At 61.1% G+C, this 162,412-nt stretch carries 146 protein-coding genes and 2 pseudogenes; 109 read left to right on the top strand and 39 right to left on the bottom strand.

The features are described 5' to 3' along the window. From H3O04_RS00005 to def, 3 genes are all read left to right on the top strand, one after another. The coding region (locus H3O04_RS00005) for a cell division protein ZipA C-terminal FtsZ-binding domain-containing protein (protein ID WP_202586771.1) at positions 1 to 1,056 on the top strand (1,056 nt) is incomplete at its 5' end. Positions 1,057 to 1,220: 164 nt separating this feature from the next. Next, positions 1,221 to 3,296, top strand: coding sequence for an NAD-dependent DNA ligase LigA (gene ligA / locus H3O04_RS00010; protein WP_006478484.1), 2,076 nt, complete (start codon positions 1,221 to 1,223; stop codon positions 3,294 to 3,296). Next, positions 3,293 to 3,826, top strand: a complete 534-nt coding sequence (gene def / locus H3O04_RS00015; RefSeq protein ID WP_006478485.1) for a peptide deformylase — start codon at positions 3,293 to 3,295, stop codon at positions 3,824 to 3,826. Before ligA ends, def begins: the two co-directional genes overlap by 4 nt. Before the next feature lie 79 nt (positions 3,827 to 3,905). On the opposite strand, the gene H3O04_RS00020 is transcribed toward def, so the two are convergent. From H3O04_RS00020 to map, 3 genes are read right to left on the bottom strand one after another with little or no spacing between them, the layout of a single operon-like run. Beyond that, positions 3,906 to 5,783, bottom strand: a complete 1,878-nt coding sequence (locus H3O04_RS00020) for a pseudouridine synthase (RefSeq protein WP_202586772.1) — start codon at positions 5,781 to 5,783, stop codon at positions 3,906 to 3,908. Positions 5,784 to 5,799: 16 nt separating this feature from the next. After that, on the bottom strand, positions 5,800 to 8,376 hold the full coding sequence (locus tag H3O04_RS00025) for a [protein-PII] uridylyltransferase (protein WP_006478486.1): 2,577 nt from the start codon (positions 8,374 to 8,376) through the stop codon (positions 5,800 to 5,802). A 46-nt stretch (positions 8,377 to 8,422) separates the two neighbouring features. After that, positions 8,423 to 9,238 (bottom strand): type I methionyl aminopeptidase, encoded by an 816-nt coding sequence (gene map / locus H3O04_RS00030; protein ID WP_012328760.1) that lies wholly within the window; start codon positions 9,236 to 9,238, stop codon positions 8,423 to 8,425. Positions 9,239 to 9,617: 379 nt separating this feature from the next. Here map and rpsB point away from each other — a divergent pair, with 379 nt between their 5' ends. The 16 genes from rpsB to H3O04_RS00110 all read left to right on the top strand — a co-directional run bounded on the left by rpsB (position 9,618) and on the right by H3O04_RS00110 (position 25,258). After that, complete coding sequence (gene rpsB, locus H3O04_RS00035; protein ID WP_011352461.1) at positions 9,618 to 10,358, top strand: 30S ribosomal protein S2; 741 nt, start codon at positions 9,618 to 9,620, stop codon at positions 10,356 to 10,358. Positions 10,359 to 10,520: 162 nt separating this feature from the next. Continuing rightward, the gene (gene tsf, locus H3O04_RS00040) at positions 10,521 to 11,402 is read left to right on the top strand and encodes a translation elongation factor Ts (RefSeq protein ID WP_011549541.1); all 882 of its coding nucleotides are present in this window, start codon (positions 10,521 to 10,523) and stop codon (positions 11,400 to 11,402) included. Between the two features lie 156 nt (positions 11,403 to 11,558). Then, entirely contained in the window at positions 11,559 to 12,272 is a 714-nt protein-coding gene (pyrH, locus tag H3O04_RS00045; protein WP_006402648.1) for a UMP kinase, read from the top strand. Positions 12,273 to 12,363: 91 nt separating this feature from the next. Continuing rightward, positions 12,364 to 12,924 carry a ribosome recycling factor gene (gene frr / locus H3O04_RS00050; RefSeq protein WP_006478492.1) on the top strand — a complete coding sequence of 187 codons (561 nt, stop codon included), beginning with the start codon at positions 12,364 to 12,366 and terminating at the stop codon, positions 12,922 to 12,924. A gap of 49 nt (positions 12,925 to 12,973) precedes the next feature. Next, the gene (gene uppS, locus H3O04_RS00055) at positions 12,974 to 13,756 is read left to right on the top strand and encodes a polyprenyl diphosphate synthase (protein ID WP_006478494.1); all 783 of its coding nucleotides are present in this window, start codon (positions 12,974 to 12,976) and stop codon (positions 13,754 to 13,756) included. Continuing rightward, a complete protein-coding gene (locus H3O04_RS00060) occupies positions 13,750 to 14,571 on the top strand; it encodes a phosphatidate cytidylyltransferase (protein WP_006478495.1) in 822 nt (273 codons plus the stop codon). The genes uppS and H3O04_RS00060 overlap by 7 nt, the downstream gene beginning before the upstream one ends. Before the next feature lie 15 nt (positions 14,572 to 14,586). Continuing rightward, complete coding sequence (locus H3O04_RS00065; RefSeq protein WP_006478497.1) at positions 14,587 to 15,783, top strand: 1-deoxy-D-xylulose-5-phosphate reductoisomerase; 1,197 nt, start codon at positions 14,587 to 14,589, stop codon at positions 15,781 to 15,783. Positions 15,784 to 15,794: 11 nt separating this feature from the next. Beyond that, positions 15,795 to 17,168 (top strand): RIP metalloprotease RseP, encoded by a 1,374-nt coding sequence (gene rseP / locus H3O04_RS00070; protein ID WP_011549542.1) that lies wholly within the window; start codon positions 15,795 to 15,797, stop codon positions 17,166 to 17,168. A 61-nt stretch (positions 17,169 to 17,229) separates the two neighbouring features. Continuing rightward, a complete protein-coding gene (gene bamA, locus H3O04_RS00075) occupies positions 17,230 to 19,539 on the top strand; it encodes an outer membrane protein assembly factor BamA (protein WP_034196349.1) in 2,310 nt (769 codons plus the stop codon). 64 nt (positions 19,540 to 19,603) lie between these two features. After that, complete coding sequence (locus H3O04_RS00080; protein WP_011549544.1) at positions 19,604 to 20,101, top strand: OmpH family outer membrane protein; 498 nt, start codon at positions 19,604 to 19,606, stop codon at positions 20,099 to 20,101. 16 nt (positions 20,102 to 20,117) lie between these two features. Beyond that, complete coding sequence (lpxD, locus tag H3O04_RS00085; RefSeq protein WP_011549545.1) at positions 20,118 to 21,212, top strand: UDP-3-O-(3-hydroxymyristoyl)glucosamine N-acyltransferase; 1,095 nt, start codon at positions 20,118 to 20,120, stop codon at positions 21,210 to 21,212. A gap of 129 nt (positions 21,213 to 21,341) precedes the next feature. Further along, positions 21,342 to 21,809, top strand: coding sequence for a 3-hydroxyacyl-ACP dehydratase FabZ (fabZ, locus tag H3O04_RS00090; RefSeq protein ID WP_006495559.1), 468 nt, complete (start codon positions 21,342 to 21,344; stop codon positions 21,807 to 21,809). 67 nt (positions 21,810 to 21,876) lie between these two features. Beyond that, a complete protein-coding gene (gene lpxA, locus H3O04_RS00095; protein ID WP_006478502.1) occupies positions 21,877 to 22,665 on the top strand; it encodes an acyl-ACP--UDP-N-acetylglucosamine O-acyltransferase in 789 nt (262 codons plus the stop codon). 3 nt (positions 22,666 to 22,668) lie between these two features. After that, the gene (lpxB, locus tag H3O04_RS00100; protein WP_043888491.1) at positions 22,669 to 23,838 is read left to right on the top strand and encodes a lipid-A-disaccharide synthase; all 1,170 of its coding nucleotides are present in this window, start codon (positions 22,669 to 22,671) and stop codon (positions 23,836 to 23,838) included. After that, positions 23,835 to 24,479 (top strand): ribonuclease HII, encoded by a 645-nt coding sequence (gene rnhB / locus H3O04_RS00105; RefSeq protein ID WP_006478505.1) that lies wholly within the window; start codon positions 23,835 to 23,837, stop codon positions 24,477 to 24,479. Before lpxB ends, rnhB begins: the two co-directional genes overlap by 4 nt. After that, positions 24,476 to 25,258, top strand: coding sequence for a TrmH family RNA methyltransferase (locus tag H3O04_RS00110; RefSeq protein ID WP_006478506.1), 783 nt, complete (start codon positions 24,476 to 24,478; stop codon positions 25,256 to 25,258). The genes rnhB and H3O04_RS00110 overlap by 4 nt, the downstream gene beginning before the upstream one ends. Before the next feature lie 100 nt (positions 25,259 to 25,358). Here H3O04_RS00110 and ppsR read toward each other — a convergent pair whose 3' ends face one another. Beyond that, positions 25,359 to 26,174, bottom strand: coding sequence for a posphoenolpyruvate synthetase regulatory kinase/phosphorylase PpsR (ppsR, locus tag H3O04_RS00115; RefSeq protein WP_011549549.1), 816 nt, complete (start codon positions 26,172 to 26,174; stop codon positions 25,359 to 25,361). Between the two features lie 376 nt (positions 26,175 to 26,550). Here ppsR and ppsA point away from each other — a divergent pair, with 376 nt between their 5' ends. The 3 genes from ppsA to H3O04_RS00130 all read left to right on the top strand — a co-directional run bounded on the left by ppsA (position 26,551) and on the right by H3O04_RS00130 (position 30,653). Beyond that, positions 26,551 to 28,953, top strand: a complete 2,403-nt coding sequence (gene ppsA, locus H3O04_RS00120) for a phosphoenolpyruvate synthase (RefSeq protein ID WP_006478508.1) — start codon at positions 26,551 to 26,553, stop codon at positions 28,951 to 28,953. A 293-nt stretch (positions 28,954 to 29,246) separates the two neighbouring features. Beyond that, positions 29,247 to 29,681, top strand: a complete 435-nt coding sequence (locus H3O04_RS00125) for an NfeD family protein (RefSeq protein WP_011549550.1) — start codon at positions 29,247 to 29,249, stop codon at positions 29,679 to 29,681. 36 nt (positions 29,682 to 29,717) lie between these two features. Next, positions 29,718 to 30,653 (top strand): SPFH domain-containing protein, encoded by a 936-nt coding sequence (locus tag H3O04_RS00130; protein WP_006478510.1) that lies wholly within the window; start codon positions 29,718 to 29,720, stop codon positions 30,651 to 30,653. 151 nt (positions 30,654 to 30,804) lie between these two features. On the opposite strand, the gene smpB is transcribed toward H3O04_RS00130, so the two are convergent. Beyond that, entirely contained in the window at positions 30,805 to 31,251 is a 447-nt protein-coding gene (gene smpB / locus H3O04_RS00135) for an SsrA-binding protein SmpB (protein WP_006478511.1), read from the bottom strand. A 99-nt stretch (positions 31,252 to 31,350) separates the two neighbouring features. Between smpB and H3O04_RS00140 the strand changes: the two genes are divergently transcribed. Both H3O04_RS00140 and H3O04_RS00145 read left to right on the top strand, forming a co-directional pair. After that, positions 31,351 to 31,788, top strand: coding sequence for a type II toxin-antitoxin system RatA family toxin (locus H3O04_RS00140; RefSeq protein ID WP_006478512.1), 438 nt, complete (start codon positions 31,351 to 31,353; stop codon positions 31,786 to 31,788). A 4-nt stretch (positions 31,789 to 31,792) separates the two neighbouring features. Continuing rightward, positions 31,793 to 32,116, top strand: coding sequence for an RnfH family protein (locus H3O04_RS00145; protein ID WP_077178242.1), 324 nt, complete (start codon positions 31,793 to 31,795; stop codon positions 32,114 to 32,116). 42 nt (positions 32,117 to 32,158) lie between these two features. Here H3O04_RS00145 and H3O04_RS00150 read toward each other — a convergent pair whose 3' ends face one another. From H3O04_RS00150 to H3O04_RS00160, 3 genes are all read right to left on the bottom strand, one after another. Then, positions 32,159 to 33,124: a DMT family transporter gene (locus H3O04_RS00150; RefSeq protein WP_006478514.1), complete on the bottom strand. Its 966-nt coding sequence runs from the start codon at positions 33,122 to 33,124 to the stop codon at positions 32,159 to 32,161. A 121-nt stretch (positions 33,125 to 33,245) separates the two neighbouring features. After that, positions 33,246 to 33,932 carry a Vgb family protein gene (locus tag H3O04_RS00155; protein WP_043888494.1) on the bottom strand — a complete coding sequence of 229 codons (687 nt, stop codon included), beginning with the start codon at positions 33,930 to 33,932 and terminating at the stop codon, positions 33,246 to 33,248. Between the two features lie 31 nt (positions 33,933 to 33,963). After that, complete coding sequence (locus H3O04_RS00160) at positions 33,964 to 35,184, bottom strand: helix-turn-helix domain-containing protein (RefSeq protein ID WP_105797727.1); 1,221 nt, start codon at positions 35,182 to 35,184, stop codon at positions 33,964 to 33,966. A 114-nt stretch (positions 35,185 to 35,298) separates the two neighbouring features. On the opposite strand from H3O04_RS00160, the gene H3O04_RS00165 reads away from it, so the two are divergent. From H3O04_RS00165 to H3O04_RS00200, 8 genes are all read left to right on the top strand, one after another. Continuing rightward, complete coding sequence (locus H3O04_RS00165; protein WP_202586773.1) at positions 35,299 to 36,063, top strand: DUF899 domain-containing protein; 765 nt, start codon at positions 35,299 to 35,301, stop codon at positions 36,061 to 36,063. A 28-nt stretch (positions 36,064 to 36,091) separates the two neighbouring features. Continuing rightward, a complete protein-coding gene (locus H3O04_RS00170; protein WP_202586774.1) occupies positions 36,092 to 36,925 on the top strand; it encodes a DUF2182 domain-containing protein in 834 nt (277 codons plus the stop codon). Between the two features lie 265 nt (positions 36,926 to 37,190). Further along, positions 37,191 to 38,651 (top strand): IMP dehydrogenase, encoded by a 1,461-nt coding sequence (guaB, locus tag H3O04_RS00175; protein ID WP_027784746.1) that lies wholly within the window; start codon positions 37,191 to 37,193, stop codon positions 38,649 to 38,651. Between the two features lie 6 nt (positions 38,652 to 38,657). After that, positions 38,658 to 39,266, top strand: a complete 609-nt coding sequence (locus H3O04_RS00180) for a hypothetical protein (RefSeq protein ID WP_202586775.1) — start codon at positions 38,658 to 38,660, stop codon at positions 39,264 to 39,266. A gap of 107 nt (positions 39,267 to 39,373) precedes the next feature. Next, entirely contained in the window at positions 39,374 to 40,993 is a 1,620-nt protein-coding gene (gene guaA, locus H3O04_RS00185; protein ID WP_011549558.1) for a glutamine-hydrolyzing GMP synthase, read from the top strand. A 223-nt stretch (positions 40,994 to 41,216) separates the two neighbouring features. Beyond that, positions 41,217 to 42,521: a tyrosine-type recombinase/integrase gene (locus H3O04_RS00190; RefSeq protein WP_202586776.1), complete on the top strand. Its 1,305-nt coding sequence runs from the start codon at positions 41,217 to 41,219 to the stop codon at positions 42,519 to 42,521. Positions 42,522 to 43,133: 612 nt separating this feature from the next. Then, on the top strand, positions 43,134 to 44,450 hold the full coding sequence (locus tag H3O04_RS00195; protein WP_202586777.1) for a Rieske 2Fe-2S domain-containing protein: 1,317 nt from the start codon (positions 43,134 to 43,136) through the stop codon (positions 44,448 to 44,450). Continuing rightward, positions 44,451 to 45,635 carry a Gfo/Idh/MocA family oxidoreductase gene (locus H3O04_RS00200; protein ID WP_202586778.1) on the top strand — a complete coding sequence of 395 codons (1,185 nt, stop codon included), beginning with the start codon at positions 44,451 to 44,453 and terminating at the stop codon, positions 45,633 to 45,635. Between the two features lie 91 nt (positions 45,636 to 45,726). On the opposite strand, the gene nadC is transcribed toward H3O04_RS00200, so the two are convergent. The 4 genes from nadC to H3O04_RS00220 form a co-directional block, all read right to left on the bottom strand. Next, the gene (gene nadC / locus H3O04_RS00205; RefSeq protein ID WP_202586779.1) at positions 45,727 to 46,560 is read right to left on the bottom strand and encodes a carboxylating nicotinate-nucleotide diphosphorylase; all 834 of its coding nucleotides are present in this window, start codon (positions 46,558 to 46,560) and stop codon (positions 45,727 to 45,729) included. Positions 46,561 to 46,700: 140 nt separating this feature from the next. Continuing rightward, positions 46,701 to 47,285 (bottom strand): MarR family winged helix-turn-helix transcriptional regulator, encoded by a 585-nt coding sequence (locus H3O04_RS00210; protein WP_237666095.1) that lies wholly within the window; start codon positions 47,283 to 47,285, stop codon positions 46,701 to 46,703. A 463-nt stretch (positions 47,286 to 47,748) separates the two neighbouring features. Beyond that, positions 47,749 to 48,741, bottom strand: coding sequence for an ABC transporter substrate-binding protein (locus H3O04_RS00215; protein ID WP_202586781.1), 993 nt, complete (start codon positions 48,739 to 48,741; stop codon positions 47,749 to 47,751). A gap of 46 nt (positions 48,742 to 48,787) precedes the next feature. Next, positions 48,788 to 50,122: an MFS transporter gene (locus tag H3O04_RS00220; protein ID WP_202586782.1), complete on the bottom strand. Its 1,335-nt coding sequence runs from the start codon at positions 50,120 to 50,122 to the stop codon at positions 48,788 to 48,790. A gap of 237 nt (positions 50,123 to 50,359) precedes the next feature. Between H3O04_RS00220 and H3O04_RS00225 the strand changes: the two genes are divergently transcribed. Then, positions 50,360 to 51,325, top strand: coding sequence for a PDR/VanB family oxidoreductase (locus H3O04_RS00225; RefSeq protein WP_202586783.1), 966 nt, complete (start codon positions 50,360 to 50,362; stop codon positions 51,323 to 51,325). Between the two features lie 205 nt (positions 51,326 to 51,530). On the opposite strand, the gene H3O04_RS00230 is transcribed toward H3O04_RS00225, so the two are convergent. The 6 genes from H3O04_RS00230 to H3O04_RS00255 all read right to left on the bottom strand — a co-directional run bounded on the left by H3O04_RS00230 (position 51,531) and on the right by H3O04_RS00255 (position 55,566). Further along, on the bottom strand, positions 51,531 to 52,235 hold the full coding sequence (locus H3O04_RS00230) for a helix-turn-helix transcriptional regulator (protein WP_202586784.1): 705 nt from the start codon (positions 52,233 to 52,235) through the stop codon (positions 51,531 to 51,533). 2 nt (positions 52,236 to 52,237) lie between these two features. Beyond that, positions 52,238 to 53,170 (bottom strand): NAD(P)-dependent alcohol dehydrogenase, encoded by a 933-nt coding sequence (locus tag H3O04_RS00235; RefSeq protein ID WP_202586785.1) that lies wholly within the window; start codon positions 53,168 to 53,170, stop codon positions 52,238 to 52,240. Positions 53,171 to 53,189: 19 nt separating this feature from the next. Beyond that, complete coding sequence (locus tag H3O04_RS00240) at positions 53,190 to 53,558, bottom strand: antibiotic biosynthesis monooxygenase family protein (RefSeq protein ID WP_202586786.1); 369 nt, start codon at positions 53,556 to 53,558, stop codon at positions 53,190 to 53,192. A 169-nt stretch (positions 53,559 to 53,727) separates the two neighbouring features. Next, positions 53,728 to 54,138 carry a DUF1330 domain-containing protein gene (locus tag H3O04_RS00245; RefSeq protein WP_202586787.1) on the bottom strand — a complete coding sequence of 137 codons (411 nt, stop codon included), beginning with the start codon at positions 54,136 to 54,138 and terminating at the stop codon, positions 53,728 to 53,730. 38 nt (positions 54,139 to 54,176) lie between these two features. Further along, positions 54,177 to 54,590, bottom strand: coding sequence for a putative quinol monooxygenase (locus H3O04_RS00250; RefSeq protein WP_202586788.1), 414 nt, complete (start codon positions 54,588 to 54,590; stop codon positions 54,177 to 54,179). A gap of 70 nt (positions 54,591 to 54,660) precedes the next feature. Then, the gene (locus H3O04_RS00255; RefSeq protein ID WP_337249595.1) at positions 54,661 to 55,566 is read right to left on the bottom strand and encodes a LysR family transcriptional regulator; all 906 of its coding nucleotides are present in this window, start codon (positions 55,564 to 55,566) and stop codon (positions 54,661 to 54,663) included. 179 nt (positions 55,567 to 55,745) lie between these two features. On the opposite strand from H3O04_RS00255, the gene H3O04_RS00260 reads away from it, so the two are divergent. From H3O04_RS00260 to H3O04_RS00275, 4 genes are all read left to right on the top strand, one after another. Further along, positions 55,746 to 56,312: an NAD(P)H-dependent oxidoreductase gene (locus tag H3O04_RS00260; RefSeq protein WP_202586789.1), complete on the top strand. Its 567-nt coding sequence runs from the start codon at positions 55,746 to 55,748 to the stop codon at positions 56,310 to 56,312. A gap of 31 nt (positions 56,313 to 56,343) precedes the next feature. After that, positions 56,344 to 56,643, top strand: coding sequence for a superoxide dismutase (locus H3O04_RS00265; protein ID WP_202586790.1), 300 nt, complete (start codon positions 56,344 to 56,346; stop codon positions 56,641 to 56,643). Between the two features lie 96 nt (positions 56,644 to 56,739). After that, positions 56,740 to 57,804, top strand: a complete 1,065-nt coding sequence (locus H3O04_RS00270) for an NAD(P)-dependent alcohol dehydrogenase (RefSeq protein WP_202586791.1) — start codon at positions 56,740 to 56,742, stop codon at positions 57,802 to 57,804. Beyond that, the gene (locus H3O04_RS00275) at positions 57,801 to 58,499 is read left to right on the top strand and encodes a type 1 glutamine amidotransferase domain-containing protein (protein WP_202586792.1); all 699 of its coding nucleotides are present in this window, start codon (positions 57,801 to 57,803) and stop codon (positions 58,497 to 58,499) included. The genes H3O04_RS00270 and H3O04_RS00275 overlap by 4 nt, the downstream gene beginning before the upstream one ends. Positions 58,500 to 58,610: 111 nt before the next feature. Here H3O04_RS00275 and H3O04_RS00280 read toward each other — a convergent pair whose 3' ends face one another. Then, a complete protein-coding gene (locus tag H3O04_RS00280; protein ID WP_202586793.1) occupies positions 58,611 to 58,769 on the bottom strand; it encodes a hypothetical protein in 159 nt (52 codons plus the stop codon). Between the two features lie 288 nt (positions 58,770 to 59,057). On the opposite strand from H3O04_RS00280, the gene H3O04_RS00285 reads away from it, so the two are divergent. From H3O04_RS00285 to H3O04_RS00300, 4 genes are all read left to right on the top strand, one after another. Beyond that, positions 59,058 to 59,447 carry a DUF2255 family protein gene (locus tag H3O04_RS00285; RefSeq protein ID WP_202586794.1) on the top strand — a complete coding sequence of 130 codons (390 nt, stop codon included), beginning with the start codon at positions 59,058 to 59,060 and terminating at the stop codon, positions 59,445 to 59,447. Then, positions 59,444 to 60,427 (top strand): aldo/keto reductase, encoded by a 984-nt coding sequence (locus H3O04_RS00290; RefSeq protein WP_202586795.1) that lies wholly within the window; start codon positions 59,444 to 59,446, stop codon positions 60,425 to 60,427. Before H3O04_RS00285 ends, H3O04_RS00290 begins: the two co-directional genes overlap by 4 nt. A 146-nt stretch (positions 60,428 to 60,573) precedes the next feature. Next, positions 60,574 to 61,566: an amidohydrolase family protein gene (locus tag H3O04_RS00295; protein ID WP_202586871.1), complete on the top strand. Its 993-nt coding sequence runs from the start codon at positions 60,574 to 60,576 to the stop codon at positions 61,564 to 61,566. A 456-nt stretch (positions 61,567 to 62,022) separates the two neighbouring features. Beyond that, positions 62,023 to 62,430: a GFA family protein gene (locus H3O04_RS00300; RefSeq protein WP_202586796.1), complete on the top strand. Its 408-nt coding sequence runs from the start codon at positions 62,023 to 62,025 to the stop codon at positions 62,428 to 62,430. Between the two features lie 95 nt (positions 62,431 to 62,525). Here H3O04_RS00300 and H3O04_RS00305 read toward each other — a convergent pair whose 3' ends face one another. Both H3O04_RS00305 and H3O04_RS00310 read right to left on the bottom strand, forming a co-directional pair. Continuing rightward, complete coding sequence (locus H3O04_RS00305; RefSeq protein ID WP_202586797.1) at positions 62,526 to 63,833, bottom strand: NAD(P)-dependent oxidoreductase; 1,308 nt, start codon at positions 63,831 to 63,833, stop codon at positions 62,526 to 62,528. A 143-nt stretch (positions 63,834 to 63,976) separates the two neighbouring features. After that, positions 63,977 to 64,942 (bottom strand): Bug family tripartite tricarboxylate transporter substrate binding protein, encoded by a 966-nt coding sequence (locus tag H3O04_RS00310; protein WP_337249596.1) that lies wholly within the window; start codon positions 64,940 to 64,942, stop codon positions 63,977 to 63,979. 292 nt (positions 64,943 to 65,234) lie between these two features. On the opposite strand from H3O04_RS00310, the gene H3O04_RS00315 reads away from it, so the two are divergent. The 3 genes from H3O04_RS00315 (at position 65,235) to H3O04_RS00325 (ending at position 69,379) form a co-directional block, all read left to right on the top strand. Continuing rightward, positions 65,235 to 66,158, top strand: coding sequence for a LysR substrate-binding domain-containing protein (locus tag H3O04_RS00315; RefSeq protein ID WP_202586872.1), 924 nt, complete (start codon positions 65,235 to 65,237; stop codon positions 66,156 to 66,158). A 98-nt stretch (positions 66,159 to 66,256) separates the two neighbouring features. After that, positions 66,257 to 67,069, top strand: a complete 813-nt coding sequence (locus H3O04_RS00320) for an IclR family transcriptional regulator (protein WP_337249597.1) — start codon at positions 66,257 to 66,259, stop codon at positions 67,067 to 67,069. A gap of 198 nt (positions 67,070 to 67,267) precedes the next feature. Beyond that, positions 67,268 to 69,379, top strand: a complete 2,112-nt coding sequence (locus H3O04_RS00325) for a 3-hydroxyacyl-CoA dehydrogenase NAD-binding domain-containing protein (RefSeq protein WP_202586799.1) — start codon at positions 67,268 to 67,270, stop codon at positions 69,377 to 69,379. A 308-nt stretch (positions 69,380 to 69,687) separates the two neighbouring features. Here the strand turns inward: H3O04_RS00325 and H3O04_RS00330 are convergent, their stop codons facing one another. Continuing rightward, on the bottom strand, positions 69,688 to 70,446 hold the full coding sequence (locus tag H3O04_RS00330) for a hypothetical protein (RefSeq protein WP_237666097.1): 759 nt from the start codon (positions 70,444 to 70,446) through the stop codon (positions 69,688 to 69,690). Positions 70,447 to 70,788: 342 nt separating this feature from the next. Between H3O04_RS00330 and H3O04_RS00335 the strand changes: the two genes are divergently transcribed. From H3O04_RS00335 to H3O04_RS00375, 9 genes are all read left to right on the top strand, one after another. Continuing rightward, on the top strand, positions 70,789 to 72,909 hold the full coding sequence (locus tag H3O04_RS00335; protein ID WP_202586800.1) for an acetate--CoA ligase family protein: 2,121 nt from the start codon (positions 70,789 to 70,791) through the stop codon (positions 72,907 to 72,909). Between the two features lie 37 nt (positions 72,910 to 72,946). Next, entirely contained in the window at positions 72,947 to 73,987 is a 1,041-nt protein-coding gene (locus H3O04_RS00340) for a CDP-6-deoxy-delta-3,4-glucoseen reductase (RefSeq protein WP_202586801.1), read from the top strand. Between the two features lie 27 nt (positions 73,988 to 74,014). Beyond that, positions 74,015 to 74,743, top strand: coding sequence for an enoyl-CoA hydratase/isomerase family protein (locus H3O04_RS00345; RefSeq protein WP_202586802.1), 729 nt, complete (start codon positions 74,015 to 74,017; stop codon positions 74,741 to 74,743). Positions 74,744 to 74,790: 47 nt separating this feature from the next. Continuing rightward, positions 74,791 to 75,579, top strand: coding sequence for an enoyl-CoA hydratase/isomerase family protein (locus H3O04_RS00350; protein WP_337249598.1), 789 nt, complete (start codon positions 74,791 to 74,793; stop codon positions 75,577 to 75,579). Between the two features lie 485 nt (positions 75,580 to 76,064). Further along, a complete protein-coding gene (gene tcuA, locus H3O04_RS00355) occupies positions 76,065 to 77,474 on the top strand; it encodes an FAD-dependent tricarballylate dehydrogenase TcuA (RefSeq protein ID WP_202586803.1) in 1,410 nt (469 codons plus the stop codon). Further along, on the top strand, positions 77,461 to 78,621 hold the full coding sequence (gene tcuB / locus H3O04_RS00360) for a tricarballylate utilization 4Fe-4S protein TcuB (RefSeq protein WP_202586804.1): 1,161 nt from the start codon (positions 77,461 to 77,463) through the stop codon (positions 78,619 to 78,621). The genes tcuA and tcuB overlap by 14 nt, the downstream gene beginning before the upstream one ends. Before the next feature lie 200 nt (positions 78,622 to 78,821). Next, positions 78,822 to 79,307, top strand: coding sequence for a tripartite tricarboxylate transporter TctB family protein (locus H3O04_RS00365; protein ID WP_202586805.1), 486 nt, complete (start codon positions 78,822 to 78,824; stop codon positions 79,305 to 79,307). Further along, positions 79,304 to 80,866, top strand: a complete 1,563-nt coding sequence (locus tag H3O04_RS00370; RefSeq protein ID WP_202586806.1) for a tripartite tricarboxylate transporter permease — start codon at positions 79,304 to 79,306, stop codon at positions 80,864 to 80,866. The genes H3O04_RS00365 and H3O04_RS00370 overlap by 4 nt, the downstream gene beginning before the upstream one ends. A 216-nt stretch (positions 80,867 to 81,082) precedes the next feature. Then, entirely contained in the window at positions 81,083 to 81,820 is a 738-nt protein-coding gene (locus H3O04_RS00375) for an IclR family transcriptional regulator (protein ID WP_237666098.1), read from the top strand. Between the two features lie 25 nt (positions 81,821 to 81,845). Here the strand turns inward: H3O04_RS00375 and H3O04_RS00380 are convergent, their stop codons facing one another. Both H3O04_RS00380 and H3O04_RS00385 read right to left on the bottom strand, forming a co-directional pair. After that, on the bottom strand, positions 81,846 to 82,622 hold the full coding sequence (locus H3O04_RS00380; protein WP_202586808.1) for an SDR family oxidoreductase: 777 nt from the start codon (positions 82,620 to 82,622) through the stop codon (positions 81,846 to 81,848). 50 nt (positions 82,623 to 82,672) lie between these two features. After that, positions 82,673 to 83,794 (bottom strand): CapA family protein, encoded by a 1,122-nt coding sequence (locus tag H3O04_RS00385; protein ID WP_202586809.1) that lies wholly within the window; start codon positions 83,792 to 83,794, stop codon positions 82,673 to 82,675. Between the two features lie 255 nt (positions 83,795 to 84,049). Here H3O04_RS00385 and H3O04_RS00390 point away from each other — a divergent pair, with 255 nt between their 5' ends. After that, entirely contained in the window at positions 84,050 to 84,877 is an 828-nt protein-coding gene (locus H3O04_RS00390; protein WP_202586810.1) for a glucose 1-dehydrogenase, read from the top strand. Between the two features lie 48 nt (positions 84,878 to 84,925). Here the strand turns inward: H3O04_RS00390 and H3O04_RS00395 are convergent, their stop codons facing one another. The 3 genes from H3O04_RS00395 to H3O04_RS00405 form a co-directional block, all read right to left on the bottom strand. Then, entirely contained in the window at positions 84,926 to 86,092 is a 1,167-nt protein-coding gene (locus H3O04_RS00395) for a lactonase family protein (RefSeq protein ID WP_202586811.1), read from the bottom strand. An 88-nt stretch (positions 86,093 to 86,180) separates the two neighbouring features. Further along, positions 86,181 to 86,582, bottom strand: a complete 402-nt coding sequence (locus H3O04_RS00400) for a Zn-ribbon domain-containing OB-fold protein (RefSeq protein ID WP_202586812.1) — start codon at positions 86,580 to 86,582, stop codon at positions 86,181 to 86,183. Positions 86,583 to 86,587: 5 nt separating this feature from the next. Beyond that, positions 86,588 to 87,757, bottom strand: coding sequence for a thiolase domain-containing protein (locus tag H3O04_RS00405; RefSeq protein ID WP_202586813.1), 1,170 nt, complete (start codon positions 87,755 to 87,757; stop codon positions 86,588 to 86,590). A 75-nt stretch (positions 87,758 to 87,832) separates the two neighbouring features. Here H3O04_RS00405 and H3O04_RS00410 point away from each other — a divergent pair, with 75 nt between their 5' ends. The 9 genes from H3O04_RS00410 (at position 87,833) to H3O04_RS00450 (ending at position 98,958) form a co-directional block, all read left to right on the top strand. After that, on the top strand, positions 87,833 to 88,030 hold the full coding sequence (locus tag H3O04_RS00410; RefSeq protein ID WP_202586814.1) for a hypothetical protein: 198 nt from the start codon (positions 87,833 to 87,835) through the stop codon (positions 88,028 to 88,030). An 80-nt stretch (positions 88,031 to 88,110) separates the two neighbouring features. Continuing rightward, positions 88,111 to 88,335: a rubredoxin gene (locus H3O04_RS00415; RefSeq protein WP_237666099.1), complete on the top strand. Its 225-nt coding sequence runs from the start codon at positions 88,111 to 88,113 to the stop codon at positions 88,333 to 88,335. Positions 88,336 to 88,530: 195 nt separating this feature from the next. Beyond that, positions 88,531 to 89,898: an MFS transporter gene (locus H3O04_RS00420; RefSeq protein ID WP_237666100.1), complete on the top strand. Its 1,368-nt coding sequence runs from the start codon at positions 88,531 to 88,533 to the stop codon at positions 89,896 to 89,898. A 46-nt stretch (positions 89,899 to 89,944) separates the two neighbouring features. Further along, positions 89,945 to 91,783, top strand: coding sequence for an NAD-binding protein (locus H3O04_RS00425; RefSeq protein WP_202586816.1), 1,839 nt, complete (start codon positions 89,945 to 89,947; stop codon positions 91,781 to 91,783). A gap of 78 nt (positions 91,784 to 91,861) precedes the next feature. After that, a complete protein-coding gene (locus tag H3O04_RS00430; RefSeq protein ID WP_202586817.1) occupies positions 91,862 to 92,944 on the top strand; it encodes an amidohydrolase family protein in 1,083 nt (360 codons plus the stop codon). Positions 92,945 to 93,305: 361 nt separating this feature from the next. Next, positions 93,306 to 94,682 (top strand): MmgE/PrpD family protein, encoded by a 1,377-nt coding sequence (locus H3O04_RS00435; protein WP_202586818.1) that lies wholly within the window; start codon positions 93,306 to 93,308, stop codon positions 94,680 to 94,682. A 98-nt stretch (positions 94,683 to 94,780) separates the two neighbouring features. Beyond that, positions 94,781 to 95,755 (top strand): Bug family tripartite tricarboxylate transporter substrate binding protein, encoded by a 975-nt coding sequence (locus H3O04_RS00440; RefSeq protein WP_237666101.1) that lies wholly within the window; start codon positions 94,781 to 94,783, stop codon positions 95,753 to 95,755. A gap of 231 nt (positions 95,756 to 95,986) precedes the next feature. Beyond that, a complete protein-coding gene (locus H3O04_RS00445) occupies positions 95,987 to 97,531 on the top strand; it encodes an NAD(P)-binding domain-containing protein (protein WP_202586819.1) in 1,545 nt (514 codons plus the stop codon). Then, positions 97,528 to 98,958, top strand: coding sequence for an aldehyde dehydrogenase family protein (locus H3O04_RS00450; RefSeq protein ID WP_202586820.1), 1,431 nt, complete (start codon positions 97,528 to 97,530; stop codon positions 98,956 to 98,958). The genes H3O04_RS00445 and H3O04_RS00450 overlap by 4 nt, the downstream gene beginning before the upstream one ends. Before the next feature lie 267 nt (positions 98,959 to 99,225). Here H3O04_RS00450 and H3O04_RS00455 read toward each other — a convergent pair whose 3' ends face one another. Both H3O04_RS00455 and H3O04_RS00460 read right to left on the bottom strand, forming a co-directional pair. Next, the gene (locus H3O04_RS00455; protein ID WP_202586821.1) at positions 99,226 to 100,293 is read right to left on the bottom strand and encodes an amidohydrolase family protein; all 1,068 of its coding nucleotides are present in this window, start codon (positions 100,291 to 100,293) and stop codon (positions 99,226 to 99,228) included. 114 nt (positions 100,294 to 100,407) lie between these two features. After that, positions 100,408 to 101,745, bottom strand: a complete 1,338-nt coding sequence (locus H3O04_RS00460) for an MFS transporter (protein ID WP_202586822.1) — start codon at positions 101,743 to 101,745, stop codon at positions 100,408 to 100,410. Between the two features lie 193 nt (positions 101,746 to 101,938). Here H3O04_RS00460 and H3O04_RS00465 point away from each other — a divergent pair, with 193 nt between their 5' ends. Further along, complete coding sequence (locus tag H3O04_RS00465; RefSeq protein ID WP_202586823.1) at positions 101,939 to 102,952, top strand: NAD-dependent epimerase/dehydratase family protein; 1,014 nt, start codon at positions 101,939 to 101,941, stop codon at positions 102,950 to 102,952. A 111-nt stretch (positions 102,953 to 103,063) separates the two neighbouring features. Here the strand turns inward: H3O04_RS00465 and H3O04_RS00470 are convergent, their stop codons facing one another. Continuing rightward, entirely contained in the window at positions 103,064 to 104,245 is a 1,182-nt protein-coding gene (locus H3O04_RS00470) for a porin (RefSeq protein ID WP_202586878.1), read from the bottom strand. A gap of 252 nt (positions 104,246 to 104,497) precedes the next feature. Then, a complete protein-coding gene (locus H3O04_RS00475; RefSeq protein ID WP_202586824.1) occupies positions 104,498 to 104,848 on the bottom strand; it encodes a carboxymuconolactone decarboxylase family protein in 351 nt (116 codons plus the stop codon). 440 nt (positions 104,849 to 105,288) lie between these two features. Between H3O04_RS00475 and H3O04_RS00480 the strand changes: the two genes are divergently transcribed. Continuing rightward, positions 105,289 to 106,197 carry a LysR family transcriptional regulator gene (locus H3O04_RS00480; protein WP_202586825.1) on the top strand — a complete coding sequence of 303 codons (909 nt, stop codon included), beginning with the start codon at positions 105,289 to 105,291 and terminating at the stop codon, positions 106,195 to 106,197. Between the two features lie 29 nt (positions 106,198 to 106,226). Here the strand turns inward: H3O04_RS00480 and H3O04_RS00485 are convergent, their stop codons facing one another. The 3 genes from H3O04_RS00485 to H3O04_RS00495 form a co-directional block, all read right to left on the bottom strand. Beyond that, the gene (locus H3O04_RS00485) at positions 106,227 to 106,994 is read right to left on the bottom strand and encodes a glucose 1-dehydrogenase (RefSeq protein ID WP_202586826.1); all 768 of its coding nucleotides are present in this window, start codon (positions 106,992 to 106,994) and stop codon (positions 106,227 to 106,229) included. Between the two features lie 46 nt (positions 106,995 to 107,040). After that, positions 107,041 to 108,066, bottom strand: coding sequence for an aldo/keto reductase (locus H3O04_RS00490; protein WP_202586827.1), 1,026 nt, complete (start codon positions 108,064 to 108,066; stop codon positions 107,041 to 107,043). A gap of 122 nt (positions 108,067 to 108,188) precedes the next feature. Next, the gene (locus H3O04_RS00495; protein ID WP_237666117.1) at positions 108,189 to 109,394 is read right to left on the bottom strand and encodes an arabinose transporter; all 1,206 of its coding nucleotides are present in this window, start codon (positions 109,392 to 109,394) and stop codon (positions 108,189 to 108,191) included. A gap of 353 nt (positions 109,395 to 109,747) precedes the next feature. On the opposite strand from H3O04_RS00495, the gene H3O04_RS00500 reads away from it, so the two are divergent. From H3O04_RS00500 to dmpG, 7 genes and pseudogenes are all read left to right on the top strand, one after another. Next, complete coding sequence (locus H3O04_RS00500) at positions 109,748 to 110,734, top strand: aldo/keto reductase (protein WP_202586829.1); 987 nt, start codon at positions 109,748 to 109,750, stop codon at positions 110,732 to 110,734. A 70-nt stretch (positions 110,735 to 110,804) separates the two neighbouring features. Further along, positions 110,805 to 111,467: an aldehyde dehydrogenase iron-sulfur subunit PaoA gene (gene paoA, locus H3O04_RS00505; RefSeq protein ID WP_202586830.1), complete on the top strand. Its 663-nt coding sequence runs from the start codon at positions 110,805 to 110,807 to the stop codon at positions 111,465 to 111,467. Next, positions 111,464 to 112,414 (top strand): FAD binding domain-containing protein, encoded by a 951-nt coding sequence (locus H3O04_RS00510; RefSeq protein ID WP_202586831.1) that lies wholly within the window; start codon positions 111,464 to 111,466, stop codon positions 112,412 to 112,414. Before paoA ends, H3O04_RS00510 begins: the two co-directional genes overlap by 4 nt. Before the next feature lie 3 nt (positions 112,415 to 112,417). Next, entirely contained in the window at positions 112,418 to 114,628 is a 2,211-nt protein-coding gene (gene paoC / locus H3O04_RS00515) for an aldehyde oxidoreductase molybdenum-binding subunit PaoC (RefSeq protein WP_202586832.1), read from the top strand. Positions 114,629 to 114,814: 186 nt separating this feature from the next. Beyond that, positions 114,815 to 115,492, top strand: a complete 678-nt coding sequence (locus H3O04_RS00520; protein ID WP_202586833.1) for a carboxymuconolactone decarboxylase family protein — start codon at positions 114,815 to 114,817, stop codon at positions 115,490 to 115,492. Between the two features lie 490 nt (positions 115,493 to 115,982). Continuing rightward, positions 115,983 to 116,714: pseudogene (locus tag H3O04_RS00525) on the top strand (acetaldehyde dehydrogenase (acetylating)); the annotation flags it as partial. A 10-nt stretch (positions 116,715 to 116,724) separates the two neighbouring features. Then, positions 116,725 to 117,738 (top strand): 4-hydroxy-2-oxovalerate aldolase, encoded by a 1,014-nt coding sequence (dmpG, locus tag H3O04_RS00530; RefSeq protein WP_202586834.1) that lies wholly within the window; start codon positions 116,725 to 116,727, stop codon positions 117,736 to 117,738. Positions 117,739 to 117,855: 117 nt separating this feature from the next. Here the strand turns inward: dmpG and H3O04_RS00535 are convergent, their stop codons facing one another. Beyond that, the gene (locus H3O04_RS00535) at positions 117,856 to 118,593 is read right to left on the bottom strand and encodes a TetR/AcrR family transcriptional regulator (RefSeq protein ID WP_202586835.1); all 738 of its coding nucleotides are present in this window, start codon (positions 118,591 to 118,593) and stop codon (positions 117,856 to 117,858) included. 336 nt (positions 118,594 to 118,929) lie between these two features. Between H3O04_RS00535 and H3O04_RS00540 the strand changes: the two genes are divergently transcribed. The 11 genes from H3O04_RS00540 to H3O04_RS00590 all read left to right on the top strand — a co-directional run bounded on the left by H3O04_RS00540 (position 118,930) and on the right by H3O04_RS00590 (position 130,324). Then, complete coding sequence (locus H3O04_RS00540; protein WP_202586836.1) at positions 118,930 to 119,910, top strand: TAXI family TRAP transporter solute-binding subunit; 981 nt, start codon at positions 118,930 to 118,932, stop codon at positions 119,908 to 119,910. Between the two features lie 232 nt (positions 119,911 to 120,142). After that, positions 120,143 to 121,495, top strand: coding sequence for a spinster family MFS transporter (locus H3O04_RS00545; protein ID WP_202586837.1), 1,353 nt, complete (start codon positions 120,143 to 120,145; stop codon positions 121,493 to 121,495). A 367-nt stretch (positions 121,496 to 121,862) separates the two neighbouring features. After that, positions 121,863 to 123,026 (top strand): porin, encoded by a 1,164-nt coding sequence (locus H3O04_RS00550; protein ID WP_237666103.1) that lies wholly within the window; start codon positions 121,863 to 121,865, stop codon positions 123,024 to 123,026. Between the two features lie 307 nt (positions 123,027 to 123,333). Further along, complete coding sequence (locus H3O04_RS00555; protein WP_202586838.1) at positions 123,334 to 123,987, top strand: hypothetical protein; 654 nt, start codon at positions 123,334 to 123,336, stop codon at positions 123,985 to 123,987. A 206-nt stretch (positions 123,988 to 124,193) separates the two neighbouring features. Then, a complete protein-coding gene (locus H3O04_RS00560) occupies positions 124,194 to 124,577 on the top strand; it encodes a hypothetical protein (RefSeq protein ID WP_202586839.1) in 384 nt (127 codons plus the stop codon). Between the two features lie 2 nt (positions 124,578 to 124,579). Further along, positions 124,580 to 124,930: a Rieske (2Fe-2S) protein gene (locus H3O04_RS00565; protein ID WP_202586840.1), complete on the top strand. Its 351-nt coding sequence runs from the start codon at positions 124,580 to 124,582 to the stop codon at positions 124,928 to 124,930. Between the two features lie 173 nt (positions 124,931 to 125,103). Further along, positions 125,104 to 125,406, top strand: a complete 303-nt coding sequence (locus H3O04_RS00570) for a 2Fe-2S iron-sulfur cluster-binding protein (RefSeq protein WP_272929875.1) — start codon at positions 125,104 to 125,106, stop codon at positions 125,404 to 125,406. Between the two features lie 99 nt (positions 125,407 to 125,505). Beyond that, positions 125,506 to 126,729, top strand: a complete 1,224-nt coding sequence (locus tag H3O04_RS00575) for an NAD(P)/FAD-dependent oxidoreductase (RefSeq protein WP_202586842.1) — start codon at positions 125,506 to 125,508, stop codon at positions 126,727 to 126,729. 309 nt (positions 126,730 to 127,038) lie between these two features. Continuing rightward, positions 127,039 to 128,190, top strand: coding sequence for a porin (locus tag H3O04_RS00580; protein WP_202586843.1), 1,152 nt, complete (start codon positions 127,039 to 127,041; stop codon positions 128,188 to 128,190). A gap of 16 nt (positions 128,191 to 128,206) precedes the next feature. Further along, positions 128,207 to 129,577 (top strand): MFS transporter, encoded by a 1,371-nt coding sequence (locus H3O04_RS00585; protein WP_237666104.1) that lies wholly within the window; start codon positions 128,207 to 128,209, stop codon positions 129,575 to 129,577. A gap of 93 nt (positions 129,578 to 129,670) precedes the next feature. Continuing rightward, the gene (locus H3O04_RS00590) at positions 129,671 to 130,324 is read left to right on the top strand and encodes a glutathione S-transferase family protein (RefSeq protein ID WP_202586844.1); all 654 of its coding nucleotides are present in this window, start codon (positions 129,671 to 129,673) and stop codon (positions 130,322 to 130,324) included. A gap of 67 nt (positions 130,325 to 130,391) precedes the next feature. Here H3O04_RS00590 and H3O04_RS00595 read toward each other — a convergent pair whose 3' ends face one another. Beyond that, positions 130,392 to 130,832: a MarR family winged helix-turn-helix transcriptional regulator gene (locus H3O04_RS00595; protein ID WP_202586845.1), complete on the bottom strand. Its 441-nt coding sequence runs from the start codon at positions 130,830 to 130,832 to the stop codon at positions 130,392 to 130,394. 20 nt (positions 130,833 to 130,852) lie between these two features. Next, positions 130,853 to 132,745 (bottom strand): FAD-dependent monooxygenase, encoded by a 1,893-nt coding sequence (locus tag H3O04_RS00600; RefSeq protein WP_202586846.1) that lies wholly within the window; start codon positions 132,743 to 132,745, stop codon positions 130,853 to 130,855. Positions 132,746 to 133,443: 698 nt separating this feature from the next. On the opposite strand from H3O04_RS00600, the gene H3O04_RS00605 reads away from it, so the two are divergent. Further along, positions 133,444 to 134,376 (top strand): HTH-type transcriptional regulator ArgP, encoded by a 933-nt coding sequence (locus H3O04_RS00605; protein ID WP_202586847.1) that lies wholly within the window; start codon positions 133,444 to 133,446, stop codon positions 134,374 to 134,376. A gap of 1,281 nt (positions 134,377 to 135,657) precedes the next feature. On the opposite strand, the gene H3O04_RS00610 is transcribed toward H3O04_RS00605, so the two are convergent. Further along, on the bottom strand, positions 135,658 to 136,605 hold the full coding sequence (locus H3O04_RS00610; RefSeq protein ID WP_237666106.1) for a fatty acid desaturase family protein: 948 nt from the start codon (positions 136,603 to 136,605) through the stop codon (positions 135,658 to 135,660). Between the two features lie 210 nt (positions 136,606 to 136,815). On the opposite strand from H3O04_RS00610, the gene H3O04_RS00615 reads away from it, so the two are divergent. From H3O04_RS00615 to H3O04_RS00710, 20 genes are all read left to right on the top strand, one after another. Beyond that, a complete protein-coding gene (locus H3O04_RS00615; RefSeq protein ID WP_237666107.1) occupies positions 136,816 to 137,217 on the top strand; it encodes an ACT domain-containing protein in 402 nt (133 codons plus the stop codon). A 250-nt stretch (positions 137,218 to 137,467) separates the two neighbouring features. Beyond that, positions 137,468 to 138,031 (top strand): hypothetical protein, encoded by a 564-nt coding sequence (locus H3O04_RS00620; protein WP_202586848.1) that lies wholly within the window; start codon positions 137,468 to 137,470, stop codon positions 138,029 to 138,031. Between the two features lie 117 nt (positions 138,032 to 138,148). Then, the gene (locus H3O04_RS00625) at positions 138,149 to 138,382 is read left to right on the top strand and encodes a helix-turn-helix transcriptional regulator (protein WP_202586849.1); all 234 of its coding nucleotides are present in this window, start codon (positions 138,149 to 138,151) and stop codon (positions 138,380 to 138,382) included. Between the two features lie 545 nt (positions 138,383 to 138,927). After that, on the top strand, positions 138,928 to 139,455 hold the full coding sequence (locus tag H3O04_RS00630) for a hypothetical protein (protein ID WP_237666108.1): 528 nt from the start codon (positions 138,928 to 138,930) through the stop codon (positions 139,453 to 139,455). Then, positions 139,455 to 140,099 carry a transglycosylase SLT domain-containing protein gene (locus tag H3O04_RS00635; protein ID WP_202586883.1) on the top strand — a complete coding sequence of 215 codons (645 nt, stop codon included), beginning with the start codon at positions 139,455 to 139,457 and terminating at the stop codon, positions 140,097 to 140,099. The genes H3O04_RS00630 and H3O04_RS00635 overlap by 1 nt, the downstream gene beginning before the upstream one ends. A 56-nt stretch (positions 140,100 to 140,155) precedes the next feature. Then, positions 140,156 to 140,500, top strand: a complete 345-nt coding sequence (locus H3O04_RS00640; protein ID WP_202586851.1) for a TrbC/VirB2 family protein — start codon at positions 140,156 to 140,158, stop codon at positions 140,498 to 140,500. Positions 140,501 to 140,517: 17 nt separating this feature from the next. Continuing rightward, positions 140,518 to 140,838, top strand: coding sequence for a type IV secretion system protein VirB3 (locus tag H3O04_RS00645; protein ID WP_202586852.1), 321 nt, complete (start codon positions 140,518 to 140,520; stop codon positions 140,836 to 140,838). Position 140,839: 1 nt separating this feature from the next. After that, complete coding sequence (locus H3O04_RS00650; RefSeq protein WP_202586853.1) at positions 140,840 to 143,278, top strand: VirB4 family type IV secretion/conjugal transfer ATPase; 2,439 nt, start codon at positions 140,840 to 140,842, stop codon at positions 143,276 to 143,278. Further along, positions 143,275 to 144,441 carry a type IV secretion system protein gene (locus H3O04_RS00655; RefSeq protein WP_202586854.1) on the top strand — a complete coding sequence of 389 codons (1,167 nt, stop codon included), beginning with the start codon at positions 143,275 to 143,277 and terminating at the stop codon, positions 144,439 to 144,441. Before H3O04_RS00650 ends, H3O04_RS00655 begins: the two co-directional genes overlap by 4 nt. 16 nt (positions 144,442 to 144,457) lie before the next feature. Next, on the top strand, positions 144,458 to 145,153 hold the full coding sequence (gene virB5 / locus H3O04_RS00660) for a P-type DNA transfer protein VirB5 (protein WP_202586855.1): 696 nt from the start codon (positions 144,458 to 144,460) through the stop codon (positions 145,151 to 145,153). A 198-nt stretch (positions 145,154 to 145,351) separates the two neighbouring features. After that, positions 145,352 to 146,062 (top strand): virB8 family protein, encoded by a 711-nt coding sequence (locus tag H3O04_RS00665; RefSeq protein WP_202586856.1) that lies wholly within the window; start codon positions 145,352 to 145,354, stop codon positions 146,060 to 146,062. Further along, a complete protein-coding gene (locus tag H3O04_RS00670) occupies positions 146,059 to 146,901 on the top strand; it encodes a TrbG/VirB9 family P-type conjugative transfer protein (protein ID WP_202586857.1) in 843 nt (280 codons plus the stop codon). Before H3O04_RS00665 ends, H3O04_RS00670 begins: the two co-directional genes overlap by 4 nt. 4 nt (positions 146,902 to 146,905) lie before the next feature. After that, complete coding sequence (virB10, locus tag H3O04_RS00675; RefSeq protein ID WP_442862821.1) at positions 146,906 to 148,147, top strand: type IV secretion system protein VirB10; 1,242 nt, start codon at positions 146,906 to 146,908, stop codon at positions 148,145 to 148,147. Continuing rightward, positions 148,144 to 149,262 carry a P-type DNA transfer ATPase VirB11 gene (gene virB11 / locus H3O04_RS00680; protein ID WP_202586858.1) on the top strand — a complete coding sequence of 373 codons (1,119 nt, stop codon included), beginning with the start codon at positions 148,144 to 148,146 and terminating at the stop codon, positions 149,260 to 149,262. Before virB10 ends, virB11 begins: the two co-directional genes overlap by 4 nt. Positions 149,263 to 149,269: 7 nt before the next feature. Further along, positions 149,270 to 149,671, top strand: a complete 402-nt coding sequence (locus H3O04_RS00685) for a hypothetical protein (protein ID WP_202586859.1) — start codon at positions 149,270 to 149,272, stop codon at positions 149,669 to 149,671. After that, positions 149,668 to 151,404 (top strand): type IV secretory system conjugative DNA transfer family protein, encoded by a 1,737-nt coding sequence (locus H3O04_RS00690; RefSeq protein WP_202586860.1) that lies wholly within the window; start codon positions 149,668 to 149,670, stop codon positions 151,402 to 151,404. The genes H3O04_RS00685 and H3O04_RS00690 overlap by 4 nt, the downstream gene beginning before the upstream one ends. Beyond that, positions 151,401 to 153,245 (top strand): PriCT-2 domain-containing protein, encoded by a 1,845-nt coding sequence (locus H3O04_RS00695; protein WP_202586861.1) that lies wholly within the window; start codon positions 151,401 to 151,403, stop codon positions 153,243 to 153,245. Before H3O04_RS00690 ends, H3O04_RS00695 begins: the two co-directional genes overlap by 4 nt. 47 nt (positions 153,246 to 153,292) lie before the next feature. After that, positions 153,293 to 154,801: an LPD7 domain-containing protein gene (locus H3O04_RS00700; protein WP_202586862.1), complete on the top strand. Its 1,509-nt coding sequence runs from the start codon at positions 153,293 to 153,295 to the stop codon at positions 154,799 to 154,801. Positions 154,802 to 154,854: 53 nt separating this feature from the next. After that, positions 154,855 to 155,352 carry a plasmid stabilization protein gene (locus tag H3O04_RS00705; protein ID WP_237666111.1) on the top strand — a complete coding sequence of 166 codons (498 nt, stop codon included), beginning with the start codon at positions 154,855 to 154,857 and terminating at the stop codon, positions 155,350 to 155,352. Between the two features lies 1 nt (position 155,353). Continuing rightward, on the top strand, positions 155,354 to 156,367 hold the full coding sequence (locus H3O04_RS00710) for a relaxase/mobilization nuclease domain-containing protein (protein WP_202586864.1): 1,014 nt from the start codon (positions 155,354 to 155,356) through the stop codon (positions 156,365 to 156,367). Positions 156,368 to 156,680: 313 nt separating this feature from the next. On the opposite strand, the gene H3O04_RS00715 is transcribed toward H3O04_RS00710, so the two are convergent. Further along, entirely contained in the window at positions 156,681 to 157,109 is a 429-nt protein-coding gene (locus H3O04_RS00715) for a hypothetical protein (RefSeq protein ID WP_202586865.1), read from the bottom strand. 797 nt (positions 157,110 to 157,906) lie between these two features. Between H3O04_RS00715 and H3O04_RS00720 the strand changes: the two genes are divergently transcribed. From H3O04_RS00720 to H3O04_RS00740, 5 genes and pseudogenes are all read left to right on the top strand, one after another. Next, positions 157,907 to 158,158, top strand: coding sequence for a helix-turn-helix domain-containing protein (locus H3O04_RS00720; RefSeq protein WP_202586866.1), 252 nt, complete (start codon positions 157,907 to 157,909; stop codon positions 158,156 to 158,158). Positions 158,159 to 158,566: 408 nt separating this feature from the next. Next, positions 158,567 to 159,247 (top strand): annotated as a pseudogene (locus H3O04_RS00725) (IS91 family transposase); the annotation flags it as partial. A gap of 1,419 nt (positions 159,248 to 160,666) precedes the next feature. Further along, positions 160,667 to 161,122: a hypothetical protein gene (locus tag H3O04_RS00730; protein ID WP_202586867.1), complete on the top strand. Its 456-nt coding sequence runs from the start codon at positions 160,667 to 160,669 to the stop codon at positions 161,120 to 161,122. A gap of 9 nt (positions 161,123 to 161,131) precedes the next feature. Further along, positions 161,132 to 161,824 carry a nucleotide-binding protein gene (locus H3O04_RS00735; protein ID WP_202586868.1) on the top strand — a complete coding sequence of 231 codons (693 nt, stop codon included), beginning with the start codon at positions 161,132 to 161,134 and terminating at the stop codon, positions 161,822 to 161,824. Then, the coding region (locus H3O04_RS00740; RefSeq protein ID WP_202586869.1) for a hypothetical protein at positions 161,817 to 162,412 on the top strand (596 nt) is incomplete at its 3' end. The genes H3O04_RS00735 and H3O04_RS00740, both read left to right, overlap by 8 nt.

Below are 162,412 nucleotides of genomic sequence, written 5' to 3' on the forward strand. Positions count from 1 at the left end.
GCTGCGGCCGAAGCCGCGCGCGTCGAGCCGACGTTCGGCGGGGCCGGGAGCGGCGCGGCGCCGGCCGATACGCCGGCCGACCTGCAGGCCGAGGCGACGGGCGTCGACACGTCGGCCGAATCGACCGAACCGGTTGCCGGCGAAGAGGCCGTGCCCGCCGCCACGCATGAAGCGGCGGCCGAACCGGCCGAGCCGACCGAACCGGTGATGCCGGCCGCGACGACGGTCTCGTCGGCGCCGCCTGCGATCGTCGACCGCCGGATCGACTGCATCGTGCCGATCCGCCTCAACGGCCCGCTGCCGGGCGACAAGATCCTGCCGGTCGCGCAGCGACTGCGCCGCGCGGGCAGCAAGCCCGTGCACATCGAAGGCAAGCCGGAAGGCGGCCAGTGGGAACTGCTGCAGAACGGCGTGCGCTACGAAGAGCTGCGCGCGGCTGCCCAGCTTGCGAACCGCAGCGGCGCGCTGAACGAGCTCGAATTCTCCGAATTCGTGACGGGCGTCCAGCAGTTCGCGGACGCGATCGACGGCGCGCCGGAATTCCCGGACATGATGGAAACGGTCGCGATGGCGCGCGAGCTCGACGCGTTTGCCGCGCAGTGCGACGCGCAACTGTCGATCAACGTGATGTCGGACGGTGCGCCGTGGTCGGCGAACTACGTGCAGGCGGTCGCGTCGCAGGACGGGCTGCTGCTGTCGCGCGACGGCACGCGCTTCGTGAAGCTCGACGCGAAGCAGAACCCGGTATTCATGCTGCAGTTCGGCGACACCAACTTCCTGCGCGACGACCTGACGTACAAGGGCGGCAACATGATCACGCTGGTGCTCGACGTGCCGGTGGCGGAAGAGGACATCCTGCCGTTCCGGCTGATGTGCGATTACGCGAAGTCGCTGTCCGAGCGGATCGGCGCACGCGTCGTCGACGATTCGCGCCGGCCGCTGCCGGAGTCGACGCTGGTCGCGATCGACCAGCAACTGATGAAGCTGTACGCGAAGCTCGAGGAAGCCGGCATCCCGGCCGGTTCGCCGATCACGCGCCGCCTCTTTAGCCAGTAATGCGATGGCGCGGGCGACGGTCGTTGGCGCCGTCGTCCGTCGCTGCGGCGCGCACTGTTTCGTGTGCGCTGCAGCACGTCATCCGGCCCGCATTGCGTACCCCGCCGCGGCGTCAAACTGAGATAATCGGGCATCCGATTTTTCAGAACGACTCTGCCGCCAGCATGGCCCGAACCCAAGCCGAACCGCCAGCCAGCCAGCCCGACGCGCGCGCCGCGTGGCTGCGCGACCAACTCGAGCGGGCGAACTACGCCTATTACGTGCTCGACCAGCCGGATCTGCCCGACGCCGAATACGACCGGCTGTTCCGCGAGTTGCAGCAGCTCGAAACCGACCATCCCGAACTCGTGACGCCCGATTCGCCGACGCAGCGCGTCGGCGGCGAAGCGGCCGGCGGCTTCACGCCGGTCGTCCACGATGCGCCGATGCTGTCGCTGAACAACGGCTTCGCCGACGAGGACATCGTCGCGTTCGACAAGCGCGTCGCCGACGCGCTCGCCAAGACGACCGATCTCGCCGGCTCGGTGACCGACCCCGTCGAATACGCGTGCGAACTGAAGTTCGACGGCCTGGCGATCTCGCTGCGCTACGAGCAAGGCGTGTTCGTGCAGGCCGCGACGCGCGGCGACGGGACGACGGGCGAGGACGTGACCGAGAACGTGCGCACGATCCGCTCGATTCCGCTGAAGCTGAAGGGCAAGCACGTGCCGGCGGTGCTCGACGTACGCGGCGAGGTGCTGATGTTCAAGCGCGATTTCGCACGCCTGAACGAACGCCAGCGCGCGGCCGAGCAGCGCGAATTCGCGAATCCGCGCAACGCGGCGGCCGGCAGCCTGCGCCAGCTCGACTCGAAAATCACCGCGCAGCGGCCGCTGTCGTTCTTCGCGTACGGGATCGGCGTGCTCGACGGGATGCCGATGCCCGACACGCACAGCGCGCTGCTCGACTGGTACGAGTCGCTCGGCCTGCCGGTGAACCGGGAGCGCGCGGTCGTGCACGGCGCCGAAGGCTTGCTCGACTTCTTCCGCAAGGTCGGCGAGAAGCGCGAGTCGCTGCCGTACGACATCGACGGCGTCGTCTACAAGGTCAACCGGCGCGACGAGCAGGAGCGGCTCGGCTTCGTGTCGCGTGCGCCGCGCTTCGCGCTCGCGCACAAGTTCCCCGCGCAGGAAGCGCTGACGAAGCTCGTCGCGATCGACGTGCAGGTCGGCCGCACCGGTGCGATCACGCCGGTCGCGCGTCTCGAGCCGGTGTTCGTCGGCGGCGCGACCGTGACCAATGCGACGCTGCACAACGAGGACGAAGTGCGCCGCAAGGACATCCGGATCGGCGACACCGTGATCGTGCGGCGCGCGGGCGACGTGATTCCGGAAGTCGTCGGCGCGCTGCTCGACCGGCGCCCGGCGGATGCGGCCGAATTCGTGATGCCGACCGAATGCCCGGTGTGCGGCTCGAAGATCGAGCGCCTGCCGGACGAGGCGATCGCGCGCTGCACGGGCGGGCTGTTCTGCCCGGCGCAGCGCAAGCAGGCGCTGTGGCATTTCGCGCAACGCCGCGCGCTCGATATCGATGGCCTCGGCGAGAAGATCATCGACCAGCTCGTCGAGCTGAATCTCGTGCGCACGCCGGCCGACCTGTTCAATCTGGGCTTCGCGACGCTGGCCGAACTCGACCGGTTCGCCGAGAAGTCCGCGCAGAACCTGCTCGATTCGCTCGAGAAGGCCAAGCATACGACGCTCGCGCGCTTCATCTACGGGCTCGGCATCCGCCATGTCGGCGAATCGACCGCGAAGGATCTCGCGAAGCATTTCGGCTCGCTGACGCCGATCATGGACGCGTCGATCGAGGAACTGCTCGAAGTGAACGACGTCGGGCCGATCGTGGCCGAGTCGATTCACCAGTTCTTCGCGGAAGAGCACAACCGCACGGTCATCGAGCAGTTGCGCGCGCCGGGCAAGGTCACGTGGCCGGAAGGGCCGCCCGCGCCGAAGGCGCCGCAGGGCGTGCTGGCCGGCAAGACGGTCGTGCTGACGGGCACGCTGCCGAATCTCACGCGCGATGCGGCGAAGGAGATGCTCGAAGCGGCCGGCGCCAAGGTGGCTGGTTCGGTATCGAAGAAGACGGATTACGTGGTCGCGGGCGCCGAAGCCGGCAGCAAGCTCGCGAAGGCCGAGGAACTCGGCATCCCCGTGCTGGACGAAGACGGTCTGCACCAACTCCTGGAGGGCAATACGCCATGATTCGCGAGATCCTGAAGATGGGCGATCCGCGCCTGCTCGAAATCGCCCAGCCGGTCGAGCGGTTCGATACACCCGAGCTGCACGAGATCGTCGCGGATATGTTCGAGACGATGCACCACGCGAACGGCGCGGGGCTCGCCGCGCCGCAGATCGGCATCGGGCTTCAGATCATCATCTTCGGCTTCGGCAACAACAACCGCTACCCGGATGCGCCGCCGGTGCCGGAGACCGTGCTGATCAACCCGAAGGTCGAGTACCTGCCGCCGGAGATGGAAGAGGGCTGGGAAGGCTGCCTGTCGGTGCCGGGCATGCGCGGCGTCGTCAGCCGCTACGCGAAGGTGCGCTACAGCGGCTTCGACCAGTTCGGCCAGAAGATCGATCGCGTCGCCGAGGGGTTCCATGCGCGCGTGGTTCAGCATGAGTACGATCATCTGATCGGCAAGCTGTATCCGATGCGGATCACCGATTTCACGCGCTTCGGTTTCACCGAGGTGCTGTTCCCCGGGCTCGATCCGGCCGACGACGACTGATCGTCCGCGCTTCCGCGAAAATGAAAAAGCCCGCTTGAGCGGGCTTTTTCATTGGATCGCGCACCGGGTGCGCCTACGGTCAGAACGTCTCGTCGGCGGACAGATAGCGCCATTGGCCTTGCGGCAGCGCGCCGAGCATCACGCGACCCATGCGCACGCGTTTCAGGCCGATCACGTCGAGGCCGACCAGTTCGCACATGCGGCGGATCTGGCGCTTCTTGCCTTCGCGCAACACGAAGCGCAACTGCTCGCCGTTCTGCCAGCTCACCAGCGCGGGCTTCAGCGCGACGCCGTCGAGCTCAAGGCCGTGGCGCAGCTTCGCGAGCGATTCCGCCGGGAAGTGCTGGTCGATGTCGATCAGTCGCTCGCCGAAGCGCACGCGCACCAGGTATTCCTTGTCGATGTCCGACTGTTCGCCGATCAACTGCTTCGCGATCACGCCGTTTTGCGTCAGCACGAGCAGGCCGGTGGAGTCGATGTCGAGACGGCCGGCCGGTGCGAGTGCATGCAGGTGTTGCGGCGAGAAGCGCACCGGCGAATGGTCGCCGCTCCAGCGGTTCGCGCGCGTGATCAGCACGGCCGCCGGCTCGTAGCCGTCTTCCGCCTGGCCCGATACGTAGCCGACCGGCTTGTGCAGCAGGATCGTCACTTGCGCGGCCTGCGCGGCGCTCGCACGCTCGTCGATCTCGATCTTCTGGTCGGCGCGCACCTTGGTGCCGAGCGTGTCGATGCGTTCGCCGTCGACGAGCACCCAGCCCTTTTCGATCCATTCGTCGGCTTCGCGGCGCGAGCACATGCCGAGTTCGGACATCCGCTTCGACAGGCGCAGCAGGCCCGTTTCGTCGCCGTAGTCGACGTCGGCCGCCGCGCGCTTGACGGGTTGCGCGGTCTTCACCGCGCCGAACGAACGGCGCTCGCCATCGCGCGCGGGGCGGGCCGGACGGTCGCCGAAGCTGCGCTTCGCGCCATCGCCGGCGGGCTTGTCGCGGTAGGACGGGCGCTTGCCTTCGTCGGCACCGGCACGACGCGGCCGCGCATCGTCATCATTGCGGCGCGGGGGGCGATCAGACGACGTGCGGCGGTCGCCGAAGCTGCGCTTCGCCCCTTCGCCAGCGGGCTTGTCGCGGTAGGACGGGCGCTTGCTGTCGTCGCCACCTGCTGCACGGCGCGGACGCGTGTCGTCATCACGGCGGGGCGGGCGATCGGACGACGGACGGCGGTCGCCATAGCTGCGTTTCGCGCCTTCGCCAGCCGCGTTGTCGCGATAGGACGGGCGCTTGCCTTCGTCGGCGCCTGCGCGGCGCGGACGTGCATCGTCATCACGGCGCGGCGGACGATCGGACGACGTGCGGCGGTCCCCGAAGCTGCGCTTCGCGCCTTCGCCGGATGCGTTGTCGCGATAGGGCGCGCGCGTGCTGCCTTCGCCACCCGCGCGACGCGGACGTGCATCGTCATCGCGGCGAGCCGGACGATCGGACGATGTGCGTCGATCGCCAAAACTGCGCTTCGCGCCTTCACCGGTCGCGTTGTCGCGGTAGGAAGGGCGCTTGCCATCGTCGGCACCGGCACGACGCGGTCGCGCATCGTCATCGCCACGGCGAGGCGGCCGATCCGACGACGTGCGGCGATCGCCGAAACTGCGCTTCGCACCTTCACCGGCCGCATTGTCACGATACGGCGCGCGCGCGCCACGCTCGGCGCCGCCGTCACGCGGGGCGCGCTTGGCCGGTGCGCGATCCGCGCCCGGACGCTCGGCGCCGGCCGCACCACGCGGCTTGAACGAGCGCTCGCCGGTGGCGGCGGCCGCAGCGGGCGCCTTCTTCGGGCGGGCCGGCTTATCCCCCGCGGGCGGCGCGGCGGGGCGCACCGGCTTGCGGGCGACGAGGCTGCCGGAGCGGACAGGGGCGCGAGTCGGCGACGCCGGCTTCGGATTCTTGACGGTTAATTTGGTGCGCATAAACGCTGGGATTCATTCAGACTGCGATCGCACGCAGCAATTCGGTTTCGAGCTGGATCTGCAGGCGGTTGTCGGACAGGCCGGCGCCCGCGAGCAGGAAGATGTCTTCGACGCGCTCGCCGAGCGTATTGATCCGCGCCGCATGGACGCCGATCCGATGTTCGGCGAGTACGCGCGCGATCGAATAGAGAAGGCCCGGCCGGTCGTTGGCGGACACGGACAGGATGTAGTACTGACCACGCTCGTCGGCCCGCAGGTCGACGCGCGGCGTGATCGGAAACGTCCGGGACAGCCTCGACAGGCGGCCCTTTGACGGTTCCGGCAGCGATGCGGTTTCGGCGAGCCGCGTCGCGAGCTGCTGCTCGACGAGATTCGCGATGTCGCGGTAACGCACGTCGCGTTCGGTCTGCGTGACGATGAAGTTGTCGAGCGCGTAGCCGTGCCGCGTCGTGCTGACGCGCGCATCGAGCACCGACAGCCCGTTGCGGTCGAAATACGCGCAGATGCCCGCGAACAGGTCGGGGCGATCCTTCACGTACACGAGCACCTGCAGCGCGTCGCCGATCGGCGACGGCCGCGCGCGGACGATCGCGGTTTCGGCGTTCACGTGCCGGTACAGCACGCGCGTCTGCCACGCGATGTCGGCCGCGTCGTGACGCAGGAAGAAGCCGACGTCGAGCTGATCCCACAGCGCGCGGTGCGCGTCGTCGGGCACGGTTTCCAGGCGCAGCAGCGCGAGCGCCTGCTCCTGCCGCGACTTCAGCTCCGAATGCGCGTCGGGGTTCGCGCCGCCGAGCACCGCGAGCGTGATGCGGTACAGATCCTCGAGCAGCTTGCCCTTCCAGGTGTTCCACACCTTCGGGCTCGTGCCGCGGATATCGGCGACGGTCAGCAGGTAGAGCGCGGTGAGGTAGCGTTCGTTACCGACCACCTCGGCGAAGCGCTTGATGACTTCGGGGTCGCTCGTGTCCTGTTTCTGCGCGACCTGGCTCATCGTCAGGTGATGCTGGACGAGCCACACGATCAGCGCCGCGTCGTCGCCGGCGATGCCGTGCTCGCGGCAGAAGCGTCGCGCGTCGGCCATCCCGAGCGTCGAGTGATCGCCGCCGCGGCCCTTCGCGATGTCGTGGAACAGCGCCGCGACGTACAGCACCCACGGGCGCTCGAAGTTGCCGATCAGCTGGCTGCAGAACGGGTATTCGTGCGCATGCTCGGCCACCGCGAAGCGGCGGATGTTGCGCAGCACCATCAGGATGTGCTGATCGACCGTGTACACGTGGTACAGGTCGTGCTGCATCTGGCCGACGATACGGCGGAAATTCAGCAGATAGCGGCCGAGCACGCTCGTCTGGTTCATCAGCCGGAACGCGTGCGTGATGCCTTCGGGCTGCTGCAGGATCCGCATGAACGTGGCGCGGTTCTGCGGATCGCGGCGCCACGCGTTGTTCATGATCTCGCGCGAGTTGTACAGCGCGCGCAGCGTGCGGGCGGACAGGCCTTTCACGCCGCGGGTCGTTTCGTACAGCAGGAACGCTTCGAGGATCGCGTCGGGATGGCGCTCGAACACGCCGTCGTCGACGATCTCGAGCATCCCCTGTTTCTCGACGAAGCGATCGGCCGACAGCACGCGCGTGATGCCGCTCGTCGCGGGGAACAGCTGCGCCTCGATGTTCTGGATCAGGATCGTCGCGAGCTGCGTGACGGCTTTCGCGGCCCAGTAGTAGCGGCGCATCAACTGCTCGCTCGCGCGCTTGGCCTGCGTCGGCTGATAGCCGAAGCTTTCGGCGGCCTGCGTCTGCAGGTCGAACACGAGCATGTCCTGGCGGCGCCCGGCGATCACGTGCAGCCGCGCGCGTAGCGTCTTCAGGAAGCCTTCGTTGCGGCGCAGCTCGCGCGCTTCGCGGTCGGTGATGAGGCCGCGTGTGTCGAGTTCGCGCCAGCTGCTGCCGAAGCCGGCCGCGCGTGCGATCCACAGGATCGTCTGCAGGTCGCGCAGCCCGCCGGGGCTTTCCTTCACGTTCGGTTCGAGGCTGTACGGCGTGTCCTGGAACTTCGCGTGGCGCTGGCGCATCTCGAGCACCTTCGCGGTGAAGAACGCGCGGGCGTCGAGCGCTTCGTGGTAGCGCACGGTGAAGCGCTCGAACAGCGCGGTGCTGCCGACGATGCGGCGCGCTTCCAGCAGCGAGGTCTGCACCGTGACGTCCTGCGACGCCTCCTCGATGCACTGCGCGACCGTGCGCACGCTGCTGCCGATCTCGAGGCCGAGATCCCACGCCATCCCGATGAACCGCTCGATGCGCGCGTCGAGCGCTGCGTCGTGCGCATCCGGCAGCAGCACGAGGATGTCGACGTCGGAATAGGGCGCGAGCTCGCCGCGCCCGTAGCCGCCGACGGCGACGAGCGCGAGCGTCGCGGGCAGCCCGCATTCGTCCCACACGCGCTTCAATGCATCGTCGGTGAGTTTCGACAGCGCGTGCATCAGCGACGCGACGTTCGCCGCGTGACGAAAGCGCTCCAGCATCTCCGTCTTGGCGGCCTTGAATTCGGCGCGCCGCGACAGCGCTTCGGGCGAGGGGGCAGCGTGAGCGCTCATGGGCGGCCGTTCAGGTGCGGGGTGGGGCGGGCTGGCGCGACGGCGCTCAGACGGCGGCGGCCGGTTGCGCGAACACGGGGCGCGCCGGCGTGCCGGCCGACACGGTCAGCACTTCGTAACCGGTTTCGGTGACGAGCACCGTGTGCTCCCACTGCGCGGACAGGCTGCGGTCGCGCGTCTTGACCGTCCACTGGTCGGGCATCGTGCGGATGTCGCGTTTGCCGGCGTTGATCATCGGCTCGATCGTGAAGATCATCCCGGCCTTCAGTTCGATGCCGGTGCCCGGGCGACCGTAGTGGACGACCTGCGGGTCCTCGTGGAACACCGTGCCGATGCCGTGGCCGCAGTATTCGCGCACGACGCTGTAGCCCTGTGCCTCCGCGTGCTTCTGGATCGCGTAGCCGATGTCGCCGAGGTGCGCGCCGGGCTTGACCTGGTCGATGCCGAGCCACATGCATTCGTAGGTGGTCTGCACGAGGCGCTTCGCGAGGATCGAACCCTCGCCGACGATGAACATCCGGCTGGTGTCGCCGAAGTAGCCGTTCTTGATCACGGTGATGTCGATGTTGAGCGCGTCGCCGTTCTTGATCACCTTCTCGCCGGGAATGCCGTGGCAGATCACGTCGTTGACCGAAATGCAGGTGGCCTTCGGGTACGGCGGATAGCCGGGCGGCTGGTAGTTCAGCGGCGCGGGGATCGTGCCTTGCTCGTTGAGCATGAACTCGTGGCAGAGGCGGTCGAGTTCGGCGGTCGTGACGCCCGCGACGACGTGCGGCGTGATGAAGTCGAGCACTTCGCTCGCGAGACGGCAGGCGACGCGCATCTCCGCGATATCGTGTTCGTTTTTGAGCGTAATAGCCATCGAGGTATGCCTGGAATGCGGTGAATTGACGGATTATCGCACCTTATGGCGGGCCTCGCAGCCCCTGCCGGCCGCGCGGATGCGGGTTTTCGCGGATTGTCCGGCCAGCTGCCGCGCGGCAAGCGGAAGTGCCGCGCGACTTGAGAGCGGACAAATCCGCGTGCTATACTCTTTGGCTAAGTCGATATCCAAATTTGCCGTTGTGCCCCATCTTGGGGCGGCATCGCGGTGAAAGGCTTACGGCACGGGCGTTTCGCACGTGCCGAATCGCAAGCCGGCGCAACCAGGGTGCCGTCCGTGCGGAATCCACGTCCTTCGAGGCGGGGTCGCGCGGCGGTACGGCAGCCGGCTTAAGACCCAACCCTCGTGGAGAATTTACATGGCAGTTACGATGCGCCAAATGCTGGAAGCGGGTGTCCACTTCGGTCACCAGACGCGCTTCTGGAACCCGAAGATGGCTCCGTTCATTTTCGGTCACCGCAACAAGATTCACATCATCAACCTCGAAAAGACGCTGCCGATGTTCACGGACGCACAGAAGTACGTGCGCCAGCTGGCAGCGAACCGCGGCACGATCCTGTTCGTCGGCACGAAGCGCCAGTCGCGTGACACGATCGCCCAGGAAGCGCAACGTGCGGGCATGCCGTACGTCAACGCACGCTGGCTCGGCGGCATGATGACCAACTTCAAGACGCTGAAGGTATCGATCAAGCGCCTGAAGGACATGGAAGCGGCCGTCGAATCGGGCGAAACCGAGAAGATGAGCAAGAAGGAAGCGCTGCTGTTCGAACGCGAAATCGCCAAGCTGCAGAAGTCGATCGGCGGCGTGAAGGACATGGGCGGCATTCCGGACGCAATTTTCGTCGTCGACGTCGGCTACCACAAGATCGCCGTCACGGAAGCGAACAAGCTGGGCGTGCCGGTCATCGCCGTGGTCGATACGAACCACTCGCCGGAAGGTGTGGATTACGTGATCCCGGGTAACGACGACTCGAGCAAGGCAGTCGCGCTGTACGCCGAAGGCGTGGCCGACGCGATCCTCGAAGGCCGCGCGAACGCGGTCAACGAAGTGGTCCAGGCCGCACGCGGCGACGACGAGTACGTCGAGGAAAACGCGTAACTGGCCCCGAGCCGGCGCAAAAAGGGGGCTCTCAACAGGCCCCCTTTTTTTAAGCTTGTGCGCCGGACCTGATCGCGCCGAATCGGTGCGGGTCCGGAAACGAATCTCGGCCGTTCGCGTCCAAGCGGGCGGCGTTGTGAATACAGACTCAAGGAGCGAATGATGGCGGCAATTACCGCAAGCATGGTGGCAGAACTGCGCGCGAAGACCGACGCACCGATGATGGAGTGCAAGAAGGCGCTGACGGAAGCCGACGGCGATCTGGCCAAGGCTGAAGAACTGCTGCGCGTCAAGCTCGGCAACAAGGCGAGCAAGGCCGCATCGCGCGTGACGGCAGAAGGCGTCGTCGCATCGTTCGTCGGCGGCAACGCAGGCGCGCTGGTCGAACTGAACTGCGAAACCGACTTCGTCGCGAAGAACGACGACTTCCTCGCGTTCTCGAAGACGGTCGCGGAACTCGTCGCGACGCAGAACCCGGCCGACGTGGCCGCGCTGTCGGCGCTGCCGCTCGAAGGCTCGACCGTCGACGCAGTGCGTCTGGCGCTGATCGGCAAGATCGGCGAGAACGTGTCGATCCGCCGTTTCGTCCGTTTCGAAACCGCGAACAAGATCGCCACGTACCTGCACGGCGCGCGTATCGGCGTGATCGTCGAGTACACGGGTGCGGAAGAGCAGGTCGGCAAGGACGTCGCGATGCACATCGCCGCGATGAAGCCGGTCGCGCTGTCGTCGGCCGACGTGCCGGCTGAACTGATCGACACGGAACGCCGCGTCGCCGAGCAGAAGGCCGCGGAATCGGGCAAGCCGGCCGAAATCGTCGCCAAGATGGTCGACGGCAGCGTCCAGAAGTACCTGAAGGAAGTGTCGCTGCTGAACCAGACGTTCGTGAAGAACGACAAGCAGACGATCGAGCAGATGCTGAAGGCAGCGAATGCGACGGTGCAGAAGTTCGCGCTGTTCGTCGTCGGCGAAGGCATCGAGAAGCGCCAGGACGACTTCGCCGCCGAAGTGGCCGCGCAAGTCGCAGCAGCAAAGCAGCAGTAAGCAGTCAGGCAGCATCCGCGGCGGGCGTCCGCTCCGCCGCGGCCGGCGGCGCCGCCGGCCGGCCGGGAACCCCGGTCCGGTCGTCGGCGCTTGCCCGAATCAGTATTTCGCCCCTACAGTTCGTGGTTGTCATCCTCTCGTCGCTCGGAAGCCCCTATGTCCAATGCCTATAAACGCGTCCTCCTCAAACTCTCCGGCGAAGCGCTGATGGGCGACGATGCCTTCGGCATCAATCGCGCGACGATCGAACGGATGGTGGCCGATATCGCCGAAGTCGTGCGTCTCGGGACGCAGCTCGCGGTCGTGATCGGTGGCGGTAATATTTTCCGTGGTGTCGCGGGCGGCGCGGCCGGCATGGACCGCGCGACGGCCGACTACATGGGGATGCTGGCGACGATGATGAACGCGCTGGCGCTGCAGGACGCGATGCGCCACGCCGGCATCGAGGCGCGCGTGCAGTCCGCGCTGCGCATGGACCAGGTCGTCGAGCCGTACATCCGGCCCCGCGCGATCCGCCAGCTCGAGGAAGGCCGCGTCGTGATCTTCGCGGCCGGCACCGGCAACCCGTTCTTCACGACGGATACCGCCGCCGCGCTGCGCGGTTCGGAAGTGGGCGCCGAAGTCGTGCTGAAGGCGACCAAGGTCGATGGCGTATATTCTGCCGATCCGAAGAAGGATCCGTCGGCCACGCGTTACACGACGATCAGCTTCGACGAGGCGATCAGCCGCAACCTGCAGGTGATGGACGCGACGGCGTTTGCGCTGTGCCGCGACCAGAAGCTGCCGATTCGCGTGTTTTCGATCAACAAGCCGGGCGCGCTCAAGCGCATCGTGCTGGGCGAGGACGAAGGTACGCTCGTCCACGTGTAAACTCCCGCGGATGCGGGCGACAGGCCGCGGCGCGCGACATGCGCCGGGCGGGGCCCGCGTTCTTTGAAGGTTTGAAGGTTCGGAGGTTGAAATGAGTGTCGCTGATGTCAAGAAGGGCGTCGAGCAAAAGATGCAGCGCTCGATCGAAGCGTTCAAGAACGATCTGGCCAAGATCCGTACGGGCCGTGCACACACCGGTCTGCTCGATCACGTGCAGGTCGACTACTACGGCTCGATGGTGCCGATCTCGCAGGTCGCGAACCTGACGCTCGTCGACGCGCGCACGATCGGCGTGCAGCCGTGGGAAAAGAACATGGTCGCGAAGGTCGAGAAGGCCATCCGCGAAGCCGATCTGGGCCTGAATCCGGCAACGACCGGCGACCTGATCCGCGTGCCGATGCCCGCGCTGACGGAAGAGCGCCGCCGCGAGCTGACCAAGGTCGTGAAGAGCGAAGGCGAAACGGCCAAGGTCGCAATCCGCAACCTGCGCCGCGACGCGAACGAAGCGCTGAAGAAGCTCGTGAAGGACAAGGAAATCTCGGAAGACGACGAGCGCCGCGCGAGCGACGACGTGCAGAAGCTGACCGACAAGCACGTTGCCGAAATCGACAAGCTCGTGCAGACCAAGGAAGCCGAGATCATGACGGTCTGACGACCGTCCTCGCGCGCCGCCTTCTTCCCGCATTACTGTCTCAACGGCCATGACCTATACCAGCTCTACCGTTCGCGTGCCTGACGTCGGTGTCGTGCCGCGTCACATCGCGATCATCATGGACGGCAATGGCCGTTGGGCGACCGAACGCCGCTTGCCGCGCGTCGCGGGGCACACCCGCGGCGTCGATGCCGTGCGGGCGGTGGTCGAGGGCTGCGCGCGCGCCGGCGTCGAATACCTGACGCTGTTCGCGTTCAGTTCGGAAAACTGGCGCCGGCCGAACGACGAAGTGTCGTTCCTGATGCGGCTGTTCATCACCGCGCTCGAGCGCGAAGTGGGCAAGCTGCATGCGAACGGGATCCGCCTGCGCGTCGTCGGCGATCTCGACCGTTTCGAGCCGCGCATCCGCGAGCTGATTCGCCGTGCCGAAACCAAGACGGCGCGCAATACCCGTCTGACGCTCACCATCGCGGCCAACTACGGTGGCCGTTGGGACATCCTGCAGGCGACGAAGAAGCTCGTCGAGCAGGCCGTGCGCGAAGGCCGCGAGGTCGAGGTGACCGAGGACGCATTCGCGCCGCACCTGGCGATGGCCTACGCGCCGGAGCCCGATCTCTTCATCCGCACCGGCGGCGAGCAACGCGTCAGCAACTTCCTGCTGTGGCAGCTCGCGTACGCCGAATTCTATTTCACCGACAAGTACTGGCCGGATTTCGACGGCGCGGCACTGGCCGACGCGATGGCGTCGTATACCGAGCGCGAGCGCCGTTTCGGGCGCACGAGTGCGCAGCTCGAACCGCAATCGCAGAACGCCGACTCCCTTTCATGCTGAAAACCCGTGTGATCACGGCGATCGTGATGCTGGCAGTGCTGCTGCCGGTGACGCTGTTCGCGCCGCTCGCCGGGTTCGGCGCGCTGATCGGCGTCGTGCTGGTGTTCGCCGCGTGGGAATGGGCGCGCCTGCTGAAGCTCGGCGGCGCCGGTCCGGTCGTCTATGCGCTCGTCGCGGCGCTCGCGCTCGCAGCCACCGCGCCGCTCGGCGTCGATGCGGCTGCGTCCCGTCCCCTTTTCATGGCGGCCGGCGTGTTCTGGCTGCTGGTCGGCCCGTTCGCGCTGCGGCGCAAGCCCGCACTCGCGGGCGGCGTCTGGCGGCCGTTCCTGCTGGCTGCGGGCCTCGTCGTGTTTGCCGCCTGCTGGCACGCGCTCGTGGCAGCCCGCGCGCTGGGCGTGCCGTTCGTGCTGTCGCTGCTTCTCGTCGTCTGGCTGGCCGATATCGGCGCATACTTCGCGGGCAAGGCCTTCGGAAAGCGTAAACTGGCCATCACGATCAGCCCCGGCAAGAGCTGGGAAGGCGCGATCGGCGGCTGGTTCGCGGTGATGGTCGTCGCCGGTGTCGCGATGGCCGTGCACGCATTCGAACCGACCCTGTTTTCTGCATTTGCCGCGCGCTACGGGATGCCCGGTGCGTGGGCCGCGCTGACGCTGCTGGTTGCCTACAGCGTGATCGGCGACCTGTTCGAGTCGCTGCTGAAGCGGCAGGCGGGCGTGAAGGATTCGAGCGGACTGCTGCCGGGCCACGGCGGCGTGCTCGATCGTGTCGACGCGCTGCTGCCGGTGCTGCCGCTCGCGATGCTGCTGCTTGGTTAAACCATTATTCCTGTTATGCAAAAACGTCTGACATTGCTCGGTTCCACGGGCTCGATCGGAGACAGCACGCTCGACGTGGTCGCGCGCCATCCCGAGCGCTTCTCGGTCTACGCGCTGACCGCGCACCGCAACGGCGACAAGCTCGTCGAGCAGTGTCTGCGCTTCGCGCCTGAGGTGGCGGTGGTCGGCGATGCCGCAACCGCCGCGCACGTCGACGCGAAACTGCGCGCGGCGGGCAGCAAGACGGTCGTGCTGCACGGGCCGCAGGCGCTCGTCGACGTGTCGAAGAGCGACGGCTGCGACACGGTGGTCGCGGCGATCGTCGGCGCGGCCGGCCTCGCGCCGAGCCTGGCGGCCGCACGCGCCGGCAAGCGGATCCTGCTCGCGAACAAGGAAGCGCTCGTGATGTCGGGCGCGATCTTCATGGACGCCGTGCGCGACCATGGCGCGATCCTGCTGCCGGTCGACAGCGAACACAACGCGATCTTCCAGTGCATGCCGCGCGACGCGGCCGAGCACGGCGGGATCTCGAAGATCATCCTGACCGCGTCGGGCGGGCCGTTCCGCACGCGTGAACCGGCCACGCTCGTCGACGTGACGCCGGACGAGGCATGCAAGCACCCGAACTGGGTGATGGGCCGCAAGATCTCGGTCGATTCCGCGACGATGATGAACAAGGGCCTCGAGGTGATCGAGGCCCACTGGATCTTCGGGTTGCCGGGTGACCGGATCGACGTGCTGATCCATCCGCAGAGCGTGATCCATTCGCTCGTGTCGTACCGCGACGGCTCGGTGCTTGCGCAGCTCGGCAACCCCGACATGCGCACGCCGATCGCCCACGCGCTCGCATTCCCCGAGCGCGTCGACGCGGGCGTAGACCAGCTCGACCTCGCGCAGATCGCCCAGCTGTCGTTCGAGAGGCCCGATTACGCGCGCTTCCCGTGCCTCGCGCTCGCGCTGAAGGCACTGGAGGAAGGCGGTATCGCGAGCGCCGCATTGAACGCGGCGAACGAAGTGGCGGTCGAAGCATTTCTCGAGCGCCGGATCGGCTTCATGGCGATCGCGGCGACGGTCGACGCCGTGCTCAACACGCTGCCGAATCGCGCGCCCGACGGGCTCGACGACGTCCTCGCGGCGGATGCCGAGGCTCGCCGCCTCGCCGCCGCGATCATTGCGAAAGCGCCTGCGCCACGCGTGGAGCGTACTGTCTGAATGGGGTGCTCATGAACGTGCTGGTCGAACTGGTCGCGTTTGCGGTGGCGATCGGGGTACTGGTCGTCGTGCATGAGTACGGACATTATCGCGTCGCGCGCTGGTGCGGCGTGAAGGTGCTGCGTTTCTCGATCGGCTTCGGCCAGCCCATCGCGCGCTGGGTCAGCCGCAGGACGGGCACCGAGTGGACGCTGTCCGTGCTGCCGCTCGGCGGCTACGTGAAGATGCTCGACGAGCGCGATCCGGGCCCGGGCGGCATCCCGGCCGAAGAGCTCGGCCAGGCATTCAACCGCCAGTCGGTCTACAAGCGCATCGCGATCGTCGCGGCCGGGCCGATTGCAAACTTCCTGCTGGCAATCGCACTGTTTTCCCTCGTATTCGCCACCGGCGTGACCGAGCCGACCGCGATCGTCGCGCCGCCGGCCGCCGGCACCGCAGCGGCTCGCGCGGGCTTCGACGGCAGCGAGACGGTCGTGTCGATCCGCAACGCGCAGGGCGGCGAGTCCGAGCCGGTGCGATCGTGGTCGGACCTGCGCTGGAAGCTGCTGTCGGCCGCGTTCGACCATCGCGAGGTCGTGCTCGGCGCGCGCGACGGCAATGCGACGTTCGACTTCCGCGTCGACCTCCGCAACGTGCCCGACAGCCAGCTCGACGACGACTTCATGGCCCATCTGGGCTTCGAGGCCGGCGGCGGCACGTTGTCGGTCGCGTCGGTGCAGCCGGGCAGCGCGGCGGAGCAGGCCGGCCTGAAGGTCGGCGACAAGCTGGTCGCGCTCGACGGCAAGCCGATCGGCGGCGCGGCGCGTTTCATCGATACGGTGAAGCACCATGCGGGCCAGCCGCTCGAGCTGCGGATCGAGCGCAATGGCGCCGCACAGACGGTGTCGATCGTGCCGCAGATGCAGCGTGACGACGAATCGGGGCAGCAGATCGGCCGCATCGGCGCGGCGCTGTCGATGCACGCGCCGTCGGTGGACGTGCGCTACGGGCCGATCGAGAGCCTGCGGCTCGGCGCGCACCGCACGTGGGACATTTCCGTGTATTCGCTGAAGATGTTCGGGCGGATGATCACGGGCAACGCGTCGCTGAAGAACCTGTCCGGCCCGGTGACGATCGCCGACTACGCAGGCAAGAGCGCGCGGCTCGGTCCGTCGGCGTTCCTGTCGTTCCTCGCCCTTGTCAGCATTAGCCTTGGCGTCCTGAACTTGTTGCCGATTCCCGTTTTGGACGGGGGGCATCTGTTATATTATGCGGTTGAAGCCGCGACCGGGAAAGCCGTCTCGGAGCGCTGGCAGCTGATTCTGCAAAGAGCCGGGTTGATCTGCATCGTCGCGTTGTCGGCGATCGCGCTGTTCAACGATCTGGCTCGGTTAATCCATTTCTGAAGCGTCAGGCGGCGGCCGCTGGCCAGCCGCCCGATTTGATGCAGCTAAATATTGGGGATGCATGTTGTTCAAACCTCATCGCTTTGTACCTAAGACAGTTGCAGCGGCCGCGCTCGCCGCGCACGGCCTCGCGGCGCATGCAGCGGCACCGTTCGTGGTGCAAGACATCAAGATCGAGGGGCTGCAGCGCGTCGAAGCGGGTTCGGTGTTCGCCTATCTGCCGATCAAGCAGGGCGATACCTTCACGGACGACAAGGCATCCGAAGCAATCCGCGCGTTGTACGCGACGGGCTTTTTCAACGACGTGCGCGTCGCCACGCAGGGCAACGTCGTGATCGTGCAGGTGCAGGAGCGTCCGGCCATCGCGTCGATCGACTTCACCGGCACGAAGGAATTCGACAAGGACAACCTGACGAAGGCGCTGCGCGCGGTCGGCCTCGCCGATGGCCGCTACTACGACAAGGCGCTCGTCGACAAGGCGGAGCAGGAGCTCAAGCGCCAGTACCTGACGCGCGGCTTCTATGCGGCCGAGGTCAAGACGACGATCACGCCGGTCGACGCGAACCGCGTGTCGATCCTGTTCGCGGTGGCCGAAGGCCCGAGCGCGAAGATCCGCCAGATCAACTTCATCGGCAACAAGGCGTTCAGCACCAGCACGCTGCGCGACGAGATGCAGCTGTCGACGCCGAACTGGTTCTCCTGGTACACGAAGAACGACCTGTACTCGAAGGAAAAGCTCACGGGCGACCTCGAGGCCGTGCGCTCGTACTACCTGAACCGCGGCTACCTCGAGTTCAACATCGAGTCGACCCAGGTGTCGATCTCGCCGGACAAGAAGGACATGTACCTGACGGTCACGCTGCACGAAGGCGAGCCGTACACGGTGTCGGGCATCAAGCTGTCGGGCAACCTGCTCGATCGCGAGGCCGAGCTCAACAAGCTGATCAAGATCAAGCCGGGCGACCGCTTCTCGGCCGAAAAGCTGCAGCAGACCACCAAGTCGATCGTCGACAAGCTCGGTGAATACGGCTACGCATTCGCGACCGTCAACGCGCAGCCGGACATCGACCAGGCGAACCACAAGGTGAACCTGAACCTCGTCGTCGATCCGAGCCGCCGCGTGTACGTGCGCCGCATCAACGTGGTCGGCAACACGCGCACGCGCGACGAAGTGGTGCGCCGCGAGATGCGCCAGCTCGAAAGCTCGTGGTTCGACTCGAACCGCCTCGCGCTGTCGAAGGACCGCGTGAACCGCCTCGGCTACTTCACCAACGTCGACGTGACGACGGTGCCGGTCGAAGGCACGAACGACCAGGTCGACGTGAACGTGAAGGTCGACGAAAAACCGACCGGCGCGATCACGCTGGGTGCCGGCTTCTCGTCGACGGACAAGGTCGTGCTGTCGGCCGGCGTGTCGCAGGACAACGTGTTCGGTTCGGGCACGAGCCTGTCGGTGAACGTCAACACCGCGAAGAGCTACCGCACGCTGACCGTCACGCAGGTCGACCCGTACTTCACGGTCGATGGCATCAAGCGGATCACCGACGTCTTCTACCGCACGTACCAGCCGCTCTACTATTCGACGAGCTCGAGCTTCCGGATCATCAGCGCGGGCGGCAACCTGAAGTTCGGCATTCCGTTCTCGGAAGTCGACACCGTCTACTTCGGCGCGGGCTTCGAGCAGAACCGCCTGGACGTCGATTCGAACACGCCGCAGAGCTACCAGGATTACGTGAACGAGTTCGGCCGCGTGTCGAACACGGTGCCGCTGACGGTCGCATGGTCGCGCGACGCGCGTGACAGCGCGCTGATCCCGAGCCGCGGCTACTTCACGCAGGCGAACATGGAGTACGGCGTGCCGGTCGGCAAGATCCAGTACTACAAGGCCGACCTGCAGGCGCAGTACTACTATTCGTTCTCGCGCGGCTTCATCCTGGGCCTGAACCTGCAAGGCGGCTACGGTAACGGTATCGGCAACCCGTACCCGATCTTCAAGAACTACTACGCGGGCGGTATCGGCTCCGTGCGTGGCTACGAGCCGAGCTCGCTGGGCCCGCGCGACACGAAGACGAACGATCCGATCGGCGGTTCGAAAATGCTGGTCGGCAACATCGAGCTGACGTTCCCGCTGCCGGGCACGGGTTACGACCGCACGCTGCGCGTGTTCACGTTCCTCGACGGCGGTAACGTGTGGGGCAATGCGCCGGGCGGCACGAGTACGGGCGCCAACGGCCTGCGTTACGGCTACGGTGTGGGTCTCGCGTGGATCTCGCCGATCGGCCCGCTGAAGCTGAGCCTCGGCTTCCCGCTGCAGAAGCACGAAGGCGACCAGTACCAGAAATTCCAGTTCCAGATCGGGACGGCGTTCTGACCGAACGCATGACAACAGCAACGAGAGGGTAATTTTGCTAACCGGTAAGTTTTCGAAACGAGTGATGTGCGCGCTGACCGTTGCGCTGGCCCTGGGCGCGGCAACGGTGCACGCACAGGACGTCGCCCGCATCGCGGCGGTCAATTCGGATCGGATCCTGCGCGAGTCGGCGCCCGCCAAGGCGGCGCAGACGAAGCTCGAAGCCGAGTTCGCGAAGCGTGACAAGGATCTGCAGGACCTGGCGGCGCGTCTGAAGTCGATGTCCGATTCGCTGGACAAGAACGGCGCGTCGCTGTCGGCGGCTGATCGCGCGCAGAAGCAGCGCGATCTGGCGCAGCTCGACACCGACTTCCAGCGCAAGCAGCGCGAGTTCCGCGAAGACCTGAACCAGCGTCGCAACGAAGAGCTGGCGGCCGTGCTGGAAAAGGCGAACAAGGTCATCAAGCAGATCGCGGAGCAGCAGAATTACGACCTGATCGTGCAGGAAGCCGTGTACGTCAGCCCGCGCATCGACATCACCGACAAGGTGCTCAAGGCGCTCGCGTCCGGCTCGACGAACTGAACGGAGCAGACGACGAATGGCATTGACGCTTGAGGAACTCGTAAAACGGTTCGGCGGCGAGATCGCCGGCGACGCACAGTGCAAGGTGGGCGGGCTCGCACCGCTCGACCAGGCGGGCCCTCAGCAGCTCGCGTTCCTCGCGAACCCGAAGTACCTGTCGCAGGTCGAGTCGACCCGCGCCGGTGCGGTCCTGATCGCACCGAAGGATCTGGAAAAGCTGGGTGCGGCCGCTCAAGGCCGGACGGCCGGCCCCCGCAACTTCATCGTGACGCCGAATCCGTACGCGTACTTCGCGCGCGTCGCGCAGATGTTCATCGACCTCGCCACGCCGCCGCGCGCGGCCGGCGTGCATCCGAGCGCGACGATCGATCCGGCCGCGAAGGTCGCCGCGACCGCGGTGATCGGCCCGCACGTGACGATCGAGGCCGGCGCGGTGATCGAAGACGGCGTGCAGCTCGACGCGAACGTGTTCGTCGGCCGCGGCACGACGATCGGCGCCGGCTCGCACTTTTATCCGAACGCATCGGTGTACCACGGCTGCAAGGTCGGCCCGCGCGCGATCGTCCATGCGGGCGCCGTGATCGGCTCCGACGGCTTCGGCTTCGCACCGGATTTCGTCGGCGACGGCGACGCGCGTACCGGCAGCTGGGTCAAGATCCCGCAGGTCGGCGGCGTGACGATCGGCCCGGACGTCGAAATCGGCGCGAACACGACGATCGATCGCGGTGCGATGGCGGATACCGTCATCGAGGAATGCGTGAAGATCGACAACCAGGTCCAGATCGGCCACAACTGCCGGATCGGCGCGTACACGGTGATCGCCGGCAGCGCCGGCATCGCGGGCAGCACGACGATCGGCCGCCACTGCATGATCGGTGGCGCGGCCGGGATCGCCGGCCACGTGACGCTCGGCGACTATGTGATCATCACCGCGAAGTCGGGCGTATCGAAGTCGCTGCCGAAGGCCGGCATCTATACCAGCGCGTTTCCGGCCGTCGACCACGGCGAATGGAACAAGAGCGCCGCGCTCGTGCGCAACCTCGACAAGCTGCGCGAGCGCATCAAGGCGCTCGAAGCCGCGCTCGCCGCCCAGGGCGGCACCGACGCCTGAGCGCATCATGCGAGACCACGAACCGGGCACGGCCAGCGCAACCGGCCCGGTTTGCCAGACGGGGCCGCGCGGCGGCCCGCTTCAGCCTTTGCATCACCACCGCGCAGCCTCTGCGTGAGACGAACCATCATGAGCACTGAAAAAATCAATCTCGACATCCACAAGATCCTCACGCTGCTGCCGCATCGCTACCCGATTCTGCTCGTCGATCGCGTGCTCGAACTCGAGCCGCACAAAGGGATCAAAGCGCTGAAGAACGTGTCGATCAACGAGCCGTTCTTCCAGGGGCATTTCCCGAAGCGGCCGGTGATGCCGGGTGTGCTGATCCTCGAGGCGCTCGCCCAGGCCGCGGCGCTGCTGACGTTCGCGGAAGAGCAGCCGAAGGACCCGGAGAACACGCTGTATTACTTCGTCGGGATCGACGGCGCGCGCTTCAAGCGCGTGGTCGAACCGGGCGACCAGCTGATCCTGAACGTGACGTTCGAGCGCTACATCCGCGGCATCTGGAAGTTCAAGGCGGTGGCGGAAGTGGACGGCAAGGTGGCGGCGGAAGCCGAACTGATGTGCACGGTCAAGACGGCCGACGCGGCGCCCTGAGCGACGCGGCACGCATGGGTAACATCACGCGAACAACGCGACACATCATATCGAGAGGCAACGGCGCATGACCAGGATTCATCCTACCGCGATCGTCGAACCGGGCGCGCAGATCGACGAATCGGTCGAGATCGGCCCGTACGCGATCGTCGGCCCGCACGTCACGATCGGCGCGCGCACGACGATCGGCTCGCACAGCGTGATCGAAGGCCATACGACGCTCGGCGAGGACAACCGCATCGGCCATTACGCGTCGGTCGGCGGTCGTCCGCAGGACATGAAGTACAAGGACGAGCCGACGAAGCTCGTGATCGGCAACCGCAACACGATCCGCGAATTCACGACGATCCACACGGGCACCGTGCAGGACGTCGGCGTGACGACGCTCGGCGACGACAACTGGATCATGGCCTACGTGCACATCGGCCATGACTGCCGCGTCGGCAACAACGTGATCCTGTCGAGCAACGCGCAGATGGCCGGTCACGTCGAGATCGGCGACTTCGCGATCATCGGCGGGATGTCGGGCGTGCACCAGTTCGTGCGCATCGGCGCGCACTCGATGCTGGGCGGCGCGTCGGCGCTCGTGCAGGACATCCCCCCGTTCGTGATCGCAGCCGGCAACAAGGCCGAGCCGCACGGGATCAACGTCGAAGGGCTGCGCCGGCGCGGCTTCTCGGCCGATGCGATCTCGGCGCTGCGCAGCGCGTACCGCGTGCTGTACAAGAACGGCCTGTCGCTGGAAGAAGCGAAGGTGCAACTGCGCGAACTCGCGGAAGCGGGCGGCGACGGCGATGCACCGGTGACGGCGCTCGTCGAGTTCATCGACGCGTCGCAACGCGGCATCATCCGCTAAGCGATGCCGCTCCCGACCAATCAGCTGCGACTCGCGATGGTGGCCGGCGAGCCGTCGGGCGACCTGCTCGCGGCGTCGCTGCTCGGCGGGCTGCGCGAGCGGCTGCCCGAATCGGCCCAGTATTACGGGATCGGCGGGCAGCGCATGATCGCGCAGGGCTTCGACTCGCACTGGCAGATGGACAAGCTGACCGTGCGCGGCTATGTCGAGGCGCTGGGCCAGATTCCCGAGATCCTGCGGATTCGCGGCGAACTGAAGCGCCAGCTGCTCGCCGAGCGGCCGGACGCGTTCATCGGCGTCGACGCACCCGATTTCAACTTCAACGTCGAGCAGGCCGCGCGCGACGCGGGCATTCCGTCGATCCACTTCGTGTGCCCGTCGATCTGGGCGTGGCGCGGCGGCCGCATCAAGAAGATCGCGAAGTCCGTCGACCACATGCTGTGCCTGTTCCCGTTCGAGCCGGCGATCCTCGACAAGGCCGGCGTCGCATCGACCTACGTCGGTCATCCGCTCGCCGACGAAATCCCGCTCGAACCCGACACGCACGGTGCGCGCATCGCGCTGGGTCTGCCGGCCGACGGCCCCGTGATCGCGGTGCTGCCGGGCAGCCGGCGCTCGGAGATCGCGCTGATCGGCCCGACGTTCTTCGCGGCGATGGCGTTGATGCAGCAGCGCGAACCCGGCGTGCGATTCGTGATGCCGGCCGCGACGCCCGCACTGCGCGAACTGCTGCAGCCGCTCGTCGACGCGCACCCGCAGCTCGCATTGACGATCACCGATGGCCGCTCGCAGGTCGCGATGACGGCCGCCGACGCGATCCTCGTGAAGAGCGGCACCGTCACGCTGGAAGCCGCGCTGCTGAAAAAGCCGATGGTGATCTCCTACAAGGTGCCCTGGCTGACCGGGCAGATCATGCGCCGACAGGGCTACCTGCCGTATGTCGGCTTGCCGAACATCCTGGCGGGTCGCTTCGTCGTGCCCGAGCTGCTGCAGCATTTCGCGACGCCCGAGGCGCTCGCCGATGCGACGCTCACGCAGCTGCGCGACGACGCGAACCGCCGCACGCTGACCGAAGTGTTTACCGAAATGCATCTGTCGCTGCGGCAGAACACGGCCGCGAAGGCGGCCGAAGCCGTCGTGCGTGTGCTCGAACAACGCAAGGGGCGCGCATGACCGCAGTCCGTGCACCACGCCGCCGCGCGTCGAGCGACGTGCAGGGCGGTTTCGACTTCAGCCGTCCGGACGAGATCGTCTGCGGCGTCGACGAAGCCGGCCGCGGCCCGCTCGCGGGGCCGGTAGTCGCCGCCGCGGTGATCCTCGATCCGGCGCAGCCGATCGACGGGCTCGACGATTCGAAAGTGCTGTCCGCGAAGAAGCGCGACGCGCTGTACGACCTGATCGTCACGCGTTCGCACGCGTATTGCGTCGCGTCGGCGAGTGTCGACGAGATCGATACGCTGAATATCCTGCACGCGACGATGCTCGCGATGAAGCGCGCCGTCGAAGGCTTGTCGGTACTGCCGACGCTCGCGCAGATCGACGGCAACCGCTGCCCGACGCTGAGCGTGCGTGCCGAGGCGATCGTCAGTGGCGACGCGCTCGTGCCGAGCATCTCGGCCGCGTCGATCCTCGCGAAGGTCACGCGCGACCGGATGCTGGTCGACCTGCACGAACGCTTCCCGGTGTACGGCTTCAACGTGCATGCGGGCTACGGCACCGCGAAACACCTTGCCGCACTCCGCGAGCACGGCCCGTGCGAAGCGCATCGGCGCTCGTTCGCGCCGGTTCGTGCGGCGCTTGACCTGATTCGATGAAAAGCATCACATCCCGCGACAATCCGCTGTACAAGCGCCTGAAGGCGCTCGCGGGTTCGACGCCCCATCAGCGCCGCAGCGGCCAGGCGCTGCTCGAAGGTTTCCACCTGGCAAGCGCGTACCTCGATACGGGCGCGACGCCCGAACTGTGCGTCACGACCGAAGGTGCGCTCGGCCTCGCCGAGGCGCAGGCGATCGTCGCACGCATCGACGCGCAGCGGATCGTCACGCTGCCCAACGCGCTGTTCGGGCAGTTGTCGAACGTCGTCAACGGCGTCGGCTTCCTGCTGCTGGTCGACCGGCCGGCGCACCCGCTGCCCGAACGCGTGACGCACACGTCGGTCGTGCTCGACGGCGTGCAGGATGCCGGCAACGTCGGCTCGATCCTGCGCAGCGCGGCGGCAGCCGGCGTGCGTCACGTGTTCTGCGCGCCGGGGACGGCCTATGCGTGGTCGTCGAAGGTGCTGCGTTCGGGCATGGGCGCGCATTTCCTGTTGTCGATCCATGAGGACGTCGAAGCTGAGGCGCTTGCCGAACGCCTCGACGTGCCGGTCGCGCTGACCGACTCGCACGGCGCGCAGGCGGTCTACGACTGCGACCTGTCGGGGCCCGTCGCCTGGGTGTTCGGCAACGAAGGTGCCGGCGTGTCGGCATTCTGGCGCGACGCGGCCACGCATCGCGTGACGATTCCGCAGCCGGGCGGGATGGAGTCGCTGAACGTCGCGGCGGCGGCGGCAGTGTGCCTGTTCGAGCAGGTGCGGCAGCAGCGACCGGCGTGACGCCGCGCGCGGTGCATGTGCCGTGAAACGAAACAAGGCCGCGTTTGACGCGGCCTTGCTGCTTTCGGCGACGGCCTGACGGCCGCCAGCGCCTCCGCGCTCAATACGACTGCCGGTCGAGCCGGATTTCCTGCAGGATCGTCGTCGCGATTTCCTCGATCGACTTGTGCGTCGACGACAGCCATTTGATCCCTTCGCGGCGCATCATCGCTTCGGCCTCGTTGATCTCGTAACGGCAGTTCTCGGGTGCCGCGTACTTGCTGCCCGGCCGGCGCTCGTTGCGGATCTCCGACAGGCGCTGCGGGTCGATCGACAGCCCGAACAGCTTCTCGCTGTACGGCGCCAGCGCCGACGGCAGCTTGCCGCGTTCGAAGTCTTCCGGAATCAGCGGATAGTTGGCCGCCTTCACGCCGTACTGCATCGCGAGATACAGGCTCGTCGGCGTCTTGCCGCTGCGCGACACGCCGACGAGGATCACGTCGGCCTCCGACAGGTTGCGATTCGACTGGCCGTCGTCGTGCGCGAGCGAGAAGTTGATCGCCTCGATCCGCGTCTTGTATTCCTCGGTGTCCGCGTTCTGATGGCCGCGGCCCATCGCGTGGCTCGACTTGAGCTCGAGTTCCTGCTCGAGCGGTTCGACGAAGCGCTGGAACATGTCGAGCACGAGCGCGTTCGAGCGTTTGACGATGTCGTTCGACTCGCTGTCGACGAGCGTCGTGAACACGATCGCGCGACGGCCGTCGTGCACGGCGGCCTCGTTGATCTTCTCGACGGTCGCATAGGCCTTGTCGAGCGAGTCGACGAACGGCACGCGCACGAGGCGGAATTTCTGGTCGAACTGGGAGAGGATCGAGTGCGCGAAGGTTTCGGCAGTGATCCCGGTGCCGTCGGAGACGATGAATACGGTAGGCAGCATGAATCTGGACGTCGAGCGTGAAGGGCAGTTGCGCGGGCGGCTGGAGGCGAGCCTCCAGACCCAGTGACAAGGTCGCGCCACATCCGGCAGCCGGCACGGTAGAATAGCGGCAACCTGTTGGATAAGCAATTGCGGGGGCAGGGCGCGAACGGCGCCCCGTGGCTGGGCCGCGCGATTCCAGAACTCCCGGCAAGTCTGGCGATTTGTCTGAAAATATCGCCCTTCTGCCGGGATTTTTGCAAATCGGGTCGGAAGATTTCCGCCGCTGCGAGTGTTTATCTAACAGGTTGCGCAAGACGCGCCGCGCCTTTTTGCAGGCGCCCGCGTTCGAGCCCACTTGCGCGATCGAGTATTTTTTTCACACTTAGGGGCTTGTATGACTAACGCAGCAAACGTCGCAAAGGACCAGGCGTATGTAATTCCGTTCGAGCAGTTGCGGATGACCGATGTGGAAATCGTGGGCGGCAAGAATGCGTCGCTCGGCGAGATGATCAGCCAGCTTTCCGAAGCAGGCGTTCGCGTACCCACCGGTTTCGCCACGACCGCGCTCGCATTCCGCGATTTCCTCAAGCACAACGACCTCACCGATCGCATCGCCAAGCGTCTCGAGTCGCTCGACATCGACGACGTGAAGGCGCTTGCCGAAGCTGGTGCCGAAATCCGTAAATGGATCGTCGACGCACCGCTGCAGCCGCGCCTGGAGCAGGAAATCCGCGCGCAGTTCGAAGTGCTGAAGAACGGCTCGCCGAGCGAGCTGTCGTTCGCGGTGCGCTCGTCCGCGACCGCGGAGGATCTGCCCGACGCCTCGTTCGCCGGCCAGCAGGAGTCGTATCTGAACGTCGTCGGCATCGACGACGTGCTCGACCGCATGAAGCACGTGTTCGCGTCGCTGTACAACGACCGCGCGATCTCGTACCGCGTGCACAAGGGCTTCACGCACGCCGAAGTCGCGCTGTCGGCCGGTGTGCAGCGCATGGTCCGCTCGGACGTCGGCGCTGCCGGCGTGATGTTCACGATCGATACCGAATCGGGTTTCAAGGACGCCGTGTTCATCACGTCGAGCTACGGCCTGGGCGAAACCGTCGTGCAGGGCGCGGTGAACCCGGACGAGTTCTACGTGTTCAAGACGACGCTCGCGCAGGACAAGTACCCGATCATCCGCCGCTCGATCGGCTCGAAGCTGATCAAGATGGAATTCACGCAGCCGGGCGAGCCGGGCCGCGTGAAGACGGTCGACGTGCCGCACGAGCAGCGCAACCGCTACTCGATCACGGATGAAGACGTGATCGAGCTGGCGAAGTACGCGGTCATCATCGAGAAGCACTATCAGCGTCCGATGGACATCGAGTGGGGCAAGGACGGCCGCGACGGCAAGATCTTCATCCTGCAGGCACGTCCGGAAACGGTGAAGAGCCAGGCATCCGGCAAGGCCGAGCAGCGCTTCAAGCTGAAGGGGCAGTCGCAGGTGCTCGCGACGGGTCGTGCGATCGGTCAGAAGATCGGCGCGGGCCCCGTGCGCGTGATCCAGGATCCGTCGGAAATGGAACGCGTGCAGCCGGGCGACGTGCTGGTGGCCGACATGACCGACCCGAACTGGGAGCCGGTGATGAAGCGCGCGGCGGCGATCGTCACGAACCGTGGCGGCCGTACCTGCCACGCGGCGATCATCGCGCGTGAGCTCGGCGTGCCGGCAGTCGTCGGCTGCGGCGATGCGACCGACATCCTGAAGGACGGCGCGCTCGTCACCGTGTCGTGCGCGGAAGGCGACGAAGGCAAGATCTACGACGGGCTGCTCGAGACGGAAGTCACGGAAGTGCAGCGCGGCGAGCTGCCGGAAATCCCGGTCAAGATCATGATGAACGTCGGCAACCCGCAGCTCGCGTTCGACTTCTCGCAACTGCCGAACGGCGGCGTGGGTCTCGCGCGTCTCGAGTTCATCATCAACAACAACATCGGCGTTCACCCGAAGGCGATTCTCGAGTACCCGAACATCGACCAGGACCTGAAGAAGGCGGTCGAGAGCGTTGCGCGCGGCCACGCGTCGCCGCGTCAGTTCTACGTCGACAAGCTGACGGAAGGCGTCGCGACGATCGCGGCGGCGTTCTATCCGAAGCCGGTGATCGTGCGTCTGTCCGACTTCAAGTCGAACGAGTACAAGAAGCTGATCGGCGGTTCGCGTTACGAGCCGGACGAGGAAAACCCGATGCTGGGCTTCCGCGGCGCGTCGCGCTACATCGCTGAGGACTTCGCGCAGGCGTTCGAGATGGAATGCCGTGCACTGAAGCGCGTGCGTGACGAGATGGGCCTGACCAACGTCGAGATCATGGTGCCGTTCGTGCGGACCGTGAAGCAGGCGGAGCGCGTGGTCGGCCTGCTCGAGAAGTTCGGCCTGAAGCGTGGCGAAAACGGCCTGCGCCTTGTGATGATGTGCGAAGTCCCGACCAACGCGATCCTTGCCGAAGAGTTCCTGGAACACTTCGACGGTTTCTCGATCGGCTCGAACGACCTCACGCAGCTCACGCTCGGCCTCGACCGCGATTCGGGCATGGAACTGCTGGCAGTCGACTTCGACGAGCGCGACCCGGCCGTCAAGTTCCTGTTGAAGCGTGCGATCGATACCTGCCGCAAGATGGGCAAGTACGTCGGTATCTGCGGCCAGGGCCCGTCCGATCACCCGGACTTCGCGCAATGGCTGACGGACGAAGGCATCGTGTCGATCTCGCTGAACCCCGACACGATCATCGATACGTGGCAGGCGCTCGCCGCCAACCGCAAGTAACGAGTCGTGATGCAACTTCGGCGAAAGGGCGGTCCGTCGCGCTTTCGTTGAAGGCAAAATGCAAGGTTCGTGCTATAAACACCCCGGTAAGCACCGGGGTGTTTTTTTTCGTCGGTACTCGCCGGGCCGCCCCAAGAGTGCCGACCGCCCCCGCGGGGGGCAGCGAACGCAGTGAGCGTGGGGGTCGTTTTCCTTCGGTACTCGCCGGGCCGCCCCAAGAGTACCGACCGCTTCGCACAGCCGCGAGCGCAGCGAATATAGTGAGCATCGGGGACGTTTTTCTGGAGACCACAATGATGTCGGGGCATCTGTTCTGGTGGGTCGGAGTCGGCGTGCTGGTCGTGGCCGAATTGCTGACCGGCACGTTCTATCTGTTGATGATCGCGCTCGGCTTTCTCGCCGGCGGGTTGTTGCAACTGGCCGGTTTCGCGCCGCACGTGCAGTTCGGCGCGGCGGCCGCGGTCGCGATCGTCGCGATGATCGTGCTGCGCCGTTCTGGGCTCGGCCGCAAGCAGAAGCGCGACACGTCGACGAATCCCGACGTCAATCTCGATATCGGCTCGACCGTCACGGTCGACGCGTGGCGTGACGGCCGCGCGCGCGTGCAGTATCGCGGTGCCGACTGGGACGTCGAACTCGCGCACGGCGAGCGCGACGATGCGCGCGTGTACCAGGTGAGCGCCGTGCGCGGCAATTGCCTCGTGGTCGTGGCGAAACCCGCGGGCTGATCGTCCGCTGATACAACAACAAGGAGGAAATGCTTCATGGATTCGCTGATCATCTGGGTTGTCCTGCTCGTCATCGCGATCGTGATCGTGTCGAAGACGGTGAAGATCGTGCCGCAGCAGCATGCATGGGTGCTCGAGCGCTTCGGGCGCTACCACGCGACGCTGTCGCCCGGTCTCAATATCGTGCTGCCGTTCGTCGATCGCATCGCGTACCGGCACGTGCTGAAGGAAATTCCGCTCGACGTGCCGAGCCAGGTCTGTATCACGCGCGACAACACGCAGTTGCAGGTCGACGGCGTGCTGTATTTCCAGGTGATGGACCCGATGAAGGCGTCGTACGGGTCGAGCAACTTCGTGCTCGCGATCACGCAGCTGTCGCAGACGATGCTGCGCTCGGTGATCGGCAAGCTCGAGCTCGACAAGACCTTCGAGGAGCGCGATTTCATCAACCACAGCATCGTGTCGGCGCTCGACGACGCCGCGGCGAACTGGGGCGTGAAAGTGCTGCGCTACGAGATCAAGGACCTGACGCCGCCGAAGGAGATCCTGCATGCGATGCAGGCGCAGATCACCGCGGAGCGCGAAAAGCGTGCGCTGATCGCCGCATCCGAAGGCCGCAAGCAGGAGCAGATCAACCTCGCGTCGGGAGCGCGCGAAGCCGCGATCCAGAAGTCCGAAGGCGAGCGGCAGGCCGCGATCAACCAGGCGCAGGGCGAAGCCGCCGCGATTCTGGCGGTGGCCGAGGCGAACGCGCAGGCGATCCAGAAAATCGCGAGCGCGATCCAGTCGCAAGGCGGGATGGACGCGGTGAACCTGAAGGTCGCCGAACAGTATGTCGGTGCGTTCGCGAATCTCGCGAAGCAGGGCAACACGCTGATCGTGCCGTCGAACCTGTCGGATCTCGGCACCGCGATCTCGTCGGCTCTGACAATCGTCAAGAGCGCGGGCGTGGGGGCCGGCGCGAAGGGCTGAGCCCGACGTCGATGCGCACGCAGCTGCCGCGTGCGTATCGTCCTGCGGCGAATCGTCGCGCAGCCGCGACCGGCCGGCGCGATTCAGGCAGTCCAAAGCAACACGGCCCGCTTCGAGCGGGCCGTGTCGTTTGCGATGAACGCCGTGTGCGTCAGGTGCCGGCGCGCATGATCCGCGCCTTCTCGCGTTCCCAGTCGCGCTTCTTCTCGGTTTCGCGCTTGTCGTGCAGCTTCTTGCCCTTCGCGAGCGCGATGTCGCATTTCACGCGGCCGCCCTTGTAGTGGAAGTTCAGCGGCACGAGCGTGTAGCCGCGCTGCTCGACCTTGCCGATCAGCTTCTTGATTTCCTCGCGGTGCAGCAGCAGCTTGCGCGTGCGAACCGGGTCGGGCTTGATGTGCGTCGAGGCTTCGGGCAGCGGGCTGATATGGGTCCCGATCAGGAAGATCTCGGCGTTCTTCACCACGACGTAGCCTTCCTTGATCTGGCCGCGTCCGGCGCGCAGCGCCTTGACTTCCCAGCCCTCCAGCACGAGCCCCGCCTCGTAGCGTTCCTCGATGTGATAATCGAAGTGCGCTTTCCTGTTGTCGATGATGCTCATGAAAGGATCGGGCCAACTCGTTTAAAATCACGATTTTAGCAAAGCGGGGCGCGTATCGCCCGGCTTGGCGTTCCCACTTTAAGCGATGCCGCGCGATTTATGGCAGATGTCCAGAAAACCGTATTGATCCGCCATTCGGCGGAACAGATGTTCGACCTCGTCACCGACGTGGCCGACTACCCCAATTTCCTGCCCTGGTGCGGCGGTGTCGAGGTTCGCCGTCAGGACGAGAGCGGGATGGAAGCGCGCATCGACATCAACTTCAAGGGTATCAAGCAGCATTTCGCGACCCGCAACACGCAGCAGCGTCCGACCCGGATCGACATGGAGTTCGCGGACGGGCCGTTCAAGAAGTTCACGGGTTCGTGGCGTTTCATCCCGCTGCGCGCCGATGCGTGCAAGATCGAATTCGCGCTGCACTACGAGTTTTCGAGCATTCTGCTCGAGAAGATCATCGGGCCGGTGTTCAGCCACATCGCGAACACGTTCGTCGATTCGTTCGTGAAGCGCGCCGATCAACGCTACGGGAAGGGGTGACGCGATGCTGTCGATCGAAGTCTGCTACGCGCTGCCGGACCGCCAGACGCTGATTTCGCTGTCGCTACCCGAAGGGGCGACCGTGCGCTCGGCCATCGACGCGAGCGGCGTGCTCGCGCTGCATCCGGAGATCGATCTCGCACATGCGAAGACGGGCGTATACGGCAAGCTTGCACCGCTCGACGCGCCGCTCGTCGATCACGACCGCGTCGAGATCTACCGTCCGCTGATCGTCGATCCGAAGCTCGCGCGACAGCGGCGCGTCGACAAGTCCCGCCGTGCAGGCTCGATCGAGGGCCGCAAGTGGATGCACAAGGACGCGCGCTGACGCGCTTTTCGTTCCGATTGATCTGATCAAACGCCGCGGCGCTCAATGGGCCGCGGCGTTTGCGTTTGTCGATGCGCTACCCGGCGTGTCGCCGTGCCGCCGCACCGAGCCGTATACGCCGGCGAGCAGCAGCACGAGCGCGGCGATCTCGAGCGCGTGCGGCATCCGCTGGTCATACACGAACGCATACAGCATCGCGAACACGGTTTCGAACACGATCAGCTGGCCCGACAGCGTGAGCGGCAGCCGCTTCGACGCGGCATTCCACAGCCCGTTGCCGAGCCACGACGCGCCGATCGCGAGCACGAGGTTCAGCAGCCAGAACAACTGCCACCGCGATGCGGGGACGGCCGCCTGCACCGTGCCGGCCGGCAGCGCGAGGATCGCCATCCAGCAGAGCCCGCCGATCAACCCCGTCACGACACCCCACAGCACCGACCATTCGTTGCCGCCGAAGTGGTGATGGCGCTGCAGGTAGCGTGTGTTCGCCACCGCATACCAGGTCCAGCTCGCGAGCGCGCCCGCCGCGCAGGCGATGCCCGCGAGCTTCTGGGCGAGCGTCGTGGCGTGCGCGGCTTCGGATGTAAACAGGTCGACGTTGATGCAGACGATACCCGCGATCACCAGCGCGAGCGGAGCGGCGAGCCGCCGCAGCGGCATGGCGCCATGGTCGCCGAGGCCCGCGAGCGTGACGGTCACGGGCAGCACGCCGACGATCAGCGAACTGGGCGCGATGCCGATCAGGTGCACGGCGCCGGACAGCAGCATGTAGTACGCGACGTTGCCGATGACGGCGAGCCTCACCAGCGCGACCAGATCCTCGCGGGTCAAGCGCACGAGCAGCGAGCGGGCGACCGGCAGTGCGGCCGCGAGCGACACGAGGCCGTACATCGTATAGCGGCCGGCGCTCAGCAGCAGCGGCGAGAAATCGGTCAGCAGCCGCGGAACGAGAAACACCATGCCCCACAGGGCGCCTGCCAGGACACCGTACACCACGCCGCGCTGCATCGACCGCTCCGAACGAATGACTGAAGTGCGCGCATCTTAGCGATGTCGTCGCGGCGGCGTCTTGTTCATTCCTGCACTCGGGGCACGGCAGCGCGTTCGGGCAGCGTGGGCACGCGGTGGATCAGCCGTCTGCCGGATCGGGTATCACGTCGGTGCCGTCGGTGGCGGTACGCGTGCGCGCCGGGCGGCGCACGGCACGCAGCTTGCCGCTGTTGCCGCCGCCGCAGTAGAAGCGGTCGTGGCCGTCGGATTCGAGCCCCGACACGCCGACGCCGGCCGGCATGTCGATCTGCTCGAGCACCTCGCCCGTGTGCGGATCGATGCGTCGCAGGTCGCTCTGGTCGGCTTCCCACGTGCCGTGCCACAGCTCGCCGTCGACCCACGTCACGCCGGTGACGAAGCGGTTCGATTCGATCGTGCGCAGCACGGCGCCCGACTGCGGGTCCACCTGATGAATCTTGCGTTCGCTGTACTGGCCGACCCACAGCGTGCCTTCCGCCCACGCGAGCCCCGAATCGGCGCCGCCGCCGGGCGCCGGGATCGTCGCGAGCACGCGACCCGATTCGGGGTCGATCTTCTCGATGCGGTCCTCGACGATCTGGAACAGGTGGCGGCCGTCGAACGCGGTGCCCGCGTGCGCGGCGACGTCGAGCGAGCGGACGGTTGTGCCGCGCTCGGGGTCGAGCGCATTCAGCTTGTCGCCGGATGCGTACCACACGTGCTGCCCGTCGAACGTGACGCCGTGCACGCCGTCGACGCCCGGGAACGGGCCGTACTCGTGAAGGATCTCTGCGGTGGAGCGTTTCATGTTCGTCACCTCGTCGTTCGATGGGGCCATCCTAATCGCCCGGTAGCGCAACCGGGAGTAACAAGGTCGTCGCGAATCCGGGCAGCGGCGGCGTCATCCAGCGGCGCGCGCGTCCGCGGCCGAGCGCCTGCACCTTGCCGGTTTCCGCGAGCGCGTCGAGCGCACGCTGCACGGTGCGTTGGCTGGCGCCGAGCGCGAGCGCCAGCGCGGAGCTCGACCACGCTTCGCCGTCGGCGAGGAGTGCGAGCACGGCCGCATGGCGATCGTCGACCGGGCGCGCGAGGACGACGGTTTCGCGCACGCCGAGCGGTTCGAGCGCGAAGCCGCGCGGCGTCGCGACGACGTTCGCGAGCGGACGCAGCACCGCACGCAGTCGGCCGATCTCGACACGCAGCCGCGCACGATGCGATTCGTCGGCCTGTTTCGCACGGAACGCGGCGGCGACGAGCGCGTTTCTCGATACGTCGGCCGGCCACGCTTCGCCCAGCGCACGGGCGAGCACGAAGAGCACCGGACGCCGCGCGAGCGACACGGTCGTGCGCGCATCGCGCACCGTGTGGCGGCACGCGTCGACGACGAGCGCATTCGACTCGAACAGCGTCTCCACTTCGTCGAGCGGTACGAGCCGCGACGTGCCGCGCGCGATGAGCCGGGCGGCCGGTGCGTCGAGCACGCGCGCCGCGGTATCGACCTCGGCCGTCAGCGCGGCGATGCCGGCGGCGTGGGCGGCTGTCCGCGCACGGTCGAGCGCCGCGCGGGCCGCGTGCGTGCGGAGGCGGCGCATCGCGATGCCGGCCGCGATCAATTCATGGGTGGCGCGTGACGCGGGCGGCAGCGGCACGGGATCGAGATGCGCAAGCAGCCGTTCTGCCTCGTCGAGCTGACCGATCAGCAGCAACCGGCGTACACCGAGATAGCGGGCATGCGCGGCGTTCGCGCGGTCGCCGTGCGCGTCGAGCGTCGCGCAGGCCGCATCGAGCGCACGCGTCGGCCAGCGCAGGTCGCGCGACGCGAGCGCGATCTCGGCTTCCGCGACGACGCAGCGCGCCCGCGCGACCGCTTCCTTCGCACCGAATGCGCGTGCGGCGGCGCGCACGAGCGCGCGCGCCCGGTCGAAATCGCCGAGCTGCGCCAGCGCGATGCCGCGCAGCGCGAGCGCCGGCGCATCGTCGCGCAGCGCGACGCGGTTCAGCGCGCCGAGCGCGTCACCGGTCGCGAGCGCGCGCGCGGCCGCCGTGATCAGCGAATCCATCCGAATCCCGACACACTTGTCACTCCCTCCGGTCCGATGCACGCCACTAATCTAGCACCACGCACACGGCCTCGGACGCCGTGCCCGGATACCCATCGAAAGGAGGAACCCGCAATGACGACCCATCTCACCGGAACCCGCGACGAATGGCTGGCCGAACGTCGCACGCTGCTCGACGCGGAAAAGGCGCTGACGCGGCAAAGCGACGAACTCGCGCGGCGGCGCCAGGCGCTGCCGTGGGTGCGCGTCGACAAGACCTACCGGTTCGATACCGAGGAAGGGCAGGCGACGCTCGACGACCTGTTTCGCGGCCGTTCGCAATTGCTCGTCTATCACTTCATGTTCGGCCCCGACTACAAGGCGGGCTGCCCGTCGTGCTCGGCGCTCGCCGACGGCTTCGATGGTTTTGCCGTGCATCTGGCCCATCACGACGTGACGCTCTCGGCCGTATCGCGCGCGCCGCTCGCGAAACTGCTCGCGTACCGGCAGCGAATGGGGTGGACGTTCCCGTGGGCGTCGTCGGTCGGCAGCGATTTCAACTTCGACTTCAACGTGTCGTTCACCGAAACGCAGCAGCGCGCGGGCGACGTCGAATACAACTATGCGCGGGCCGGCCATGCGATGGACATGGATCCGCCGCCGGCGCCCGTCGTGCAGTTCGCGGCCACCTGCGGCACCGACGCGCGCACGTATTCGCTCGACCGGCCGGGGATGAGCGCGTTCGTGCGCGAGGACGGCGCCGTCTATCACACGTATTCGACCTACGCGCGCGGCCTCGACGGGCTGTGGGGGATGTACCAGTGGCTCGATCGCGCGCCGCGCGGACGTAATGAGGCCGGCCCGTGGTGGCGCCGTCACGACGAGTACGCGCGCGGCTGAGCGCGGTGGCCACGGGTGGGAGCACGCGATGACACGAACGACGACCGGGCCGAAAGCCGGGCCGATAACCGGCGAGACGGCCCTCGATCCGCGGGCATTCGGCGTGGCGGTCGCGGCCGTGTTCGTGGTCGCCGTGGTGGCGACGCTGGCGCAGCATGCGTCGATGGCCGCGATGGGTGGCGAACCGATGCCCGGCGGCTGGATGGCCTCGGCCGCCTGGCTGCGGCCGTGCGGGCGAGGCGGCGGGCGCGCATTCGCGACGTTCGCCGGAATGTGGGGCGCGATGACGGTGACGATGATGCTGCCCGTGCTCGCGCCGCAGATCTGGCATTACCGGCGGCGCATCGGCCCGCAGGCGGCAGCGCGGTCGGCCTGGCTCGTCGTCGTCGCGGGGGCGGGATATTTCTCGGTCTGGATGGCGCTCGGCGCGCTCGTGTTTCCGGCCGGCGCCGTAATGACGACGGCCGCCGGCCGTCTGCCGGCGCTCGCCTGGGCGATGCCGTTCGTGTCCGGCGCCGTCGTGCTGGCCGCGGGCGCGTTGCAATTCTCCGGGTGGAAGGCGCGCCGGCTCGCGTGCTGCCGGCATGCGGAGGCGCACGATGTGCATCGGCCACGGGCGGCGGCCGTCACGGCATGGCGGTACGGCATGCGCGCCGCGATCCGGTGCTGCGCGTGTTGCGGGAACCTGATGGTGGTCGCATTGGCGGCCGGCATGATGGATCTGCGTGTGATGGCCGCCGTGACGGTCGCGATCGCCGCTGAACGCGTTGTGCCGGCCGGCGGGCGCGTCGCGCGGACCGTCGGTTGCGGGGTGGTGGCGGGCGGCATGGCGATGATCGCCCGTGCGACCGGGCTGGCGTGAGGCAGGGCAGGCAAGCCGCTTCGGCGGGTCGCCGGGCCGTGCGCGCGGCCGTGTGGCCTCGCCGCGACACGGGCACATGCCGTCCGGCCGCCGGTTGCGCGAATGGCTCGATGCGGCGGTGAAACGAAAGACGATCGAAAACGAAGCGAACGGCGATCCGAACGATTCGGCCCCCGAACGGCCGAAACCGGCTAAGCTGTTGTTCGTGTTGTGAAAATTCGCGGCGCTTCGCGTATAATTCGCTTTTGCGCCCATAGGATTTGCCATGCGTCTGATCCAAAAAGCACTCACTTTCGATGACGTGCTCCTCGTTCCCGCCTTCTCCGACGTTCTCCCGCGCGACACCAGCCTCAAGACCAAGCTGACCCGCAACATCTCCTTGAACATGCCGCTCGTGTCCGCCGCGATGGACACGGTCACCGAAGGTCGCCTCGCGATCGCGATGGCCCAGCAGGGTGGCGTCGGTATCGTCCACAAGAACCTCACGCCGGCCGAACAGGCCCGCGAAGTCGCGAAGGTCAAGCGTTTCGAGTCGGGCGTCGTCCGCGACCCGATCACGGTGCCGCCGCAAATGAAGGTGCGCGACGTGATCGCGCTGTCGCGCCAGCATGGCATCTCGGGCTTCCCGGTCGTCGAAGGCCCGCAGCTCGTCGGCATCGTCACGAACCGCGACCTGCGTTTCGAAACGCGCCTCGACGAGCCGGTCAAGTCGATCATGACGCCGCGCGAGCGCCTCGTCACGGTCAAGGAAGGCACGCCGCTCGCCGAAGCGAAGGCGCTGATGCACAGCCACCGCCTCGAGCGCGTGCTGGTCGTCAACGACGCGTTCGAACTGCGCGGCCTGATGACCGTCAAGGACATCACGAAGCAGACCGAGCACCCGGATGCATGCAAGGACGAACACGGCAAGCTGCGCGCAGGCGCGGCGGTCGGCGTCGGTCCGGACAACGAAGAGCGTGTCGAGCTGCTGGTGCAGGCCGGCGTCGACGTGATCGTCGTCGATACCGCGCACGGTCACAGCAAGGGCGTGCTCGAGCGCGTGCGCTGGGTCAAGCAGAACTTCCCGCACGTCGAGGTGATCGGCGGCAACATCGCGACGGCCGCCGCCGCGAAGGCGCTGGTCGAATACGGCGCGGACGCGGTCAAGGTCGGCATCGGCCCGGGTTCGATCTGCACGACGCGGATCGTCGCGGGTGTCGGCGTGCCGCAGATCAGCGCGATCGCGAACGTGTCGGAAGCGCTGAAGGGCACCGGCGTGCCGTGCATCGCGGACGGCGGCGTGCGCTTCTCGGGCGACGTGTCGAAGGCCCTCGCGGCCGGCGCGAACGCGGTGATGATGGGCAGCATGTTCGCGGGCACCGAAGAGGCGCCGGGCGACGTGTTCCTGTACCAGGGCCGCCAGTACAAGTCGTACCGCGGCATGGGCTCGGTCGGTGCGATGAAGGACGGCGCGGCTGACCGCTACTTCCAGGACAACTCCGCGAACATCGACAAGCTCGTGCCGGAAGGCATCGAAGGCCGTGTCGCGTACAAGGGTTCGGTCAACGCGATCCTGTTCCAGCTGGTCGGCGGCGTGCGCGCGAGCATGGGCTACTGCGGCTGCAAGACGATCGACGAGCTGCACGAGAAGGCCGAATTCGTCCAGATCACTGCGGCGGGCATGCGCGAGTCGCACGTGCACGACGTGCAGATCACGAAGGAAGCGCCGAACTACCACGTGGACTGATCGCCGATGAAACCGCTGCTGCGAGCCGTGCTGATCGTCGATGCCGTGCTGCTGCTGGCGTTCGGCGTGCTGTTCGTGCTGACGCCCTGGCAGGCGCTGTTCGACGCGCTGCAACTGGCGAACATCCAGCCGGCGATGCTCGGTCAGGCGTTCGGCATCGCGCTGCTCGGGCTCGCGTGGCTCGCGTTTCATGCGGCGTTCAACGGCGACCTCACGGCGCCCGTCGCACGGGCGGTTGGCCATGTGAACTGGCTGACCGGCGTGCTGACGGTCGTGTGGTCGATCGGCACCGGCAGCGGTCCCGCGCTGGCGGCCGCCGGCCGGGTGCTGTCGGCGGTGGCCGGGGTCGCGCTGATCGTGCTCGGTCTCGGCGGCGTGCGGCTCGCATCGGCCGTGCGTCGGCGCGAAAGGGCCGACAGGGCGCAGGCGCTCGAGGGCCGGGACGCGAGGCGTCCGGTCGAACCGGCGTCGGCCTCCACGCAGCCGCCGTGGGTCGAGCCGGTCGTCAGCCGCCCGGTGGCGCCTTCGGCACCGGTCGCCGCAGGTCCATCGGCCGCATCCGATCGCGCGTCAGGCAGCGTCGCATTCGACGCGCGCCCGCCGTCGCAGGATTGACCGGCGATGCGTCGCGCGAGCCGCATGCCGCCCGACGCCGCTGTCCATGCTTTTGACGCAGCGCTTCGTGCGCTGCTTTTCTTATTCTCTTCATCCCGTCCGCAGCCATGCACGACAAAATCCTGATTCTCGACTTCGGTTCGCAAGTCACCCAACTGATTGCACGGCGCGTGCGTGAAGCGCACGTCTACTGCGAAATCCATCCGAACGACGTGTCCGACGACTTCGTCCGCGAGTTCGCGCCGAAGGCGGTGATCCTGTCGGGCAGCCACGCGAGCACGTACGAAGACCACCAACTGCGCGCGCCGCAAGCCGTGTGGGATCTCGGCGTGCCGGTGCTCGGCATCTGCTACGGCATGCAGACGATGGCCGTGCAGCTCGGCGGCAAGGTCGAGTGGAGCGACCATCGCGAATTCGGCTACGCGGAAATGCGTGCGCACGGCCATACGCGCTTGCTCGACGGCATCGAGGATTTCACGACGGCCGAAGGCCACGGGATGCTGAAGGTCTGGATGAGCCACGGCGACAAGGTGGCCGAGCTGCCGCCGGGCTTCGCGCTGATGGCATCGACGCCGAGCTGCCCGATCGCCGGCATGGCCGACGAGGCGCGCGGCTACTACGCGGTGCAGTTCCACCCGGAAGTCACGCACACGGTGAAGGGCCGCCAGATCATCGAGCGCTTCGTGCTGCAGATCGCCGGTGCGAAGCCCGACTGGATCATGAAGAACCACATCGAGGAAGCCGTCGCGAAGATCCGCGAGCAGGTCGGTGACGAGGAAGTGATTCTCGGCCTGTCGGGCGGCGTCGATTCGAGCGTTGCGGCCGCGCTGATCCATCGCGCGATCGGCGATCAGCTGACCTGCGTGTTCGTCGACCACGGCTTGCTGCGCCTGAACGAAGGCAAGATGGTGCTCGACATGTTCGAGGGCCGCCTGCACGCGAAGGTCGTGCACGTGGATGCGTCCGACCAGTTCCTCGGCCATCTGGCCGGCGTGACCGATCCGGAAGCGAAGCGCAAGATCATCGGCCGCGAGTTCGTCGAGGTGTTCCAGGCCGAGGCGAAGAAGCTGTCGAAGGCGAAGTGGCTCGCGCAGGGCACGATCTACCCGGACGTGGTCGAATCGGGCGGCACGAAGACGAAGAAGGCGACGACGATCAAGAGCCACCACAACGTCGGCGGCCTGCCGGAAACGCTCGGCTTGAAGCTGCTCGAGCCGCTGCGCGACCTGTTCAAGGACGAAGTGCGCGAGCTGGGTGTCGCGCTCGGCCTGCCGCCGGAGATGGTGTACCGCCATCCGTTCCCGGGCCCGGGCCTCGGCGTGCGGATTCTCGGCGAAGTGAAGCGCGAATACGCGGAGCTGCTGCGCCGCGCGGACGCGATCTTCATCGAGGAACTGCGCAACACGACCGCGACCGCGCAGGACGCGGCTGCCGGCCTGTGCGGCGAGGCCGACGTCGGCAAGAGCTGGTACGACCTGACGAGCCAGGCGTTCGCGGTGTTCCTGCCGGTCAAGTCGGTCGGCGTGATGGGCGATGGGCGGACATACGACTACGTGACGTCGCTGCGCGCGGTGCAGACGACCGACTTCATGACCGCGCATTGGGCGCATCTGCCGTATGCGCTGCTCGGTCGCGCGTCGAATCGCATCATCAACGAAGTGCGCGGGATCAATCGGGTCGTGTACGACATCTCGGGGAAGCCGCCGGCGACGATCGAGTGGGAATGATTTAGGATCCTCTGCAGTGGTCTGCAGAGGTCTAAAAAACCCTCGATTTCCCCTACGGAATCAAAGGCTTATAGTCTTTTTTGGTCCGCTGGTGTCCAACGACAGCAGCGTGCGATCAACGGTATCGGTGACGGTATAGCATCTTTCTCTGCGGACGACCCAACTTGATACCGTCACCGGACGTGACGGTATCAAGTGACGGTATCAGTTCACGGAGTATCGCATGCTTACGGACCTCGGATTGCGGGCACTGAAGCCCACCGGCAGTATCTATAAGGTGGCCGACCAGCGCGGCCTGTATGTGGCCGTTACGTCGTCGGGGGCGGTCAGTTTCCGCTTCGACTATCGCCTCAATGGGCGTCGCGAGACGCTTGTCATCGGTCGCTACGATCCGCGGCTACCTGCCCGCGGGGCGCGCGAAGCCGAGGAGCTGAAATTCGGTATGTCGCTGAGCCTTGCTGAAGCGAGGCTTCTGCTCGAACGGGCCCGTAGGGAGGTGGAACAGGGTATCAGTCCGTCAAAAGCCAAGGTCGACAAGCGAGTGGAAGCGACTGAGGCGCTCACATTCGGGAAATGGGCCGAGAAGTACTTCTTGGAAGCCCCGCTGGCGGACTCGACCCGTGCAATGAGGAAATCCGTCTACGATCGGAATCTCGCGGCGGAATTTGGGCGGCTAAAGCTAGAAGAAATCACGCCGGCCCGACTCATGGCTAGATGCGAGAAGATCAAGGAGCGAGGCGCGGCCGCTCCCGCCGTTCAGGCACGCGATATTGTGCTGCAAGTCTACCGTTTCGTACAGGCGAGGGGGCTAAAGGTGGCCAATCCGGCCGCGGACATCCGGCCCTCGGCTATCGCAACGTTCAAGTCACGCGACCGGGCACTGACGCCCGCGGAGATCCACGTGTTTTTTAAGGCGCTGGAGCGGACGCCCACCCTGCCGACGCTGCGTCTGGCCATCAAGTTCATGCTGCTGACAATGGTGCGCAAGTCGGAATTCATCTTGGCAAGGTGGGAGGAGGTGGACTTCAGTTCTTCAACATGGACCATTCCGAAAGAAAGGACGAAAGCGTGCCGGCCGCACAATGTCTATCTGAGCCAGCAGGCGCTGGATATCCTCGTCGCGTTCAAAACGTGCTTCGGTGCAAGCTCGTATCTTCACCCCGGTCGTTACGAGACGGAATTGCCTATAAGTGCCGCCACCCTCAACCGCGTGATCGACAGCACCGTAAAGCTCATTCGCGGCAGCGGTGCTGATGACTTCGAGTCTTTCACAGTACACGATTTGCGGAGAACGGCCAGCACACACCTGCACGAAGCTGGGTTCAACAGCGATTGGATAGAGAAATGTCTGGCCCATGAACAGCGCGGTGTACGGGCCGTGTATAACAAGGCCGAATACGCCGAGCAGAGGAGGACGATGCTTCAGGCATGGGCGGACATGCTTGACGGATGGATAGTGGGGGACCCGGCGGTTGATGATGCTGCTTACCGGCGGACTGCGGCCGATGAGTCGACGCTACTAGGGTAAAGGCCCCTATATGTTCGCAATGGGGCCAGCCATCCTCTCTGCCGAACAGGGGCCGGACAGACTGCGGGGGGAATAGAACGGGGAGAGATTGCGCCAATTTTGGGAGATGCAGTCCCGCCAATACCCACCTGCATCCCGTGAGAACGATGATTACCGTCGCACCATGCAATTCGGAGGTGCAGCCGAACAGGTGATCAAACAGCGGCTGGGCTAACAGCTCACCACGACGGTGCTCGGCTGTAACGGTTCTCGCGAGCCGGGAAGACAGCGCAAACCAATTCGGCGTAGCTACAGACTTCCATGTGGTGGGGAGATGTGTATGGGGAGTCTAGTCAGGTCAGGGCACACCGAGGCGGCTCCATTGCGCCGCTGTGCTGTTTGTCACGCCGACATCAGAGATAGTCCGAGGTTGCTGTTGTCCACTATGTTGGGCACAGTTAACATTAGAAGGCTAATCAAATAGGCGCTGATCCGTCTGTGGTGAGATCGGACCGAACGGCGGCTGAAGTGTGGCGCTCAAACGGGTGAAATTGTTTACATCGTAATTAGATATCTAATAGAATTTGAGCTGGTTTAACCAGCGGGGCGGCAGATGCCGCCGGGAGACGATATATGTTGACAGTGGAAGAGAACGAGTTGCTGTGCCGAGTTGAAGGCGACGCGCCCATGGGGAAACTCATGCGGCGGCACTGGACGCCCGTCTGTCTGGTAGAAGAGGTCAGCGAGCCGGACGGCGCACCTGTCAAGGCGCGCGTCTTCGGTGAGGACCTGGTCGTTTTCCGTGATACAGAAGGGCGGGTAGGTGTCATGGACGAGTATTGTCCGCATCGGCGTGTGTCGCTGGTCTACGGCCGCAATGAAGATTGCGGGCTTCGGTGTCTGTATCACGGCTGGAAGATGGACGTGGCCGGCAATGTCATTGAGATGGTATCGGAACCGGCCGCGAGTACGATGACCCAGAAGGTCAAGCACAAGGCGTATCAGACCAAGGAGTGGGGCGGCATGATATGGGCCTATATGGGGCCTCAGGAGGAGGTTCCCGAGTTTGCTCCGCCGCGGTGGGCGCCGACCGCGGAAACGCGCGTTACGATTGCGAAAGCGCTGCTGCCGTGCAACTGGGCGCAAGTTCTAGAGGGCGCCATCGACTCTGCGCACAGCTCCAGTCTCCACTCGTCCGACTTCGTGCCGGCTCGTGTCGGCGGCGCGGAAGCGACGGCCAAGAACTGGTTGAGGCCATCCACTGACAAGGCGCCGCGTCTGCAAGTCGAGCGTACGAGCTACGGATTCCGGTACGCAGCGATCCGCCGTCCGATTTTCAACGCAAACACGCACGAGTACGTTCGTTCGACGGTATTCATCGCTCCCGCAACCGTTCTGATCCCGCCCAACAATCTCTACAACGTGGCGAACGTTAACGTTCCGATGGATGACGAGAACACGGCATTCTATTTCATCGCCTGGGGCGATCCGAAGACGACACCCGAGACGGAAACCTGGCGGAAATTCCTCTGCCAGCAAGTGGGCGTAGATCTGGACGACCGCTACCGTCCCCTGCGCAATCACGAGAACAGATTCTGGCAGGATCGGGAGGCAATGAAGACCGGAAACTTCACCGGCATCAAGGGCTTCCCCAATCAGGACATCGCGATGTGGGTGACGATGGGGTCAATCGCCAATCGCTCAGACGAGCGGCTCGGTGCGAGTGATCTGGCAATTGTCGAGTTTCGAAAGCGGATGCTCGAGGCACTGTCCGAGTTTAACCGTGGCGCAACGGCAATTGGAACGGCCGACCTGGCCGCGCCGCAGGCCGTCTGTTCGTTCCAGGCAGTAATCCCAAAGGAAGTCGACTGGCGTGCGTACGAGGCGAGGTACGTCTGGGGAGATATGGATCAGCCGGCGCTGGAAACAAACTATCAGGTAACGCGTTAAATGTCCGCCGAAGTAGTGCAACCGCGTCGGTTACGCATTGGTGTAGCCGGACTGGGGCGAGCATTTTCATTGATGCTGCCAACGTTTCTGGCTGACCGACGGGTAGAGCTGGTCGCCGCCTGCGACCCACGTGCAGAAGCCCGGCAGCAGTTCACCAAGGACTTCTCGGCGTCGACGTATGCCGATGTCCGCGAGCTCGCTGCAGACCCGAACGTCGAGGCGATCTATATCGCCAGTCCGCACCAGTTTCACGCGGCGCATACGGAGATCGCGGCAGCGGGAGGGAAGCATGTTCTCGTCGAAAAGCCGATGGCCCTGAGTCTCGCAGAATGCGACCGGATGATCGACGCCTGTCGACGGGCAGGCGTCGCGCTTATTGTGGGTCATTGCCACAGCTTTGACACTCCGTATCTTGAGACGCGACGGCTTTTGGAGAGCGGGGAGTTTGGATCTGTCAGGATGATTCATGCTGCGAACTTTACCGACTACCTCTACCGTCCTCGCCGTCCAGAAGAACTGTCGACAGCGGAAGGGGGCGGCGCGGTTTTCAGTCAGGCCGCGCACCAGGTGGACATTGTGCGGTTGTTGGTGGGTTCGCGGGCGAGGCGTCTCAGAGCGACCGTCGGGCGATGGGACGTTGAAAGGCCGACGGAGGGAGCGTATAGCGCCATCATCTGGTTCGAGTGCGGTGCGTTCGCCTCGGTCTCTTATAGCGGATACGGACACTTCGACTCCGACGAATGGATGGGCTGGATCAGCGAAATGGGCGCGGCGAAGAGTCCGCACGCGTATGGAAACGCGAGACGGCGACTGGCGACGCTACCGTCTCCTGAGCAAGAAGCGCGGCTCAAGGCTGAGGGCACATACGGTGGTGCTTCGTACAAGCCACCGTCCTCAGAGTGTGTCTCCCTCTACCATCAGCATTTCGGTCCTGTGATCGTATCGTGCGAACGAGGGGACCTCCGGCCAATGGCAGACAGCATTCTCGTTTATGGCGACACGTGTTCGGAAAAACGACCTCTCGACTTGCCATCGGTGCCGCGAAGAGAAGTGATCGACGAGCTGTACGATGCGGTTCGGGGGAAAGCGCCACCGATTCACGATGGACAATGGGCCAGAGAGACGCTGGAAATTTGCCTCGCGATACTGACGTCGAACGAAGAAGGGAAGGACGTCGAACTGTAGGGCCGGCACCACTCGCCGCCAAAAAAGAGAAGGCCGCATCTGCGGCCTTCTTGCATTCCAGACTGCTTCCACTCATAGATGAGCCAGCACTTCACACGAATCTCAGGGAGAAGTCGATAGCGCGAACGTTCTTGGTGAGACTGCCAATGGATATACGATCGACACCGATTTCCGCGATCGAGCGCAAAGTTGCATCTGACACGCCACCCGAAACTTCAAGTTCCGCCCGCACCGCATTGAGCCGTACAGCTTCACGCATGTCCAGCTCACTGAAATTGTCGAGCAGGATTGACCGAGCACCGGCAGATAGAGCGGTAACCAGTTCGTCCAGCGTTTCCACTTCGATCTGGATGGGAACGCCAGCATCGAGCTCGCGAGCCGCATTGAGCGCAGCGACGATGCCGCCTCTTGCCTGAATGTGGTTTTCCTTGATCAGGATCCCGTCAAACAGCCCAAGCCGATGGTTGAATCCACCGCCGATCCGTACGGCGTATTTCTGTGCGAACCTTAGGCCGGGGAGTGTCTTGCGCGTGTCGAGCACGCGCGTTCGGGTGCCTGCGACGATCTGCACGGACCTGCGGGTGGCCGTCGCTACCCCCGAAAGCATCTGCAGAAAATTGAGCGCCGTGCGCTCGGCTGTCAAGAGGCTTCTGGCTGGTCCGCGAATTTCACATACGGTCTGGCCAGCCGTCATGGATGCACCTTCCTCAACCTTCCAGTTGACATCCAGGCGGGAATCTACCTGCGCCAGCGTTTCGTCAAACCACGGCTGGCCGCAAAGCACAGCTGCCTCGCGCACGATTAGGATTGCCGTTGCCACCGCCGAATCGTCCACAAGCCGTGACGTCCAGTCGGCACTACCTGTGTCCTCCTCGAGAGCGTCTTGTACGTTACGCGTCAGCGCGTGGCGGGTCAGTTCATCCATTTGGGAGTAGGGCGTCGGTGGTGGGGAAAGTCGTGCATGCCGGAACGCGACCGCTGAGAGGCTGGCAAATATCCGTGCGTGATTTTATTAGCCATTTAGCGAATTTGCCAGCTGTAGACCAATGAGTAGTACCGCCGGGGTCAGCCGTTTTCGTATTCTTCACCGCGCGAGGCGATGAGGTTGCCGAACTCACGTGTGGACGGAATCCGGCGAGCAGGATCGTCGGATTCTGCCTCATCTCTCGCCATGTTCTCTATGATGGTAAGCAGCACCTTCCGGGCGATCTTGATGTCGCTTTCTTTTAATCCTCTGACGCTTATCTCGTTCACCTCCTCCGCGAGCGGCACGAGCTTTTTCTTGAGGCTTTTGCCTTTGGAAGTGAGGTAGACATATGTGTTCTTCCGGTTGTCGGGCGCCTGCCTGCGCTCGACATAGCCCAGCTTCTCCATTGCAGACACAGCCGTGAACGTAGTTGGCGTCATCACGCCGGCTTCGACGCTCAACTCTTTTTGCGTGAGGCCGTCCTGCTCCCAGAGGATGCGGAGAAACGCCCAGTGTCCAAACGACACCTCATACTTGGCTAGACGCATGTGCAGGCCTCGGACCATCGCCCGCGCTGCGTCCTTGACCAAGTGTGCAAGCCGGTCGTTCGGAACCGCTTCCCGCCAGTGGCGGAGCATCGCGTCGGAGGTGGAATGTTCCTTCAAATTGCGTTGAGAAGCCATGGGCTTTGCCGTGTTTAGGATTGCATCGCTCATAATATTATCGCGTTCTGGTGCCGCACGCGAAGTCCAATCGTTTTCGGCAGGCGTGCTGGGCGAACTGGTCGCCCGAAGCGATATGCAGGATAGTCGGCGAGCCGCCGACAGGAACGAGGTGCTTGCTCCGGCGCTTTGACAATGACGGTATTGCCTGCGGCAAACATCAAGGGTTCGCAGTCGAGCCACGTTTCGTCGGCATTTGAGATGGCAGCTCAGCGTCATCAGCTTCGCACGAGCAATAGAGGCGACTGACAGACCGTTCGCGATTTTGAACGTTTCCTTGGTGTATGGCGCTCAGCGGGTAATGCCAATCTCCCGCGTAAGACAAGCGGCGGCAGTGAGGAAGACAGGAATGCTCCTAGGTGGCGTTTCGACCGTTAGATTCGCAGACATTGCTGCTTCGTTCGAGACACGAGATGAAGCCCCGTCAGAGCTTGAAGCTCTCAAGACTGGCTGGATGAAACAACTCTTTCGCTTCCAGCAGGCGCTCCGAGAGACCCTCGTCGAAGTGTTGCTTGAGGAATCGGTTGATGATGCCTTCGTTTGCCGCAAATCCGTACGACCAGAAATCCGGGCCCATTAGCTTGCGCGCGGCACGCAGATGATCTTCCACGAAGGGAAGCGTAACCTTCGTCGCAGAAGTGTCGTTCAGGCGGGAAAGTGCGACAGCCTTCGATTTTTCGAATGCCTTGACCATGGCTCCGGGCAGCCAAGGATGGCGTTCGGCGAGTTCCTTCCGGATGCCCAAGGTGTGCATGATCGGAAAAATCGATGTCCGGCGGTACCATTCTGCTGCGCTCGCGTGAGGATCTTCAAATAGATACTTGATTTGCGGATGCCCTCGCTCGAAGCACGACGGTGCTCGAGGTCCGATGAGTGCGTCGATTTCGCCGGATTCGAGCATGCCTGAGATTGTCCTTCCTTCCGGTGCGTTCTCAAGGTGCACGTCTGGCGGTAGCTGAAGGGCGATCTTTTCTACGCGCGTTGGGTCTTCGTAACCTCCCCGAACCCAACTGACGTCAGATGCTTTGACGCCATACTCTTCGTTGAGGTAGAGGCGGACCCAGACGTTTGCCGTCAGCTGATATTCCGGAACGCCGATCCGCTTGCCCTTCAGATCTTCGGGACAGGTGATTCCCCTGTCAGCGCGAACGTAGACGGACGTGTGGCGAAATGCGCGCGACGGGAAGACTGGCACGGCGATGTACGGTGAGATCCCCGCTGCAGTCTTGACAGAGTAGCTGCTCAGTGAGAGTTCGGAGACGTCATAGTCCGCATGCCGAAACGCACGGAAGAAAATTTCCTCCGGCTCCTGCAACATGAATACAGGATCGACGCCGTCGATCTGGACGTCACCATCGACGAGCGGCCGGATGCGGTCATAGTTCCCGACAGCGATGGAAAGCTGAAGCTTGCTCATTGATACTCCCGTACTGATTGCAGATATGTGCTGTGTGAAAGGGCGCTCATGCGGCGGGCTTTTTTACAGGCACGCCGAGCAGCACGACGACGCCCCCGAGAAACACGAGAATGGCGACAAGAACGAGGCCGGCCGCGAAGGTGCCCGTGACACTTTTGATCCAACCCAAGACGATAGGAGCGAAGAACGCACCGACCTGTCCGAGGCTGCTGATGACGCCGATCCCGCCTGCCGCGGCATCGCCGGTAAGATAGGTCGGCGGGATAGACCAGATGATCGCTGCCGCTGCAAAGTAGCTGATCGACACGAGACTGAGACACAAAATCGCCGCAGTCCAGTTGTGAGTCAGCATGGTGAGCGTCGCAGCTCCCATGGCACCCGCTGTCGTCGATGCGATGAAGTGCCACCGGCGCTCGAGCATCAGGTCTGAGCTTCGTGCGATGATCAGCATGCCGACCGCGCCGACGATATAAGGCAATGCCGACAATAGGCCGATGTGCAGTATGTTGCTGATGCCGGCTTGCTTGATGATCGTTGGTGTCCAGTAGTTCAGGATCGTGCCGCAAAGCGGCACGGTAGCCCAACCGGCCGCCATAACGTAGACCTTTGGATCACGAAGGGCAGCGAGCAGCCTGTTCGGTGCATCGTCGGGCTTTGCGCGTCGGTCCGCCTCGATGTCGTCGAGAATTATCTGCTTCTGATCGCTGGTGAGCCAGTGCGCTTCCTCGGGCCGGTCGGTCAGATAAAAGAATGCAACGACGCCAGCGATGACTGCGGGAAGGCCTTCGAGAAAGAACAGCCACTGCCAATTACGATAGCCCCAGACATCCGCGAAGTTCTGAAGGATGAAACCGGAAAGCGGGCCACCGATAACGCCTGCGGCCGCAATGGCCAGCAGGAAGCGCGATGTGATTCGCGCGCGACGAACAGCGGGGTACCAGTAGGTCAGGTAGAGGATGATGCCAGGCCAGAAACCGGCTTCCGCTGCACCCAGCAGTGTGCGGGCAAGGTAAAACTGCCATGGGGCCGTCATAAATGCCATCGCGGTCGAGATGCTGCCCCACAGCAGCATGATGCGCGTGACAGTTCGGCGGGCGCCAATCCATTTGAGTAGCAAGGTGCTCGGTACTTCGAGCAGGATGTAACCGATGAAGAAAAGGCTTACACCGAGTCCATACGCTGCATCACTTAGCCCCAAATCCTGCTTCAATTGTAGTTGGGCGAAGCTGACGTTGACCCGGTCGAGATAGTTGAGCACCCAACACAAGAAGAGAAAAGTCATCAGACGGAGCGTGACCTTCCTGTAAGTTCCTTCGACTTCCTGTGCACCCGCCGTGGCGCGCCCGGACGACTGTCCATATCTCAGTGCTGAATCTGCCATCTACGTCTCCGGGTTTGCTTGCGTCGTTGGGCGATATACGCCGGTTGCGGGGGTATCACTCGCGCGCAGCCTTGGAAATAATTAGACCTCTAATTTACGAGATTAGGGAAGCTTGGAGTTTTTGGCAACCAAGGGTTTCTACCGACGAACACGGTCTGCGCCTACTGCCGAGGCACTATATAATTAGATATCTAATCTATAGCGGGCAATAGAGTGAACGATTTAGCGGAGACTTGTATGAGCACTAACCAGGACGACGTCCTGTCAAGTTTGAGAGTCGCGGGGAAGCGGCAAGTGGCGCGCGACATCTGGCGTTTTGAGCTGCGCAGTCCCGTCGAGGATGACCTGCCACCGTTTGCGGCGGGGGCCAACGTTACCGTCCAGGTACCAAGCGGCGCCCGGCGCCGCTACTCGCTTTGCAACAGTCCCGAAGAGCGGGACCGTTACGTCATTGCGGTAAAGCGGGATGCCAACGGGCGCGGCGGTTCGATCAGTATGATCGACGATACGAAGGAGGGTGACTTGATTTTTGCATCGGCGCCCAGGAACGACTTTCCGCTCGATGCGCGGGCGCAGGAGTTTATTTTGATCGCCGGGGGAATCGGTATCACTCCGATGCTCTCGATGATGCATCAATTGCGTTCAGAAGGGCGGCGCAAGTTCCGGTTGATTTACGTCGCCAGGGATCCGGAGGGGACGGCGTTTCTTGAGGATCTCTCGAGCGATGAGTGGCGGCCGTACGTCACAGTACATCATGACTATGGCGACCCTTTGAAGTCGTTCGACTTCTGGTCTGTTTTCGAACGACCAGGTAGGGCACACGTGTATTGTTGCGGGCCGCGCGCGTTGATGGATGCGGTCAGGGATATGACGGGACACTGGTCGCCGGGAAGCATTCATTTCGAGAGCTTTGGTGTCGATGGTTCGGTTCTCAGAGAGAACAAACCATTTGCAGTCAAACTGGCACAGTCAGGTGGGACATACGAGATTCCAGCTGACAAGACCATCCTCGAGGTTCTTCGAGATGCCGGGATCCGCATTGCCAGCTCTTGTGAAAGCGGGACCTGCGGTTCCTGCCGGACTGGGCTCTGCGGCGGTACGGCAGATCATCGCGACCTCGTATTGCAGGAGGATGAGAAAGCGAGACAGATCATAGTCTGCGTGTCACGGGCAATTTCAGAGGAACTCGTGCTGGACCTCTGACACTGGACTTGCCGTGTATGTCAGGACACTCAGACATCGTTAGGTTAAAGCAGCGGCGCGCCGTGTCGGCTGCGAGTGAGAGGCCGTCCGAACACCAACGCCAATAGCTGCGAACCGCGGCGACCTTGCGTCGCGACGCCGTTGCTGCCGCAGTGCGGCTCGTTGTTGGGTCAGCACGCCATACATGGACACAATTCCAACCTCGTTAGCAAACGCTGTCTTGACTATTGCACGGTCGCACCTCCTGGGTGCGCCATTCCTTGACTAGCTGGCGGCGGTTGCGAGCGTAGCGTTCTGCTAGAACTTCCGCGGTAGCAATGTCGTCCATGCCGATCACGCGGAATTGGCCGTCCAACTCGCACCAGGCGGCGATGAACCTCTTGGCATCGATCAAACCCAACATGATCGGCCAGACCACCTGTTTGTCCGCCGGCGCGTGTTCTATCGATAGGGTGATACGCAACTTTCGCTGTTCGCGGAGCGCCCGGCGGATGTTGCTTAAGTCGAGTCGCGCTTGGCTCTTCAACGGGTGGCCCACGTAGACCGTATCGTCCTGGAGCACGGCTCGCATCTCAGCAGGCAACACAGCGTCGATCTTGGCCAGCGCATTCGTCACGGCAAGCGCGAGCGCATCGTCGGTTTGGCGACTGACCCACTGCGCGCCGATGCCTAGCGCCTGAATTTCTTCCGCGGTGAAAGAGAGTGGAGGCAGCAGGAAGCCTGGCCGCAGGATATAGCCGACGCCGGGCTCTCCATGAATCTCGGCGCCCATCTCCTGCAGCGTCGCGACGTCCCGACGGATGGTGCGCAGCGACACACCCAGTTCGAGCGCAAGCGCTTTGCCCGACACCGTTCTTCGGTGTCGTCGAAGCACTTGCATCAGATCGAACAGTCGATGACTTCTGGCCATGCTCACTCCATTGCCACAACGCCTTTGCCGCCTAGCTTACGGCCTCGTTCCAGCTCGGCAATGAGCTGGATGGCACCCTTCAGGGAAACGGTTTCTCCAATGGGCACTCTGAATCTGTTTTCGCGAGCGGCACTCGCCAGTTTTTCCAGAATCTCGGCCCTCGGCGAACCAATGATGGGCTTGAGCCGTCGGTCGAAAAGCGAACGAATAAGCTTGCCCGGGCCTGGGTTAAGATCCAGAAACACACCACTCCGGCGCAGCATGGCCAGGCCGTCCGATACCGTCATGGTGGCCGCGGTATCGTAAACCACATTGAAGGGTGTAGCGCTTTTCGATAGTTCGGTCGTCCGGTAATCGTAGACGTGTTGCACACCGAGTGATGTGGCGCGCTCCATGTCCCGCGCGCTGCAACTGCCCGAGATCACGGCGCCGAAAAGCCGCGCGATCTGCACGGCGGCTTCGCCGACCGCTCCTCCGCAACCGTTGATGAAGACGTGCTGGTTTGTTTGCAGTTTCGCTTTGTCGATCAGCCCGTTCCACGCTGTGACGCCAGGGGTTCCGAGGCATGCCGCGAGCTCGAATGAAAGATTCTCGGGTTTTCGCGCGAGAAAGTTCTCCTTCGTCACGACTGCTTCTCCGAGCGCGCCGCTTTCCTTGAAGCGGGCCAGACCGAATACCGCGTCGCCTGCCTTGTACTGCTTCACACCGGGACCGACGCCGATGACTGTCCCTGAAAAATCCATGCCCATCGCGCGAGGAAATGTCTTGCCCGTAACGATCTTCATCTGTCCGTTGCGCAGCTTCCAGTCGATCGGATTGATGGCGGCAAACTTGACCTGCACGGCTACTTCGCCTTTGCCCGGCGCAGGCAATCGGAAATCCTCCACCCGCATGACCTCCGGACCGCCATAGCGGCTGTATTGGATGCGTTTCATGTGTCTCGCTACCTCGGCATCAAGCCGTGCACAGGTCCGGAACCGCGACCTTGGCGAACAGGTGGGGCCGGGCCACGACGGATGCAGGGTGTGCTTTGAGCCTTTCCTGGAACTCGGGCGTCCCGAAGGCATTGCGCCATGCGGCCACGCTATCGAAGACGGCATAGTTGAGATAGGTCGGGTTCTCGCCGATCGCGCGATGCAACTGCGTCGAGATGAAGCCGGGTTGTCGCTTCATGAACAGCGAATCGGCCGTCCACGCTGCAAGAAACGAGGCCTCGTCATCCGGAACCATCGTCAGAAGGTTGACCATGACGATGGGGCCGGTGTCGATGTCTGCCTGGCGGGCTACCGGATAAACGGGGTCGAGCGGTTCGAATCGAGGCATCGTGCAATTCCTTCTCGGTGATAGGGGCAGCGCGGTTCGCTGCCCTTCGTTCGCGGTGCCATTCTATGCAGGGGGTGGTGACAGTTTCTGTCACTATTCGAATCGCTTCTTACATGGCATCGTTTTGATGGTTACGGTTCTCGCACGCGAACATCTGCCAGATCGTCTGCTACTGCGCGAGTCCCTCGACGATGTAGGCGTTCGTGTGGCCGGAGCGCTGGCGGAACGGGCGGATTCTGGCGTACTCGGGCGAGTTGTACCAGGCACGGGCAAGCTCGAGGCTGTCGAATTCGATGATGATCAGGCGATGGTTCGGCGGACTGCCTTCCAATCCGTCTACATGGGCGGCACGGACGATGTAACGTCCGCCGTAGCGTTGGAATGTGGCATCTACCTGGTCGCGGTACGGCTTGATGCCTTCGGGATCGGTGAGCTCGAAGTCAGCAATATAGTACGCGGGTGTTTTGCCATGCGCGGGTTGGGACCCGGACGTAGGCGTCTGCGCAAGTGCGGGGGATACATTGACGACTAACGCAGCGGTCGCGCCGATCGCCGTCAGCAAGGTATGCTTCCGTTTCACGTATGGGTTCTCCATTGTAAGTGAAGAAAGTCGGCCGGTTACGGTTGCCGCGTTTTGGCGCTGAGCTGTACGGGCATCGTGTCGATCAGTTCGCGCGACTGGATCATCCGTTGGGTCAGCGCGACATACTTTTTGAAATGCGCCGATTCGATGTACGCCCGATAGGCTTCCTCGCTGGCGTAGATCTCAAAAAAACGCAAATGGTTGGGTTTGTCTTTCTCGGCGACCGAGTAGATGGCGAGCACGCCGGGTTCGAGCCGGACGGAGTCGGCCATCTCTTCCTTGACGATCGCCTTGTAGGTCTCCAGTTGTGCAGGATCGATCACCAGTTCGGCAATGCGCACCACGGTCTTGTCTGGTGGTTCCTGTACGTGCAGCGAATTTATTCTGGGGCTGCAGAGCATGGCGGCGGCGAGCAGCCATAGTCCCAAATGAATGCGATGTTTTGTCATATGAGGTCTCGCTTGTTGGGTCGACGTTGGGCGATGTGTTCGTAACGCGATCGAACGGGCAACGGTGCGATTATTCCTCCAACCGTTTCGGCAGCTCGGTGGCGAGCACGTCGATAGCCAGACGGGAGCGCAGCGGAAGATACTGCGCGGCCGGCCAGACGGCGTAGCACTCCATGACGGCGGTCGGTCGATGCCCCCAGATCTCGACCAGCTCGCCCCGTCGCAACCGGTCGCGAATCAGCCAGTACGGAAGCCACGCCAGGCCCATGGCGTCGCCGGCCGCATCAGCAATCGCCTCGAGATCGTCGAAACGCAAGCGGGACTTGGGCTGAAAATCGACCAGCGCATCGGTCGCGTCAGGAAGCTGCCAGATCAAGCCGTGCTCGTTGCGCCAGTAGGGGAGCAGGTCGTGCTTCGCCAGATCCGACAGCGTATGAGGTTCGCCCCGCGTGGCGAGATAGGCCGGCGACGCACAGAGAACTTTGCGCTGGTTGACCAGGCGGCGTGCGCGCAGCGTAACGCCGTTACCCGCCACACCGTTGCGCACCGCCAGGTCGAATCCCTCAGCGATCACGTCGACCTGTCGATCGCTGAAGTTCAATTCCAGTTCGAGTTTTGGATGTTCGCGCGCGTACGATCGCAGGATCGGGGCGACGCAATAGCGGCCGAACAGCGTGGGGAGCGTGGCGCGCAACTTTCCCACCACTTCGCGGCGGCCGTTTTCCAGCATGGTTTCCGCAGCGCGCAACTCTTCGATAGCGCGAAGGCAGCGCTCGTAGTACTGCTGTCCGTCTTCGGTGAGGCACTGATTCCGGGTGGTGCGCTGGAACAACTGCACTCCGAGCCGTTCCTCGAGACGCGCGATAGCCTTTCCGACCGCCGAGCGCGTCAGCGACAGCCGTTCACCGGCTTTCGCAAAGCCGCCCGCTTCGACAACTTCAACGAACAGCTGCACCCCATCAAATCTGTCGCGCACGGGCTTGTCCTTAAGATTGTAGAAATTTAGGAAGCACAGGTGGGAATTATTTCCGCCTATGTTTCAAGGAATTCTACTTTAGAGTAACCAACCAGCGACGAAATTTCGCGCTGCGCTCACGGAGCGTGGTCACACAAACCACGCGGAAGCGTGAAACCCTCAAGGCAAAGGACAAACAGGTGTTGATCTCGATCGTGCATGACAGTGGCTACGGCCACACCGCGCGGGTGGCCCAGGCCGTTGCGGAAGGCGTTGGGCAGGTCCCCGAGGCCGAGGCGAAGCTGTTTGCGGTCGCCGGCGGCGTCGATTGGGCAACGCTCGAAGCGAGCGACGCGATCGTCTTCGGTTCGCCAACCTACAACGGCATGATCAGCGCCCGGCTCAAACAGTTCTTCGAGGATTCCACAAAGGCCGCGTGGACCGAGCTCAAGTGGCGCAACAAGATCGCCGCGGGGTTCACCAACTCGGGTGCGCAGCACGGTGACAAGCTGAACTCGCTCGTATCGATGGCGCTATTCGCTGCACAGCACGGGATGATCTGGGTTGGCCTCGACCTCATGCCCGGCAACAACAGCAGCACCGCCAGCCCCGACGATCTGAACAGGTTGGGCAGCTGGCTGGGTGTCATGACACATGCGAACGTGGATCAGGGACCAGATGTCGCACCGCCGGCAAGCGACCTCACGACAGCCCAATACCTCGGTCGCCGCGTGGCGACGATAGTCAGCCGCTTCCAGCCCGCCTGAACCGTTCTGCACCGCTTAAGGAAGACCGACGATGAAACTGCTTTGCCTCGATGTCCCCCAGCCGGGCGCCAGCCTCGAGAAATACCAGCCACACATGCGGGACGAAGCCCGCCATGCGTGGCAGATGTACAAAGGCGGCATCATCCGCGACATCTATTTTCGACAGGACCGTCCCGGTGTCGCCATCATCGCGGAAGCCGAGTCGGTCGACGCCGCAAAGAAGGCGCTTGCCGAGTTCCCGCTGGCCAGGGCCGGGCTGATCGACTGGGACGTCATCCCGCTTGGCCCTTTCACGAACTGGGAAGCGCTGTTCGCTCCCGGCAATGCCTGAGCCTGAGCTTCGGGTGTCACGTTCGGTCACCTCGTATGGCGTGACCGGACCATCTATTCACTGCGATCGCGCGACGCGCGACGAGGACTGCACTTCATGAATGCAACGGGGTTCGCCGCTCATTCGGCCACAGATCCGCTCCAACATTTCGCCTTCGAGCGGCGCGCTCCGCGGTCGGACGATGTCATGATCGATATCCTCTATTGCGGCGTCTGTCACACCGATGTGCACATGGCACGCAACCACCTCGGCTTCACGACCTATCCGATCGTGCCTGGCCACGAGATCATCGGACGCGTGCGCGAAGTCGGTGAGAACGTGACTCGCTTCAAGGTGGGCGACATGGTCGGCGTCGGTTGCATGGTCGATTCCTGTCAGCACTGCCAACCTTGTCTGAAGGGATGGGAGCAAGACTGCGTCGAGGGTTCCACGTTCAGTTACAACAGCGTCGATCGGCAGGACGGGAGTATCACGTATGGCGGCTACTCGGATGTGATTGTCGTGCGCGACAAGTTCGTGCTGTCGCTCCCCGACGGCCTCGATCCAGCAGGCGCGGCACCGCTCCTTTGCGCCGGTATCACAACGTGGTCGCCGCTGCTCCACTGGAACGTTGGCGAGGGCAGCAAGGTTGCGGTGATCGGCCTCGGCGGGCTTGGTCACATGGCCTTGAAACTGGCCAAAGCGCTCGGTGCCGATGTCACGCTATTCACACGTTCGGCGGCCAAGGAAGACGATGCGATGCGCCTCGGTGCCGATCATGTGGTGCTGTCGAACGACCCCGAACAGATGAAGGCCGTTACCGGCCGATTCGACGTGATCATCAACACAGTCCCCTATGATCACGACGTCAATCCCTACATGCCGACCCTTGCATTGGAAGGCGTGCTAGTACTCGTCGGCTACATGGGGCCACTCAGCACCCCTGTGAATGCCGGATCGCTCGTGCGTGGCCGCAAGGCGATCTCGGGGTCGTTCATCGGCGGCGTGCGCGAAACCCAGCAAATGCTCAATTTCTGCGGCGAGCATGGCATCGTCTCGGACGTCGAGATCATCCCTATCCAGAAGATCAACGAAGCCTATGAACGCATGTTAAAAAGCGACGTGAAATATCGTTTCGTCATCGACATGGCTTCACTGAAAACCGCAGGACAGCAAGCATGAACAGCGCCCGCATCAAGCCCATCCTGTGCGTGGTCACCAGCCATCCGATCCGCGGCGATTCGGGCGAGCCGACCGGTTTTGCGATGGTCGAGTTGACGCATCCATTGGCCGTGTTCGAAGAAGCCGGCATCCCGGTAGAAATCGCCTCGATTCGTGGTGGCCACCCGCCCATCGATTTCTTCGATCTGTCAGACCCCGTCAATGATCGCTACTGGAAGGACAAGCGTTTTCGCGACAAGCTTGCCCATTCGCTAGTGCTCAGCGATCTCGATCCTTCGCGCTATTCGGCCGTCTTCTTCGCCGGTGGTCACGGCACGATGTGGGATTTCGCCGATAGCCCGGCTGTGCAGAAAATCGTTCGCGAGATCTGGGAAGCGGGCGGCATCGTGTCGGCGGTTTGTCACGGCCCGGCCGCGCTGGTGAACGCGACGCTCTCGGACGGCAGCTACCTGGTGGCCGGCAAGAAGCTGGCGTGTTTCACCGACGAGGAGGAAGCGGAGGTCAACTACACGAAGGTCGTGCCTTATCTGCTGGCGAGCACGTTGAAACAGCGCGGTGCACTGCACCGTCCTGCTCCGAACTGGAGCGAGAACGTCGTCGTCGATGGCCGTCTCGTGACCGGCCAGAATCCGGCCTCCGCACACGGCGTGGGCCAGGCGGTTGTCAGCCAGCTCAACGTGGACCAGGCGACCTGAAGACGGAGCCGATCATTGGTATTTGACGGGACGGATGCACATCGCATGGATGAGGCAGCCATGCGCGGCTGCCTGCTTCGCATGGCTCCTCGAAAAACGCCACCAACCTCTTCAGGATGGGCCCGGCCCCTGTCCGCCTGCAACCCGATGTTCGGCCAGTTCCTCGAAATAGGCGTGCAGTGTACGTGGTTCCCGGCCGAGGATCGTCGTGAGCATGAGTGGGTTGCCCAGCAAGCCGCCATGGTCGTAGTGCTCGAACATCGTGATCATGTCACTCGGAGCATCTTTAATGCCGCGACGGTCGATCGTGGCGCCACTGATCTGGCGTCCAAGCTTGTCGGAAGCGTCGCGGCGATATCCCGCCGCAAAGAACGCCGGGCGCGCACAATTCGAAAGTGCCGTAAGCCAGGTGTTCTTCCGTGAGTGTGACGGCTGCCACTTGGGCGACGTCGCGATAATCGACGCGGCTGAAGCGAGTGGCGGCCGCCTGCACTCCGCGGCGACATCGGGGGCGGCGGAGGATAAGAACGCCGTTCGCGTTAATGAGAGAGGTGAGCCATGAGTTGGACGCAGGATGAACTTTCAAGGATCGATCGCGCGGACGATCTAAAGGTTGCACCGTTACGCGAGGACGGCACAACGTTTGGCAGTCCGACGTGGATCTGGGAGGTTGTGATGGATGGTGCGCTCTACGTACGCGCCTACAACGGCCAACGCTCACGCTGGTATCAAGCCGCGATTCGTCAGAAGGCGGGCCGCATTGTCGCCGCCGGGATGACCCGGAACGTTTGGTTCGAGGCCGTACACGGACCAGTCAACGACCGCATCGACGATGCTTACCGAGCCAAGTACGCGAACAGCAGTTACCTGGAACCAATGATTAGCGAGCAGGCGCGCGCTGCAACGGTTTGTATCACGCCGCGCGGCGAAACAGGAGATGCAGCATGATCAAGCGCAAACTTGGCCAAGGGCTTGACGTGTCGGCCTTGTCTCTCGGGGCGATGGGCTACGGCAAGGCGCGGGAATTGCCCGACCGTGCAGAGATGATCGCCCTCATTCGCACCGCTGTCGAGCGTGGCATGGACTTCTTCGATACCGCAGAAGTCTATGGCCCATGGACCAACGAAGAGATGGTGGGCGAAGCGCTCGCACCCATGCGTAACGAGGTCAGGATCGCGACCAAGTTCGGCTGGGACATCGACCAGGATACGGGCGAACATCGTGGCGGCGTCAACAGCAAGCCCGCTCAGATCCGCCGCTCCATCGAGGGCAGCTTGCGGCGCCTGCGCACTGACCATATCGACTTGTACTATCAGCACCGGGTTGACCCCGAAGTGCCAATGGAAGACGTCGCCGGCACGGTGAAAGATTTGATCGCCGAAGGCAAGGTGCTGTGGTTCGGGATGTCCGAGGCGAGTGCGCAGTCGATACGCCGCGCGCATGCGGTGCAGCCGCTCGCCGCGCTGCAGAGCGAGTATTCGCTGTGGACCCGCGAGCCAGAGGTTGAGATCATCCCAACACTCGAAGAACTGGGCATCGGGCTGGTGCCGTATAGCCCGCTTGGCAAAGGTTTCCTGACGGGCAAGATCGACGTCAATACGACTTTCGACAGCTCCGATATCCGTGCGCAGACGCCGCGGTTCTCCGAAGAGGCCCGAGCCGCCAACCAGAGGCTGGTTGACCTCATCACCAGGATCGGGCAGAAACACCGCGCGACACCGGCCCAGATAGCGCTGGCATGGCTGCTGGCGCAAAAGCTGTGGATCGTGCCGCTGTTTGGCACGAGAAAGCTAGAACGCTTCGAGGAGAACATCGGTGCGCTGAACGTGAGGCTCGATAAAGCCGACCTCGAGGAGATCCAGCAAGCGAACATTGTCGTCCAGGGTGCGCGCTACCCGGAGGCCATGCTGCGCTTATCCGGGCAGTAGGTCCGTATTGCCAGCACCGCTTGCCTTTGGCGGGCGATGTGCGATGCCGCCATGATGTCCGGGATTGCAGCAGATCGGCCGTTTTGCATGGGTCGCGCGGTTCCAGCCCATGGCGGACATTTCCACTGCGGGAGAAGAGCGTGGCCATGAAGATCGTGGGAATCGAAGAACATGTCCTGCCGGCCGAAATCAAAGACGCCTGGTTGACTATTCCTGGGGCAGATGACGGTACCCTTGCGCTCAACACGCCGGTCCTTGAGAAGCGTCTCGCTGAGCTCGGCGAGAAACGGCTGGCTCTGATGGATGAAACGGGCGTTGACCTGCAGGTTCTGTCGTTGACCACCCCCGGGTTGAACAACCTCGGTGACCACAGCATCGGCATGGCTCGACGCGTCAATGATCTGCTGGCCGAAACCGTGCAGCGCAATCCGGCGCGCTTTCAGGCGCTCGCCACATTACCGTTTGATAGTCCTGACGCCGCCGCGGACGAACTGCGTCGAGCCGTGACAGACCTAGGTGCCAAGGGCGCCATTCTGTACGGCCGGGTGGGAAACAAGCATCTCGATGACGCACTGTTTGAACCCACGTATGCGTGCGCAGCCGATCTCGCCGTCCCCTTGCTGATTCATCCGCAGATTCCGCAGACGGTCGTGCGCGACGCATACTACAGCGGCTTTTCGACGTCGCTCGATCTGGCTTTTTCGACATTTGGCCTGGGGTGGCACTACGAGGCTGGCATCGAATTCCTCCGCATTGTTCTGGCCGGCGTGTTCGACCGTTATCCCGATCTACAGGTGATACTTGGACACTGGGGGGAGGTCGTGATCTTCTATCTCGAGCGGCTTGTCATGCTGGATCGGGTGTCGAATCTGCAAAAGCCGCTCTTGGAATATGCGCGACGCAACCTCTACCTGACGGCGAGCGGCATGTTCAGCGAGAACTATCTGCAGCGCGCGATCGAAGCAGTTGGCACTGATCGCGTCCTTTTCTCGACGGATTACCCTTACCAATACCGGCCGGGAGGTGACGCGAAACGCTTCGTGAATGGACTCACTCTGAATGGTGCCGATAAGGCAAGACTCGCTCACCAGAACTGGGAGCGGCTGTGCCGGCGAACGGCGCGGCATAGGCCGGAATGATCACGAAGAACTGGGCTGGTGGCACCAACGCAACTGGTTGCGTCCGTCAGCAATACGCTCGGAGGGACTGTCCAGTGATGTAGGCCAATCGAAGGTTCCACCAGCCTACCTTCGTACTGAGCATACTGTCACTTGAATTCCACAAGCCATCGCTGATCGAGCAACACGTTGGCGAAGAGCGCTTCCCTGCTCGGTCACTACTGAATAGCGTTGCGTTGCCTTGCCCCCGCCGGCAGCGGATCGGTACGCCTACTGGTACCCGCGTGGTCGCGCCAGTGCACCGGACGCATCCAGTGCAACGTGGTATGCGCGTCTCGACAAATTAAATGGCGCAGATAGACTCGACGGGTTCGCTGGCAGGAAATAGGCTTGTCGCGGGAACTATCCCGCTTCTATAGTGAAAGCTGGCGAGATAAGTTCTCGCTTGTAATCGGTTCAAAATAGATGGAGGCAAAAATGCGAGTCGACGGCCGATGTCTGTGCGGAGCGATTGTCTATGAGGCAGAGGTGGAGCCCGGCACTGTTTCGATCTGCCACTGTTCGGACTGCCAACGTCAGTCGGGTTCCGTTTTCAGGATGAACATATCAGCGCCTGCAGACAAGTTCCGTCTGGTAAAAGGGACGCCCAAAACCTATGAAAAGATCTCGGAACGAGGATACAGGCGCATCCACGCGTTCTGCGAAACGTGCGGTGGGCCCGTTTATTCGTCGGCACCAGAAAACGCACAGGCCTATTCGCTGCGAGTAGGCGCGCTCGAACAGAGATATGAATTGGAGAAGCCAGCACGGCAGATCTGGACGAAGAGGAGGTTCGCGTGGCTACCTACCATCGACGGCACAGAGGAGTTCACTGGGCAGCCGTAGAAAAGTAAAATGATAGTACCGCCGGCCCTCTCTTCAGGGAGCAGGCGGTTAGATTAAAAATCCGAGTTAAGCCGGGATCATCTGCACCGGGTGAATCAGGTCGCATCGCGAGCGGTAGCGGGGTAGAGGAGTGAAAGCTCATGGACGCGCTTTCCGTGTCCAAACTGGCCGCGCATCTGCTCGAAAATAGAGCGTGTCCCGTTTGCGATCATCAACGGAACACCGATTCGACCAGCGAGTGAACATCCTTGCTGAAGATGCTGTACCGCATCGTCGACAGACGAGCTACTCGGCTGTTCGCCGTCGATCAGCTCGCTAAAGATGTGCCGTGACCCGGTACTCCAGCCCGAACTCCCATGCAAGACCTGGCTCATGTCTTTCAGTTGCAGCCCGTAGTTCAGGCCGGCAGAGATGCATTCATACGAAATCGCGCGGGACTGCGACGCCACGATACTGGCGACGGTTTCAAGCACGCTGGCCCCGCCGGTTTCCCGGTGTGCATCTGTGGAATCAGCTGCATCGCCGGCAATGATCGAGCCGGCCATTGACCCAATTATTTTCACCATGTCTTCGAGGCGGGCGTGGGGACCCTGCAGATTCCCACCAATCTGCAGGAGACCTTGGGCAATCCCGGTGATAGGCATGGGAACATCGTGCTTCATGCCAAGCGACAGCGCTTGATAAATGTCCTTCAGCATCAGGGACAGCGCGAAGTCAGTCGAGGCCTTGCCTTGAAGAAGGGCAGGCAACATGCGCTCGGTAATCTGACAGCGCGCTTCACCGTCAGAAAGACGATCGGCCATTGCCTTGACCGTGAACCCGGATTTCCGGCCTAATGCCAGCACTTCGAGCAAGCCCAGACGGTTGCCTGCGTTCATCGCATTGTTGACCGTTTTCATGGCCTGGCCGTCGCCCACCCGCGATCCACAGCGAAAAATGTTGTCTGAGATCGCACGAAGCGCGGGCTCTGCCCGATCCAGGACCTCCGCAGGCGCCGACACCATGAGGTTTGCATTTCCCGTGGGGACTATCTGTGGGCTTGCCGATACTGCCGCGTCCATCATCAGCACGCCGGACTCGGAGAGCGCAGTCGCGATCTCGCGAGTTTCCTCGGGGACACCGCTAGTCTGATCAACCACAATTTTTCCGGGGCTTAACCCCGCTGCCAACCCATCCGGGGCGAATACCGCGCTCTTCACATCGGCGCTGCGCGGCAGGCAGAGGAAGACAACGTCCGAGCGCCTGGCGAGCTCAGCCGCAGTCGGTGCCACGTGGGCGCCAAGGGTCGCCAGTTCTCCCACCGCAGTCGCACTGATGTCCCAAACCGTTAATTGATGGTCCTTCAGGAATCGCCGTGCAAGCTGGCCGCCCAGTGCGCCAAGCCCTATATATCCGATATTCATTGTCGCCTCACATGATGGTATCTGTTTCTTGTCGGGATGCTTTCCACGAGGATGATCCGCAGCCCGGGAACTCCAGCTTCTTTTCGAGGATCGTACCACGCGAGTCGTAGAATGGCATGAATTTCACTGATCGGAACAGGGTCTCACTGACCGATGTGCAGATCAAAATGCGTCGCTGCGTGAAAGTTAGCCCATTTTTTTTTGTCCCGAAGCACGTAGTCCTCTGCAGATTGGGGCGTGCTTATACCTGGCTCGTACCCGAGCTTGTGCATATAGGTGACCGTCTCGGGCATATGGGACACCATATTGATCGCAGCGTTGAGTTTCTGGATAACGTCCGTCGGAAGCCCTCTTGGCCCAACGAGCATGTAGTATGTGTAAGGGTCCACGTTTCCCAAGCCGGCAATCCTCGCTTCTCCTAGCGCGGGAACATTGGGCAGCGAAGCGACGCGTCTGTTACCCGTGACGGCGAGCGCGCGCACCATGCCACTCTGGATCGATGGTAGCGCCCCCTGAATAGGCGTCATCCCGATCTGGACTGAACCGGAGAGCAGCGCGGTGATGATTTCGGAGTCGGCCTTGAACGGAATGTGGGTCATCCGTATTCCGGCAAGGCTCGACAGATACTCCATCTGTATATGGCTGGCCGAACCAATGCCGGACGACCCGAAGTTCAGCGAGCCGGGGTGAGCCCTGCAGTACTTCACAAGCTCTGAAATGTCGGCCACGGGGAGGGACGCGCTGGCAACGATCACGCCTGGCGCCTCGCCGACCAGACCGATGAACGAAAAATCTTTAACCGGATCGTACGGAAGGTCCTTCTGCAGGCCGGGGTACTGGGACGCGGCGCTACCGGTGATCAGGAACAGCGTGTATCCGTCGGCCGGCGCGGACTCCAGATTCCGTATCGCAATCATCTGATACGCGCCAGGGCGGTTCTCGACGTAGACGTTCCCCCGCAGGACGTCGCTGAGTTTTGACGCATAGTATCGGGCAATCGTATCGGTGGCGCCTGCTGCATTGAATCCCACAAGTAGCCTAACCGGTCGGGCCGGATAGCCTTCTGCGCGAGCGTTTCCCGAAATGAACGCGGCTGCGAGAATCCACACGCTTACTCCTAGCGAGAGTCCAAAAGCCCTGAATCTCCAGTGCCTGCGCATGTCTCTCTCCTCCGATCACGGTCAATGAAATTTCTCACAGTTTGCCTGATTGATGCGGTACAGTGTATAAAATGGTACACGTTCCGGTGTTCGAAACTAGGCATGTGTACCGCGAGAGAGCCTTACCGATTCGCACTGGGGTCGGTATTCGCTATGTCGCGTCGACGGACGATCGCGACGGCGCGCCACTGCGATGACGAGACGGCCCGACCCGTCGGGGGCGCTGAATAAGGCAATGCATATGGAAATCCGGCAGCTTCGCTATTTCGTGCAGGTCGTCCAGAGCGGTAGCATGGGGCGAGCTGCCATTGAGCTCGATCTCGTTACATCTGCGCTAAGCCAGCAGGTCAGCCGTCTGGAAAGCGAGCTTTCGGTCCGACTTCTTAAACGCACCAAGAATGGAGTGCAGCCAACAAACGCGGGTCTCGCTTTCTGGCACAAGGCGCAATTGATCCTGCGGATGACCGACGACGCAGCACGGGCGGCGCAGTTGGGCCGTCTTTCGGGCGAGGCGTCAGTGGGACTCGCGCCGAGCACCTCAGGCGTGCTTGCGCTCCCCTTCCTTCGGGAAATGCGGTCCCGGTACCCAGACGTCAGTGTTCGCATCGTCGAGAGCCTGTCCGGCAACCTCGAATCACTACTCTCGTCGCGGCAGATCGACGTAGCGATCATCTTTGGTGGGTCGCGGGCCAAGCGTGTCCAGACCGCTCCACTACTTTCCGAGCGGCTTTATGTGATTTCGGCTGACACATTGCCAGTCCCTGCCGACCCGGCCGGGTATGACATCGCCGAGTTGGCGCAATTTCCGCTGATCCTTCCCAGCAGTCCTCACGGACTGCGATCGCTGGTGGATGGCGCGTTTTCGCGGGCCGGCTCCGCGATGAACGTGACTGCCGAAATAGACGGACTCGCAACGCTGATGGATGCGGTCAGCACTGGCATGGGCGTAACGATTCAGCCAGCCGCCGCCCGTGAGCGCTGCAAGGGATCAAAGCTACACACGGTGCCGATCCTCGGGAACACACTCAGCCGTCTGAACCTTGTCGCGTCTCTGGCAGACGAGGAGTTGACGCCGTCCGGCCTGGCGGCGCGTCTTGTTTTGCGGGAGGTGGCGCTGAAGCAGGTCGATGAAGGACACTGGCTCGGGGTGACCGCCCTGATCTAACCAGCGCGCAGGTTTATTGAGGAGTCGGCTTTCCGGTCGCGGTGGTGTGCGTGATGTGCCACGGAAAGCTGGAGTCGAATATTTCGAGAGGTTTTTCCGTGAAAGATACCATGCGCTCGGTGCAACGCATTCTGGCGGTGTTTGAAAGTTTCAGCGTCGACCGGACGAGTCTGATGCTTCAGGAAATAGCGGACCGCATCGCACTTCCCAAGTCGACGGCATTTCGTATCGTCCAGAGCCTGGAGAAAGCGGGATATCTGGTGCGCCTTGAAGATCAGCAGTATTGCCTGTCGTTCCAGTTCACCCGCCTTGCGGGACACGTCCGCAGCACCCTCGGGATTCGTGAGATATCTCGGCCGTTCCTCCTTCGGCTTGCCGACCGCACTCGCGAGACGGCATCGTTGCACACGCTTTCCGGTAGCTATCGGATCTGTATCGACGCGGTGGCGACTGTTGCCGCGCCGCTCAGGATGGTCGCCCAACCCGGCGAGCAGGTGCCAATGGTGGCGGGAGCCGGTTCGAAGGTCCTGATGGCGTACATGCCACCGGAGATGCTGTCTGCGATGGTTGTCGATGTCGCGCGAGTGACAAGACGGTCGAGGACCGAGATTGAGAGGGAGCTGGAGATGATCCGCACTCAGGGGTTTGCTGTATCTCATGGTGAGCGTCTTCTCGGCATTTCAGCAATTTCTGCGCCAATTCGAGATTCGGAGGACCAGGTCAGATATTGCATTTCGGTAGGCGCTCCCACCGTTCGGATGAGGATCAACGAGGATGAAATCGTACGCAGCATCCTGGTTGCCGCAGCCGATATCTCACGCCAGTTCGGCGCCGCGACGGTGGATTTACATGAGGCAACGCAGTTTCTCGCGAAAGATACAGGGAAGATTACTCATCGCATCAGCGGCTGACTCGATAACAACTCTCGATACGGTTCCGATGGGTGGAACCGATGCTGTTGAGTAGAACGCGTGGTACCATCGAAGGCATTTGTTGCGGGCGGGAAGGTGTCCTCACGGTGGTTCGGCGTACGTCGACACGCGCTGCAGGGACTTCGTTATCGGGGATCGCGCGCCCGGAACCGGATTTTTGCTGAAAGGAGACCGGCAATGTCGGAAGAAGCGTCAGTTGGATATAAGGTCGTTGATGGCGTAGCGGTGATAACGCTAAGTAATCCCCCGGTCAACGCGCTCGCGCCCGGAATGCGGGAAGGTCTGATCGAATGTCTCTATCGTGCGAATGCCGACGACACGGTGAGAGGCGTCGTTCTGACAGGAGGTGGGAGCAATTTTGTGGCGGGGGCCGATATCCGGCAGTTTGGCAAAGAGCGCAAAGTCTCGTCGTCGGTTAGCACTGCAGCGCTGGACGCCAGCCAGAAGCCAGTCGTGGCGGCCATCCGCGGCTACGCATTGGGCGCAGGTCTGGAGCATGCGCTTGCATGTCACTACCGATTCGCCACTCCCGACGCAAAACTGGGTTTGCCCGAGGTGAAGATCGGCGTCATCCCTGCCGGTGGAGGCACGCAACGGCTTACGCGGCTTGTTGGGCCGAAGGCGGCCATCGACATCATCGTTAGTGGCCGTCATGTGTCTGCAAAAGACGCTCTGGAATTGGGCCTGATCGACCGCGTCGTGGCCGACGGACTCGTCCTCGCCCAAGCCCTGGACTTTGTAAAAAGTCTTTCTCAGGATCAAGGCGTGCGCCGCGTTCGCGACATGCACGGGCGGATCGAGCATGCGAAAGGCAATCCGCAGGAGTGGACACCTGCGCGTGACGAAGCCGCCAGGAAGGCGCGATTCGTCAAGGCCCCACACAGCGCGTTGGCCTGTATCGACATGGCGGTGAATGGATCCTTCGAGGAAGGCATCGCGCTTGAACAGTCGCTTTTCGCGGAACTCGAAAGTTCCGATGAGGCGAAGGCGCTTCGTTATGCATTTTTTGCGGAGCGCGAAGCCGCAAAGATTCCGGGCAAGCCCGACCACTACAAGCCCGAGCCAGTTCGCAGCGCTGCCGTGATTGGAGCAGGAACGATGGGCGGAGGGATTGCTATGTGTTTCGCCGAAGCCCGCATTCCTGTGAAAGTGCTGGAAGCAAGTCAGGAGGGTATCGATCGCGGAATGCAGAAAATCAGGGACACTTATGCGACGAGAGTGACCCGAGGCAGTTTGACACAGGGCGAGATGGACGAGAACCTCGCATACATCCAGCCCGTGATGGACTATGAACAGATCGGTGACGCGGATGTGGTGATTGAGGCGGTTTTCGAGCGCATCGACCTCAAGAAGGAAGTTTTCGGAAAAATCGATAGCGTAATGAAGGAGGGTGCGCTTTTGCTGACCAATTCCTCGGCGATCGATATCGATACGATGGCCAACGTGACGCGCCGGCCAGCCGACGTGGCGGGCGCACACTTCTTCGCGCCGGCAAACGTCATGAAGCTGTGTGAGGTGGTGCGAGGCACTAGCAGCTCTGTCGAGACCATCCTGCGTACCGCCCGGCTCGGACGCGACCTCAACAAGGTAAGCGTCGTTGCGGGATCGTGCGACGGTTTTGCCGCGAACCGCAGCCGTGCGCCGCTGGTCACGGAGGCGATGCTGCTGCTCGAAGAAGGTGCTCGACCAGACCAGATCGATCGCGTCATGAAGACGTTCGGCTACCCGATGGGGCCGTTCGCGGTCAGCGACCTGTCAGGTCTCGATGTCAGCTACGACACCCGGAAACGGCGGGCGGCCGCCGATCCCACCTATCGCAAACTTCACGTGCCTGACCGGATGGTTGAACTTGGCCGCAAAGGTCAGAAAAATGGCGCCGGCTGGTACCGATACAACCCTGGGGACCGGCAGCCTATCGTGGACCCTGAGGTCGACACCATCATTGCTGGAGTGGCACGCGAACTCGGCGTCGAACAACGCGAGTTCTCGGACGACGAGATTCTTCAGCGTCTGCTCTTCGCGTCAGTCAACGAGGTTTGCAAGATTCTTGAGGATGGAAAAGCGTACCGCGCGAGCGACGTCGACGTGATGTGGCTGTACGGTTTCGGATTTCCCCGGCACAGGGGCGGCCTGATGTTTTGGGCGGATACCGTTGGCGCAGTCAAGGTTGCTCAGCAGGTCCAGGCCTGGCACGAGCAGTTCGGCAAACGCTGGAAGCCGGGACGTCTCTTGCTGGAAGCTGCAGCTGCGGGATTGCAGCTACGAGACTTGCGCGCGCCGGGAATCTGACACTGAGCGGAGAATGCCCTTCGATCCAACAGGATCGAAGGGCCTGTCGCAACTACCCGCCGCACCTTGACTCATGCTGATTGTTCGCGAGCGTCGGCTCCCTACGGCTGCTAACATCTGACGCCACCGTGGTAGCTATTTCAGCCAGAATTTCCCACGGTGGCGATATCGGCGATTTTCGTCTTTTGCTGTGTCGGTGAAGCAGACATGTGCTGCAATCACCGATCCGAGCGCTCATTCGACCAAAAGCTGGAATCCCGGAGACCGTTTCCGCGCCTCCGGGGTCGCTTTCAGACCTGAGTACTGCCTCAGGCGTTGTTTTCCTCGCGCGGGTACTGGAGGACCAGCGCCTCAAGTCCCTTGTCTCCCGAGCGGATTGTGAACTTTTCTTCGTTCGGCTCGACGACCACCATGGACCAGAGCGGAAGTTCTTCGCCGTTGTGCAGGAGGGTACCGTTGCCGACAAACACGTAGTAACCAGCAGCGGCTTTCGGATCCGGGCCTTCGACGCTCTGGCCCGCTCCGAGTCGAACGATCTGCGCGTGCATGCCGTCCGAGTCGTCCTTCAGAAGCGTTTCCCAGACCGGCTCGGCCCGTTCCTTCAGCACCGGCTCAATGGAGAAGCGCACGCGTTCTGAGGTGAGATGGCGGCGTTTGCTCGGCTTAAGCCGGTCTCGATATCCCTCCTTGTTCAGATACACCGGTTCGGAATTGCCGGTGACCATCCGCATCGCGACAAACGACAGGCCCTGCGGACCTGCGACGATCGGACCATAAGCAGTGTGGTGATCCTTGAACTGCACCGTCAGCGGTTCGAGCGGCTGTTGCTTGTTCCCAAGCGTCCCGGAGCCGGCGATGAACATCTGGAACATCGTCACACCGTGAAAATGCGGAACAACCGACTCGTGCGGTTGCAGTTCCGACATAGTGGCCTGCGGCCCTGAACCTGTGGTGTTCGAACTGCGAGGGCCAAAAAACACCGTTCCCCAATGCTGGTTTCCGGTTCCCGGGGAAACCACAACGTCTCTCTTGGAAAGAGCGTCGGCGCCGCTTCGTGTGTAGATCATTCAAAGTCTCCTTGAATCTGCCATCGTCCGCAGATCGCTCTGCGATGCCTGATGCGTTCGCCAGAATCTGGCAAACCACGATATGATCGTAGCACGAGTTTTGATTAACAGTATCGATTCCGATCAGTGAAACTTGCGATATTGTCGCTTGAATCTGTCGGTGTTTTGTCATCGGCCTCTCAGTTTCGATGAATGAAACTGATTTCATTTTAATTGACGTGGGTCATCGCGAGGTCTACAGTCAAGTCAAGTGGATCACTCACCAAGTTGAGCGACTGCGGATGAATCGCTCGGTGCCAGAGCAGGCTATTCAGGAACAACCAGCTGGAGACGGATCAGACAATGAACGATTTCAAGTATTTGCTCGAGCCGCGGTCAATCGCGGTTGTCGGAGTTTCGGACGAAGCGGGCCGCCCAGGGTCGCAAGCTGTCCGCGCGCTCATCAGGAACGGTTACCAGGGACAAATCTATCCAGTCAATCCGAAATATGCGGAGTTCGACGGTCTCAAGTGCTTCGGTGCTGTAAGCGACATTGATGCGCCGATAGACCTGGTCGTGATCGGTGTGCCAGCCAAAGGCGTTATCCCGGTCCTGAAAGCGTGCGCTGAAAAGTCCGTTCCTTATGTGGTGGTGCTGAGTGGTGGGTTTCGCGAGAGCGGCCCCGAGGGCGTCGAGCGCGAGCGTGAAATGCTCGAGATCGCGAGAGCGGCCGGAATTCGCATCATCGGCCCTAACTGTCTGGGCTTCGCAAACATTCACTCACAGGTGTTCGCGGCGTTCGGGAGCATCACGCGGGAGCCCAAGCTGAAGAAGGGGGGTGTTTCCCTCGTCACCCAGAGTGGTGGCTTCGGATACAGCCTCGCGCTCGCATGTGCTGAGGCGGACATCGGCTTTCGCCATGTGATCGCAACTGGTAACGAGACGGACGTAGACACCGTACAACTGATCGACGCGTTGCTGAACGATCAGGAGACCCAGATCATCCTCGCGTACATCGAAGGTACGAAGGATGGCAGATCTCTGCTTGATGTTGGCAAACGCGCACTTGCGGCTGGCAAGCCGGTTCTGCTCTGGAAGGGTGGGATCACCGAAGAGGGTGCAAGGGCAGCCGCTTCGCATACCGCAAGTATGACCGGCAGCTATGATTTCTATCGTGCGCTCTTCAAGCAGACCGGAATCGTCGAAGTTCGCGAGATCCATGAGGCTGTTGACTTCCTGAAGGCTTTCGCAGGCAAGAAATATCCGGCCAATGGCGGAATGGCGGTCATGGGGGTCTCGGGGGGCTCGGCCATCGTTTTCGCTGATGCAGGTGAACCCGAAGGGCTCCATCTGGCGAATCTTGCTGAGGAGACGGAACGGCAGCTCGCGGAGGTGGTTCCGAATATCGGAGCCGTGCATAACCCAATCGACCTGACAGCCGGCTACTTTTCCGCGAGCAACCGCGACAAGCTGCGCACGGCGATTGAGGTAACACTCGCCGACCCCGGAGTGGATGCTCTTTGCGTGAACCTGGCGACAACCGGTAGCGCTGGTAGTGCTGCGGCAGCCGAAGTGATTGCTGAAGTTGCAAAAGGTTCGGCCAAGCCCGTCTGCGTATTCTCATCAGCTCCCCGCGATCAGATCGCGGATGCGAGCAGGTTGCTGGATGCAGCAGGAGTGCCTCTGTTCCCATCGCCGTCGCGCGCAGCGAAAGCGTTGGCCATGCTTGCACGCTACGCGGCCGCAAGAAGCGAGGTGGGTACTTCTGAATATGAAGATTCCCGTTCCGCCCAGTCATCGAAAGACCCCCTCTCGGGCTGGGCCGGCAAACTGTCCGAAGCGCAGTCCAAGGACATCCTCTCGCGAGCGGGTATCCCTGTCACTCGTGACGTCCTCGTGACTGATGTCAACGGCAGCTTGCCAGAGCAGCTGTCATGGCCAGTCGTCGTGAAGATCGTGTCTCCTGATATCGCGCATAAAACGGAGATTGGCGGCGTCAAGGTCGGAATCCGTGACCCGAAAGAACTTGAATCCGCAATTGCCGAGGTTCGCGCGAACGCCCAGTCTCATGTCCCCGACGCGCAAATCGAAGGCGTCATGGTCTCCCAGATGGTCAAGGACGGGTTCGAACTGATCGCTGGTGTAGTAAATGACGAGGCGTTCGGGCCGGTTGTGGTGGTCGGAGCCGGTGGAATATACGCTGAACTGATGCGCGACTCTTCCTGTCGCCTCGCGCCCTTCGATGAAAAGGTCGCGCGACAGATGCTGGACGAACTGCGGTGCCGCCCGATTCTGGACGGAGCGCGGGGCAAACCGGCGCTCGACGTCAATGCCGCGTCGAAAGCTTTGGCGGCACTTTCCCGGTTTGCCTGGGAGCATCGAGATGGCGTGTCCGAGATCGACGTCAATCCACTTTTCGTTCTGGCGGAAGGCGTCCTGGCCGCCGATGCGTTGATCGTGCCTGTGGCGTTCCCGGGTCATTGAGCGGAGAGCCATTGTGGAACTACCCGTAGATTCTTCCATGAATGACCAGGCGGTTCACGCTGAACGCCACACGGTCACGTTCCAGCCGCTCGATCGTGCGCTCGAGGTCCGCCGTGGAGAAAAGATTCTCGCGGCGGCGCTGGCAGCAAACTTTCCGCTGCCCTATAGCTGTCAAAGTGGCATATGCGGTTCCTGCAAGGCCAAGGTAAAGGTTGGAGCCTGCGACCATGGCGAAGCTCAGTTTGCAGGTCTTTCGGCTTCGGAGGCAGAGCAGGGCTATGTACTGCTATGCCAGGCAACGCCAGCATCGGATGTGACGGTTGAATGCCGGACGGTCCCGTCCGTCGAGGGCTATCCAGTCAAAAAGACGCCATGCCGCGTCGCTGCGTTGGAACGCCTGGCGGACGACGTCATGCGTATCCGGCTCAAGCTGCCAGCGAACGCGCAGTTCAAATTTCTTCCGGGTCAGTACATCGACGTGCTGATCCCTGGTGGAATCAGGCGCAGCCTTTCGATAGCCAACTCGCCAGAGGATGAAGGCTTCATCGAGCTGCATCTTCGCAACTATGGCGGACCCTTCAGTACCTTCGTATTCCGCAAGTTGAAGGAGAACGACCTTCTTCGCCTGGAGGGGCCGTTTGGCACATTCTTCGTGCGCGACGAATCCGACAAGCCAATGATTCTGCTGGCAAGCGGAACGGGGTTCGCTCCAATCAAGTCCATCATCGAACACGAACTGCGAAAGCAGAGTGGCCGACAAATGACACTGTACTGGGGCGGCCGGCGGCCGCACGACCTGTATCTCGATTCACTCGCTCAATCCTGGGTTGACCAGGGGGTCAACTATGTCCCGGTCGTCTCCGATGCACAGTCAGGGGACGACTGGGGGGGACGTTCGGGATTCGTTCACGAAGCTGTGATGAAGGACTTTGCGGATCTCTCGTCGTATCAGGTCTACGCGTGCGGGGCGCCTGTGGTTGTGCTCTCTGCCAAGAGAGACTTTACCGAGCGATGCGGTCTGTCTGAAGACGAATTCTTCGCGGACATTTTCGTGTCCGGTGCAACCTCGCCCGCGTGACAGCGCAAAAAGAACTAGGGAGTTGGTATGTCGTTAGATGGGCTGCAAATCGGGAAGCGGGATTCACAACTGTGGATCGAGATCGACCGCGCCGAGAAGGCAAATGCCATGACGGTCGCCATGATGGAAGGGATCACGTCGGCTATCGTCCAGGCTGGTGCCGACGAGAGCACGCAGGCGGTCGTGCTGACGGCGAAAGGCGAGAAGCTTTTCTGTGCCGGGGTGGACGTGCGCGAGCAGTCCCCTGATGGAGATGTTGCACGTCAGCGGGAGAGACGTTCTCATGCGCTCGCGGCGCTCCAGGATTCGGTGATGGTGACGCCGGTTCCCATCGTGGTTGCGCTGAATGGGCTTGCTGTCGGCGCTGGCGCGATGCTCGCACTGATGGCTGATGGATGTGTCGCCGCGGAAGGCTCGGCGCTCTCTCTTCCGGAAATCGACATCGGGATCGCCACCTTCTCGGGCGCAAACATTCTCGCAGTGCTTGGTGGACGCGCGCTTGCAGTGGACCTCATCCAGACCGGACGACGGCTGCCGGCCGCGGACGCACTGAATCGCGGCCTGATAAGCGCAGTGGTCGGGAGAGATGTGCTGGAACAGTCAGCCACGAAAATCGCAGAGGCGCTGGGATCCAAGAACCGCGCGGCATTTGCCGACAACAAGCACTGGATCAATCGGGGCTTGCGTTCCGCGCTCGAGGAAGCACGCCAGGAGCACGCGCGCCATCGGGCCAAAGTACAGGACGCCGGAAAGTAATGTGGCTGGCGGAAGTTAGCACATCACGAACTTAAACGGAGACGGACGTGGCGGATCTTGAAATCAGCAGGGTTGGTCGTGTAGTGGTAGCTACGCTGAATCGACCGGAAAAAAAGAATGCGTTGAGCGAGGACATGCTTGAGCTGCTTCGCAACGAACTGAAGAAAGCGAACGACGACGACGATGTAGGAAGTTTTGTTCTCACGGGAGCAGGTGATGCGTTCTGTTCGGGCGGGGATCTTGGACGTCGTGCGGCCGAGGGAGGGGATCCCACGCCGCTTGAGCGTAAGCAAAGACTCCAGCGGGTGACGCATAAGGTTGCTTTAGCCGTCGAGGAATTCGAAAAACCGTTGATAGCAGCCGTGAACGGTGCGGCCGTCGGCGCAGGCATGGACCTTTCGCTCATGTGTGACATCCGTTTCGCTGCCCAATCGGCCCGGTTTGCAGAAGCCTACATCCGCGTTGGCCTCATCCCCGGCAACGGTGGCTGCTATTTCCTTCCGAGACTGGTTGGGCCGGCCAAAGCGCTGGAACTGCTGTGGACTGGTGACTTTGTTAATGCAGACGAGGCGCACAGACTCGGCATCGTCAACCGAGTGACACCGGACGAAAGCCTTCGGGACGAGACCCTCGCATTCGCGACCCGTCTGGCAGATGGACCACCTCTTCAGACACGCGACATCAAGAGACTGATGTATCAGTCAATGCGTACAGACCTTCGCACCAGCCTTGAGACCACCTCCGCCCTCATGGCGGTAGTTCAGTCGACCACGGACTACCGGGAAGCGATCACGGCGTACAAGGAGAAGCGCAAGGCCGAATTCAAGGGGCGTTGAAGCGCCTTCAGCGGCGGGTTCGGCCGGCAGTCGCATGAGATGCATGCGGCCCATACCGAAACCAGATGCAGACCTTGACCTTATCAGAGCAGACCATGCAACACATCGTGCGCTCGTTGAGATGGAACATCGACAAGTGGTTCGGGCCGGCGTGCCGGGATCGAATAATCGTGAAGAGAGCCCAGAGCGTGGGGTGGGGCGTGAGATGTGTTTGTGTTCGTGAAAAAGATTCGGATAGCGAGATCGCGCTGTTTCTCTTCCGACATATGGACGGCTCCTGGAGCGTTTCTCCCCCATCCCGGCGGCGACCGTCATTCACTTTGCGGTTGCAGGATGCAGGCGGTAGCGACTAGGCGCGCCGTGTCGCACTGATGCGCGAAGGCCGACCATGCGTCTTTAGAAAAATTGAAGACGTGTTGACTGAAGGCTGGTGGCGATGATCTCGACGCCCCCGTAGCATGGCCTATCAGAATAGGACAAAGACTATGTTAGACGTTCTCGTAATCGGAGGAGGCAACGCCGCACTCTGCGCCGCAATAATGGCGCGGGAGGCGGATGCCAGCGTACTGTTGCTTGAAGCGGCTCCAAGGGAGTGGCGTGGCGGGAATTCGCAACATACACGCAATCTGCGCTGTATGCATGATGCGCCGCAGGACGTGCTCGTTGATGCCTATCCCGAAGAAGAGTTCTGGCAGGACCTTCTAAAGGTAACCGGTGGGAACACGAACGAGGAACTGGCTCGTATCGCAATTCGCGATTCGTCCAGTTGCCGCGACTGGATGAGAAAGCACGGCGTGCACTTTCAGCCTCCACTGTCCGGCGCCCTGCATGTAGCCCGTACCAACGCATTCTTTATGGGTGGTGGAAAGGCGCTTGTCAACGCTTACTACCGTAGTGCCGAAGCCCTCGGCGTCACTGTCCGGTACAACGCACCCGTTGACTCAATCGAACTCGATGGCACCCGGTTTGTTGCAGCAAACATCGGGAGTGAGCGCATTGAGGCGAAGAGTTGTGTGCTTGCAGCCGGCGGTTTTGAGTCGAATCGCGAATGGCTTCGCGAAGCGTGGGGCCAGGTGGATGGGGTCTGGGTCGCGGACAATTTCCTGATCCGTGGCACGCGCTTCAATCAGGGCACGCTGCTGAAGTTCATGATTGATGCCGGCGCGGACGCAATCGGTGACCCTTCCCAGTCTCATTGCGTGGCAATCGATGCACGAGCGCCGCTCTATGACGGCGGAATTTGCACGCGGGTCGACTGTGTTTCGCTAGGGGTCGTTCTTAATCGCGATGGTAAGCGGTTCTACGACGAGGGTGAGGACTTCTGGCCTAAACGTTACGCCATATGGGGCCGGCTGGTTGCACAGCAACCCGGCCAGATAGCCTATTCAATCATCGACTCCAAAGCGATCGGTCGGTTCATGCCTCCAGTGTTCCCAGGTACCAAAGCGAATTCACTCCGCGAGCTGGCATCGGCACTTGGGTTCAACGAGGACGAATTCCTGGAGACGATCCAGACGTACAACGAGTCCTGCCAGCCTGGTGCATTCAATCATGCAGTGCTCGACGACTGCCATACCGTTGGTCTCAACCCTCCAAAAACGCACTGGGCACAGCCGTTAGATCGGGCGCCGTTCTACGCATATGCATTGCGTCCGGGTATCACGTTCACTTATCTCGGCCTGAAAGTAGATGCAAATGCCGCCGTTCATTTTGGCGGCGAACCGTCCCGGAACCTGTTCGTTGCCGGAGAGATGATGGCAGGAAACATTCTCGGCAAGGGGTATACGGCCGGGGTGGGTATGTCGATCGGAACTGCCTTTGGCCGGATCGCTGGCACTCAGGCCGCGGCAGCGGCGCAGCACTATAGGGAAGCTATCAATCATGCAGTCGCTTGAAGCATTGACCCGCGAGGCTGCAGCGCTCGCGAGAAACGAAGTCGTCGCACGGACTGACATGACCCGGGCGGAAAAGGAAGTCAGCCGCATCATGCAGATCTGTAACGCGTGCCGTTACTGCGAAGGCTTCTGTGCGGTCTTTCCCGCAATGACGCGACGACTCGAATTCGACAGGGCAGACGTGCACTTTCTCGCGAATCTGTGCCACAACTGTGGTGCATGCCTGCACGCGTGTCAGTACGCACCGCCGCATGAATTCGCCGTGAACGTACCGCAGGCGATGGCGAAGGTGCGAGTGGACACCTACACAGATTATGCATGGCCCGCGTCGTTCGGTACGCTGTATCGAAAGAATGGTACGACGGTCGCGCTGGCGCTGGCAGGTGGTCTTGCGCTGTTTCTCGCGCTTGCTGCGCTAGCAGGCAAGCCGCAATCTGGTAGCGCAAATTTTTACGTCGTCTTCCCGCACAATCTCCTCGCTCTCATCTTCGGGTCGGTGTTTCTTCTGGCCGTCATCTCGTTGTCGATTGGTGTGCGCAAATTCTGGAAAAACGAAAGCCCTGGTGAGCTGTCGGTGGATGCCGCCGCAGAAACGGCTGGTTCCGTGTTGACACTCAAGTACCTTGGTGGCGGTCACGGCGAAGGCTGTAACAACGACAGCGACAGTTATTCACTTTCACGGCGACGGTTTCATCATCTGACGTTCTACGGTTTCATGCTCTGTTTTGCATCAACCTGCGTCGCCACCCTTTATCACTATTTCTTTGCGCTGGAGGCGCCTTACGGCCTGACCAGCCTTCCCGTATTTCTGGGATCGCTCGGGGGGATGAGTCTCGTCGTGGGATGCAGCGGCCTGTTTATCCTGAACCTTAAGCGCCATCCGCTTCATGGCGATGCATCGCAGAAGGGCATGGACCGCGGATTCATCGCGTTGCTCTGGCTGGCCGGTCTCACAGGGCTGGTACTGCTGAGCGCCCGGGAAACAGGCGCGATGCCAGTGTTGCTAGCCGTACATCTAGGTGTGGTGCTGGCGCTTTTCCTGACGCTGCCGTACGGAAAGTTTGCACACGGTATTTATCGATCTGCCGCTCTGCTGAAATGGGCGATCGAGAAGCGCAAGCCGTCTTCGTTGTTGGTGGAGGAGTAGTCGTACGAAGAAGGACTAACACGAAGTCCCGGCCTTCGAGCCGGGTTGCCACGCGCGATGCTGCCGCCAACTGGCACTGGACATCATCAGTACATTCAATACTAGTCCTCGCCAGTCGCATCGCAGAGACGTGACGGGAGCACATCAGTTCCTGTCGGAGAGAGAACCAGATGTTATTGACGTTCATAGGAGGAGACACCATGAACAGAACACTGTTGCATAAAGACCTAATCGGCGGCGCATTGCTGATTGTTGTCGGAGTCGGCGTGCTAACGCATTCCGTCGCTTACCACATTGGCACGCTGGTTCAGATGGGACCGGGTTTTTTCCCGTTCTTTCTGGGCCTCATTTTGGCCCTGGTCGGTTGCGGGATCGCCGTTCAAGGCTATCTGTCAGTGCATGCCGGGGTGGTGTCTGACAAGCCCTCTACGAAAAAGAAGCTGCGACCGGAGTGGAAGGCGTGGATTCTTATCTGCCTGGGGATGATTGCGTTTGTCTTGCTCACAAAGTACCTGGGACTCGTCGCGGGCACGTTCGCGGTGGTCTTTATTTCGGCGCTCGGCGATCGGGATAACAACCTTAAATCAGCGGTCCTGCTGGCACTGGCGATGGATGCAATCGCCGTGGTTGTCTTCTGGTGGGCGCTGCAGATCCAGTTGCCGTTGTTCAAGTGGGGTGCCGTATGATTGCGCAAACGCTGCATGATCTCATGTATGGTTTTAGCGTCGCGGCGATGCCGCAAAACCTGTTGTGGTCGTTTGTTGGTGTGCTGGTAGGCAATCTGATCGGTGTGCTTCCAGGCATGGGAGCACTCTCGGCGATCGCCATGTTGCTGCCCCTAACGTATTCTATGCACGCGGTTCCGGCGCTTTTGATGCTGGCCGGCATATTCTACGGATCGCAGTACGGCGGTGCGCTCGGTGCGATACTGTTGAACCTGCCGTCGCATCCACCTCATGCCGTAACCTGTATCGATGGGTATCCAATGACGAAGCAGGGGCGCGGGGGTGCTGCGCTGGGCATCACGATGGTGTCGTCATTTTTTGCGGCTTCGGTCGGCATCGTGGTGATGATTTTTCTTTCGCCATGGCTGGTCAAGATCGCTTTCGATTTCGGCCCAACTGAGATCGTCTCTATCATGCTGCTCGGCCTGATTGCCGGTGCGACAATGTCCCGCGGCTCACGACTTAAAGGGATCGCGATGACAGTATTCGGGCTGTTGCTGGGGATTGTCGGCACGGACGTCAACAGCGGCGTTGAGCGGTTTACATTTGGTTTCCCAGAACTGTCGGACAAGGTCGAACTTGTTGCGCTGTCGATGGGTTTGTTCGGAGTTGCTGATTTCCTGATCAACGTGAACCGGATCAGCTTTGTCGGGACACAGACGAAGGTGCGTCTGCGTGACATGCGGCCAACACGTGGCGAGCTGAGGCAGGCTTTCTGGCCGATGGTTCGTGGCACATTCGTGGGGACGCTTTTCGGTGCCATGCCGGGAACGGGTCCGACCATCACCACTTTCCTTGCGTACGCGCTCGAAAAGAAGATAGCGAAGCGGCCGGAACGCTTCGGCCAGGGTGCCATTGAAGGTGTAGCCAGTCCTGAAGCGTCGGCTCACGCAAAAACCCAGGTTGACTTCATTCCAACCATGACGCTCGGTATTCCCGGTGATGCGGTGATGGCCCTGCTGCTGGGCGCGTTGCTCATTCAGGGGTTCCAACCTGGTCCCCAGCTCATTACGCAGCACGCCGATCTCTTCTGGGGGCTGATAGCGAGTTTCTGGATCGGCAACGTGCTCCTGGTGCTGCTAAACGTACCACTGATTGGAGTCTGGGTAAAACTTCTGCAGGTTCCTTATCGGCTGATGTATCCGTCGGCGCTCTTCTTCATAGCGGTCGGCGTCTATAGTACGAACAACAGTCTTTTCGAGGTCGGTGAGGTACTGGTGTTCGGGATTGTCGGGGCTGTTTTGCTCGCATTGGATTTTCCTGTAGCCACCATTCTCCTTGGGTACGTTCTTGGACCCATGGTCGAGGAAAATTTCCGACGGGCACTTTTGCTGTCGCGGGGGGACCTCACAATCTTCGTGCAACGGCCAATCAGCGCAGCGTTCGTGGCGATCTGCGCGGTGATGGTCATCGGGCAGTGCTTCTTCGCCTGGCGTGAGCACCAGCGCAAGCGCTCGACAGGTGGGTCACCGGAGGTGGCGGCGCCTCCGTTATCTCACGCTCCGCTGACCGAGGAGTGATGCCAGAGCGCCGCCGATCCGCCGATCGGCGGCTGCTTGTTCATGCTGGCAGGTGCCACTGCCAGTGGAGGCCGCGTGGTTTGCCACGCGCTATGTCGCCGGAGCCGCAGTCCGGATACTGAGTCTCCCGGCGGGCTGAATGCTTCGAAAGGGCCGGTTCGGACCGCACCTGATGTACCATACGGTTGTCTTTGACCCCGTATGGAACGTTGCGAAATGATGCGCTCGGTTGAACGTATTCTGGCTGTTTTCGAAAGTTTTAGCGTTGAGCGGAGCAGCCTGTCTCTTCAGGAGATCTCCGAACGCATTGATTTGCCGAAGTCCACCACTTTCCGGATTGTGCAGAGTCTGGAGCGAGCCGGGTATTTGGTTCGATTGGAGGACCAGCAGTACTGTTTGTCCTTCCGCTTCACGAGGCTCGCTGGTCTTGTGCGCGGAACTCTAGGTATTCGCGAGATCGCCCGTCCTTTTATGACGGAGCTCGCCGAGACAACGAAAGAGACCGTGTCCCTTCATACGGTCAACGGTCCCAACCGCGTGTGCATCGATTCCATTTCGACTGTGACTGCCCCTCTTAGAGCAGTGGTGCAGGCCGGTGAACAGATACCGCTGCAGGCGGGCTCTGGTTCCAAGGTGCTGATGGCATACATGTCGAAGGCGGATTTGACGCCGCTGCTGCCGGCCGCTACGAAAGCCACCAAACAAAGCAAGGCGGCTTTTCTCGAAGAGCTCCAGCGCATTCGTGAGAATGGCTACGCTGTCTCGCACGGTGAGCGACTGATGGGCATCTCGGCAATCTCGGCCCCGATCATGGGAGTCGACGGACAGGTCCACTATTGCCTGTCCGTTGGCGCCCCCTCCGTGCGGATGCAGATGCATGAGAAAAACTTCATCAAACTCGTAGTCGAGGCGGCTGTCAATATCTCGCGTCAGTTCGGCGGCCAAACCGAGTAGGGCGGGCAGGAATTCGAAGCGGGGTTCAGAACAGCGATCCCACCATTCCGCCTTCAACCGGGATCGTCGCGCCGGTGATGAATCCAGCCTGTACTGACGCCAGAAAGGTGACTACACCCGCGAGTTCGCTTTGAGTGCCCATCCGGCCAAGAGGCGTCAATTTCTTGCGCGCCTCGGCCTGAGCAGGCGAGTAGGCAGCTGATCCGGCTCGATGCGGGGTTTCGATGAGGGCGGGCGCGACACAGTTGACCGTGACGCCGCTCGAGCCAACCTCATTGGCGAGATGCTTCATATAAGCGGTGACACCGGCCCGGAAGACTGTCGACAGGCTATGGTGAGCCATCGGGGCTTTCACAGATGCCGAAGTGATCGCAATCACCCTGCCCCATCCGCGCGCGGTGATCAACGGAATGGTCTGACTGACCACCTGCAAGACACCGGCGAGCTGGTTCTGATACGCCTCGTCCCAGCGCGTCATATCAACCTCCTCCGTCGTGGCGCGAATAGGATTTGGTGGGCGAGCCGTGTTGAGTACGACAATATCCAGGCCGCCAAACTCTGCTTTCACCACTTCGACCAGCGCAGTGACGTCGCCGCCGACGCGCATGTCTCCCGCTTTTGCAACAGCACGCACGCCATGCTGCTGGGTGATCTCATCCGCGACTGCCGTCAGCTTGTCCTCTGAGCGCGCGAACAGCACCACGTTTGCTCCCTCTGCCGCAAGCGAGTGAGCGATGTTCCGACCCATGCCGCTACTCGACGCGGTGACCAGAGCGGTCTTCCCTTTGATGCCCAAATCCATGATTAACTAGCCTTCACTCTGATGGTTGAACGGTTGGTGCGGTGGCCGGTTCACTGTGCTGTGACCACGACTTCATCGCCTTCGATCTCGAATTTATGAGGCATATCTTCCGACGCCCATTTCATGTATTCGACAACTTCTTCGAACCTCGTATCGCCCGCGCGAAGTACCTCGGGGCGATAGCGGCCATCGAATTTGACCGGAAGGAATGAGACCTTTGCGATCCCCTGAGCGGTGACGTATGCCTTTGCGAGCAGCGCGAGCGTGCAGTCCTTGCCGTAAGGCATCAGAGGGTATTCCGGGTCAAGGTCCATGAAGTTGCGGACGGCGCCCTGTGCCCACGCGGGCTCATTTGTCCAAGCGGGTGCTGCAAATGACTTGGTCATTGCGAAGACGCCGAGACTGTAAAAGATGACCTTGCCCTTGTAGACCTCAATGGCCTTGGGGATATGTGGGGCGTGTCCGACGACGAGATCGGCGCCAGCGTCGATCGCAGCGTGAGCGACGTCAACCTGATAGTCAGAAATGATCCTCGGCAGACGTATTGCGCCAGCGTGGTACGCGAGTACCACCACGTCAACCTTCTTGCGCAGAGCAGCTATATCCTCCGTGAGCCGGGCAAGATCCTGGGGATTTGGCGAGGTCCATACTCGCACGGGCTGGTGGGGCCCGCGCGGTTCATAAGTCGTCTTGACGCGGATGTTGACGACCCCGGGTTTGCCTTTGTCTGCCTCAGTCCCGGCAGTGGCTACCGACGTGTAACCGAGATAGCCGACACGCACTCCCGCCTTTTCGATAATCGCTGGTTGACGGGCCTCGTCGAGGTCGCGTCCGGCACCGGTAACCTGCAGGCCATTTTCAATAAAAAGCTTTCGCGTGTCGAGCATCGCTTCGGAGCCTGCATCGAGACTGTGGTTGTTCGCCATTGTTACTGCGTCGAACAGTCCACCCGTAAAAAGCGTCGACATTTCAATTGGCTGACAGACCTGTGGCGCGTGGTCCGACTTTACTCCGCGTGCCGAGTACGTCCGCATACAGTTCACGAAGCGGAAATCGGCTTCCCGCAGAGAGGGCGCTACCAGCTCTGTGTAGCCTTCGATGGGAAAGCCTTGCTCAGGCCCGTGAGTGGGGCCGCAATCACCACCGATAAGGATCGATGCAAGCTTTGTCATTCCGCCTCCTTATGTTTTGCCCGGCCGCCTCTGCTGAACCGGGGCGCTATTGAAAGGCTAGCGCAACTAGCCATCCGTGGAAACCCGCAGGACAATGGATATCCCATCGGTGTTAAGTTCCAATCAGTGAAACGAGTATTGATTATAAGAACCCATGATAGCATCTCATGGCGCGGCGATGCATTGGGAAACGGTTTGTCAGTTTTGTTTCGCACGTGACGCGCTTCGATTTGACTCGCAAACAGGGAGACAGCGGTGACTGAGACTGACGGATGGACCACACGCACGCGCCTTGCCGACAAGGTTGCGGTTGTTATTGGGGCAGGGCAAAGCCCGGGCGAGGGTCTAGGTAACGGACGCGCGGCAGCAATGCGTTTCGCAAGGGAGGGCGCGCGCGTGCTGGCCGTGGATCGATCTTTGGAATCGGCGCAAGAGACTGCGCAAATCATAAAGAGCGAGGGTTTCGAGGCGCATGCGGTTGCCGCTGACGTCGCACACGAGGAGCAGCTCGCCAGTGCAATCTATGGCGCCAGACAGATGTGGGGTTCCGTCGACATATTGCACAACAACGTGGGCGTCAGCCTCGGCGGCGGCGACGCCGATCTGATGGATATCACAGAAGAACGGTTCGACAACATCTGCCGGATCAATCTGCGCGGTACCGTGTTTGCGTGCAAGCACGCGGTGAAAATAATGAGTGAGCAGCGTTCCGGTGTGATCGTCAACGTTTCCTCAGCTGCCGGGCCAGGAAAGTATCCGTATGTGGCCTACAAGGCGACGAAGGCGGGCGTGATCGCGTTCACGGAGCAGCTCGCGTTGCAGAATGCGCCGCATGGAATCCGTGCGAACTGTATCCTGCCGGGGCTGATTGCCACGCCTATGGCGGTGGATACGCGAGCTCGCGAGTGGAATCAGAGCCGCGAACAGGTCCTGGCTGAACGGAACGCGAAAGTACCGCTGGGCCGGCAAGGTACAGCATGGGATGTTGCGAACGCTGCGTTGTATCTGGCGTCCGACGAGGCGTCGTTTGTCACGGGCGTTTCCTTGCTCGTTGACGGTGGTCGAATTCTTAACCGGATCTAGAGACAGGCGAAGGCGTCGCGAGCACCGTCTTCGCGCGCTTCTGCCCTCTCAGCTAACCACAACGATACCCATCCAGTACTGCAACTGCCCGTCCCGGACCTGCACCGGATATTGACGGACATATTCGAGCGATCCGTTGTCGCAGATGCGGAACACAGTAAGAGCCGCCGGGATGGTCCTGACCTCGCCATCGACGCTCGCCGCCAGTGGTTTGATGCTCGCAGTCACCAGCAGCGTCCCGGTGGGATCACATGCGAAAGTACGCACATGAAAACTTCTTGTGCGAGCATGCTCCACAAGAGTCGGTTCACCCGTGAAAGCGTCGATCCTGAACACGGCGATACTGTTCTCGCCGCCCGCAAAAACCTTCTGGCCGTCGATTTCCTCAGTCCGGTCCGCGCGGTTTGCAACGAACACATACCGACCGGAAGGGTGGACATGGATGGGACCGCCCAGTTGCCGGGCGTCGACACGGTTGGGCGCTTCAAGCAGGCTGCAGCGATATGCTGGCTTACTCTCGATGGTACTGTCTGTAATCCGGAACATGTAAAGCTGATTGGTTCGCTCGTCCGAAACGTACATCCACGGCTGTGTCGGATGGAAGTCGACGTGTCTTGGGCCGAAGCCGTAGCCGCGATCCGGTGCAATTACGTCGCCCGACGAGAGGACGCCGTCAGACAGCGGGAACAGCCTCAATGCACCTGGATCCTCTTCCTTGTCGGCCCGGGCGTTGTTTCCACGGTCCACGATCAACGCTGCCTGCGCGGACGGGAGCACTCGAACCTGATGAGGATAGGCGCCGCAGTCAATGGCATCGTTCTGAGGAACTGGTTCGCCGATTGTGCCGTCCTCGAGAAGCGGATGAATGGTCAGGCCGCTTCGCGGAAAGTTGTGTGCGCTCAGAAGATACTTTCCCGTGGGGTCAACGCAGGTGTGAACGGCCCGGCGATCGAGGATTCGCGAGGGGCCATGCGTCGTCAGCGTTCCATCGTGGCCCATTGCGTACGCGCTCACGTGGTTAAAATCCGACGGTACGTGTGGCCCCGCAGCGCTGGTGGACACGTAAAGATACGGGCCATCGGGGTGGGGCCATGCATACTGGACTTTGGCGGCAGTCCGAATGCTTTCGCGTCGGGTCAGGGTTGCGGCGGTGACGTCGACATCGTAGCGCGTCAGGGTGTCATCGACGGCACTGAAAAGCGAAATGAGACTCATTTTGTGGTGCTCCAGATTGCGGAGTAACGGGCGGGTTCGGCGTCCCTATGGCCGTTTCGGGGTAACCCGCCGGATCGACGATTACGGGTCAAGCTGGTGTGAACATCGGGATGGCGAGGCCCCCCTCGGATCTTTTGAAAGCTACCCGAACCCGCTGGCCAATCGCGATGGCGTCATAGTCGATGTCCACGATGTTGGTGAGCATCTTGGGGCCTTCATCCAGCTTCACATACGCGATGCAATAGGGCGCGCCAGGACCCCGGCGCATAACGCTGTAAGCGTAAATTTCGCCCGTTCCGGCGGTCTCCTTCCACGACAGATCGGTGCTCCAGCAGAAAGGGCAGAGGGAGCGGGGATAGTGATGAGGACGACCACAGCTCGAGCAGAATTTGAGCAGCAACCGTCCTTTATCAGCAGCCGCAAAAAAAGGCTCATCACCGGGATTGATAGCGGGATCCTTGATCACGCGTTCTGCGACGGTAGAAGTCATGCGGGTTACTCCCTTTCCAGGATCACTGTTGCGCCACCGTGGCGGGTTCCAATCGCACCGCCGATTCCAGTCGCCAGGGCAAGCGTACAGTTTGGAACTTGTACCGATGGATGAGCCTCGGTCCGCAACTGTCTTACCGCTTCGATGATTTTCGTCATGCCGCCACGGTTCGATGGATGATTGTTACAGAGGCCGCCCCCGTCGGTGTTGATTGGAAGCTTTCCTTTACCAGAGATCAGGTTGCCATCGGCGACGAACCTGCCACCTTCGCCCTTCGGGCAGAAACCAAGATCCTCGAGTTGCAGGATCACCGTAATGGTGAAGCTGTCGTAGATAGACGCGTATTGGATGTCTGCCGGCGTCACTCCGGCTTCTTCAAAGGCACGCGGTCCGGTCCACGCGGCTGTCGTGTAGGTGAGGTCAATGTCCCCACCCGTCAGGTGTTTTGCTGACTCACCGCATCCCAGCACCCGCACGCGCGGGCGTGAAAGCGATTTTGCGATCTCAGGGCGCGCAATGACGATTGCACCCCCTCCGTCGGTCACGACGCATGAATCAAGCCGGTGCAATGGGTCCGAGATCATTGGCGAGGCGAGAACGTCCTCGACTGACACAAGGGAGCGCAGCATTGCGTGCTCGTTGTATTGTGCGTGGTGAGAAGCAGCCACCTTGACCCACGCCAGTTGCTCGTTCGTCGTCCCGAATTCGTACATATGGCGCATCGCGGCCATTGCATACAGGTTAAGCGGTACCGGACTGTATGGAATTTCGAACGGAGCGTCGGGAAGGTTGGTTCCCCTGTTGCGCACCTGTGTTCCAGCGCTCCCTTCGGAATTGGGCCGACCCGCAAGCGTCACGAGCGCGACATTGCACTTGCCAGCCGCTATTGCCTGCGCGGCGTGCGCCACGTGGATCAGGTAAGAGCAACCGCCCATGTCTGTTGAATCGATGTGGCGAAGCCTGGTCAGATTTAAGTAGTCAGACATCGACCACGGGTTCGCGCCAGGAGCATCACCTGCGCAGAAAAAGCCGTCGATGTCGTCACGTGTGAGGCCAGCGTCCTCGATCGCGCCCTTCGCGACTTCAGCGTGGAGCTGGGCAACTGAATGGTTGGGAGCCTTGCGCAACGGGTGTTCGTAGGCACCGACGATATAAGCCTTGCCTTTGATGGTCATACGGTACGTCTCCTGTCTCAGTGATGCATCCGCAGCGTCAAAACCGCGGTATCGCGCGGGATGCTCAGGGCTTCAATGACTGCACGTTACTTCTCACAAGTTTCAATCAGTGAAATCGATGCTGTCAGTCAGAACCATGATACCATCGCCTCATGCCTGAAAGCGTTTTCTGCTGCGGACTGGAAATTGTGGAAAGACGCTCTCACGCGTAAAGAGGCCGGCGCAGTCGAATGTCGCCCAGATTTCTTTGGCGTCATCTGTGCAGCTGCCTGAGCCGGATGCCACTGGTCAGCCGACACGGCCGGCATTCGCATGTGGGTTGTCAGCGCTCGCGCGCTGTCATGGAGACGAACATGAGTGCAGAGGTGAGAGAAGTGACTACGGAAATCGCTGACTCGAAGTCGCAAGCCGACTTCAGGATCTGGCAATGCGCGTTGTGCGGCTTCATTTACGATGAGGCAGAGGGCTTGCCGTCGGAAGGCATTGCGCCGGGAACTCGATGGGAAGATGTACCGGACGATTGGGTCTGCCCGGAGTGCTCGGTAGGAAAAGCTGACTTCGACATGGTAGAAGTCTAGGTCTTCAGGGTGAGGGCCTGTGCCAGTGCCGCTGCTGAACGGCAAGCGACACCCGCAGCGCAACTTCCGCCCGGACCGCACGCTCGAATATTCATGCAGACAAAGGTTGAATGTCGGCGTGCAGGCCAGTGAGGCCAAGGGCTGACAGTTCGCAATAAAATGACTCAGCCGCAGAGACGGTTGAAGGAGACACCCATGAACCAGTCAATGGAGCCGCCCATCGAAAAGTGGGGCGAAGGCGTCGCATCCAGCTCCGTCGCGACAGACCAACAGATACAGCACACGTATCGCAAGGTAGCGTTCAGACTCGTGCCGTTTCTCTTTTTGTGCTGGGTCGTAAATTACCTCGACCGGGTCAACCTTGGCTTCGCCAAGATGTCACTTTCTCAGGATCTTGCACTTTCCGACGCGGCCTACGGTCTGGGCGTCGGCCTGTTTTCGATTGGCTATGTCCTTTTCGAGGTGCCCAGCAACCTGATGCTGGAGAAAATCGGGGCAAGGCTTACCATGACCCGCATCATGGTCCTCTGGGGTGCCGTAACGTGTTCGATGATGTTCATCCACAACACAACCCAGTTTTATCTTGCCCGCATTCTTCTTGGTGCTGCCGAAGCCGGTTTTTACCCAGGACTTCTCCTTTACCTTACCTACTGGTTCCCATCGGCCCGAAGGGCGCGGATCACTTCGCGCTTCCTGCTTTCGATCGCTGTTTCGGGAATCATAGGAGGTCCCATCGCCGGCTGGATCCTTCACAGCTTCAATAATGTGGCGGGACTGCGTGACTGGCAGTGGCTTTTCCTGCTTGAAGGGCTGCCCGCCGTCCTGCTTGGCGTCGTCGCGTACTTCTATCTCGACGACAGGCCGAAGGACGCGAAGTGGCTGACTGAGAACGAAAAGCAGATTCTGATCGACAACATTCAGGCGGACAGGAAGTTCAAAGGTTCAACTGGCCATCAAGGGCTGCTCGCGGTTCTCCGGGACCCACGAGTCTATGTGGTCGTTCTCGCTTCTCTGGTTACACCAATGCTTGGCATCGTGATGAATTACTGGATTCCCACGATTATTCATCGTGCAGGGGTAAAAGATATTCTGCATGTGGCGATGCTTTCAGCGATACCGTCGATTTTTGGCGCAATCGGGATGATTCTGATCGCACGTCATTCCGACAAACACGTGGAACGACGCTGGCACTATTTTTTCTCGATTTCGATAGGAGCAGTCGGCCTCGTTCTATTGCCTCAGGTGGGCAACAACCCGATGCTCACGATCGGATGCCTCTCGTTGCTCGGCATAGCCTACTACGCAGGTAGCACGATGTTCTGGACAATTCCACCGGCATATTTCTCGGCCGGATCGGTCGCAGCGGGCATAGCGTTAATGAGCAGCCTCGGACAGGCAGGGTCGCTTCTTACGCCAACCTGGCTTGGGTGGCTCATGACGAATACCCACAGCATTGCGATTGGGCTGTACACCATTGCGGCAATTGCGCTCGCTGGAGGTGTGATCATTCTGGTCGGCGTGCCGGCCGCTGCGCTGCGGGAGCGTCAGGATACGTCGATTTAATCGTTATCCCGGTTCGGGGCATGAATTAACCACGGTAAAAAAGTGCATGGACACGGCAGAACTGAAAGCAGAATTCGATCTCGGCACATCAATCGGATTCATTGGACTTGGCGCGATGGGAGCGCCAATGGCGCGCCACCTTGCCCGACAGGGCTACAGGCTTCTCGTCAACGACTTCAACCGTTCCGCGGTCGATTCAGTCGTCGAGTGCGGCGCGCAGGCGGTGGCTTCGGCCCGGGAGGTGGCAGATCAATGCAGCATCGTCCTGCTGTGTCTTCCGTCTCTCCCGGCGATACGGGATGTCCTCTTCGGTGACGCCGGTGTTGCTGGTGGTTCTGCGGTTCGCGTCGTGGTTGATTTTTCGACGACCGGAGCGAATTTCGCCCAGGAAGTAGCAGAAGCTCTCGCTGACAGTAACATTGCGCTGCTCGATTCTCCGATCACTGGAAATGTCACGACCGCGGGTAACGGCACATTGGGAATCATGTGCTCGGGCCCTCGAGCGGCATACGAAAAGGTTGCGCCAGTCATGGCGACGCTTGCGAGTGCCATGGTGCTCTATCTTGGTGAGGAATCGGGTAAGGCGCAGACGCTTAAGTTACTAAACAACCTGCTGTCCGCGACGGGAATGGCGTCAACATGCGAAGCGTTCATTCTGGGCGTCAAAGGTGGACTTGCGCCGCGACGCATGCTCGAGGTTATCAATTCCGGAGACGCGAGTTCCAGTGCCTCACGGAACAAGTTCGCGCGCTCAGTGTTGCCCCGTCGCTTCGATTTCGGTGCACGGATGGCGATCACGGCGAAGGACATCAGCCTCTCCGTCGAAGAAGCACAGAGCCGAGGAGTTCCAATGTGGGTGGGTCAGGCAGTCCAGCAGATCTGGAAGTTCGCATCTACGCAGGGAGGATATGACCGCGACGGCACCTCCCTTATCACATACCTCGAACCGTGGGCTGGTGTCGAAGTCTGCAGCCCTGATGAGGAGCCGTCGTGCCGGATTTCGTTTCCTGAACCGGCTCATCGGGCGCTGGTGCTGATCTGCGCTCAAGCCGCCGTGCGTGAAGTGGCCGAGAGGTTGGTCGCGTCGGGATACAACAGGCTGCAGGAGGAGGAAGAACTGCAAAGAACTCGCCTGGGATTGCCATATGCCTCCAAGGTCACCGTAACTCTCCTAGGCGTAGCAGACGACGAATCCGTAGAGTCAATTGCTGTTCGCATCGTAGATGCCGCTCCAGGGGAGGCTGCAGTTACAAACATGTACCCGATGGCCGTGGGCAAAGCCGTACGGATGAAGGCGCTTCTTGGTCCGGAAATGTCATATTGCGACGCTCTACACACCGGCACGCAACGCGAGCTTACGGCGGGCGACGGAGTGATTATCGTCGGAGGGGACGAGTCAGCTATTCAAGCCGCAGGTCATGCGATCGTGAATCTATGTCGTGACGCCTTCCATATGGGGTCAACAGTCGGCGCTGCACATCTGATGCTGAATATTCATACGTCGTTGTTCGCGACGCTGCTGGCGGTCACGAGCGAAGCGTACGTTGCTGGCGCGAAAGCGGGACTGACGCCCGAACAGATGGCGAAGATCATGGGTATCGAGACAGGGCGCAATGCGGCAAGTTCGCGAATTCTGCCTGGCGAGGTGGCAACACGCAAATTCAACTACGGACTCAGTCTGGGTGAGACGTTCGACCGACTTACTGCTGCGACGGACGAGGCTCGTCAACTCGGAGTGACTACCTGGATCTTTGACAAGGTACGAGGTATCTACGGTCTCGTGCAGGCGTGCACCCGTCCGACTGATGACGTCACGACCGTGGCGCAACAGTATGAACGATGGGCAGGTGTCGAAGTGAGGAGTGGCGGATCGACCAATGCTTAGACGGATCGTTCGAGCGCGCTAGAAGATGCGCATTGACGTCTGGTCCCCAGTGGAATTCATCGCAAAGGTTCACTCAGCATGGACAGGAATGAAGTGACGCAGCCCTCAGGGACTGCACGTGTGGCATTCAAGGGAACTACCCACCGGCAGATCGACGAACTGGCGAGATGGAGTGGCCTGGTGCACGAAGATGCGCTCGAGCCGGATCTTCCGATCATCGATCCTCACCACCACATATGGGATGACGAACGTGGACGCTATATGTCCTCGGAATTGATGCAAGATCTTTCCAGCGGGCACCGTATCGAGGCGACGGTGTTCGTGCAGTTCAAGTCCGGATACCGGAAGGAGGGGCCGGAGTCGATGCAGCCGGTCGGCGAGGTCGAGTTCGCACGTTCGTTTGCGGACGCTTGGGCGAGTCAGGCGCCCGTTGGGCCGCGACTGTGCGAAGGAATCATTGCACATGCCAATCTCACTCTTGGAGACGAAGTGCAGCCCGTGCTCGATGCGATGGCAGAGGCTGGAGGTAATCGGCTCAAGGGCATCCGGCATGGCGCTACCTGGGACAGCGGGAGCGCCGCGTATGGGCGGACCTTCGCAAAGCCGCATCTTCTTTCGGATGCCGCTTTCCGGCGCGGATTCGCCAGGCTTGCTCCAATGGGCCTCACCTTTGACGCCTGGCTTTTCTACCCGCAACTGCAAGACCTGGTTTCGCTTCTGCGCGATTATCCCGATGCGCCGGTAGTCATGGATCATGCTGGAGGTGTCCTCGGCGTTGACCCGCATACTGATCGCACAGCCGTCTTTGACGCCTGGCGAGAGAACGTGAAGCAGGTTGCAAGTTGCCCGAACGTATCGGTCAAGATTGGCGGGTTGGGGATGCTTTACGCAGGATGGGATTTCCATCTTCGCGATACGCCGCCGTCTTCCGAGGATCTGGCAGCGTGCTGGAGGCCTTACGTCGAAACTTGCATAGATCTGTTTGGCCCGGAGCGATGCATGTTCGAAAGCAACTTTCCAGTGGACAAGCAGACATGCGGGTATGGCGTTCTCTGGAATGCCTTCAAGCGGATCACCGAGCGCTTTTCACCGTCAGAAAAGCAGGCGCTCTACAGTGGCACAGCGGCGCGGGTCTACAGACTCAAACAGCCGATTGAGTGACGTAGTCATAAGATTCCAGTATCCCTGCCTGCTTCAGACGCCGGAACTGTCGGCTGTGTCGGGCAGGGCCACCCTCGAGTCCCAGCCGGTATCGGCGCTAAACCTCCTGGCCGATAGGGCGGTTCAATCCTATTCATTTCTGCAGTCTGGCCTGCTCAACGAGCAGAATCGCGATTCTCCTCCAGTCTCTTTCGTTTCGATGAGTGGAACGGGTTTCTTTTGTGTTGACTCTGATCCTGTGGCGGTCGTAAAGTGAACAGAACAGGTTCCGTCAGCAAGAAGGTTAGTTCGCGTCTGGACACGTCGATCTAGGAGCGTCGGCAGGCGGAGCCCAGCAAAAAAAGATTAACAGGAGACGGATTTGTCTTATCGCACTGAAACAGTCGCACAGAGCTATGGTCGGTTCATCGCGAATGCGAGCCTCGAAACCTTCCCGAGCGACGTCGCAGAACACGGAAAGATGCTGGTGGCCAGTACCCTGGCGAGCGCAGCTTTGGGATCGACCCTGCAATCAAGCAAGCTGATCCGCCAGCTCGAAAAGGAACGCGGCGGATTCCCTGTCAGTACTGTCTGGTTTGGTGGTTGGGACAGGTTGCCAGCCGTAGCCGCAGCGCGCCTGAACGGCCTCATGAGTGACGCGGCCGCGTCCGACGACAGTGACCTCCGCAATATCGTTCACAGTGGCACGCAAGCTTGCGCCGCCGCTATTGCCGTTGGTGAAGCGTGCAATGCAAGTGGGGCTCAGGTGCTGGAAGCTGTAATCGCGGGCTATGAAGTTGCGGGAAACATAAACACGGCGATGATTGGAGGCCTGCAGCGCAAGGGCTTTCATGGTTGCGTGGTTGCGACTTTCGCTGCGGCCGCCGCCGCGGCGCGCCTGCTGAAGCTACAGCCGGATGAGGCTGCACATGCGCTGGTTCTCGCGGCAACGTCGTTGGGAGGACTGCATGCTGTCGCTGCAACGAGCCTCGCGCGCGAATACCATGCGGGCAACGCGGCGATGATGGGCGTGTCGGCAGCCGAAGCGGCTAGACACGGATACACTGCGGATCTCGCTGGATTCGAGATGTCGAGAGGCTTCTTCGATACGCTTGGTACGGGCAATCACGCACAGGATGCAGTAGAGCAGCTAGGAACAAAGTGGAGTCTCAGGACAGAACTCGGCATCAAGCTGGTACCAGGCGGCTCTCCGTTCCATGCGGTAGCGGAGGCCGCAGCCATCGCGGCAGAAAAGGGTGATCTTGATGTGGCCGACATCAAGGAAATCGAATTCACGCTCCCTGACTATCCGTTTCCCGGGCCGAAGCACCCGACTGATCTGATTGGTATCGCCCATAGCCCCTTCTACTTTGCTGCCGCGGGAGCAGCAGACCGCGAGTACGGCTGGCAGCATGCGCTTCCAGAAAAGATCGCAGATCCGCGCATCCGTTCGCTCTTCGATCGAGTCACGCGGCTCGACTATGAAGTTCCGAACAAGGCGAACTTCAAGAGCGGCGCGATCGTGAGGATAACAGCGGTAGATGGTGCGGTCCACGAGGCCTCTGTGTGGGCACCAAAAGGCGCAGCGGTCCGTGGCATTCACTGGGCTGAACTAAGGCAGAAGTATGAAGCGCTTATGCCATACGGTGGGGTGAGCTCAAAGCATGTGGCCGCAAGCTTCAGCCAGATTCAGGACATAAATGCCCTGACATCCATCCGAGATTTGATGGACACGATAAGAGCAGATATGCCGTCCTAAGAGGAGACTTGCGCCTCATCGGCGCAATTGACTTAACCATCGCGCAACGCAACCTTCATACACTCTGATGTCGCGCGAAACTGTAAGGAGGAGACAAGATGAATACGTTGAACAAGATTGCGATCGGGATGCTTGTCGCTGCGACCAGCACTTTTTCTAGCATTGCTTCGTCGGCCGATTTCCCGTCCCGAACGATAAGGATTATCGTCCCCGTCTCCGCCGGGGGATGGGGCGATGTGACGACCCGGGTCGTTGCGCAAAAACTCGGTGAGGTGCTCGGGCAGTCGGTACTCGTAGACAACCGGACTGGCGCGGGTGGGCTGGTGGGTATTCGATACACGAAGGAGCAACCGGCGGACGGATACACCCTGATGTCTACTGGAAGCACACTCTCCATCCAGGAAGCGGTCAACAAGGAACCAGGATATGACGCCCTGAAAGACTTTACCCTTGTGGGCACATTCGCACGTTCTCCTGCCCTCGTCGTCGCCGGCGCAAAGTCGAACTACAAAAGCTTCAGCGATCTCGTCGCCGATGCGAAGGCGCATCCTGGGCAAATCAGCTTTGGTTCGGCCGGGATTGGGACGACGACGCATATCGCTGCTGCGATGCTGCTCAAGCAGGCAAATCTCCAGATGCAGCATGTGCCCTACAAAGGCAACGGCGCGGCGATGCCGGATGTGATTGCGGGACGGGTGAGCTTCATGGTTGACGCGTATGGCAGTAGCGCTGCCGGCATTCACGGGGGCCTTCTTAAGGCACTTGCCGTCACCAGCGATTCGCGCCTGCCCGTGCTCGCAGATGTTCCCACCACCGCTCAGCAAGGCCTGCCGGGCTTTACCTATTACTACTGGCTCGGATTGTTCGCGCCAGCAGGAACTCCCAAGGACGTGGTCAAGAAGATAAACGACGCTATGGCGAAGGTGCTCGCTGATCCGGCTTTGAAGGCAAAGCTGGAAGCCCAAGGGACTGAGCCCTTCTACAAGACGACTGCGGATTCCGCGACGTTTCTGACAAAAGATCTGACCGACAATCAGGACATGATCAAGACGATGGGAATTCCCAAGCAGTAAATGTGCAAAAGTGAGGAGCTTGTGATGCAATCGGTCGCCTGCGTCGGAAAGCCATCTGGAAGGTGGTTGCCTGTGTTACAGAAACTGGACGCCCTGACGTGGGTGAGCGCAGGCGACAAACAAAGCGTCGAATTGTTAAGCCGGGATAGCATCTGCGTTCTGATCGCATCTGACGTTAGTCTGGAGTTAAGGGGCCGGCTTCTCAGAGACTGGACGCCAGGAACAAGCGTCATGTTCGTGATGCTCGCGGACGAATATCCAGACGAAGCAGATCAGTACTTCAGGACGACAGTGCATGCGCCGGTCGTATCGGCAGCCTTATCGTTTGATGACAAGGCCAGCGGACGAGTTTTTCTGTCCGGGGACGTCGCTGCGAGTGAAGGGGCCGCGTGGATTTTCGCGGGTCTGGGACTGGACACCGTGTATTGCGGAACTCGTACGGAAGACGCCCAATTGATCTCGCTGATTCAGAATGCAATCTGCTCGGTCAGCCGGATGGTCAGCATTGAGGCGGCGGGGATGGGATTGCGTGCGGGCTTGCCCGTAGACCTGGTTGCGTCGGTGATTGCTCGCAGCAGCGGTCGGAGCCGGCAGGCAGAGATATTTTTTGAAGACCTGGTCCAGAGGGATTGCGATGAAACCGTTAGTTCATCGTCGGTCACGAAAATGCTGGAAAACCTTGTCGAAGTAGCAATGCCTCTGGGCCTGCCGCTTCCGCTCACGTCGGCTGCGATGGTCCTGCTGGACCTAGGGGCGGGGGATGGCGCTGGCAACGAGAGGCCTGTTGACGATCCGTTCACCAGGTATGAGCGGCTCGTCGGGCTACGAAGGGACACGGTCGTCACCAGTAAGGCAGATAAATGTGCCGGAAACGATGCTACGGCTTCACCTGTCATTGGCTATGTTGGGCTTGGGGCAATGGGCAGCGCTCTTGCAATGCAGGCGCTACGGGTCGCTCGAGAGCTTCATGTTTTTGATCCTGATCCGGAAAAGGTCGAGCGCCTCACAAGGGAAGGTGCACTCGCGGCTGCAGATGTCGCTTCTCTTGCTGCCGTATGTGACCTGATCTTTCTTTGCGTTCCCAGTGCGAAAGAGGTCGAACAGATCCTGTTTGGCGTCGATGGCATGTATGCGTCCCTCGGAAGCGGAAAGATTGTGATTGACCAGACGACATGCAGCCCGGCCGATACAGCTCGCTTTGGCCAGCGACTTTCAAGGGCGGGTGTCGCGATGATCGACGCTCCTGTAACCGGCGGCCCGGATGCAGCCCGGAGTGGCGGCCTCGTTACGATGTGCGGTGGGGAGCACGCGGCGTTTTCCCGTGTGAGGCCGGTACTCGAAGCGATGGGAGGAAAGGTCGTGTATTTCGGAGTACCTGGCTCCGGGCAGGCAATCAAGCTTGTGAAAAATTCACTTGGTGCGGGAAACCGGCTGATCATTTACGAGGTCTTGTCGGTCGCAGCAGCTTTTGGCATGCAATTCGACACATTGCGCGCCGCCCTGTCGACGGGCGCGAGCGCCTCCGGCGCGCTGGACCGGATCTTACGATCCATCGAGACAGGTGCTCCTACCGCCGACGCAAGCCTGAGAACGGTGGCGAAAGATCAACAGTTGATCGCTCGCTTGGGTCGTGCGACCGGGGCTTCTATACCTCTGCTCAATATTGTAAGGACCGTGCTGGAGGCAGGAACGCGAATTTTGGGACCGGGGGCGCAGATCGATGAGCTCGGCCGCCTCTACGGGATGGAATCTTTTCTAGGAATCGAGAGATCATGAAAAAGCTTGACCGGTTTTACATCGACGGAAAATGGACGGAACCTGCAGGTAAGGGCCTCTTCGAACTGATCAATCCCGCAACTGAAGAAGGATACGGGCACGTTACGCTCGGAAGTGCCGAGGATGTCGACAGGGCCGTTGTTGCAGCCCGGCGAGCATTCGCATCCTTCTCGCAATTGAAGAAAGAATGGCGGATGGAAATCCTGAGCAGCATCGTTGAGTCACTGCTGAAGCGGGAGTCAGACCTGATGGATGCGGTGACCGAAGAGATGGGTGCACCCAGCAGCTTGAAGGGGCAGACGGGCACCGCGGTTCAGGCATTCCGTCAGGCGATCGTTACGCTGCGCGACTACTCTTTCGAGCATATGCTCGGCGACAACATAGTTCGCCGCGAGCCCATCGGGGTCTGCGGGCTCATCTCCGCGTGGAATTGGCCTTTGCAGTTGATGTGCCAGAAGCTGGCATCGGCATTCGCAGCTGGCTGTACGGTCGTTGCAAAGCCGAGCGAATTTACTCCCCTCAGTGCTGTCGTGCTCGCAGAGGCGCTTGACGCCGCAGGAGTGCCACCGGGAGTGTTCAATCTGGTGAACGGGGATGGTCCGACCGTTGGCGAGGCGGTCTCACGCCATCCCGGCATCGATATGGTCTCCTTCACCGGGTCCACGCGCGCCGGCGTGATGGTGGCTCAGGCTGCGGCCGGCACCGTGAAACGTGTATGCCAAGAGCTGGGTGGGAAGTCCGCAAACATCATTCTGCCCGATGCGGATCTTGCCGCTGCTGCGCGATTCAATGTTTCTCGAGGCTTCTCGAATACCGGTCAGTCCTGCCATTCGCCAACCCGCATGCTTGTGTCGGAAAGCCAGGCAGACGAACTGATTGCGCTGATCCGGAAGGAAGCGCAGTCGGTGAAGGTAGGCGACCCAAAGAATCCCGAAACCACTATTGGACCTGTTGTCAATCGGGCCCAGTTCGAACGGGTTCAGCACTTTATCGAGCGCGGTATCGAAGAAGGCGCGAAGGTGGTCACGGGAGGTCCAGGTCGCCCAGAGGGTCTAAAAAAAGGATTCTTCATTCGCCCAACGGTATTCTCGGACGTACGCCGAGACATGACGATTGCACAGGAGGAAATTTTCGGCCCCGTCCTTTCCGTCATCACATATCGCGATATCGATGATGCTGTCGAAATTGCCAACGGAACCCGCTACGGGCTGGGCGGATATATCTTCTCGTCGAACGTGGAGAAGGCTCGCCAGGTCGCTGAACGCATGCAGGCCGGCCGCATTTTTCTCAACGGTGCGCCATCAAATAACGTGGCGCCCATGGGTGGCTACAAGCAGTCCGGCAATGGTCGCGAAATGGGGATCTTCGGACTTGAAGAATATCTCGAGGTGAAGGCGATGCTCGGGTTCGCGAGCTCAGCAGGATAAGTTAAGTTTCATTGCGCCGAGAGCCCGAGTCAGATCAGAGATCGGCGCGTCCACAGTGGGTAGTTCCTGCAGCAGCTTATAGAGAGGCGGCGCAAAGCCCACGGTTTGCCGGCGCGAGTCCGCCGGTTTTTATTCGATGTTGACAACAATGTCGCCGGTTTCCTCATCCGTCCATGTGTAGTCAGGATGAGGGTCGCCCCAAGGTCAGCGCCTAGGCACTGAGCTCGCTTGGCACGCTGTTCGGTTCGTCCAGCGTGCTGACGGCTGTTAGGACTTTGCGATGGATACGGGAAGCTGGGGCAGATCAAGACGATAAATTCGTGCTGCGGTATCTGAGAACAGATTCCGGCGTTCGGCGGCGGTGAGATCGGCAGCGATTTTCTTGTAGGCGTTCCAGAGAGCACTGTAGCTGCACATAGCCTTGTCAACCGGGAAGTTGCTCTCAAACATGCAGCGCTCGGGACCAAAGAGTTCAATGCAAAGACGCATGTAAGGCTTCCATGCCGCAGCCAGATCGTCGGACGACGGTGGCAATGTACGTTCGTTGAATCCAAACCCGGCATATCGCATGGCGAGGCCGCCTAGCTTCATTACCGTGTTTGGGAGAGCGGCGAGTTCCTCGACTCGCGAGCGCCATTCCGCGAAGACCTCCGCCCGCTTGTCCTTGTACGGGCCGATACCCAGCGGACCACCCGTATGATTGATGACCACGGTTAAATCGGAGTGGTCACGGCAAACCTGAGCCACATCTCGGAGTTGCGTGAAGAAAGCCCATAAGTCTAGCGTCATCCCCATTTTCTGGATGTGGGAGACAGCCGCGCGCGCTGGTGTTGCCCTCAGTACGCCTTTAGGGTTGGCGACTGGCAAGATTTCGCGGCTCTCATGCCATACGACCGTCGGGCGTATTCCCCGGAACTGGCCAGCGCCAGCCTCAATATGTGCTTCGAGCACCAACTGGATGTCGTCACCAAGCAGCAGATCCGCGGTGCCTACGATTCCAGCGCAGATCTGAAGCGACGTGTCCGATCTACTTGTTCCCGCTGCGAGTTGCCGGACGAACTCCGTCTCTCCAACCGGTTTTAGCGATTCCGGACCGTGCTCGCGATACATGCTTCTGCACTGTACGTGTACGGTCGAGATGACGTTGTGACCCGACGAAAAGTCAGCGATGGCTTCGCTTGCCAGGTATTGATCACCGGGGTGATCCCACAGGTGGTGGTGGGGATCTACAATCACCAGTTCGGGTTCGAGAATCTCTTCCGAGCGCAATGCCAGCCAGTCACTTCGTACTGTCGGGTGCGCCTTGAGTACAGCTTCAATCGATTCGTCAGGCATGCGTGATATGAGATGGTTTGGATGTGAAAAGGGCAACCGTGACGTACGGTTGCCCCGAGCGTATAGAGCCGGTTTACGGTCCGTCACTAGCTGCGATCTTGACATCCGGACACGTTAATGCGACGTGTTGATCTGTCGATTTTTGAGCGGCTGGACCTCGATTTTTCCCACCAGCGAGTAGTGCGGTTTGCTTGCCATGATAGCGATCAGACTAACTATGCCAATGAGCATGGTGTACCCGAAAAAGACCCGGATTCCTCCGTGCTGGTAAGCGATAAGCGCAGTTGCAATGATCGGCAACGGACCTCCGAAGATGGCGCCAGACATCTGGTAACCGGCCGAGATGCCCGTGTACCGTACCGAGGTGGGAAACATGTCAGAAAACAGCGACGCCTGGGAGCTGTGACATGCTGCATGACCGACGCCAAGAACCCAGATGTAGCCGGCAACCATGCCGGCGTAGGAGTGTGCTTCCACTGCGAGACAGAACGGGATAGCGCCCGCGAGAAGCGCAACGATGCCCCAGACGAAGACTTTTCGGCGACCGATCGCATCGGACAGGATGCCGTAGATCGGGATCATCACCATCTCGACCGCTGCACCAATGGATACTGCGATGAGCATATCGGCCTGGGCCATTTTGAGCTTGAAGACCGCGTACGAGACCATGGCGACAGCACAGGTGTAGAAAAACGTGTTTGGCGCTGCCTGCGCGAACAGGACGCCGAGCAGTTGACGCGGATACTCTCGCAGTACGGTCATCACCGGGAATTTTTCGATGTTGCCAGACGCTTTTGCCTTCATAAATGCGGGAGACTCGGCCACCCGGTTACGAATGTAGATACCAACCAGCAGCATGGCGGCACTCAGAATGAACGGAACGCGCCAGCCCCATGCCATCAGCGCCTGCTTGTCGAGTGTCGTCATGGCTAGAAACGTAAGATTGCCGAGCAGCAGACCAAAAAACGCCGCGCTCTGCGGGACACTGCCGAAGAGGCCGCGACGCTTCTCGTCAGCGTGCTCGACGACCGCCACGATCGCACCACCGTATTCGGCTCCGGCCGACAGACCCTGCACGATCCGCAGCAGCACGAGCAGGATGGCACCGACGTAGCCTGCGCTTTCATACGTCGGCAACAGCCCGATCAGGGTCGTCGCCGCCCCCATGATGATGAAACTCCACAGCAATGTCGTCTTGCGACCGATCTTGTCACCCAGATGTCCTGCAATTACTCCTCCAATGGGGCGTACAAGCCATGCAGTAGCGAACGTCATGAAACCGAAAATCGTTCCCATCGTAGGATCGACAGCGGGGAAGAAGAGCTTGTTCAGAAACAGGGCCGAAACCGTGCCGAAGATGAAAAAGTCATACCATTCGATCGTCGACCCGATGAACGTGGATGCGATGATGAGGCGTTTCTGCCGCGTCGTTGGCGATGCTGGACTTGCCATCGTTTGTCTCCGAGATTTTCATATCCGTTCTTGTGGTCGCGGTGAATTCACTTCCCTCGACCAGTAGAACCAAATCTATTCCGATTTTCTGACATGGTCAACGTTTTCAGAATTGGTTTCGAGCAATGAAACTTCGCTGGAAGGCGTTTTGATTGTCATAATCAGGAGTGCGGGGACAGCGTGAGGAAACACGATGCGCTCATATCCCGGTTGCAACAATCATGAGGAACGGATTTTGAAAATTCTTGTTACTGGCGGTGCAGGCTTTCTCGGCGCATACATTTTCGACGCCCTGACGCAAGCGGGGAACGAGGTCTATGCGTATGACCGGGCGCAGGTTTCAGCCGATCTCGCGTGGGTCGCCAAGGGTTTGCCAGATGCGCTGATTTACGGCGAGATCGCAGACTTCGCTTCGCTGTCTTCGGCGTGCAGTAGCATCAGGCCGGACGTCATTGTGCACGCGGCGGCGCGTGTAGGGTTTGAGCCTTCGCTCGAAGACCCGAGCGGTTTCTACCAGACCAACGTGATGGGCTTCGTGAACGTCTGCGAAGTTGCGCGTGCGTTCGATGTCCGGAAAGTCGTTCTGATTTCAAGCAACACTGCATGTCATGCCGGAGTCGGGTCCGTGCAGAAAGAAACCGATCCCGCGTTTTCGATAGTGCGTGCGAATCCCTCAGCTCACTACGGCACTTCGAAGATGATTTCCGAGGCAATCGGAATGTCTTACGGCCAATTTCACGGCATGGATTTCCGGGCGCTTCGTGTTGCTGCCGTATACGGTTTTGGCATGCGGACACCGCTCTATATCAAACCGATGATCGAGAATGCAGTCGACGGACTCAAGACGACATTCGCGACTGGGGGGCGAATGAAGCGAGATCTGACTCATGTGCTGGACGTAGGCCGGGCAGTTGCCGCAGCGGTCCACGTCGAGGGCACGCAGCCCGGCCAGTCGCACGTCATCAATATTGCAGCGGGGAACCTGGTGTCGCCGGCTGAGATCGCACGCATTGTGCGGGATATGGTGCCTGGCGCCGGGATCGAAGTCGGGGATATCTTGACGCCGCTAGAGGAAGAAAACCTCAAATCGCGGGTGCCACTCGACATCGGAATGGCAAAGGATCTACTGGGCTGGGCACCACAGTTCCAGATCGAACGCGGAATCGCCGAATACCTGGAGACCTACCGGAACTACCGGGAATCCTGACGGCTTGACGAACGCGGCGACGCCGGCGTGTGGCCGTCATCTGTTCGTTTGGCGAACTGCTGCTTCAGCATCAGACGGCGCCGGGGCTCACCGGCGCCGCGACAGTGACGGTTAAAACTTGTGCCGAATGCCAATGCGGATCGCCAATTGACGGTCTGACGTCGATGGCGTCAACTGGTTGATCGAGGCCACAGCACTTTTGCCGGTGGAGTCTGTGCCATGCGCGTGCTGGAACGTTGCGACAGTGTAAACATCGGTCCGCTTCGACAGAAAATAATCCATGCCGGCCGATCCCTGATGATATGTTGCTGAGCTTTGACCCGCGGCGCCGCTGTTGTGAGTGTAGTCGTACGCGACGCCTGCAACGAGAGCGGGGGTGAACTGATACTTAAAGTTTACTTCGGCGTTGTTGAAGGCCGCGGTGCCAGCGATGCCACCGGCTGGTACAGGACCGCTGGTCCTGTCGCCAAGACTCATAAACCGGGTGTTCGAGTATGTCGCCCCAACTGTGGCAGCCCCGAACGTATAGGCGGCACCTGCACCGATCACCTGTAACGTATGAGCCGATGCGTATCCAGAGATGACCGGCGACGAACCCAGGTTGGATCCCGGCACTCCGCCAGTCGTGGCCGCCTGCGTACCTCCGCCTCCATAGAACGAGGTGTTGGGATTGCGGACATTCAGGTATCCAACGCCCGCCAGAAGTGGGCCGTTCGCGTAGTTGGCGCCAAGAGACCAGATCTGATTGCGGCTGACGTTGCCCGCGACACCGCCGAGCGAGTAGGTGCCTCCGAATGTGAGTCCGGCGATTGGCTGGCTCGTGTATTTGATTTCGTTGTTGACGCGGTACGTGTTGTTGAAGTTGTCGAGATCGGCCGGATGCGCGGCCATGTAGCCGCCCCATTGATCGCCGACTATAAACTGGCCGAGATTGTCGACGACCATGTCGTATTGACGGCCAAGCGTCAAGGTTCCATATCGGCTGCCGAGGCCGACATACGCTTGTCGACCGAATAGCAGGCCCCCTTGACCCATCTTGCCATTATTAACGTCGAAGCCGCTTTCAAGTACGAAAAGGGCGCTCATTCCGCCGCCGAGGTCTTCACGGCCCTTGAGTCCCCATCGGCTCCCTTGCAGGACACCGCTCGAAAGATTGTAAAGACGCTGTCCGCCCGCGTTGCTGTTGTAGTTGATACCTTCGTCAATGACCCCGTACAAGGTCACAATGTTCTGGGCATAGACGGACAAACTGAAACTGCCAAGCGCGGCAAGCGCAAACAACTGCTTTCGCATCATCTGTCTCCAATGTCTTGTAGTAGGTGCATGGACGCGATGCCATTCCGTAATGGACATGCGCACGGTCTCACTGTCGCAGGCGTCAGGAGCCAGGACTTCCACGACCATCGCTGTATGGCCGGACAGGAGCACGCGCTTCCGAATCTATCCGTCGTGCGGAGAACCGTCAATCCAACGGAATCAGTGCCACTGATCGGAACTAGTGTCCAACACACATGTGTGATCCGGAGTTGGAGGAACGACGGCGCATCACGCTTCGATAGCGGCTTCCTCCAGCCACGAGAGGGCACACCCGACCTCGCTCGCGACAAGGGTCACGCCGAGCCCGGCCATCAGCAGCGCGCGCAGCGCTTCTACAGTTAGGCCTTGTTCCATTGCGCGACGCGCATGAATCTTGAAGGGGAACTCATGCCCCAAGACGGCAAGCTGCGCCGCGAGCACGGCTTCACGAAGGCCGCCGTCGACAGCGGTGGACGCCGAGACCGCGACGCGCATCCTCTTGTAGTGCTGCATGGCTTCCGGATTCGCGTCCGCCAATCTCCGGGACGACGGGATTCGTTCTTTTTTCTTCATGAAAAGAATGCTGTAGGTAATGTTCACCGAGTTGCAGCGGCGCCGCATATCACTGACCGTCTGGAGAGAACGATGCGGCCTCGAGCGAGGGGACTTTCGCGCGACGGGTCGACTAATGCGAGGTGTCTTCCCTGGCTGGGCGAGACCGCAAGCGGCCGGCCGCGATAGGCGGAGGTTATGCTTGTCTCGAAGCCGGAATCAATTCATTGAACGAAGTTTCAACCAATGAAACTAAGCTGCGAGAAAGCGACGACGCGTTCCAACTCATGAGTCGGTTAGTGCAGCAGAAGACGCTTGCACAACGCAGACATCTGCGGCTACGTGATTTTGCGTTGGGCGTCGTTGTCCACATCGATCCATGTAAGGGAAAGTACTATGGAATATCCGTGCGCCGCTGACGACAAGAGGAGGTTGTCGTTCATACCTACCTGCAACAGGATCATCAATGTCCGAGGGACTTTCCAGTGATGCAAACCAATCGAACCGACATCGCCGATCTAATCTATTTTCTCGCCATTGCCCGACACAGAAGTTTCAGTCGTGCGGCGATCGAGCTGGGCGTCAGTGCTTCCGCGCTCAGCCATGCGCTGAAGTCGCTCGAAAACCGGCTCGGGGTTCGTCTGCTGAACCGTACGACGAAAAGCGTGACGTTGACGGCGGCCGGCGACGCGCTCGCGACATCGATCGGACAGCCATTCGAGGCGATAGACAGTGCGATGGAGACGTTGAATCGCTTCCGCGATGCACCGGCAGGTCGCATCCGTTTGAACGTTGCCGTCGAAGCCGCAACGCTCCTCGTCGCTCCCGTGCTGCCCACGTTTGTCGAGCGGTTTCCCGGCGTGGAACTTGACATCGTTGCGAGCAACCGGATGGTCGACGTGACGGAGGGTGGGTTTGACGCAGGTATCCGGTATGGCGGTACTGTGCCGGAAGACATGATTGCCCAGCGGCTATCCGCTGATATTCGTTGGGTTGTGGCAGGCGCGCCGGCATATATCGATCGATTCGGTGCGCCTGTCCATCCCAACGATCTCCTGCATCATCGTTGCGTGAGCAATCGGCTTGGCGATGACCGGATCTATCGTTGGGAGTTCGAACGGGCCGATGAGAAGCTCTCTGTAACCGTTCCATCTTCCATCATCGTCGACCATGCGGAAACGGGCCTGATTGCCGTGCTGGGCGGAGCAGGGCTCATGTACTTTCCCGAACCGCTTGTCGCACCCTACGTCAACGAAGGCCGACTGCATATCGTCCTGTCGGACTGGGCCCCTTGCGAGCCCGGTTTCCATATCTATTACTCGAGCCGGCGTCAGGTTCCGACGGGCCTTCGTCTGTTGATCGAACTGGTGCGGGAGCTTCGACCGCTTGGCCTATGATGATGGCATCGGCAGTTGGCTTCAGTGGCTCAGTGGGCTGTAAATCCGCCATCGACCGGCAAGCCGACGCCCACGACGAAACTCGCGCCGGGACTGCACAGCCACAGCACGGCGGCGGCCACTTCATCTGCTCGTCCAAGGCGACCTATGGACTGTTCCTTCAGTATCGCCTCCATGGCATCGGCTTGCCGCGTCAGCATGTCCTGAACCATCGGCGTATCGATGGTGCCGGGACAAACGGCGTTGATGCGTATGCCGCGAGACGCATATTCGACAGCAGCGCTCTTCGTCATGCCCAGCACCGCATGCTTGGTTCCGTGATAGGCAGCACGTTCGGGCAGGCCTACCAACCCGCCGAGCGAGGAGTTGTTGACGATCGCGCCGGATCCCTGGGCGCGCATCACGCGCAGTTCGTGCTTCATGCTTGCCCAGACGCCGAACTGGTTGACCGCCACCACGCGCCGGAAATGATCGACTGGCTCGTCTGCCGCATCGCTGGGCGGTACCTGGATGCCGGCGTTGTTGAATGCCATGTCGAGCCGGCCATATTCCGCGACGGCCCGGTCAACCGCAGCAGCGACCTGGGCTTCGTCGGTGACGTCGCACGCGACGCCTGTCGCAATGCCGCCTTCGTCGACGATCTTTCGTGCTTCGCGCACGGCGAGATCATTATCGCGATCGGCCAGGACCACGGAGGCTCCGCTTTGCGCAAATGCACGGGCTGCGGCGAGGCCCATGCCCATCGCAGCTCCTGTGACAAAAGCTACCTGACCTTTAAAGTCATAGACTGGATTCATGTTGTATTTTCTCGTGGACGATTTTCGAATTCGATGGCTTTCGCGCTCAGTCGCGTGGCGGAGTGAGGGTCGGCGGACCATCGGGAAGTGGCGGAACAATCCCGTCGACTGGATGAGGCACATAAGGTGCCTCCAGTGCGTCGATTTCATCGGAGGTCAGCGAGAAGCCGAGCGCCCGGATTGCCGTTGCCAGATGCTCCGGCTTCGTCGCTCCGATGATTGGAGCGGTAACGCCGGGCTTCGCCAGCAGCCACGCGAGCGCGACGTGCGCCCGTGGAACGCCGTGATCTTTGGCAAGCCTTGTCACCGCTTCGATCACCTTCCGGTCCTGCGCCTCCGTCTTCAGGTACATCTGGAGGGCGAACGCATCGTTCTTTGTACGGTTGGTGTGTTCGCTCCAGTCGCGCGTCAACCTGCCGCGTGCAAGCGGACTCCATGGAATGACGCCGACGCCCTGATCGATGCAAAGGGGCAGCATCTCGCGCTCCTCTTCGCGATAGAGCAGGTTGTAATGCGGTTGCATGGAGATGAAACGCGTCCAGCCGTTTCGCTCCGCAGCATGCTGCATCTTCGCGAAACGCCATGCTTGCATTGACGAAGCGCCGAGGTAGCGCGCTTTTCCGGCTTTGACGATGTCGTGTAAGGCTTCCATCGTCTCCTCGACCGGCGTGCCAGGATCGAAGCGATGGATCTGGTACAGATCGACGTAGTCCATGCCGAGTCGCTTCAGGCTGTCGTCGATCGATTGGAACAGCGCCTTGCGTGAAAGAAAGCCGGTATTGGGCGAATTTCTCCACGGAAAGAATGCCTTAGTCGCGACCACGATTTCGTCGCGTCGCGCCATGTCGCGAAGCGCGCGCCCGGTAATTTCCTCGGAACTGCCTCCCGAATAGATGTTCGCCGTGTCGAAGAAGTTGATACCTGCGTCGAGTGCCTGACTAAAAAACGGGCGAGACGCCGCTTCATCCAACGACCAGGGCTGGGGCAGACGGGCGGGTTCCCCGTAGCTCATGCAGCCCAGACAAAGGCGTGAGACCTTGAGGCCGGTCTGGCCGAGATTGACGTATTGCATGTGTTTTTCCGGATAAGCGAGATTTCGGACAACGACGATCCGCTGTCATATAACTCTGATGTCGACCCAGACAGGAAGCGGGTCAGACCTGCACGTCAAAGAGGTAACGCGGTGCTCGCCTGTCATATGGAATGCGCGTCTCGAGCGGCTCCAGTAGACGCACGAAGTTTGATCGCGATGGGCAGGGCGCACAGGGCGAGAATCGCGCTGAACAGAAAGATGGCGCCGAGCCCCGTTACATCGGCGACGAGGCCGAGCAGAGGCGCAAAGACGCCGAGCGCGAGATCGATAAACGCAGTGTAGATGCCTATGGCCAGACCTCTGGCGCCCGTTGGCGCCCTTGCTACAGCCTCCATGCCGAAGCCTGGATAGATGAGCGCGTAGCCGAATCCCGCCAGCGCCGTCCCTGCAAAGGCGAGCCATGCAGCCGGCGCGGCCCAGACGAGCACCATGCCGGCGCTGTAGACGGTGACGAAGATAACGGCAGTGCGTGTACCGCCGAGCCGATCGGGCAATGCGCCGAAAAACACGCGTGCAACCATCAGTGCTGCGGCGAATGAGGTAAACGACAGCCACGCCGGTTGCCAGCTGCGTTGAACAAACAGCAGCACTGAAAAAGCGGTCATGATGCCGTAGCCAAGACCGGGAAAAGCCATGCCCAGCCCCGGCAGCCAGACGGCTTTCAGCACTTTCCTGGCGATTCCCCCCTTTTCGGACCGCGTTCTGGCATCCGGAAGCCGACTGATCAGGACTAGCGTCACGACTGCGCCAGCGGAGGTGGCGAGGCCGATCGAAGCAAACCCGAATTTTTCGAACAGAAAACTGCCGAGCGGTGCACCAGCGGCCAGTGCAACGAACATTGAGGTTCCGATCCACGCGATCATTTTGCCGACGTTGCCCGGACCGGCAAGCGCGAGGCACCAGCTTTGTGACCCAGTCATGATGAAGCTCTCGCCGCCACCGAGCAGCGCACGACCCATAAACAGGATCACGATGGACAGTGTCGGCTTGCCCGAGAACGTGAGGGACAACAGGTACAGGAGTCCCGCCGCCATGGTCAACCCAAGCCCTGCGGAAACGGCGAACTTCGGTCCCCGCCGGTCTGCAATCGCGCCGGACCACAGGCGGGAGACCAGCGATGACGCGAACTGGGCGCCGGAAACCAGACCGACCGTAAAGGTTCCAAAGCCGAGATCGTGGTGGATGCGCAGCGGCAAGGCGGGCAGCGCCGCACCAGTGACCAGAAACACGGCGAATACGCAACTTATCAGCGAGAACAAAGAGCGGTCGGCCGTTGCCGAGCGATATTGCGGTGGTGTCACGGGCATTTCCATCGAGTGGCGAGCGGTCAGCGCCGATCGGTTACCGCATCGTGCGCTCCAGTTGGCATCGAATCTAGCGAAATGGTGGCGGCATGTTTAGCCGGCGTTCGCTTGATGGACCGATGAACATCATTCACAAAACCGCAGCGACCGCGATGAATGCGTCGCCGGTTTGAGGTCGGCCGCCTATTGTTGAGCGCCATTCACAGCCCCATCAAACCAACGGTGGGTTTCGAACAGCATCCTTCCCGCTAGAGTCACCGTTGTGGCACATCGCTGCAAACCCGGGGGAAGAACGCTCGGATGCGCGATGTCAGGCCCGCAAACCAGAATCTGCAACCCACATCGTCAGCATCAGAATGCAATACGTACACCTCGGACGCTCGGGCCTGAAAGTCAGTCGTCTCTGTCTTGGCACCATGAATCTAGGCGATGTCGTGGACGAATCCACGAGCTTTAACATTCTCGACCTCGCGCTGGATTCAGGCATCAACTTCATCGACACGGCCGACGTGTACGGCGGCCCACAGTCACCCGACCTTGAAAAAGGCTTCGGCATATCCGAGGAGATCATTGGACGCTGGATCGCTCAAGGCGGCCGCCGTGACCGCGTCGTCCTTGCGACCAAGGTCTATCAGCCGATGGGCACTGGGCCGAACGACAGGCGCCTGTCGGCCTACCATATCCGCCGCGCCTGCGAAGACAGCCTGAAGCGGCTGAAGGTCGATCATATCGACCTCTACCAGATGCACCACGTCGACCGATCGACGCCCTGGGAGGAAATCTGGCAGGCGATGGAACTGCTGGTCCAGCAGGGCAAGGTGCTTTATGTCGGCAGCTGCAATTTCGCCGGCTGGGACGTTGCGACCGCGCAGGCCGCGGCCCGTTCGCGTCAGTTCATGGGACTCATCGCCGAACAGAGTCTCTACAACCTGTCCGCGCGAACCGTCGAACTCGAACTGATCCCGTCGTGTCGCCACCATGGGCTGGGCTTCATTCCGTGGAGTCCATTGGGCGGCGGGCTGCTGGGCGGCGTATTGCACGGGGCGCTTGAGGGGCGGCGCGCCACGCCCGAGATGTCACGCAAGATTGCATGCCACCGGCAACAGTTGGAAGCGTGGGAATCGCTGTGCGAGGACCTTGGCGAGCGCCCCGCAGATGTCGCGCTAGCGTGGCTGCTCCATCGCCCGGCTGTGACCGCACCGATCGTAGGGCCGCGAACCGTGGAGCAGGCGAGATCTGCATTGCGGGCGCTCGATATCGCACTGTCCGACGACACACTTCGCTGCCTCGACGAAATCTGGCCAGGTCCCGGCGGCGCCGCGCCCGAAGCGTATGCATGGTAAGCCGTGAAGCGGAAATGGTCGCGGCCGTTCAACCGCCATGCGCTTACTCCAACGAGAGGAATGAAGACATATGGACGATTCTGAACAACTGAATGCGAAGAGGCGACATCTGCTGATCGTCGGCGCTGTCTCCGCCGTCGCGCCTTTCCTCCCCGACGGCGCAAATGCGCAGGCGCCGGGTGCGGATGCGGAGCCGGGCGAGTTGCCGTCGGCGATGACGAACACAATGGGCGTCGTCCTCAAGGTCAATGGAAGCGATCGACGGATCGACGTCGATCCCCGGACCACGTTGCTCGACGCGTTGCGGGAACACCTACATCTGACTGGCACGAAGAAGGGTTGCGACCACGGGCAGTGCGGCGCATGCACGGTTCACGTGAACGGTGTCCGGATCAACGCGTGCCTCAGCCTCGCGGTGATGCATGACGGCGATGACATCACAACGATCGAGGGGTTGGGTACGCCATCCGAACTTCATCCGATGCAGGCCGCGTTCATCAAGCACGACGGATATCAGTGCGGCTACTGTACGCCGGGTCAGATCTGTTCGGCCGTTGCGGTGTTGGACGAAATCAAGGCCGGAGTGCCGAGTCATGTCACGGACGATCTGATGGCGCCCACGGGAGCGACGCGTGCCGAGTTGCGCGAACGGATGAGCGGCAACATCTGCCGTTGCGGCGCATATTCGAACATCGCCGATGCGATGGCCGAATTCGCGGGGAGTCGCACATGAAGGCGTTTACCTACGAGAGGGCGAAAAGCGCTGCGGAAGCGGCGAGCATCGTCGCGCAGCGCCACGGAGCAAAGTTCATCGCCGGCGGCACAAACCTGCTGGACTTGATGAAACTGGAGATCGAGACGCCGACTCACCTCGTCGACATTCAGGACATCGGGCTCGACCATATCGACGACACACCGGAAGGCGGACTGCGAATCGGCACGCTCGTGACCAATACGGCGCTTGCGTCGCATCCTCGAGTGCGACGCGATTATGGGGTACTGGTGCGTGCGATAGTTGCGGGCGCATCGGGACAGTTGCGCAACAAGGCCACGACCGGCGGAAACCTACTCCAGCGCACGCGTTGTCCGTACTTCTACGACTCGAACCTGCCGTGCAACAAGCGCACGCCCGGCTCTGGCTGTGCGGCGATCGGCGGATACACGCGGCAACTCGCGATAATCGGCGGGAGCGCCAGCTGCATCGCGACGTATCCGGGCGATATGGCCGTTGCACTGCGTGCGCTCGACGCATCGGTGGAAACCGTTCGCGGCGACGGACGGGCGAGGACCATCCCGATCGCCGATTTCCATCGATTGCCGGACACGACGCCGCATGTCGAGACTGCGCTTGCGCCCGGCGAGCTCATCACGGCCGTGACGCTGCCGCGTCCGATCGGCGGCCGTCAGCTTTATCAGAAAGTCCGCGATCGGGCCTCATACGCGTTCGCGCTCGTGTCGGTCGCCGCGATCGTTCATCCGGACGGCAGCGGCCGCGTCGCGCTGGGCGGTGTCGCACCGAAACCGTGGCGCATCGCATCCGCAGACGCCGCGGTGCCGCGCGGGGCTGCCGCCATCACGAGCGAGTTGATGAAAGACGCGCAGCCGACGCAGCACAATACGTTCAAGATACCGCTGGTGGAGCGCACGCTCGCCTATGTGATGGAACGAGCGAGGGGCTGATCCATGAAGTTCGACACGCCTGCAGGGCAGAATCCCATCGATCGGCTGACGGTCGTCGGTCAGCCGCACGACCGCTACGAAGCCCGGTTGAAGACAACCGGGACCGCAACCTATGCGTACGAGTACCACGACATCGGGCCAAACGTCGCTTACGGCTACATCCTGGGCGCGGGCGTTGCGAAGGGGCGGATCTCGTCCATCGACACGCGGCGGGCGCAGGCAGCGCCGGGCGTGCTTGCCGTCGTCACATATCGAAATGCCGGTGCGCTCGGCGTCGGCAAATTCTATGTGCAGCGGATGCTCGCGGCGCCGGACGTCGACCACTATCATCAGCCGGTGGCCGTCGTCGTCGCGGAGACCTTCGAGCAGGCACGCGCGGCATCCGCGCTGATTCGCGTCCAATATGCGCGGAGCCACGGCCAGTTCGACCTCGAGGATCAGATGCAGACGGCGCCGGTCGCGCGCCAGATGGCGTTCGGCGGCCCGACCGATACGCGTGTCGGAGACTTCGAGCAGGCGTTCGCCGATGCTGACGTCCGGGTCGACGAGACCTATACGGTTCCCGACCAGGCTCACGCAATGATGGAACCGCACGCGTCGATCGCAAAATGGGACGGCGACCGCGTCACGTGCTGGACGTCCATCCAGCAGATGAACTGGGGTACGCGCGACCTTGGCGCCATTCTCGGCATACCGCGCGAAAACGTCCGCTTGATTTCGTCGTTCGTCGGAGGTGGATTCGGCGGCAAGGGTACTGTTCAGTCGGATCTCGCGCTCGCCGCGGTCGCGGCGCGAATCGTGCAGCGCCCGGTCAAGATCGCGTTCCAGCGTCCGATCATGTTCAACAACACGATTCACCGGCCGAAGACGATTCAGCGGATCCGACTGGGCGCGACCCGCGACGGAATGCTCACCGCAATCGGCCACGAAAGCTGGTCGGGCAATCTCGCCGACGGGCGTACCGAGCCCACGACGTTGTCCACACGGATGCTCTATGCTGGCCCGAACCGGCTGACGCGCGTTCGACTCGCGACGCTCGACCTGGCCGAGGGCAACGCGATGCGGGCGCCCGGCGAAGCGCCGGGGCTGATGGCGCTCGAAATCGCCATAGACGAGATGGCGGAGAAGCTTGGGATAGATCCTGTCGAGTTTCGCGTCCGGAACGACACGCAGGTTGATCCCGAACATCCGGATCGGCCTTTCTCGTCGCGCCCGCTCGTCGAGTGCCTGCGCAGCGGCGCCGAACGTTTCGGCTGGAACGCACGACAAGCGCGGCCCGGCCAGGTTCGCGACGGTCATTGGCTCGTCGGTCTCGGCATGGCAGCAGCGATCCGCGGCGCGCCCATTGCCAAGGCCGGCGCCCGCGTCCGTCTCGACAGCCGGGGGATCGTCACGGTCGAAACCGACATGACCGACATCGGGACCGGAAGCTATACGATCGTTCAGCAGACCGCTGCCGAAATGATGGGCGTACCGGTCGATCGGGTCGTCGTCCGATTGGGTGATTCGAGCTTTCCGGAGACGCCCGGTTCAGGAGGGCAGCAGGGCGCGGCCTCCGTGACCGCAGGCGTCTACGCCGCATGCACGAAACTGCGTGAGAGGGTTGCTCGGCGCCTCGGTTTCGATATTGCCGAGGCCGAGTTCGCCGCAGGCGAAATCCGATCCGGTAGCAGAAGCGTTCGGCTCGCGCGCGCGGCAGACGAAGGACCGATCGCTGTCGAGGAAAGCATGGAGTTCGGCGACTTGTCGAAGCAATACGCGATTCAGACGTTCGGCGCCCACTTCGCCGAAGTCGGAGTGAACGCGTTCACCGGCGAGATCCGCGTGCGCCGCATGCTGGCCGTTTGTGCGGCCGGCCGCATACTCAATCCGAAGACAGCACGCAGCCAGGTGATCGGCGGAATGACGATGGGAATCGGCGCCGCGCTGATGGAGGAGATGGCGGTCGACAAGCGACTCGGCCTTTTCATCAATCATGACCTGGCGGGCTACGAGGTGCCGGTTCATGCCGACATACCGCATCTCGACGTTGCTTTCATCGACGAAGTCGATCCGGTCATCTCACCGGTCAAGGCAAAGGGCGTCGGAGAACTCGGTCTCACCGGCGTCGCGCCGGCGGTAGCCAACGCCGTCTACAACGCGACTGGCGTGCGTGTGCGTCAATATCCGATCACGCTCGAGAAGTTTCTTGATCGATTGCCGGCACGGGCTTGACGCTTCGGGCAGAGAGATATGGGGCCTCCATCATTCGACGTCGTTATAACGGCTTTCTCGCGAGACGGATTTGCCGTTAGGCGCGACGGGGCCGCTCAAAGATTTCTACGCGCAACGGTACTGGTCCTAGCCGTCGGCTTGCTAGCAGTACCGGCGCAGGCGACTTCACAGAAGGAATCCAAAGACATGGCAAACACTCAAACGTCTCTTCCGAATGCGGCTGAAGCGCTGACCGACAGAGAACAAACTATCGTGCCCATCGCGGCGTTCGCCGCCGCAGGCGATATCGACAAACTCACTGCTGCGTTGAACGAGGGGCTCGACACCGGTCTGACGATCAGCGAGGTTCGGGAAATCCTGGTGCAGCTCTATGCTTACGCGGGTTTTCCGCGCAGCCTCAATGCGCTCGGTGCGCTGATGAAGGTGGTGGAGACGCGCAAGCAGACGGGACTGCACGATGCGGAAGGTCAGGCGCCGGGTCGTCCGGTGCCGACGGGCGACGCATTGCTTGATGCCGGCACGGCGAACCAGACGAAGCTGTCCGGCGGGCCGGTGAAAGGCGCATTGTTCGATTTCGCACCGGCGATCGACCGATTCCTGAAGACTCATCTGTTCGGCGACATTTTCGAGCGCGACAATCTCGATTGGCAGAGCCGTGAGCTGGCGACGGTAAGCATGCTCGCCGCGCTGACCGGGGTCGATTCACAGCTGCAAGCGCATATGCGAATCAGCATGAACGTCGGGCTTTCTGCTGGTAAATTGAAACAGCTCTGCGAGGTATTGGCCGATCGCGTAGACCGAGAGGCCGCACGACGCGCGGACGAAGCGTTGGAGCGACAACTTGCGGCAGCGATGGGTCACTAAGGTCGCTGTGCTACATCATGCACCGATTCGCTCGGCTCGGGTCAACGTTCGTGGTCCATTTGCATCGGTGACCAGTGGCATGCCGCGACTTGCCGAGTCTTACGCTCGGGCGAGAGCCCGACTCAAACGCATTGGAAGACGATGGACTAAGACCGGGCAAGCTGGTCCCCAATGGATGTAGCCCATCGATAAAATGGCATCTAGACTCATTCGCCGAAAAGCCGCAAAAAGGTCTCCCGCAACCAGCCCACTGCAGGGTCGCCGTGGAACCGCCGGTGCCACACCATGGACACGTCGAAGCGGGGAAATTGTACGGGCGGGGCGAGCAGTTAAAGTTCGACGTGCTCTGCGACGAGTGCGGCAAGGTTGCTTGGCACAACGGCCACCAGATCGCTGTTCGCGACAACCGGGCCAATAGTCAAAAAGCTATCAACGCGCATCGCGACAACCGCCTTTACTCCGGCCCCCGTCAACACCTTCTCTACCGCCGATGCGCATGCCCGTCTTCAAGGAAATAGGTCTCGTGTTCGACGCGACATCGGCAGCGGCGCATCGTGAGCATGCGGGCCTCTTGGAGAATTCCGGCATACAAATGATCGACCTCACGCCCGCGGCGATCGGACCTTATGTGGTGCCGGTCATCAATGGAGAGGCTCATCGTGGCACGAAGAACATCAATATGGTCACTTGCGGTGGCCAAGCGACCATCCCGATCATAGCCGCCGTATCGAAAGTGACGCGGGTGCACTATGGCGAGATCGTTGCGTCTATCGCCAGCCGTTCCGCAGGACCCGGAACGCGCGCGAACATCGACGAATTTACCGAAACCACGGCGCGCGCGATCGAGGTCGTGGGCGGCGCAGAACGTGGTAAAGCGATCATTATACTCAACCCCGCAGAACCGCCGCTGATGATGCGCGATACGGTGTTCACGTTTAGCGAACATGCGGACGAGCGACAGGTGGCGGACAGCATTGGCGCAATGGTTGAGAAGGTACAGAGGTACGTGCCCGGCTATCGCGTCAAGCAAGAGGTGCAATTCGAACAAGCAGAGGTTGCACTGCCGGGAGCGGGTCTTATCCGTGGATTAAAGACCACCGTGCTCCTGGAAGTGCGGGGAGCGGCGCACTATTTGCCGGAATACGCCGGCAATCTTGACATCATGACCTCTGCGGCGGCGGCGTGTGCGGAATCGCAGGCGTTGGCGCTCGTTGTCGGGTGACGGAGTGAACGTGAACAAGAAACTATATGTCTCGGACGTCACTCTGCGTGACGGAAGTCATGCTGTGCGGCATCAGTGCAGCGTTGCCCAGGCGGTGCAGATTGCCAAGGCCTTGGATGCCGCGCACGTCGATTCCATTGGGGTAGCCCATGGCGACGGGTTAGCGGGATCAAGCTTCAACTACGGATTCGGCGCCCACTCGGATCTCGAGTGGATCGAGGCGGTCGCCAATGTCGTGGAACATGCCCGAGTTGCGACGCTGTTGCTGCCGGGTATCGGTACCGTGCACGATTTGCGCAACGAGTTTGCGGCCGGCGCCCGAACCGTGCGAATTGCCACGCACTGTACCGAGGCTGACGTATCGCGTCAGCACATCGAGACGGCTCGCGCCCTCGGGATGGACACGGCCGGGTTCCTGATGATGAGTCACATGGCGAGCCCCGACCGATTGGCGCAGGAGGCGTTGAAGATGGAGTCGTATGGCGCAACGTGTGTCTACGTGGTTGACTCTGGCGGCGCACTCAGCATGAATGAGGTACGCGAGCGTTTTCGCGCATTGAAGCAGGTGCTGAAGCCAAGCACGCAAACAGGGATACACGCACATCACAACCTGAGCCTCGGCGTCGCGAACTCGATCGTCGCTGTGGAAGAAGGGTGCGATCGTATCGACGCGTCCCTCGCCGGTATGGGCGCCGGTGCCGGCAACGCACCACTGGAGGTTTTCATTGCTGCCGCGGAGCGTCTCGGGTGGGTCCATGACTGTGATCTGATGGCGCTTATGAATGCGGCTGACGATATAGTCCGCCCATTGCAGGATCGGCCCGTGCGCGTCGACCGCGAGACGTTGGCGCCGGGCTATGCTGGCGTTTATTCGAGCTTCCTGCGTCATGCAGAGGCTGCCGCGAAACGATATGACCTCGAGACTGTCGATATTCTCGTTGAATTGGGACGCCGAAGAATGGTCGGCGGACAGCAGGACATGATCGTTGACGTTGCCCTGGACCTTTTGCAAGCACGAAGTTAAAAACAAACTGCCAGTTGAGCAGTGTCGGGGCTGCCGCCAGTCACTGCCGCTGTTGCGGCTTCGCCATGATCAGCAGAAGAGCTCACGCGGTCGATTACGGTAATGTTGGATCGCTGTTCAATTCTTTCGGCCGCGGGGGGCGCGCGAGGCGTGGCGCTCATTCGGCTGAGGGAGGCGGCCCGCCTTTGTTGCATTTTTGTCGTCACCGGCTACGCCCCGCGTCTGTTCTACATCTTTGCGGGACACGCTCTCACGGAAATGCGATGCGCGTATTGCGGCGATGACTAAGGTCATTGTTGCGGATGAGCCCGTCTTCACGTCTTCACGAGACGAAGAAATGGCGAGGCCCCGAGCCAACCCCCACAGTGCACGAATTATCAGAATGGCATCATCGGCGTCGATGCCGCGCGCCGTCAAATGAGGCAGCCACAGCGCCTCAATTGCCGTGCGCTGCGACGCCGCAAGCGTAATGGCCGTGTCGCCGACGAACGTGTGACGGCGGGTCGACAGAAATATATCAAGGTAAATGAGGAATTCAGGCGTCGAATAGAAGCGTTGCGCGCTGTTCGCGATCATCACAAGGACATCTTCCTTGCCAGTGTCCTGTGCGGCGTCCCGCTTCGCCAAGTCCAGTACGCGCGTAGACAGGCGCTCGAGCACTGCGACGACGAGAGATTCCTTGCTCGCAAAGTGATGGAGGTAGCCACCGAGGGAGATACCAGCCTCTTGTGCCACAGCGGCGACCCGTAGCGCGGCGTAGCCATGTTGCGCGAGCAACCCGGTCGCTGCAATCAAAATCTGCTCACGTGTGGCCTCTTTCCGCTCGCTACGGAGAATCTTCTCGTCACGGGCCATTCGCTACACCTCCGATAGAGTGGGTGGGGACTAGCAAAGCGGAACCGCATGCTCGCTTGAGTACGGTCCGCAGAACATGGGTGGACGTATTTGCGTCCGCGGCGCTGACGCGGCCGAATGTTCGCTGGGGCGCTGTCACATGTCAAGAGGCGCCGAGACGCGGTGGAGGGCGCAATGTTACGCCTTTGTTCGCGAATGCTCGCGATGCTTGTTAGTTTTGACAGTACGTATATACTGTCGGCGAGGTGTGAATGAATGTGCCTTGTTCGACGGTCAGTCATTCGAGCCCAAGACGGCCAACGCCTCTACCAACATTACATAGGAGGATTTGCAGGAATGGGACAAATGCAGGGAGGAAAGAAAGTCACCGGTCCCAAGGTCGACTTCAAGGCCATGGCAGACTGGGGCAACGCGAACTTTCATGCCATCGCGGGATGGATACTGGCGCATCTGCGGTGGCAGTCCGAACCAGGTTCGACGTTCTGGATTAAGACCGGAACGGGGTACGGCGATAACATTCGCGCGCTCTTGAGCGGGGAGGTGGATCTCACCATCACGACTCCATATAACCTGACACCGGAATGGGCCATCGCTGGCAGCCACTACTTTGCAGATGACGGCCCGGCACCAGTCATCCGGTCGTTGGGCTGGCTTCCCCAAAACGATCGACTTGTCTTCGCGATTCGAGAAGACACTGGCATTACCTCTTTCCAGGACCTGCGCGATCGCAAGTTCCCCCTCAAGCTTGCGAGTGGTTTTCGTACGCCCGACAATCTGATGATGTGGGTAATCGATAGGGTTCTGGAAGAGCATGGCATCGAGGTTGAAGCGTGGGGCGGCGAGTGGGTAGAACATGATTTCCCTCGGATCTGCATACCGTTCGTGACGAAGGGGCAGGCGAATGCCGTGATAAATGAGGCGATCGTGGTTCCGCAATGGCGCGAGTTGGTTGAAAAAGTTCCGATGCGATTCCTGTCGTACGAGGCGCCCGCGCTGGAAGCGCTCACCCAAAAGTATGGGTTGCGGCCCGGGATTCTTCCCAAAGGCTATCTGCGGGCGTCTGAAGACGTGTCATGCCTGGACTGGTCGAACTGGGCAATCTTGGTGCGCGAGGACATGGACGAGGAACTTGCCTACCTGGTTACCTCGATCATGGTTGAGCAACGCGCCGAACTTGAGGCGCGCTATCGCCACCAGCCGTCTGACATTGCGGCAATGACCTATCCGATCGATCCATATGTGATGTGGCAGGGTGTCGGCGCGCCGCTTCATCCCGGTGCTGAACGCTACTATCGGGAACACGGTTATATGGAATAGGAGAGGGTCAGTATCGCGAATTTGATAGGGTCGCCGAACGGCGACCCTGCATCGCCCGGCTGCTTCACATCCCGCAAGACATCTGATGAGAAATTGACGCAACGTCGCAAAAAGTCGCGCAACGATCAATCGTCAAATCGATGAAAGCGGCTCGAATGTCTTCGCGCCGCACCGCTGTGGAAGCGGCCCCGCTACAGAATGTGGCACGGAATCGCAAAAAATGAGGGAGACAATGGTGAATCAACGATCGCCAGTGGGCGCGATTCAGGCTGGAAATGGCGCGGAGAGCACGGTTCAATCCAGTGACGGGGCGGCGGAGGCAGCCGGCCGGGTGTCACGCTATCGCTATTTCGTACTGTTGATCTTGACGATCACCTACACGGTAAGCCTTATCGATCGTCAACTCATAGCGATCATGATCGAACCTGTTCGACGTGATCTTCACCTGTCCGACACGCAGATCGGACTCCTTTCCGGACTGGCCTTCGGCCTGTTTTACGCGTTGGCAGCAATCCCCCTATCGAGGATCGCAGATAGTTGGTCAAAGAGCCGGCTGATTGCCGGATGCCTCTGCCTTTGGAGTATCGCGACCGCGGTGTGCGGGCTGGCGGGGTCCTTCGTTCACATCTTCATCGCTCGAGTCATCATTGGGGCGAGCGAAGGCGGCGCAAGTTCCACGTCGCAAGCATTGCTGGCCGACCATTTTCCGCCTCGACAGCGTGCAACCGCTCTTGGTGTTTATGCCGTCGGGGTCCATGTGGGCGCAGGCTTGAGCCTCGTGCTCGGCGGGCTGTCCGTCCATATCCTCGGATGGCGCCAAACGTTCTTGATCCTAGGGATACCGGGAATCATCCTGGCGCTGGTTCTTTTTTTGACCTTGCACGATGTCCATGACCATCGCAGAAGCTCTGTACGGGACGCCCTTCCAGGTTTCACCACATCGCTGCGCATCGTCGCGGCGCGGCCCGTGCTCCTCCTCACCGCATGCGGCTATGGTCTGTCGATTCTTGCCAGTCAGGCGCTGCTCAATTGGTTCCCGGCTTACATGATGAGGTATTACGGCCTGTCCGCTCGTGAGGTAGGGCTACGTATGGGTTTGGTCGCCGCCGCATCGGGTGCGATCGGAGTAGCGCTCGGGGGCAAGCTCGCTGACATTTTGGCGCGCAAGCGCCCGGCGAACCGGGCCCACGTCGCCGCAGGCGCAATCATCGCGGCCGTACCAATGGGGGTACTCTCCGTAAGCGGTCTTTCGGAACAACAAGCCTTCGTTTGGTTTGGTGCTTATGTTTTCGTCGCCGGATTCGTGGCGGGGCCTGCGTTCGCGATTGTCCAGAATGTCGCGCCACCTGCGTTACGCAGCCTTGCCGCCGCCGTCGCATCAGCGACGACCGTTGTCATTGGTCAAGCAGTTGGTCCATTCGCTCCCGGCTTTCTTAGTGACATCATGGCCCGGTTTGATGTCGCACAACCGCTTCGCGCGGCCCTGATTGCTGTCATCTCATGTAGTGCAGCGGGGGCGATCGTCTTCCTAGGTGTTGCAGCAAGCATACAACGCGATGAGGAGCGATCGAGTGGGCAGCGGTAGCCGATGTCTGCGTATTCGTTGAACAGAAGCATCTATGTTTTCGTCCTTTCTAGTCCCAGGCACATGGCAATCGCTAGTGCAGAGGGCGCACAGCGGAGACCGTTATTCCGTTAGCTGTAGGCGGATGTAAATCGGTGTCAGCTAAGGCTGACGGGAGGTCAGATGGCATGTTCTTTCAAGGGGTTCATGTGGACCAGATCTGCCAGTGAAATTAGGAAACCGAACGATAGTAAATTGGAAAGAAAATTGTAGTGAAATTGAACAAGGCCGGATTGCTTATAGAGATATCGTTCATCGTCGTCCTTTAGGATGCTGGAGTTCATAGATACGTATACAAGCTGAGAAGCGCACAAAAGGAGGAGGCAGCTTGAGAGCTAGACGAATTGTCGCCGTATCGCTGTGCAGTTTCACCGGATCGGTATATGCGCAGAGCTCCGTCACTTTGTACGGGATCGCGGACGTAGGTTTTACGTACATCAACAAGTCGTCTTCCGCTGGAGCTAGTGGCGCGCAATACTCGCTGGCGAGCGGAAACCTGCAAGGAGATCGCTGGGGGCTGCGTGGGGTCGAGAAGTTAGGTGAAGACCTCGAAGCGCTCTTTGTCCTCGAAGGTGGAATGACTATCACGAACGGTATGCTCGCTCAAGGAGGAGACTTGTTTGGGCGGCAAGCTTATGTCGGATTGTCGTCGCGACTGGGCACATTGACGCTCGGTCGTCAGTACGATTCCATCGTCGACTACACGAGCGTGTTTGCCTCAACATCGCAATGGGCGTCGCGCTACGGGGCGCACCCCGGTAATCTTGACAATAACCTGCCGGCGTATGTGATCAACAACTCGATAAAGTTTGCCAGCAAAACATACGCAGGCTTCAGGTTTGGCGGCCTTTACAGTCTGGGTGGAGTAGCGGGAAACTTCAGCCGCAATCGAATCTGGTCGATTGGCGGCGCTTATTCTCGCGACTCGCTTCAAGTTGGTGCTGCGTACTTGAACGCCAAGGACCCGAACTTCTCCTACTTCGGAAATAACGCGTCGTCCAGTGCAACGGCGTCTAATATGACGGGCAGCACAGTCTATTCCGGCTATGCTTCTGCCGACACGTTGCAGATCATCTCGGTCGGCTTTTCTTACACGGTGAACGCCGTGACGCTCGGTGTTGCGTACAGCAACACGCAGTTCAAGAACATCGGCGCGCTAGCCGGACTTCCCGCTTCCGGTGCTGGTGGCACCGCAAAATTTCATAACGCAGAAGTCAACATTAAATTCCGAATCACGCCGTTCTTGGTCGCCGGAATTGCATACAACTACACTGACGGGTATGGAGCCAACCATGCCGCGTACGATCAATTGACGTCGGGCGTCGACTACTTCCTATCCAAGAGAACTGATATCTATCTTGTCGGTGTCTATCAGCACGCCTCGGGAACTGATTCGACCGGGCGGCAAGCCGTCGCAAACATCGCTACCGTGTCACCATCATCGTCGGCAAACCAAGTCCTCGCGACGCTAGGCATCCGACACAGGTTCTGACGATCATGGTCGAACAACATGCCGAACTGGATGTGCGTTATCGGCACCAGCCGTCCGACATTGCGGCAATGACCTATCCGATCGATCGATCCCTAGTGATGGGGCACGGTGTCGTCGCGTGGTCCGTATAAACCCGTGTTGTCAATGACATTAGGCATGCATACCATAGATAATTAGAGGGCTAATTATAGACGGAGATTCAAGCAGGGACGGATTGTGTTTGGGGAGGTCATCCATTAGGCGGTTGTCTTATTCGCCTATGATGGTTTTCCGATCGAATGCCGTAGCTCATAGGAGGAGGTGCAACGTGATGTATTCAGACCTGTACGTAGACGAGCCCTTGGAGACCATCGAGAGAGACTGGAATTACTTTCAAGACACGTTGGTCAAGCAATTTTTTGGATTCAAGGAGGTTGGCGACAACGTGGTAGGGATTCGTCTTGTCGAAAACCGATCGCTGCAAGACATCGGTCAGGGGAAATCGAGCCCGATCGGACTCGTGGAGACACGCAAGAACTTTGAAATCGGGCCGAGCGGGGTCGTGGAAGTGCCGCGCACTCCCTTCTCCATTCACGTCACGCGAGCCGGTACGCCGCACCACGCGCAGCACGTGTTTGGGTACTGGCACATCAATGACAAAGATGAAATTATCATCACGCTTCCTCCCGAAGAAAGCCAACCGGGTCGGCTCGTCGTTGTCATGGGTAAGCCGACTGGTCGGGAGACTGATCGCTTTGCCTGGTATTGCGAAAAGTGCCTGACGCTGCTCTTCATGCGCGAGTGCAGGACAGGCGAAGATTTTAGGAAATTCTGGGGCGCCGAGCTGGCGGCAGTACGTGAATTCAATGCGAGCCCCAAGCATCAAATCTGCCCTGATTGCGGACACAAGAATCCTTTGGGCTATTCGGCCATGCAGCCTGCGGATCGACCTGAAGAAAGGGCTGCGAGGTTGCAATGGTGAGCCGCGGTTTCGTTCCCTCAGCCTCGCCTATACCGGCTCCGGATATGTCGTTTGCGCGACTTCTCGCAGACGCGACCGTAGGTTGGCAGCAGCGGGGGCAGTATGCAATCTGGACTGGTGCGAACGCACCAGGCGATCCGAAATTCCAATTTCTGGAGCGACATCAAAATAGAGTCGCCGTCATCGCTTCCAAGGATGGGGGCGCCGTGATGCACAAGGTCGCGTCCGGGACGGCATTCACCATTGAGAACGTCATGGGTTATTGGCTGTCGTTCGATTGCGACGCGATCTGGCTGGACCTGCCCAATCAAAATGGACAATACGCCATGCTCGCTGTGGGTGGCGCGATTGGCAAGCCCGCCCATGCGGAGATAGATTGCCCATGCCCCCGCTGCGGAACTGCCCTAGGGCGTCAGTCGGTCGCAATTGGTCCGCGAGGGTTCGATCGTCTTCTCGACAGTGCCGAAGTCTGGGTCGCCGAATTCAACGGTACGGAGCAAATGAGGAAATGCCCCCACTGCGGTGGAGTACATCCAGCGACTTATGGGCTTGTGCGCGACAAGTCTCAACAACCACATATCGGAGGCTGACGATGCAGGGTACAGATTTGGTCTCACAGGGGTATGTGCTCGCTTGTGCCGAAACCGAAATTCCGAATGACGGGTCGATCATTACGCGCGGCATTAACGGCCGCACGATTGCCCTTGCTAGGGCAGCCGAGCGCGGCAAAATCGTTGCGTTCGACAGCCGGTGCCCACATATGCAAGGGCCATTGAAGTTCGGACGTGTTGTTGATGGCGAGGTCGTATGTCCGTGGCACTTTCTAAGGTTCAATACAGCGACCGGCGAGACGGTGGGCTGCGACAGCATCATGCATCTCGAGACATTTGCCGTCGAGTTGACGGACGGAAACATCTATGTCGGGACTTCAAACAATATATGAATCAATGGCGGCGTTGTGTAGTCGGTCGGCTGTCCGACAGACTAAAGAATCAAAGCCGTATGGACCAGTCAGTTTCCAGACAACGGGAGCTATAGTTTGGCTCGTTTCTGGGACCGATGCAGTAGCGCACACGTGTGGTGTGATCTGAAGGAGACACAGTCTTGAAATTTACGTTGAGAACCAGGCAGGGGCGTGCAGTTGCGGTTGAGTCGCCCGATGGCGTCTCTCTCATGGAGGCGATTCGGGCATCGGGCATGGATGAAATTCTTGCATTATGTGGCGGTTGTCTATCGTGCGCCACGTGCCACGTCTATATCGACCCAGCGTTTGAAAATCGACTGCCGCCCATGTCTGACGATGAGGCAGCTCTCCTCGATACGTCGACTCATCGCAACGAACATTCGAGACTGTCCTGCCAAATCGTGTTGACGAGCGACCTTGATGGCCTGAGGGCAACCGTCGCCCCGGAGGACTGAAGTTCGTGGGAAGCGCGAATTTCCATACGGAACGTCGCGACGCCAGCTGGATCGCCGCAACGATCTCAGGTTCGGCGAGGCTGCTCAGCAGAGGGAAAAATGAGATGTTATGACATTCTGATCGTCGGCGCTGGCCACGGTGGTGCACAAACCGCAATCGCGCTTCGACAAGCGAACGTTAAGGATTCCATTGCCATTCTGGGCGCGGAACCGGAGTTGCCGTACGAACGTCCGCCGCTTTCAAAGGAGTACCTGTTGGGTGCGAAGGGGTTTGAAAGACTGCTGCTTCGCCCTCCACACTTCTGGGACGAGCGAAGAGTGAATATGTTGCTCGGGCAGCGCGTCGTCGCTGTCGACCCCGACGAGCATATGGTGAGAACTGCTTGCGGTGCGCGAATCGGTTACCGCACCTTGGTCTGGGCGGCAGGGGGTGTCCCTCGGCAGCTGAGCTGCGAAGGTTTCGATCTGGGCGGCGTACACACGGTGCGTACGCGTGCCGATATAGACCGCATGCTGGGTGAGCTAACTCGTGTCGAGCGCGTCGCAGTGGTCGGCGGTGGCTATATCGGACTCGAAGCCGCCGCGGCATTGACGAAGCTGGGTAAGCGAGTTGTCATCGTCGAAGCGCTCGATCGGGTTCTCGCGCGGGTGGCCGGTGAACCGCTGTCGCGCTTTTATGAGTCGGAGCATCGGGCACGCGGCGTTGAGATACGTCTAGGCACAGGTGTCGCGTCTATTGTCGGTAATGGCGGACGTGTTACTGGAGTGCGTCTTGTTGACGACGAGATACTTCCGGTGGAGATGGTCGTTGTTGGAATCGGCATCGTTCCGGCGGTCGAGCCGCTACTCGCAGCAGGCGCGGCAGGTGGAAACGGCGTGAAAGTAGACGGGTTCTGTCGAACATCGCTGCCTGACGTCTATGCGATCGGTGACTGCGCCTTACACGCGAGCCGGTTTGCAGGCAATGCCGACATTCGTCTCGAGTCAGTGCAAAACGCGGTCGACATGGCCAATGCCGTTGCAAACTCGATTGCGGGAAAACAGACGGAGTACAACGCGATTCCTTGGTTCTGGTCGAATCAATATGATCTCAAGTTACAGACGGTGGGTCTGTCGAGCGGACACGATCTGGCTGTAGTACGTGGTGAACGCGCAAGTGGATCCTTCGCGGTGGTGTACCTGAAGCAGGGACGAGTTGTCGCGCTTGATTGCGTCAATTCCGTCAAGGACTACGTTCAAGGACGCAGGCTCGTTATGAATGGACTCGAAGCTCGCCCAGAAGCTCTAGCGGACGCTTCCATTCCGCTGACAGAGATCGCCTAAGCCGATTCTGAAAGGGCAATGCGCTAATCGTTCATTAACTTAGGAATACTAATCGAATATTTAAATAACAATATACGAGATAGGTGCGCGAATCGACTGCATAGATATCGTGTCAGATATTAGATATGGATCGGCGCTGATTGCGCATACATGACTGCTCGTCGCATGTTAACTTCCCGCCAGAACGCTACAGGATGATTTGGAAATCCATTATTGATATCGAATACGTATTTGTTATGTGATGCGAATTATCAATATTAAGAAACTATAAATATTACATGAAGCTGGAACTATATTTGGAGACAACGAATGAGGACGCTTGGATGGCGGTGGCGATGGGCGAATTTTCCCGACCATTTCGTTAGGGTCATTTTTACATTGATGACGATGTTGATCTCGGGAACGGCTTTGGCGCAGTCAAGCGTGACGTTATACGGGATTATCGACACGGGCATTGAATATGTGACAAATATAGGTAAACAGAAGTCGAGCGCAGCGCTGGTGCCGACGCTTACGGGAACGCTTCCGTCAAGATGGGGAATCCGCGGCAACGAGGATCTTGGCGGAGGGTTGAAAGCTGTTTTTGTACTGGAATCAGGATTCGCTCCTCAACAGGGAACCTTGAACCAAAGTGGGCGTTTGTTCGGCCGGCAAGCTTATGTCGGGCTCTCAGGGCACTGGGGGACGTTGTCTCTTGGGCGCCAATATTCACAGATTTTCTGGGGGATACCTGGGGATACGTTGGCACCCAACATATACAGCGCCGGCTTGCTCGACCCTTACCTGGCTGGTGCCCCTCGCGTGGACAATTCGATCGTCTACAGTTTTTCGTCGTCGGGGCTTTCGTTCGGTGTGGCTTTTTCGTTTGGCCGCGACGCAGTCGCGCCTGCTGCCATCGGGGGGTGTGCAGGGCAGTCGCCCACTGACTGGCGCGCCTGCAAAGCAATATCCGCGATGTTGAAATATGAAGCAGCAACGTGGGGTGTGGCGGTGGCCGTGGACCGGAATTACGGCGGTGCCGGCAATGGGTCACCATTGCCCAGTAGCTCTCAAACAGACACGCGCGGTGTTGCAAACGGCTACGTGAAGTTCGGTGGCGTGACGGTGGGGGCGGGATTTCTTCACCGAATCAATCATGGCCTGCAGGCACCTGGGGTTTACGATGTTAATAGCAATTATTGGTGGCTCGGCGCTTCATATCTCGTCGTTCCGGAAGTGGTTTTGGACGCTCAGTTTGGCAAATTGAATGTGACGGCCCACCCTGTTGGCGCTTCTGTCGTGGCCGCGCGTGCGATGTATCTCCTTTCGAAACGCAGTGCTGTGTACGTAACTGCCGGGCGTGTCTTTAATCAAAGCAAAGGCATTTTCACTGTCGATGGAGGCACTGCCGGAACTTCGTCTTTGCCGATGACAGGGATCAATCAAACGGGTGTCATGATCGGTATTCGACACTTTTTCTGAGATATGGGAAGGTGACATGGACAAGCGTCAAATAAATGGCAGAACCGCTGATATCGGCGCAATCATTGACACCGCAAAGGTGTCGCGCTTTCATATCGTCATATTGATGGTGTGTTTCCTGGTTGTACTCGTGGATGGCTTTGATACGGCTGTGGTCGGATACATCGCACCGTCGTTGCGGGGAGAATGGGGTTTGGCGGCAAGCCAATTGTCACCCACCTTCGGCGCTGGACTGTTGGGTCTGATGTGCGGCAGTTTGCTGGTAGGGCCCCTGGCTGACACTTACGGGCGAAAAAAGGTCCTGCTGCTGTCGGTGCTCGTTTTCGGGTTGGCTACGCTGGCTTCGGCAGCTTCGAAGTCGATCGCCATGTTCATCGCGCTACGTTTTGTCACGGGGATTGGCTTGGGCGGGGCGATGCCAACCTGTATTACCCTGAGCTCCGAATATTCGCCGGCGCAGTGTCGTATGCTGATGGTCACGTTGAGCTCCAGCGGCTTTGCCTTCGGATTGGCGCTTAGCGGCGAGATTGCCAGTCACGTTATTCCGCTATTCGGATGGCGGGTGCTCTTACTGATCGGTGCGATCGTGCCGCTGCTGCTTTTGCCATTGCTCGCGTGGCTGCTTCCTGAGTCTGTTCGCTTCATGGTCGGTCGCTCGCGATATAGCGTAGCCCTTTCGGCTGTAGTCGCGAAGATAACAGGTACGACCGGTTGGCACGAAGTGACGTTTGTTAAGGCCGAGCCGGCGGCGAATGACCGATCACCGGTTTCGCGACTATTCGTCGAAGGGCAGGCGGCACGCACTTTGCTTCTTTGGGGTGCCTTTTTCGGTTCGATGTTCGTGATTTATCTGCTGACGAGTTGGTTGCCGAGCTTGCTGAAAGACGCAGGCTATGGCATCTCGACCGCGGCTCGCATCAGTACGCTCTTGCCAGTGGGCGGTATCTTCGGTGGCGTCATCGCAGCGATCTTGATGGACCGCATGAATCCCCATAGAGTGCTATTCGTCATGTACTTTGGCGCTGCCGTAGCTCTGGCGGCGCTTGGCTTCTTGCTTTCCGTTCAGGTTTGGGCGAGCGCCGCGGTCTTTCTCGTGGGCTTTGGCGTAGCGGGCGGCCAGAACGGCTTGAACCTGCTGGCAGCCATCAGTTATCCGACATCGGCGAGAGCGACAGGTGTCAGTTGGGCAGTGGCTAGCGGTAGGATCGGCTCGATCTCCGGATCGATGGCCGGCGCATTCATGATGACGCAACTCGGGCAAGGACAGGCGCTGTTTGCCGCAATCGCGGGCCCGGCGTTGGGTGGGGCGCTAGCGCTTTTCGTCTTGGGGCGTTTGACGGAGCGTATTCGGGCATCCGATACGCGAGACGTCCCGGCGACCAGTTGAAGTTCTCTTGCAGTATCCATTGAGACATCAATGCGCTGCTTCTTCCATCGACCAAGCGGCGGGGTCCCGGAATTAACGTCAAGGAGGTGTTCAATGACGGCCGAATTCGCGGTTCGCAGCGTTGTATCTAGCCCCTATGGGCGGGCCGTGATGGCGACGCTAGAAGAGAAGGCGGCGGATTGGGCGCTGAAGGAAATGGCGTTCGGAGAGAGCAGGCTGAAGTCACATCTTGCCCTTCACCCATTCGGTCGTTTGCCCGTCCTTCACCACGGGCAGTTTACGCTTTATGAGACACAGGCAATCCTTCGCTATCTCGATCGCGTGCTCCCCGAACCGTTATTGACGCCGGACGCGCCACGCGCTGCGGCACGCATCGATCAGTTGATGGGCATCAACGACAGCTACCTGTTCTGCGGTTGCACCAATGTTATTGTGTTTCAACGCTTGATAGGCCCTGCCTTGCTGGGCAAGCCGGCTGACTTGGCGGCGATATCCGAGGCCAAGCCGCGCGCTCACGTCGCATTCGATGACATCTCGCGAATTCTGGGCAGCGAAGATTTCCTCACTGGCAAAGGGATAAGTCTTGCGGATCTCATGATCGGTGCTCAACTTTCGCTATTTTCTTACACCGCGGAATGGGATGAACTCACAACGGGCCGCGATAACCTGGTGGCGTGGGTACGCCGCATGGAGGAGCGGCCATCTTTCGCGAAAACACGGTGGAAAGCGCTCGTGGCCGGGAGTTGAAGTTGATCAACGGGGCGGCCCAATGTGACGTCAAGTGGTGCTTCGTACATAGAGAAAGTCCCGAACACTATGTCGGCTCTGGCAGCAAAGCAGAAAGTAGCCGGCGCAGCTCGATACGCTCCCGAGCGCTTAGCCTTGCAGTGAGGATACGCTCCACTGTTTCGACACGCGGGCGTAGCGCCGCTAACTGCTTCTTGCCTTCTGCTGTGAGAAACAGCACGTAACTGCGCTTGTCGGCGGGATCGTCGGAACGCTCGATCAGTCCATTGCGGACCATACGTGCGACAAGATCGGCGATAGTCGAACGGTCTACATCGAGCTCATCGCCAAGCTGACGCTGATTCACACCGGATGTTTGTTGCAAGACTTCAAGTGCCGCGTACTGGACGCTCGTGATCTCGGTGGATACTTCCTCGAGCCATAGCGCTACATGACGCTGTTGCGCGCGGCGCACGAGACTTCCCGTGAACTTGGCGAGCGCTTTTGCATTGTCGTTCTTGATCGGCAATTTTGAAGTCTCGAGTTGTGTTATTGCATACGGAATATCGGACGGAAGAAGGCGGTGAGCTCTGCGTAGGCGTCCAGAGGCAGAACGTGCGCGACGTACTGGTCAGGACGGACCACAACCAGCGCGCCGCGCTCGCGGTCGACTTCGCGTTCGTTGAAGATATCAATGCCCGCGTCGCTAGTAAAGGCTTTCTCATAGTCGGTCAGGCCATAGCGGCCTTTGCGCGGCAGCAATAGCTTCGGCAGGTCCTCCAGATGTACTTCCCGATGCGGTTGCTGCAGCACGGCCCGCAGGTCGAGCACGGTGTCGACATCCGCGCCCTCCGGTGTGACGAGTCGCAATACTGATTCCGCGGATGTCTCAAGGTGGTCGCACAGGGCGTGCAGCATGCTACGATCCGCGTCCGAGAACGCGTACAAACGCCAGCGGCCGTCTGCTTGCGCAACGTGTCCGAGATGCATTGGCTTTGCATCCGCGAGCCGAATGACCGGCGACGAATGAAAACGCGTCCCGATCAAAAAGCCCTTTGCGAGCGCCTGATGCGTGGCTTCCCCGGTTAGTATGCCGGGCCGGTAACGTGTTGCGATACCTGCTGTATAGCGACCCGCTCGAATGAAATACGCCTGCAACTCTGCGGGATCGACGCCGCTCGCTTCTGCTCGGGCAGGATCTTTCGGCGGAGCGGCCATCATCGCCGACCATTCCTTGTCGAAATCGATCAGTTCCTGTGCAATGGGCTGGCGCTCGTCCGAGTAGGTGCGCAACAGGTTGACGTCGCTGCGCTCCTTCAGCACCGCGGCGAGCTTCCAGCCTAGGTTGAATCCGTCCTGCATGGACACGTTCATGCCTTGGCCCGCCTTCGCGCTATGCGTATGACAGGCATCGCCGGCGATGAACACACGAGGTTCCCGGGCAGTGCCATCCGCTGCAATGGCGTCGTCAAAGCGATCGGTGAGGCGCTGCCCTACCTCATAAACCGAAAACCATGCCACTTCTTTCACGTCGAGCGAATAGGGACGGAGGATTCGCTGGGCCGTCGCGATGATGCGATCGGCTGTGATCTGTCTGACGCTGTCGCGGTTCTCCGCCGTGACCTCACCTAGATCGACGTAGAAGCGCACGAGATACCCACCTTCGCGCGGAATGACGAGCAGATTGCCGTTGCTAGCAGACTGGATGGCCGCTTTCAGCCGGATGTCGGGGAAGTCTGTGACGGAAAGAACGTCCATGACGCCCCATGCGTGATTGGCTGCATCCCCGCGAAGCGTTTGCCCGATCGCCGCACGCACACGGCTGCGCGCGCCGTCGCAACCGACGACATAGCGCGCGCGCACGGTGACCTCATCAAACCGAGTAGGGTCGGTACGCCGCAACGTGACGCGCACCGGATACTCATGGCTATCGTCGCGCTGAACGTCCACGACTTCCAGCCCGTAGTCCGGCTCGATCCGTCGCGAGGAGCGGCGCATCACATCGAGCAGATAATCCTGTATTCGTGCCTGATTGACGATAACGTGCGGAAATTCTGAAAGGCCTGTTTCGGTGTCTTGAACGCGACCGGCACGGCTGATTGCTTCGCGATCGCTTGCATCTGGTCGCCAGAATACCGTTTCGTTGACCCAGTAGGCTTCTTTTAGCAAGCGTTCACTGAGGCCGAATGCATGAAACATTTCGACGGTACGGCACGCTACACCATCTGCTTGTCCCATCAGCAACGGTCCATCACGACGCTCTACGATGCGGGTGTTGATCGATGGGAATTGCGACAGTTGTGCGGCGAGTACGAGTCCGGCAGGGCCGCTTCCGACGATAAGTACATCGACCGTATCGGGCATCTGCACAGACTGCGAGCTGCTGACGGCGGGCTCGATCGATGGATCGCCGACACGAAAACCGTTGAGATGAAATTGCACGATGTCTTCCTCCGACTGGCATGCGTCGCGGTGATGGAAATATACTCCGTATACCAACTAGTTGGAAGAATCGGCGTCGTGGACGTTTACCCTAGTTCCGGTTCGCCAACCATCAGTGCAACGCGCAACACCTTGGGCGGCGCCGTGGTTGCACTTGCGATCCGCGCGTCAGACACGCGCGCTCAGTGCCACCTAGCTCGACAGGAAGCCTCTTAGCGGCCGCCAATGGCCGGGCATCCGAGGCTTTGGGGCCGAGGTCAAGGACGCATCAGAGCGCGTACGTATCTTTACTAAAATTAGAGGGCTAATATAATAGTGCGATGTCACAGAGGCTGACGACCGGGCGACACGTAGACCGTCCGGCAAGGTAATGGAGAGTTTTCATAGTGGAGGAGAACGAAAAAACTGAGCAAATTGCTGTTCGCGTGTCGCGAGTGAGACTAGACGTGCTCACGCTCTTTTTTGGTAGAGGCCACCATCTTGCTACTGCCAACTTGAGTTGGTATCGCCGACGCGAGGATGGGGCGTTTCAAGCATCGCTCTTGCGATTGCGGCGAGTGTTAAATCGCCACGATATAGCGTGTGGCCTGCAGTGACACGGTTCTGCGAGTGGAATGAATCAGAATCGCGTCGATACTACGGCCTTGTCTGCATCGCGGTGAAACGGCGAGAGTGATCAAAGAATCGATTTCAGGGTCATGTACTTCGATCGTCAGCAACTCGAAACGTTTTTAGTCGTCGTGCAGACACGCAATTTCCGCGAGGCGGCGCGTGCGTTGAATGTTACGAAAAGTGCCGTTTTCCAGAGGGTCAACTCGCTCGAAGAGCATGTGGGAGCCCTACTGCTCGTGCGCGAAAGCGTTTCGCCAACGCCTGCTGGGGAAATGTTGCTTCACCACATCCAGATGCTAAAGATGCTTGAGGCCGACACGATATCCAGGATAAAGCCAGATGGCAGCAGCCGAACAAAGGTTTCGATCGCAATCAACGCAGATTCTCTGGCGACGTGGTTTGGCCCGATTGCCTGTATCCTTGCAAAGGAAAACGTTGCTCTAGAACTGATCGTAGACGATCAGGATCACACGCTAGCTGTATTGGCACGCGGCGAGGCAATGGGATGCGTCTCGACGGCACACACCGCGGCGACGGGATTTGTTGCCGAACCGATCGGCGCGATGGAATATGAATGCGTGGCGACACCATCGTTCGTTGAAGCAAATTTTCCGCACGGACTGAACCTACGGGATATCCTCGCGACGCCGGCGGTGTTATTCAATCGGAAGGATGGCTTACACGCGACCTTTCTCGCGCAACTCATTGGTTTCCCAGTCACGGGCTACCCGGTACATTACTTTCCCTCACCGCAGGCTCTGTTATTGGCTGTCCATGCGGGGGTCGGTTACGGCCTAGTACCTTCCATGCAGGCGCAGTCGTCTATTGATTCGGGAGCACTCGTGGCGCTTGCACCGCGCGACAAAATCTCTGTGGATCTGTACTGGCATCGTTGGGTGAAGGCGCCACCTAACGCACAAACTATCAGCGACGTCGTCGTGCGCGAAGCCCGCCGAACGTTGATTCAGCCGCCATCCGCATCGCGAGAGCAATTACACGAGTCTGTCGCCGATGGCTGAGCACTGGATCGGGCGGACGTCTTGATCGTGTCTGGCGGGCGATCGCCCGAGGGCGTCACGTCAAGAGCTCGGTATAAGACCACAACGGAAAATGCGGCGGCGATGGACGCAAGCAGTGGCGCAGCTTCGGACAGTGCCGTGTTGGTTTGCCAGCGAATCAGATAGCCTACCAGTGATATTGAGCAGGATAGCGCCATCGCTGCATTTGCTGCCCGGTCGGAGATGCTGATGCGCAAGACGCTTAGCACCAACAATGGTGTCACCGCAGCGAGGTAGACAAGATTGAGCTCTACCATCATGTCGACCAGGCTCCGGGGACGTGACGCTACGACGATTCCAAGCAACACCGCCGAAGCTCGCGGCCAGAAAGAGGGCATGACAGAAGGTCGGTAGAAGATCGCCGCTGCATCCGACATCGCTCGCAATACTGAGCTCGCCGAACCCAGAGCGGTCCCGACCAACAAGAATACGACGCAGTCTTGCGCTGCAGTCGTGACGCCGCCGGGGACGCTGCGCATGAGCAAGACTGGCACGACTTGAATAGGATCGTTTGTGCGCTGGAGATCTCCGTGTTGACGGGCTGCAACGACTGCTGAGACCAACAAGAAACCCATGGCGAGCACTAGCGTTGCAGCGATCAGACTTCCGCTTCGAGCGCTAGAGGATGTGCGGGCCGCGATCGCGAACTGCTGATAGTCCGCGCCGCATACGACCATAACGGCAACGGATAGTAGAATAAATCCAGTATGAGCGGACGAACTTTGGTGGATTGCATTTGCGAAAGTCGCGGGTGCCGTTAGCCAGATATCGATCTTTCCGGGCCCGATCAGAGAATGCAGGAGCAAGACGTTGCAAGCAATCAGGCAGCATGCGAAGCCAACGGAAAGCCAGGACAGGCGGACTACAGAGAGCGTTAGGAGCAGGACAATGAACACCGCCTCCGCGGAAGTTCTGGATAGCCCCATAAGCGCTAACACTGCTGAACATCCGCGAATTTGCGCGGCGAGTACGCCCGTCATCCAGACTACGGATAGCACTGCTACGTTGCGGCCCACGGACGGGCCGTAGCACCAGTTGAAGTGACTCCAGATGGATCGACCCGTGCGCCAAATGGTAGGCGCGCAAGCGGCTAGTAACGTCAGACCCAGTGCCGTTGCGACTGCGTAAAGGCATCCGGCCATGCCCTCAACCATTGCCTGTTCGCCCGTTCCAAGGAGGAAGCCAACGCCACAGCTCGTGGATACGAGCATCGCGCCGACTTGCACCGCGTTCAGTGTTTGATCACGCATGTCGCGCTCCCCAGCCGTCCACGGCTGCACGCGCACCACCGAAATATGCATGGCAAACGACTGCTCGGCGCGCGAAAATAGGAAGCTGCTCAAGGCGAGCGTGTAGCTCAGGAAGTCGGTGGTAGGGGACGTGCGGAAAGAGGTGATGCGTTAGGTGGTATCCATTGTGATGCGGGTGAAGCAGCATCGAAACGAGCCGGCGCTGCGGAATGTCGCGGGTGTAGGGAAAGATTCCCCGCGGGTCTAGCCCGTAATGATCAGTCATCTCGCGGAAGGTGGTGATTGCATGGAACACAGTGGCTCTAGCGATCATCCACAACAATACGAATAGAAGCGCGAAACGTATGCCGACTGCTACCGTCAGAAGTGCCTCATACGTCGCCCACCAAAGCAAGACGCCGAGCCGCCGACGCGCGGTAAGTTCTTTCGCTACCAGGTGTCCAAAGAACGCTCTGGCCCATGTCGTAGGGTCCATCAACACGCGCGCATAGGCGTGGAACCAACCGTCTCCTTGGTTGACGACACGGGGAATGAAATCTGGGTCGCTTACAGGATCGCCGAGCCAGGCGTGATGCTTTGCATGCTGCTTGCGATACAGCGTAAGGCTATTGAAGAGTGGTGCGGCAAGGAACAGATGTGCTGTTCTGTCGTTGACGTTGGCTCGGTTACTCAGGTTGCGGTGCGCGGCATCGTGAAGAAGGTTGCCTAGCGCGCGTTGCCGGTTGCCAATTGCAAAGACTGCCACCAGTGCGGCCCACCTGCCCATCGCAAAGGCGCCCCAAGCAGCGAGCAATATGATGCCCCAATCGAGGACGACGTCTACCAGTGTTTTCCACGTGCAAGGCTGTAGCGAGGGCCAGGCTTGACCGGAGACTGCAATGGAGGAATGAATGGCTGCCAGGTCAGCGGCAACCAAAGGCGATGTAGTCGAACGCATCATAGGCTCCTTTCAATTACGAGAGCACCCCCGGCTGTCCGGACTCTATCATCCGTTCCTAGGTTGGCCGAGTTTGAGTCGAAATCATAGGCGGCCAACAGAATTAAATAAGCGATGGTTAAAATGATGATACGACGTGAAGAAATTCTTTACGCCGTTCGCCAGCGACCTCATATATGGGATAACGTACACCTTCCTTTAAGGAGTCGGACATTGAACGAAAGAGACTTGACAAAACTGTGTGCGACGCTCAGTCCGGAGATGGGTGACTCGGTGTACGTCTATTGTTCGTTTCCGAACTTCGTTTTGCCGATCGGGTTGTCAACGATCTGTACCATCAGCGAACGAGAGGGGCTGACGGCTGTCGTACGGCGCGAAGATGCGAAGCGCCTCGGTTTGCCCTATACGTTCGAGGCTCGTCGCATTACGCTGTCTGTGCAATCGAGCCTTGAAGCGGTAGGGTTTATGGCGGTCGTCAGTCGCAAACTTGCGGATGCAGGTATTCCGTGCAATGTGATCGCCGGCTACTACCACGATCACCTTCTCGTGCCAGTCGACAAGGCCGAAGCCGCGATGATTTCGCTGCAGGAGATTGCTGCTTATTCCAACAGATGATGGGTCATGCGTCAGGCACGAACGGGGGGTGTTTCGCAGTTCACTCTGTGAAAAGTTTTTATTGGCGATGAAGATGTAGTGGCAATCTGGCTATAGATTGCTGCAATACCGTGTCTTCAATATATTAGGATTAGGAAAAAGCCGAGAGGCGAATAAATATGAGGAGCGAGTGCCCGGTATATGACCCATCGCGTCAAGGTTCTCGGGACCGATGCCGAGTTACCTTGCCCGGAACTAGAGAGCGCAAAGCATGTCCGAACAGACCGACAACATTCCGCAGGAAGGCCAAGGTGTAGATACGCAGTTCGGCCTGGGCGATGCACAAGGGCAGAAAGAGGAAGCCCGGGCGCTCATCTCGCGCCTGACCGAGCGCCTGCGAAAACGTGACCGCCGCATCGCATTGCTGGAAACGGCGCTGGCTCGGACGGTCCTCATGCATCACGTCTGGACGTCGCATCTTGAGCGCAAACTCGAGCGGTCATCGGCATCCGGTACACCTGTGGAAGCCAGCGCACAGGGGATTTCCGGTGGTGCCTCTTCTATCGCTTCGTTCGCGGACGAGACGGCACGCGGTACCGTCGTGCATCTTCCGCATATCACGCGCACTCTCGATGCGCTTTTCGACGTGATGCGTGAGCACTGGTCGGACTGGGATCCGAATCACCCGCCTAAATCTTCTACCGTTGCACGCGCCATAGACGAAAAGCTCGGATTGAAAGCACAAGCCAACGGGGAAGCGTCACGCAGTGCGCAGACTTTCGCCGCCGCGCTGAGGCCCGATTCGGTCAACGAACTGGACGGTCGCCACCGTTGATGTCAGGTCTCTGACGGTATGTTCTGACGGCATGACGGAATTGCCCGTCAGGGTAATCCACTGCTTCAATGGGATCCATGCAGTAGCTCATACGGACCAAGCAGTTGGAGGTTGAACATGTCAGCGCAATTGCGAGCAGCGGGTGCCATTTTGCGCCGCACACAGGTCGAAATCGAAGTCGGCCTGAAGCGCTCCACCATCTATCAGAGAATGCAGGAAGGGACATTCCCACGCCCTGTCCGGCTTGGTGAGCGCGCTGTAGGTTGGCGCGCTGCCGATATCGAGCGGTTTCTCGAGGACCCGGCCGGATATAGGGCATCGCAATCCGAAGATGAGGCCCGCGATGAATGAACCGCGAGCTGTCCCCTCGATCGATGCACGGCTGGATAACTGGGCAAGCGCATCCCGCGGCCGATACGACGCAATTGACGCCGCTCTTGTCGAGCACGCGTGGCAGCGGTTGGCACCTTGCCAGAGGGAGCTGCTTCGTATGGCGTATCAGTGGCGCGCGGGGCGAGAAGTGATTTGCCGGCGGCTTCGGATTCCGCGGCGTCCGTGGCATAGGTACGAGCTTGAACTTGCTTCTGCGAAGCAGAGTCTCGCGAGCCTGCTGGCAGTGAAGGCGTGACGCCGCGCAAGTAACTGGACAATTTATTCCGGTCAACGTGCGAGAGCACGACCGAGTGCGCGCAAGCGACCCCGATGTACCGACGTATGCGTATGCGGCCAGTCTCGATCTGATGCAGAAGTCCGATCCCCCTTGAGCCCGCGGTAAGCCTCCCCGGCGCCGCGGGTTCCTTTTTCCGCGCGTCCGTCCTGGTGCGTCGGTGCGAATCGATGGAAGACGGATCATGAAGACGTGTCTCGTAGCGTGGAAGAGTCGTGGCGGAGCCGCGATGCAAGGAGCGATGCGCGGGTGGTGGCTGGGCCTTGCCTTACTCGCGGGCGGCGCGCTTTTTGTGCTGGGTGTTGCCCGTGCGGACGACTGGGGTTGTCAGGTCATTCTCTGTCTGTCGAACCCCGGCGGCCCCGAGCAATACAGCGAATGCGTTCCACCGATCGAAAGGTTGTGGCGCGCGCTGCGTCACGGCGATCCTTTCCCAACCTGCGACTTTGGTGCCGGGGGATCGCAAGGCACATCCGCGAGCAACACGTTCGCAAGCAGTGGCTATTGCCGCGAAGATCTTCTGTACTGGGGCGGACCTGAGCAAAGCGAGCTGTTGTGCCGAGCCGCCGGCGCGATCAACGTCGACATCAACAACCAGCTCTATACCCGCGTCTGGTGGGACGTGGGCGGAATGGGCATCACAGATACCGAATTTTACGGCGCTGGCAGCACGCAGGTGCCCTACGACCCTACACAGTCTGCAACGCTCTTGTTGCAGCAGATGGAGCAGGACAGCGGATCGGGCAGGGGGCACTGATCATGCCGCTCGATTTCCTGACGCTAACGCAACAATGCGCCCCGCAGATTTCGCCGACGACGATGGCTGCGGTGGTGCGTGCGGAGTCTGGGTTCAATCCGTACGCGATTGGCGTGGTGCATGGGCGACTGATGCGGCAACCGTCCAGCGAGGCGGAAGCCATGGCAACGGCGCACTCGCTAAGCGCGGGTGGCTGGCGCTTCAGTGTAGGGCTGGCACAGGTCAACCGCGCCAACTGGCCGCGGTACGGCCTGACCGAGCGGACCGCATTTGATCCGTGTCGCAACCTGGCTGCGGGTGCTGCGATTCTGCAGGGGTGCTTCCAGCTGGCTCGTCGCGCGCGTGCGGACGAGCAGGCGGCGCTTCGCGCGAGTCTGTCCTGTTACGCGAGTGGGGACTTCTCGACCGGCTTTCGTAGCGGTTATGTCGAGCGCGTCGTGAATGACGCGCGGCAACCGATTCCGGTGACGCCGGTCGTCGTTCCGGCCATCGCGCCGATTCCTGTCGTACCAGTAACGAGCGATTCGTCCGTCAGCCGTATTCAACCTAAGCGCGCAACCGATTCCCGACGAGAGTTGGACCGGAGGGAACTGCCGTCGCCAGAGCGCAGCGAAGAGCCAGTCGAGAGCGCCGTGGTGTTCTAAGGCGTTGACCGGATGAATGGGGCAATTGACGCCGGGGAAATAGATGGGAGCAAGCGATGAAACTGCGAGCGCGAATCAAAGCATGGATGGGGCACGGATCGACGCGTCGAATAAGCCCGAATCGACAGTGGGCCAGAACGGTGTCATTGACGATATCGGTGTTTTTCGTCGCATCCCCGGCCTGGGCGCAGTTGTCGCAGGTCAACACGCTGCTGAGCACGATCCAGACGACGTTACTTGGCGTTGGTGGCGTGATCTGCTCGATCTCCATTATCTGGGCGGGCTTTCGGATGATGTTCCAGCACGCGCGATTTGGGGACATCGCCAATGTCTTCATTGGCGGACTATTCGTCGGCTGCGCGACGGTCATTGCCGGCATGCTGATCCCGACGGGCGGCTGATCTTCGGGCGACGAATCATGAACTCTCTCAAAGATCCCGTTTTCAAGGGCTGTACGCGTCCCGCGATGCTGTGGGGTGTGCCGCTTGTGCCGGCTCTCATCACCGGTGGCGCCATGCTGATTCCGGCTATCTGGGCGCTGCTCGTCAGTCCCCCACTGGGCGTCGGCATCCTGTTCTTGATGATTCCGGTGTTTGTGGCGATGCGCATGGTCACGCGCCACGACGACCAGCGCCTTGCGCAGTACGCGTTGCGTCTTCGGATGCGGTTTCAACAAAGAAACCGGCGGTTTTGGGGCACGCATGCCTACACGCCGGTGCGGCTTAAGGGGAGGGCGTGACATGCGCGTTGCCCCTCAATTCGTCGCTGTCGCCAACCGGGAAGTGCCGATCGCTGGCACGATACCGTATTCGGCCCACGTAACCGATCAAGTCATCAAGACCCGCGAAGGCGACTATCTGCAGATCTGGAAGATCGCAGGAATTTCTTTTGAGGCAGCCGATCCGGCGGACATCGCCGTGCGGCACGACGGATTCAACCAGCTCGTGCGCGCACTGCCGGGTGGCCACGTAGCGCTCTGGACGCATCGGCTGCGCCGGCGCGTCTGGGATCACTTCGCCACGCCGTATGCCAACCGGTTCTGTCAGGAGCTCGCGACGCGCTACTACGCGAGCTTTGCCGGGTATCGCATGATGGCGAACGAGCTCTACCTCACGCTCGTCTATCGGCCTAACCGGGCGACGCTGGGGCGCCTTTTCAGTCGAGCCGCGCGTCGAACGCTCGATGACATCCGGCGCGATCAACATGAAGCGCTCAAGGTGATGAGCGAGCTCGCGGCTCAGGTCGAGGCGGGCCTTACAGCGTACGACCCGGTGGCGCTCGGAGTGTTTCGCAAGCCAAGCCCGTTTGCGAGAGGTCCTCGCCGGTATTCGTCGGCGCTGGAACTACTCGGCTATCTCGTCAATGGAGCGTGGGAGACCCAGCCGCTCCCGTCCGGGCCGATCCGTGAAGCGCTGCCCACGTCACGCCTCTTCGTCGGCGCCGAAAAGCTCGAGCTCCGTATGCCCGGCGAGACGCGTTTTGCTGCGATGCTCGATCTGAAAGACTATCCTGAGGACACCGAGCCGGGGATGCTTAACGGCCTGCTCTATGGCGACTTCGAATACATCGAAACGCAGAGCTTCACGATTCTCGACAAGCCGAGCGCGAAAGAGGCGCTCGAGCGGCAGCGCAACCAGTTGATTGCGGGCGAGGATGTCGCGGTGTCGCAGGTCGAGGCCATGGATCAGGCACTCAACGATTTGATCAACGGCGATTTTGTCCTCGGCGAATATCACTACTCGCTCGCAGTGCTCGGTGACACGCTGCACGGGCTCTCTCGAAACGTGGCGAAGGCTCGTACGCAGCTCGCCGATGCAGGCTTCCAGACCGCGCTCATCGACCTTGTTGCCGATGCGGCGTGGTTTGCGCAATTGCCTGGAAACTGGCGCTATCGGGCGCGCGAAGCGAAGCTCACCTCGCGCAATTTCTGCGGACTGTCCAGTCTGCATAACTTCTCCACCGGCAAGCGCGAGGGCAATCCGTGGGGCGAAGCGATCACGATCGTCAAGACGCCGAGCGGCCAGCCGCTGTATCTTAATTTCCACGTGACGGCCGAGAAACAGGATTCTGCCGACGAAAAGGCGCTCGCCAACACCCAGATCGTCGGGCAGGCCGGCGCGGGCAAGACGGTGCTCGAACTCTTCCTGCTCGCAATGGCGATGAAGTATGGCATCACGGTGGTGCTTTACGACAAGGACCGCGGTACCGAGATCGCGATCCGTGCAATGGGCGGCCTCTATACGGTCTTCCGCCGTGGCGAGCCGACGGGCTTGAATCCATTCCAGATGGAGCCGACCGAGTTCGTGCTCGATTTCTGGGAGCGGTTGGTACGCAAGCTCGTCGATAGCGGTACGCTGCTGTCCGCGAAGGATGAGCTCGACGTCTCGCGGGCAGTTCGCGAGGTCGCGCGTATGGAGAAGCCGCTGCGCCGCCTCTCCATGGTGCGGCAGCTCCTGCCGAATGTGGGCGAGAACAGCCTGCACGCGCGTCTGACCAAATGGTGCTCGGGCGGGCGGCTTGGCTGGGTGCTAGACAATCCCACCGATCGCATCGAGTTGGCACAGTCGGGCTTGTTCGGCTTCGACGACACGGAACTGCTTGACGACGCCGAGGTCTCGACGCCGGTGACGATGTACCTGCTTCATCGGACCGAGAGTGTGATTGACGGCCGTCGCTTCATCTATGTGATGACCGAGTTCTGGAAGCGGCTCGATGATCCCGTCTTCACCGATTTTGCGAAGAACAAACAGAAGACCATCCGCAAGCAGAACGGGCTCGGAATTTTTGACACGCAGTCGCCTGCCGACGTATTGATAAGCGATATCGCTCGCGCACTGATCGAGCAAAGCGGGACCTTCTTTTTCCTGCCCAATCCACGGGCCGATCACGACGATTACGTCCACGGCTTCAAGCTTACGGAGGCCGAGTTCAACATCGTGCGCAACCTCGGCGAGAACAGCCGCATGTTCCTGGTCAAGCAGGGGCATCAGTCCGCCATCGGCAGGCTGGATCTCAAGGGGCTTGGTGACGTGCTGGACGTGCTCTCCGGCACGACGGATAACGTCGAGCTGCTCGACGCCGTTCGCGCGCGGGTGGGTGACGATCCCGACGTTTGGCTGCCGGTGTTCCGTGAGCAGTTGGCAGGGCGTAGAGCGGCGCAGGCGGGAGGGACGCGATGAGCGGCCTCTTTACTGCCATCGGCGGCACGCTCGAAAACGGCATGTCCACCTATGTGACGAATGTGTCGTCGGCGTTGTCAGGAGCACTCGTTCCTGTCGCGACGACCGCGGTCACCATCTGGGTACTTGCATACGGCCTTGCAATCGTGCGAGGCGAGGCACAGGAGCCGGTGCCGGCGGTTGCGTGGCGAGGGCTCAAGGTTGCAGCCATTCTCGCGTTCGCGCTCGGCAGTGGTCTATATCAGCAGCAGGTCGTTACAGCCATCAATGGTGCCACCGCAGGGCTCGCTCAAACGATCCAGAATGCAGCCAATACAACCGGCGGAGGCAATCCCGGCTGCGGCTCGGCCAGCGGCAGCGCCGTGACGGCGACGAGCGCCACCAGCATCTATCAGATGCTCGACTGCTATGACCAGCAAGTCGATCTGGTGCTGGACGCCTACTCCGTGAAGGCCACCCATGAGGGGCTGAGTCTCACCGGCATCGTCGCCGGTATCGGCGACATCGTGTGCGGCTTTATAGCGGCCCTCGGCGGCTCGATCTTCCTCATCGTGCTCGCGTTCGAAGTCGTCATGGCGAGGATGCTGCTCGATCTGGTGCTCGGCATTGGGCCCGTCTTCATTGCCTGCGCAGCGTTTGCGCCGACCGCGCGTTTTTTCGAGGCGTGGACCGCGAAGGTCGCGAACTATGCGTTGTTGCAGGTGTTGGTAGCGGCCTTTCTGGGCATGGCTTTGACGGCCTTTTCCACCGAACTTGCACCGTTCCGGGTGACGACCGAGCCGCCAGGCTCAAACGCAGGCGCACTCGTCGCTGCGGGCCAGGCGGCACTCGAGGCGTCGGCCGCGTGGGGCGCAGCGCTGGGCATGTTTGCGACCGCGATTTTTCTGGCAATGGTCGGCTGGCAATTGCCGGCGGTGGCATCCGGTCTTTCCGGCGGCGCGACATTATCCGGTTTTGGCGCGTTCGTCGCGGGCGTCGCATCTCGCCGCCTCGCCAGCTTGATCGGGCGCGCGCTCACCAGCGGCGGGAGTGGGCCACGGCCAGGCGGCACGATCCGCGACAAGACGGGCTCGGGTGGCGGCGGACCGGGGAGTTCAGGAGGTGGCACATTGCCGGCCTATCAGCGGGTCGCGCGCGCCAATCTCGGGCAACAAGGCGTTTGAATGTGAGGTGGTCATCATGACAGGACAATTCAAGTTAGTGGGCGCTTCAATCGTATGGCTGGTGCTGTGTTCTTCCAGCCATGCCCAAGGCATCCCGGTCTTCGATGCTCAGAACGTACTCCAGGCCATTGCGACTGTCGGGCAGCTCGAGCAAGAGGTTCAGCAGGAAATCCAGATTTACCAGTCAACCGTCGGTACCCGCGGCTTCGGCGCGTTGCTGAGTAATCCCGTGCTCGCGAATTCCCTGCCGTCGAATTGGCAGAGCGTCTATACGGCTGTGCAGCATGGAGGTTACGCGGGGCTAACTGGCAGCGCTCAAGCCCTGCGTTCGGCGAGCGAGATCTACGACTGTGGCGACCAGGCCGGCATCGATCAGCAGTTGTGTCAGCGTGCGCTGAATAAGCCATTCCAGGACAAGGCGTTTGGTATGCAGGCGTATCAGACGGAGCTTCAGGAGCTAAACCAGATCCAGAGCCTGATGCAACAGATCGACATCACCCAGGATCCCAAAGGCGTCGCTGAATTGCAAGCCCGTATTCAGACGGAGAGCACAGCCGTCGGTAACGAGATGACGAAGCTGCAGCTCTTCAGAATGCTCGCCGATACGGAGGACAAGCTCGTGGCTGAGCAGCAGAGCGAACTGATACTGAGCCGGGCGGGCAACACCACGCGATTGCAGGACCAGATGGTACCGGCTTCGTTCGGGAACTGAGGGGACGATGATGCGCGGATTTTTTCTATTTTCTCTCGCTATGAACGTAGTAATACTAATTAGTGGATGTCATCTCGAGCCACTTAAGCCGGTTTTGCCGGATGGCTTACATCGGGTACCCATCAACCACGTTCAACCTGTCCCGGCAACGTCGGACTCGTCGGCATCGACTGACGCGCCTGTCGGGGGAGGTGGACGATGAATAGCCCTGACGACTACGGGCGTGTGCTTGATATCGAGGCGTCGCTGACGCATCTGCAGGAGCGGTCGGAGCGGCGGGCGTGGCATGTCGCTTACGGCGCGGTTGGCGTCGCTGTGTTGAGCGTGGCGGCGCTTGCCGTCATGGTCCCGTTCTATCGCGTTGTTCCTATGCCAATCGAGGTCGACCGCCTGACCGGCGAGGCGCAAGTGATCGATGTGCTTGATGCGCGGCATGTTTATACGAAGGAAATCCAGGACAAGCACTGGGTGGAGACATACGTGCGTGAGCGCGAACGCTATGACTGGGGCCTGTTGCAGATGGATTACGACGACGTGCTTGCCATGAGCGATGACGTGGTCGCGCGCGACTACCGCTCGATCTATAGCGGCCCGGACGCGCTCGACCGGCAGCTCGGGCCGAACATCGAGCGGCGCGTGCGGATTCTCTCGACCACGCTGCCGCCTGACGAACCGGGCCACGCGGTCGTCCATATCGAGCGCACGACGTCCAAGAACGGCGAAGCGAATGCGCAGCCGCCCCAGCGTTTCGTGATCACGCTCGCCTACACGTATCGGCCGCAGGTCTTCACGCGTGAAAGCGTCGCGATCGCGGATCCGTTTGGATTCAAGGTCACAGCCTATAGCCGCGACCCGGAGTACACGCCGCCTGCGTCATCGGCGGCCGCAGCAGCAGGAGCGATGCCATGAGAGACGACTGGAAATGGCGTGTGCTGCGGGTCTTCTGGCTGGCGGGTCTGGCTGCGGTAAATCCCGTTGCCCGTGCCTATACCGTGCCAGGATGGTCCGACGACTCGCGGGTACGGCAGGTCGTCTATCGGCCGGACGCGGTCGTACGTATCGAGGCGCAACGCGGCTTTGCAACGCACATTGCCCTCGATCCGCAAGAGCACATTCAGGTGGTGGCTCCCGGCGATCGGGACGGCTGGCAGGTGGTAGCAAACAAGGGTGACCACGACGTGTACCTCAAGCCGCAACTCGCAGCGCACAACTCGAACCTGGAGATCCGTACCGACAGGCGTAGCTACAGCTTCGACCTTGTGGTGTTGCCCTTGAAGGCCAAATTCGGCAACGACGAGGAGATGTACCGCGTGGCCTTCGTCTATCCGGATCAAGCGAAAGCACAGGCGCAAACCCAAAGCGATGCTGCGCTGGTTGGCCGGCGGTTGGCGCAACCGCCCATCGTCCGTAACACTCGATATTCGATGCAGGTCCTGCCTCACTCGGACGATACCGCGCCGACCGCGGCGTGGGACGACGGCCGATTTACCTACATTCGCATCCCGGCCAACCGGCGCATCCCCGCGATCTTTCGCGTGGCGGAAGACGGCACTGAAAGCACGGTCGACAAGCACATGGATGGCGACACGATCGTGGTTCACGAGGTGGCCAAACGCTTCGTGCTTCGTCTGGGCAACGAGGTCGTGGGAATCTGGAATGACGCCTATGACATGGACGGTGTGCCGCCACGCAATGGCACGACCGCCGACGGCGTGAGACGTGTTTTGCAGAGCCACGATGATGAATGACCCGTTGAACGATCATCGGCCTCCCAACACGATCGAGCCGGATCGGCCTGTCGACCAGGGAGCGGATGCACGCGACCGCGATTCCGATCTCCGGGCCGGCGGGTTTGCGGATCGCGGCATGCCTGCGCTTGGTCAGTACCGAAGCGCACGACCACGGGCCTGGTGGCTGACGCCGCTCGTGGTCATTCTCGTCGCAGGTGCTGGCGCGGTCTGGACCGTGCATACCTTTCTTGTCCGTCACGACGCGCAGGCGAAAGCGCGTCGCGACGCGATAGCGCAAGCCGCGCCGGGCGGGCGGATATTTAATGACGTGCCGCCGTCGGCGACGGGTGCGGCTTCCGCACCGAAGGCCGCAAGTGTCGAGTCGGCATCTTCCGCGCCTGTCGTGAATCGCGCACCTGTCTCGGCGCGGCCGATGCGGCCGGCGCGGAGCTACTACGATGCGCCGCTTCTAACCACGGGCTGGCCGCCCGAGGTCGATGGTCGCGGGAAAGGCGAGCTGTCGATAGGAGATGTTCGGACCGATGTCGCGCCCGAAGCTTCGGCGGTGGGCGCGGGCGTGACTGGTCGTGCAACCGGTGCCTTGGGGCAGAGCGGGACCGGACCGCTTGCGCAGGCGTTGACGCCAACTGCCACACCGCGGGTACGCGCGAGCATGCTCGGTGATCGGAGCCTGGTTCTGGCCCAGGGCGCAAAGATCGACTGTGCGGGCGACACGGCATTCGATTCGACCGAGGCGGGCATCTCCACCTGCACGGTGACGAAGAACGTCTATTCCGACGACGGCAAAGTGGTGTTGATCGAGCGGGGTTCACAGATCAACAGTGAGTATCGCTCGAACCTTGCGCCCGGCCAAAAGCGGGCCTTCATTCTTGCCGCGCGGATCAAGACGCCCGATGGGGTGACGGTCCAGATTGATTCGCCGGCGGCCGACGCGCTCGGCCGCATGGGAATCGACGGCTACGTGGACAGCCACTGGGCGCAGCGTATCGGTGCGGCGCTACTGCTCGGCATGACGCAAGACGCGATCGGCTATCTGGCCACACGCGGCGGGAACAGCAACAGCTCCGTCGTCTATCAGAACACCGAGCAGCAAGGCAATGACATGGCCTCGCACGTTCTGGATCGGACCATCAACATTCCGCCGACGCTGACGCAAAACCAGGGCGCCGAGTTCACGATCGTGGTGGCGCGCGACCTCGATTTCGGATCGGTGTATGCCCTCGAACCGGAGGGATCGAAATGAGCCTGCAGACGAAAATGCCGAAACCGGCCGACGACATCGTGCTCGCGCGGCTTCCGGACGACGCATCGGTGCGCGAGTTGATGCGACCGTTCGCGCCGCTGCTCGACGATGCTGACGTTACGGAGCTTGTGATCAACCGGCCGCAGCGCGTGCTGACCGAAACGCATTGTGGCTGGCAGGGTTATGACTACGCCGAGCTTGATTACGAGCGTCTGATGTCGTTCGCGGTCGCCGTAGCCACGCTGACGAGCCAAGAGGTGTCGGCCCAGCATCCGGTGCTCTCGGCATTGCTGCCGGGGGATGCACGCATCCAGATTGTGGTGCCACCCGTAGTGCCATCGCGCACCGTTTCGATCACGATTCGGCGACCGTCTTCGCGCGAGAAGACGCTCGATGCTTACCGGGACGAAGGTTTGTTCGACGATACGGTGTGGCACCGGCCGGGTGGGCTCGACGCTGTACTGCCGATGTTGCCGCCCCAGGCACGCAAGCTCGTCGATTGCCTCGAAGCGCGGGATCATGGCGCGTTTTTCGAGCTGGCGGTGACCGGGTGTCTGAACATCGTCATCGTTGGCAACACGGGTTCCGGCAAAACCAGTTTTATGAAGACACTGTGCCGGTCCATTGGGCCGACCGAACGGATTGTGACGATCCAGGACGTTCGGGAACTCTTCCTGCCGCACATCGAAAATTGTGTGCACCTGACGTACAGCAAGGGCGGTCATGGGCAAGCACATGTGACACCGGCGGACCTGATCGCCAGTGCGATGCGCATGCGCCCTGACCGCGTGCTCCTAGCCGAATTGCGTGGCGCAGAAGCCTACGACTTCCTGAAACTACTAACGACCGGTCACGCGGGGTCGATTACGAGTTATCACGCGCCGAACGCTACGGTCGCAGTCGAGCGTTTCGCGCTGATGGCCAAGGAGCATCCGGAGGCCGCGGCATATGACGATGGCGCGCTCAAGAGACTGCTGTTCCTGACGATCGACGCGGTGGCGCACATGGAGGCCCATCCGCTCTACAACGAAGTCGGCGAGCAGATTGGCAAGCGCTGGGGCATGACGGAAATCTGGTTTGACCCGGTGCGCAAGGTGCGCACGACCTTCGCGTGAGGCCGATATGAACGCGAACGGCAAATCCTTAACAATTGTGAACGGTGTTGGCGCCGCTGCTTTTCACACACGGTCAGCCCTGGTTGCGCTCGCCATGGCAGCCGTCGTCGCCGGCGGTGTGCTGGCCTCGCTGTGGGCCGCCTCATTCTTCCTCTACGCCAGCCTCCGGATGAACCCCCTGCATGCCGGCCTCTGGGGCTGGCCGGACGTGTCACTCGCGTGGCTGCACGGTCAGAAGCCGAACGCCGGACGGCGTCTGGCCGGTGCGGCGTTGCTGGGCGTGCTCACCGCGGTGGGCGGGCCCGCGATCGGGTTGTACACGCTCTGGGAAAGCACCGGACGGCGGCGTCTGTATGGCAGTGCCCGATTCGCCAGCGAAGCGGAAATCCGCGCAGCGGGGTTGCTATGAACGCGCCGCCCAACACTCATGCACCTGCCCTGGTCGTTGGCGTCTGGCGCGGGCGCTACCTGCGTTTTCATGGTCAGCAGTTCGTGTTGCTGGCCGCCCCCGCGCGCTCGGGCAAGGGCGTCGGTATCGTGATCCCGAATCTGCTGAGCTACCCCGATTCAGTCGTCGTGCTCGACATCAAGCGCGAAAATTATGCGCTAACCGCGGGGTTTCGGCGGGCGCACGGGCAGGACGTGTATCTGTTCGACCCGTTCGCGGAGGATGCCCGAACTCACCGGTACAACCCGATGTCGGCGATCTCGGACGGACTCTTCCGTGTGGGTGACATCCTTGCCATCGGCTACGCGCTGTATCCGGCCGGCGGCCACGATGATTTCTGGAAGGACCAGGCGCGCAATCTGTTTCTCGGCATCGTGCTGTTGCTCTGCGAGTGGCGTGACGCGCGAAGGGCAGGCAAGGGCGCGTCGATACCCGACTATCCCGTCACGATGGGCGAGGTGCTGCGGCAGTCGTCGGGCCACGGCATGCCTGTGAAATCGTACTTGCAACGCGCGCTGGTTCAGCATCGTGGGCTCCTAAGTGGCCCCTGCGTCGATGCACTGAACCGCTTCCTGTCGAACGATGACAAGGTACTCGCGAGCATCCTCGCGACCTTCCATGCCCCACTCACGATCTGGGCGAATCCGATTGTCGATGCCGCGACAAGCAGCAACGATTTTGATCTGCGTGATGTGCGCCGTCGTCGCATGTCCATCTACATCGGCGTTACACCGGACCACCTCTCCGAAGCCGCATTGGTAGTCAATCTGCTGTTCTCGCAGCTCGTCAACCTGAACACGAAGCAGTTGCCCGAAACCGATCCGACTTTGCGCTTTCAGTGCCTGCTGCTGCTCGATGAAATGACGGCCATCGGAAAGATTCACATCATCGCGCGTGCGGTCGCCTACATGGCTGGCTACAACCTGCGGCTGCTTTCCATTGTCCAGTCGATCGCGCAGTTGGAATCCGTCTACGGACGTGCCGATGCACGCACGTTCATTACGAATCACGCGATGCAGATCCTCTACGCACCCCGTGAGCAGAAGGACGCGAACGACTACTCCGAGATGCTCGGGACGTTCACCGAACAATCCCGAAGCATCAGCCGCCCAAGCTCCATGTTCGGTGGCCGCGGTGGGGCGAGCGAGAGCCTGTCCGAGCAGCGGCGCCCCTTGCTGCTGCCGCAGGAGTTGAAAGAGCTCGGGCGCGAGAAGGAAATCATCGTCCTCGAAAACACCAAGCCGATCCTTGCCGACAAGATCTGCTACTGGCGCGATCCAGAGTTTGCCTCGCGCATAGTCGCCGCGCCGTCGGTCCCCGCAGTGAATCTCGCGCGCTTTACGGCTCAGGTGGAGCGGCGTCTGCGTGAGGTGCAGCCAGAAGACGTCGATTTCGAGGGCGCGGGCGATATCCATCTGCCTGCCGAGTATCTGGAGATTCTGCAGGCGTGGGATCCACGCGATTTGCCGCCGAGCCTGTCGGATATGAACGAGGACGAGGTCACCGCCTACGTCGAGCGGCATTTCCTGCTGCTCGGTGTACCGGCAGAACGCGTTACACGAGCGACCCGGCAGCTAACGGTTGCGGACCTTGACGTTGCTGAGTTGCGGCCTGTCCGATGGACGCGAGCGAAACGTGGTTCGACATCGCGCGGCGCGTCGAACGTTGTGCCGGTCGAAGGAGCACGGCAATGAGCGAGCCCTACGTGGACGAGACGGTGCGCGTGCGGGCAGCGCTGGCGGTGATCCCCGCGGATGACTATGGCACGTGGGTAGACATGGCCTTTGCCCTCAAGAACGGTCTGGGCGATGCCGGTTTCGAGATCTGGGACGAGTGGAGCCGTACCGCGGCCAACTACAACGAGCGTGCGGCGCGCACAACCTGGCGGTCGGCGAAGGAGACGGGTGGCACGACGCTCGCGTCGCTCTTCTGGCTTGCCCGCCAGCACGGTTTCAATCTGAAGCGATCACTGTACCCCGACCAGATGACGACCGCGCTTGCGCCGCGCCCCGTTGTGCTGGAGCAGCGAGCGCATGAAGAAGCGCGACAACGGACCCGGCACGCGGCGGTAGCGCGCGAGGCGTACGCGATCTGGGAATGGGCTCGACCGGTCGGCCCCGAGCATCCGTATCTCGCGCGCAAGCGGCTGGAGCCGGTACCGACGCTGCGGGAGCTTGAAGCGCCCGAATTGCATGCGTTGCTGGGCTACCTCCCAGCGAGCGAGGGCGAGCCGCTAACGGGACGCGTGCTCGTGGTGCCGTTCTGGATCGGCGAGGCGATCTCGACGCTCGAACTCATCGACGAAAACGGACGCAAGTCGTCGCTCGCCGGAGGACTCAAGCGAGGCGGTTACTGGATTGCCGGGGAGGCACCAAGCGACGCTGAATCAGCCGCGCCGATTCTGATCGGCGAAGGGATGGCAACGGTGTTGTCGGCGCACCGCGCCACCGGCTGGGTGGCGTTGGCGAGTCTGTCGAGCGGAACGCTGCCTCAGGTTGCCGCGATTCTGCGAGCGCGATTTCCCGAGGCCGAGCTGGTGGTACTGGCGGACCTTGGCCCTGGCGAAGCCAAGGCTCGGGAGGCTGTGCAAGCGTCGCATGCCCATCTGGCGTTGCCGGTATTTGCGAAAGAGGAGCGGATCGATGACAAGTTGCCCACTGACTTCAACGACATGGCGGTGCTGTCGGGCTTCGCGAGCGTGGGCGACCGCCTTCGAGAGATAGTGTATCGGCACGAAGGGCCGTTGCCGCCGACCCTCGGGGCAGCGGCGGATTTGGAAACAGGAATGGTGCCGGACGAACAGAAGGAGGATGTGATGGGTAACGTGAAGGAAAAGCTGGTGACTGAAGCGCAGGAGCCGTCGCGGCGTCGCGGCTCGAAGCGCAGTGATCCGAAGCCGGTAGCTGCGCCGGAATCGCCCGCGACATTGGCAGTCTCGGGTACGGCCGAATCTCCTGCCACGACCACGGCTACCGATGACTCGCCTGCAGTCCCCTCGAGACAGTTCGCGCCGACGCGTCCCCCAGTGGGCGATCCGCTGTTTGCCGTGGCGGACGTGCCGAACGAGGTCAGGGCGCTGGCCGAGCATCGTTTCGGGTCACCACTGCGGATGGGTACGCCTCGCGAGAACGGCGGGCCCTACCGCGGCGAGGTCTTCAACACCGAGCACTACCTCATCCAGGAGGTTGCTACGCGCAGCGTGGTTTTCCATCCAAAGGTGCAGATGGAGTTCGTGTCCGAGCGACTGCGATGGATGGACGAGAACGCCCGGCTGAACGGCGCCGAGCTACAGGTCGGATACGACGGCGACCGCCCGAAAGTCTATCCGTGGGATCGCGCGCGCGACCTGCTTGAACGGGCGGTGGGATCGCTGAAGAAGTCGGCTCGCGAATTGAATTTCAGCCCGAACCTCGAGGTGATGCTCGATCAGTTACAGACGCGATCGTGGGCTCGCGTGCGGGAGGCCCGCGCGGCGGCTCTGGAGCAGTCGAAGGAGCGCGCTGCGTCGCAGGACACGCCCGGACCTGATCGCTAGCGGCCTTAGAGTCGCCAATCGCGGCAAATCATTAACGGAGTCGCACAATGACCGAAATCTCTTCCCCCGTCGATCCAATCATCAACGTGATCGAGCAAGACGTTTTCGGCCGCCCGAGTGCTGAAGCGCAGTCGAGTGGTGAACGGCGTAATGCTCTGGTCGACGAAGCTGCGATGGTCGCTGTGACAGCCCGACGCCGTCGCGAATTCGACGCGGCTCGTGCACGTCTACGCGACCAGGCGATCCGAGACGACGGACGAAGGTTAGACCCTGACTCACGCGCGGTCGCGGACAATCCAGCAGCAAACAACGGAACTGCACGGGTACCGCTGGAGCAGGCGCCCGAACGTGTGCGTAAGCGCTATCTGCGCGAGGGCCACCGGTATTTCTTGAAGGACGCCCCGTACCAACTGGCATTCGAGGATTTGGGTCTCTATCTCGTCACGGAGCACAATCGGCCGGACGTGGTGGAATCGATGGTCGACATGGCCGCTGCCAAGTCGTGGCGGCGCATTCGCGTCTCGGGCCACAAAGCGTTTCGCAGTGAAGTGTGGTTGCAGGCCACGGTACTCGGGATCGATGTGAGCGGCTATGAGCCGAAGCCAGCGGATCTCGCTCGTTTGGCTGATGCGCGGCAGGCGCGACTGAACAATCGGATTGAGACGGATGCTTCGGTAGTTCCGTCCGGGGCGCCCGCGCCTGCCAATGAACGTCCCGAAAGAGCGTCAGTCTCGGCGTCGCGTGATGAAGCGCCAGCTGTAGGCGTTGGCGCTAGCGATGCATGGCGCTTAGGAGCTAGGCACCAGCCCCAGGCCAGGGAGTATTCGGATCCACGGCTGCAGGCTGCGAGTGACGAACCCGAAGCGCCGCGCCGGTATGCAGGGGAACTGCGAGAGCACGGCCACGCGCCGTATCAGAACAATCCCGCCCGAAGCGACTCCTATTACGTGGTGTTTCGGGATGCCGCTGGCACGGATCAGGTCGTCTGGGGCGTGGATCTCGAGCGCGCGGTTCAGGAGTCGCACGCTGAGCCGGGAGAGCGCGTTGTCCTGGAAAACCAGGGTCGTCGGATGGTGACGATCAAGGCCCCGATCTTTGATGGTCAGGGCGTGATGGTTGGGAAGGAAGAGAAGGACGTATACCGGAATACCTGGCAGGTCGAACTCGCCGATCACCACCGGTCTGCGACCGTATCCGAGGCACGTTCAGAACAGGCGCCCGATGCTGCAGCGGCACCGGCGGATGGGGCGAGTAAGGATAGGCGAGAACGATCGCGCTTGGCGGTGTCTGACGAAGACAAGGTGTTGCATCTGGCGGTGCTGACTGGCGCCATGCGTGAACAGGGATTTAGTGCCCGCTCGATCTCGCGGGTGCGACAGCGTGCTGAAGCCATGCTCGATGCGTTTGCCAGGGATGGGATTCCGGTACCCCGGCCGCGCGTCTTCGACACGGAGGCGCCATCCGAACGTGAGCGCCGCGCGCGTCCAGCGCCGGAGCGCACGCGGACCCGCGAGCTTGAGCTCACACCTGCCGAACCGTCGTTACCGGCGCGATAAACGGGCGTCTGGAAATGCGCGTCCGTGAGCGATTGTGTGTCGAGCTGGCGGGAATGCGCCCGGTCTGGGAGGCATGGTGCGCGCGGCGCGGAGTGACAACTGCCGAGGGCGTGCGGCAGTTGATTGCGGCCGCGCTCGATGCCCATGAGAGCGACAGTAATGTGCCTGCCGGAATCGTGACTCGATCGACCGCTATCGATGAGCCCCGCACACGCATTGAGGTCAGGTTGACCAGCTCGGAACTTGAGGAGGTCGATAAGCGGGCCGCTGCGTCTGGTTTGACGAGTAACCGCTGGATCGTGGCGCTCATCCGTGCGCATTTGACCCGCGAGCCGCAGCTTGGACAAATTGAGATGACGTTGCTGTCCGATTCGAATCAACACCTTGCTGCGGTTAGCCGCTGGCTCTCACAGCTTGCGCGTGATGCATCGTTGGGACGCTTGGCGCCCGGTAGCGAGCCAAATCTGCGCGCGGTTCGGCAACAGATCGATGCGCACCTGTGCGCCGTCACGGCTGCGATTCGTGCGAATCTTGATCGATGGAGCCGATGATATGGCCTATCCGAAGATTTACATCGATGCCATGCTACTGAATTGGGGTGATCGGCTGTTCCAAGAACCGTTTCGACACGCCCGCGCGCCGCGGCTTTCTCGCGCGGGATTGCGCAGCGAAGCAAAGCGCATGCGTGAACAGCTGGCGCGAACCCTTCGGCGCACCCCCGAAGTCATGGTGAAGATCACCAACAAGGCGTCGAGTGCGCAAGGCATGGGCGCAGTGCGGCGACATCTACGCTATATCTCTCGCAACGGGAGCGTCGAGCTCGAAGACCAAAATGGAGACAGAATCGCGGGCGCCGAGGCTGTGCGCGATCTGGCCCGGACATGGCAGTTGGGCGGATGGGGGATACCGGAGACAAGTCACCGTCGTGAGGTTTTCAATATCCTGCTATCGATGCCGCCGGGAACAAACCGGCAGGCCGTGCGCGATGCTGCTCGTGATTTTGCGGCACTCGAATTTGGAGATGGGCGTGCGTATGTCTTCGCCGCGCACGACGACGAGCCGCATCCCCACGTGCATCTGAGCGTGCAGGTGAGGGGACCGGATGGGCGCCGGCTCAATCCGCGCAAACAGGATTTGAGGCGCTGGCGTGAGCGATTTGCGGAACAGCTTCGCGAGCATGGTGTCGACGCAAACGCCACGCTCCGACGTACACGTGGCGTGACAAAAAGATACCCCAGTCAGGGCGTCACGCACATGCTCGCGCGCGGTGAAGTGCCGATGTACTGGCGTGCCGTGGCGACCGAAGAGCACCGAGAGGCGGAATGGAGGGTCCACGATGGCGTATTTGCGGCGTGGCGGGAGGTGGCGCGGTCGATGGCGGCATCCTCCGTCAAGGCAGATCGTGCAATGGCCGCCAGCATTGTAGATTTCGTACGCGCCATGCCAGTGCGGCAACAGGCCCCCGCTCCCGAGGCCCGGCCGGAAACGGAGCCGACGCATGAAGATCGGAGAGTACCTGAGCGCGGCGATCAACGCGGTGGCCGGGACCCGGACATTGAGCGCTGATCCAGAAGTAGGGAGCGCGTAAGTCAACGGGCCGCGATGTTTCATCCAAAGCAGGCGTTGTGGCGCGCTCTTGCTGTCCTCGGTCCTGTGACCTCTATCGCTGGGCATCCATCACCGCATAGTCTGGATTGGAGGGCGACAATCATTTTGACCGGCCGTGCTGCTTGACGCTATCCACTGGATTGACGTCCGACGGGCAGGCACCATGGCGGACGGGGTGCAATGTGCAGAACTGCAGCGAGGCTCTATCTCTTGGTCCGTTGCGATATGCGTGGTCAGGCGTGTTCGATGGAATATCTCCACCGCGATTGATTCATGGGTCGATGAGCCAAGCGGGCGCACCTTTATACGTCGCGAAGAGCAGGAAAAGCAAAGCGATGGCGACGAGCGGTAGGCCGTAGAGCGTGACGGGAAAAAACAGCACGAGCTGAAGCAACGACCCGCCGATGCCGTACATGAAGTTCGTTTCCCGTACGTTTTCGTGTACGAGCTTTGAGACCGCAACAATTCCCAAGGCCATCACGGCGATTCCCACATACGTCGGCACATGATGGAGCGAAGCGGTCGCCCATGCGTAATATCCCCACCATACGAGATTGATGGCGATAGCAGCCAGCCAAAAACCGCGCATACTGAAAATGCTGTGACCGAATCTGCGTCGGCAGCGGCGACTTAGCTGTTGGACTCCTCCGACAACCGCTAGGATGGCACCTGAGACGATGATCAGCTTGTGCGAATTCATATAAGTCTCCAGACATCACTGTGGTTCGCCGTGGCCTATCGGAATGGTAGTGTGCCTTTTGTTGGCTACCGCGGATTTGGTTGAAGGGAAAGCAGGAATCTCGCTGCCGGCGGAGTAACATTCGCCCGCCCGTCCGGCCTCAGGTCCATTCTTCCTCGTTCAGATAAGACCGATTACCATGAGCGGAGTTGCTGTTGAATAAGCGCGATATCTATGCAGAACGCTCGGATACTTAGCAGCTTCGTGACGTCCCTTTGCAAGGCACGTTCATACAGATCGAGAAATAGCGGGCACCATGCTTCGGGATCGTTCTCACAGGGTTCCGTCGGTTGCGCATTGGAGTCAACTGGCTCGCCGACGGCGCCAGGAGAAAGAGGGATATCAATCCTACTTACTATGTGATCGCGCGAAACGGCTCTGCCGTCGGTCGACAAGAACAGAATGGTCGCGATCAGTTCTACGTCCTCGTCCAACTGTTCAACGTGCCGTGCCTGTGCTGCGGCGAGACTATAGGCCGTGGCCATTTCGCTGCCACGACGACCGATCCACAGTTCCGCCTGACTGAGTTGCTCGTTGAGTCTGCGCAGTCCGCGGTGTTCCTGTGCATTTAGGCTTGTGAAAAGCCTATGCGACGGTGGTTCTCCGGACACTCGACGCCTCACGCTACGCGAGGCTCGCCGAGCCAAGAAAAAGTGGCGTCCATAGCGATTTTGTCACTCATAGTGAGTGTAATCATAGAGCGTGGTCTTATACAGGTCAAATCCGTACGCTTGGGCATCTGATTATTAGAGATGCCAATGCAGTACGACCCGCTAAGCCTGTTTGGGCGACGGTTAATGGAACTTCGCAAAGCCAAGGGATGGTCGCAAGAGCGACTTGCTCTCGAGAGCGGGCTGGCTCGTTCTTACCTGGGAGGTATAGAAAGGGGGCAACGCAATGTCGCGCTCTATAATATCTGCGTGCTGGCCGAGACCTTGGGCGTTCCCCCGTCTTCTCTACTGGTGTTCGATATGACTACCGGGACGAAACGGGAACTTGGGAAAGGATGAGTTCTTGTGCTAAGGCTCCTACTGTCTCGGGGCAAGCACTCGTGGGCTACCTTTTTCGTCTACTCGTCGCGTCTAGGCTGCCGACCCAATTTTTGACTTTCGAGATGGCCGGCCTTCTGCCTGGCGTAGCGTAAGGCTGCTGTCAAAGCATTACGAGCAATGCGGGGCGGTACTGCAGTTTGTGAGGATTAGGCATCTGACGTGCATAAGGCTGACCTAGATCAAACAGACAGCGTCAGACCGTCCGCCCCACTTCGGCTACTAGCCGCCGGTCGTGGTCGGCATCCAATTCGACTGGCGGAGGTCTCGTTCGCCCTCGCTCAATGGCCGGTATCGGGCGAGTAAATTGCGGAGGAGGGCGCTGCCATAGCCCGCAAGGACCGGATGTTCGGCATCGGCCGTCAGTTTGGTGACAATCGGAACGGTGAGCGCTGGATCGCCTGCCGGCCCCGCTTCTTCCTGCCCGTTCGCGTGCTCTCACGCCTGTTCCGCCGGCGCTTCCTCGAAGCGCTCGAAGTGGCCCACCGGCATGGCCAGTTGCAGTTCTTCGGCGAGTACACCGGGCTCGCTGATCGTGCCACCTTCGCCCGGTGCCTTGCGCCGCTACGTATCTGCGAATGGGTGGTCTACGCCAAGCGCCCGTTCGCCGGACCTAAGGCGGTACTCGAGTACCTCTCACGCTATACACACCGCGTCGCCATCTCCAACCAGCGCCTGGTCACCTTCGATCAGCGTGGCGTGACGTTCCGCTGGAAGGACTACCGCGCGAAGGGGCGCACCCGCTACAAGACCATGACGCTGGAGGTAGGCGAATTCATGCGCCGCTTCCTGCTCCATGTGCTGCCCGGTGGTTTCCATCGCATCCGTCACTACGGGCTGCTCGCCAACCCCGTGCGCCGCGCCAGCCTCACCAAGGTGCGTGAGCTGCTGCGCGTTGCACCCGAGATCAGTCCGTCACCGGACGACGCCGTCACCGAAACCTGGCCCGTCTTCATCTGCCGGCACTGCGGTGCACCGATGATCGTCATCGACATCCTCGCGCGGAGCGCCCCGATCCGCGCACCGCCAATACGACGACATCAGACATGAGCATCACGGTTCCTCGATCTCCCTGTTCAACGTCGGCGATGCGGCAACGCGACCCACGCGAGGACGTCTGTGTGTGTCGCTTCGCGAAGCTACACACACGCCTGCCTCATCATCGCGATTGCACGACTGCACCGATTTGCTACGGCGTCCGCGCCCGTCCTGCATCCCGCCTGACCGCGTCGCATCCGAGACCGCTGAGCATCCCGGCCTATCAATCGCCATAGCCGCAAAGCCTCCAACCGCATCGGGGCACCCCGCGGTTTCGTCCATCGGGCTTATTCGACGCCTGCCGACATGCGCGGCGGTATGCACATTCCTGGGGCCGATGGCATGCATCGAATAAACCTTAACGATTGTTGATTGAGCACGCTAGCGCCCCCATGGGCCAGTGAGCGCCGAACTCCGCTCTTGTTGAGCGAGGCGTACGCCTCACTCGCAAAATGCAGAAATGGGCGGCCCACCTTTCGCGTACCGTCGAAGCCTTGCCTACCGTCAGCGGTGTAGTCCTCGCGCCACTGTGGACTGCGCACGTGAGTAGGGGTCGAGTTTTGCGGACACGTCGTGCTGCTCCAAGAACGGGGCGTACAAGGGTCGCATTCCCGCGTCGCTGACAGACGGATTGACGTCGAGATCTCCATGGTGCCCAAAACCGGCGAGAGCCTATCCTGCCATCCCATGTTTTCAGTGCATTTTTGGTCGCCCGGCGTAAACGTTTTGCGTAGAGCGCGCCGTCCTCGCGTCAATGTCCGTTATGGCACCGGCGTATCGCGTGCGAACGGCGTGCGAGGTTTTTGCGTCGAGGTCACTCCGTCCAGAGTAAACGCCGTGCGTATGTGAGTGCGTAAGCGTTGCACAGCCTCGTGCGTGATGTTGTGCGTCCCGGTGTGCTTCTCTTGTCTCGAGATTACGCACCGCAGCGCGTTTTCCTTGTTCTGAAAAGTGCGAAGCGCTGGCGTATCGGTAGAGCGATTTGCGTGTGGCCCAAATCTCAAAAGGCGTACGGCATCTCCATGCGATGAGCACGATGGGCACAGCCGTGCGCGTACTGATTGCGTGAATGGGTGTGAACCGTCATGCGTTCAAGCTGCGTCGTACAGGTGCGGTGAACTGCGCGCCCCAGTGTGTCAAACGTTTGTTGCCGGGGTGAATGAACGGGCGTGCTGAAGGAGAATGTTGGGCGGACTGCGGGACACGAAGCGTGAGCGTCGCGCAAAGCACATGCGAGCGGTCATGCGTGATGGCGAAACTGTTGTGCGCGGACCACGTGCGAAAAAAAGTGCGTTTTCCCACGGTGTTCCCCTGACTTCCGGACCGTTCTCTCGTGCGCAGTCCGTCGGTAAAAATGGTGTTGACGCGTGCGCATGTCCTGCGCACGATGACGACGAGGCCGTGCGTTACGGCGTGCGCAGGAGAGTGAGTATGCCTGTCGCAAAGTGTTATGCGAAGGCGCAATGGGAGGCGTTTGCGAGTGCGCTCGATGCGTTGCCTGAGAAACCTGATGCCGAGCGGAACGTTTCGGTACGCGAGGCGATGAAGGAGATGCGCGCACGTGTGCGTGCGGCACAGGCGAAGGGCTACACACTGGAGCAGATCGCGGAGCAGGCCAAGCCGCACGGAATCGACATCACGGCAGGAACGATCCGCTATGCGCTGCGCGCTGCCGGAAAGGGCGCCACCGCCGGAAGTGGTAGCACACGCGCGTCATCCGGCACGCGTGCGGCTGGGCAGGCGGGTGGTCCGGCGGCTCGGCCGCCTGATGCTCCGGCGCGCACGAATCAGGTCCGCAAGGACGGGGGAAAGACCGTAACTAGACAACCGACGCCGGTGCAGGGCACGCTCGGATTTGCGATCCGGCCCGACACCGACGATCTGTAGGGAGTCGAAATGGACACGACAGTCAATCCCATTTATCTCGTGGGCGGCGGCAAGGGCGGTGTCGGCAAGAGCGTGGTCGCGCTCGCACTGGTCGATCACCTGCAACGGCGGGGTGTGAATACTGTATTGGTAGAGAACGACACGTCGAACCCGGATGTGATGCGTGCGGTACATGGCGAGATCGCGTGCGCGTCATTCGACCTGGACAAGGCTGGTGGCTGGATCGATTTCGTGAACTACTGCGACGAACATCGCGATGCAGTCGTGGTGGTCAGTACGGCGGCACGCAATCAGGATGGCATCACGCGGTATGGCGCGACCCTCGGTACGACGCTCGATGAACTTGGGCGGCGGCTCGTCGTGTTCTGGGTCATCAATCGCCAGCGCGACAGTCTCGAACTGCTGCGGCAGTTCGGTGAGACGTTCCCGGATGCAACAGTGCATGTGGTTCGCAATGGCCTGTATGGCGCGCCGGAACGCTTCGTGTTGTATCAGGATTCGAAACTGCGCAAGAGCATTGAGGTGAAGGGTAAGTCGCTGGACTTTCCGGAACTGGCCGACCGGGTTGCAGACGACCTTCGCAGTCAGCGGCTGTCGGTAAGCAAGGCGGTTGAGACATTGCCCATCGGTCAGCGCGCGGAGTTGCTGCGCTGGCGCGCCTGCTACGACGCGATGTTCGCCCGGGTGACCGGTGATGCCTGAGCGGCGTTCGCGTCGCGCGCGTCCGGCCGATCCGCTTGCGCGACTTTTTCTTGAAGTCAGCGGAGAAAAGCCGGACGATGCAAGCCTGCTGCGTATGCGTCGGCTATCGGCTGCACTGAACCTGCGTGACAACGATGCACTGTGGTCGGTGCTGGCGGCGCTCGAATACTACACGCGGCTCTACGAGGCGATACCGGAGCGCGTTCGGCAGGCGGGTAAGGGGAACTTCGATGCCGTGCAGGCCGAGGCCCGCGCGGCGACGGATGCACTGATGAAGCAGCACCGCGATGCGCTTGCGCGCTGCAAGGCGACAATTGAACTGGCCGAACAGATGACCAGCGAGCAGGAGGCGCGCTACCGTGCCGTACTCGCGGCACTGAACGCGGAGGCGCTGAATGTCCTCTCGCGACGCGCGGCGAACCGGATTGCACGGGTCGCCGGAAACCGGCTCGTGGGTGCAATGGCGGTTGCGGCGCGTGAACAGCGGCAGCGGCTCGACGCGGCGCTCGCGTCGTTCGAGCAGGTCACCATGCGGCGAATCGTGAGGGCGTGCCACGGATTGGTGGTCGGCGGCCTGTTGGTGATGAC

Origin of the sequence: Burkholderia sp. KCJ3K979, assembly GCF_016759955.1 — a bacterium.
Lineage (GTDB): Bacteria > Pseudomonadota > Gammaproteobacteria > Burkholderiales > Burkholderiaceae > Burkholderia > Burkholderia orbicola.

Bases quoted from the DNA above. Each gene is read 5' to 3' on its own strand.
- ligA (WP_006478484.1), top strand. From the start codon at position 1,221: ATGGCCCGAACCCAAGCCGAACCGCCAGCCAGCCAGCCCGACGCGCGC.
- def (WP_006478485.1), top strand. From the start codon at position 3,293: ATGATTCGCGAGATCCTGAAGATGGGCGATCCGCGCCTGCTCGAAATC.
- H3O04_RS00020 (WP_202586772.1), bottom strand. From the start codon at position 5,783: ATGCGCACCAAATTAACCGTCAAGAATCCGAAGCCGGCGTCGCCGACT.
- H3O04_RS00025 (WP_006478486.1), bottom strand. From the start codon at position 8,376: ATGAGCGCTCACGCTGCCCCCTCGCCCGAAGCGCTGTCGCGGCGCGCC.
- map (WP_012328760.1), bottom strand. From the start codon at position 9,238: ATGGCTATTACGCTCAAAAACGAACACGATATCGCGGAGATGCGCGTC.
- rpsB (WP_011352461.1), top strand. From the start codon at position 9,618: ATGGCAGTTACGATGCGCCAAATGCTGGAAGCGGGTGTCCACTTCGGT.
- tsf (WP_011549541.1), top strand. From the start codon at position 10,521: ATGGCGGCAATTACCGCAAGCATGGTGGCAGAACTGCGCGCGAAGACC.
- pyrH (WP_006402648.1), top strand. From the start codon at position 11,559: ATGTCCAATGCCTATAAACGCGTCCTCCTCAAACTCTCCGGCGAAGCG.
- frr (WP_006478492.1), top strand. From the start codon at position 12,364: ATGAGTGTCGCTGATGTCAAGAAGGGCGTCGAGCAAAAGATGCAGCGC.
- uppS (WP_006478494.1), top strand. From the start codon at position 12,974: ATGACCTATACCAGCTCTACCGTTCGCGTGCCTGACGTCGGTGTCGTG.
- H3O04_RS00060 (WP_006478495.1), top strand. From the start codon at position 13,750: ATGCTGAAAACCCGTGTGATCACGGCGATCGTGATGCTGGCAGTGCTG.
- H3O04_RS00065 (WP_006478497.1), top strand. From the start codon at position 14,587: ATGCAAAAACGTCTGACATTGCTCGGTTCCACGGGCTCGATCGGAGAC.
- rseP (WP_011549542.1), top strand. From the start codon at position 15,795: ATGAACGTGCTGGTCGAACTGGTCGCGTTTGCGGTGGCGATCGGGGTA.
- bamA (WP_034196349.1), top strand. From the start codon at position 17,230: ATGTTGTTCAAACCTCATCGCTTTGTACCTAAGACAGTTGCAGCGGCC.
- H3O04_RS00080 (WP_011549544.1), top strand. From the start codon at position 19,604: ATGTGCGCGCTGACCGTTGCGCTGGCCCTGGGCGCGGCAACGGTGCAC.
- lpxD (WP_011549545.1), top strand. From the start codon at position 20,118: ATGGCATTGACGCTTGAGGAACTCGTAAAACGGTTCGGCGGCGAGATC.
- fabZ (WP_006495559.1), top strand. From the start codon at position 21,342: ATGAGCACTGAAAAAATCAATCTCGACATCCACAAGATCCTCACGCTG.
- lpxA (WP_006478502.1), top strand. From the start codon at position 21,877: ATGACCAGGATTCATCCTACCGCGATCGTCGAACCGGGCGCGCAGATC.
- lpxB (WP_043888491.1), top strand. From the start codon at position 22,669: ATGCCGCTCCCGACCAATCAGCTGCGACTCGCGATGGTGGCCGGCGAG.
- rnhB (WP_006478505.1), top strand. From the start codon at position 23,835: ATGACCGCAGTCCGTGCACCACGCCGCCGCGCGTCGAGCGACGTGCAG.
- H3O04_RS00110 (WP_006478506.1), top strand. From the start codon at position 24,476: ATGAAAAGCATCACATCCCGCGACAATCCGCTGTACAAGCGCCTGAAG.
- ppsR (WP_011549549.1), bottom strand. From the start codon at position 26,174: ATGCTGCCTACCGTATTCATCGTCTCCGACGGCACCGGGATCACTGCC.
- ppsA (WP_006478508.1), top strand. From the start codon at position 26,551: ATGACTAACGCAGCAAACGTCGCAAAGGACCAGGCGTATGTAATTCCG.
- H3O04_RS00125 (WP_011549550.1), top strand. From the start codon at position 29,247: ATGATGTCGGGGCATCTGTTCTGGTGGGTCGGAGTCGGCGTGCTGGTC.
- H3O04_RS00130 (WP_006478510.1), top strand. From the start codon at position 29,718: ATGGATTCGCTGATCATCTGGGTTGTCCTGCTCGTCATCGCGATCGTG.
- smpB (WP_006478511.1), bottom strand. From the start codon at position 31,251: ATGAGCATCATCGACAACAGGAAAGCGCACTTCGATTATCACATCGAG.
- H3O04_RS00140 (WP_006478512.1), top strand. From the start codon at position 31,351: ATGGCAGATGTCCAGAAAACCGTATTGATCCGCCATTCGGCGGAACAG.
- H3O04_RS00145 (WP_077178242.1), top strand. From the start codon at position 31,793: ATGCTGTCGATCGAAGTCTGCTACGCGCTGCCGGACCGCCAGACGCTG.
- H3O04_RS00150 (WP_006478514.1), bottom strand. From the start codon at position 33,124: ATGCAGCGCGGCGTGGTGTACGGTGTCCTGGCAGGCGCCCTGTGGGGC.
- H3O04_RS00155 (WP_043888494.1), bottom strand. From the start codon at position 33,932: ATGAAACGCTCCACCGCAGAGATCCTTCACGAGTACGGCCCGTTCCCG.
- H3O04_RS00160 (WP_105797727.1), bottom strand. From the start codon at position 35,184: ATGGATTCGCTGATCACGGCGGCCGCGCGCGCGCTCGCGACCGGTGAC.
- H3O04_RS00165 (WP_202586773.1), top strand. From the start codon at position 35,299: ATGACGACCCATCTCACCGGAACCCGCGACGAATGGCTGGCCGAACGT.
- H3O04_RS00170 (WP_202586774.1), top strand. From the start codon at position 36,092: ATGACACGAACGACGACCGGGCCGAAAGCCGGGCCGATAACCGGCGAG.
- guaB (WP_027784746.1), top strand. From the start codon at position 37,191: ATGCGTCTGATCCAAAAAGCACTCACTTTCGATGACGTGCTCCTCGTT.
- H3O04_RS00180 (WP_202586775.1), top strand. From the start codon at position 38,658: ATGAAACCGCTGCTGCGAGCCGTGCTGATCGTCGATGCCGTGCTGCTG.
- guaA (WP_011549558.1), top strand. From the start codon at position 39,374: ATGCACGACAAAATCCTGATTCTCGACTTCGGTTCGCAAGTCACCCAA.
- H3O04_RS00190 (WP_202586776.1), top strand. From the start codon at position 41,217: ATGCTTACGGACCTCGGATTGCGGGCACTGAAGCCCACCGGCAGTATC.
- H3O04_RS00195 (WP_202586777.1), top strand. From the start codon at position 43,134: ATGTTGACAGTGGAAGAGAACGAGTTGCTGTGCCGAGTTGAAGGCGAC.
- H3O04_RS00200 (WP_202586778.1), top strand. From the start codon at position 44,451: ATGTCCGCCGAAGTAGTGCAACCGCGTCGGTTACGCATTGGTGTAGCC.
- nadC (WP_202586779.1), bottom strand. From the start codon at position 46,560: ATGGATGAACTGACCCGCCACGCGCTGACGCGTAACGTACAAGACGCT.
- H3O04_RS00210 (WP_237666095.1), bottom strand. From the start codon at position 47,285: ATGGCTTCTCAACGCAATTTGAAGGAACATTCCACCTCCGACGCGATG.
- H3O04_RS00215 (WP_202586781.1), bottom strand. From the start codon at position 48,741: ATGAGCAAGCTTCAGCTTTCCATCGCTGTCGGGAACTATGACCGCATC.
- H3O04_RS00220 (WP_202586782.1), bottom strand. From the start codon at position 50,122: ATGGCAGATTCAGCACTGAGATATGGACAGTCGTCCGGGCGCGCCACG.
- H3O04_RS00225 (WP_202586783.1), top strand. From the start codon at position 50,360: ATGAGCACTAACCAGGACGACGTCCTGTCAAGTTTGAGAGTCGCGGGG.
- H3O04_RS00230 (WP_202586784.1), bottom strand. From the start codon at position 52,235: ATGGCCAGAAGTCATCGACTGTTCGATCTGATGCAAGTGCTTCGACGA.
- H3O04_RS00235 (WP_202586785.1), bottom strand. From the start codon at position 53,170: ATGAAACGCATCCAATACAGCCGCTATGGCGGTCCGGAGGTCATGCGG.
- H3O04_RS00240 (WP_202586786.1), bottom strand. From the start codon at position 53,558: ATGCCTCGATTCGAACCGCTCGACCCCGTTTATCCGGTAGCCCGCCAG.
- H3O04_RS00250 (WP_202586788.1), bottom strand. From the start codon at position 54,590: ATGACAAAACATCGCATTCATTTGGGACTATGGCTGCTCGCCGCCGCC.
- H3O04_RS00265 (WP_202586790.1), top strand. From the start codon at position 56,344: ATGAAACTGCTTTGCCTCGATGTCCCCCAGCCGGGCGCCAGCCTCGAG.
- H3O04_RS00270 (WP_202586791.1), top strand. From the start codon at position 56,740: ATGAATGCAACGGGGTTCGCCGCTCATTCGGCCACAGATCCGCTCCAA.
- H3O04_RS00275 (WP_202586792.1), top strand. From the start codon at position 57,801: ATGAACAGCGCCCGCATCAAGCCCATCCTGTGCGTGGTCACCAGCCAT.
- H3O04_RS00280 (WP_202586793.1), bottom strand. From the start codon at position 58,769: ATGATCACGATGTTCGAGCACTACGACCATGGCGGCTTGCTGGGCAAC.
- H3O04_RS00285 (WP_202586794.1), top strand. From the start codon at position 59,058: ATGAGTTGGACGCAGGATGAACTTTCAAGGATCGATCGCGCGGACGAT.
- H3O04_RS00290 (WP_202586795.1), top strand. From the start codon at position 59,444: ATGATCAAGCGCAAACTTGGCCAAGGGCTTGACGTGTCGGCCTTGTCT.
- H3O04_RS00295 (WP_202586871.1), top strand. From the start codon at position 60,574: ATGAAGATCGTGGGAATCGAAGAACATGTCCTGCCGGCCGAAATCAAA.
- H3O04_RS00300 (WP_202586796.1), top strand. From the start codon at position 62,023: ATGCGAGTCGACGGCCGATGTCTGTGCGGAGCGATTGTCTATGAGGCA.
- H3O04_RS00305 (WP_202586797.1), bottom strand. From the start codon at position 63,833: ATGAATATCGGATATATAGGGCTTGGCGCACTGGGCGGCCAGCTTGCA.
- H3O04_RS00315 (WP_202586872.1), top strand. From the start codon at position 65,235: ATGGAAATCCGGCAGCTTCGCTATTTCGTGCAGGTCGTCCAGAGCGGT.
- H3O04_RS00325 (WP_202586799.1), top strand. From the start codon at position 67,268: ATGTCGGAAGAAGCGTCAGTTGGATATAAGGTCGTTGATGGCGTAGCG.
- H3O04_RS00330 (WP_237666097.1), bottom strand. From the start codon at position 70,446: ATGATCTACACACGAAGCGGCGCCGACGCTCTTTCCAAGAGAGACGTT.
- H3O04_RS00335 (WP_202586800.1), top strand. From the start codon at position 70,789: ATGAACGATTTCAAGTATTTGCTCGAGCCGCGGTCAATCGCGGTTGTC.
- H3O04_RS00340 (WP_202586801.1), top strand. From the start codon at position 72,947: ATGAATGACCAGGCGGTTCACGCTGAACGCCACACGGTCACGTTCCAG.
- H3O04_RS00345 (WP_202586802.1), top strand. From the start codon at position 74,015: ATGTCGTTAGATGGGCTGCAAATCGGGAAGCGGGATTCACAACTGTGG.
- tcuA (WP_202586803.1), top strand. From the start codon at position 76,065: ATGTTAGACGTTCTCGTAATCGGAGGAGGCAACGCCGCACTCTGCGCC.
- tcuB (WP_202586804.1), top strand. From the start codon at position 77,461: ATGCAGTCGCTTGAAGCATTGACCCGCGAGGCTGCAGCGCTCGCGAGA.
- H3O04_RS00365 (WP_202586805.1), top strand. From the start codon at position 78,822: ATGAACAGAACACTGTTGCATAAAGACCTAATCGGCGGCGCATTGCTG.
- H3O04_RS00370 (WP_202586806.1), top strand. From the start codon at position 79,304: ATGATTGCGCAAACGCTGCATGATCTCATGTATGGTTTTAGCGTCGCG.
- H3O04_RS00375 (WP_237666098.1), top strand. From the start codon at position 81,083: ATGATGCGCTCGGTTGAACGTATTCTGGCTGTTTTCGAAAGTTTTAGC.
- H3O04_RS00380 (WP_202586808.1), bottom strand. From the start codon at position 82,622: ATGGATTTGGGCATCAAAGGGAAGACCGCTCTGGTCACCGCGTCGAGT.
- H3O04_RS00385 (WP_202586809.1), bottom strand. From the start codon at position 83,794: ATGACAAAGCTTGCATCGATCCTTATCGGTGGTGATTGCGGCCCCACT.
- H3O04_RS00395 (WP_202586811.1), bottom strand. From the start codon at position 86,092: ATGAGTCTCATTTCGCTTTTCAGTGCCGTCGATGACACCCTGACGCGC.
- H3O04_RS00400 (WP_202586812.1), bottom strand. From the start codon at position 86,582: ATGACTTCTACCGTCGCAGAACGCGTGATCAAGGATCCCGCTATCAAT.
- H3O04_RS00405 (WP_202586813.1), bottom strand. From the start codon at position 87,757: ATGACCATCAAAGGCAAGGCTTATATCGTCGGTGCCTACGAACACCCG.
- H3O04_RS00410 (WP_202586814.1), top strand. From the start codon at position 87,833: ATGACTGCACGTTACTTCTCACAAGTTTCAATCAGTGAAATCGATGCT.
- H3O04_RS00415 (WP_237666099.1), top strand. From the start codon at position 88,111: ATGAGTGCAGAGGTGAGAGAAGTGACTACGGAAATCGCTGACTCGAAG.
- H3O04_RS00420 (WP_237666100.1), top strand. From the start codon at position 88,531: ATGAACCAGTCAATGGAGCCGCCCATCGAAAAGTGGGGCGAAGGCGTC.
- H3O04_RS00425 (WP_202586816.1), top strand. From the start codon at position 89,945: ATGGACACGGCAGAACTGAAAGCAGAATTCGATCTCGGCACATCAATC.
- H3O04_RS00430 (WP_202586817.1), top strand. From the start codon at position 91,862: ATGGACAGGAATGAAGTGACGCAGCCCTCAGGGACTGCACGTGTGGCA.
- H3O04_RS00440 (WP_237666101.1), top strand. From the start codon at position 94,781: ATGAATACGTTGAACAAGATTGCGATCGGGATGCTTGTCGCTGCGACC.
- H3O04_RS00445 (WP_202586819.1), top strand. From the start codon at position 95,987: ATGTTCGTGATGCTCGCGGACGAATATCCAGACGAAGCAGATCAGTAC.
- H3O04_RS00450 (WP_202586820.1), top strand. From the start codon at position 97,528: ATGAAAAAGCTTGACCGGTTTTACATCGACGGAAAATGGACGGAACCT.
- H3O04_RS00455 (WP_202586821.1), bottom strand. From the start codon at position 100,293: ATGCCTGACGAATCGATTGAAGCTGTACTCAAGGCGCACCCGACAGTA.
- H3O04_RS00460 (WP_202586822.1), bottom strand. From the start codon at position 101,745: ATGGCAAGTCCAGCATCGCCAACGACGCGGCAGAAACGCCTCATCATC.
- H3O04_RS00465 (WP_202586823.1), top strand. From the start codon at position 101,939: ATGCGCTCATATCCCGGTTGCAACAATCATGAGGAACGGATTTTGAAA.
- H3O04_RS00470 (WP_202586878.1), bottom strand. From the start codon at position 104,245: ATGCGAAAGCAGTTGTTTGCGCTTGCCGCGCTTGGCAGTTTCAGTTTG.
- H3O04_RS00480 (WP_202586825.1), top strand. From the start codon at position 105,289: ATGCAAACCAATCGAACCGACATCGCCGATCTAATCTATTTTCTCGCC.
- H3O04_RS00485 (WP_202586826.1), bottom strand. From the start codon at position 106,994: ATGAATCCAGTCTATGACTTTAAAGGTCAGGTAGCTTTTGTCACAGGA.
- H3O04_RS00490 (WP_202586827.1), bottom strand. From the start codon at position 108,066: ATGCAATACGTCAATCTCGGCCAGACCGGCCTCAAGGTCTCACGCCTT.
- H3O04_RS00495 (WP_237666117.1), bottom strand. From the start codon at position 109,394: ATGCCCGTGACACCACCGCAATATCGCTCGGCAACGGCCGACCGCTCT.
- H3O04_RS00500 (WP_202586829.1), top strand. From the start codon at position 109,748: ATGCAATACGTACACCTCGGACGCTCGGGCCTGAAAGTCAGTCGTCTC.
- paoA (WP_202586830.1), top strand. From the start codon at position 110,805: ATGGACGATTCTGAACAACTGAATGCGAAGAGGCGACATCTGCTGATC.
- H3O04_RS00510 (WP_202586831.1), top strand. From the start codon at position 111,464: ATGAAGGCGTTTACCTACGAGAGGGCGAAAAGCGCTGCGGAAGCGGCG.
- paoC (WP_202586832.1), top strand. From the start codon at position 112,418: ATGAAGTTCGACACGCCTGCAGGGCAGAATCCCATCGATCGGCTGACG.
- H3O04_RS00520 (WP_202586833.1), top strand. From the start codon at position 114,815: ATGGCAAACACTCAAACGTCTCTTCCGAATGCGGCTGAAGCGCTGACC.
- H3O04_RS00535 (WP_202586835.1), bottom strand. From the start codon at position 118,593: ATGGCCCGTGACGAGAAGATTCTCCGTAGCGAGCGGAAAGAGGCCACA.
- H3O04_RS00540 (WP_202586836.1), top strand. From the start codon at position 118,930: ATGGGACAAATGCAGGGAGGAAAGAAAGTCACCGGTCCCAAGGTCGAC.
- H3O04_RS00545 (WP_202586837.1), top strand. From the start codon at position 120,143: ATGGTGAATCAACGATCGCCAGTGGGCGCGATTCAGGCTGGAAATGGC.
- H3O04_RS00565 (WP_202586840.1), top strand. From the start codon at position 124,580: ATGCAGGGTACAGATTTGGTCTCACAGGGGTATGTGCTCGCTTGTGCC.
- H3O04_RS00575 (WP_202586842.1), top strand. From the start codon at position 125,506: ATGAGATGTTATGACATTCTGATCGTCGGCGCTGGCCACGGTGGTGCA.
- H3O04_RS00580 (WP_202586843.1), top strand. From the start codon at position 127,039: ATGAGGACGCTTGGATGGCGGTGGCGATGGGCGAATTTTCCCGACCAT.
- H3O04_RS00585 (WP_237666104.1), top strand. From the start codon at position 128,207: ATGGACAAGCGTCAAATAAATGGCAGAACCGCTGATATCGGCGCAATC.
- H3O04_RS00590 (WP_202586844.1), top strand. From the start codon at position 129,671: ATGACGGCCGAATTCGCGGTTCGCAGCGTTGTATCTAGCCCCTATGGG.
- H3O04_RS00605 (WP_202586847.1), top strand. From the start codon at position 133,444: ATGTACTTCGATCGTCAGCAACTCGAAACGTTTTTAGTCGTCGTGCAG.
- H3O04_RS00610 (WP_237666106.1), bottom strand. From the start codon at position 136,605: ATGATGCGTTCGACTACATCGCCTTTGGTTGCCGCTGACCTGGCAGCC.
- H3O04_RS00620 (WP_202586848.1), top strand. From the start codon at position 137,468: ATGTCCGAACAGACCGACAACATTCCGCAGGAAGGCCAAGGTGTAGAT.
- H3O04_RS00625 (WP_202586849.1), top strand. From the start codon at position 138,149: ATGTCAGCGCAATTGCGAGCAGCGGGTGCCATTTTGCGCCGCACACAG.
- H3O04_RS00630 (WP_237666108.1), top strand. From the start codon at position 138,928: ATGCAAGGAGCGATGCGCGGGTGGTGGCTGGGCCTTGCCTTACTCGCG.
- H3O04_RS00640 (WP_202586851.1), top strand. From the start codon at position 140,156: ATGAAACTGCGAGCGCGAATCAAAGCATGGATGGGGCACGGATCGACG.
- H3O04_RS00645 (WP_202586852.1), top strand. From the start codon at position 140,518: ATGAACTCTCTCAAAGATCCCGTTTTCAAGGGCTGTACGCGTCCCGCG.
- H3O04_RS00650 (WP_202586853.1), top strand. From the start codon at position 140,840: ATGCGCGTTGCCCCTCAATTCGTCGCTGTCGCCAACCGGGAAGTGCCG.
- H3O04_RS00655 (WP_202586854.1), top strand. From the start codon at position 143,275: ATGAGCGGCCTCTTTACTGCCATCGGCGGCACGCTCGAAAACGGCATG.
- virB5 (WP_202586855.1), top strand. From the start codon at position 144,458: ATGACAGGACAATTCAAGTTAGTGGGCGCTTCAATCGTATGGCTGGTG.
- H3O04_RS00665 (WP_202586856.1), top strand. From the start codon at position 145,352: ATGAATAGCCCTGACGACTACGGGCGTGTGCTTGATATCGAGGCGTCG.
- H3O04_RS00670 (WP_202586857.1), top strand. From the start codon at position 146,059: ATGAGAGACGACTGGAAATGGCGTGTGCTGCGGGTCTTCTGGCTGGCG.
- virB11 (WP_202586858.1), top strand. From the start codon at position 148,144: ATGAGCCTGCAGACGAAAATGCCGAAACCGGCCGACGACATCGTGCTC.
- H3O04_RS00685 (WP_202586859.1), top strand. From the start codon at position 149,270: ATGAACGCGAACGGCAAATCCTTAACAATTGTGAACGGTGTTGGCGCC.
- H3O04_RS00690 (WP_202586860.1), top strand. From the start codon at position 149,668: ATGAACGCGCCGCCCAACACTCATGCACCTGCCCTGGTCGTTGGCGTC.
- H3O04_RS00695 (WP_202586861.1), top strand. From the start codon at position 151,401: ATGAGCGAGCCCTACGTGGACGAGACGGTGCGCGTGCGGGCAGCGCTG.
- H3O04_RS00700 (WP_202586862.1), top strand. From the start codon at position 153,293: ATGACCGAAATCTCTTCCCCCGTCGATCCAATCATCAACGTGATCGAG.
- H3O04_RS00705 (WP_237666111.1), top strand. From the start codon at position 154,855: ATGCGCCCGGTCTGGGAGGCATGGTGCGCGCGGCGCGGAGTGACAACT.
- H3O04_RS00710 (WP_202586864.1), top strand. From the start codon at position 155,354: ATGGCCTATCCGAAGATTTACATCGATGCCATGCTACTGAATTGGGGT.
- H3O04_RS00715 (WP_202586865.1), bottom strand. From the start codon at position 157,109: ATGAATTCGCACAAGCTGATCATCGTCTCAGGTGCCATCCTAGCGGTT.
- H3O04_RS00720 (WP_202586866.1), top strand. From the start codon at position 157,907: ATGCAGTACGACCCGCTAAGCCTGTTTGGGCGACGGTTAATGGAACTT.
- H3O04_RS00730 (WP_202586867.1), top strand. From the start codon at position 160,667: ATGCCTGTCGCAAAGTGTTATGCGAAGGCGCAATGGGAGGCGTTTGCG.
- H3O04_RS00735 (WP_202586868.1), top strand. From the start codon at position 161,132: ATGGACACGACAGTCAATCCCATTTATCTCGTGGGCGGCGGCAAGGGC.